This is a genomic window from Falsiroseomonas frigidaquae, assembly GCF_012163145.1.
Taxonomy (GTDB): Bacteria; Pseudomonadota; Alphaproteobacteria; order Acetobacterales; family Acetobacteraceae; genus Falsiroseomonas; species Falsiroseomonas frigidaquae.
This window is the reverse complement of sequence record NZ_JAAVTX010000006.1, coordinates 337375-562174: the sequence shown is the minus strand read 5'-3', so window position 1 is coordinate 562174 and position 224800 is coordinate 337375. Positions and strand designations below refer to the sequence as shown.

The following is a 224800-nucleotide window of genomic DNA, read 5'->3' as shown; positions in this document are numbered from 1 at the left end:
ATGAAGAAAGCGGTGATGGATTGCTCGGCGGAGGGGAACTGCGCCCGCGGCACGCCATTGGCGCGGCCCTCCTGCTCGTCCCGGTAGATCTCCGTACCGAAGGTCAACGCATGGCGCGTCGGGCCGAGCCCGAAGCGGGAGGTGTTCTGCGCATCGATACCGACCGTCGTCAGCTCCGTCCGGTCGCGCACCCGCGCACCGGTCAGCCGCTGCTCCGTCAGGTCCACATGGGTGCGGTAGAGCACCACCTGCGGGTTGAACAGCGGGTTGGCCGGGTCCTCGTAGGACCAGCGGAAGGACAGGTTCTCCGACACCGTGTCGCGGTCGGTGATGCCCGTGGTGGTCGCGGTATTGGCCGAGATCGGGATCTGGTGGTCGTCGCGGAAGCGCAGCGCCGAAATCTGGAAGCGGTGGTGGCCAGGGTTCCAGCCCAGCTTGCCGAGCAGCGAGGTGGCGTTGTCCCCGGTGAAGGGAATGGTGTTGTCCGCGCCATCGGTGAAGTTGTTGTTGGTGAAACCCGCCACGGCACCCAGCAGCGTGAAGTCGCCCGCCCGCGCGCCCAGCGCGAGGCTGCCGCGCGGTCCGCTGCCCTGGCTCTGCCAGCCGGCGCCCAGCGTGCCGCCGAAGGCCGCGCCGGGCCGCAGGATGTCCTCCACCTCGATGGTCCGCAGCGAGATGGCGCCACCCAGCGCGCCGGAGCCGTACAGGGTGGAGGCCGGGCCGCGCAGCACCTCGACCTGCCGCAGCAGGTCCGGGTCCACGAAGGTGCGGCCGCGATGGCCGGCGTTGAAGTTGTTCCGCGCGCCATCCGTGCGCAGCACCACCCGTTCATCGCCCAGGCCGCGGATGATCGGCTGCAGCGCCGTGGTGCGCGGCGCGCCGGAGGATTCGATGCCGGGTATGTCCTGGATCAGGTCGATGACGCTGCGCGCGTCGCGGCGCTCGATCTCCTCCCGCCCGATCACCGTCACCGGTGCGGCGACATCGCCGGAGATGGCGCGGGTTCGGGTGGCGGTGGTGGTGACCGCATCCAGCGGCGTGACCGCCCCACCGGCAGCCGGCGCTTGTTGCGTGCCAGCTGCGGCCGGCGCTTGTTGCGTGCCAGCTGCGGCCGGCGCTTGTTGCGCCGAGGCGGGGGTGACGGCGGCGAGGGCGATGATGGCAGCAGTAATCTGGGCTGAGGCGAGCCGGCGGTCGGCCATGGGGCGCTCCGATCGGGAGGATTCGGGACCTGGCTGGCTGTAGCGTCGGCTGGCGCTTCGTGCTGGCTCGGTGGGAAGGGTTGGCTACTTGGTGAGGATCAGCTTGTCGTTGCTGGTCAGGCGCAGCCGATAGGTGTCGCCGTGATGCTGGATCAGCAATTCACGGGCGCCTTTCAGCAGGTCTGAACTCTGGACCTTGGCGACTTCCTGGCTGACGGGGACGCTGATCACTGCTGGCTCCCCGGGCGCTGCAACGGATTCGGTCATGCGGTGGGTCCATCGGGACAGTGGCCCGCATTCCATAAAGCAAGTGAGAGTCATTCGCAATAAGACACATAGCGAATGCTGTAGCCCGGGCCGGGCTCAAGGCGCCGGATTCCTTGGCTTGGAGGTCGTGTTGGCGCCGGCCGCCCGGAAGAGGTCGTGGTGGCGCCGGCCGCCCGGAAGAGGTCGTGGTGGCGCCGGCGGCCCGGCAGAGGTCGTGTTGGCGCCGGCCGCCCGGCGCCGGGGTCAGCCGCCGCGCGGGCTGCGCGGCCGGCCGCGGCGAATCACCTGCGCGCCGCGCCCACCACGGCTCTCGGCGGCCAGCGCCAGGGTGGCGGAGGCATCCGCCGCCTCGGCTTCCTGCAGCGTCTCCGCCGGCGGGGCGGCGACCTCGCCGGCCGCGACGCCGAGCAGCGGCGTCAGCGTGCCATGCGTCTCGTAGAAGCCGCTATCGGCGCGTTGGGCCAGGTGCGGCACGCCGTCGATGCGGAAGATGCGCCGCTGCATGGTGAGACGGGCCACCTGGTCCTCGGTGGCGGGGATGAAGGCGCAGCCCGCCGCGCGGGCCGACCGAAGCTGTTCGGGGGAGAGATCCATGGCCCTCGGTTAGCGCATTCGTCAGGGTTTGTCTGCGGTGGTCCCGGCTAGTTGTTCCCCCATCGGCGATGGGAACAGCGCCTCCGCCAGCGTAAGGGCCAGGCGCGTCGCCTCGTTCTCCCGCTCCGCATGCCAGGCGAGCGCCACGCCCACCGCATGGATCGGCCCGGCCAGCGCCCGGAAGGCCACTCCGGGCGGCCGCAGCCGGGCCATGCCGGCGGAAACTAGCGCCACGCCAAGCCCGGCCGCGACGAAGCCGAGCTGCGCCATGGCGGACCCCACCTCACGTTCCGCGCGCGGCGCGAATCCGGCGTCGCGGCAGGCGGCGACCATCGCGTCCGAATAGGCCGGGCTGATGGCGCGCGGCAGCACCAGCATCGGCTCATCCGCCAGCGCCGCCAGGTCCAGCGGCCCGGTGCCGGCGGCCAGCGGATGCGCTTCGGGCAGCGCCGCGGCCAGCACGTCCCGCCCCAGGCTGCGCAGCCGTATCGGGTGGCGGTCCCGGTCCAGCCGCAGCAGCGCCAGATCCACCTCGCCCCGGCGCAGCGCCTCCACCGCATCCGCCGTGTCCATCTCCCGCACCGCGATGGCGGAGGAGGGGCGGGCGGCCTGCAGGGCGCGCACCAGCGGCGGCAGATAGTCGAACAGGGCGGAGGTCACGCAGGCGAGCGCGACCGGCGCGTGCCGGCCGGCGCGCAATTCGCGGGCAAGCTGTTCGAGTTGCCCAGCGCCTTCCGCCAGGCGCCGCGCCAGCGGCAGCAGCGCCTCTCCGGCCCGGGTCGGTCGCGCGCCCTTGCCCGTGCGATGCAGCAGCAGCACGCCGAGTTCGCGCTCCAGCGCCTGGATCTGCGCGGTCAGCGGTGGCTGCGAGATGCCGAGCCGCGCCGCGGCGCGACCGAAATGCCCTTCCTCGGCGACCGCGAGGAAATGGCCGAGGCGTCGGACCAGCCGGAAATCCATGGAGGGTACAGCCTTGCGCGACCGGGCGGGCGCGATACGGAAATCGTATCGCGTTGTCATGCCAATCGGAATGGACGATGACGGCCCCGCGGTCCACAAGAACCGCCGCCATTTACCCACGGCATATCGAGGATCAAGACGCATGAAGATGCACCCGGTGAAGGTCCACCCCTCCAAGGCGCTGCTGAAGCGCGAGGACCAGCTCGCCTGGAAGATGGCGGGAGTCGCCACCGACAAGGTGGCGGTGCCGAAGGACACGGCGGCGATGATCATCAACCGGGTCATCGACAATGCCAGCGTGGCGATCGCCGCGATCAACCGTCGCCCCGTCGTTTCCGCCCGCGGCATGGCACTGGGCCATGCCAAGAAGGCCGGCGGCGCGACCGTGTTCGGCGTGAAGTCCGGCGCCACCGTGTCGCCCGAATGGGCGGCCTGGGCGAATGGCACGGCGGTTCGCGAGCTCGATATGCACGACACCTTCCTGGCCGCCGATTATTCCCACCCGGGCGACAACATCCCGCCCGTGCTGGCGGTGGCGCAGGCGATGGGGCGGTCGGGCAAGGATCTCATGCGCGGCCTGGCCACGGCCTATGAGCTGCACATCAACCTGGTGCGCGCGATCTGCCTGCATGAGCATCGCGTCGATCACATCGCGCATCTCTGCCCGGCGGGAGCGGCCGGCATCGGCACGCTGCTCGGCCTGAAGCAGGAGGTGGTGTTCCAGTCGATCCAGCAGGCGCTGCATACCAGCGTGTCCTTCCGCCAGTCGCGCAAGGGCGAGATCTCCTCCTGGAAGGCCTATGCCCCCGCCCATGCCGGCAAGCTGGCGGTGGAAGCCGTGGACCGCTGCATGCGCGGCGAGGGTGCGCCGAGCCCGATCTACGAAGGCGAGGACTCTGTCATCGCCTGGGTCCTGTCCGGCCGCACGCAGGCCGACAGCAAGGGCCGCAAGACCGTGTTCGACCCGGTGTACTACGAAGTGCCGCTGCCCGAGGCCGGTGAGCCGAAGCGCGCGATCCTCGACAGCTACACCAAGGAGCACTCCGCCGAGTACCAGTCCCAGGCGCTGATCGACCTGGCCTTCCGCATGCGGGAGCAGATCGCCGATGTGGAGGCGATCGAGAAGATCATCATCCATACCAGCCACCACACCCACTACGTGATCGGCACCGGCGCCAACGATCCGCAGAAGATGGACCCGAAGGCGAGCCGGGAAACGCTGGACCATTCCATCATGTACATCTTCGCCGTCGCCCTGCAGGACGGCAGCTGGCACCATGTGGACAGCTACGCGCCGAAGCGCGCCGGTCGTGCCGACACGGTGCGCCTGTGGCACAAGATCGAGACGACGGAAGACCCGGAGTGGACCCGCAAGTACCACTCCCGCGACCCCGAGGAACTGTCCTTCGGCGGCCGCGTCGAGATCCTGATGAAGGATGGGTCCAAGCTGGTCGATGAGCTGGGCGTCGCCAACGCCCACCCGAACGGCGCCCGGCCCTTCGGGCGGGAGCAGTACATCCACAAGTTCCGCACGCTGACGGACGGCATCATCACGACGCGGGAGCAGAACCGCTTCCTCGAGCTGGTGCAGGACCTGCCGCGGCTGACGGCCGAGCAACTCGCCGGGCTGAACGTGGTGCTGCCGGCGGGCACGCTGGCGGAAGCGAAGCCCGGCATCTTCTGAGCCGGTATCTTGTGACCCGCCATCTTCTGGACCGGATCTTCCGGGCCGGCGTGTTCTGAGTGCGTGGCGGGATGATGGGGAGCGGGCCGGCACGACCGGCCCGCTCCCTCGCCGAAACACGGAGAAACCCAATGACTGAACCAACCATCTACAAGGGCCTCGTCGGCGTCTACGCCGATGTCTCCGCCGTCTCCAAGGTGATGCCGGAGACCAACAGCCTGACCTATCGCGGCTACGCCGTGCAGGAGCTGTGCGAGGAAACCGATTTCGAGCAGGTGGCCTACCTGCTGTGGCACGGGGAACTCCCGACCGCCGCCCAGCTTCAAGCCTTCCAGGCGGAGGAACGCGCGAACCGCGCGCTGTCCCCGGCGCTGCTGCGCGTGCTGCGGGACTTCCCGAAGGACGCGCACCCGATGGACGCGATCCGCACCGCCGTATCCTTCATGGGCATGGAGGATCCGGAATCGGCCGACGTCTCCGACGCCGCCCAGCGCCGCAAGGCGATGCGCCTTTTCGCCAAGGCGCCGACCGCGGTGGCCGCGGCGAACCGGCTGTCGAAGGGGCTGGAGCCGATCGAGCCCGATGCCTCGCTGCCCTATTCGGAGAACTTCTTCCACCTGGTCTTCGGCAAGGTGCCGCAGCCGGAGGTGATCAAATCCTTCGATGTGTCGATGATCCTTTACGCCGAGCATACCTTCAACGCCTCCACCTTCACGGCGCGGACGGTGACCTCGACGGGCGCCGACATCCACGGCGCCATCGCCGCCGGCATCGCCGCGCTGAAGGGCCCGCTGCATGGCGGGGCGAACGAGGCGGTGATGCACATGCTGAAGGAAGTCGGCAGCCCGGAAGCGGCGGTGGACTGGCTGGAAGGCAAGTTCGACCATCGCGCCCTGGTGATGGGCTTCGGCCACCGGGTCTACAAGAGCGGCGATAGCCGCGTGCCGACGATGACCAAATACGCCGAGAAGATGGCAGAGGTCGTCGGCGACCGGCGCTGGATGGAGACCAGCCGCGTGCTGGCGAAGCAGATGCTGGAGCGCAAGAACATCCACCCCAACCTCGATTTCCCGGCAGGCCCTGCCTACTACCTGATGGGTTTCGACATCCCGATGTTCACGCCGATCTTCGTCTGCTCCCGCATCACCGGCTGGGCGGCGCATGTGTTCGAACAGGCCGCCGACAACCGGCTGATCCGCCCGCTGTCGCACTACACCGGCGTTGACCAGCGTGCCGTCCCGCCGCTTGCCGCAAGGGGTTAACGCGTTCCTGTCGCGCCGGCGAAAGCCGGCGCGACGTGTTTTCGCGCGCCGCTGAGACGCGGCGCGAGAGCCTTATCCAGCGCGTCAAGGACGCGCCGCGGGCGACGCAGATGCACCGCATCGCCGCCTTCGCTGCACAGCACTTGCACAAGCGTGCTTGGCTTTCGTGCGATTCCGTTTGACAGGCAGGTTGCGCGCACGGATAGCGTGACGTTGCAAGCATCGCTTGACGCGATTCGCGCAGGGACTTCGCCGCCGATGGCGACGCAGACCCGGCGCAGCACGACAACGGAGCACGCAGCAGGAAGGATCGGTCCATGGACCGCAGGCTCGTGGGGCAGAGGATCGTGCAACGCACGCCGCGTCCCGCAACGTCGCAGGCAGCCGGCATGGTGCCGCCGCAAGGCGTCACCTCGGAAGCGCCACGCGGCGGGCGCCGGCGCGATACGGATGGCGGCAGCAGTGGCACGGCGCGATACGGGATTCGTGCCGACCGCGGAACCGCACGCTCCAACCTGACTTTGTGGGGTGCGGCGCGGCGCGAGCCGGGCAGCCCCGCCAGCACCAGCGGAACACCATTCACCGGAACTGAAGCGGAGATCCTGACCAACATGACCGACATCAACGACACGATCGCGACGGAAGAGGCCGCACCGCGCGCCCAGCCGATGGCGATGGCCGCCGCGCGCAAGACGGCGAAGAAGCCGGCGGCCAAGAAGCCCGCCGCGAAGAAGCCCGCTGCCAAGAAGGCCGCGCCGGCGAAGGCTGCCGTGAAGAAGGCGGCGCCGAAGAAGGCTGCTGCGCCGAAGAAGGCCGCGGCCGCGAAGAAGCCCGCTGCCAAGAAGGCTGCGCCTGCAAAGGCCGCCGTGAAGAAGGCTGCGCCGAAGAAGGCTGCCGCGCCGAAGGCTGCCGCGAAGAAGGCCGCGCCGAAGAAGGCCGCCGTGAAGAAGGCGGCGCCGAAGAAGGCCGCGGCCGCGAAGAAGCCCGCCGCCCGCAAGGCCGCCGCGCCGAAGAAGGCCGCGACTGCCAAGAAGCCGGCTGCCCGCGCCGCCGCGCCGCGCAAGGCTGCCGCGCCGAAGAAGGCCGCGAGCGCCAAGAAGCCGGCCGCCCGCGCTGCCGCGCCGCGCAAGGCTGCCGCGCCGAAGAAGGCTGCGGCGCCGCGCAAGCCTTCGCCGACCGCCGCCGCCAAGGCCGCGACCTCCGCGCGTTCGGAAGCCGCCCGCAAGGGCGCTGCGACGCGCGCCGCGAAGAAGGCCGCTGCCGCCGCTGCTGCCGCCGCCGAGGCACCCGCCGCGACGCCCGAGGCCGCTTCCTAAGCCTCTCGGCCCATCACCGGGAAAGGGCGTCGTCCGCATGCGGGCGGCGCCCTTTTCATGTCCGGAGCCTGCACGCATGACCGCCCGACCTGCCCCACGCATCACCCCCCTGGCACGCGACCAGCGCCACCGCCTGGCGCCGCTGCTGGCGCTCTATGCGGCGGAGATGCGCGGCGTGCTCGCCGGCGCCGCGGTGGCGACGCCGGAGGCGCAGGCAGCGCTGCTGGCGCGGCATCCGGCGGCGGAGGTGCTGCTGGCCGAGGATGCGGCGGGCACGCCGCTTGGCTTCGCCATCCTGTTCGACCTGCCGGAGGTGGTCTTCGCCCGCAGCTGCGGCAACCTCGATGATCTGTTCGTGCGGCCTGAGGCGCGCGGCCAGGGCGTCGCCCGCGCGCTGATCGCCGCCGCCATCTCCGAAGGCCGGGCGCGCGGCTGGAGCCATCTGCGCTGGATCGTGCCGGAAGCCGATGTCGCCGCGATCGCGCTGTATGAGCGGATCGCGACGCGCGCCGACTGGCGCAGCTATGTGGTGCGGCTGGACCCAGCCGCGTCCCTGTAGCCTACCCGAAGGTCTTCAGCAGGTCGTCCACCTGCGCCGCATCCAGCGCCCGCACGCCCGGCACGCCGCGCAGCAGCAGCGCGAGCCGTGCGGCTTCCTCCAGCTCCTCCGCCGCATGCACCGCATCGGCCAGCGTGGCGCCGGAGACGACGGGGCCGTGGTTCGCCAGCAGCAGCGCCTTGGCGGCGCGGGCGGCCTCATGCACCGCCGGTTCCATCGCCGCGTCACCCGGTCGGTAATAGGGCACGCAGGGCAGGCGGCGGCCGATGCGCATGACGAAATAGGGTGTCAGCGGCGGGATCTTCGCATCCTCGCCCTCGGGCGTCAGACAGGAGATGGCGGTGGCGTAGGTGGAATGCAGATGCACCACCGCGCCTGCCTCCGGCCGCGCATCCAGCACCGCGCGGTGCAGGAACACTTCCTTAGAAGGCTTGTCGCCCGACAGATGCGCCCAGTCGGGACCGAGCTTGCTGAGCCGCGCCGGCACCAATCGGCCGAGGCAGGAATTGGTCGGCGTCATCAGGTAGCCATCGGCCAGCCGCACACAGATGTTGCCGGCGGTGCCGACGCTGTAGCCGCGGTCGAACAGGCTTTTCGCCAGTTCTGCGAGCTGGGTGCGGGCGGCGTCCTCAGACATGCTGGAAGGCCTTCAGGAAGAAGTCGCGCCCGCCGAAATTGCCGGATTTCAGCGCCAGGTGAATCCCGGCTGGCTCCGCACCCTCGGCGGAGCCGGTCTCGGCAAAGGTCCAGGGCACGCCCGGGTCGATCTCCGCGCCGATGCGCAGCATCCGCACGCCCAGCGCGGACACCACGGCGCCGGAGGTTTCGCCACCCGCCACCACCAGCCGCCCGACGCCGCGCGCGACCAGCCCCTGCGCCACCGCGGCCAGCGCGTGTTCCACCAATGCGCCGGCGGCATCGCGGCCGAGCTTCGCCTGCAGCGCCGCCACCTTCTCCGGCGGCGCGCTGGCGGCAATCACGACGGGGCGCTCCGCGTTCAGCTTGCCCTCGCTCCACGCCAGCGCCTGCGCCGCCAGCGCGGCGGCATCGGGCGTTGCCAGCACGTCGAGCTCCAGCACCGGCGCGTGGTCGCGGGCGAAACCGATCTGGCCGAGCGTGGCGCGCGAACAGCTTCCCGCCACCACGGCGCAGAGCCCGCGCGCCGCCGGCAGCGCCGCCGCATCCGGCCGCGGCGGCAGCAGGCCCTGCGCGCGGAAATTGGCCGGCAGGCCCATGGCGATGCCGGACCCGCCGGTGATCAGCGGATGCTTCGCGGCAGCCTCCCCGATCGCCACCAGATGCGCGTCGGTCACCGCATCGACGATGGCGTAGCGCCGGCCGCCCTCGGCCAGGCGCGTCATCGCCTGGCGGATCGCCGTCGCGCCCTGCTCGACGACGGAAAACGGCACCAGCCCGACGGAGCCCTCGGTCTGTCGCCCCAGCACGCGCACCAGGTTTGGGTCGCGCATCGGCGTCAGCGGGTGGTTCTCCATGCCGCTCTCGTTCAGCAGATGCGCGCCGGCGAACAGATGGCCCTGGTAGATGCTGCGGCCATTCGCCGGGAAGGCGGGGCAGGCCAGCGCGAAGCCGGCACCCAGCCGCTTCAGCAGCGCATCCGCCACCGGGCCGATATTGCCCGCATCGGTGCTGTCGAAGGTGGAGCAGTATTTGAAGAACAGCTGGGTCGCCCCGGCCGCCAGCAGCGCCTCCGCCGCCGCAAGGCTTTCGGCGATGGCTTCATTCGCCGGGGTGGTGCGCGACTTCAGCGCGATGACGATGGCATCGGCCTCCGGCAACGGGAAAGGCTCTTGCCGCTCCGCGGCGGGCGGCACCCCGATGACCTGCACCGTCGCCATGCCGTTCTTCACCAGCATGGAGGCAAGGTCGGTGGCGCCGGTGAAGTCATCGGCGATGCAGCCGAGCAGAAGGGGCATCATTCTTATTCCTTGGGCGGCAGGCAGAGGATGTCGGCGTGGCCGATGCGGGCGGAAAGGCGCGAGAGCCCGGCCTGGGCGCGGCGATCCACCGCCCAGTCCAGGATGCGGGCCCGTTCGCGGCGCAGCGGGCCCATCGCGGCGCGGGCATGGCCGCTGGCGAGCGCCGCGGCCATCAACGGGTCCCGGCGCGGAATGCGCCAGTCGCTCGCCGCGCGCCGCACGTTGTAGCCATGGGCGGCGAAGGCGGCGGCGATCACGTCCGGCGCGCGGGCGCCCAGCGCGATGCCACCGAATCCCTTGTCGCGCAGCTGGTCGCGGCCGAAGCCGCGCGCCACCAGCGCATCGGCCGGGTGCGGCGGGTCGAAGCGCTCCCGTCCCGTCACGTTCAGCGCGGCGTAGAAGGGCAGGCGGTGCTTCGCGCAGGCCGCGGCAATCCGGGAAACCCAATCGGCGGAGACCAGGTCGCACAGCGCCGTGTTCACCACCGCATCCACCTGGCCCAGCGGCAGGCCGCGTGGCGCGTCGCGCAGGTCGGCGATCAGCCCCTCCACCCGCCAGGCACCGCCCGGCGCATGCACCAGCAGCGTCTTGCGATTGGCATAGGTGGCACGCCAGTCATGGTCTTCGGCGAAATCCTCGGTGGTGGTGAAGGCACGGGACAGCAGGCCGCCATCCGCATCCACCAGCGTCCAGGCCTGCGCCCGTCCGATCATCGGCGCCAGCCAGCGCAGCAGGGACCCGGTGCCGGCGCCGAGGTCCAGCAGGCGCGGCCGCGCCGGCAGCGCCTCGGCCAGCGCCGCGGCGAGGTCCGGATTGCGGGCGGCGGAGTCATGCGGCTCGCGCAGTTCCAGCCAATCCCCGTCGAAGCTTTCGGCCATCAGCCGGCGGCCTTTTCAAGCTCGGCGAGGAAGGCGGTGGCGCGGTCATCCCAGCGTGGCAGCTTCTGCCCGGCCTTCCAGGCGGCCTCCGCCATTTCGGCGCGCAGGTCGGTGTCGAAGATCGCGCGGCGCATCGCCTTGCCGAGCGACACCGTATCGCCGGGCGGAGAGACCACGCCGGCTTCCATCGGCACCACCTCCGCGATCGCACCGCCGGCGGTGATGGCGACCGGCACGCCGCGCGCCAGCGCTTCCGCCGCCGCCATGCCATAGCCTTCCCAATGCGTGGCGAGTGCGAACAGGTCGGTGCCTGCCCACAGCGCCTCCATCTGGTCGGCCGGCACCTCGCCGGCGAAGGTCACGCGGCTGGTCAGGCCGAGTTCCTCCACCAGCGCCAGCAGCCCATCCGCATGCACCGGATCGCGCGGCGCGCCGGCGATGGTCAGGGTCCAGTCGAGATCGGCCAGCCCGCCGAGGGCGCGCAGCAGCACGTCATGCCCCTTGCGCGGCACCAGCGTGCCGATGGCGAGGATGGCGCAGCCGGGACCGCCGGAACCCGCGCTGCGTGGTGCCGGGTCCGTGCCTGGCTCCACCACACCGATGCGCGCCGCATCGACGCCGAATTCGGGCGTCAGGCGGCGGGCGGTGAGGGGGCTGGTGGCGACCAGCCGGGCGAGGCGCGGGAAGATGGTGGATTCCGTCGCGCGCAGCGCATCACGTTCCGGCGTCGGCCGGCCATGCTCCAGGGCGGTCGGGTGATGGATCAGCCCGACGGCCCCGCGCCGTTCCAGCTCCTCCACCAGCGGCGCGAAGGCCGGCAGGCCGAGCCCATCGATGATGATGCGCGCGCCCTGCTGCACGGCATCCAGCGCGGCGCGGGCGCCTTCCAGCGCCGCGGCGTCGGGATGCGGATGCGCCCCGGGCAGTTCCAGCACCTGCACGGCATGGCCCTGTGCGCGCAGGCCGGCGATCAGCCGGCGGTCGTATTCGTAGCCGCCGGAGATGGCGTCGAGCGGGGCGGGGACGAGGAAGGCGATGTCCAAGGTCAGACGGGCCCCTCGAAGGCGGCCCAGGCGACATGGCTTTCGCGCAGCAGGATCTTCAACCCGGTCACCGCGCGGCCGCCATCGCCCAGCACGCCGTCCCGGCAGGCCGCAGCGAGCAGGCCGTGGATATGCAGGCAGAGGTATTCGGTGGTGGTGTTCTTGCCCGCGAAGGCTTCTTCCGCATCCAGGTTGCGGTAGTCCATCGGCGCCAGGATGGCGCGCAGATGATCCTTCGCCAGCCCGATATCCACCAGCAGGTGCAGGTCATCGAGCTGCGGCGCGCGGAACTCCGCCTCCACGATGAAGGTGGCGCCATGCAGCCGCTGCGCCGGGCCGAAGGCCTCCCCGCGGAAGGAATGCGCGATCATGATGTGGTCGACGACCGTCAGGCTGAACATGCACACACTCTCTCTTATAGGTAGGGACCGGCTCTTATAGATAGGTGACGACCGGACAGAGCGGTTGATGTGCGCCGGATGGTGGCGACAGCAAGGCTTCCAGCGCATTCGGCAGCTCGGAAAACGGCGTGTCGGGTCCGAGCAGCGCATCCAGCCGCGTATCGTCCAGCAGCGACAGCGCCAGCGCCAGCCTGTCGCCATGCGTGCGCCGCCCGCGCATCGCCGGCGCCACCTGGCCCACCTGGGTCGAGATCAGCGACAGGCGCTTCGAATGGAAGGCCTCGCCCAGCGGCAGCTCGCAGACCTTGTCGCCGAACCAGGAGGCCTCGACGATCCGCCCCTCGAAGCCGCAGCGGGAGAGTGCGAGGCGCAGGCCTTCTGGGCTGGCGGAGGCATGGATCACCAGGTCGCGTTCCGCCGGTGCGTCCTCGGGTGTGCAGAAGGTGGCGCCGAAGTCGCGCGCGATGGCGCCGCGCGTCGCATCCAGGTCGCAGACATGCAGGTCGAGGCCCGGGATGCGGCCGAGCAGGAAGGTCACCAGCAGCCCGACCACGCCGGCGCCGACCACCAGCACGCGCTCGCCGACCAGCGGCCGCGCATCCCATAGGATATTCACCGCGGTTTCCATATTGGCGGCGAGCACGGCGCGCCGATCCGGCACCGCATCCGGCACGGGGATGCACATGGCGGCCGGCGCCACGAAGGCATCATGGTGCGGGTGCAGGCAGAACACGCGCCGTCCGTGCAGATGCGCCGGCCCGGCCTTCACCGTACCGACCGCCGCGTAGCCGTAGGAAAGCGGCGCGGGGAAGTCGCCATATTGCAGCGGCGCGCGCATCGCCGGCCATTGGCTTTCCGGCACGCGCCCGGCGAAGACCAGGCGCTCCGTCCCGCGCGAGATGCCGGAGGCATGCGTCACCACCAGTGCCTGGTCGGGGCCGGGCACGTCCAGCGCCTGCTCGCGCAGCTCGGCCCGGAAGGGGCCTGTGATCCAGAGGGCGTTCGCCTTCATGGCGCTTGCGGTCCTTCGCAGATGCCCGGGCGGGCACGGTGCAGCCCGATGTCGAACAGCATGTCGTCCCCGATCACATGCGGTGTCCACTGGAAGCGCAGCCCATCCGCGATGCACCCGGCGCTGGGCAGGGAGAAGGCGGGAATGCCGGAGCCGAGGATGATCGGCGCCACGGTCAGGTGCAGGCGGTCCAGGCAACCCGCGGCGAGGAAGGCGGAGACGGTGCGCCCGCCGCCCTCGACGAAGATTTTCCCGAGTCCGCGTGCCGCGAGGTCTTTCAGCAGGGCGGGAAGGTCGGGTTGCACCAGCACCTCCGCCTCGCCGTGCCGGGCGGCACCGGGCGTGGATGTCACCAGCAGGGTCGGCGCCGCGCCATCGCGGAACACCTTGTGCGTGGCGGGCAGGCGGCGCTGCGGGTCCAGCACCACGCGCACCGGGTTGGGGCCTGGCACTTCGCGCGTGGTCAACCGCGGGTCGTCGTGATGCACGGTGCCGGCGCCGACCAGCACCACGTCGCACAGCGCGCGCAGGCGATGCGTGTGCAGGATGTCGCCGCGCCCGCCGATCCATTGGCTCGCGCCATTGGCGCAGGCGATGCGGCCATCCAGTGTCTGCGCCAGGCGGCCGATCACGATGCAGCCATCGGCGGCGGCGGGCGGGGTGAACAGCGGCGCGAACAGGTTTCCCAGCGCGCCCGGCGGCACGACGCCACCCCCGGGCGCGGCCAGCAGCGCAGTCCATTCGGCGTCGTCGGTGGGGGGCGCGTCGTTCATGCGTGGGTGATGCTATGCCGAAGCGGCGGCATTGCGGCAACGGCGCGAATGTTCAGCGCAGCGGGATGCCCGGGAACAGCGGCAGCAGCAGCTCCGCCGACAGCCCCGCCAGCACCGGCAAGGCGAAGCTCGCGACCAGCCGCAGCACGATGAAGCGCCCGCCGAGGATCGGCAGTTCCCACGCCAGGGTCCGGTGCATGCCGAGGATCGCCCAGCCGGAGATCAGCGCCACCATCTGCGCCGGCCCCGCGCCCGCCTTCAGGAAGCCGAGCACCAGCGGAAACGCTACGAACGGCCCGCCCGGCAGCAGCCCGCCCGCCAGCGATGCCAGCACCACGCCGACCATGCCGCTATCCGGGCCGAGCCAGTCTTCCGCCCAGCCGGCGGGAATCAGCTCCGCGAGCAGGGCGGCCATGGGCAGCGCCATCAGCATCACCGGCAGCACGCGCCACAGGGCGCTGCCGGCATCCACCACCGCGCGCCGCGCCACCACCGGGCTGCGCCGGGCGCACAGCGCCAGTGCGGCGAGCGCAACCACCCAGATGGCGAGGACACCGAAGGTCATGGGCCGGTCTTGCCCGAGGGGCGCATGCCGGGCGCATCCGCCGGGGTCCAGCGGATCGGCAGCCAGCGCGCGATCAGCCCGGCCAGGATCGGCAGCGGCAGGCCGCAGATCAACCGCAGCAGGGCGAAATCCGGCCCCAGGATCGGCAATTCCCACACCACGATCCGCTGGAAGCCGTTCAGCGACCAGGCGAGCACGAAGGCGATCAGCGCGCCGCGATCCGCCCCTGCCTGCGCCAGCACCAGCACCACCGGGAAGGCGGCAACCGGGCCGCCGGGCATCACCATGCCGGCGGCGGTCGCCACCAGCAGCCCGCGCAGGCCGCTCTCGGCGCCCATCCAGCGCGCCAGGGCGCCCGGCGGCACCAGCTGGCGCAGCGCGGCGGACAGCAGCAGCCCGCCGAGGATTGAGGGCAGCACCGTCAGGATGAGGTCCCAGGTCGCCCCCAGCGCATGCCGGACGGCGCCCATGCCGCGCAACCACCACACCGCGAAGGCGGCGGCCAGGGTGAGCGCGGAGATGACCAGGAATGTTGCGTTGCGGCGGAGCATGCGAGAGCGCCAAGCTGCGCCCCCGCACGCGATCCGGCAAGCGGGTCGCCTCAGGCCCGCGCGGAAAGCGAAAGCGGCAGATGCCGGCCATCCCGGTTCAGGCCGCGGTCGCCATAGGTGCCGGGACCGGCCGGGCGGGTGGCTCCGGCGATTGTCTCGATGACGCGGGACTGCAGGTCGATGGCGCGTTCCAGCAGCCGGCGATTCTCCGCGCCGAGGTCGCGCAGGCGGCCCGCGAGTTCCTCGGCGCGCAGCCGGTCTGCGCCCTCCGCCTTGCTCTGGGTGCGGCTGGCGGCCGCATAGGCGGCGGCGAAGGCATCCGACGCCTGCTGCTTCGGCAGGGCCAGCGCCGCGGCGCCGTTGAGGTCGAGGCGGGCCAGCGCCTCGTTCTCCGCACGGAGCGCCTCGGTCAGGCGCTGGGCGGCAATGATCAGGGGCTGCATCATGGGGTGGGCCTTTCCGTGGTGGAGGAGGAAGCAGTGCCGGCGGGTGGGTCGCCGTTGGGTGGAAGACCGGCGAGGCGCGTCAGCTCCCGCAGCACCGCCTCCCCGATTCCCAATCCGCCGGCCTTCGCCAGGTCCCTGGCGATGGCGTCGACCAGCATCGGGCGCCACTGGCCCTCCGCCGATCCGCCCCCGAAGGGCGCCTTGGTGTCGAGGCCCTGGAACATCGGTTGCAGCAGGGCTGCCAGGGCCTGGGCCTCGAAATCCTGCGCGGCGCGGCGCAGCGCGGCCGGGCTCTGGCTGGCGCGCGGCGCGGCCAGGGTGGGGGAGGGGCTGGTGGCGGCGATGCTCATCAGCGCACCTCCAGCTCGGCCTGCAAGGCGCCGGCCGCCTTGATGGTCTGCAGGATGGTGATCATGTCGCGCGGCCCGATCCCCAGGCCGTTCAAGCCGCGCACCAGATCCTCCAGCGTCACCGCGCCACGCAGGATGCCGAGCCGGCGTTCCGACTGGTCGTCCACCTGCACATCGGTGCGCTGCACCACCGCGGTCTGCCCGCCGGCCAGCGCATTGGGCTGCACCACCTGCGGCGTCTCGGTGATGCGGATGGTCAGGTTGCCCTGCGCGATCGCCACCGTGGACAGCCGCACATTGGCGCCCATGACGATGGTGCCGGAGGCTTCCTCGATCACCACACGGGCGATCTGGTCCGGCTCCACCCGCAACTGCTCGATCTGCGCGATGAAGGCCACCGAGTCGCGGCCCGCCAGGCTGAGGCTGACGGTGCGCGGATCCGTCGCCGTGGCCGGGGTACCGCCGGCGGTGCGGTTGATGACGGCGGCGATGCGCCGCGCCGTGGTCAGGTCCGGGTTGCGCAGCGACAGGCGCAGCCGGTCGCCGGAGGCGAAGCTGTAGGCCACCTCGCGTTCCACCGTCGCGCCATTGGCGATGCGGCCCGAGGTCGGAACGCCGCGGGTGACGGACCCGGCGGCGCCGCGGGCGGAGACGGCGCCGGTCACGATCGGCCCCTGCGCCACCGCATAGACCTCCCCATCCGCGGCCAGCAGGGGTGTCACCAGCAGCATGCCGCCGGTCAGGTTGGTGGCGTCCCCGAGCGCTGAGACGGCGATGTCGATGCGGCTGCCGGTGCGGGCGAAGGCCGGCAGGTTGGCGGTCACCATCACCGCGGCGACGTTGCGGGTATCCAGCTGGCGTTCCTGGTCGCGCGTGTTCACGCCAAGCCGTTCCAGCACGCCGATCAGCGATTGCCGGGTGAAGACGGCGGAGCGCAGCTTGTCGCCGGTGCCGTTCAGGCCGACCACCAGCCCGTAGCCGACGAGCTGGTTTTCCCGCATGCCCTCGACATCCGCGATGTCCTTGATGCGGACCTGGGCGAGGACGCCCGCCGGCGAAAGGAGAAGGATGAACACCAGCGCCAGGAATTGGCGCGGAAGCCCGCTCATCCTCAGGCAAGGTTTTGTCGCCACACTCTCCTCCTCGCCGCCGCCATCCTGGTGGAGGGGCGCGGGGAGGCTTCCGCAAGGGCCGTGCCAGGGCAGGGGGCCTCCAGCCCCGGCAGGGTTTGCCGGGGCGGGGCAGGGGCTGCCGGGACCCGGCAGCATGTGCGCCAAGGGGCCTCTCGGGGCCGGCTTCAGAAGGATGCGTCGATGGCGGTGGGTCCGGTGCGGCCGGCGGGGTTCAGTGGGGTGCAGGCGGGGCGGGTGCGGCGTGGTGCCGGCGGCTTCGCGCTGCCAGAAGCCGCCGGCGATACGGCCGCCTCCACCGGCGTGGCCGCGCCGCCTTCCCTCGGCGGGCTGCTGGCCCTGCAGGAGTCGGAGGCGCCGGAACGGCCGGAGGCGGTGGCCGAGCGTGCCCGCCGCCGCGCGTCCAGGGCGCTGGATGAGTTGCGCGGGCTGCAACTGGACCTGCTGAGCGAGACACCGGGCGATGCCGGGTGTCTCGCCAGGCTGGAGGCGCTGGCATCCGCGCCGGAGGCCGGGCTGGCGCCGGAACTGGCCGCCCTGATGGCCGAGATCCGGCTGCGGGCGCGGCTGGAGTTGGCGCGCCGAAGTGTCGCCAGAAGGTCATCCAACTGAAAAGCGCGCAAAGATCAGGAACTTGCGGCGAAACGAGGCCTTGCACCGGCCCCATTCCCGCCACTATGGTCCGGCCGCTTTCGCCCCCCGGGCGCCGGGCCCTGGGCGGCTAAGGTTGGGGAAGTCCTGCCATGCTGGTAACCTTGCCGCCGGATTATCGTCCGAGCAGCGACGAAGAGTTCATGAATCCACTCCAGTTGGAGTATTTTCGGCAGAAGCTGTTGAAGTGGCGGGCTGACCTGTTGCGGGAGGCGGGCGAGACCCTGACTTCCATGGGCCAGGGGGGCATCATCGAAGCCGACCTGACTGACCGCGCGAGCGTCGAGACCGACCGGGCACTGGAGCTTCGCACCCGGGACCGCGCGCGCAAGCTGATCTCCAAGATCGACCAGGCGCTGGAGCGGGTGGAGAACGGCACCTACGGCTACTGCGAGGAGACCGGGGAGCCGATCGGCCTGCGCCGGCTGGAGGCCCGCCCGATCGCCACCATGTCGATCGAGGCGCAGGAGCGCCATGAGCGGATGGAGCGGGTGCACCGCGACGACTGATGCGGCGCGGGGCCAGGTTTCGCGGCCCCGCGGATCAGGCCACCCAATCCGGCGGTGCGTCGTCCAACTCGGGCGGCGGGCTGGCGGTGGGGTCGCGGCGGGGCAGGCGGGAATCATTCTCCGTGACCTTGCCGACGCGGTTGTCCACGGGCCAGGCGAGCAATTCCTCGGCCGGGCAGGGCACCAGCAATTCCAGCAGATCCTCGGGCTCCGCCGGTTCCTCCCCGAGCCAGGCGTCCCAGACCTCGGGCGGCAGCACCACCGGCATGCGGGGATGCACCAGCGCCTGTTTCTCATTCGCCTCCGTCGTGATGACGGTGAAGCTGCGGAGCCAGGCGCCGTCCGGCTGCTTCCAGCCCTCCCACAGCCCGGCGACGGCCATCGGCATGCCATCCGCCTGCGCCACGGCGTAGGCCTGCTTGCTGCCATCCTCCGCCTTGCGCCATTCGTAGAAGGCATCCATCGGCACCAGGCAGCGCCGCTTGCGGAAGGCCTCGCGGAACGATGGTTTCTCGGCGATGCCGTCGGCGCGGGCGTTCATCAGCTTCGCGGCGTCCTTGGCATCCGTCGCCCAGCGCGGCACCAGGCCCCAGCGCAGCGCATCCAGGTGGCGCTCGCCGCTTTCCGGGTGGCGGCGCACCACCAGCGCCGTCTGCGTCACCGCGATGTTCCAGGACGGGGCGTGGTTTGGCGTGGGATTGGCGGTGGCGAAGTATTGCGCCAGCTCGGCCGGGGTCCGCTGCAACAGGTAGCGTCCGCACATGCGCCGCGAGTCCTCCCTCATTCCCTTGCGGCATGCAGGATAGCCCGATGCGGCACGCAGGATAGCCCGGAGGCGCGGTCCGGCCCAGCTCCAGGAAGACTATCCTGAACCTCGGCCACCGCCCGGTGGCGATGCGGGTTTGTGGCCGAATTGTGCAGCATCCGGCATCGCGCGGGGTTGTCTGATGACTTGGCATCGGGAATACCCGAAGGCACGACCAAGATGCGTTCAGGGAGAAGAAGAATGACCATCCGTACCGCAGCCGCGGCCTTCGCCATGCTTGGCGCCGCCGTCGTCGCGACCCCGGCCACGGCACAGGAGACGATGCGCTTCATGACCGGGCCGCAGGGTGGGTCCTGGGTGCCGATCGCGGGCGCGCTGAAGAACATCTGGGAACGCGCCATCCCCGGCCTGACGGTGCAGACGCTGCCCGGCGCCGGCGTGGCCAATGTGCGCGGCATCGGTGGCGGCCGCGCCAACGTCGCCTTCGGCAATTCCATCAGCACCGTGGACGGCATCGCCGGCCGCGCGCCCTTCCCCGAGGCGGTGAGCAACGTCTGCAACATCGGCTCGCTCTACCCGCAGTGGTTTCAGGTGATCGCGCTGGCCGATTCCGGCATCAACTCGATCGAGGACATGCGCGGTCGCCCGATCGCGCTCCAGCCGCGCGGCAACACCGCCGAGGTGGTGACGCAGCACATCCTGCAGGCCGCCGGCATGCGCTACAGCGACGTGCGCGCCAGCTTCCAGTCCAGCTACACGGATGCGGTGGGCCTGCTGCGCGACGGCCATGCCCAGGTCTTCACCCTCGGCACCACCATCCCGGCCAGCGCCGTGATGGATTTGGCCAGCGCGCGGGAGATGCGGATCGTCGATCTGTCCCGCTACGTCGACAAGATGCGGGAGATCAACCCGGGCTACCAGGGCGCGCCGCTGCCGGCCAACACCTATCCGCAGCAGCAGGGCACGCCGACGCAGATCACCTACACCGCGCATCTGATCACCAACTGCGACCGCAACCCGGATCAGGTCTACCAGATGGTGAAGCTGATGTGGGACAACGTGGGCACGCTGCGCAACATCGTCAGCGCCATGCGTGACAGCACCCCGGCGACCGCCGCGGCCGATATCGGCGTGCCGATGCATCCGGGCGCGGCGCGCTTCTACCAGGAAGCGGCTTCCCGCTGAGACCACGATTGCGCGCCTGGCCCGTCCGGGCGCGCAAGCCGTTCTGAAGGGCCGGATGACGGGCTGCCGAGGTGGCAGGCCCGGCGCCGGCCCTGATGCATCTGCCCAAAGTCCAGAATGAACAGCGTCCTTGAGATACGGGGAAGAACGGCGATGACCTATGCGCGCGCCATGCAAGGGCTGGCCGGCACCATCGCGGCCGTCATGGCCGTCTATCATATGTGGGCCATCGCGGCCTCACCGCCCGAGGCGGTGATCTTCCGCGGCACCCACCTGCTGTTCGCCATGGCGCTGGTCTTCATCCTGTTCCCGCTGCGGCAGGCCAAGGATGGCTCGCGCACGGCGCCGGGGCCGGAGGATTGGCTGCTCTGCGCGCTGTCCATCTGGGCGGTGGGCCGGCTGTTCGTGGATTACGACTGGCTGGTCAACCGCATCCCCTACATCGATGACCCGCGGCCCGCCGACATCATCGGCGGCTGGGTCCTGGTGGCGCTGATCCTGGAAGCCACGCGCCGCGTCATCGGCTGGGCGCTGCCGATCACAGCCTCCGTCTTCCTGGTGTGGTCCTACTTCTTCACCGATGTCGGCGCGCTGGCGATGCTGGACCAGTTGTACCTGACGACGGACGGCATCTTCGGCTCGACGCTCGGCGTCTCGGCCGGCTTCGTCGTGATCTTCGTGCTGTTCGGATCGTTCATGGAGCGGTCGGGCGTCGGCAAGCTGTTCATGGACTTCGCCCTGGCGCTGACCGGGCGCAGCAGCGGTGGCCCCGGCAAGGTGGCGGTGGTGTCCTCCTCCCTGTTCGGCTCGGTCTCCGGCTCCGCGGTCGCCAATGTGATGGTGACCGGGCAGGTGACCATCCCGCTGATGAAGCGCAGCGGATTCCGCCCGCAATTCGCGGCAGGCGTGGAGGCGGTGGCCAGCACCGGTGGTCAGATCATGCCGCCGATCATGGGCGCGGCCGCCTTCGTCATGGCCGAGTTCCTCGGCGTGTCCTACCTGCAGGTGGTGACCTGGGCGCTGATCCCGGCGCTGCTGTATTATGTGGCCACCTTCGCCGCGGTGCATTTCGAGGCGAAGCGCGCGGGCCTCGCCGGCCTGCCGGAGCATGAGGTGCCGAAGCTGCGCGACGTGATGCGCGAAAGCTGGCACCTGTTCCTGCCCATCCTGGTGATCATCGTCGGCCTGTTCGGCGGCTATTCGGCGCCGCTGGTGGCGCTGGTGGCAACGCTGGCCTGCTTCCCCGCCGCGGCGCTGCGCGCCAACAGCCGGCACCATGTCAGTATTGCCGCGGTGTGGGATGCGCTGCTGGACGGTGCGCGCAACGCGCTCGGCATCGCCATGGCCTGCGCCTGCGCCGGCATCGTCATCGGGCTGATCGCGCTGACCGGGCTCGGCATCACCTTCACCCAGCTCGTGGTGAACGTGGCCGACAACAACCTGATCTTCGCGCTGATCCTGACCATGATGGCGGGCATCGTCCTCGGCATGGGGATGCCGACCACGCCGGCCTACATCGTCATGGTCTCGCTGCTGGTCCCCGCGCTGATCGCCATGGGGGTGGTGGTGCCGGCCGCGCACCTGTTCGCCTTCTACTTCGCCATCCTGTCGGCCATCACGCCGCCGGTGGCGCTGGCGGTCTTCGCCGCCGCGGGGCTGGCCAAGACGGATATGTGGAGCAGCGGCTGGGCGGCGATGAAGATCGGCGCGGCCGGCTTCATCGTGCCCTTCATCTTCGTCTTCCAGCCGGCACTGCTGCTGATCGGCACCTGGGGCGAGGTGTTGCTGGCGGTGGCGAGCGCGACGGCCGGCTGCCTGCTGCTCGCGGCCTCCCTGCACGCCTACCTGCTGCGGCCGATGCCGATGTGGGAAAGGGTGGCGCTGTTCATCGCGGCGCTGGCGCTGATCAAGCCCGGTCTCCTGACGGACGGCATTGGCCTGGTCTTCGGCGGTGGCGTGCTGCTGCTGCAACTGGTGCAGCGCCGCCGCACCGCACTGGCCTGAGTTTCACGGAACGCGTTCAACCCTAGACCGAGCGGAAATCGAACATGCGCTTGTTGAGCTTCCAGGATGCCGGGCGAGTTGCCGCCGGCGTGCGGATCGGCGACCAGGTGGTGCCCGTGGCGGCGCTGTCCGGCTTCCCGGATGATACGCTGGCGCTGCTCCAGGCGGGCGGCGACACGCTGGCCCGGCTCGGCGCCGCGGCGCAGGCGGCGCCGGCCTCCACGCATCGGCCGCTGGCCGGGCTGACGCTGGCGATGCCGATCGCGCGGCCCGGCAAGGTGGTGTGCATCGGGCTGAACTACGCGCTGCATGCCAAGGAAGGCGGCAACCCGATCCCCGACTACCCGGCGGTGTTCCTGCGCGTGCAGACCAGCCTGACCGGCCCCGACCAGCCGATGCTGCGGCCGAAGGGCGCCTCCGAGAAGCTGGATTATGAGGCGGAGCTGGCCATCATCATCGGCCGCCAGGCCCGCAACGTGGCGGAGGCCCAGGCGCTGGACCATGTCGCCGGCTATTCGCTGTTCAACGATGGCTCGGTGCGCGACTACCAGCGCAAGTCCACGCAATGGACCATGGGCAAGAACTTCGACCGCACCGGCGCCTTCGGGCCGGAGATCGTGACGGCCGATGAACTGCCGCCCGGCGCCGCGCCGCTGCGGATCACCGCGCGGGTCGACGGCCAGACGGTGCAGGACAGCACGACCGGCGACATGATCTTCCCGGTCGCGCGCTGCATCGCCATCCTGTCCGAGGTGATGACGCTGGAGCCGGGCGACGTGATCGCCACCGGAACGCCGTCCGGCGTCGGCTACGCCCGCAAGCCGCCGCTGTTCCTGGCGCCCGGCATGCGGATGGAGGTCGAGGTGGAGGGCATCGGCGTGCTGCGGAACAGCATCGCGGACGACCCGGCCTTCTGATCCTGTGGCACCCGCGCATCATGCGGGAATGTCATCTGCATGACGCGCAATTGATTTGCGGGCCTTAACCGCGGCTTCATCGCGGGCGCCCTACGCCCTCCTGGCGCAATCGCCAGGAAGGCCTGAGAATGACCGAAGCCCGCCCCCTCTCCAGCCGCATCTTCAAGGGGGCGGCTGGGCTGCTCCTTTCGGCATCGGCCCTCGCGCTGGTCGCGACGATGCCGCGCCCGGCGGCGGCGGAAACCGCGACCTTCTTCGACAGCATCTTCGAGGGCCGGGCGGAGTTCGACCAGCGCGTGACCGATGCCGGCGGCACGGTCAACATGGACCTGCTATCCGGCCTGACCAACAACGCCGCGAGCTGGGCACGCACGGGCTACACCATCACCTCCGGCAATGCCGGCAGCCGCTCCACCAGCAGCAGTGCCTTCTCCGCCATCCAGGGGCCGAGCGGCAGCTTCGCGGGCGGCGACGGCATCCGCATGACCGCGGCCTCCACCGACTCGGCGGGCAGCGGCCTGGTCTTCACCTTCGACACGCCGGTGAACGCCTTCGCGCTTGACCTGGAAGGCTGGGCGACCTGTTGCTTCCCGAGCGCGCTCTACATCTCCTTCGACGGCGGCGCGCCGATCCTGGTCGGCAGTGCCGCCACCGGTACCGACAACCCCGGCACGGCGACCTATAGCCAGGCGATGACCTTCGTCGCCGCGATCGACGACGCGGCCACCTTCACCACGGTCGCCTTCTACGGGGCGGCCAGCGGCGATGCGATGTGGGGCGGTGGCGTCATCCGCTACGCGCTGGTGCCGCTGGGCGGGCTTTCCGGCGGGCAGGTTATCGACGGCACCCAGGCCTTCTTCACGGAGAGCGATCCCGCGGTCCAGACCGCCATCCTGACCTTCAACGGCGGCGTCTTCCGGCCGACCACCGCCGCGGCCCTGTCGCAGCCGGTGGTCCTCGAATCGGGCAATGGCAGCATCGACACCACCCAGGGTCCGGTCATCCTGCTGGGCGACCTCAGCGGCGTCGGCCAGTTGCAGCTGCTTGGCGGCGGCGTGGTGACGCTGATGGGCAATGCTAGCAACACCGGCGGCGCGCAGGTGCAATCGGGCACGCTCTCGATCCAGGGCATCTTCCAGGGCGCGGTGACGGTGCTGGCGGGCGGCACGTTGACCGGCAGCGGCATCATCGGCGGCGGCAACATCGACGGCATCCTGTCCCCCGGCAGCTCCCCGGGCAGCATGGTCTTCACCGCGCCCGTCAGCCTGGGCGCCGGTTCCACCACGCGGCTGGAAATCGACGGCCCGGGCACCGCCTCCGGCGCCGGGTCGCATGACCAGATCCTGGTCACCGGCGCCGGCGGCACGCTGACGGCGGGTGGCACGCTGCAGCCGGTGCTGCGCGGCATCAGCGGTTCCGCCAACAACGACTTCACCCCGGTGCTCGGCCAGGCCTTCCGGGTGATCCAGGCCGAGGGCGGGCTGCTCGGCAGCTTCGCCGGCCTGACCCAGCCAACCGAGGGCCTGCCCAGCGGCGCGCGCCTCGATGCGCTGTACGGCGCCGGCACGCTGGACCTGGTGACCACGCCGGCCAGCTACGCGGCTCTCGCGCCGCTCGGCATCGACCAGCGCGGCAACCAGACGGCGGTCGGTGGCGCGCTGGACGCGATCCGCCCGGCGGCGGGCCTGCGGATGGAAGGCGATGCGGCGACCACCTTCGGCGCGCTGTATGCGCTGCCCGCCGCCGGCATCGCCCCGGCGCTGGACCAGCTTTCCGGCACCCTGCATGCGGATGCGCTGGCCGCCTCGCTGGCGCATCGGCGCATCCTCGGCGCCGGCACCGCCCAGCGCATGGCGGCGATCCGCGCCGGCGACCCGGCGCTGGTCACCGCGCAGGGCTCGCTGGCGCCGCGCATCGCGCTCGACAGCGCGCGCACCGTGCAGATGAGCGCTATGCCGGGCGCCGGTCCGACGCCCGATTGGGATGCCGGCTTCGGCCGGGGCGACGGCGCCGATGGCGCGGATGGCCAATTCGCCGGCTGGTCCGTCTGGGGCCGGGCGCTCGGAAGCTGGGGCAGCACGGATGGCGACGGCGCCGCGGCGGGCTATTCGCGGCAATCCGGTGGCGCGCTGGTCGGTGCCGATCGCAGCTTCGCCCCGGGCCTGACCGGCGGCGTCGCGCTGGGCTTCCTGCGCGGCACGGTCGATGGCGATGGCGGCACCGGGGAGGTGCGGCTGGATAGCTACCAGGCCAGCCTCTATGGCGTGTATGCGCCGCCCACGGATGCGACGGTGAAACCCTTCATCGATGCCACGCTCGGCACCGGGCTCAGCCGCTATGACAGCCGCCGCGACATCGCCTTCGGCACCCTGTCCCGCCGCGCCCAGGGCGACAGCGACGGCACGGATGTCACGGCGGAGGCCGGCTTCGGCGTCACCACGCGGCTGGAGGGGGTGGATCTGGAACCGCGCGCCTTCCTGCGCTGGGACCGCATCGCCCGGGGCGGCTTCACCGAATCGGGCGCCGAATCGCTGAACCTGACGGTCGATGGCCGTACTGCGGATGCGCTGCGCGCCGGCATCGGCGTCAGCGCCGCCCGCACTCTCAGCCTCGGCGAAGGCTTCCGGCTGCGGCCCGAGGCCCGCATCGGCTATGCGCGGGAACTGCAGGACGGCCTCGGCCGCAGCACGCATCGGCTGGGCGGCGCCGCCTTCAGCGTGGAATCGGCCCGCACCGGTCAGGACGCGCTGACCGCCGGCATCGGCGCCACCGCCTATCGCGGCGACCGCTTCGCCGTGGTGGCGGATTACGACCTGCTGCGGTCGAGCGGCGGCACGGAGCATGTGCTGACCCTCGGCCTGCGCTGGGTCTGGTAGGCCGCAGTCTGCTGGACCGACGGTCAGAAAACTGTCACGCCGCGAGGGTGGGGCGCCGGTCTAGACAACCGCGCCCCGATTCACGGAGACCGTCAGTGCGCTTTGAAGTGGTTGAGATCAGCTCCACGGCCAACAAGGTGCTTCTCGTGGGGCGGCTGGACGCCACCACGGTGGGGCAGGTGGAAACACCCTTCACCGCGGCGGTCGCCGCCTCCGGCCGCAATGCGCTGATCGACCTGACGGAACTGGAGTTCCTGTCCTCGCTCGGCATCCGCCTGCTGCTGTCCTCGGCCCGCGTGGTGTCGCGGCGCGGCGGCACGGTGGTGCTGTTCGGCGCCCAGCCGATGGTGGCGGAGGTGCTGGAGGCGATGGCGCTGGACCAGATGCTGCCGCTGGTTGGAACCGAAGCCGAGGCGATGGCCCGCCTGCCGGGATGACCCTGCGGCTGCAGGTGCCGATCTCGCTTGCCGGGCTGGAAGCCGCGCAGGATGCGGCCGAAGCCTGGGCGGAGGGGGAGGGGGTGCCGCCCCAGGCCGCCCTTCGGCTGCGCCTGGTGATCGAAGAACTGGTGGCGAATCTGGTCGAGCACGCCAGCTGGCCCGGCCTGCCGCCCGGCGCCGCGCCGCCGGCGGCCCGGCTGGAATGCGCCCGGGAAGCGGGCGGGCTGCGCCTGGTGCTGATGGATGCGGCCGCGCCCTTCGACCCGATCGCAGCGCCGCAGGCGGCGCCGCCAACCCTGGAGGATGACCGGGTGGGCGGCCTTGGACTGGCGCTGGTGCGGCGGATGAGTGCCGAACTCGCCTACCAATCCGACCCCGATGGCTGGAACCGCACCAGCCTGGTGCTCCGGATCGCGTGAGGAAGAACCGACAACACGCCATGGTTGTGGAGGTCGTTGTCATCGAAGCTTCATCGAACTGCAATCGTCTGGTCGCCGGACCTGCCTAGAAGGCGCCCAACGGCGTTGCCCGCTTTAGGCAGCCCGTTTCGAACAGGACCGGAGAGAGACACAGTGAACAGGCGCACCCTTCTGCTCGGCACCGGCGCGGCGCTCGGAGCCGGGCTCCTCAACGCCCGCGGCGCGATGGCCCAGGTGGCGACCGTGACCGGCGCCGGCGCGACGTTCCCCCGCCCCCTTTACGAGCGTTGGTCGGCCCAGGCGCGTGACGCCGGCGTCGTGCAGCTCAACTACCAATCGATCGGCTCCGGCGGCGGCATCAACCAGATCACGGCGCGCACCGTCGATTTCGGCGCCTCCGACGCGCCGCTGACGCAGGAACAGCTCACCGAGCGCAAGCTGCTGCAGTTCCCGACCGTGATGGGTTCCGTGGTGCTGTCCGCCAACCTGCCGGGCGTTGCCGACCAGGCGCTGAAGCTGACGCCGGAAGTCATTGCCGAGATCTTCCTGGGCAAGATCACCCGCTGGCGCGACCCGAAGATCGTCGAGCTGAACCGCGACGTGGCGATCCCGAACATGCCGCTGAGCGTGGCCTACCGCGCCGATGGCTCGGGCACGACCTGGGTGTGGACGACCTACCTGTCCCGCGTCAGCGAGGAGTGGAAGAACGGCCCGGGTGCCGGCACCTCCGTCCGCTGGCCGGTTGGCAACGGCGCGCGTGGCAATGAGGGTGTGTCCAACATCATCCGCAACAGCCCCGGCACCATCGGCTACATCGAGAACGCCTATGCGGTGGTGAACCGCATGCCGACGACGCAGATCCGCAACAAGTCCGGCAACTTCGTCAAGGCGCAGCCGCCGGCGTTCAACGCGACCGCGGCGAACGCGAACTGGAACGTGCCGAACTTCCAGGCCGACACCATCGACATCAGCGGCGCCGATGTGTGGCCGATCACCTCCCCCACCTACATCCTGCTGCCGATGGACCCGCCGGCGGACAAGGTCGCGGGCAGCCAGAACGCCATGCGCTTCTTCGACTGGGCCTTCAAGAACGGTGCCGAGGCCGCGACGCGCCTGGAATACATCCCGCTGCCGACCAGCGCGCATGACGCCATTCGCGCTGCCTGGGCGGCCAATGTGAAGGGTCCGAACGGCCAGGCGCTGTGGCCGGTCGGCTGAACGGACTAGAGTGACGGGCCGGGGCCGGACGCGTGTTGCGTCCGGCCCTGGTTGCTTGTCTGGTTGACAACCTTCCTTGCCGGGACATCCCGCCTTGCAGCAGACCATAACGGCCGATGCATCGGCCATTCCAGCCGGCGGTGTCCGACGGCGGACCGGCAGCTTCGGTGACAAGCTGTTCGAAGGGCTCTGCCGCGGCGCCGGCGTGCTGGTGCTGCTGACCCTCGGCGGCATCATCCTGACGCTGCTGATCGGCGGATTGCCCGCCTTCACGCATTACGGCCTCGCCTTCCTCACCAGCGACGCGTGGAATCCGGTGGAGGACCACCGCGAGGAATACGGTGCGCTGGTCTCCATCTTCGGCACCGTGGTCAGCGCCGTGCTGGCCATCATCTTCGCCGTGCCGGTCGCCTTCGGCATCTCCTTCTTCCTGACCGAACTCGCGCCGGAATGGCTGCGTCGGCCGGTGGGGACGGCGATCGAGCTGCTGGCGGCGGTGCCTTCCATCATCTACGGCATGTGGGGCCTGTTCGTGGTGGTGCCCTTCGTGCAGATCTACATCCAGCTGGCGCTGGGGGATTATCTGACCTCCATCCCGCTGATCGGCTTCATCTTCGAAAGCCGGTCCTTCGCGGGCACCTCGCTGTTCACCGCGGCGCTGGTGCTGGCCATCATGATCCTGCCCTTCATCGCCGCCACCATGCGCGACGTCTTCCTGCAGGTGCCGCCGGTGTACAAGGAAAGCGCCTATGGCCTCGGTGCCACGCGCTGGGAAGTGGTGAAGGGGGTGGTGCTGCCCTACACGCGGATCTCGGTGGTCGGTGGCATCATGCTCGGCCTGGGCCGCGCGCTGGGCGAGACCATGGCGGTGACCTTCGTGATCGGCAACGCCAACCGCATGCCGCAGAGCATCTTCGACCCATCCACCACCATCGCCTCCGTCATCGCGATGGAGTTTCCGGAGAGCCTTTCGGGCAGCATGAAGCAGTCGGCGCTGTTCGCGCTCGGCTTCCTGCTGTTCGTGATCTCCTTCCTGGTGCTGGCGGCCTCCCGCTGGCTGCTGCGGTCCCGGCTGAAGGCCTGATCCCATGAGCACGACAACCCTGTCCCCGCTTTCCAAGGCACGCAACGAAAGTGCCGCGCGTTCGCTCGGGCGTCGCCGGAAGTTCGTCGACTCCGCCGTGAAATGGCTCTGCCTGGCGGCGACTGTCGCCGGCCTGTTCTTCCTCGCCTCGATCATGGGCACGCTGCTTTGGCGTGGCCTGGAATCGCTGAGTCTGAACACGCTGCTCACTGAGTTCAAGCCGACCAGCTACGGCGAGGACACGGCGCAGGCGGGCGGGCTGCGGCACGCCATCATCGGCAGCCTGATCCAGACCGCCATCGGCACCGTCATCGGCACGCCGATCGGCCTGCTGGTCGGCACCTACCTGGCCGAATATGCCCGCGGCTCCGCCTTCGGGAATGCCGTGCGCTTCGTCTCGGACGTGCTGCTCTCGGCGCCGTCCATCCTGATCGGCCTGTTCATCTACCAGCTGGTGGTGCTGCCGATGGGCGGCTTCTCCGGCATCGCCGGCGCCCTGGCGCTCGCCATCATCGTGATCCCCGTGGTGGTCCGCACCACGGAGGACATGCTGCAGCTGATCCCGAATACGCTGCGCGAGGCAGTGATCGGCCTCGGCGCGCCGAAGTGGAAGATGATCACGCTGGTCTGCTACAAGGCCGCGGCCTCGGGCATCCTCACCGGCATCCTGCTGGCGGTGGCCCGCATCGCCGGCGAGACGGCGCCGCTGCTGCTGACCAGCTTCGGCAACAATGTCACCAGCCTCGACCTGTCGAGCGCCATGGCCAGCCTGCCGATCGCCATCTACCAGCAGGCCAATTCCGGCTTCCCGGACCTGATCCGGATCGCCTGGTCCGGCGCCCTGCTGGTCACGCTCGGCGTCCTTGCAATCAACATCATTGCCCGCGCCGTGCTGCGCGGGCGCCACTGAGCCAGGGAAGGGGCGGCCCGCTGGGCCGTAAGATGAGGACGATCCGATGGGCTCGATGACCGAACAGACCACTGCCAGCCCCGCCGGCTTCGGCGGCATGCAGGCGCGATCCGCCGAGGCGCTGAACACGCAGGCGCGCATCTCCGTGCGCAACCTCGATTTCTTCTACGGCACCAACAAGGCGCTGAAGTCGATCAACCTGGACCTGCCGGACCGGCAGGTGACGGGCATGATCGGCCCCTCCGGCTGCGGCAAGTCCACGCTGCTGCGCGTGCTGAACCGCATGTACAGCCTGTATCCGGGCCAGCGCGCGGAAGGCGAGGTGCTGATGGACGGGCGCAACATGATCGACGCCTCCGTCGACCTGAACGAGCTGCGCTCCAAGGTCGGCATGGTGTTCCAGAAGCCGACGCCGTTCCCGATGACGATCTATGACAACATCGCCTTCGGCATCAAACTGCATGAGAAGCTGGCGAAATCCGAGCTGGACGACCGCGTCGAATGGGCGCTGTCCCGCGCCGCGATCTGGGGCGAGGTGAAGGACCGGCTGCAATCCTCCGCCATGGGCCTGTCGGGCGGCCAGCAGCAGCGCCTGTGCATCGCACGCTCCATCGCCGTGCGGCCGGAAGTGATGCTGTTCGACGAGCCGACCAGCGCGCTCGACCCGATCTCCACCTTGAAGATCGAGGAGCTGATCGACGAGTTGAAGCGTGACTTCACCATCTGCATCGTCACCCACAACATGCAGCAGGCCGCGCGCTGCGCCGACCAGGTGGCCTTCTTCTACCTGGGCGAGCTGGTCGAGGTCGCACCCGCCGCGCAGCTCTTCACCGCGCCGCGCGAGAAGCGCACCCAGGAATACATCACCGGCCGGTTCGGCTGAGGACAACGCAGATGCCAATGGAAACCCAGAGCGAGCACATCGTCCGATCCTACGACGAGCAGCTCCGCAAGGTCCGCGACATGCTGGCCCGCATGGGCGGGCTGGCGGAGCGCCAGGTGAATGACGCCACCGTGGCGCTGGTGCGCCGCGATGCCACCCTGGCGGCCGAGGTGATCGGCCGCGACGCCGCGCTCGACCAGCTGGAACGCGAGGTCGAGAGCTTCTGCATCCGCATCCTGGCGACCCGCCAGCCGATGGCGATCGACCTGCGCTTCATCGTCACCGCCATGAAGGTGGCGCACAACCTGGAGCGCATCGGCGACTACGCCCGCAATGCCGCCAAGCGCAGCATCGTGGTGGCGCAGCAGCCGACGCTGGGCAGCCTCAACGGCTTCTCCCGAATGGCCCGCCTGGTACAGGAGAACCTGAAGGCCGCGATCGACGCGCTGGTGAACGACGATGCCGAGGCCGCGGCGCGGGTCTGGGGCAATGATGAGCCGGTGGACGATGTCTACAACGGCATCTTCCGCGAGATGCTCACCTTCATGATGGAGGACCCGCGCAACATCACCGCGGCGACGCATCTGCTGTTCATCGCCAAGAACCTGGAACGCATCGGCGACCACGCCACCAACATCGCCGAGACGGTGCACTACGCCGTGCGCGGCGACAGCCTGCCGGATGAACGGCCGAAGGCGGACAGTTCCGCCTACGCCGTGGTCCGGCCGCCCGAATAATCCTGACGAGTGCTGGGAACCGCGAACATGCCGGACGCCACGGGCAGTCTCGCCAAGCCGACCATCCTGGTGGTGGAGGACGAGGCGCCGCTGCTGACTCTGCTGCGCTACAACCTCGAGAAGCAGGGCTTCCGCGTGGAGGAGGCGACCGATGGGCAGGAGGCGCTGCTGCGCGTCTCCGAGGGCAAGCCGGACCTCATCCTGCTCGACTGGATGCTGCCGGCGCTTTCAGGCCTGGAAGTCTGCCGCCAGATCCGCCGCCGCCCGAATACCCGTGACCTGCCGATCATCATGGTGACGGCGCGGACCGAAGACCAGGACGCGGTGCGCGCGCTGGATACGGGGGCGGACGACTACATCTCGAAGCCCTTCGTGATGGACGCGCTGCTGGCCCGCATCCGCGCGCTGCTGCGCCGGTCCGGCGCGGTGCCGGTGAAGGGGCGGCTGACCTACAAGGACCTGGTGATGGACCAGGACGCGCATCGCGTGACGCGCGGCAGCCGGTCGCTGCACCTGGGCCCTACCGAATACCGGCTGCTGGAATTCTTCCTGCAGCATCCGGGCCGCGTCTTCACCCGCGAACAATTGCTGGACGCTGTCTGGGGCCGCGACATCCATGTCGAGCCGCGCACGGTGGACGTGCACATCCGTCGCCTGCGCAAGGCGGTGAATGGCGACGAGGAAGCCGACATCATCCGCACCGTGCGCTCCGCCGGCTACGCGCTGGACGTGGAGGAGTAGGGGGCGCCGCCCCTAGTCTGGCGCCCGGTACAGCGGCTCCAGCGCCAGGCGGCGCAGGGCGTTGCGGGCCAGCGCCTCGATCTCCCGCCGGTCCGTCGTATCCGGGTCCACCGCCAGCCAGGCGGCGGATAGCCGGTGCCAGAATACCGAAAGGTCCAGCAGCCGGTCGCGCAGCGCGAGCTGGTCACGGATCAGCCGGGTCGGCGCCTCCAGCGGCAGCGGGCGGCGCATCGCTTCCTCGGCCGTGGCCAGCAGGGCGGCGGCGGCACGGCGCGGCCGGGCGATCATCGGCATCAGCCCGTCCATCGCCCGCGTCAGCAGATCCCCGGCCCAGCGCCGGTCGCTGCCCAGCGCATCCCGCGTGCGGCGGACCATGCGCTCCATCGCCTCATAATCCGGCTGGCTGGCGGCGGTGGTCAGCACGCGGGCATGGGCATTCGCCAGCATCTGCAGGCGCCGTCCGAGCGGCGCCATGGTGCCCATGGGGAAGCCGCCCTTGGTGATGCAATGGGCGATCGCCGCCTCGAACATCGCGGGCCCGGGCGGGGTGCGGCGCATCGCCTCGGCCAGCGCCTCGCCTTCCTCCCCGGCCGTGGCCGCCAGCCGGGCGACAAGCTCCGACGTGGCGGCGTAGAGGTGGTGTTCCGCCACCGGCTCCGGGTCCTCATCCAGCAGCGGGCCGGGGACGGGGTCGCCCGGCGTGATGCGCTCGACGCAGCGCAGCGCGGCCGGAACCAGGCGCAGCAGGCGGAAATCATGCGTGCCGGGGGCGATATCCAGCAGCAGATGCGCGTTCTCCAGATCCGCCAGCATCCGCATATGGGCATAGGGCCGCACCAGGCCGATGCCGCCGGAGGGGTCACGCTCGAACGCCATGCCCGGCTCGCGCAGCCAGCTCGCCTGGAACAGGAATTGCGGCGGCGGCCAGGTCTCGCCCTCGGCCGTGCCGGGAAAGCGGACCGGGTCGAAGCCGCGCGGGTCCGGCAGGCTCGTCGGGGGGGACTCGGTCTGGGACACCGCCGCAGGATGCGCGAGGCGGGTTAATACCGCCTGAGCGCGCCGCATCACGTGAAGCTGGTTGATGTCGCGATTGACGCGGCATGCCCTGCCGCGCGACCTATGGGTCAATTCCCTCCCGGAGTCTTTCACATGCGTCGCCGCGCTTTCGCCTTGGCCGGACTTGTTCCGGCTGCCCTCCTGGCCGCCTGTGCCGCGGATCCGCGCGAGCTGGTCGGCCAGCCGCCGCGCGTGGTGTTCTTCGAGACGGACAGCGTGGAACTGGATGAGCCGGCCATGGCCGTGCTCGCCAACGCCGCCCGCCTGGCGCGCCGCCACCCGGAAGTGCCGGTGCAGGTGCGCGGCTTTGCCGGCCCGGCCGGCGGCCAGGCCTTCAACCAGGAATTGTCCCGCCGCCGCGCCCAGCATGTGGCGGATGAGATCGCCAAGCGCGGCGTCCCGACCAGCCGCATCTCCGTGGTCGGCCGCGGCCCGGTGCCGTTCGACGCGGTGCCGATCGAAAGCCGCCGGGTCGAGATCGTGGTGGGCTACCCCTGAGCGGTGCATGACATTCCGGGGGCAGGGGAGGCCCTGCCCTTGCGGCGCCGGGCGTGGCAGACAGGGCCATGCCCGATGACGGCCGATTCTCCCCCCTGATGCCCGACCACCCCGACGAGAGCACGGACCCGCTGGACGTGCTCAGCCGCGTCTTCGGCCACCCCGGCTTCCGGGGGCGGCAGGAGGAAGTGGTGCGCCATGTCGCCGGCGGAGGCTCCGGCCTGGTGCTGATGCCGACCGGCGGCGGCAAATCACTGTGCTTCCAGGTGCCTGCCTTGTGCCGGCCGGGGGTCGGCATTGTCGTCTCCCCCCTGATCGCCCTGATGGAGGACCAGGTGGCGGCGCTGCGCCAGCAGGGCGTGGCGGCGGCGGCGCTGCATTCGGATCTGCCGGAAGGCGAATCACGCAACGTGCTGCGCGACCTGCACAATGGCGACCTGAAGCTGCTGTATGTCTCGCCGGAGCGGCTGGCGCTGGAAGGCATGCTGTCCCGGCTTGAGGAACTGCCCGTCGCGCTGTTCGCGGTGGATGAGGCGCATTGCGTGTCCCAATGGGGGCACCATTTCCGGCCGGAATACCGCGGCCTCGGCGTGCTGGCGGAACGTTTTTCCCGGGTTCCCCGCCTGGCCCTGACCGCCACTGCCGATCCGCGCACGGTCGAGGATATCCGCCGGCAGCTTGGCCTGTCGGAGGACCCCGTGTTCCGCGGCGGCTTCGACCGCCCGAATATCCGCATCGAGGCCGCGCCGCGCGAATCCGAACGCGCCCAGCTGCGCGCCTTGCTGCGGGAGGAGGCGTCCAAGGGTGGCGCCGGCATCGTCTATTGCGGCACCCGCAACAAGACCGACCAGACCGCCGAATGGCTGCGCGGCGATGGGCATGATGCGCTGTCCTTCCATGCCGGCATGGAATCCGAGGCGAAGCGGGAGGCGCATCGGCGCTTCGCACGTGGGGATTCGGTTGTGATGTGCGCGACGATCGCCTTCGGCATGGGGATCGACCGGCCGGATGTGCGCTGGGTGGTCCACCTGGACCTGCCGAAATCGCCGGAGAGCTGGTACCAGGAAATCGGCCGCGCGGGGCGGGACGGGCTGCCGGCGCGTGCCCTGCTGCTGTACGGCGCCGGCGACATCGCGCTCGGCCGGCACCGGATCGAGGAAAGCCCGGCGGCGCCGGAGCAGAAGCGGATCGAGCGGCAGCGGCTGGACGCCATGGTCGCCATCGCCGAGGCCGCCACCTGCCGCCGCCAGATCCTGCTGCGCTGCTTCGGGGAGGCCGAGCCGCCGCCCTGCGGCAATTGCGACGTGTGCCTGTCTCCCCCGCGCCTGTTCGACGGCACGGTGGCGGCCCAGAAGATGCTCTCGGCCGTGCTGCGGACGGGGCGGCGCTTCGGCGTGGCGCATGTGGTGGACGTGCTGCGCGGCAAGCTGACCGACAAGGTGGCGCAATTCGCCCATGACAAGCTGCCGACCTTCGGCGTCGGCAAGGATCTTTCCGAGTTTGCCTGGCGCGGCGTGGCCCGGCAGTTGGTGGCGCGCGGGGTGTTGGACGTGGCCGTGGAGAACCACGGCGAGCTGGTGCCGACGGACGCCGCCAAGCCGGTGCTGAAGGGCGAGGAGAAGGTGATGCTGCGGGAGGACCTGGTGCAGGCCAGCGCCGCCCCCGCTCGGGCCGCCCGCAGTGGTGGAGGCGGCGGCAGCGCCGCGCCGGTGGGCGACGCGGTGTTCGAGGCGCTGCGCGACTGGCGGCGGGGGGAGGCGCAGAGCCAGTCCGTGCCGGCCTATGTCATCTTCCAGGACCGGACGCTGGCGGAAATCGCGGCGCAGCGGCCGCGGAGCCTGGACCAGCTCGGCGGGATTGCGGGGGTGGGGCGGACCAAGCTGGACCGGTATGGGGATGCGGTGCTGCGGGTGCTGGCGGGGGTTTAGGGGAGTAAGGGGTGCGCGAGCTCGCTCGCGAAGCCCGTCAGATTTAGCTTTTTCGCCTCAACATCCTGTCGCCTACTCAATCAGGTGAAACGGATCGCGAGCGAATGCTGATATTTTATGGGTTCCCGCCAGGAAAATCTGAGATGACGTTTGATGCTCCGATGATCGCGTGGCTAAATTTTGCCGACAGATTGCATAATTTCTCTGTTGAGCTTCTAGCCAGTTCAAATATCGTAATCACGGAGAAAGGGTCATCTGATCCGAAGGTTGTTGCGGCAACTCTCTTGATTCGCGCAGTTGGAAATTTCAAGGGTACACTTTGCGTGGCCCGCGAGGGTTTGATCGTTGAGGCGCGCACTCTGGCCCGATCATGTCTCGAGAATTTATTCTGGATTGCCGGCGTCCAGGCCGAAGGAGACGCATTCGTGCACGACATGGGCCGTGACGAATTGGTCAGTACAACATGGCTCACCGAGATGGTAATCGGATATGCTTCTATCGACGAGGCCAGAAAAAAAGCATTTACCGATCACCTTAGTAAGCTAACCGATAGGTTGTCAAAGCCCAAAAGGCTGCGGCCAGAGAGCGTTGCGAAGAAGAGCTTAATTTCGGATTCGTACGTTATATATAAAATGTTGTCAGCGGACGCGGCGCACCCATCTGTCAGAGCATTGAATCGCTTCATTGTTTGTGGGGCAGATGGCTTCCGCGGGATCAACATGGAGGCTGCTCAAAGTCGAGGCGAAATGGCCTTAACGGTCCATTACGCCTGCATCGCGCTAATCGGGTGTTGTGTGGCTTTTAATGAGATGATGGGCTTCCTACCTCCTGGCGAGGGTCTTGGCGGACTGGTTGGTGAGTTCGACGCGCTCAAGACATCTACCGAGATCGGATAGAGCAAATTACCTATCCTTTCGGCTAGTGCGTCAGCTGTCGTAGGTCGAAACTCGGGAGCGGACCGTCCGAAGGCTGCCGAACCGCGCCATAGCAGCGAGTTCGAGACAGCCACTTCTCGTCCATTCAGTACACTCTCAGCCACTCACCCTCAAAACGGCAGCACAATATCCAGCAATTGCTGCCCATACCGCGGCGCCTGCACATCGGACAGCGTCCCCCGCCCGCCATAGGCAATCCGCGCCTCCGCCAGCCGGTCATGCTTCACCGTATTGTCGCTCGCGATATCCTGCGGCCGGATCACGCCCGTCACCTGCAATTCGCGCATCTCGTGGTTCACCCGCACCTGCTGCCGCCCGGCCACCACCAGGTTTCCGTTGGGCAGCGTCTGCGTCACCGTCGCCGCCAGGCGCAGGGTCACCGTCTCGTTCCGCCGCATTGTGCCGACGCCGCTGCTGGTCTGCGCGCCATTGGTCTGCACCAGCGCGGAGGGGTCGATGGTGTTCGGCAGCAGCCGGGTGAGGGAGCTTTCCAGGCCGAGCAGCCGCGGAAGGCCCAGCGTATCCGTCCCCTCCCGCTCCCGCTCCGTCGTGTTCTGCAACTGCGCGGTGTCCTGGATGCTGACCAGCACCGTGATCAGGTCGCCGACCGAAGCCGCCCGCTGGTCGCGCAGGAAGGTGCGGCTGCCCGGGCGCCACAGGCTGTTGCCGCCATGCGTGGGCGCCTGCGCCGCCGGCATCGGCATGCTCACCGGCTGGTAGCCGGGGGCGGCGGTGGGGCTGGTGACGGGGGCCATCGCCGGCGGGCGGCCGACCTCGGAAAGCCGCTCGCAGGCGCCCAGCGCCAGGGCCAGCGCCAGAAGGGGAAGGGACCTCATCGGCCGGCCTCCACGCGGACGCGGCCGGGGCCGATGGCGCGGGCCTCCACCACGATCCGGCTGTTGAGGTTCATCACCGCCAGCACCGCATCACGCGCCGCGCCTTCCATGGCACGGCCGAGCGCCGTGACGGAAAGGCCCGGGATCTCGTACTGCATGGTCACCGTGCTGCCGCGCTCGATCACCAGGGGCTCGGACAGGCTGGCCACCATCAGCGGCTGGCCAGGCGAGGTCGGGCGGCGCAGCGCCTGGCCCACCGCCTGGTCCAGCCGCTCCGCCGCGCCGGCCCGCAGCCGGTTGGCGGGAATGCGCGCCAGCCGCACATCCTGCGGCCGCACCACATCCCCCACCCCCAGCCGCCGCACCGCCAGCACCACCGGCAGCGTCGCCACCGCCCGGCCGGCCAGGCGGATGCGCTGGGTCGCCATGCCATCCGCGGTCACCGCCAGGCCGGCGGTGAAGCGCTGGGTCTGCGCGTCGTAGCTCACCTGTTCCACCATGATCTGCGGGAAGGCGGCGGGCGGCACCAGCGGCGCGTGGAAGGCCTGCAGTTCCAGCTCCGTCTCCTCCTCCACCCCGCGCGGGCGCAGCGCGTCGCGCAGGGCGGCCAGCACCTCCTCCCGCTCCAGCGCGCGGCCGGGGCGGTCCAGCACCACGCGCTCGGCGCCGCCGGAGGGGCGCCAGGCCACGTTGTTGCGCCGCGCGATGGCGGCCAGCTGCGGCGCCTCCACCACCAGCCGCTGCCCCGGCGGCGGCGCCGGGCCGAGCGGCGTGGCGCCGCGTTCGCCGAGCCCGTCGAACAGATCCTCCAGCCGCACCACCGCTTCCTCCACCGTGGCGAAGGGGCGCAACGTGGGGGGCTCGGTGGCGGCGGCGGGGGGTGCGAGGCCGAGCAGCAGCAGGATGATCCAGCGCATGGCCGTCACCGCAGCCGCGACAGGGTGGAGAGCATCTCGTCGCTGGCCGAGATGACCTTACTGTTCATCTCATAGGCGCGCTGCGCGGTGATCAGATTGGTGATCTCCTGCACCACGTTCACGTTCGACGTCTCGACGAAGCCCTGCAGCACCTGGCCGAAGCCCACCGCGCCCGGCGCGCCCTGCTGCGCGGCGCCGGAGCTGGGGGTGGCGAGCATCAGGTTGTCGCCGATCGCCTCCAGCCCGGTCTCGTTGGCGAAGATGGCGAGCTGGAGCTGGCCGATATTCTGCGGGTCCACCTGGCCATCCAGCTTGGCCAGCACCTCGCCCGAGGCATTGATGGTGACATCGCGCGCCGCCGCCGGCACGGCGAGGCCCGGCTGCACCACATAGCCATCGGAGGTGACGATGACGCCTTCCGGCGACAGGGCGAAGGTGCCGTCACGGGTATAGGCAACCTCCCCGGTCGGCAGGGTGATCTGGAAATAGCCATTGCCGCGGATCGCCAGGTCGAAGCGGTTCTCCGTCTGGCTCAGGCTGCCCTGTTCGGAAATCCGGTACACCGCGCCGGTCTTCACGCCGAGGCCGACCTGCGCGCCGGAAGGCAGCACGCTGCCGGTATCGGCCGATTGGCTGCCGACGCGGCGCAGGTTCTGGTAGATCAAGTCCTGGAACTCGGCGCGCCGGCGCTTGTAGCCGGTGGTGCTCATATTCGCGATGTTGTTGGAAATGACTTCGACATTCGTCTGCTGGGCCATCATCCCAGTGCCAGCGATGTGCAGGCTGCGCATGGACTAGATCCCCTTCGCCGTCGCCGGCACGGCTTGTTGTGAAACCGGGCCGGCGATGTGCAGGCTGCGCATGGCCTGGATCCCCTTCGCCGTCGCCGGCACGGCGTTGGTGAAAGACCGGGCGGCGATGTGTTGGCTGTGCATGGCCTGGATCCCCTTCGCCGTCGCCGGCACGGCGTTGGTGAAAGACCGGGCGGCGATGTGTTGGCTGTGCATGGTCCCGGGCACCCCTACCGGCGCCTGAGGATGCGATCGACGGCGGAGCCGAGGCGCTCGCTCTCCTTCTCCGCCATCTGCGCGACGAACTGGAACTCGCGCAGCTCCTCCGTCATGCGGGTGATCTCGATGACGGGGCGGACATTGCTGCCCTCCACCGCGCCCTGCACCACGCCGGGGCGGTCCACCGGCGTCGGCTGCATCGTCTCCGGCGCGGCGAACAGGCGATCGCCCTCGGCGCTGAGCTGCTGGCGGTCGGCGAAGCGAACCACGCGGAAGCGGCCGACCGGGCCGTTTTCGGTCCGCAGCGTGCCATCGCCCTGCACCTCGATGCGGCTGTCGCCCTGCGCCACGCGGATCGGCTGGCCATCGGCGCTCAGCAGCGTGTTGCCCTCGGCATCGGCCACGCGGCCTTCGGCATCCAGGCTGAAGCGGCCGGCGCGGGTGAAGCGCTCGCCGCGCGGCGTCTGCACCACGAAGAACCCCTCCGGGTCGGCCAGCGCCAGGTCCAGCGGATTGCCGGTGGTGGCGAGGCTGCCGGGCATGGTGTCGCGCCAGGTGGCACGGTCCTGCGCGAAGGCCAGGTCGCGGCCGCCGGAGGGTACCTGCGCGTCCATCTGGCGCTCCAGCACCGTGCCGAATAGCGGGCGGGCGGCGCGGAAGCCGGGGGTGTCCGCATTGGCGATGTTGTTGGCGGTCACCGCGCTGGCGCGGGTCTGCGCCACCAGGCGGGACAGGACGATATAGCCGGGGCTGTCCATGGGGTGTGTCTCGGGCTCCGCTTCTGCGGGGCGCACCGCAAGCCGCGTGCCAGCCCTGCGGCGGTGAAACGGGGTCCGGCCCATGCAGCTTCTGCCGGGGGAGGGGCAGGATTGGCCGTGCCCCCGGCAAGCCAGGGTGCCGCCGGCGGCAACCGTCCCGCCGCAAGGCTTCCTTAAGCCGTGCGCGTCATCCTGGGCGCCAGCGGATCCCCACCCGGCCCCAACAAGCCGGGCCAGAATGAAAGGCATGATCGGAAGCATGGCGGCGGCAGCGGCAGCCAAGACGGATGCGGCGGCGGAGGGCGAAGCCCCACCGGCGAAGGGCGGCGGCAAGAAGAAGCTGCTGCTGATCCTGCTGCCTGTGCTGCTGCTGGTGGGCGGCGGCGCCGGGCTGTGGTTCAGCGGCATCCTGCCCGGCCTGCTCGGCATGGGCCCACCCCCGGTGACGGAGGAAGCTGCGGCGGCGGAAGCCGAACCCGCGCCACCGCCACGCAGCCCGCCGGCCTTCGTCGAATTGCCGGAGATCGTCTCCAACCTGAACGCGCCGGGCCGCCGCCCGGTCTTCGTGCGGCTGCGCGCCAAGCTGGAGATCAGCAAGGCGGAGGATGCCGCCCTGGTGACGGAGGCGATGCCCCGGCTGCTCGACCTGTTCCAGACCTATCTGCGGGAAGTGCGGCCGGATGAGCTGCGCGGCAGCGCCGGCACGCATCGGCTGCGGGAAGAACTGATCGCCCGCGCCACGCTGGCCGCCACGCCCGCGCGCATCACCGATGTGCTGTTCATGGAACTGCTGGTGCAATGAGCGGCCAGGGAGAAAATCCGGAAGCCGGCGGCAGCGCGGAGGAGGACGAGCTCGCCGCCGCCTGGGGCGCCTCCGTCGAGGCCGATGGCGCCGCCGCGCCGGACCCCTTCGACGATGTGGAGGCGGCGCCGGCCGCGGATGCCGCGCGGGTGCTCAATCAGGCCGAGATCGACAGCCTGCTGGGCTTCGACAACGGCCCGGCTGGCGACAGCGGCGAAAGCGGCATCGAGCGGATCATCTCCGCCGGGCTGATCGCCTACGAACGCCTGCCGATGCTGGAGATCGTCTTCGATCGCCTGGTGCGGCTGATGTCCACCACCTTGCGGAACTTCACCTCCGACAATGTGGAGATCTCGATCGATGCGATGACCTCGCTGCGCTTCGGCGACTACCTGAACTCGATCCCGCTGCCGGCCATGCTGGCGGTGTTCAAGGCGGAGCAATGGGACAATTACGGGCTGATCGTGGTCGACAGCAGCCTGATCTATTCCATCGTGGACGTGCTGCTCGGCGGCCGTCGCGGCACCGCGGCCATGCGAATCGAGGGGCGGCCCTATACCACCATCGAGCGCACGCTGGTGGAACGCCTGATCACGGTGGTGCTGGCCGATCTGCGCGCCGCCTTCGAGCCGCTGTGCCCGGTGGACTTTCGCTTCGACCGGCTGGAGGTGAACCCCCGCTTCGCCGCCATCTCCCGCCTGTCGAATGCCGCCGTGCTGGGCCGGCTACGGGTGGATATGGAGGATCGCGGCGGGCGCATCGAGATCATGCTGCCCTATGCGACGCTGGAGCCGGTGCGCGAGCTGCTGCTGCAGCAATTCATGGGCGAGCGCTTCGGCCGCGACAGCATCTGGGAAACCCACCTGGCGGAGGAACTGCGCCAGACGGATGTCTCGCTGGATGTGGTGCTGGACGAACAGACCATGCTGCTGTCGCAGGTGCTGCGGCTGAATGTCGGTGACCGCATCACCCTGTCCTCCCCCCCTGGGGCGCCGGTCCGGCTGCGCTGCGGCGATGTCGCGCTGTTCGCGGGTCAGCTCGGCCGGCGGGAGAACCGGCTGGCGGTGCGGATCGACAGCGGGCGGGAAATTCCGGCCGAAGCGGTGATGGGCCAGATCGCATGAGCATCATCGCATGAGCACCCTGGAATGGATCTCGCAGGGCGCGCTGCTGCTGCTGATGGCCATTGCCGTGCCCTTCGCCTGGCGGCTGGAACGCCAGATCAGCGCGCTGCGGCGCGAAGGCGCGGCGCTGGAAGCCGGGGCCGCCGGCATTGCGCGGGCCAGCGAGGCGGCCGAGGCGGCGCTCGCCCGGCTGCGTGCCACCGCAGAGCAGGCGGGGCGTTCCGTGGCGGAGCGGGTGGCGGTGGCGGAGCCGCTGCGCGAGGATCTGCGCTTCCTGACCGAGCGCGCGGAACAACTGGCCGATCGCCTGGATGGCCTGGTCCGCCAGGCTCGCCCGGCACCGGAGATGGCGCTCGAGGCCCCGGCGCAATCCGCCAGCTATGCCACCGCCTCAGGCCAGTCGCCGCGCAGCGAGGCGGAACGCGAATTGCTGCGTGCCCTGCGAGGCGGGCGCTGATGCCCCGCCTCAAGGCTCCCGGGCTTCGCATTCCCCCGCTTCGCGTTCCCCCGCTCCGTATCCGGCGCCTGCGCCTGATGCCGCTGGCTTTCGGCGTGATGGCGCTGCTGGCCGGCGCCAAGCTCGAGCGCATGCTGCGCGCCGGCGAGCCGATGCTGCCGATGATCACGGCGGCCCGCGCCGCGGACCCACCCCCGGCGGCACCTGCCACGCGGGCGGCCACGCCCCCGGTCGCGCCCGCGGTCCCGCCCCCGGCCGCGCCCGGGCCGACCGCCGAGCAGGCGGCGGAGCAGGCGGCCGAGCGCGCCGTGCTGGAATCGCTGCGCGCCCGCCGTGCGGCGATCGAGGCGCGCGAGGCGCAGGCCGTGGCGCGGGAGACCATGGTCGCCGCCACCGAGCGCCGCCTGGCGCAGCGGGTGGAGGAACTGGTGGCGCTGCAACGGCGGCTCGAGGCGCTGGAGCGCGAGCGCGCGGCGCGCGAGGAGGCCGGGCTGCGTGGCCTGGTGAAGCTCTACGAAGGCATGCGCCCGCGCGATGCGGCGGTGATCTTCAACGAGCTCGAAATGCCCGTGCTGGTCCGGATCATGGACCAGATGCGCGAAGCGAAGGCCGCGCCCGTGATGGGAGCCATGCTGCCCGAACGGGCGCGGTCGCTGACGGCGGAACTGGCGCGCCTGCGCGCGGCCCGCATTTCGGCACAGTGAGAGGCGCCAGGATGGCGGTGTGTGGTTAACAGGGGCGCAATGCTGATGGACAAGAACACTTCCGTTCTGATCGTGGACGACTACAAGACCATGCTGCGGATCATCCGTAACCTGCTGAAGCAGCTCGACTTCGAGAATGTCGAGGAAGCGACGGACGGGGCGGAAGCGCTGGCGAAGATGCGCGCCGGCAATTTCGGACTGGTGATCAGCGACTGGAACATGGCACCGATGACGGGCCTCGACCTGCTGAAGGAGGTCCGCGCCGATGCGCGCCTGAAATCGACGCCGTTCATCATGATCACGGCCGAGAGCAAGACGGAGAACGTGGTTGCCGCCAAGGCCGCCGGCGTCTCCAACTACATCGTGAAGCCGTTCAACGCCGAGACGCTGCGCGGCAAGATCGAAAAGGTGATGGCGAATGCCTGACGGGATTGCCCCGAATGGGGCTGACCTCGCACCGGAAGGGCAGCGCATCGAATCCGCGGTGCGCGCCGTGCTGGGCACCATGTCCGGCGACCTTTCGGTGGTCGAGGCTTCGCTGCTGGCCGAGCTTGAAGGGCTCGGCCGCACCGTGGCGCGCGCCAAGCAGGAAATCGCCTCGCTCCGCGTCGACGACATCACGCTCAGCCACATCCCCTCCGCGACGGATGAGCTGGACGCGATCGTCGGCCACACCGCGCAGGCGACAAACGAGATCCTGGACGTATGCGAGACGCTGGAGGGCGTCGCCACCCGGGTCGGCGGCGTCGAGGCGGATGCGCTGGCCACTGCCGTGACCCGTATCTATGAGGCCTGCAGCTTCCAGGACATCACCGGCCAGCGCATCGGCAAGGTGGTGACGGCGCTGAAGGCGATCGAGGCGCGGGTGGACCAGGTGGTCTCCCGCTTCGGCGGCGCCGCAGGCGCAGCCGAGCAGCACGCCCCGCCGGCGCCGGCGGACCCGGATGAGACGGAGGGCCGCCGCCTGGCGAATGGTCCGCAGCTTCCGGGCGCCGGGGTCAGCCAGGCGGATATCGACAAGCTGATGGCGGATTTCGACTGATGGCCAAACCGGGAAGGAAGCTGCCGATGCGCGGTTCGCGCGGCCTTTCCGGTGCCGCCGCCCCGGATCCGGGGATTTCGCATTTCAGGACGCTGCATCTGGGCGCGCTGCTGGTGGGAACGCTGCTGGCGGGCCCGGCCTGGGCGCAGGACCGGGTGGGCGTCCGGGTCGGCGACCATGCCAATTTCGGCCGGGTGGTCTTCGAATGGCCCGGCAACGTCACCTACCGTGTCGAACAATCCGATGGCCGCGTGGTGCTGCGCTTCACCAGCCCCGCCAACTTCGATGCGGCGGGGCTGCGCCGCCCGCCCCGCAACGTGTTCGGCGTGACCACCGCAACCGACAGCGCCGAGATCAGCCTGGCCCCCGGCGCGACGATCCGGCATTTCCGCCTCGGCAACCGCGTGGTGGTGGATGTGCTGGATCCCGGCCGCACCGAGTTCGGCGCCGTCGGCGGGCGCCCGGAGCCGGCCTCCGCAACGCGCGCCACCGCCCAGGCCACGCCGCGCCCGGCGCCATCCCGTGTCGTGCCCCGTGTGGTGGAGGGCAGCGCCCAGGCCGGCGCCCCGCCCGCGGCCCCGCCTGCCAACCCCCCTGTAAGGGCCGCCGTTGCCGTACCCGCCGGGTCGCCCTTCCAGCCGGCGACGCCGCCACCCGCCGAGGCGGCCGTCATTGTCGCCGCCGCGCCGCGCGCGCCCGTGCAGGTGGAGGTGCTGCCCGCGGCCGAAACCCAGCCACCGCCCCAGCCGGCCCCGGCGCGTGTCGCGCAACCGGCAATCGCGCAGCCGGCAGCCGCCGAACGGGCGCTCCCGGTCTCGGCGCTCCCGGTCTCGGCGCTCCCGGTCTCGGCGCTCCCGATCTCGGCGCTAGTGGTCTCGGCGCCCGCGGAACCGGCATCGGCCACCAGCCTGCCACCCGCCGAAAGCCAGCGCCCGGTGGCGGTGCGCCTGCAGCCCGGCCCGGTGATCAGCATCACCGCCCCGGCGCAGGTCGGCGCGGCGCTGTTTCGGCGGGGCGGGATCTGGATGCTGGTGCTCGACATGCCGATGCCGCTGGACCTCGCGGCGCTGCGCGGCAATCCGGCGCTGGCCGCCGCCGAGAGCACCACCGGGCCGGAGGCAACGACCCTGCGCCTGCCCGCCGCCGGCCTGGCCGCGCCCCGGCTGAGGCGGCTCGGCAATGCCTGGGTGCTGGACCAGCCGGCGCAGGAAGCCGGGCTGCGCGGCATCCTGCCCGAGATCGAGGCCGGCCCGCCCACTCGCCTGCTGCTGCGCGCCGAACACGCCGGTGGCAGTGTCTCCGTCCTCGACCCCGAGACCGGCACCGCGCTGCTGGTCGGCACCGTGCGCGGCGGGGCGGAGGCGGTGCCGCATGGCCGGCGTGCCGCCATCTTCGAATTGCTGCCGACGCGGCTCGGCGCCGCCATCCTGCCGCGCGCCGATACCGTGACCCTGCGCGCCTTGCCCGGCCGCTTCCTGGCCGGTGCCGCGCCGGGGGCGGAACTTGCGCTGGGGCCGGAAGTGCCGGGCGCCGCCGCCGCCGCCGCGTCCATGACGCGCAGCTTCGACCTGCCGGCGGAGAATCTGGCCGGGCTGCAGGAACGCGTCCGCAACGCCACCAGCGCGGTCGCCGCCGCCGCGCCGCTCAGCCGCGGGGTGCCCCGCCTGCATGTGGCGGAGGCGCTGCTGGCGCTGGGCCTGCCGCAGGAGGCGCAGGCGATGGTGATGCTGGCGCTGCGGGAGGACCCGGTGCTGGCCGAACAGCCGCGCGCCCGCGCCCTGCACGGCGCCACGGCGCTGCTGGGTGGCAGGCTGGCGGAGGCGGTGGGCCTGGATCACCCCGGCCTGCCGCAGACCGACGAGATTGCGCTGTGGCGCGCGCTGCTGGCCGCCGCCCGGGGGCAGGAGGCAGGCGCCGCCGTCGCCACCGGGCTGCCGCTGCTGCTGTCCTACCCCGCGCCGCTGCAGGCGCGGCTGGCCCCGCTGGCGGCGGAGGCGCTGGCCGTGGGCGGGCAGGGGGATGCCGCGCGCCGCCTGCTCGCCACCCGCGACCAGGACGACCCGCCGCTGGCGCTGGCCCGCGCCAGGGTGCTGGAAGCGGAAGGCGCCGTGGAGCCGGCGCTGGCCGCCTATGACCAGCTCATCCTGGGCCGGGATCGCCGGGCACGGGCCATCGCCATGCGGCGCGCCGCGGAACTGCGCCTGGCGCGCGGGCTGATCGACGCGGCCGGCGCGGCGGCGGCGCTGGAGGCGACCCTGGCCGCCTGGCGCGGCGATGCGCTGGAGACGGAGGGGCGGTCCCGCCTGGCGGAGCTGCGGATGCTGGCCGGCGATGCGCGGGGCGCCTTCGACCTGCTGCGGGAGACGGCGGCGATGTTCCCGGAACTCGCCCCCGGACTGCGCACGCGCCAGGTGGAGGCCCTGCTGGGCGCGCTGGATCGCTCGCCGCCGGTGGCCGCGGTGGTGCTGTACGACGCCCATGCCGACATGCTGCCGCCGGGCGAGGCGACCGAGCAGGCGCTGGGGTCGCTGGCCGACCGGCTGGCGGCGCTGGACCTGCTGGACCGCGCCCGCCACGTGCTGCGCGGCGCGGTGGAACGCGCCCCGGATGCGGAGGGCAAGGGCCGCATCGGCGCAAGGCTGGCCGGGCTGGCGCTGGGCGCCGGCGATGCGCGCGGCGCTCTGAAGGCGCTGGAGGAAACCGGCGATGCGCGCCTCTCGCCCGGCCTCACCCGGTCGCGCCTGCTGCTGAAGGCACGCGCCCAGGCGCGGGCCGGGGAACCGGATGAGGCGGTGGCCAGCTACCGCCAGGCCGGGCCGGCGGCGGCGGCCGAGCTCGCCGTGCTGCTGGAGGAGAAGCAGGATTGGGCCGGCGCCGCCGCGGCGCTGCGCCAGCATCTGGCCAGCGTGGCACCCCCCGCGCCGGCAGCGCTGGAGGAGGCGCAGAAGCCGATCGTGGCCCGCATCGCGGCGCTGCTGACCCTGGCGGGCGACGAATCGGGGCTGGCGGAGCTGCGCGCGGAAGAACAGGCGCGGATGTCGGACGGCCCGCTCTCCGGCACCTTCAACCTGCTCACCGGGGATCGCGTGGCCGGGCTGGCGGACCTGCCGAGACTGGAACAGGAACTGGATGTCGCGCGCGGGCTGCCCGGCAGACTGGACGGGTTGCGGGCGGAAAGCGCCGTCACACGGTGATTTTCGTGCCTCCCCCCGGGGGGGACCGGCAAAGCCGCCGGTCCCCCCCGGGGGGTGACCCGCTTTTTTTGCGGCCTTTGGTCCCGAATTCGCTTGCACCCCCCCCTGGTTTGCCCCATATGCCGCCGCCTTGACCCGATCTGCTTTGAACAGCCGCATTCCCGCGGCGAGCGATCATCCCGGTCATCTGCTGGCTGGAAGGAGCCCTTACCATGGAAGCTCTCGTCCAACTGGGGATGGTCTCGGATCTCCCGAGCGACGCCCAGAATGATGAGAACCGCTCGGCGGAAACGAAGGACTATTTTGTCCATCGCAACGGCGTGCGTTATGCGGGAACGCATCTGATCATCGACCTGTGGGGGGCGACGAATCTCGACGACCCCGACCATATCGACGCGGTGCTGCGCGAGGGTGCGCTGGCCACCGGCGCCACCATCCTGCACGGCCACTTCCACCACTTCTCTCCGAATGGTGGGGTGTCCGGCGTACTGGTGCTGGCGGAAAGCCATGTGTCGATCCACACCTGGCCGGAACGCGACTATGCGGCGCTCGACATCTTCGTCTGCGGCGACTGCGACCCCTACAAGGCGCTGCCGGCGCTGAAGAAGGGTTTTCTCGCGGAACGCGTGCAGCTTGCCGAGCACAAGCGCGGCCTTATCGGGTAGAACCCCGCCGGCCTGGCCGGAGGATACGGGGGCGGGCCGCAGGGCCCGCCCTTTTTTGCGCGCATGGGATGCAATGATGACGACCGAAAGCTGGGTGAACGAGACGCTCTACGCCGAGTGGGGGCAACGCTTCCTGGTGAAGCGCGAACTGGCGCATGTGAAGTCCGAGTTTCAGGACATCCGCATCTTCGAAAGCCACCTGCATGGCCGCGTCATGCTGCTGGATGGCGTGGTGCAGATCACGGAGGCGGATGAGTTCGTCTACCAGGAGATGCTGGCCCACGTGCCGCTGCTGGCGCATGGCGATGCCAGGCGGGTGCTGATCATCGGCGCCGGCGATGGCGGCGTGCTGCGTCGCGTCCTCCAGCACCGCACGGTGGAGAAGGCCGTGATGGTGGAGATCGATGGCGAGGTGATCCGCCTGGCGAAGGAACACCTGCCGGCGATCGGCGGCGATGCCTGGACCGACCCGCGCGCCACCGTCATCGTTGGCGATGGCATCGACCATGTCCGCAAGGCCGAAGCCGGCAGCTACGACGTGATCATCGTCGACAGCACGGACCCGATCGGCGTCGGCGAGGTGCTGTTCACCGACGAGTTCTACGCGAACTGCGCCCGCATCCTGAGCGACCGCGGCCTGGTGGTGAACCAGTGCGGCGTGCCCTTCATGCAGGCGGAGGAACTGCGCGAGACGTCGCTGCGCCGCGCGAAGGTCTTCCCCGACGTCTTCGCCTATGTCGCCGCCGTGCCGACCTATGTCGGTGGCTTCATGACGCTGGGCTGGGCGGCGAAGGATGCCGGCTGCCGCCAGGTGGATGTGGCCGAAATCCGCCGCCGCGCGGATGTGGCTGGCGTACTGGACACCACCCGCTACTGGACGCCGGAAATCCATGTCGGGGCCTTCAACCTGCCGCCCTATATCGGCATGCACCTGCCGCGCGGCTGAAAGCCCTTTCCCCTGCTCATGGAGGGGGGAGAGGGTTGGGTGAGGGGAAGCGCAGGCGCGGGAACGTGCTCGCTGTCTCGCGTGACCCCCACCCAAGCACAGGGGGCTTCCGGGCTACGCTTCCGCCGGCGGAGGCACGCGGTCGCCCGGCTGCAGGCCGCGGAGCCGGCGCTCGCAGAAGCGTTCGCTGAATACGTCGCGCAGGGAGGAGGCGATGGCGTTGCGCGCCGTCTCGAACTCCTTGCGCGCATTGGCATCATTCGCATCGGCCAGCACGCGCGCCTCGGCGGAGCGGATGGCGGCGATTTCCTCGTTCAGCCGCTTCGCCGAATCCCGCGGCAGGGCGCGGCCGGCGACATAGACCGCCTGGCTGATGCCGATCAGCGTGATGAGCTGCTCCGGCAGGGTGAAGTTCTCCAGGTCGCCGGTGCCGCTGACCACCAGGGCGATGGCGGCGAAGATGCTGAACAGCAGCGCCTGCACCCGCGTCACGTCGATCTCGCCATCCGATTCCACCAGGTCCGTCAGGCGCGGCAGCCGCGGCGTGGCGTCCAGCACCCCGGTGCCCAGCAGCCACAGCCGGTTCGCCGTGTGCATCACGGACCCTTCCGTCAGCCGCGCCAGCGTCGATCCTGTCAGCGTCACGCCGAGCAGCGTGAGCACGGAGGTGGACAGGTCCGGCATCTCCCCGGTGCGGCCCATGACGTAGGCATAGACACCGGCGAGGACGAGGGTGAACAGCAGCACCTGGAAGCGCGACAGGCTGCAATAGCCGAAGCTGTCCTGCGCGATCACCGTCGGCCGCAGCGCATAGCCGAAGGCGCCGGGCGCGCCGTCACCCAGCAGGCGGCGGGCGTGTTCATATTGCCGGACATGGATGCGCGACGCCGCCCAGGCCAGCGCCAGATAGGCCGCCAGCACCGTCAGCAGGCCCACCGCGGATGACAGCCGCAGCGTGGAGACGAACATCGGCTGCCGCGCATAGGCCCGCAGCTCCCGCCCATTGGCGCGCAGCGGGCTTGCATCCGCCTGCGTCGGGTCCAGGCAGAGAAACAGCACCACCTGCCAGGAGGATGGCCACCAGCCGCGCTCGATGGTCGGGAAAAGGGCGGAGACGGTGGTCAGGTCATCATCCGGCGAGGGCGGCAGCACGGTGCCGCGCTGCAGGTGGCTTTCGCGCAGATCGACCGGGGAGATGCCATCGGGATAGACCACCGCCTCGAAGAAGGCGTTGCGCCACTCGGCCGGGGTCAGCCAATCCGGCCGCGCCAGTGTGATCTCCAGCGTCGGCACAGCCTTGGCGGTCTGCCGCACCGGGCGCAGCGGCAGGGATGGGGCGCTGCTGTTCAGGTAGCGGGCCACATCCTCCATCACCATGAAGCCGGAACCGACGCGCCAGGGCTCGTCCCGTGGCACCGGCGCGCTGCACTGGAGGGCACGGGACAGCGCCTGTGCCTGGCCCGGTGAGGCCCACAGCATGCCGAGCAGCAGCATCGCGATCATCCCGCGCAACATGGCCCGCCCCCGCAACCCGGGCGGGACGGTGCGGCCGGCGTCGCAACCGGCGCAATGACTATTCGGTTTCGCCCGTTTCAGGGAGGCTCAGCCCGAGGCGAAGCCCTGCACCAGGCTCCCCGCGATCAGCCGCCAGCCATCGACCAGCACGAAGAAGGCCAGCTTGAATGGCAGCGCCACGATGGTCGGCGGCAGCATCATCATGCCGAGCGACATCAGCAGGCTGGCGGCCACCAGGTCGATCACCAGGAAGGGCAGGAAGACCAGGAAGCCGATCTCGAAGGCGCGGCGCAGCTCGCTGACCATGAAGGCCGGCGTCAGCACCCGCCAGGGCGCCTGCGCCGCATCGGCCACCGGCAGGTTCGCGAGATCCAGGAACAGCGCCAGGTCTGCATCGCGCACCTGGGCGGCCATGAAGCGACGGAACGGCTCGGCGGCGGCCTGCAGCCCCTCCAGCTCGCCGATCGTGCCGGCGGCCATGGGTTGCAGCCCCAGTTCCCAAGATTGCACCAGCGCCGGCTCCATCACGAACAGCGTCAGGAACAGCGCCAGCCCGATCAGCACGGGGTTGGGTGGAATGGACGGCGCACCGATTGCGCTGCGCAGCAGGGCCAGGACGATGACGATGCGGGCGAAGGCCGTCATCATCACGACCAGCGACGGCGCCAGGGACAGCAGGCCGATCAGCGCGGTGAACTGGATCAGCCGCGCCGTGGTGCCGGATTGCCCGGCGCCGAGATCGAGGCTGAGGCTCTGGCCGAGCGCCGCCCCCGGCAGCAGCAGGATGATCAGGACCAGGAGCCGGGTCACCGGCCAGTCTCCGGCAGGCGGGGCGGCTGGCCCTCCGGCGGCAGCCAGCCGAGCATCAACTCCTGTGTTCCGCCGGTTACCAGCAGCAGGCGGCGATCATCGCAGCGCAGCAGCAGCAGGCGGCGGCGGCCATCCAGTTGCAGGCTTTCCTCGATGGACAGGCGGCGGCCGAGCCGCTGGCCGATGCCGGCCGCGCGCGCCGCGCGCCCGGCCAGCAGTAGCGCCGCCAGCACCGCGAGCAGGGCGGCGACGGCGGTCAATCCGGCGGTGATGAGGCTGGCGGTCTCGGTCATCCTGTCCCCCGCGCGCCGCATCCTGCGGCGCGCCTCAACACGCGCTTCAGCCGCGCGCCACTTCCGCCGTCAGGTCGTTCACCTGGCGCAGCAGCGCCTCCAGCGCCGGGCGCAGGCTGCGGGCATCCTCCGGCCCCAGGGCGAGCACGGCTGCGCACAGCGCGGTGGCGTCGCGGTCGAGCCCCTCGAGGTCCACCCGCCGCCCGCCTTCCACCAGGGCGCGGGCGACCAGCACGGTGCCGCCCATCGATTCGATGGCGGCATGCACGGCCTCGGCATGGGTGGCGGTCTGCTGCATGGCGGCATTTGGCCAGACCGGGGTGAAGGATTCCTCAACACGCCAGCGGGGTGCGCCAGCGGCGGCGGTGCCGCGTCCGGCCCCGCCACGGAAACCCTTCCTTCATGCCCTTCGCGCCAGGATGGGCGCATGGAAGCCCTGACCGCCACACCCACCGCATCCGGCCCGGCCGGGCGTGCCGCCGCCCGCGCGGCCGGCGCCAGCCCGATGGAACTCGCCGCAAGGCGGGTGAACTGGCTCGACCGGCGGCAGGTGGTGCTGGCGCGCAACATCGCCAATGCCGACACGCCGAACTACCGGCCGCATGACCTGCTGCCCTTCGCGCGCCACCTGGCCGCGGCGCTGCCGCCGGACATGGCGCGCACCGCGCCCACGCATCTGGCGCCGCGCGGCGGCAACCGGGGCGCGGCACCGGAGGATCGGCTGGTGGCGGAGGCGGTGCCGGATGGCAATGCCGTGTCGCTGGACCGCGAGGCGGTGCGGATGGCGGAGACGGATACGGCGCATGCGCTCGCGATGGCCGTGCACCGCAGCTTCATGGGCATGTTCCGCCTGGCACTCGGCCGCCAGGGCTGAGTGGGGCGTCTGGAGGAGGACAGGTTATGGATCTCGATCGGGCGCTTCGCATCTCCGCTGCCGGCATGGCCGCGCAATCCACCCGGCTGCGGGTGGTGGCGGAAAACCTCGCCAATCGCGACAGCACGGGGGAATCCGCCGGTGCGGACCCGTATCGCCGCCGCACCGTCAGCTTCGCCAACCGGCTGGACCGCTCGCTGGGGGCGGAGGTGGTGGGCGTGTCGCGCATCGGCACCGAGCCGGGCGATTTCCCGACCCGCTTCGACCCCGCCCACCCGGCCGCCGATGCGCGCGGCTACGTCAAGCTGCCCAACGTGAACAGCGTGGTCGAGGTGATGGACATGCGGGAGGCGCAGCGCAGCTACAGCGCCAACCTCTCCGTGCTGGAGACCACGCGCGGCATGCTGACCCGCGCCATCGAGGCGCTGCGCTGATGGCCATCGGCGCGGCCCAGGCCGCGGCAGCCTATGCGCTGGCCGGGGCAGGGCCGGCGACCCCGGCCGGCGCCCAGGCGTCCGAGGGCTTCGGCGCGGCGCTGACCCGGGCCATGGAATCCGGCGTGCAGGTCGGCCGCAGCGCCGATGCGGCCTCGACGCAGGCGCTGATGGGCCAGGGCAGCGTCTCCGACGCCGTACTCAGCATCTCCCGCGCCGAGCTCGCACTGCAGACCGCCGTCTCGCTGCGCGACCGCGTGGTGGCGGCGTACCAGGAAGTCATGCGGATGCCGATCTGAGGCGTCGCGCCACCGCTCGATCGCGCCCGTAGGGCGTGGCTGCTTGGCCAGGAGGGCCGGATGTCTGAACAGGCCATGGGCCAGGCGCTGCGGGAAGCGCTGTGGGTCTCGACCCAGGTGATGGGGCCGCCACTGCTGGCAGTGCTGGCGATCGGCCTTGTCGTCTCGCTGGTGCAGGCGCTGACGCAGATCCAGGAGGCCACGCTGGCCTTCGTGCCGAAGCTGGTGATGGGCGGCGCGCTGATGCTGCTGCTCGGCCCCTTCACCACCCAGGTGATGACCGGCTGGACCGTGACGCTGTTCGACCGGATGATCCAGATCGGCGGCGCGCCGTGAACGACAGCGCACCGTGAACGACAGCGCACCATGAACGACAGCGACCTGCTGCTGCTGCAATCGCTGCCGGGCCTGGCCTTCCAGGCGGTGCTGGTCTTCGCGCGCCTTGGTGCCGCGGTGCTGCTGCTGCCCGGGCTGGGGGAGCAGGAGGTGCCGGCGACGGTTCGGCTCGGCCTCGGCCTCGCGCTGGTGGCGCTGCTGTTCACCGCCATCGCCCCCGGCCTGCCGCCGGCGCCGGAGGATGCGGCGGAGGCCACGCGGCTGCTGGCGATCGAGGTGGTGGTGGGGTTGTGGATCGGCAGCCTGGCGCGGCTGGCGCTGACCGCCTTCGCCATGGCGGGGCAGGCGATCTCGGCGCTGATCGGCCTGGGTGGGCTGCTGGTGATGGACCAGGCGCTGGGCGCGCAGGCCACCGCGCTCGGCCGCGCGCTGGGGCTGCTGGCGGTGGTGCTGGTGATGTCCAGCGGCCTGTTCGCCTGGCCGCTGCGGGCGCTGGTGGAAAGCTACGTGGTACTGCCGGCGGGCAACCCGTTTCCGGCCGGAATGGCGGTTGAGGTGGTGGCCCAGGCGGGGGCGGATAGTCTTTCGCTTGCGCTGCGGCTTGCGGCGCCCTTCGTCATCGGCGCGGTGGTGCTGAACGTGGCGCTCGGCCTGCTGGCGCGCCTGGCGCCGCAGGTGCAGACCTTCTTCGTTGCGGTGCCCGGGCAGATCCTGGCCGGGCTGGCCCTGCTCGGCCTGCTGGCGCCGCCGATGATCGCGACCTTCGCCGAGGCGCTGCGCACCAGCTTCGCCGCCCTGCCGGGGCTGCGCTGAGCCATGGCGGAAGGCGGCGAGGCGGGCGATGCCGCCGACCGGACAGAGGCCGCCACACCCAGGCGGATCGAGAAGGCGCGGGAGGACGGCCAGGTCGCCATGTCGCGGGAGGCGGTGGGCTGGGCCGCGCTGGCCGCCGCCACGCTGGCCGCGATCTACGCCCTGCCGGTAACCGGCACGGCGATGCTGCGGGCGATGCGCGCCACGCTGGAACGCGGCCACGCACTCGGGATGATGGACGCCGCGCGGGCGCTGTTCGGCCTCGGCCTGATGGCGGTGCTGCCGGTGGCGGCGGCGGCGGCGCTGGCGGCGGTGGCGGCGACGTTGCTGCAGACCGGCGGGCTGGTCTCCACCAGGATGATGGCGCCGCGGCTGGACAAGATCAGCCCCTGGGCTGGGCTGAAGCGCCTGGTGGCGCCGGAAGCGGGCATGGAGTTCCTCCGCAACCTGCTGAAGCTGGCGCTGGTGGGCGCGGCGCTGTGGTTCGCGCTGGGCGATCTGCGGGAGATCCAGGCGGCGCTGCACCAGGCGCCGGGCGGGCTGCCCGCTACCGCCGGCGCCGCGGCGCTGCGCCTGATGCTGGCCGCGTTGGTGGCCTTCGCCGGCATCGCGCTGCTCGATGTGATGTGGGTGCGCCACCGCCATTTCGGCCGTCTGCGGATGAGCAAGCAGGATCTGCGGGAGGAATCCAGGGAGTCGGAGGGCGACCCGACCATGAAGGCGCGCCGCCGGCAGATGCGCCAGGCGCAGGGCCGTCGGCGGATGATGGCGGCGGTGCCGCGCGCCGCCGTGGTGGTCACCAACCCCACCCACTACGCGGTGGCGCTCGCCTATGGCGGCGACAGCGCCGCGCCGAAAGTGGTGGCCAAGGGCGTGGACGCCATGGCCGCCCGCATCCGGGAGGTGGCGCAGCGATCTGGCGTGCCCCTGGTAGCCAACCCACCCCTAGCCCGCGCCCTGTGGCGGCTTGAGGTCGATGCCGAGATCCCGCCGGACCACTACCAGGCCGTTGCGGAAATCATCGCCTATGTCTGGCGCCAGCGTGGCGCTGCGGCACGTGATAGTTGATAGTGGGGCGAACAATGCGCGTGATGATTGCATGGATGCCCAAAGACCCGCGCCTTCCGCGGCCAGCCCCGAGGAGAGCGGCATGAGCGAGGCGCGACGCGGGTTGCAGTCGCTGCTGCGACGAACGCTTCTGCCCAGGCCGGACCCGCTGGTGCAGGCGGTGATGGAGGCCTCGGGCGCCGGCCTGGCGCTGCTTGACCAGGACGACCGCCTGACCGCCTGGAACAGCGATTTCGCCGGCCTCTGCGGCCCGATGCTGCCGCCGCGGGCGGGCCTCGCGCTGCGGCAGCTTCTGGCGCCCGAGGGGCGGGAGGAGTCGCTGGCGGCGCTGGTTGCCGGGCAGAAGCGGGTGGTGGCGTTGGCCGGCGATGGGCTGTTGCGGCTGGAGGCGCAGCGCTGCCCGCTGCCGACCCAGGACCGGCTGACCGCGCTGCGGCTAACCCGGATTTCCACCCGCCCGCCGGAACAACAGGCCGCCGCGGCCCGGCTGCAGGCGGTCGGCGCGCTGGCCGGCGGCATCGCGCATGACTTCAACAACCTGCTGACCGCCATCGCCGGCAGCGCGGAGGCGGCGCTGACGCGCGCGCCGGAAGGTGGCGCGGCGGCGGAGCTGCGCCAGGTGATGGAAAGCGCCGGCCGCGGCGCGGCGCTGGTGCGCCAGCTGCTGGCCTTCGCCCGGCAGCAGGCGTTGCGGCCGCGGGTGGTGGATCTGAATTCGGCCGTCGCCTCGATGGGGGAATTGCTGAAGCGGCTGCTCGGCAGCCGGGTGCGCCTGGCGCTGACGCTGGAGGAACCCTCCCGCCGCGTGCGGATCGACCCGACGCAGCTCGACCAGGTGATCATGAACCTGGCGCTGAACGCCCGGGACGCGATGCCGGAGGGTGGGGCGATGCGGATCGGCACCAGCCACGCGGTGGTGCTGCGGCCGGAACCGCTGGGCAGCGAGACCCTGCCCGCCGGGCGCTATGCGCTGCTGGAAGTGGCCGATAGCGGCGCCGGCATTCCGGAGGATGTGCTGCCGCGCATCTTCGACCCCTTCTTCACCACAAGGCGCGAACAGGGCGGCACCGGGCTCGGCCTGTCCACCGTGCATGGCATCGTCCGGCAATCCGGCGGCTTCATCTCCGTCGACAGCAAGAAGGGGGAGGGCACGCGCTTCCGCATCTGGCTGCCGCGGCATGAGGGGCCGGCCGATCCGCCGGTGTCGACGGCCATGGTGGCACCGCCGGGCCCGGCCGCGCCCGTCGCGCCGCCGCTGCCCGCCCCGGCCAGCTACGGCAGCGCCCCGGTGCTGCTGGTGGAGGATGAGGTGCCGCTGCTGCGGCTGGCCGAGCGCGCGCTGCGCCGCGCCGGCTTCGAGGTGATGAGCGCCGGCTGCGCGGAGGAGGCGCTGGAGATGCTGGAACGCGGCGCGCCGCCGCCGCTGGCCCTGGTCTCCGACGTGGTCATGCCCGGCATGGACGGGCTGGAACTGGCGGCCCGGCTGCGCAAGACCTGGCCGGACCTGCCGGTGCTGCTGGTCTCCGGCTATGCCGAGGCGGCGCTGGGCCGGGACCTGACGGCGGAGCGAATCAGGCTGCTCGCCAAGCCCTACAGCCTGGGCGCACTGGTGGCGGAGCTGCGGGGGATCCTGCCGGCGAATGCGGTAAAAGTTTCCTAAATGTTCTTGTCGGAATCGCTCGCCCGCGCGATATTCCGCTCAGCAGGCCGGGTGGGCCGCAGCGCGCCTTTCGGGTGCGCCGCACGGTTCTTCCAGCCAGGGGATTGACCGGTGGGTGGTAGACCTGCCTCAATTTCACCCATAGGTTGAGATCGGATTTCGGGAGAGCGAGCCGCATGGACAAGACCAAGGCTCTGGATGCCGCACTGAGCCAGATCGAACGCGCCTTCGGCAAGGGCTCGATCATGCGGATGGGCAACAAGGCCGCGCTGGATGAGGTGGAGGTGATCTCCACCGGCTCGCTCGGGCTGGACTTGGCGCTCGGCATCGGCGGCGTGCCCAAGGGGCGGATCATCGAGGTCTATGGCCCGGAAAGCTCGGGCAAGACCACGCTGGCGCTGCACATGATCGCGGAAGCGCAGAAGAAGGGCGGCACCTGCGCCTTCATCGACGCGGAGCACGCGCTGGACCCTGGCTACGCCAAGAAGCTGGGTGTGGATATCGAGAACCTGCTGATCAGCCAGCCTGACGCCGGCGAGCAGGCGCTTGAGATCTGCGACACGCTGGTGCGCTCGGGCGCCATCGACGTGCTGGTGGTGGATAGCGTGGCCGCGCTGGTGCCGCGGGCGGAACTGGAGGGCGAGATGGGTGACACCCATGTCGGCCTGCATGCCCGCCTGATGTCCCAGGCGCTGCGCAAGCTGACGGGCAGCGTCTCCCGCTCCAACACCCTGCTGGTCTTCCTGAACCAGATCCGCCTGAAGATCGGCGTGATGTTCGGCAATCCGGAGACCACCACGGGCGGTAATGCGCTGAAGTTCTACGCCTCCATCCGGCTTGAGATCCGCCGGATCGGCGCCATCAAGGACCGCGACACCACGACGGGCAACCAGACCCGTGTGAAGGTGGTGAAGAACAAGATGGCGCCGCCGTTCCGGCAGATCGAATTCGACATCATGTATGGCGAGGGCATCTCCAAGGTCGGCGAGCTGATCGACCTCGGCGTGAAGGCCGGCATCGTCGAGAAGTCGGGCGCCTGGTTCAGCTGCGACAGCCAGCGGATCGGCCAGGGGCGGGAGAACGCCAAGCAGTTCCTGCGCGACAATCCGGCGATGGCGGAAAGCGTCGAGAAGCGCATCCGTGACCAGGCCAGCGGCCTGGCCAGCACCATGCTGGCAGGCGAGGGCGAGGAGGCGGCGGCGGCCGAGTAGGGAACCAAACGGCGCGGGTGCGTTGCATGGCGGTAATCACATGGAAAGGTTACCCGCATGATCCGCACCCTGCCTGCCGCCCTCCTCGCCTTCAGCCTGATCCTGCCGGCCTTCCCCGCCGCGGCCGATGACGACACCTGCCGCGGGCCCTTCACCCGCGCCCAGGCGGAAGACGTCGCGCGCGGCGCCGGCATGGTCCGCATCACCGATGTGGATTGCGACGACGACGAATGGGAGATCGAGGGCCGCGATGCCCAGGATCGCGAGATGGAAGTGGAGATTTCCGCGCTCGATGGTCGCGTCCTGGAGATTGAACGCGACGACTGAGCCAGTTGATACCCCGGGGCGGGCCACGCGCCCGCTTCCGGTTTGGCGTATTCTGCTCTAACGATCGCGGCCCCTTGCGAGACATGCCGAGTCCATGAGCAGCAGCAACGATATCCGCGCCACCTTCCTGGATTATTTCCGGCGCAACGGGCACGAAGTGGTGGAAAGCTCCCCCCTCGTGCCGCGCAACGACCCGACGCTGATGTTCGCCAACAGCGGCATGGTCCAGTTCAAGAACGTCTTTACGGGTCAGGAAAAGCGTTCCTACCAGCGCGCGACAACCGCCCAGAAGTGCGTGCGCGCCGGCGGCAAGCATAATGACCTGGACAACGTCGGTTATACTGCCCGGCACCATACCTTCTTCGAGATGCTGGGCAATTTCAGCTTCGGTGACTACTTCAAGGAACAGGCGATCGAGCATGCCTGGACCCTGCTGACCCGTGATTTCGGCCTGCCCAAGGACAAGCTGCTGGTCACCGTCTACTCCGAGGATGAGGAGGCGCCGGTCTACTGGAAGAAGGTGGCCGGCCTGCCGGACAGCCGCATCATCCGCATCCCGACCTCCGACAATTTCTGGCGCATGGGCGATACCGGCCCCTGCGGCCCGTGTTCCGAGATCTTCTTCGACCATGGCGACAAGATCCCCGGCGGGCCGCCCGGCAGCCCGGATGAGGATGGCGACCGGTTCATCGAGATCTGGAACCTGGTCTTCATGCAGTATGAGGAAGGCCCGCCCGGCACCCGCGTGCCGCTGCCGCGCCCCTCGATCGACACAGGCATGGGGCTGGAGCGCTTCGCGGCGATCCTGCAGGGCAAGCACGACAATTACGACACGGACACGCTGCGCGCCCTGATCCTGGCGAGCGCCGAGGCCACCGGCCAGGAGCCGGACGGCCAATGGAAGACCAGCCATCGCGTGGTCGCCGACCATCTGCGCGCCGGCACCTTCCTGATGGCCGATGGCGTGCTGCCCAGCAATGAGGGCCGCGGCTATGTGCTGCGCCGCATCCTGCGCCGCGCCATGCGCCACGCCCACATGATGGGCGCGCGGGAGCCGTTGCTGCACCGCCTGGTGCCGGCGCTGACCCGGCAGATGGGCGCGGCCTACCCGGAAATCCTGCGCGCCGAATCCCTGGTGGTGGAGACGCTGCGGCTGGAGGAGACGCGGTTCCGGTCGCTGCTGGAACGCGGCCTCGGCCTGCTGGCCGAGGAATCGGGCAAGCTGGGTGACAAGGGCACGCTGCCCGGCGAGGTCGCCTTCAAGCTGTATGACACCTATGGCTTCCCCCTCGACCTGACGCAGGACGCGCTGCGTGGCGAGGGCAAGTCCGTGGACACGGAAGGCTTCGCCGCCGCCATGGCCGAGCAGAAGCAGCGCGCCCGCGCCGCCTGGGCCGGATCGGGCGAGGCGGCGACGGAAACCCAGTGGTTCGACCTGAAGGAGAAGCTCGGCGCCTCCGAATTCCTCGGCTACTCGACCGAGAGCGCGGAGGGGTCGATCCTCGCCATCCTGGTGGACGGCAAGCCGGTGGAAAGCGCCGGCCCGGGCACCGAAGTGGCCGTGCTGCTGAACCAGACGCCCTTCTATGCCGAAAGCGGCGGCCAGGTGGGCGATGCCGGGCTGATCTCCGCCGGCGAGGCCTGCCGGATCGTGGTGCGCGATACGCAGAAGAAGCTCGGCGAGCTCTTCGTGCATTACGGCGTGGTGGCGCATGGCGAGGCGAAGCTGGGCCTGCCGGTGGTGGCCGAGGTCGACCACACCCGCCGCGGCACCATCCGCGCGCATCACTCCGCGACGCACCTGCTGCATGAGGCGCTGCGCCGCCGGCTCGGCACGCATGTCTCGCAGAAGGGCTCGCTGAACGCGCCGGACCGCCTGCGCTTCGACGTCTCCCAGCCCACGCCGATGACCGATGACGACCTCGCCTGGGTCGAGACCGAGGTGAACGCTCGCATTCGCGAGAATGCCGAGGTGGTGACAAGGCTGATGACGCCGGAACAGGCGGTGGCCGTGGGCGCCATGGCGCTGTTCGGGGAGAAGTATGGCGACGAGGTCCGCGTGGTCTCGATGGGCCACGACCCGCAGGCGGTGGAGCGCCATGGCGTCTATTCGCTGGAGCTGTGCGGCGGCACACATGTGAAGCGCACCGGCGATATTGGCCTGTTCCGCATCGTCTCCGAAGGCGCCGTCGCGGCCGGCATCCGGCGCGTCGAGGCAGTGACCGGGGAAGCCGCGATGAAGCTGCTGGAGGAGCGCGACCGGCAGCTCATCCAGGCCGCCGCCGTGCTGAAGGCGCGCCCGGCCGAGCTGGCCGACCGCATCACCAGCCTGCTTGAGGACCGCAAGAAGCTGGAGCGCGAGGTCTCCGACCTGCGCAAGAAGCTGGCGACGGGTGGCGCGGCGGCGGAGGTCGAAGAGATCGCCGGCCTGCGCGTGGCGCTGCGCGAGTTGGGCGAGATGCCACCGCGCGACCTGAAGGGCGTGGTCGAGGCCATCCTGCAATCCGGCACCGCCGATGTGGTGGCGGTGGTCGCGACGGCCGAGGGCAAGGCCAGCGTCTTCGTCGGCATCGGCGAGGCGGCGAAGGGCAGGACGGATGCCGTGACGCTGGTGCGCGCCGCGAGTGCGGCGATCGGCGGCAAGGGCGGCGGCGGCAAGCCGGACATGGCCCAGGCCGGTGGCCCGGATGCGGCCAAGGCAGCGGACGCCCTGGCGGCGGTGCGGGCGGCGCTGGCGGGGTGAGGGCCCGCGCCCTCGGCTTCGCGCCCGGCATCTTCGCCCCCGGCCCGCTGAACGCCATCACCGACGTGGCCGGCATCCGTGTCGGCCAGGTCACGGTGATGGAGGGTGAGGCGACGCGAACCGGCGTCACCGCCATCCTGCCCCATGTCGGCAACCCCTTCGCGGATCGTGTCCCGGCGGGCCTGTTTGCCATGAATGGCTACGGCAAGATGGCCGGCGTCACGCAGGTGCAGGAACTCGGCGAGCTGGAAACGCCGATCCTGCTGACCAACACTCTCGCCGTGGGGCGAGCGGTGGAGGCGCTGGTGGATTGGACTCTGGCGCAGCCGGGGAATGAGGCGGTGCGCTCCGTCAACGCCGTGGTGGGCGAGACCAATGACGGCCGCCTGAACGACATCCGCGCCCGCGGCGTCACCCATCAGCACATGCTGGATGCGCTGGCCGCGGCTGCCGAAGGGCCGGTGGCGGAAGGCTGCGTCGGCGCCGGGACCGGTACCATGGCCTTCGGCTGGAAGGGCGGGATCGGCACTTCCTCCCGCCTCCTGCCCACCGCGCTGGGTGGGTGGATGGTGGGTGTGCTGGTCCAGGCGAATTACGGCGGCGCGCTGGTGATGGACGGGTTGTCCGTCGGGCGGCATTTGAAAAAATACTACCTGGCGGAGCATGCGGCGGAGCAGGCGGATGCGGATGGCTCCGTCATGGTCGTGGTGGCCACCGACGCGCCGCTATCCGACCGCAACCTGCAGCGCCTGGCGCGGCGGGCCATGGGCGGCATCGCGCGCACCGGCGCGGCCTTTTCGGATGGCTCCGGCGACTATGCGCTGGCCTTCGCGACGCATGAGGCGGTGCGGCGAGGCCCGGGTCGCGGCGCCACGCTGGACTGGCCGAATGAGCGCATGTCGCCGCTGTTCGTCGCCGCGGCGGAAGCGACGGAGGAGGCGGTGCTGAACGCGCTGACCATGGCGACCACCGTGGAAAGCCGGCTCGGGGGGCGCCGCTTGGTCGGGCGGGCGCTGCCGCTGGACCAGGTGTCGGCGCTGCGCCGCACTTAACAATTCGCGAAGGCTTGTCGGGCAATCTGCCTCCATCCTGCGGGTTGGAGGCGGCGTGGCGACCCTGGTGGGCGGGCTGGTGCTCGCATTGCTGTTGCTCGGCCTGGGGCTGCTGATCCGCAAGGCGCTGCGCGGCGCCTGGGCCGTGCTGCGTTCCCTCTGGCAAAGGCTGCAGCGCCCGCATCGGGGCGGGGTCACCCTGCGTGCCCTGCGCCTCTCGCGCAGCCGTGCCTATGCGCGCTTCGAAGGCGAACGTGCCGCCCTGCTGGCGGCGGAGGTGGCGCGGCTGCGGGTGGAACTGCGGCTGGCGCGCATCGCGCCGGCGGAGCCGCGCTTCCAGCGCGCCAAGCGCGAATTCGCGCGCCGCTTCCACCCGGACCGGCTGCCGCCGCGCAGCCCGGACCGCAGGATCCGGGTGGCCATGTTCCAGGAATACTGGGCGGTGCTGCGGGGAATCGAGCGCGACGGGTGATACCAGATCCCGGTGATCGTGACCGATCACCGCCTCAATCGCCGGCGCCGGCATCCGCCGGCTTGGCTACGCGCCACTTGGCGCGGCGGCCATTCGGCCGCTCGCCCGCCTTCGGCGGGCGCAGGTTCCCATCAGTGGGATTTGGTATGACTACGTCTTCTCGGTCACCGCATGGCGCAGCGCGCTGCGGAATTCGCGCCGATGCAATTCCCGCAGCACGAACAGGCTGGTCGCGATCAGCGCCAGCGGGTGCACCACCCAGGCCAGGGCGGCGAGCCCGAAATAATAGCTGCGTAGCCCGGTGTTGAAGTGTCGCGCGGCGCGGTTCGCCACATCCGCCGCCATGTCCGCCAAAGCCTGCGCCTGGCTGTCCGGCTTGCCGCAGGGAATGCCGCCGACCAGGATCGAGGTGTAGTTGAACTGTCGCAGCGCCCAGGTCAGCTCGAAGAAGGCGTTGACGAAGATCAGCAGCAGCAGGCCGATCTTCAGCTCCCAGCTCGAATCATCCGGTACGGCGGCATAGGGCAGGGAGGCGACGACGCGCCGGCCGAGATCGGGTGCCCCCAGCAGCGCCACCAGGCCGCCCAGGATGAAGATGCTGGTGGTTGCGAGGAAGCTGGTGCTGTTCATCAGGTTGCCGATCGCCGCCATGTCGGCGATGCGGTTTTCCCGCGTCAGCATGGCGTGCATCCAGCGCCGCCGGTATTCGTCCATGGCCGCGATGACGCTGGCCCGGCGGATGCGCGGCACGCGGTCCACCACATTGGCATAGCCCAGCCAGCAGCCGGCGAAGACGGCCAGCGCGGTCCAGTCGAGCAGGGTGAAGGTGGTCATGCCGCACTTATAGTGCAGTGCAGCATGGAACCGCCAGCGTGGCGTCGGGCAGGCCCGGGGGCCGCCCGACGCCGATGGCTCAGGCCATCTTCTTCTTCAGGTTCTCATCCAGCTTGGCGAGGAAGGCCTGGGTGTTGAGCCAGGGCTGGTCCTTGCTGATCAGGATGGCGAGGTCCTTGGTCATGTCGCCGGATTCCACCGTCTCGATGCAAACCTGCTCGAGCGCATTGGCGAAATCGACCACGTCCTGCGTGCCGTCGAACTTGCCGCGGTAGGCCAGGCCACGGGTCCAGGCGAAGATCGAGGCGATCGGGTTCGTGCTGGTCTCGCGGCCCTTCTGGTGCTCGCGATAGTGGCGCGTCACCGTGCCGTGCGCGGCCTCGGATTCCACCGTGTTGCCGTCCGGGGACAGCAGCACGGAGGTCATCAGGCCGAGGCTGCCGAAACCCTGCGCCACGATGTCGGACTGCACGTCGCCGTCGTAGTTCTTGCAGGCCCAGATATAGCCGCCTTCCCACTTGAGCGCGGAGGCAACCATGTCATCGATCAGGCGGTCTTCGTAGACCAGGCCGGCTTCCTTGAACTTCGCGGCGAATTCCGCATCGAAGATGGACTTGAAGATGTCCTTGAAGTTGCCGTCATAGGCCTTCAGGATCGTGTTCTTGTGGCTGAAATACACGGAATACTTCCGCGCCAGGCCGTAGTTGAACGACGCCCGGGCAAAGCCCTCGATCGAACGATTGAGGTTGTGCTGGCCCATGAACACGCCGGCATCCTTGAAGACGAACTCGCCCACTTCCTGCGGCTCGCCGCCTTCCGGGGTGTAGGTCATCTTCACCGTACCGGCGCCCGGCACCTTCATCTCCACCGCGCGGTAGATGTCGCCATAGGCGTGGCGGCCTACGACGATCGGCTTGGACCAATGCGGCACCAGGCGCGGCACGTTCTGGCAGATGATCGGCTCGCGGAAGATGGTGCCGTCGAGGATGTTGCGGATGGTGCCGTTCGGGCTGCGCCACATCTTCTTGAGGTTGAACTCCTTCACCCGCGCCTCGTCCGGGGTGATGGTCGCGCACTTCACGCCGACGCCGTACTGCTTGGTCGCGTTGGCCGCGTCCACCGTCACCTGGTCATCGGTCTGGTCGCGGTATTCCACGCCCAGGTCGTAGTACTTCAGGTCGATGTCGAGGTAGGGCAGGATCAGGCGGTCCTTGATGAACCCCCAGATGATGCGCGTCATCTCATCCCCATCCATCTCGACGACGGGGGTCTTAACCTTGATCTTGGCCATGCCTGTATCCTTGCCTGTCTCTGTCGCCGGCCACCGATGCCGGGACGACGCCATCACGCCGAAGGGTGGGAGGTGGCGGAACATGCCAACCACACCCTCCGCCGGCAAGCCCGCCCGGGCGCAAGGCTGCCCCGGCAGGACAGACGCATGAGCCGCCCGCCGCCGCCTGAGCCAAGGTTGGAACTGGTCGAATGCCCGCATTGCGCGGAGCCGACCATGCCGAACCAGCTGGCGGATGGCACCGTGGTGTGTTCCTGCGCCGCGGAACGATCCCTTGCGCCGCCGCCCGTGATGCTGGATTCCCGGCGCAGGCCGCCCAGATAGGGGCGGCAAGTTGAGGAGCGGGCGATGATTCTGCGAATGGCCGCAGGCACCATGTTCGGCGCGGTAATGGTCGCCGGCGCCGTCACCACCCTGGCGCTCGGCGCCGGCGCCGTCGGCAGCGTGTTGCTGGCACGTCGGCTGTGCGAGGAACGCAAGGGGTGGCAGGACGGCGCCAAGGCGGAGGCGGAGCCGGAGATCGGCATGCCGGAGGCCGGGGTCCCCGACCCGGTCTGAACGCTCAGTCGGGCAGGATGGCCGTGGCCTCGATCTCGAGCCGGGCCTCCGGCTCGACCAGTGCCACCACCTGCACCAGCGCCATGGCCGGGAAGTTGCGTCCCATCACGGCGCGGTAGGCGGGGCCGAGTTCCGCCAGGCTGGCGCGGTATTCGGCCATGTCCACCACATACCACGTCAGCCGGCCGATATGTTCCGGCCCGCCGCCGGCTTCCGCCAGCACGGCCAGGATATTGGCCAGTGCCTGGCGCGCCTGGGGCACGAAACCCTCGGGGAAGCGGCCCTGCGTGTCCCAGCCGATCTGCCCGCCGACCAGCACCACCCGGCCGCGGCCCATCATGCCGTTGGAATAGCCGCGCGGCGGCGGCCAGCCGAAGGGCTGCAGGGCGGTCAGCGGGCTATCGGCCATCGGTGCAGCGTTCCTGGTAGCGGGCCAGCGCCGCGCGCAGATCATCCGGGATCGGCACCGGGCGGCGGGTATCGAGGTTCGTGGTGGCAGTCACCAGCTGCATCCGCAGCAGCTCCGCCGCGCCGCGATGCACATGCATGGTGAAACCGTAGCTGGCGCCGCCGATCCGGGTGATCAGCGGCGTCAGCAGCACGGCATCGCCCATCAGCCCGGGGGCGAAGAAATCGGCCTCCGCATGGGCGAAGCCGGTGCCGATGCGGCGGGTCGCGTGCAAAGCGTGGAAATCCAGGCCCAGCTCGTCGCGGAAGAAATCCTCCACCGCGGCATTGGCCAGCGCGAACCAGGTCGGGAAGAAGACGATGCCGGCCGGGTCGCAATCGCCGAAGCGGATGCGCGCGGGCGCGTGGAAGGCGCGGGGCGGCAGCTTCTCGAAGGGCAGGGGGGTGGGGCGGGTCATGCGCCGGCTTCGGCCTGGCGGCGCAGGGCGAAGCGCTGCAGCTTGCCGGTTTCCGTGCGCGGCAGGGCCTCGACGAAGACGATGCTGCGCGGGTATTTGTAGGGCGCGATCTCCGCCTTCACATGGTCCTGCAGGGCGCGGGTCAGCGCCGCATCCGGCGGAAAGCCGGGCTTCGGCACCACATAGGCCCGCACCACCCGGCCACGCTCCGCATCCGGCGCGGCGACCACGCCGCATTCGGCGACGGCGGGATGCGTCAGCAGCGCCGCCTCCACCTCCGGCCCCGCGATGTTGTAGCCGGCGGAGACGATCATGTCGTCGTTGCGCGCCTGGTACCAGAAATAGCCGTCCGCATCCTGGATGTAGGTGTCGCCGGTGATGTTCCAGCCGTTCTGGACGTATTGCGCCTGGCGCGGGTCATCGAGGTAGCGGCAGCCGGTGGGACCCTTCACGGCGAGCCGCCCGGGCGTGCCGCGCGGCACCTCCGCGCCCTGGTCGTCCACCACGCGCGCGATGTAGCCGGGAACGGGCAGGCCGGTGGCGCCGGGGCGGATCTGGTCCTCCCGCGCGCTGATGAAGATGTGCAGCATTTCCGTCGCGCCGATGCCGTCCATCAGCTTCAGGCCAGTGGCGGCGAGCCAGGCGTCGTAGATGGGCCGGGGCAGCGTTTCGCCCGCAGAGACGCATTTGCGAAGTGAGGAGAGATCGTGCTGCGCGGCATGGGCGGCCATGGCGCGATAGGCGGTGGGGGCGGTGAAGCAGATGGTGGCGCGGTGGCGGGCGATGGCGGTCGGCAGTTCCTCCGGCGAGGCGCGTTCCAGCAGCACGGCGGTGGCGCCGACGCGGAAAGGGAACAGCACCAGCCCGCCGAGGCCGAAGGTGAAGGCCAGCGGCGGCGAGCCGATGAAGATGTCGGAGGGTTCGGGCCGCAGCACCTGCCTCGCATAACCATCGCAGATCGCCAGCATGTCGCGGTGGAAATGCAGCGTGCCCTTGGGTTCGCCGGTGGAGCCGCTGGTGAAGCCGATCAGGCAGATGTCGTCGGCGGCGGTGTCGCAGGCGGGGAAGCCGGGCGCGGCCTCTGCGACCATCTCCTCCAGCACGCCATCGCCCCAGGTGACCAGGTGGCGAAGGTCCGGCCCATCCGCCTTGCGAAGTTCATCCGCCAGCCGCGCATCACACAGCGCATGCGTGATGCGCGCCTTCCGCAGCATTTGCCCGAGCTCTTTCGCGCGCAGCAGCGGCATGGAGGCGACCACCACGCCGCCGGCCTTCAGCACGGCAAAATAGGCGGCGACCATCCAGGCGTTGTTGGCCGAGCGCAGCAGCACCCGGTTGCCCGGCACCAGGCCGAGCCGCTCCACCAGCACGCGGGCGATGCGATCGACGCGATCGGCGAGCTGCGCGTAGCTCAGCGTCTCCGCCGGCGTGACCAGCGCCGGGTGGTCGCCGCGGCCGCGCTGCAGGTTGCGGTCAAGCAATTCCACCGCGCAGTTCAGGCGCGGCGGATACTGGAACTCCGGCCGGTCGAGAAGAAAGTCCGGCCACTGGTCCGGCGGCGGCAGCCGGTCCTCGCAGAAGCTGTCGCGCATTGCACCCATCCCTCGTTCTAGTCGAGTGACGTGCGAAGCTGGCGTTCGGCGCGGGCAATCACCACGCGCTGAATCTCGGAGGCGCCTTCGTAAACGCGAAGCGCCCGGACCTCCCGGTAGAGTTCTTCGGCCTTATGGCCCTTGGTGACGCCGAGCCCGCCATGGATCTGGACGTTGCGGTCGGCGCAGCGTTGCGCGGCTTCGGTGGCGTGCAGCTTGGCCATGGAGGCCTCTCGCGTCACGCGGGGCGTGCCGGAATCCTTCAGCCAGGCGGCGCGATAGACCAGCAGGGCGGAGGCTTCGACATCCGTCGCGCTGTCGGCAATGGCGGCCTGCGACATCTGCTGGTCGAATAGCGTGCCGCCGAAGATCTTTCGGGTCGCCGCATGCTCGACCGTCATGTCGAGCGCACGGCGGGCGAAGCCCAGCGCGGCGGCGCCGACGCTGGCACGGAAGACGTCGAGGGTGGACATCGCCACCCGAAAACCCTCGCCGGGCTTGCCGAGCATGTCCTCCGCCGCCACGCGCACATCGGCCAAATCCAGGCGGGCGAGGGGGTGCGGCGCCGTGACCTCGATGCGTTCCGCGACCGTCAGGCCGGGCGCATTGGCGGGCACGAGAAAGGCTGAAAGCCCCTTGGCGCCGGGCGCCTCCCCGGTGCGGGCGAAGACCACATAGGTGGCGGCGATGCCGCCATTGCTGATCCAGGTCTTTTGGCCGTTCAGCCGGTAGTGGCCGTTGCCGTCGGGTGTCGCGGTCAGCGCGAGCGCCGAAACATCGCTGCCCGCCTCCGGCTCGCTCAGCGCAAAGGCGGCCAGCGCCGTGCCAGCCCGCGCACCGGCCAGCACGCGGTCGCGTTGCGCGGCGCTGCCGAACAGGGTTACCGGACCGGTGCCGAGGCCCTGCATGGCGAAGGCGAAATCCGCCAACCCGCTATGCCGCGCCAGGATGTCGCGCGCGATGCACAGCGCCCGCACATCCAGCACGCCATCCGCCGGGCAGGGCACGCGCAGCAGCCCGGCCTCGCCCATGGCGTGGGCCAGGCGGATGACGCTGGCATCGGCGTCGTGTTCATCGGACAGCGCCTCCGCATGGCGCGCCGCCCAGGCTTCCACCTCCGCCGCCCAGTCGCGGTGGCGCGGTTCGAAGAAGGGCCAGTCGAGGAAGGAGGTGTCGGCCATCAGTCGCCTCTGAACACAGGGCGCTGCTTCGCCACGAAGGCGTCGAAGGCGCGCCGGAAATCCTGCGTGGTCATGCACAGCGCCTGGGCCACCGCCTCGGCCTCGATCGCCTGTTCGATGGACATGGCCCATTCCATGGCCAGCATGCGCTTGGTCATGGCGTGCGCGAAGGCCGGACCCTCCGCGATGCCGCGCGCCATCTCCGTCGTTGCCTCCAACACCGCCTCCGGCGCATGCAGCGCATTGAAGAAGCCCCAGGCCAGGCCTTCCTCCCCGCCGAGGGAGCGGCCGAGATAAAGCAGCTCGCTCGCGCGCCCCTGGCCGATGAGGCGCGGCAGGATGGCGCAGGCGCCCATGTCGCAGCCGGCCAGCCCCACGCGGTTGAACAGGAAGGCCACCTTGGTCCGTGCCGTGCCGAGCCGCAAATCCGACGCCATGGCGATGATGGCGCCGGCACCCGCGCAGATGCCATCCACCGCCGCCAGGATCGGCTGCGGGCAGGCGCGCATCGCCTTCACCAGGTCGCCGGTCATCGCGGTGAAGGCCATCAGCCCGCGCGTGTCGCGCTCCAGCAGCGGCCCGATGATCTCGTGCACATCGCCGCCCGAACAGAAATTGCCGCCGGCGCCGGTGACGACGAAGGCGCGCACCTGATCGTCATGCACCGCGGCGCGGAAGATCGCTGTCAGCTCCGCGTAGCTGTCGAAGGTCAGCGGGTTCTTGCGTTCCGGCCGGTTCAGCGTGAGCGTCGCGACGCTGCCCGCCACCTCCAGCTTCACATGCTGGGCGTCATAGGCTGAGAGAGGGCCGGTGATCATGCGCTGGGCTCCGGCGGAAGTGCGTTGCGGACCGAGATTTTCGCGTGGCCGAGCAGGCGGAACAGCGCGCCGCGCTCCACCGCCGTCACGCCGGCCAGAAGCTCCGCGATCCAGCCCTCATGCGCGGCCGATTGCCGGGCGAATTCGCGGCGGCCCTTGGGCGTCAGGCGCAGAAGCTGGGCGCGGCGGTCGCCCGGCCGGGCGCGGCGTTCGACCAGCCCTTCGGCCTCCAGCCGCGCCGCCACGCCGGTGACGTTGCCATTGCTCACCATCATGTGGCGGGAGACCTCGCCGAGCGACAGGCCCGCCGGCGCGCGGTCCAGCGCCGCCATCAGGTCGAAGCGGGGCAGGGTGGTGTCGAAGTCCCGGCGCAGGCGGGTGCGGATCTCGCTTTCGATCAGCGTCGTGCAGGTCAGCATCCGCAGCCAGAGGCGCAGCTCATCCTTGTGGCCGGGGGGCTCATGGGCGAGGGCGGTTTCGGCATCCACGCTCATGTCTCGCCCCCATCCACCGCGATGGCCTGGCCGTTGATGGCGCCGCTGCCGGGCCAGCAGAGCGCAAGCGCCGCGGCGGCCACTTCCGAAGGCTGCACCAAGCGGCACTGCGGGTTGTGCTTCGCGAGTTCGGCGCGGGCGGCCGCTTCGTCGCGGCCGGTCTTCTGCATGATGCGGGCGACGGAGCCCGCCACGATATCGGTCTCGGTGAAGCCGGGGCAGATGGCGTTCACGGTCACGCCTTTGGTCGCCACTTCCTGCGCCAGCGACCGCACCAGGCCGAGCAACCCGTGCTTGGCGGCGGCATAGGCCGTGACATAGGGGTAGCCCTTCAGGCTGGCGGTGGAGGCCACCATCACCACCCGCCCGAAGCCCGCCACGATCATCCCCGGCAGCACCGCCTGGGCCACCGCGACGGCGCCCAGCACATTGGTGCGCCACATGCGGTCGAACAGCGCGGCATCCGATTTCAGGAAGGGCGCGCTTTCGGCGGCGCCGGCGGCATGCAGCAGGATGTCGAAGGCCGGCAAGGCGGGCAGGGCGTTGATATCGGCGGCGATGAGGGACGCAGCCTCCCCGGCCGCCACCCGCGCCTGCAAGGGTGCCTCACGCCGCCCCAGCACCGTCACCCGCGCCCCGGCTGCCGTCAGCGCCGCGGCGCAGGCGGCGCCGATGCCGCTGCCGCCGCCGGTCACCAATGCCGTCCTGCCCTGGAGCGTGCCGATCTGCATGATGCTTGAAGCCTAAAACATCGGCGAGGCCTTGCGCAACATCCGGTTGAACCCTCATTCCTTGAAGCCTAAACTATTCCAGAGAGCGACCAGGGGGCCGAGGTGATGCGGATCGCGGTGATCGGTGGCGGCCCGGCGGGCCTGTACTTCGCCATCCTGATGAAGCGGGATTTCCCGGCCTCCCGCATCACGGTGGTGGAGCGGAACCAGGCGGAGGACACCTTCGGCTTCGGCGTGGTGTTCAGCGACGCGACGCTGGACGCTTTTCGGCAGGCGGATGAGCCGAGCTACCGCGCCATCACCGAGAGCTTCGCCTATTGGGACGACATCGCCATCGTCGCCAAGGGCAGGGAACACCGCGTCGGCGGCAATGGCTTCTGCGGCTGCTCGCGCCGCACTTTGCTGATGCTGCTGGCCGCACGCGCCCGCGAGCTGGGCGTGGAGCTGGAATTCCGGCGGGAGGCGACGCCGGAGGATTTCCCGGATGCGGACCTGGTCGTCGCCGCCGACGGCATCAACTCCCCGATCCGGGAACGCTTTGCCGAGCATTTCCAGCCGGAGGTTGACCTCCGCCCCAACCGCTTCGCCTGGATGGGCAGCACGCGCCCCTTCGATGCCTTCACCTTCTTCTTCAAGGAGACGCCGCACGGCATCTTCATCGCCCATTGCTACCAGTACGAGGCCGGCGCCAGCACCTGGGTGCTGGAGACGGACCCCGAAACCTTCGCCAAGGCCGGGCTGGAAGGCATGGACGAGGCGGCCAGCGCCGCCTTCCTCGAAGGCGTCTTCGCCGAGGAATTGCAAGGCCACCGCCTGATCACCAACCGCAGCCAGTGGCGCCGCTTCCCCACCATCAAATGCGCCCGCTGGGTGCGTGGCAACGTCGTGCTGCTGGGCGATGCCAAGGCCAGCGCGCATTTCTCCATCGGCTCCGGCACCAAGCTGGCGATGGAGGATGCCATCGCGCTGCACCAGGCTTTTCGGGCCGAAAGCAACGTCGCCTCCGCGCTGCACGCCTTCGAGACAGGGCGGCGGGAGGATGTGGAGAAGACGCAGCACGCCGCCAATGTCTCCCTCGTCTGGTTCGAGCATGTGCGGCGCTTCTGGGATTTCTTCCCAACTCGCTTCGCCTTCGGCGTGATGACGCGCAGCAAGGCCATCACCTGGGACAACCTGGCGCTGCGTGCGCCGGATTTCGTGGCGGAGACCCAGCGCGCGGTGGCGGAGGAGGTGGGCGGCGACCCCAAGCGCCCGCCGATGTTCCAGCCGCTCGCGCTGCGCGACATGACCCTGGCGAACCGTGTCGTTGTCTCGCCCATGTGCATGTATTCCGCTGGGAACGGCGTGCCGGGCGACTTCCACCTGGCGCATTACGGCGCGCGCGCCATGGGCGGCGCCGGGCTGGTCTTCACGGAGATGACCTGCGTCTCCGCCGAGGCGCGCATCACCCCCGGCTGCGCCGGGTTGTGGAACGACGCGCAGCAGGCGGCCTGGACGCGGATCGTCGGCCTGGTCCACGCGACATCCGCGGCAAAGATCTGCCTGCAACTCGGCCATGCCGGGCGCAAGGGCGCGACGAAACTGATGTGGGAGGGCATGGACCAGCCGCTGGAGGCCGGCGCCTGGCCGATCCTCTCCGCCAGCCCCATCCCCTACTACAAGCACAGCCAGACCCCCCGCGAGATGACGCGGGAGGACATGGATGCGGTGACGGCGGATTTCGTCGCGGCCGCCGAACGCGGCCTCGTCTGCGGCTTCGATATGCTGGAGCTGCACTGCGCCCACGGCTATTTGCTGGCCAGTTTCCTCTCGCCGCTGACCAACACGCGCAGCGACGACTATGGCGGCCCGATCGCGAACCGCCTGCGCTATCCGCTGGAGGTCTTCGCCGCGCTGCGCGCCGTCTGGCCGGCGGGCAAGCCTATGTCGGTGCGGATCTCCGCCACCGACTGGGCGGAAGGGGGGCTATCGGACGCCGATTGCCTCGCCATCGCGCGCGCCTTCGTCGCGGCGGGCGTGGATCTGGTGGATGTCTCGACCGGCCAGACGGTGGCGGATGCCAGCCCGGTCTATGGCCGCATGTTCCAGCTGCCCTGGGCGGACATGATCCGCAATGAGGCCGGGGTTGCCGTGATGTGCGTCGGCAACATCACCAGCGCCGACCAGGTGAACACCATCATCGCCGCGGGGCGGGCGGATCTGGTGGCGCTCGGGCGGCCGCATCTGACCGACCCCTTCTTCACCCTGCATGCCGCCGCGCAATACGGCGTGCGCGACGTCGCCTGCCCGCCGCAATACCGCTGGGGCCAGGACGCCGCACTGCGCAACGCGGCGAAGGACCAGGCGGAGCTGCGGGAGCTGAAGCTGAAGGCGCGGCCCGCGAGCCATGCGCCGCGGGCGGCGGAATAGTGCCGCCCGCGGCCTTGGCCGGCATCAGCCACGCGTGCTGGCGGCGGGCAGATCGACGCGCTGGCTGTTCTCGCCGACGCTGAGCACGCTCGGCACGGTGCCCGGCTGGGCCTGCTGCACGAATTGCGCGTCCAGGTAGGTGACGATCGTCTCGTCGCCCGTCACCTGCTGCACCGTGACGGCACCGCCGCCAAGGATATTGCCATGCGGGCCGGGGCCATAGACGATCTCGGCGCTCTCGCCGGAACCGACGGTGCGGGGAAACATCTCCTGCGCGAAGGCGCCCTGGGTGCCGATCCCGGCCAGCAGGGCGGTGACGGCGAGGAGGCTGCGGAAGGTGGTGGCCATGTCTGCGATCTTTCCTTCGAGGGGGGCGGGCGACCCGATGTCGCCGCCGGTGCCAGGAAGATGCCGCCGGCGCGCATCCTGCGGGATTGCCGATTGTCGTTCGCCCGGCATGCAGGAATGCATCGGGCCATGAGCACCCCCACACCGCTGGATTGGAGCCTGCTGCAGGCCTTCGTCGCGGTGATGCGGACCGGCAGCCTCTCCGCCGCCGCCATCGAGCTGAAGCTCACCCAGCCCACCGTCGGCCGGCAGATCCGCGCGCTGGAGGACCGGGTGGGGGAGGCGCTGTTCGACCGGACGCCGCAGGGCCTGCGGCCCACGGACCGCGCCTTGGCGCTGCTGGACCACGCCGCCGGGCTGGAACAGGCGGCCCAGGCGCTCGGCGTCGCCATGGCCGGCCGCCTGGATTCACCGACCGGAACCGTCCGCATCACCACCAGCGAGCCCTTCGGCGTGGAGCGCCTGCCCGAGCTGCTGCAGCCCTTCATGGAGGCGAATCCCGGCATCACCATCGAGATGCTGCCCAGCAGCCGGATCGAGAATCTGCTGCGCCGGGACGCGGACATCGCCATCCGTTTCTCCCGACCGGAGCAGCCGGACCTGGTTGGGCGCCAGGTCGGCTCGGTAGAATACGGATGCTTCGCCAGTGAGACCTACCTCGCGCGGCATGGCGTGCCGGAGACGCTGGCCGATCTGGCGCGCCACCGCATGGTCGGCTTCGATCGCGACGGCTTCGGCCGCCGCGCCTCGGAGCGGATGCGGCTGCCGGTGGAGGCCTGGCGCTTCGTCTATCGCTCCGACAGCATGATCGGCCAGCATGCGGCGGTCCGCGCGGGGCTCGGCATCGGCATCATGCAGGCGCGCATCGGCGCGCGGTCCGGGCTGCGGCGGCTGGTGGCGGCGGAATTTGCGCCGAAGGACGCGGTCTGGCTGGTGGCGCATGCCGATGTCCGCCAGGGGCGCCGCTTCCGCGCGGTGTATGACCACCTGGCGGCGGTGCTGCCGGCGGAATTCGCGGCGCGCTAACTGCCGTCACAGATGCAGGTAGCTGTCCCGCACCTCCGGCGCCGCCTCCAGCGCCGCGCTGCTGCCGGTCCAGACCGTGCGGCCCTTCTCGATCACCACATGCCGGTCGGCGAGGCGGGAGACGGCGGCGAGGTTCTTGTCGATCAGCAGGATCGACTGCCCCTCCGCCTTCAGCCGCGCCAGCACCGCCCAGATCTCGGCGCGGATCAGCGGCGCCAGGCCTTCCGTTGCTTCGTCCAGGATCAGCAGCCGCGGGTTGGTCATCAGCGCGCGGCCGATCGCCACCATCTGCTGTTCGCCGCCTGACAGCTTCGCGCCCGGGTTGCGACGGCGTTCGCGCAGGCGGGGGAACATCTCGTAGACCGCAGCCAGGGTCCAGCGCGGCGCGCCGGCGAAGCGATGCGCGGCGGTGGCGAGCAGGTTTTCCTCCACCGTCAGGGTCGGGAAGACCTGCCGCCCCTCCGGCACCAGGCCGAGGCCCTGGCGCGCCAGGCGATGCGGCGGCAGGCCGGCGACGGCGCGGTTGTCCACCACCACCTCCCCACCCCAGATGCGCCCGCCGACGGAGGGCAGCAGGCCCATGATGGCGCGGATGGTGGTGGTCTTGCCCATGCCGTTGCGGCCGAGCAGCGTGACCACCTGGCCGGGCTTCATCTCCAGGTCCACGCCGAACAGCACCTGGCTGCCGCCATAGCCGGCGGTCAGGTTCTCCAGCCTCAGCATGGGGCACCGGCCAGCGGCAGGTCGTCCTCGCCCAGATAGGCGGCGCGGACCTCCGTGTTGTGGCGGATGGCATCCGGCCCGCCGGTGGCGATCAGCCTTCCATAGACCAGCACGGAAATCCGGTCGGCCAGCGCGAAGACGGCCTGCATGTCGTGCTCCACCAGGACGATGGTGTAGCGGCCGCGCAGGCCGCGCAGCAGCGAAACCAGCCGCTCCGTCTCCTCCGGCCCGGCGCCGGCCAGCGGTTCGTCCAGCAGCAGCAGGCGGGGCTGCGTGGCCAGCGCGATGGCGAGTTCGAGCTGGCGCTTCTCGCCATGGCTCATCGCGCCCGCCGGCGTCGCGGCGCGGTGCGCGAGGCCGACCGAATCAAGCGCCGCCAGCGCCGCCTCATTCAGCCGCCGCTCGCTGCCGGCGGGGCGGAAGAAGCGGAAGGAGGTGCCGTCGCCCGCCTGCACCGCCAGCGCCGCATTCTCCAGCGCCGTGAAGTCCGGGATGATGGAGGTGATCTGGAAGGACCGCGCCAGCCCGCGCCGCGCCCGGCGGTGCAGCGGCAGGCGGGTGATGTCCTGGCCCGCGAACAGGATGCGCCCCGCATCCACCGGCAGCACGCCGCTGATCTCGTTGATCAGCGTGGTCTTGCCGGCGCCGTTGGGGCCGATGATGGCGTGGATCTCGCCCGGCATCACGTCCAGCGAGACATCATCCGTCACCGCCAGCCCGCCGAAGCGCTTCCGCAGGCCGTGCAGGGCGAGTAAGGGTTCAGCCACGGCGCAGCATCCGGCCGAGTTGCGCGGGGATGCCGGACAGGCCTCCGGGCAGGAACAGCACGGCCAGGATCAGCAGCACGCCGAAGGCGATGCGCCAATGCTCCCATTGATGGGACAGCCACTCCTCCAGCAGCACGAAGCCGATCGCCCCCAGCAGCGCGCCATGCAGCCCGGACAACCCGCCCAGGATCACCATGAACAGCAACTCGCCGGAGCGTTGCCATGAGATATAGGCCGGCGCCACGAACTCCGTCGCATTGGCGAACAGGAACCCCGCCGCGCCGCCCAGCGCGCCGGCGATGACATAGGCGGTCAGGCGATAGGGATAGGGCGAGAAGCCCAGCGCCTGCGCCCGCATCGGGTTGCCGCGCACCGCCCGCAGCACGCGGCCGAAGCGGGAGGCCAGCAGCATGCGGCAGAGCAGCCAGGTGAGGACCAGTGCGCCGAGACAGACGAAGTGGAAGACGAGCCGGTCATCCAGCAGCCGCGCGCCATTCACCTCGGTTCGCGCGTACAGCGTGTAGCCGTCATCGCCGCCATAGCCGGACAGCGAGCTGGCGGTGAAGAAGGCCATCTGCCCGAAGGCCAGGGTGATCATGATGAAGTTCACCCCGCTGGTGCGGATGGCGACCGCCCCCGTCACCAGCGCGAAGCCCGCGGCGGCGAGGATGGCGGCCGGCAGCACGAACAGCGCATCGACCACCTGCAGATCGTCCAGGATCACCACCGCATAGGCGCCGAAGCCCAGCGTCGCCGCATGCCCGAGCGAGACCAGCCCCGCGCCCGCCACGATGAAGGACAGCGAGACGGCGGCCATGGCCAGGATCATCATGCGCGCCAGCAGCGTCAGCATGTAGCCCTCGCCGAAGCCGATGAAGGGCGCGGCGGCCAGGCCGCCCAGCAGCAGCAGCGCCGGCAATTCCCGTCCCAGTATTCGTCCCAATTCGCGCATCAGGCGGCGCGCACGGGAAACAGGCCGGCCGGGCGGAAGGCCAGGATCGCCGCCATGGCGATGTAGATCAGCATCGAGGCCAGCGCCGCACCCACCTGCCGCGCGGCGGAAGGGTCCAGCACCAGGCGCATCAGATCCGGCATCATCGACCGCCCGAGCGTCTCCACCAGGCCGACCAGCAGCGCCGCCAGGAAGGCGCCGCGGACCGATCCAATGCCGCCGATGACGATGACGACGAAGGCGAGGATCAGCAGGTTGTCGCCCATGCCCGGCTCCACGGACAGGATCGGCGCCGCCATCACGCCGGCGAAGCCCGCCAGCATGGCGCCGAAGCCGAAGACCACCATGAACAGCCGGCGGATATCGATGCCGAGTGCGGCGACCATCGGCGCGTTGGTGGCCCCGGCGCGGATCAGCATGCCGACCTTGGTGCGCTCCACCAGCCACCACAGCAGCGCGGCGGTTGCCAGCCCGCCGGCGATGATGGCGATGCGGTAGTGCGGATACAGCAGCCCGTCCATGATGGGCACGCCGCCGGTCAGCGCCGCCGGCATCGGCACCTGCAACGGCGCGGAGCCGAACAGCAGCTTCACCCCGTCGTTCAGGATCAGGATGACGCCGAAGGTGGCCAGCACCTGCGCCATGTGGTCTCGGTCATACAAATGCCGGAACACCAGGAATTCCAGCACCAGTCCGACCACCAGCGCCGCCGGCAGCGCCAGGGCGAGGGCCGCCCAGAAGCTGCCGGTCTGCGCCGCGAAATAGGCGGCGAGATAGGCGCCGACCATGTACTGCACGCCATGCGCCAGGTTGATGAAATCCATCACCCCGAACACCAGCGTCAGCCCTGCGGCGATGAGAAACAGCAGGATGCCGAGTTGCAGCCCGTTCAGGCCCTGGACGAGCAGCAGAGTCAGCGACATCCCGCCGGTATCCTCAGGCGGCCGGCATGCGGCACTGCGCCGCAAAAGGGTCGGTCACGTTGTCATAGACTTTGCGGACATGCTCGGTCTGGAACTTGCCGTCATCGCGCTTGACGACCTTGGCGAGCCAGAAATCCTGCACCGGGAAGTGGTTGGCGCCGAAGGCGAAGTTGCCGCGCACGGATTGGAAATCCGCCGCCTTGATGGCGGTGCGCATCGCACCCTTGTCGGCGAGGTTGCCACCGGTCTTGCGGATGGCGCTGTCCAGCAGCATCGACGCGTCATAGGCATGGGCGGCGTAGCTGGCGGGCACGTAGCTGTACTGGCCCTCGAAATCGCGCACGAAGCGGGCGTTGCGCTCATTCGGCAGGGTGGGGGTCCAGCTCGTGCCGGTCTGGAAGCCGATGGCGGCATCGCCCTGCGCGGGCAGGGAGGCTTCGTCCACCGTGAAGGCGGACAGGAACGGGATATTGGCAAGGCCCGCCTGGCGATACTGCCGCACCAGGTTCACGCCGAGGCCACCCGGCATGAAGGTGAAGATCGCATCCGGCCGCGCCGCGGCGATGCGCGCCAGCTCGGCGGAGAAATCCATCTGGGTCAGCGGCGTGAACATCTCGTCCACCACCGTGCCCTTGTATTCGGACTTGAAGCCGGCGACCGAATCGCGGCCCGCCTGGTAGTTCGGCGCCAGCAGCATGACGCGGCCATAGCCGGCATCCTGCGCCGCCTTGCCCATCACCGCATGGTTCTGGTCGTTGACGTAGGAGGTGGCGAAGAAGAACGGATTACAGCCGCGGCCGGCGAAGGGGGAGGGGCCGGCATTGGTCGAGATCAGGAAGGTCTGGTTGTCCGTCACCGGGCGCATGATCGCGGCCAGGATGTTGGAGAACACCACGCCGACCACGAAATCCACCTTGTCGCGTTCCAGCGCGGCGCGGACCTTAGTGACGGCGGCATCCGGGCGCAGCTCGTCATCGATCAGGATCACCTCCGCCGCGCGGCCGCCGAGCTTGCCGTCCAGGTGGCGCATGCCGAGCTGGAAACCATCCCGCAGATGCGTCCCCAGCGTCGCCGCCGGGCCGGTGGCCAGCGCGACCAGGCCGATCTTCAGCGGCGCCGCCTGCGCGCGCGCCACCAGCGGTGAGGCCAGGCCCCCCAAGGCCACGCCACCAGCGAGGCCGAGCGCGTGGCGCCGGCCGAATTGGATGTTCATCATCGTCCCTCCAGTCTCCCGAGATATTTTAGGCTTCAAGCATCAGGCCGTGGCAAGCCTTTTCGCCACCGCCACCATGCCGCTGGCGGGGTCCGCCAGCGGGGCGAGGATGGTGAAGTGGTCCGCCCCTGGCTCCGCCGCCCATGTGCCGCCCCAGGCCTGCGCCATGTCACGGCTCTGGCGGATGAACTCCGGGCTTTCGGCGCCGCCGACCACGCAATGCAGCGGGCGGGACGGGCTGGGCAGGAAGCGTGGCGACAGGCGGCGGGCCTCCGCGCGGTCCAGCTTCAGGCCGACGCCGATGCTGGTGTGGCGCAGCGGGTCCAGCTCGAAGACGCCGGAGACCGGCATGGCGGCATGGACCAGCCCGGGCGGCAGGGCCGGGTCCAGGGCCGGCCAGTCGGTGGCCAGCAGCATCGCCGCCAGGTGCCCGCCGGCGGAATGGCCGCCGGCCATCAGGCGGCGGCCATGGCGGCGGTACAGCATGGCGGCCGCCGCGCGCATCTGGTCCACGATGCTGGCCAGCGGCACCTCCGGGCATAAATCATAGGAGGGCAGGGCCACCGCCACGCCCTGCAGGTTCAGCCCGCGCGCGCAGAAGGAAATCCGTTCCCGCCCCGGCGCCTGCCAGTAGCCGCCATGGATGAACAGGGTGATCGGCGCGTCGCGGGCCGCTTCATCCGGCCAGAACAGGTCCAGCCGCTCCCGCTCCCGCGCCCCATAGGGCAGGTCGAGTTCGGCGCGCGGGCAGGATTCGCGCCAGGCGGCGGCATCGCGCAGCCAAGCGGCGACGATCTGCGGGTATTCCGGCACGCGGGCGCGGCAATTGTATTCAGCTTCGAGGTCCATCACGCGCTATTGCACGCGCCCTTGGACCATCCCGCAAGCCCTGCACCGCCTCCGCAAGCGCCGCCGAATCAGGCATGATGGGCGGATGAAAGTCTATCTTGCCGGCCCCGATGTCTTCCTGCCCGATGCCGACGCCATGGCGGCGGAGAAGAAGCGCCTCTGCGCGCTGCATGGCATGGAGGGGGTATTCCCCACCGATCCCCGCCCCGATCCCGCCGCCGATGCGGCGCCGGACCTGTGGTACGCCATATATCTGCGGAACGAAGCGCATATCCGCGCCTGCGACGCGTTGGTGGCGAACCTGACCCCCTTCCGCGGCCCCTCCGCCGATGCCGGCACGGTGTATGAGTTGGGCTTCATGCGCGCCCTCGGCCGCCCGGTGCTGGGCTACAGCAACGATCCCGCCGATTTCACCGCCCGCACCCTTCGCGCCACCGGCCCCGAGGCACAGCGCAACGCAGCCGGCCGCTGGGTGGATGCGGAGGGGCTGGCGCTGGAGGAATTCGGCCTGGCCGACAACCTGATGATCGATGGCGGCATCCGCGCCGCGAGCGGCCTGCTGGTGCGCCAGGCGGTGCCCGAAACCGCCCGCTGGTCCGACCTGCGCGGCTTCGAGGCCTGCCTCAAGGCACTCTCCGCGCTGCAGGGCAATGGTTGACAGCGCGCCCCGCCGGCATCGACCCTGTGGACAACGATAGTGAATGAGGCCCACCCCATGACCCAACCCGGCCGCCCGACCATCAGCGGCACGCGCCATGCCATCAGCGCCGGGCATTACCTGGCCGCCTCGGCCGGCTTCGCCATCCTGGAAGCCGGCGGCAATGCGGTGGATGCGGGGGTCGCCGCGGGCCTCGCGCTCGGCGTGCTGCAGCCGGATCTGGTCAGCGTGGCGGGCGTCGCGCCCATCCTGATCCGCAAGGCGGATGGCACCGTGGAGAGCATCGCCGGCCTCGGCCACTGGCCGCGATCGACGCCGCCCGATGTCTTCATGCGCGAGCATGGCGGCCAGATGCCGCCCGGCGTGCGCCGCATGGTGGTGCCCGCCGCGCCGGATGCCTGGATCCAGGCGCTGTCCCGCCACGGCACGATGAGCTTCGGCGAGATCGCCGCCGCCGCCATCCGCTTCGCCGGCGAGGGCTACGCCATGTACCCGCTGCTGCGGGAAAGCATCACGGCGCATGCCGCCGAATACCGCACCTGGGAGCAGAACGCCGCGATCTTCCTGCCTGGCGGCAAGGTGCCGGAGCCCGGCGCGAAATTCATCCAGGCCGACCTCGCCCGCAGCCTGTCCTACATGGTGGACCAGGAACGCGCGGCGGCGGGGAAGGGGCGGGAGGCCGGGCTGCAGGCGGCGCATGATGCCTTCTACAAGGGCGACCTCGCCCGGCAGATCGTCGCCTATGTCCAGGCCGAGGGCGGCTTCCTCTCGGCCGATGACATGGCCGAGTTCCGCAGCCGGATCGAGCCCGTCGTGGCGCGGGACTGGCGTGGCCATACGCTGCTGACCTGCGGCCCCTGGTGCCAGGGCCCCGCGCTGACCGAGGCGCTGCTGATCGCGGAACGCCTGGGCCTCGACGGCCTGGCGCACAATTCGGCCGAATACATCCATGTGCTGGTGGAGGCGCTGAAGGGCGCGCTGGCGGATCGCGAATACCATTTCGGTGACCCCGCCATGGTGGATGTGCCGCTGGAGGCGCTGCTCTCCCCCGGCCATATCGCCGCCCGCGCCGCCGCCATCGACCTGAAGCGGGCGCATCCGGGCCTGCCGGAGCCGATCCTCGGCCGCGGCAACGCACTGCCGGAGGCGACGCACGCCGACCTGCCGAAGGTGGAGGCCGATACCTCCTACGTCGCGGTGGTGGATCGCTGGGGCAATGCCTTCAGCGCCACCCCCTCCGACGGGTCCTGGAACGTGCCGATCATCCCGGGCACCGGCCTGGTGGTCTCGGGCCGAGGCTCGCAGAACCGGCCGGACCCGAAGCATCCGGCGGGCGTCGCCCCCGGCAAGCGGCCGCGGCTGACGCCGAATCCGGCGATGGTGGTGACAAAGGATGGCGGCGCCATGCCCTTCGGCACGCCGGGCGGCGATGTGCAGATCCAGGCCATGCTGCAGGTGATGCTGAACATCCTGCATTTCGGCATGGAGGTGCAGGAGGCGATCGAGGCGCCTCGCGTCGCCAGCTATTCCTTCCCCTCCTCCTTCGCGCCCTACGAGTACTTCCCCGGCCGCCTGGCGGTGGAATCGCGCATCCCGGCGGAGGTGCGGGCGAAGCTGGCCGAGATGGGGCATGAGGTGAAGGACTGGCCCGGCACCACCTGGCTGGCCGGCAGCGTCGAGGTGGTGCTGGATGATGTCGCGGCCGGGCTGAAGCGGGCCGGCGCCGATCCGCGCCGCCCGGCCTACGCCATCGCAATATGATCCCGCGCCGCGCCCTGCTGGCCGCGCCTGCCCTCGCGGCAGCGCCGGCCGGCGCCCAGGGCGCGGCGGTGGATCTGCTGTTGGTGCTGGCTGTGGATGCCTCGGGCTCGATCGACGCGGCGGAATTCGCGCTGCAGCGGGACGGGCTGTCGGAGGCGCTGACGCATCCCGCCGTGCTCGGCGCCATCCGGTCCCGCCCGCGCGGCGCGATCGGCGTCGCCATGGTTGAATGGGGCACCCCCGGCGGCGCCGCCACCGTGGTGGACTGGATGCGGGTTTCCGATGCCGCGAGCGCGGGGGCGGCGGCGCTGGCCTTCCGCGACGCGCCGCGATCCCGCCAATCCTACAACGCCATCGGCGACGCCATCCTGCACGCCACGCAACTGATCGCGGCCGCGCCGTGGCGGGCGGAGGATCGCACCATCGATGTCTCCGGCGACGGGCCGGATATCCGCAGCCTGATGCCGGCGGCGGAGGCGCGCGACCTGGCCGTGGCGCAGGGCATCGTGGTGAACGGGTTGGCGATCGAGGCCGCCTCATCCTGGCGCGATGGCCGCCTTGCGGCGTTGTATGAGCGGGATGTGATAGGCGGGCCCGGCGCCTTCGTGCTGCGGGCGGAGGACCGGCGGGACTTCGCCCGCGCCATGCGCGCCAAGCTGATCCGGGAGGTGGCGCTGCATCCAGCCGGTGCAGCGCCCGCCCATGCGGCAGGCAGGCCCGGTCCCGCCGCCGGATAGCGCGGCGGCGCGCCCCTTCCCAGGCGTCTCCATTTCGCCCAAGGTCTGGATGAAGATTGGGAATGCTGGACTCTCAAGGTGACCGAAATCGGCCGCGCTTTCGACGAGATGCATGAAGATGGCGCGGTGCGCCCTGCCTATGCCGGCATCGCCGCCTGGCTACAGGCGCATGGGCTGGAGGCCTTGGCCTCGAAACGGGCGGAGGCGGAGGCGCTGTTCCGCCGCGTCGGCATCACCTTCGCGGTGTATGGCGAAGGCGGTGACCCGGAACGGCTGATCCCCTTCGACGTCATTCCCCGCATCCTGGCCCGTAGCGAATGGAACCGCCTGTCGCTGGGCCTGACCCAGCGCGTGAAGGCGCTGAACATGTTCATGGCGGATGTCTACGGGAAGCAGGAAATCCTGGCCGCCGGGCTGATCCCGCGCGCCCTTGTGCTGGAGAACGAGGCCTATTGCCCGCAGATGCAGGGCTTCCGGCCGCCCGGCGGCATCTACAGCCATATCTCCGGCATCGACCTGGTGCGCACCGATGCGAACGACTTCTACGTGCTGGAGGATAATTGCCGCACCCCCTCCGGCGTCTCCTACATGCTGGAGAATCGGGAGGCGATGCTGCGGCTGTTCCCGTCGCTCTGCTCCAGCCATCGCCTGGCGCCGGTCAGCCATTATGCGGAAGACCTGCTGGAGACGCTGAAGGACGCGGCGCCCCCGAATTGCAAGGGCGAGCCGAGCGTCGCCATCCTCACCCCCGGCCATTTCAACAGCGCCTATTACGAGCATTGCTTCCTGGCCGATGAGATGGGCGTGGAGGTGGTGGAGGGCGCCGACCTGTTCGTGCAGGACGACATCGTCTTCATGCGCACCACCGCCGGACCGAAGCGGGTGGATGTGCTGTATCGCCGCGTCGATGACGACTACCTGGACCCGAAGGTGTTCCGCGCCGACAGCATGCTTGGCGTGCCCGGCATCTTCGCCGCCTACCGCGCCGGCAATGTCACGCTGGCCAATGCGCCGGGTGCGGGCATCGCCGATGACAAGGCGATCTACCCCTTCGTGCCGGAGATGATCCGCTTCTACCTCGGCGAGACGCCGCTGCTGCAGAACGTGCCGACCTTCCTGTGCGAACGGGAGGAAGACCGCGCCTACGTGCTGGCCAATATCGCCGACCTCGTGGTGAAGCTGGCGCGGGGCTCGGGCGGCTACGGCATGCTGATCGGCCCGCACAGCACGGCGGAACAGCGCGCCGAATTCACCCGCCGCATCCTGGAACGGCCGGCGGATTACATCGCCCAGCCGACGCTGGCGCTGTCCACCGTGCCCTGCCTGGCCGGTGAGGAGATCGCGCCGCGCCATGTGGACCTGCGGCCCTATGTGCTGACGGGGAAGGAGGTGCGGATCGTGCCCGGCGGGCTGACCCGCGTGGCGCTGCGGGCGGGATCGCTGGTGGTGAATTCGTCCCAGGGGGGCGGCACCAAGGATACCTGGGTGGTGGAGGACGGCCCAACGCGCAGCCAGTCGCAGTCCCAGTCGCAATCCGGTGGAGGGATGCAGTCCCAGTCGCAATCCCAATCGCAGTCGGGGGGCTGAGCCATGCTGTCCCGCACCGCTGACAGCCTGTACTGGATGGGCCGCTACACCGAACGCGCCGGCAATATCGCGCGTGGCATGCAGGTGGCACTCCGCATGGCCGGGCTGGGCGAAAGCCTAGGCGCCGATCCGGATGGGCCGGAGGATGAGTGGCACAGCCTGCTGGTCGCCGCCGGCGCCGAGCCGGGCTTCCGCGAACACCACCAGGCGGTGACCGGGGAGGCGGTGATCCGCTGGCTGGCGCTGGACCCGCGCAACGGCGCCTCCATCGCCAATTGCATCGAGGCCGCCCGCGGCAATGGCCGCGCCGTGCGCACCGCGCTGACCGTGGATATGTGGGAGGCGTTGAACGACACCTGGCGCGAGATGCGCCTGCTGGCCCCTACCGCGACGGAGCCGGACCGCCTGCCGGGCTTCCTCGACTGGGTCCGCGCCCGTGCGCATCTGTTCAACGGCGCGGCGGCGGACACCATGCTGCGCGACGAGGGCTGGCTGTTCGTGCATCTCGGCGTGATGCTGGAACGCGCGGACAACACCGCCCGCCTGCTGGATTCGAAGCATCGCGCGCTGAGTGGCCCCGACAGCGAAGGTGCCGTGGCCTATGCGCAGTGGCAGGCGCTGCTGCGCTCCGTCTCCGCGTTGCGGTCGTTCCAGTGGCTGTACCACACGCGGCTGCGGCCGGACCTTGTGGCGGAACTGCTGGTGATGCGGCAGGAACTGCCGCGATCGCTGATCTCCTGCCATGCGCGGGTGCAGCGCGTGCTGGAAGGCATTGCCACCGCCACCGGCGGACGGCGCGGCGACCCGCAGCGCATCGCCGGCGAGATCCAGGACCGCCTGACGCGGGGCCACATGCCGGACATCCTGGCGGAGGGCCTGCATGACTGGCTGACGGCGCAGATCGACCGCAACATCGAGCTCGGCCACGCGATCCACGCGCTGTATCTGGATCGGTAGACATGACCTATTGCGTCGGGCTGCTGCTGGATGCCGGGCTGGTGATGCTGTCCGACACCCGCACCAATGCGGGCGTGGACAACATTTCTGTCTTCGGCAAGACCTTCATCGAGGAGAAGCCCGGCGAACGCGCGCTGGTGCTCCTCACGGCCGGCAATCTGGCGGTGACGCAGGCAGTGTGGAACCGCCTGCAGGAAGGCGTGCGGCTGGATGGCGAGTTGCTGAGCCTGGCCGCCGTGCCCAGCATGTTCCGCGCCGCCCAACTCGTCGGCGCCGCGGTGCGGGAGGTGTTCGCTGCGGATGGCCCGGGCCTGCGCAGCCAGGGGCTGAACTTCGACGTCTCCATCCTGCTCGGCGGGCAGATCGGCAGCGCGCCGCCGCGGCTGTTCCTGGTCTATGCCGCGGGCAATTTCATCGAGGCGACGGCGGATACGCCCTTCCTGCAGATCGGCGAGCACAAATACGGCAAGCCGATCCTGGACCGCGTGCTGAGCCCGGCGACGCCGCTGGCCGATGGCGTGACGCTGGCGCTGATCAGCATGGACAGCACGCTGCGATCCAACCTGACCGTCGGTCTGCCGATCGACCTGACGGTGATCCGCCGCGATGCGCTGGCAGTGTCGCTGAAGCGACGGATCACGGAGGATGATCCGTACTTCGCCTTCCTGCGTCAGCGCTGGTCGGAAAGCCTGCGCGAGGCCTACCAGGCGCTGCCGCGGCCAGACTGGCTGGGCTGACTATTCGAGGACTTCCTCCACCGCTGGCGCATCCGCCTGGCCGTAGAGGTAGAAGCCGCGCTTGCGTTCCGGCGTCCAATCCGGGTCGTCCCAGGCGATCATCTTGCCCGGGTTCAGCAGCCCATGCGGGTCCGCCACGCGCTTGAAGTCCAGCTGTTCGGAATCGATCCGCTTCATGCCGCCCTCCTCCAGCGTGAAGGCGTGCGGGTTGAAGATCGGCGCGCCGGCATCCTCGTGGATGCGGATGATCTCGCGCAGCCTTTCCTCCGTCGTGTAGCGCACCAGCTGCAGTCCGAAGCAGGAGACGACGCCGCCGAGGCGCACGAATTCCAGGTGCTGCATCACCTCATCCCCGAACAGCGCGTCCATCTTCGCCACCAGTTCGAAGTGGTGTGGCGCGGGGAACAGGGTCTGCAGATAGGTCAGGCTGCGATCGACCTTCAGGGCCTGCAGCGTGGTGTGGTTCCAGGTGAATTCATACAGCGGCGTCTCCGCCTGTTCCGTCGGCACGGAATACACCTGCCGGCCTCCGAAGCGCTCCAGCAGCGGCGCCAGCAGGTCCAGGAAGGGCTCCGCCACCATCACCAGCGCGGCGGCCTTGCCGGGGGCGACCAGCTGCATGAAGGGCTTGAAGTAGCTCTGCGCCACGCCCGGCGCGACGACGCCGGCCATCTTCTTGGCGATGCCGTCGCTTGCCACCAGTGCTTCGCTGAACCGCGCGGCGGCGATGGTGTCCGGGAACTCGGCCAGCACGTCGATCCAGTCCCAGGCCGGGGCGAGGGGCATCTCCAGCTCGGTGATGATGCCGTTGGTGCCGTAGGCGTGGTTGGCCTTGTCGATCTCGGCGCCGCGCAGCTCCAGCACGCGCGGCGTGGCTTCCATGGTGATGACGCGCAGGCCCAGGATGTTGCCGGCTTCGCGCAGCTTGCCATAGGTGCAGGACCCGATGCCCGACGACCCGCCGGCGATGAAGCCGCCCAGGCTGGCGGTGCGCTTGGTGGAGGGGTGGAAGCGCAGCTCGCCCCGCACCTCCTTGCGCGTGATCGCATCCAGCTCGATCAGCTTGATGCCCGCCTGGGCGCGCACCACGCCGGGCTTCACCCAGACCACGCGATTCAGCCCCATCAGGTCCAGCACCACGCCACCCTTCAGCGGCATGGCCTGGCCGTAATTGCCGGTGCCGGCACCGCGCGGCGTCAGCGGCACCTGGTGCTTCACGCAGGCGGCCATCACGGCGATGACCTCCGCCTCATCCTTCGGGCAGGCCACCGCCTCCGCCGTCACGCCGTTGAGCTGGCGCTTCAGCACGGGGGAGTACCAGAAGAAGTCGCGCGACCGCTGGCGCACCAGCGCCGGGTCGGTGATCCATTCGATGGCGGAGGTTTCCGCCATCACGGCCTGCACGGTCATGCTGCCTCCCCTGGGACGTCTACGGGAGTGAAGTCGCGCATCTTGCCGGGGTTGAGCAGGCCCAGCGGATCGGTGCGCTGCTTGAAGCCAAGCTGGTCGCCCGGCACGCGGCGGTAGTTGCTGCCTTCCTCGATGGTCAGAACATGCGGGTTGGCGATGCCGATGCCCTGCGCCTCGAAGGTCGCCATGATCTCGGCCAGGCGCTCTGCATTGGTCCAGCGGATGACGGGGAGCGCGGACATGGTGAGGCGGCCGCCGAAGCGAACGCATTCGGTGTGCATCCAGACCTCGTCCCGGAAGGGGATGCGCACGGCCTCCACCGCCGCCAGCGTGTCCTCGAAGGGGAAGCGGCATTGCAGGTAGGTGACGCCGCGATCCTTCTTCAGCACCTGCAGCGTCGTGTGGTTCCAGCAGTACTCGTAGAAGGGCGTCGCATCGCCATCGCGCTCGGCCTCCACGGTGGATTGCATCGCAACGATGCTGCCGCCGTGTTCCGCCGCCAGCTCGCGCAGCGCCAGCAGCGCGCCGGGCGCGACCATCACCAGCGCCAGCGCATGGCCGGCGGGCACGGCATCGGCCAGGCCGCGGAAGAAGGGCGGCAGCTGGCTGTCGAAGACGCCGCACATCTTCTTCGGGATGCCATCGGCGAAGGAGAATTCCAGGGCGAAGCGGCTGGCCTGCACGAAATCCGGGAAGGCGATGGCGACGTCGCGCCAATCCTGCGCCGGCGTCAGCGGCACGCGGATGCGCGTCAGCACGCCGGTGGTGCCGTAGGTGCGGTTCACCGGATTGGCCGCAATGCCTTCCAGGTCCAGGATGCAGGGCGGGTCCGTCATCGTGGCGATCCGCGCGCCGCAAAAGTTGCCGCGCTCGCGCATCGTGCCGTGGTGGATGCCGCCCACCCCCGCGCCGCCGCCGGCGACGAAGCCGCCGATGGTCGCGGTGCGCTTGGTCGAGGGCCAGAGCTTCAGCTCCCACCCCCGCTCGCGCGCCCAGAGGTCGAGGTCGATCATCTTCGCCCCGGCCTCCACCTCCACCACGCCATCGGTTATGCCGATGGGCGCCGTCATCGCCGTCATGTCCAGCACGATGCCGCCTTCCATCGGCACGCATTGCCCGTAATTGCCGGTGCCGCCGCCGCGCACCGTCACCGGCACGCGGGCCGTGCGGGCGGCGGCGAGGATGCGGAGAACCTCCGCCTCGTCGCGCGGCCGGACGAAAAGCTCCGCCGCCTTGCCGTCCAGCTGCGCCTTCAGGATCGGGCTGTACCAGTAGAAGTCGCGGCTCTTCTGCCGCAGCAAAGCGCGGTCGGTGGACAGCTCGATGCCATCCAGCGTCGTGGCGAGCGCCGCGATGTCAGCCATGCGGGGCGGGCTCGTTGGCCAGGAAGCCCTCGGCGTCGAAGGCGGCGACCTGGGCCCAGAGCGTCGCCATCTTCTCCGCAGCGAAATCCAGAAGCTGCTCGCCGATTTCGGTGGTGGCCAGCGATGCATCGCCCACCGCGCCGGCCGGGTTGAGGTCCTGCGCCTGCCAGGCCAGCGGCGCGCCGGCATCGGGCGCCATGCCCGGCGCCGCATTGGCCACGCCCTGCCAGCGGCTGACGAAGTTCGTCGCGTTTTCCATCTTCACCAGATGCGGGGTGAGGGCGAGCATCACGCTGGTCTCGTCGCGGCCGGCATGGATGCCGTACTTGCCCTCCACCGGATCCTTCAGCGCCTCCGGCTTGCCCATCCGTGCCCACATGGCGTTGATCGCCAGGATGCCGTGCTGGATGCGGATGCGGCGGCAGGCGATGTCGAGGACGGAGACATTGCCGCCATGGCTGTTGACGATCACCAGCCGCTTCACGCCGGCCCGCGCCACGCTGGCGCCGATATCCGTCACCAGCGCCAGCAGCGTCTCGGGCGAGGTGGTGACGGTGCCGGGGAAGCGCAGATGCTCCACCGAACAGCCCACGCATTGCGTCGGCAGCACCAGCACGGGCAGGCCAGGGTCCGCCACCTTCAGTGTGCGGGCGATGACGCCCTGGTTGATGGTGGTGTCCACGGACACCGGCAGATGCGGGCCGTGCTGTTCGATGGACGCCACCGGCAGCACGGCGACGGTGTTGGCCGGCAGGTCGCGGAAGGCCGGCCAGGGCAGGTCCTGCCAGTAGCGGGTGGGAAGCGGTGCCATGGCAGGGGGCCTTTCGCGATGCGCCTCAGGCCTGCCGCAGGTCGGCGGCCGGGGGCAGGTAGGACGGGTCGTAGATATCCGAGGCCGGCAGCGGGCGCGAGATGCCGAAGGCGTCCCGCACCGCGTCGATGCTGCGCTGCAGGCGTTGCGTGTCCACCTGGCCGAAGCCCACCTGGCGGACGCGCGGCGTGAAGGTCAGCCGGTCCAGCGCCATGCGCAGGCGTTCCGTCTCCAGCGGCACGTCGGTCAGCGGCTCGCGCCGGCGGAGGTTGGCGATGGTGGCGCCCGGGTCGCGCAGGCTGTCGTATTGCGCGCGGATCAGGCCGCGGATCAGGCCGGTGACGGCGGCGGGGTTGGCCGCGGCCCAGCGACGGGTGGTGATCATCGAGGTGGCGAAGAAATCGGCGCCGACATCGCTGAACAGCATGGTCACGATGTCCTGCTCCGCCACGCCCAGCCCGCGCAGGGAGAAGATGCCGGAGGTTATGAAGCCGGTGATGGCGTTCACCCGGCCCTGCGCCAGCATCGGCTCCCGCAGCTGCGGCGTCACGCTCTGCCAGCGGACGGAGGCGGGGTCGAAGCCGGCGGCCTTGGCGAAGGCGGGGAACAACTGCCGCCCGGCATCGGATTCCGGCGCGGCGAGCGTCTTGCCCACCAGATCGGCCGGGGTGCGGATATTCTCCCGCCGCAGGGTCATCACGGCCAGCGCGGTGGCGTCATGGATGATGAAGGGGGTGAAGAGGTCGCTCTCCGGCCGCTCCAGCTTCATGCGGATGGTCGGGTTCAGGTCGGCGACGCCGACATCATAGGCGCCGGCGGAGATCTTCACCGGCACGTCGCCGGAGCCGAAGCCGCGATCCATGGTGACGTTCAGCCCCGCCTCGCGGAAATAGCCGCGATCGAGCGCCAGCACGAAGGCGCCCTGCGGGCCCTGCAGGGCCCAGTCCAGGCTGAAGCGGACATTGGTCAGCGACTGTGCATGAACAGCGGGGGCCTGCACCGCGCGGGCGGCGAGGGCGGCGGAGCCGATCAGGGCAAGGGCTTGGCGGCGGCGCATCATGACGGTCCCGGGAGGTTGTGGTTGCGGCGCTGTTAGCAAGGGGAGCGCGGGCAGTGGAAGGCCCGTCTGCCCGAAGCATCGGCGATACAGGCTGAATTTGCCTTTGCATTGTGCTGGGTGGTGATGGAATGGGCGATATTGTCGCGCGGCGGTCCATGCGGCGCTTGCCTCGTCCGGGCCGGATTTGCAGGCTGGCGCCGTATTCCCCGCAGGGATCGACCCGATGCTCGCCACCGCCACGCCCTTGCTGCGCCGCTTCTGGTACCCGGTGATGCCGGTGGCCCATCTGGCCGAGGGGCCGAAGCCCTTCCGCCTGCTCGGCCAGGACCTGGTGATCTGGCTGGACGGAGACGGCAACCCGGCCGCCATGGATGACCGCTGCTGCCATCGCACGGCCAGGCTCTCCAAGGGCTTCTACGCCTCCGGCCGCCTCGCCTGCGGCTATCATGGCTGGGAATTCGCCGCCGATGGCCGCGTCATGCGCGTGCCGCAGCGGCCCGTGGACCGGCAGGGCGCCACCAATATGCGCGTGCCTGCCTACCGCGCCGCGCTGCGCTACGGCCATGTCTGGGTGGCGCTGGAGGACCCGCTGCATCCGCTGCCGGATTTCGAGGAGGAGGGCCTCGGCTTCCGCCGCATCGACGAGTTCCATGAGGTCTGGAACTGCGCCGGCCTGCGCCTGATGGAGAACAGTTTCGACAATGCCCACTTCGCCTTCGTCCACCGCGCGAGCTTCGGCGACCAGGGGCACCCGGAACCGGCGAAGCTGGAGATCGAGGAACACGCGGACGGCTTCATGATGATCACGGAGGTTCCGGTGCGGAATCCCGAGATCCAGAAGAAGGTCCTGAACATGGACAGCGACACCACCATCCGCCACATGCGCGGCCGCTGGTACGCGCCGTTCCTGCGCAAGCTGCGGATCGTCTATCCGAACGGCCTGTCCCACTCCATCGTCACCTGCGCCACGCCGATCGACGACGGAAGCTCCATGGTCGTGCAATTCGTCTTCCGCAACGACACGGAGGAGCAGGCCAAGGCGGCGGATGTCGTCGCCTTCGACCGCATCGTGACGAATGAGGACCGCGACATCCTGGAATCCACCGACCCGGATGTGCCGCTGGACCAGACGGGCATCGAGATGAACATGCCGAGCGACCGCCCCGGCGTGCTGATGCGGCGGATGCTGGCGCAGATGATCGCCGCCGAGGCCAAGGTGCCGCAGCCCGCCTGACCTCCGCCTGAACGAGCCGGGGGCGGATCCGCTGCCGGCTTGACCGCGGCGCCGGCCGGGCCCCAGCCTTCCGGCAACGGAGGGAAAGCCAGCGCCATGCCGCCATTGCCGCGCCTGTCGGGCGTGCACCCGATCCTCTACGCCTACTACCAGCCGGATGGCCGGCTGGACCGCGCGGCGCTGGAGCGCCAGGTGGATCTGTGCCTCGCCGCCGGCTGCCAGGGCATCGCCGTGCTCGGCCTGGTGACGGAGGTGTTCCGGCCCTCCACCGCGGAGCGCCTCGACATCGTGGCATGGGCCGCCGCCCGCATCGCCGGCCGCGTGCCGCTGATGGCGACGGTGGCGGAGGTCTCGGTGCACGGCCAGCTCGACTTCATCGCGGAGGCGAAGGCGCGCGGGGCGGATTGGGTGGTGCTGCAGCCGCCGCCGGTGAAGGGCGTGGCGGAGAGCGAGATCCTGCGCTTCCTCGGCACCGTGGCGGATCGCGCGGTGCTGCCGGTGGGCATCCAGAACAACCCGCTGATGATGGATGTCTCCGTCTCCGATTCCGCGCTGCTGGCGCTGCACCGCAACCACCCGAACATCCGCTTCATGAAGGCGGAGGGTGCCGCGGTCTCCGTCGCCGCCTTCGCGCTGGAAGCGAGCCGGAGCTGCGACGTCTTCGCCGGCCATGGCGGGCTGGAATGGCCGACGGCGCTGCGCAGCGGCTGCCAGGGCCTGATACCCGCGCCGGAGCTGGTGGACGCGCAGGTGGCGATCTGGCGGCTGTGGTCGGCGGGCGAGACGGAGCGGGCGGAGGCGCTGCACCGCGCCATCCTGCCCATCATCGTCTTCATGTCCCGCTCCCTGCCGCTGCTGCTGGCATATGGCAAGCGGCTGATGGCGCTGCGGATGGGGCTGGACCCCGTGCATCCAAGGCTGCCGGAACCCGCCGTCTCCGCCTTCGGCCTGGAGGAGATCGGCCGTTTCGCCGCGCTGCTCGGCCCGCTGGCGGACCAGCCGGCGCCGCTTTCCCCGGCGCTTCGGCGCCTCGCCGGGATGGCGTAGCGCGCAACCCGAAGGGTGCCTCTGCGTTCCCGGCGCTGAACCGGGAGCGTCGTCGCAGAATGAACCAGATCTCCGCGGGGCCGCGCCCGGCCGCGCAGCATCTCCTCGACCGCTATCGTTCCGTCCGCGCCAGGACGGAGGCACTGGCCGCGAAGCTGTCGCCCGAGGACCAGGTTGTGCAGTCCATGCCGGATTGCAGCCCGACCAAATGGCATCGCGCCCACACCACCTGGTTCTTCGAGACCTTCCTGCTGCTGCCCTTCCTGCCCGGCGCGACCAGGGTTCGGGAGGAGTATGCGCTGCTGTTCAACAGCTACTACGTCGCCGCCGGCCCGCGCCATGCGCGCCCGCAGCGCGGCATGATCACCCGCCCGGATTGCGCCGCCGTCACCGCCTATCGCGCCGCGGTTGACGAGGCGATGGGGCGCCTGCTGCGGGATGCGCCGGCGGAGGCGCTGCATCTGGTGGAACTCGGCCTGCAGCATGAGGAGCAGCACCAGGAATTGCTGCTGACGGATGCGCTGCATGCGCTGTCCCTCAACCCGCTGCGCCCGGCCTATGACGCCGCCTGGCGCGACCCTGCCACGGATGCCGCGCCGCAAGCGATGCTGGCGGGGCCGGAGGGCGTGGTCGAGATCGGCCATGACGGCATCGGCTACGCCTTCGACAACGAGACCCCGCGGCATCGCCACTTCCTCGCCCCCTTCCGCGTCGCCAACCGCCTGGTGACCAATGCCGAATGGCAGGGCTTCATCGCCGATGGCGGCTATCGCAGCCCGCTGCTGTGGATGAGCGATGGCTGGGCCGCCTGCCAGGCGCAGGGGTGGGAGGCGCCGCTGTATTGGGAAAACCGCGACAGCGCCTGGCACGCCTTCGGCCCCGGTGGCCTGCGCCCGATGGACCCGGCCCAGCCCGTCCGCCACATCTCCTGGTACGAGGCCGACGCTTTCGCCCGCTGGTCCGGCAAGCGCCTGCCGACCGAACAGGAATGGGAGGCCGCTGCGGGCCTGCCCGGCTTCGCCGAGGCCGAGGGCATTGCCTGGCAATGGACCGGCAGCGCCTATCGCCCCTATCCCGGCTTCCGGCCGTGGGAGGGGGCGGTCGGCGAGTACAACGGCAAGTTCATGGTGAACCAGATGGTGCTGCGCGGCGGGTCGCTGGCGACCGCGCCGGGCCATCCCCGCGCCAGCTACCGCAACTTCTTCCCCCCCGATGCCCGGTGGCAGTTCACCGGCCTCCGCCTGGCGGAGGATGCGGCATGAGCGACGTCACCGTCCTGCACCCCGCCTTGGCCGCCGATGCGCTCGCCGGCCTGTCCGCCGCCCGCAAGACGCTGCCCTGCAAATGGCTCTACGACGCGGAAGGCACCCGGCTGTTCGAGGCGATCACCCGCCTGCCGGAATACTACCCGACCCGGACCGAGGTGCTGATCCTGGACCAGCGCGGCGCCGAAATCGCGGAGGCCATCGGCCGCGGCGCCGCGGTGGTGGAATTCGGCCCCGGCGATGGCGCCAAGGCGGTGCAACTGCTGCGCGCCCTGGAAGCGCCCTGCGCCTACCTGCCGGTGGATATCGCGCCCGAATGGCTGGATGCGGTGGCGGCGCGGGTTTCCGCCGCCTTCCCGGGGCTGCCGGTGCGGCCGGTGGTGGCGGATTTCACCCGCGCCTTCGAATTGCCGCCGCATGGCGGTGGCAGTGCCGCACGGCTCGGCTTCTTCTCCGGCTCCACCATCGGCAACTTCGAGCCGCCGGAAGCGGTGGCCTTCCTCGCCCGTGCCCGCGCCACGCTGGGCCGTGGCGCCCGCATGCTGCTCGGCGCCGACCTGGTGAAGGAGGAGGCGATCCTGGAGGCCGCCTATGATGATGCCGCCGGCGTCACCGCCGCCTTCAACCTGAACCTGCTGACCAGGCTGAACCGGGAAGCCGGGGCGGATTTCGACCTCGACGCCTTCGACCACGCCGCCCGCTGGAACGCGGCGCGGGAGCGGATCGAGATGCACCTCGTCTCCCGCCGCGCGCAGCCGGTCCAGGTGGCCGGGCGGGTGTTCCACTTCGCGGCGGGGGAGAGCATCCACACCGAGAGCAGCCACAAATACCGCCCCGACCGCCTGCGCCAGATCGCGGCGGCCGCCGGCTGGCGGGACGCGACCATGTGGTCCGACCCGGCTGAGATGTTTTCCGTCTGGTTGCTGGAAGCCTGACCGGAACTCACCGCCGCCTTCCGCGTTGAGGCAAGGTAAAGCGGGAGGAAACACCATGCCACCAAACCGTTCACGCAGTGTCCTGCTGGTGGAGGATGAGGGGCTGGTGGCCCTCGCCGCCGAGGAGGCCCTGCAGGACGAGGGCTTCCGTGTCTGCGGCACCGCCGCGACAGAAGCCGCGGCGCTGCGCCTCGCCGCCGAGCATGCGCCGGATTTCGCCGTGGTGGATCTCGATCTCGGCCAGGGGGGCAGCGGGCTGAAGGTGGGCCGTGCCCTCGCCGCCGGCGGTGTCCAGGTGCTCTACGCTACGGGCCACGGCCCTGCCTGGCGGCAGGAGATGGAGGATACCGGCGCCCGCGCCTGCCTGTCCAAGCCCTACGCGCCTGGCGATGTGCCGCAGGCGCTGGAGGCCCTGGCCCGCCTCCGGCTCGGCGATGCCCCCCGGCGTTTGCCGAGGGAGATGCACCTGTTCGTCGACTGAGGCGCGGCCCCCCCCCGGGGCCGGCCCGAGGCCTCAGCTGTCGGAGGGGAAGGGCGGCGGGGCGGTGCCGGCCAGGAGGGCAGTGCGCGCGGCCGTCAGGATGAGGCGCCCCCCGGCTTCCGGGTGCAGCACCAGCAACAGCAGGGACCGGCCGGTCACCAGGTAGGGGTGGCCGAATTCGAAGGGCTCCGGCTCATCCAGCCCCGGCTTGTTGGTATCCACCAGCAGCAGCCAGCGCTGCCCGGCCGGCGGTTCCGGCAGGGAGAACTCCACCACGTCGTGATGCGCATTCAGTACCAGCAGCAGCGTCGCATCCCCGGCCGGGCGGCGGATGCGGGTGGCCTGGGCGCGGCCGTCCAGCAGCATGCCGAAGCAGCGCGCATTGGCATCGTCCCAATGGCCTTCCTCCATCTCGGTGCCGGAGGGCGTCAGCCAGGTGACGTCCTTGATGCCCAGATCCTCGTCCAGATCCCCGTTCAGGAAGCGGGCGCGGCGCAGCACCGGGAAGTTCTGCCGCAGCGCGATCAGCTTGCGGGTGAAGCCGGCCAGTTCACGCCCATTGGCATCGATGCCGGCCCAGTCGAGCCAGGCGATCTCGTTGTCCTGGCAGTAGACGTTGTTGTTGCCCTGCTGCGTATGGCCGAATTCGTCGCCGCCCAGCAGCATCGGCGTGCCCTGGGACAGCAGCAGCGTCGCCAGCATGTTGCGCTTCTGGCGCTCGCGCAGGGCGATGATCTCCGGGTCGTCGGTCGGGCCTTCGACGCCGTGGTTCCAGGACAGGTTGTGGTCGTGCCCGTCCTGGCCGCCCTCGCCATTCGCCTCGTTGTGCTTGTCGTTGTAGCTGACCAGGTCGTGCAGCGTGAAACCATCATGCGCCGTGATGAAGTTCACGCTGGACCATGGCTTGCGGCCGCGCCGGTCGAACAGGTCGCCGGAGGCCGAGAGCCGCCAGGCGATATCGCCGGTCTTGCCCTCGTCGCCCTTCCAGAAGGCGCGCACGGTGTCGCGGAAGCGGTCGTTCCATTCGGCCCAGCCGGGCGGGAAGCCGCCCACCTGATAGCCGCCGGGGCCGCAATCCCAGGGCTCGGCGATCAGCTTGACGCGTGACAGAACCGGATCCTGGCGGCAGCTGTCCAGGAAGCCGCCACCCTCGTCGAAGCCATGCGCCTCCCGCCCCAGGATGGTCCCCAGGTCGAAGCGGAAGCCATCCACGCGCATCTCGGTCGCCCAGTAGCGCAGGCTGTCGGTGACCATCTGCAGCACCCGGGGATGCGAGAGGTTCAGCGTGTTCCCGGTGCCGGTGTCGTTGATGTAGTAGCGTGGCTCGTCGTGCACGAGGCGATAGTAGCTGGCGTTGTCGATGCCCTTGAAGGACAGCATCGGCCCGCGCTCATTGCCCTCCGCCGTGTGGTTGTACACAACGTCCAGGATCACCTCGAGCCCGCCATCATGCAGCCGGGCTACCATCTCCTTGAACTCGGAGAAGGCGAAGGCCGGGTTGCGCGCGTAGCGCCGGCCCGGGGAGAAGAAGGAGATGGTGTTGTAGCCCCAGTAGTTGGTCAGCCCCTTGTCCAGCAGGAACTGGTCATTGACGAAGGTGTGCACCGGCAGCAATTCGACGGCGGTCACGCCAAGCCCGCGCAGGTAGTCCACCGCCTCCGGCGAGGCGAGGCCGGCATAGGTGCCGCGCATATGCTCGGGCAGCGTCGGATGCGTCTTGGTGAAGCCCTTCACATGGGTCTCGTAGATGATGGTGCGGTCCCACGGCACCGCCGGACTGCGTTCCCGGCCCCAGGTGAAGGCCGGGTCGATGACGCGGCATTTGGGAACCAGCGGGCCGCTGTCGCGCGTGTCGAAGGTCAGGTCGTCGCCGGATTCCAGCTGGTAGCCGAAGCATTCCGGGCCCCAGGTCAGGTCGCCGACGATGGCGCGCGCATAGGGGTCCAGCAGCAGCTTGTTCGGGTTGAACCGGTGCCCGGCATCCGGCGCGTGCGGGCCATGCACGCGGTAGCCGTAGATGGTGCCGGGGCGAGCTTCCGGCAGATAGCCGTGCCAGACCTCATCCGTGTATTCCGGCAGCTCGATCCGCTCCAGCTCCGTCGAGCCGGTGTCGTCGTACAGGCACAGCTCCACCTTGGTGGCGTGCGCCGAGAACAGCGCGAAATTTACTCCCAGCCCATCCCAGGTGGCACCCAGCGGGAAGGGCAGCCCCTCACGGATGCGGGAGCGCCGCATCATGTGCGGCGATGCCACCAAGCTACGTATCCGCATCAACAATCCCCATTCGCCACGACGTTCCAGATCGGAACGGAAACCCGATGCACAACACTGAACCGGGCGGAACGTTCCCATCGACCCGGCAGGAGAATTTTTCGGTGCAAGATGGAACGAAGGCCTCCGCGGCCGGTTTGCGGCCCATGACCTCCGCGCTTCGTTCCCCCTCCATGCCCTTCGGTGCCACACTTCTATCGGGCGGCGGCGTCCGGTTCGGCCTCTGGGCGCCGTCCCATGACAGCATAGGCCTGGAACTGGACGGCGCCACGCCGCGGCCGATGCTAGCTGAGCCCGGTGGCTGGCATGCGCTGGAGGTGCCGGAGGCCGCGGCCGGCACACGCTACCGGTTCGTGCTGCCGGATGGCCTGCGCGTACCGGACCCGGCATCCCGTCATCAGCCGGAGGATGTTCACGGCCCGAGCGAGGTTGTGGACCCCGCCGCGCATCGCTGGACCGATGGCGGCTGGCGCGGCCGCCCCTGGGCGGAAGCGGTGGTCTATGAACTGCACATCGGCGCCTTCACGCCGCAGGGCAGCTTCCGCGCGGCGATCGAGCGCCTGCCGCACCTGGCGTCGCTCGGCGTCACCGCGATCCAGATCATGCCGGTGGCGGATTTCCCGGGCGGCCGGAACTGGGGCTATGACGGCGTGCTGCCCTTCGCCCCCGATGCCAGCTATGGCCGGCCGGAGGATCTGAAGGCGCTGGTGCAGGCGGCGCACGGCCACGGGCTGATGGTGCTGCTGGACGTGGTGTACAACCATTTCGGGCCGGAGGGCGCCTACCTCCACGCCATCGCGCCGCAGGCTTTCACGGATCGCCACAAGACGCCCTGGGGCGCCGCGCTGAATTTCGACGGCGCGGATGCCGGCCCGGTACGGGACTTCTTCATCCACAACGCGCTGTACTGGATCGAGGAATTCCACCTCGACGGGCTGCGGCTGGATGCGGTGCACGCCATCATCGACGACAGCCCGCGCCACCTGCTGGACGAGCTCGCCGAGCGGGTGCGGGCCGCCGTGCCGGACCGGCCGGTGCATCTGGTGCTGGAGAATGAGGAGAACCAGGCGTCGCGCCTGACGCCCGCGCATTACACGGCGCAGTGGAACGACGACGTACATCATGTGCTGCATGTCGCCGCCACCGGGGAACGCAGCGGCTACTACGCCGACTACCAGGGCAACACGGAACTGCTGGGCCGCGCCTTGGCCGAAGGCTTCGCCTTCCAGGGCGAGATGATGCCCTATCGCGGCCACCCGCGCGGCGAACCCAGCGCCGGCCTGCCCCCCGCCGCTTTCATCGCCTTCCTGCAGAACCACGACCAGATCGGCAACCGCGCCTTCGGCGACCGGCTTTCGCACATCGCACCGGCCGCGGCGGTGCGGGCGGTGGGCGCCGTCGCGCTGCTGCTGCCGCAGGTGCCGATGCTGTTCATGGGCGAGGAATGGGCCGCGGCGCAGCCCTTTCCCTTCTTCTGCGATTTCGGACCGGACCTGGCCGATGCGGTGCGCGAGGGCCGCCGCGCCGAATTCGCCCGGTTCCCCGAATTCGCCGACCCCGCCACGCGCGAACGCATTCCGGACCCGCTGGCCGAGGCCACCTTCGCCAGCGCCAAGCTCGGCTGGGAGGATATGGCGAAGCCGGAACATGCGGAGGCGCTGGCCTGGCACCGCGCCATCCTGGCCGTGCGCCACGCCGAGATCATCCCGCACCTGCCCGGCATCCGGCAGGGCGGCACCTGGCGCGTTCTCGCGCCCGGCGCGGTGGACATCGCCTGGGCCTTGCCGGATGGCGGCACGCTGCGCCTGCGCACCAACCTGTCCGACACACCCCTCGCCAGCACCACAGAGACCGGCCGCGTGATCTGGCGGGAAGGGGAGGGCCTCGGCCCCTGGAGCACGTGCTGGTCGATCGAGGAATCCGCATGACCGACGCCGTGATGCCGCGCGCCACCTATCGCCTGCAATTCCATGCGGGCTTCCGCTTCGCGGATGCCGCCGCGCTGGCGCCCTACCTGGCGCGGCTCGGCATCAGCCATGTCTATGCCTCGCCCTGGCTGAAGGCGCGGCCAGGCAGCACGCATGGCTATGACATCGTCGATCACACCGCCTTCAACCCGGAACTGGGGACGGAGGCGGATTTCCGCGCCATGGCTGCGGCTTTCAAGGCGAATGGGCTCGGCCAGATCCTGGATTTCGTACCCAACCACATGGGCGTCGGCGGGGCGGACAATCCCTGGTGGCTGGATGTGCTGGAATGGGGCGAGGCCTCCGACTTCGCCGGCTGGCTCGACATCGACTGGCAGCAGGGCCGGTTGCTGGTGCCCTTCCTGGGCGACCAGTACGGCGCGGTGCTGGAGGCCGGGCAACTCGAACTCCGCTTCGATGCGGAGGCCGGCAGCTTCGCGATCTGGGCCTATGGCACGCACAAGCTGCCGATCTGCCCGCTGCATTATGGCCGGGTCCTGGGCGAGGACGACCCGGCGCTGGAGCGGCTGGGCGACGCCTTCGCCGGGCTGCCCGAATGGCGCCCGCGGGTAGCCGCGCGCGCCCGCGACCTGCAGGGCGGCCTGGCGCAGATGGTGGCCCGCGACGCGGCGCTGCGCGGCGCGGTGGACCGGGCGGTGGCCGCGCTGAATGCGGATAAGGGGTTGCTGGATGCGCTGATCCGCGACCAACACTGGCGCGCCGCACATTTCCGCGTCGCGGCGGACGACATCAACTACCGCCGCTTCTTCAACATCAACGAACTCGCCGGGCTGCGGATGGAATTGCCGGAGCTGTTCGAGCATGCCCACCGCCTGGTCTTCGCCTTGCTGGCGGATGGTACGCTGGACGGGCTGCGGATCGACCATGTGGACGGGCTGCTCGACCCCAAGGGCTACCTGCTGACGCTGCGCGAGGCCGCGCCGCGGCCCTTCTACCTGGTGGTGGAGAAGATCCTGGCGCGGCATGAGGCGCTGCGCGCCGATTGGCCGGTGCAGGGCACCACCGGCTATGAATTCGCCAACCTCGTGATGGGCCTGCTGGTCGACCCGCAGGGCGAGGCGGCGCTGAGCAGCCTCTATGCCGATTTCACCGGGGCGGAGCAGGATTTCGACGCCATCGTGCTCGACTGCAAGCTGCGGATCATGCGGAACGAGATGGCGGGCGAACTGGCGATGCTGGCGAAGGGGGCCGCGCAGATCGCGCAGCAGACCCCGCGCAGCGCCGATTTCACCCGCAACATCCTCTCGCGCGGCCTGGCTGCCATCGTCGCCGGCTTCGCCGTCTACCGCACCTATGTCGATGCCGCGGCGCCGCCCACGGCGGATGACCGGCGCGAGATCGAGGTGGCGGTCGCAGCGGCGCGGCGGCAGGAACCGGACCTCGACCCCAGCGTCTTCGACTTCCTGCACCGCTTGCTGACCACCGACCTGGTGGCGCAGCCGCGCAGCGGCTTCGCGCGCCATGCGGTGCAGCGCCTGGCGATGAAGGTGCAGCAATACAGTGGCCCGATCATGGCCAAGGGCCTCGAGGACACCGCCTTCTACCGCTACAACCGCATGGTGGCGCTGAACGAGGTGGGCGGGCATCCGGACCATTTCGGCCTGACGCTGGAGGAATTCCACGCCGCCAACACGGAGCGGGCGCGGGACTGGCCGCTGGCCATGCTGTCCACCTCCACCCATGACACCAAGCGCGGCGAGGACACCCGCGCGCGGCTGCTGGTGCTGGCCGGCATGCCGGAGGAATGGGCGAGCCGGGTGCAGGAATGGTCCCGCATCCTGCGCTCGGCACACGGCATGGGCGCGCCGGACCGCAACGACGAATACCTGTTCTACCAGCTTCTGCTCGGCGCCTGGCCGGCCGATGGCGGCGCCGCGGCGATGGTGGAGCGGCTGGAGGGCGCCATGGTGAAGTCGATGCGGGAGGCCAAGCGCCACTCCAACTGGGCGTCACCCGACCAGGCGTATGAGGAGGCGACGCTCGGCTTCGTCCGGCACGCGCTGGCAAGCCAGCCCTTCCTCGCTGCCTTCCTGCCCTTCCAGGAGCGTGTGGCCCGGCTCGGCCTGCGGAACAGCCTGGTGCAGACCGCCCTGAAGCTGACCCTGCCCGGGGTGCCGGACATCTATCAGGGCGCCGAGATGTGGGACCTCAGCCTGGTCGATCCGGATAATCGCAGGCCCGTGGACTATGCGCGGCGTGACGCGGCATTGGCAGCGGTACAGGCGGCGCTGCGGCAGGACCGGGCTGGGGCGATGCGGGCGATGGCCGCGGATTGGCGCGACGGGCGGCTGAAGCTTGCCCTGACCGCTACGCTGCTGGCGCATCGGGCCGCCGAACCCACCTTGTACGCCGAGGGAAGCTACCAGCCGCTGCAGGCCAGCGGCCCCGCCGCGCAGCGCCTCTGCGGCTTCATCCGGCAGCGCGGCGATACGGAACTGCGTGTGGTGGCCGCGCGATTCGCCGGCGACGCGGCCTGGGAGGCGACGACGCTGGACTGGCCGGGCCAGGCCGCGGATTGGCAGGACCTGCTGACAGGGCAGTCCATCCGTCCATCCGGCGGGCTGAAAGCCTCCGACGCATTGCGCGACCTGCCGGTGGCGGTCTTCATCCGACGCCGCTGAACGACTGGGCTTTCTGAAACCGCCGCTTTCCACGAATCGCACGCTGACATTCGCCGCGGTTCCGGCTATGCGACCGGTCTCGCAAGGAGCCAGTGCATGTCGAAGAAGTTTCTGACGGACGTCATCGTCAAGTCCACCGAGATGCCGGCCAACGCCGCCGGCCGCCTCGCGGCGGACATCATTGCCGCCATCAAGGGCGAGATCGTCCAGAACGGGCGCTTCACGATCCCTGATTTCGGCGCCTTCAGCGTGCGCGAGACGGCAAAGCGCAGCGCGCTGAACCCGCGTACCGGTGAGAAGGTGGCCGTGAAGGCCGGCGCGACGGTGCGCTTCAAGGCCAGCAAGGCGCTGAAGGAATCGGCGCTGGCGGGCGTGAAGAAGGCGAAGCGCAAGGCCGCCAAGGCCTGATTGCGGCCGCAAGCCGCGGGGGGCACGCCCCCCGCGGCCTTCGGGCCTACAGGCCGGCCTGGCTGACGAACTTCGTGTTCAGATAGGCCTCGATCGCCTCCGACCCGCCTTCGGAGCCGTAGCCGCTGTCCTTCATGCCACCGAAGGGCACTTCCGGCAGTGCCAGGCCCAGGTGGTTGATCGTCATCATGCCCGACTCGACGCGGGACGCGACGGCGTTCGCGGTCTTGGCGCTGCGCGTGAAGGCGTAGGAGGCCAGGCCGAAGGGCAGGCGGTTGGCTTCCTCGATGACCTCATCCAGGTCGGTGAAGGGGGCGATCATGGCGACGGGGCCGAACGGCTCCTCGTTCATCATCCGGGCGTCCTTGCCGACGCCGGTCAGCACCGTCGGCTGGTAGAAATAGCCCTTGTTGCCCAGGCGCTCGCCGCCTGCATGCACTTCCGCGCCGCGCTGGCGGGCATCGGCCACCAGGCCCTCGATCCAGGGCACGCGCCGCTCATGCGCCAGCGGGCCCATCTGCGTGTCCGACTCCATGCCGGCGCCGACCTTCAGCCCCTTGGCGATGGCGGTGAAGCGCTCGACGAATTCCGCGTAGGACTTCTGCTGCACCAGGAAGCGGGTCGGGGAGACGCAAACCTGTCCCGCATTGCGGAACTTGGCGCCGGCCAGGGTCTTGGCGGCCAGCTCCAGGTCGGCATCGTCGAAGACGATCGCCGGCGCATGGCCGCCGAGCTCCATCGTGACCCGCTTCATGTGCTGGCCGGCCAGCGCCGACAGCATCTTTCCGATCGGGGTCGAGCCCGTGAAGGTCACCTTGCGGATCACCGGATGCGGAATCAGGTACTCGCTGATTTCAGCCGGCACGCCATAGACCAGGTTGGCGACGCCCTTCGGCAGGCCGGCATCGGCGAAGGCGCGGATCAGCTCGGCAGGCGAAGCAGGCGTCTCCTCCGGCGCCTTGACGATGATCGAGCAGCCGGTGGCGAGCGCGGCGGACAGCTTCCGCACCACCTGGTTGATCGGGAAGTTCCACGGCGTGAAGGCGGCGACGGGACCGACTGGTTCCTTGATGACGAGCTGGTACACGCCCTCGGCGCGGGCCGGGATGACGCGGCCATAGGCGCGGCGGGCTTCCTCGGCGAACCAGTCGATGACGTCCGCGGCGGCCATCACCTCCATCTTCGCCTCGGCGAGGGGCTTGCCCTGCTCCAGCGTCATCATCTGCGCCGTGGCGTCCGCGCGCGAGCGGAAGATGTCGGCGGCCTTGCGCATCAGCTTCGAGCGGTCGAAGGCGGAAACCTTCTTCCAGGTGGCGAAGCCGCGGGCCGCGGCTTCCAGCGCCTCATCCAGGTCGTCGGTGCTGGCATGGGCGACCTGGCCGATGACTTCCTCGGTGGCCGGATTCAGTACCGGAAGGCTGCGACCGCCGCGTGCGGCGCGCCAGGTGCCGTCGATGAAAAGCTGGGTATCGGGATACATGCGCGTCTCCTGATGCGTCTTGGCCCGGCGGGTGATCGTGCCGGGCGTGGCATATCTTGAATCTGGCACAAGAGAGGCGTGGTGGGAAATCGGGGGGCGCGCCCCCCCTTATGCCGGACCAACCCGAGACGACGACAGCGGCTCAACGCGATTTCCTTCGGCAGCATTCCCGCGTCGGGCCGGCGCAATAGATGGTTCGGGCGGGTTCGTTTCTTGTCTCCATTGACTAGAAGTAAATGATGGTGCAAATTTATTGTGTCCGGCTCCGGAGGATGCCTTGCTCCCGCCTCAAGACCACGCGTTTTTTGTTTCGGTCCACATCCCGAAGACCGCTGGCACCACCGTCGCGACCGTCCTGGACCGCGTATATCAGCGGAAAGTGCTATTCGATTATGCGCCCAGTGAAAGCTACAATACCCCCGATCCCCTGATCCGGCAGAATGCGAATTTCATCGCGAGCTTTTTCAGGGGCATCCATGGCCATTTTGGCGTGACACGTCATCTGCCGGTGTTTGGTGGCGCCAAGTACATCAGTTGCGTCCGCCATCCGGTCGACCGGATCATCAGCCAATATAATCATGAATACAATGATAATGGACCGGGTTCATACTGGCACCGACCCATCCGCTCTGGCGAAATGAGCGTTGTCGACTTCGCCGGCCTCGCCGGCATTGGCAATGCGATGACGCTGCATTTGGCTGGGCTGGATCTGGTCGATTATGATCTGCTGATGATCACCGAAAACATCCACGCTTCATTCACCCTGCTGAATTACGTGGTGGGCGCGATGAATATCGAGCGCTATTTTGGCATTCCTCCAAATTTACCTCGCAGCAACGAGGGAACTGCCCGCGAACATCAATTCGAATTTCCGGAGGCGGTGAAGGTCGAAATCTATAAAAGGGCACAGCAGGACGTCGAACTTTATCGTAGGGCGGTCGAAATGTTCAGCGCGAAGGCCAGGATATACGCGTAGACTCCCCATATCTCGAGATAGTGGAAGAGCCCGACCACCGGCATGAGCGGCTTCAGCGACGATACGGCGGGTCTCTCCGACATTGTGGAGAACCAGCTTGCCCACTACGCGTTCGACGTCCCATTGAGGGAGGCCCTGGATGCCGCGCCCGATGATGATGCGTTGTTTCTGCGGATCTATCGCGACCGGATCGAGCAGCATGGCGTTGCGCGCCCGAAGCTGTTCGATGAGATATTCTACCTCCAGCACAACCCCGACATTCTTGCGGAGCTTCGCAAGGATGTCCTCAGATCCGGCCTTCATCACTTTGCCGGTTGGGGCATCTTCGAGGGTCGGCCGCCGAACGCGGACTGGCATTCACGTATGCGTTTCGTTCCTCAACGGGAAGTACCCATGCCCGTGGACGAAGCCGCCTATCTCGCGGAGCAACCGGAATGCGCCGCCTTCCTGGCCGATTTTCCACAACTTAGCGTAGGCCGCTTCATCGACCTGTATGGACGAAGGCTGGGAAGGCGGCCCGACGACAACGCCGCCGAGTTGCGAAACCAAGCCGCCAATCCGGAACGTCTCCAGCTTCTCAGGGCTTTCTTCGACGCCGGCTACTACGCCAGCACTTATCTTGGATGGGACGCCTCCCATGAGATGGCCTTCGATCACTACGTGACGCGCGGCGCGCGGGAAGGGCATTCGCCCAACAGCAACTTCGACGAACGCTTCTACCTCGCCTTCTATCCCGACATCGCGGTCGCGGTCGGGCGCGGCTACCTGCTCTGCGGCTACGAACACTGGCTGATCGCCGGCCAGCGAGAAGGGCGCCTGCCGCGCTTCGAACTCGCCGCGACGCTCGAAGCCGCGGCGCCGGGCGTGACGCGGCCCGTTGCGCTGCATTCCGCCGATGCGGTCGCCGCCAAACTCGAACCCTGCGCCTTCAGTGTGGATGAGGCTGCCACGACCCGCGTATGGTTCGTCCTGCCCTTCTTGAACCCAGATCTCATCTTCGGCGGCTTCGCCTCGATCATCGCGTTCATCGAGCAGCTTCTGACCCGGCATGTGCGGGTCGGAATTTTCCTTCGCGAAGCGGAGGAATCGCAGGTTGAGTACTTCCGCTATCGCAGTGGACAGCGATCGCTCCTCGCCCGCAGCCTGAGCCAGATTCCGGTGTTCTCGCCTCAAAGCGGCCGGACCTTCGTCTTCTCGCCGCAGGACGTCTTCGTCAGCTACTCCGTCTGGGATGCACACTGGGCCAGGCACTTCGCGGCGGAGACCCACTGGAAGCGGCCAATCTACTGGATCCAGGAATACGAACCGATCTTCCACAAGCACGATGCTTGGCATTTCCTCAGCAACAGTGCCTATTATTATGATCACATCGGGGTGTTCAATTCCGCGCTGCTGAAGACCTACTTTGAGAAGTACCAGATTGGCGTCTACGGCCAAGTGTGGCCCGAGAGCAGCATCTCCTTCGAGCATCTGCTTTATCATCCCGGCGATCATGTGCCTCGGCAAGCGCGGCGCGAAGGTGCCCGGCGCACCTTCTTCGTCTATGCACGGCCGGAGGAGCACGCCAGCCGCAACATGTTCGAGCTTGCCGTATTCTGCCTGCGCAAGGCCGTGGAGGCGGGCATCTTCATTGGCCCTTGGCGCTTTATCGGCCTCGGCGCGCTGGCCGGCCCCTACCGCATCTCCCTGGGCGCAGGCTGGTCCATGGAAGTGCTGAACAAGATTGACGCCGAGGAATATGCCAAGCTGATCGGATCGGTCGATATCGGCTTAAGTCTCATGTACGCGCCGCACCCTAGCCTTCTGCCGTACGAGATCGCCAACGCGGGCGCCCTAGTCGTCACCAACGCGTTCCCTGGGCGGGAGGCGACCTATATCCAGGGGCGGTCCAACAACATCATTGTCTTTGAGGGGACGGTGGACGCCGCGCTCGACGCATTGCGCGAAGCAGTGCGCCGCAGCAACACGCAGGAGACCGCGCCGGCGCCACCCGACGCCGCCTTCCCGGACACGCGGCTTGGCGGGTGGGAGTGCGTCTTCCATGACGAATTCCTCACCCACCTGGCCCTGCTGATCGACCGCCGCTTCAGTTGGCAATTCTTCCGCGACGAAGCTCGCGACGAAGAGGCAAGCTGACGCGCCACCGGCGGTGGCGCGATGCGTCCGCCCTCAGCTATTCGGCCCGCGCTCCATCGCATAGGGCTGCCACCGGCGCAGCCCCGAATTCGGCAGGACGGTCGGGTTCACGCAGGACATCGGCCAGCGGCCGGACAGCACCAGTGCCAACTCCTGCCCCGCACGCCGCTTGCGCGCCTCGTCGAAGCGGGCGGAGGCGCTGGCATTGTGCGGGGACAGGATGACATGCGGCATCGCCAGCAGCGGGTTGTCGGTCTTCACCGGCTCCACCTCGAACACATCGAGGCCGGCACCGGCGATGCGCTTCGATTGCAGCGCCTCGGTCAGCGCCGCCTCATCCACCGTGGGGCCGCGACCTGTGTTGATGAAGATGGCGTTGGGCTTCATCTTCGCGAAGTGGCGCGTGGTCAGCATGTGGCCGGTATCGGGCGTCGCCGGCGCGTGCATCGAGACGAAGTCGGATTGCGCCAGCACTTCATCCAGGCTGGCCGGCACCACGCCGAGGGCGGACATCGTCAGCTCATCCACGAAGGGGTCGTAGGCCACCATGCGCAGGCCGAAGGCCTTCGCGCGCATCGCCACCAGGCGGGCGACGCGGCCAAAGGCGACGAAGCCCAGCGTCTGGCCCATCAGCCGCGGCACGTTCAGCAATTGCGGGCGCCCCTCCGCCCAGCGGCCCTCGCGCACCATGCGGTCCTGCTCGATGCAGCGGCGATGCGTCGCCAGCAGCAGCATCATGGCGTGGTCGGCGACTTCCTCGATGAAGGTGTCGGGGCAGTTGGTGACGGGGATGTTGCGCGCGGTGGCGGCCACCACGTCCACGTAGTCCACGCCGACGGTGGCGCAGGTGATGACCTTGGCCTTGGTCAGCGCCTGGATCATGCGGTCCGAGATCCGCATGCCCTTGGCATAGACGGCATCGGCTTCCGGTGCGGCGGCGATGAAGCCTTCCTCGGTCGCGGGGCATTCCACGATCTCGGCGCCGAGCCGTTCCAGCGCTTCCATCTCCAGCCCGTAGCCGCCGCCGGCGGTGGTGAAGGAGGCGCCTGCGGGCGTCAGGATTTTCGGCTTGGACATGGCTGCGTTTCCCCTTTGGTTGGACGCAGGCTGGCATGCGTTCCGGGGGCCGACAAGCGCGCGGGGCGCTGCTAGCGTTGCGTCCTTGATGACAAACGGAGGAAGCGACATGGCGCGTTTGCAGGGCAAGGTGGCGTGGGTGACGGGTGCGGGCAGCGGCATCGGCGAGGCCGCCGCCTTGGCATTGGCGGAGGAAGGCGCGGAGCTGGTGCTCACCGGCCGCCGCAGCGCACCGCTTCAGGACGTGGCCGCGCGCATCACGGCCAAGGGTGGCCGCGCGCATGTGCAGCCTGCGGACATGATGGACGCCGCCGCCGTGAAGGCGGTGGGCGCCTTCCTGAAGCAGAAGTTCGGGCGGCTCGATATCCTGGTGAACAATGCCGGGCTGAACATCCAGCCGCGACGCTGGGCCGTGCTGGACACGGATGGGGTGGATGAGCTGGTGCGCGGCAACCTGGCCTCCGCCTTCTATGCGGTGACCGTCGCGCTGCCGCTGATGCGACCGCAGAAGGATGGCGTGCTGATCCACACCGCCTCCATGGCCGGGCGCAACATCTCCATGCTCTCGGGCGCCGGCTACACTGCGGCGAAGCACGGCGTGGTGGCGATGAGCCACACCATCAACATGGAGGAAGGCGTCAACGGAATCCGCAGCTGCGCGCTGCTGCCGGGGGAGGTGGCAACGCCGATCCTCGACAAGCGGCCGAACCCGGTCAGCTCGGAGGAGCGCGCCCGCATGGTGCAGTCCGAGGATGTCGGCGACCTGATCCGCTACATCGTCTGCCTGCCGAAGCATGTGACGATCAACGAGGTCTGGATCACGCCGACACATAACCGCAGCTATGTGGCGGCGCTGAACCAGAAGCTGTAGCGCATCAGTCGCCGGGTTGGCCGGGATATGGCGCGGCTTGCAACAGCCGCGCCAGATGCGCCGCGCTGGCGGCCATCATGGCGGCGGTCTGCTGCGTCTTCTCCGGCACCGGGTCGAGGTCCTTGAAGTCCACCGCGCCCATCGCCTCGCCCACCCAGTAGCAACTGGCCGAGGGGGGGATGGTCCAGCCGACATCGCCCAGCGCCTGGTAGATCTGTGCGGCACAGGCATGGGCGCCATCCTCGTTGCCGACGATGGCGGTGACCGCGACCTTGCCGTAGCTCGGCATGCGGCCCCTGTCGTCGGTTTCCGAGATGAAGGCGTCCATCCGCTCCAGCACCCGCTTGGCGACGCTGCTGGGCTGGCCGAGCCAGATCGGGCCGCCGAAGATCAGGATATCGGCCGCCAGGATCTTTGCCCGCAGCGCCGGCCAGTCATCGCCCGGCCCCTCATCCGAGGTGACGCCCGGCTTGATGTTCAGCGCCGCGACGCGAACGGTTTCCGTCACCTCCACCTGCTGCTTCGCGAAGGCGGCGTTGACGATGGCGAGCATGGCATCGGTGGAGGACGCCTCGCCGGCGTCGGATTTCAGCGTGCAGTTGAGGGCGATGGCCTTGAGGGGCATGGCGGATCTCCGGAACGTGCGCCACGCAAGCGCCGCTCCGGCGATCCGGTTCCCGCCGCTATTCCTTCACCGCGCCGGTGAGGGAGGAGACGTAGTAGTCGACGAAGAAGGAATAGAAGATCGCGACGGGCAGGGAGCCCAGCAGCGACCCCGCCATCAGCGCACCCCATTGGTAGACGTCACCCGTCACCAGCTCCGTCAGGATCGCCACCGGCACCGTCTTGTTCTCGCTGCTCTGGATGAAGGCCAGCGCGTAGATGAACTCGTTCCAGGACAGGGTGAAGCTGAAGATGCCGGCGGAGATCAGCCCGGGCACCGCCAGCGGCAGGGTGATCTGCCACAGGATCTGCACCCGCGTCGCGCCATCGATCAGCGCGCATTCCTCCAGCTCGAAGGGGATCGACTTGAAGTAGCCGATCAGCAGCCAGGTGCAGAACGGGATCAGGAAGGTCGGATAGGTCAGGATCAGCGCGAAGGGCGTGTCGAACAGGCCGAGCTGGAACACCATGGTGGCCAGCGGGATGAACAGGATCGAGGGCGGCACGAGATAGGCCAGGTAGATGGCGAGGCCGACATACTGGCTGCCCTGGAAGCGCAGCCGCTGGATCGCATAGGCGGCCAGCGTGCTGGCGAACAGCGACAGCACGGTGGAGCAGACCGCCACCAGCATCGTCGTCATCAGCCATCTCGGATAGGCCGTCTCGAATAGCAGCAGCCGGATATGGTCCAGCGTGGCGGAGGTGATCCAGAACGGGTTGTGCTCGGCGAAGTTGTACAGTTCGGCATTCGGTTTGAACGCGGTGATCGTCATCCAGTAGAACGGGAACAGCAGGATGATCAGGAAGCAGAACATCGGCAGGTAAAGCAGCACGAAGCGGCGGGACTTGCTGTCCCAGGCCATCGTCTCCGGCTGCGCCGAGGAACTGTTGGTCGCCTTGGGTTCGGTGCTCACGGCGGCGGCCTCAGTCATTGCCCTCTCCCTGCTGCCACTTGCGCCGCGCCAGGCCGAAATAGCTGAACAGCGTGGCGAAGACGAGGAACGGGATCATGGAGACGGCGATCGCAGCGCCCTCTCCCAGCTGCCCGCCCGGAATGCCGCGCTGGAAGGCCAGTGTCGCCAGCAGATGCGTGGAATTGACCGGCCCGCCGCGCGTGATGGCGTAGACCAGCTGGAAATCGGTGAAGGTGAAGATGATGGAGAAGGTCATCACGATCGCCAGGATCGGCAGCAGCATCGGGAAGGTGATGTAGCGGAAGCGCTGCCACCCGCTCGCCCCGTCCAGCAGCGCCGCCTCGTACAGCGAGGGCGAGATGGTCTGCAGCCCGGCGAGCAGCGAGATGGCCACGAAGGGGATGCCGCGCCAGATATTGGCCGCGATCAGCGACCAGCGTGCCGGCCAGGCCGTGTTGATGAAATCGATATTGGTCTCGCGCAGCCCCATCTCGATGAAGAGGTAGGAGATGATGGAAAACTGCGGGTCGTAGATCCACCAGAAGGCGATGGCGGAGAGCACCGTCGGCACGATCCAGGGCAGCAGGATGATGGCGCGCAGCAGCGACTTCATCGGCAGATGCTGGTTCAGCAGCAGCGCCAGCCACAGGCCGAGCGCGAATTTCCCGATGGTGGCGACGCCGGTGTAGAAGACGCTGTAGAACACCGCGTTCCAGAAGATCGGGTCCTCCGCCAGCCAGATGAAATTCTCCAGCCCGACCCAGATGCCGGGGCGGCCGATCGTGGTGTCCGTGAAGGCCAGGTAGATGCCCAGGCCGAGCGGATAGGTCAGGAAGGTCATCAGCAGCCCGGCGGCGGGCAGCAGGCAGATGAAGGCGAGGAACGGCTTCCAGTCGAACAGCCGCGAGAGCGCGCCCTGTTTCGGGCGCATCTTGGTCCAGACCGGCGCGGCGGTTGTCGCGGACATGGTGGTTTCCCGTAAGGCGAAGCGGCGCCCGCGTGATGCGGGCGCCGCCTCGGGTTTTTCAGCGGCGAGAGCGGAAGAAGCGGCGGGCGCGGCGCTCGGCCTCGGCCGCCGCCTGCTGCGGTGTCGCCTGGCCGGAGGCGACGGAGGCGCACATCTGCACCATGACGTAATCCGCATTGGCCGCGGCGGAGGCCTCGCTGATCGGGCCCTTGTAGCCGGCGTAGAAGGTCGTATCCATCACGCCCTTGAACACCGAGATCTTCGGGTCGCCGCTGCTCCAGGTCGCGCTGTTGTTGTAGGCGTTCAGCGGCTGCGACCAGTAACCGAGGTTCGCCTGCAGCCACGGGTCGTATTGCGGTGCCTCCAGCATGAACTGCAGGAAGGCCTTGGCGGCGTTCGGATAGCGGCTGTGCTTGAACACCATGGAATTCAGCGTCAGCCCCGCCATCGGCGAGGTCTGCTGCGTGCCCTTGGGCAGCAGCGTCATGTAGGTGTCTTCCGCGATGGCCGCCATGGCCGGGTCGTTCTTCAGCGAGAAGTACAGCGACACGCCATTGGCCGTCAGGTGGCACTCGCCGGCGGAATAGGCGCGGTTGTTGCTGATGTCGCCCCAGGCGATCGTGCCCGGGATGAAGCTGGCGTACAGCTCCTTCAGGTATTCAAGCGCGCGGATCGTCTCCGGGCTGTTGATGGCGACGTTGTTGTTCTCGTCCACCAGGTAGCCGCCGAAGGACCAGACCAGCCACTGCGCGAAGCCATTGCCGTCGCCCACCGCATTGCCCAGCGCGAAGCCGGATGGCTTGCCGACCCGCTTCAGCTCCTGCGACATCTTCAGGTAGCCGGCATGGTCATCGGGCGGCGCATCGAAGCCCACCGAGTTCAGCGCGGATTTGCGCCAGACCAGCGGGCCGCCGGAGGCACCGAAGGGCAGGCCGACCCACATGTCGCTGTTGGCGCGCTTGCCGTAGCGCTGCGCCATGGCCTTCCAGCCACCGTACTTCTGGCCGATATAGGCGGCGACATCGGCCAGATCGACCAGCTTGTCGGCGTAGATATGCGGCGCCTCGTTGAAGCCGATGATCAGGTCGGGGCCGGCGCCGGTATTGGCGGTGACGGCGGTCTGCTGGGTGATGTCCTCCCACCCCACGAAGTCCACACGCACCTCGACGCCGGTCTGCTGCGTGAAGCGCGCGGCATTGGCGCGGAAGATCTCCTCATCCGGCTGCACGAAGCGCACCGGCCGCAGCATGCGCAGCGTCGCGCCGCGCTCGATCGGCAGCGACGGGGCCGTCGCGGATTGCGTCGGGATATTGCTTTGCGCATAGGCGCGGGAGGCGAGCAGCGCGGAGCCGGTGAGGGCCAGCGCCGTGCGGCGTGTGATGAGATGAGCCATTTTTATTGTTTCCTCCTTGTTTGTGGGTTGGCTTGTTCAACTCGGCAGGCGCGCTCCATCCGGTCCGAACAGATGCACCAGGCCGAGGTCGGGCAGCACCCGCAGCTTGTCCCCCGGGCGCCCCTGCACGCGTTCGCGGAAGGCGCCGGTCACCACCGTCTCGCCCATCCGCATGGTCACCTGCGTCTCCGACCCGGTCGGCTCGACCAGCACGATGGTGCCTTCCACGCCGTCATCCGAAAGGCTCATATGCTCCGGGCGGATGCCATAGGTGGCGACATTGGTATGTGCGTGCGGCGGCAGCGGCAGCAGGGCGCCGCCGGTGGTGCGGAAGCCGCCATCGGCGACCATGCCGGGCAGCAGGTTCATCGCCGGGCTGCCGATGAAGCCGGCGACGAACAGGTTCGCCGGCTTGTCGTAAAGCGCCAGCGGCGCGCCGGCCTGCTCGATCCGCCCGCCATTCATGACCACGATCTGGTCGGCCATGGTCATGGCCTCGATCTGGTCGTGCGTGACGTAGATGGTGGTGGTGGCCAGGCGCTGCTGCAGTTCCCGGATCTCGGAGCGCATCTGCACGCGCAGCTTGGCATCCAGGTTCGACAGCGGTTCGTCGAACAGGAAGACCTGCGGATGCCGCACGATGGCCCGCCCCATCGCGACGCGCTGCCGCTGGCCGCCCGAGAGCTGGCGCGGGAAGCGATCCAGCAGCGCATCCAGGCCGAGGATCTTGGCCGCGCGCTGCACCTCCTCCTCCATGATGGCGGCGGGTGCCTTCGCCAGCTTCATGGAGAAGGCCATGTTCTGGCGCACCGTCATATGCGGGTACAGCGCGTAGTTCTGGAACACCATCGCGATGTCGCGATCCTTCGGCGGCACGTTGTTCACAACGCGTCCGTCGATCGCGATCTCGCCGCCGGTGATGTTCTCAAGCCCCGCGATCATGCGGAGCAGCGTGGATTTGCCGCAGCCGGATGGGCCGACCAGGACGACGAATTCGCCATCCGCGATCTCCACATCGACGCCGTGCAGGATGCGGGTGGTGCCGAAGGATTTGAGCGCCTGCCGCACCGAGACCGTTGCCATATTGTCGTTCCGTCCCCCCGCGTGCCGCCTTTACCGGGGCTACGCAGCACGAGGCTACACATGCCTCCGCGCCGGGCGCAACCTCGCCACCGCATGGGCGGGGTGCCGCTTTCCTGGGCTAAGTCGGTGCAGCCACGGCCACGCCGCATGGCGGCCCCGCGGCGCCTTGTGCTGGACGCTGTCCCTACACGCGGCTAGGCGAATTGCTGCATGGCAGCAAAGGCGGATCACAGGATGCCCGAGCACTACAGGCGTCTCGCGGCCTTGCTGGGCGCACTCACGGCACTCGGCCCGCTCGGCATCGACATGTACCTGCCGGCCTTCCCGGCGATGGGGCATGAACTCGGCGCCAGCCCGGCCGCCATCCAGCGCACGCTGGCGGTGTTCCTGCTGGGCATGGCGGCGGGGCAATTGGTCTATGGCCCGCTATCGGACCGGGTCGGACGGCGGCTGCCGCTGTTCCTGGGCATGGTCGTGTTCACCCTGGCGTCCGTCGGCTGCGCGCTGGCGGCCTCCGCCGAGGCGCTGGTCTGGCTGCGGCTGGCGCAGGCGCTCGGCGGCTGCGTCGGAGTCGTGGTGGCGCGCGCCGTGGTGCGCGACCTGTGCGACGAGCGTGGCGCGGTGCGCATGATGTCGATGCTGATGCTGGCGATGGGGGCTGCGCCGATCCTGGCGCCGATGCTGGGCGGCTGGCTGCTGGCCGCACTCGGCTGGCGCGCCATCTTCTGGTTCCTCGCGGTCTATGGCGCGCTGGCGCTGCTGGTGATGCATCGCTGGCTGCCGGAAAGCCTGCCGCTGGAAAATCGGCGGCGGGATGGGCTGGGGCAGGTGATGCTGGTGTACCTGACCCTGCTGAAGGACCGCCGCTTCCTGGCGCATGCGCTGGCCGGTGCGCTGCCGATGGCGGGGCTCTTCGCCTACCTCGTCGGCTCGCCGAACCTGCTGATGGTGGTGCATGGGCTGGGGCCGGTGGAATACGGCATGGCCTTCGGCGCCAACGCCTTCGGGTTGATCCTGGCGAGCCAGGTCATCGCCCGCCTGGTGCGCCGCCGCCCGCCCGCCACGCTGCTGGTGGGCGCGCTGTCGCTGCTGTCGCTGGCCGGGCTGGGCGTGGTGGTGGCGGTGCTGAGCGGTGCGCTGGTGCCGCTGCTGGCGGCCTTCTTCCTGTACCTGGCCTTCATGGGTTCGGTGCTGCCGCTGTCCTCGGCGCTGGCGATGGCGCCGATGGGGCGGATGGCGGGCAGTGCCTCCGCCCTGATGGGCACCATCCAGTTCGGCATCGGCGCGGTGACGGGCGCCGTGCTCGGCGCCTTCGGCGGCACCTCCGCGCTCGCCATGGGCGTGCTGATCGCCATCGCCGGGTGTTCGGGGCTGCTGGCGCATCTGGGGCTGAAGCGGGTGGCGAGCTAGCTCCGCATCAACGCCTCCGCCGCCGCCACCACCTTGGCGGTGTCCACCTTCAGCGCATCCTCCAGTGGCGGCGCGAAGGGCACCGGGACGCGGGGCTGGCCGAGGCGGGCCACCGCCTTCACCTGCGCCGTGCCCAGCCGCTCGATCACCCGCGCCACCACCTCCGCCCCGAAGCCGCCGGTGGTCACGGCCTCATGCACCACCAGCAGCCGCCCGGTGCGGGCGACGGAGGCGACCACCGCCGCCTCGTCCCACGGCCATAGCGTACGCAGATCCAGCACATCCGCCGCGATGCCGCGCGCCGCCAGCATGCCGGCCGCCTCCTCCACCTGCGGCACGATGGCGGACCAGGTGACGATGGTCAGGTCATCGCCGCGCCGCGCGTGGCGGGCCTGGCCGAAGGGGATCGGCGCGATCACCTCCGGCACCTCTCCGGTCAGGGGGAACAGGTTCTTCGGGTCGAAGAACAGCACCGGGTCGTCGCTGCGCAGCGCCGTCACCAGCAGCCCGGCGGTATCCGCCGGCGTGGAGGGCACCACCACCACCAGGCCGGGGATATGGGTGAACCAGCTTTCCAGCATCTGCGAGTGCTGTGCGGCGGAATTGCGCCAGATGCCGTGCGGCATGCGGATGACGACGGCGGGCTTGGCCTGGCCGCCGAACATGTAGCGCACCTTGGCGACCTGGTTCACCAGCTCATCCATCGCGCACATGACGAAATCGAAGATCCGCATCTCGATGATCGGCCGCGTGCCGACCAGCGCGGCGCCGAGCCCCGCGCCCATGATGACGCTCTCGCTGATCGGGGTGGAGACGATGCGGCTTTCGCCGAACTCCTCCAGGAAGCCGCGATACTGGCCGAACAGGCCGCCGCGGGCCACGTCTTCTCCCAGGACCCAGATGCTCGGGTCGCGGCGCATCTCCTGCAAAGCGGCGCGGCGGGCGGCTTCCACCAGGGTGATCTCGGCCATTTCAGTCAGCCCCCTGCATGGCGCCGCAATCCTGCACGTCTTCCCAGGCCACCGCGGGGTCCGGCCAGGGCGCGGTCAGCGCGGCGGCGCGGGCGGCGGACATCTCGGCCAGCGCCTCGCCCCGGATGCCATCCAGCTCGGCGGCGGCGATTCCCTCCGCCAGCAGGCGGTCGCGCAGGCGGCCGATCGGCTCCGCCGCCCGCGCCGCCTCCACATCCGCGGCCAGGCGCCAGGCGGCGGGGTCGGTGCTGGTATGGCCGGTCAGCCGATAGGTGGTGGCGTGCAGCAATTGCGGGCCGGAGCCGGCGCGGATTTCCGCCACCAGGCGCGACGCCGCCGCATCCACCGCCGCCGCGTCATTGCCATCCACCGTCACGCCCGGCACGCCGAGGGAGGCTGCGCGGGCGGCGACGCCAGGACCGGCGGTGACGCTGGCGGTTGCCGTGAAGGCGGCCACGCCGTTGTCCTCGCAGACGAAGAGCACCGGCAGGCGGTACAGCGCGGCCCAGTTCAGCCCCTCCAGGAAGGGGCCGCGGTTGATCGCGCCATCGCCGAAGAAGCAGGCGACGATGGCGTCGGAGCCGAGCAGCTTCAGCCCCTGCGCGGCGCCCACCGCGATCGGGATGCCGCCGGCGACCACGCCATTGGCGCCCAGCATGCCGACGCTGAAATCCGCGATATGCATGGACCCGCCCTTGCCCCGGCAATGCCCGCCGGCGCGGCCGAACAACTCCTCCATCATGCCGGCAACCCCCGCGCCCTTGGCCAGCGCATGGCCATGGCCGCGGTGGTTGGAGGTGATGCGGTCATCCAGCCGCAGGTTCAGGCATAGCCCCGCGGCGACCCCTTCCTGCCCGATCGAGACATGCAGCGGCCCCGGGATCTCACCTGCCTTGTGCGCCGCCAGGGCGGTCTCCTCGAAGGCCCGGATGCGGCACATGGTGGTATACAGCGCGAGCAGCCGCGCGCGATTATCGCCGGTTCCGGTCATCCGCTTCCCCCATTCCCCCGCCCCCTGCGCACCGTGCTTCTGGTCTCGGCCGGACGGGGGGCTTGCGGAGCATGCGACAGCGCGCGAAGGAATCAAGCCGGGGGGGAACCGACATGGCCGATTTGGCGCCGCTGGTGATCGACAGCGTGACGCATCTGGATACCGCCTCGCGCGGCCGTGTGGCCTGCTGCGCCAGCCATGGCGGGGTCTATGCCGCCTGGTATGCGGCCCGGCACGGCGTCGCCGGGCTGCTGCTGCACGATGCCGGCATCGGGCGGGAGAGGGCGGGCGTCGGCGGCATCTTCTGGCTGGAATCCCGCTTCATCCCCGCCGCCGCCGTGGCGCATGACAGCGCGCGGATCGGTGATGGCGGGGATATGCTGGCGCGCGGCGTGCTCTCCAACGTCAATGCCCCCGGCTCCGCCCTCGGCCTGAAGATCGGCATGTCCGCGGCCGAGGCGCTCGATCGGCTGCTGGCCGCCCGGCTGCCGCCGGCGGAGGCACCGGGCAGCATGGATGAGGCGCGGCGCATCATCGCCACGGATGGCCCGGCGCAGATCGTGGCGCTCGACTCCAATGGGTTGGTGGGGCCGGAGGATGCCGGGCGCATCATCGTCACCGGCTCCCATGGCGGGCTGCTCGGCGGCCGCAAGGCCAGCGCGGTGAAGGCGGATGTGCTGGCCGCCATCTACAACGATGCCGGCATCGGCGCCGACCGGGCCGGCCTGTCCCGCCTGCCGGCGCTGGCCGAGCGTGGCATCGCGGCCGCCACCGTCTCCGCCTTCTCGGCCCGCATCGGCGACGCGATGAGCAGCTGGGAGGATGGCTACATCTCCGCCCTCAATGAACCCGCCGAGGCGCGCGGCGCCTGCATCGGCCTGTCCACGCGCGAATTCGTCGCCAAGATCCTGGAGAGCATTTGACCATGTCAGCCAATGCCACCCGCCGCATGACCGGCGGCGCCGCCCTCGCCGAGATGCTGAAACTGCACGAGGCCGCGCCGATGTTCGGCATGGGCGGTTTCCAGCTGCTGCCCTTCTACGAGGCCTGCCGCGTGCTCGGCGTGCAGCATTACCTGATCAACGACGAACGCTGCGGCGCCTTCGCGGCGGATGCCTATGCCCGCGTCACCAACAAGCCCGGCCTGGTGGACGGCACCTTCGGGCCGGGGGCGACGAACCTGGCCACCGGCCTGGCGGAGGCGTTCAACGCCGGCATGCCGATGGTCGCCATCATCGGCGACGCCAATCGCGAGCACGCCTGGAAGAACATGACGCAGGAGGCACGGCAATTGGACGTGCTGCGCCCCCTGGTGAAGGAGGCGATCCGCGTCGAGGTCATCTCCCGCATCCCGGAACACATCCGCCGCGCCTTTGCCGTGGCCACCTCCGGCCGCCCCGGCCCGGTGCTGATCGCCGTGCCGGAGGATATCGCCCATGGCGAACATGACTTCGACGCCAGCGATTTCTGGTTCGACCCGGGCACGCTGCGCGCCCAGGCCCGCCGGTCCCGCCCGGCGCGGGACGACCTGGCGCGCGCCGCGGCGCTGCTGGCCAAGGCGGAACGCCCGCTGATCCTGGCCGGCGGTGGCGTGCATATCAGCGAGGCTTACGAAGCACTCGCGGCGCTGGCCGAGGCGCAGGGCATCCCCGTGGCGCATACCATGTCCGGCAAGGGCGCCATCGGCTGCAACCATGCACTCTCGGCCGGCGTCTTCGGCCGATATTCGCGCATCGCCAACGACCTGATCGGGATGAGCGACTGCCTGCTGGTGGTCGGCTGCAAGCTGGGCGAGATCGCCACAAAGCGCTTCTCCCTGATGCCCAACGGCGTGCCGCTGATCCACCTGGATATCGTGGCGGAGGAAATCGGCCGAACCACCCGCCAGGATGTGGCACTGGTCGGCGATGCGCGCAGCGGGCTGGAGGATCTGCTGGCCGAGCTCGGCCCGCGCAAGGGCGGTCGCGCCGACTGGTGTGCGGAGGTGCCGAAGCGCATGGCAGCCTGGCTGGAATCAGCAAAAGACCGGCTGGAATCGGTGGAATCCCCGATCAATGTCGGGCGCCTGATGGGCGAGCTGAACAAGATCATGCCGGCGGATGCCGTGCTGGTGGCCGATGGCGGCTTCGCCGGGCATTGGGGCGGGCTGCTGTTTGATACCAAGCGGGCCGGGCGCGGCTTCGTGGCCGATCGCGGCTTCGCCTCCATCGGCTATGGCGTGCCGGGGGGCATCGGGGCGCAGATCGGGGTGGGGAAGGGGCGGCGCGTGGTGTCGCTGACCGGCGATGGCGGCTTCAACATGTCGATGGGTGATCTGGAGACGGCGCGGCGCGTCGGCGCGCCGATCGTCGCCTGCATCTTCAACAATGCGGCCTCGGGTTACGTGAAGGCGCTGCAGCACGCCGTCTTTGGCCCCGGCAGCTACCAGTCCAGCGACCTGGTGGAGATGAACTACGCCAATATCGCCAATGCCATGGGCTGCCAGGGCATCCGCGTGGAGGACCCGGAGAAGCTCGCCGGCGCCATCCGGGCGGGGCTGGAGAACACGGATACGCCCACGGTGCTCGACATCGTCGTCACGCGCGACCCGGCGAAGATGCTGCCGGCCGCCGACAACCGTACGCTGAAGGTGAACAAGGGCGACCGGCCGGTCTGATGTTTCCCGTCTGATTTTTCCGGCGCGTCATCGAAATGTCGTAACGCTTTCGCGAGGTTCGCCGAATACTCTGGCGAACCTCGGAGGGCGCCCATGTCCCGCATCCTGATCCTGTCGCCGCGCTACATCACCCTCACGCTGGTGGTGGCGGCGATGGTCGCCAGCCTGGCGGGCCTGGCGTTCTCACCCGGGTCCTGGCCCTGGCTGCTGCCGCTGCTGGCGGTCTCCGGCGGCCTGTCCGCGCTGGGCTTCCGGGACCTGTTCCACCCGACCCACGCCATTCTCCGCAGCTATCCCATTGCCGCGCATCTCCGCTTCATCATGGAGGAGATCAGGCCGGAGATGCGGCAGTATTTCTTCGAGGATGAGAAGAACGGCATGCCCTTCTCCCGCGACAAGCGGGCGGTGGTGTACCAGCGCGCCAAGAACCAGCTCGACAAGCGACCCTTCGGCACGCAGTACGATGTCTATGAGAACGGCCATGAATGGCTGCACCATTCCATGGCGCCGCGGCCGCTGGCCCAGGCGCCGGCACGGGTGACGGTGGGCGGGCCGGATTGCCTGGTGCCCTACAGCGCATCGCTGTTCAACATCTCCGCCATGAGCTTCGGCTCGCTTTCGGCCAATGCCATCCGCGCGCTGAACCAGGGCGCCAAGGCGGGCGGCTTCGCGCATGATACGGGGGAGGGCGGGCTCAGCCCCTATCACCAGGAAGCCGGCGGCGACCTGATCTGGGAAATCGGCTCCGGCTATTTCTCGGCGCGCGATGCTGAGGGGCGCTTCGACCCGGCGCTGTTCGCGCGCAATGCCGCCGCATCCCAGGTGCGAATGGTGGAGCTGAAGCTGAGCCAGGGCGCCAAGCCCGGCCATGGCGGCGTGCTGCCGGCGGCCAAGGTCAGCGCGGAAATCTCCGCCACCCGCGGCGTGCCGATGGGGCAGGATTGCGTCTCCCCCTCCGGCCACAGCGCCTTCTCCACGCCGGTGGAGCTGCTGCATTTCGTGGCGGAGATGCGGCGCCTCTCGGGGGGCAAGCCCGCCGGCTTCAAGCTCTGCATCGGCCATCGCTGGGAATTCCTGGCGATCTGCAAGGCCATGCTGGAAACCGGCATCACGCCCGACTTCATCGTGGTGGACGGCACGGAGGGCGGCACCGGCGCCGCGCCGCTGGAGTTCATGGACCATCTCGGCATGCCGATGCGGGAGGGGCTGAACTTCGTCCATAACGCGCTGATCGGCGTTGGCCTGCGGGACCGCATCCGGCTCGGCGCCAGCGGCAAGATCGCCAGCGCCTTCGACATCGCCCGTGCGCTGGCGCTCGGCGCCGATTGGTGCAACGCGGCGCGCGGCTTCATGTTCGCGCTGGGCTGCATCCAGTCCCTGTCCTGCCATACGGATCGCTGCCCGACCGGCGTGGCGACGCAGGACCCGACGCGATCCCGTGCCCTGGTGGTGCCGGACAAGGCGCAGCGCGTCGCGCAGTTCCACGGCGCCACGCTGCACGCATTGGCGGAGCTGGTGGCGGCGGCGGGGCTGGACCACCCGGCCGAACTCCGCCCGCACCATTTCTTCCGCCGCGTCTCCGCCCAGCAGGTGCAGAGTTTTTCGGAATTGTTCCCCGAAGTTGCGCCGGGCGAATTGCTGCGGGGTACGCAGGATGCTCGGTTCCGGGACGCCTGGATGATGGCGGACCCGAACTCCTTTGCGCCCCGTGCAAAACCCGCCGTGGTTCTGGAGCCGGAAGCGGTTTGAGCCCTATCCTGCCGGAAAACCGGCAGGGGACGCGGCATGGGTACGGCGACGGCGATGAATCTCGGGCGGCTGCTGACGCAGACCGCGCGCCGCATCCCGGGTGCGCCGGCCCTTGTCTGGGGCGACCGGGCTTGGTCCTTCGCCGAGCTGGATGCGCGGGTGGACCTTCTGGCGCAGGCGCTGAGGGGCCTCGGCGTCGCCAAGGGCGACCGCGTGCTGGTGCATTCGCGGAACACCAACGCGATGTTCGAGAGCATCTTCGCCTGCTTCAAGATCGGTGCCGTCTGGGTACCGACCAACTACCGGCTGACGCCCGCGGAGGTCGCCTGGCTCGGCGCCTCCTCCCGCGCCGCGGTGATGCTGCGGGATGCGGGCTTCGCCGGCCATGCCGCGGCGGTGCGCGACGCCAGCCCGCATCTGCGCAATGTCATCGCGGTCGGCGATGCGGGGCCGGGGGAACAGGATTACGAGGCGCTGCTGGCCGCGGCGGAGCCGCCGCCACCGGACCATGAGGCGGAGGTGGCGGCGGGCGATCCCTGCTGGTTCTTCTATACCTCCGGCACCACCGGCCGGCCCAAGGCGGCGGTGCTGACGCATGGGCAGATGGCCTTCGTCATCACCAACCACCTGGCCGACCTGGTGCCCGGCACGACGGAGCGCGATGCCTCGCTGGTGGTGGCGCCGCTGTCGCATGGCGCGGGCATCCACCAGCTCGGCCAGGTGGCGCGCGGCGCGGTGACGGTGCTGCTGCATGGGGAGAAGCTGGACCCGGAGCAGGCCTGGGCGCTGGTGGCGCGCCACCGCGTGACCAATATGTTCACCGTGCCCACCATCCTGACCGCACTGGTGCGCCACCCCTCGGTGGACCGGCACGACCATGCCAGCCTTCGCCATGTGATCTATGCCGGCGCGCCGATGTACCAGGCCGACCAGGCGGAGGCGCTGGCGAAGCTGGGCCCCTGTCTGGTGCAGTATTTCGGCCTGGGCGAGGTCACCGGCAATATCACCGTGCTGCGGCCGGACCAGCACACGCCGGAGAATGCCGGCAGCTGCGGCATGGCGCGCACCGGCATGGACATCGCCATACTGGACGAACGCGGCGCCCGCCTGCCGCCCGGCGAGATCGGCGAGATCTGCGTCCGCGGCCCCGCCGTGTTCGCCGGCTATTTCGAGAATGAGGAGGCGAACCGGAAGGCCTTCGTCGGCGGCTGGTTCCACACCGGCGACCTCGGCCTGCTGGATGCGCGCGGCTTCCTGTTCATCACCGGACGGGCCTCCGACATGTACATCTCCGGCGGCTCCAACGTGTATCCGCGGGAGGCGGAGGAGGCGATCCTGACCCATCCCGCGGTGGCGGAGGTGGCGGTGGTCGGCCTGCCGCATCCGAAATGGGGCGAGGCCGGGGTGGCCTGCGTGGTCTGCCGCGACGGTTCGATGGTGGAGGAGGCGGCGCTGCTGGCCCACCTCGCCCCGATGCTGGCCCGCTTCAAGCAGCCGCTGCGGGTGGTGGTGTGGGATGCGCTGCCGAAATCCGGCTATGGCAAGGTGCCGAAGGCGCTGATCCGGGCCAAGTTGGAGGAGCTGGGGATCGGCTTCTGACGCATCCCTCGCATGCGCCCCTTACGGCCGCGTTATGGCTGTCCCCCGGATTTTGCATCCGTTTTGTTCATGCTGCAGTGCAATATATGGGGCGCAACAGCGGGGCGGCGAAGGCCGCCGGGGAATCATGGAAGACACATTCGATCTGCTGGACGGGCTGTGGCTGGTCCTGCCGGCGCTCTGGCTCGCCGGGCTGGCCGCCTTCCTGCGCGACTGGCGCCGGCCGAGCGCAGCGGGACCGGAGCAGGCGCGCTGCGGCCTGCCGCGACAGCCTCTCACGCCGCCGCCGGCGATCGCCTGGCTGCGCGGTGCGGCGCACCCGGACTGGATCAAGCCGATCTGGCTTCAGCGTCGCCGCCCGGCGATGTAGCTGACCCCCGTGGCGCCCGCGATTTCCGCATGCGGCGTGTCGCGGGGCACCTCGAAGACCTCGCCCGGGCCGTAGCTGCGCCGGGTGCCGCCACTTTCCAGGATCAGCGAGCCGGACAGGATCAGCAGCCGCGCGTCGAAGTTGTGGCTGTGCTCCGGCGTCGTGTCCCCGGCTGGCAGGTCCTGGCCGACGCTTTCCGTGAAGCCGGCCCGCGGCAACGCCGCCTCGAACGCCGTGCGGTCCATCCCCGTCTCCCCGCTTGCCATTAACTGGTCTAGCCTTGCGGCGATCATCGCCCGGAGACCTTCATGTCCGCCACCCTCTTCGCCAATGCCCGCATCCTCGATGGCCGAGTCGATGGCGGGATCGAGGGCCATGTCCTGGTCGAGGACGGCCGGGTGAAGGAGGTTTCCGACAAGCCGATCTCCGCCACCGGCGCTCGCCAGGTGGATGTTGCCGGCCGCACCCTGATGCCGGGGCTGATCGACGCGCATGTGCATGTGATCTCCACGACGGTGAATTTCGGGCTGAACGCGCTGCTGCCGGATGCAGTCATCGCCTTCCGCGCCTCGCGCATCATGAACGCCATGCTGATGCGCGGCTTCACCACCATCCGCGACCTCGGCGGCGCGACGCAGGGGCTGCGCGTGGCCTGGGAGGAAGGCGGCTTCGACGGGCCGCGCATGGTGCTCTGCGGCAAGGCAATCTCCTCCACCGGCGGGCATTCCGATGGTCGTGGGCGCTATGATGGCCGGGACATGAGCTATCTTGAGGGCCGCCTCGGCTGCCTCGGCCGGATCGCGGATGGCGTGGATGCGGTGCGGCGCGCCTGCCGGGAGGAAATCAAGGCCGGCGCCGACTACATCAAGATCATGGCGAATGGCGGTGTCGCCAGCCCCACCGATCCGATCGCTTTCCTCGGCTATTCCATGGACGAGATGCGCGCGGCGGTGGAGGAGGCGCAGATGGCGCAGACCTATGTCGCCGCCCACCTCTACACCGACGAGGCGATCAGCCGCGCGGTGGATGCCGGCGTGCGCAGCCTGGAGCATTGCAACCTCATCGAGGAAGCCACCGCCCGCAAGGCGGCGAAGGCCGGCGCCATCGCCTGCCCGACGCTGGTGACCTATGAGGCGCTGAAGAATGAGGGCGCGAGCTACGGCCTCGGCCCGGAAAGCGTGGCGAAGATCGACACGGTCCGCCTGGCCGGCCTGGCGAGCCTGGAGAAGATGCAGCGCGCCGGCCTGACCATGGCCTATGGCAGCGATCTGCTGGCCGAGATGCATCGCCACCAGTCGGATGAATTCGTCATCCGTGGCCGCGTGCTGCCGGCGATGGAGGTGATCCGCTCCACGACGGTCCATGCGGCGAAACTGCTGCGGATGGAAGGCCAGATCGGCACCATCGAACCGGGCGCTTATGGCGACCTGGTGGTGGTGGAGGGCGATCCGCTGAAGGATCTGTCGCTGCTGACCGGGCAGGGGAAGCACCTGTCGGCGATCATGCAGGGCGGGCGCTTCATCAAGGACCAGCTGGCGGCGTGATCCACCCCGAGGACCGCATCCCGCACGCCCCGCTGCCTTTCCGGCCGCAGCTCACCTGGCCGGGGGGCGCGCGGCTGGCGGTCTGGGTCTGTCCGAATATTGAGCATTACGAATTCCTGCCCGCCCAGCAGGGCAGCCCGCGCGACCCCTGGCCGCGCACGCCGCATCCGGATGTGCTGTCCTATTCGCTGAAGGACTACGGCAACCGCGCGGGCGTCTGGCGGATGATGGAATGCCTCGACACCCACGGCATCCGCGGCAGCGTCTCCTTCTCCATGAGCGTGGGCGACATGTTCCCCGAGATCCTGGACGGGATGATGAAGCGCGACTGGGACGTGTTCAGCCACGGCCTTTACAACACCCGCTACCACTGGAACCTGCCCGAGGACGCCGAGCGGGCCGAGATCGAGGCCAGCGTCGCCGCCTGGAGGCGCCTGACGGGGCGACAGCTGCGCGGCTGGTTCTCGCCGGCCGCGTCGAACACGCTGCGCACGCCCGACCTGGTGGCGGAGGCCGGCATCTCCTACCTGTGTGACTTCTACCATGACGACCAGCCGACGCCGATCCGGGTGCGCAGCGGCCGCCTGGTCTCCATCCCCTATACGATGGACCTCAACGACGCGGTGATGATCGGCGCCGGCGCGGCGGAGGGCGCGGATTTCCTGCGCGCCGGGCTCGACATGTTCGAGACGCTGTATGCCGAAGGTGCGACGCAGCCGCGGGTCATGTGCATCGCGCTGCACCCCTACATCATGGGCCGGCCGCACCGCATCCGCTTCCTCGACGAGCTGCTCGGGCATATCCGGCGGCATGAGGGGGTGTGGTTCGCGACCGGCGCCGAGATGGCCGACTGGTATCTTGCCAACCACTACGACGCGGCGATGGGCGCATGATCCGCCGCGGCATGGACCACGCCATCCACGGCTTTTCCGCGCAGCCGACGCGGCCCGATTTCCGCTGGCCCGGCGGGCGTCGCGTCGCGGTCTATCTGCTGCTGCATCTGGAGCACACGGAGCTCCAGCCGCCGGAGGGCACGCACCGCGACCCGCGCTTTCGCGGTGCCTTCTTCAGCGGCAATCCGGACTGGACCACCTATACCCAGCGCGACTACGGCAACCGCATCGGCGCCTGGCGTATCCTGGAACTGCTGGACCGCCTGCACCTGCCGGCCAGCGTCGCCGTCAACCTGATGGCCGCGCAGCGCCACCCGGAGCTGGTCGCGGCCTACCGGGACCGGGGGTATGAGCCCGTTGCGCATGGCCTGGCGGCCAGCCGCATGACAACCGGCCGGATGACGGAGGCGGAGGAGGCCGCGCAGATCGCGCGGGTGCGGGATGAACTGGCGAAACTCTGGCCGGGTGCCACCGGCTGGCTCGGCCAGGACCACGGTGCCACGCCGCATACTACGCGGCTGCTGGCGGAGGCCGGCTTCGACTACGGCCTGGACTGGGCCAATGACGAGGAGCCCTATCTGCACGCCTCCGGCCTGCTCGCCCTGCCGCCGCCCGGCGAGTGGGATGATGTGCAGACCCTCTGGCTGCGCCGCGTCCCAGCCCCGTCCTGGCCGGCCCTGGTGGCGGAGGCCTTGGACCGCCTGCTGGCGGAACCCCGCGGCGGGCGCGTGCTGGCCCTGGGCATCCACCCATGGCTGCTCGGCGCGCCGCATCGCATCCGCTACCTGGGCGAGGCACTGGCTGACCTCGCCCGCCGCACCGACCTGCACATCGCCACCGTCGGGGCGCTGGCGATCCAGGCGCGTGCCGCGATTGCTTCAGCCGGCGGCGCAGAAGCGCAGCAGCAGCGGTAGTACCACCACCGCCGCAAGCCCGCCGAAGAACACCAGCTTGCGCGTCGGCGTACGGAGGATGACCTGGCCCTGCCGGGCCTCCTCCGCCGTCGCCGGGCGGGGCTTCTGTGGCTCAGCCACGATGGAAGCGATGGTGCCGCGGTCGCGCCATCATCCCCATGGCGGCGATGCCGGCAGCGGCCAGCACGCCCAGCGTCGTGCCCGGGTTCCGCAGCGCCTTGTTGTACAGGCTGTGGCTGAACAGGTGGCCCTGGTCCCCGTAGCGGTCCCCGTCCTCGCCGGCGCTGTGCAGGTTGTCCGGCGTCTCCCGCGGCGGACGGCCGGCCTGCTTCGCGGTCTTGTAGTAGGCGTAGGTGAAGACGCGGTCCGTCAGGCTCGGCACTACCCGCGCGGCGGCCACCATGCCGCGGCCCCAGCCGCCGACGATGCGGTTGCGGGTCGGGTGTTCGGCCGCATGCAGGACGGCATTCGCCACCACCTCCGGCGCATAGACCGGCGGTGGCACCTGGCTCGCCTCGTCCATGTAGTTCTTCGCATGCTCGCCGAAGGGCGTGTCGATGCCGGAGGGCTGGATCAGCGTGATCGAAACCGGCGCCCCCTCATGCAGCATCTCCATCCGCAGGCTGTCGGTGAACCCCTTCACCGCATGCTTCGTCGCCGTATAGGCGCCGAGCAGCGGGGAGGGCATGTCGGAGGAGATCGAGCCCATGTTGATCAGCGCGCCGCCGTTCCGCTTCAGCTCCTTCAGCGCCACCAGCGAGCCATGCACGACGCCCCAGTAGTTGGTCTGGAAGATCCGTTCATGATCCTCGGGCGTCATCTCCTCGAGCGTCGCATAGACGCCGATGCCGGCATTGTTCACCCAGGTGTCGAAGCCGCCGAATTCGGCCCGCGCGACCTCCGCGATGCGGTCCACATCCTCCCGCACCCCGACATCGGCGACCACGGTGGCGCAGCGGCCGCCACTTCCACGGATGCCGGCGCAGATCTCGGCCAGGGCTTCCTCGTTCCGCGCGGCCAGCACGACGGCGGCGCCACGCGCGGCGGCCTTGCAGGCGGTGGTGAGGCCGATGCCGGAGGTGGCGCCGGTGATGACGATGACCTGGTCGGCCAGCGGCTTGAGGCGGTGCGTCATGACAGTGCTCCCGTGAAATACGGGAGACTCAACCGGTCAATGGCATGGGTGTTGCCCCCGGTGAACGCCTCGTGACCCTGGAACCGGCAGGGTCACGCCCAGGGGGCAGGCCGGGCCGGCCCTAAATGAACTGCCCGCGCAGGAAGCCCAGAGCGGGCAGGGGGCTCCAGGCCTTGGGCAGATCGGCGCGGCGGATCGGTGCGACGGAATAATGCGGTACCGGCTGTTTCGAGCGCCGCAGGAAATCCTCATAAGCCGAGACCTGCTGCGCCCTCCAGGCCCGGTCTTCCAGCGCTGCCATGCGGTTGCGGTAGACATTGGCGACGCGCGAAAGGCGCCCTGCCGTGGCGATCACGGCCCAGAGCGTGTCGTCGTCCCGGCCCCCCGAGGAGGCGACGCCGAGAGGAGTAAGATGCTGCACGGCCCTCAGGGTCGCAAACCCGCCGCTGCCGGGTCAAGCATCGGGTGCGTCATCGTCCCGCCCTTTGCGCCGCCGGCGCTTCGTGGGATCAGACATTCCGGTAAGGAGATGCATTCGGATGATCGACCTCTACACCTGGAACACGCCGAACGGCCGCAAGATCTCGGTTGCCCTGGAGGAAATGGGGCTGCCCTACACCGTTCACACGGTGAACATCTCGAAGAACGAGCAGTTCGAGCCAGCCTTCCTCAAGATTTCGCCGAACAACCGGATTCCGGCGATCACCGATCCGGATGGTCCCGACGGGCAGCCGATCAGCGTCTTCGAATCCGGCGCCATCCTGCTGTACCTGGCGGAGAAGACCGGAAAGTTCATGCCGAAGGACCCGCGCGGCAAGGTCGCGGTGCTGGAATGGCTGATGTGGCAGATGGGCGGCTTCGGCCCGATGCCCGGCCAGGTGCACCACTTCCTGATGCAGCCCGAGGGCCCGGCGCGGGACTATGGCTTCAAGCGCTACCACACCGAGACGAAGCGCCTGTATGGCGTGCTGGACCGCCGCCTGGCCGGCCGGGACTTCGTGGCGACGGAAGGCGAGCCCAGCATCGCCGACTTCGCCATTCTCGGCTGGGCCTGGCGGCATGAGCGGCATGAGGTGCCGTTCGACGACCTGCCGAACGTGGCGGCCTGGTACGCCCGCATGATGGCCCGCCCGGCGACGCAGCGCGGCTTCGAAGTGGCCCTTTCCTGACTGCTGCACCCCTCTCCGCCGGCGGCGGGGAGGGGCCTCCGCAGGATCTTATCGCCGCAGGCGCGCCCCTATCGCCGCAGGCGTGACAAGGTATCGGCCTCCGCCGCGGCGGTGATGGCGGCCACATCGGCCGGCAGCAGCAGCCGCTCCGCCGCCAGCCGCTCCGCCGCCGCCTTCACCGCGGCCACATAGGCCGGAGGGGTCGCGTAGCGTTCGGCCAGCGAAGGCCGCGGGTCGCCTGCCGCCTCCCGCTCCGCCCGCGTCGCGGCGAAGGGCACCACGGCGCCGGTGTTGTAGCAGAGCGCCCCTTCCGCGAAGCCGGCCGCGCGCGGGTTCCAGCCGGTGTAGGTCGCCTTCGGCACCTCGATCACCGGGCTGCGCAGCCCGCCTACCGCATTGCCATCCGCATCCACCCGCGGCACCAGCACGGCATATTCGCCGCGCACCACCGGGGGCATCACATCATTGTCCACCAGCTGCGCCGGCCCCACCGTGCCGCGGTAGCCAAGTGCCGGAATGGCCGGGTAGGCGCCCTCCACCGGCACCAGCGTGCCATGCGCACGCATCGGGAAGCGGCTGGCCGGCGGTTCCACGCCCTCGCGCATCCATTGCTCCATCGCCACCAGCAGCGCCCGCATCGGCGCGCCGGCCTGCAGCGGGTTCACCGGCAGGGCGCAGCGGTTGATGCGGTTGGCCACCGCGGTGGCGACGGCGAAATGCGGATGACCGGTCAGGGTATAGGCGCGCACCTCCGGCGGCAGGTCCAGATGCTGGCCCCGCGTATCCGTCACCAGCAGGGAAGCCCGCGCGCCCCAGAACTCATATTCGCTGTCGGTCTGCATGATGCGGGGGCAGGTGGCGCTGATGCGGCAGCGCAGCATCAGCCCGTCCCGCCGCCCGGTCAGGTGGTCCTCCGTCACCGCATAGGTGAAGGGGAACTGGTCGGCCGGGTAGTGGCGATCGGCATGCGGGGTCGGGTTGCGGCCGGGCTGGGCGAAGCGCGCATTGGTGTAGGTGCGGCGCGTGCCGGGGATATGCGGCAGCATCGCCTCATAGACTTGGCGGCCGCGCTCATCCTCGTTGAAGCCGAGATACAGGTAGTCCCGCACCATCCGCCCGGATTGGGAGATGCCGTGCAGCACCGCCCGGTCCACCGCGACGCGCCCGGCCACCGCCAGCGGATTCGCGGCGCTACGGTCGCGCCGCAGGAAGCTGGCCACATCCCGCATCGCGGCGAAGGCGATGCCCTGCACGGAGGGGTCCTTCGCCGTGTAGATGAATTCGTACAGCGCCCCGGCATCCAGGCCGGGCGGCCGCGTGATCTCGATGCGCTGCGGGTCGAGGAAGCGGAAGGCCAGCCCGGGCGGGGTCTGCCGCGCATCCCCGGCCTGCACCCGCGCCGTGAGGGTCGCGCCCGCCTCGCTGGCGGCCGGATAGGTCAGCCGGACGGTGACCGGGCTGGTCGTGTTGTCGAACAGGAACTCCTCCCGCGACGGCCCGGTGACGCCCTGCAGCACCGGCGCCTCCAGCCGCAGCCCGGCGCCGCGGCCTTCGCCCGGCGGGATATCGGCCTGCCAGCCGACCCAGACCATGGTGTAGCCCTGCTGCATCAGGAAGCCGTTGCCGGGGGCGCGGTTCAGCAGCAGCGCATTGGCCACGCCGTCGTTGTAGAGCTGGCCCATCAGCTCCCGCCCGCGATTCGGCACCTCCACGATCATGGTGCCGTTGCCGCGCAGCGGTTCCGCGGGCCGCAGGATCACCACCTCCGTCACCGCCTCGACCCGGCCCTGGGCGTTACGGGGTGCGCGGTCCAGATCCACGATCACCGCGTTGCGCGGGTCCGCGGGGTCCAGCGCCAGGGTCGCGCGCGCGGCAATCCGCTCATAGGCGCCGGCGGTGCCGAAGGATTGCCCGTTGAAGGCGGGCTCCGGCGTGCCGGTGATCTCGAAGCGGGTGACTTCGGCGGCGGCGGGTGCCGCCGAGCCGAACAGGCCGATCAGGGCCAAGGCGCTGAATCGCATGTGTCGTTTCCCCCGCGGCCCAGGCCGCTTTCATTCTTGCGGCGAATCTTCGGCCCGCACGGCTCGCCGCGCAAGACCCTGTCGGGAGGCGCTTGCCCCCCCGGCCCCGCCCGGCTAAAGAGCGCGCTGCATACGTCGTGCAACTTCACACCCTGAGGAGGGGTGGCCGAGTGGCTGAAGGCGACGGTTTGCTAAACCGTTATAGGGGTAAAACCCTATCGAGGGTTCGAATCCCTTCCCCTCCTCCAGTTTCAATGGCTTACGAGCATTTTCCATAGCCCGTCGCACGACGGTTCTTTGGGCATTGTGCCGACCCAGGCTCGGGACGGACCGTCGGTGCCGTACAGGCGGGTGCTGTCGCATCAGGGCCGCGACTCAATCAGCGTGGCAGCCCTGGTCCCCCAGGAACACGCGGCAGCGCGGCGCCATGCGCAGCAGGTCGGGTGCCACGGTGATGTCGGCGATGCGGCCGGGGCTGAGCAGGAAGGCGCGAGGCCGTCCCCGCCCATCGGCTATGGCGTGGATCTTTGTCGCGCGGCCGCGGCGCGGGCGGCCGATGGCCTGGGCCGCAGAGGCGCGTTGTGCCTTCACGGCGGAGCTGTCGATCATCGCCACGTCGGCAGGACGCATCCGCCAGCGCATAGAAGATGCGCATCCGAAGCCCGCGCCCGCTCCGAGGGTTCCATTGGTTGTCGATCGCCGGGCCGTCCTTCCAGCGGCAACCCGAGCGAAGCACCTGCACGGTGCCGCTGATGACGCGGCAATGGTCCACGCGCTCCAGAAGTGGCCGGAACACGTCTCCTTCCCGAACAACATCGCAATGCTGCCGGTGCCGCTGAAACGCCGTGCGCTCAACATCCCCGAAAAAGGTCCGGCATTTGATGCGGGAGTATGGGCTGGACGCAGTCTTGCGCCGCCCATCCGGCCCCGCCTAGGCTTTGCCGCGACCCGATCAGGCCGTTATGCCAGAGCACGGTCAAGTCTTCTGACGGGTGGTTGCTGGGGCAGGACATTTTCGGGCGGCCGATCAAGCGCGCCCGTCATCTGGATGTCCGGGAAAGGTAGAGCACGACTGCATGGTGACCCCACCCGCCGCTTTTCCTTCGGTCATGGCCCCAGCGATGCCACGACGCGCACCACGCTCCGGCCCGCGCGGCGGCAGCTTCTCAGCAGAAATGCGCGAGGCTGTCGTCACCGCACTTGCGGGGATGGAACTGCGGCGGGATCTGCTGATCGAACACCTGCACGCGCTGCAGGACCGCTACGGCTGCCTGCGGGAAGGCCACCTGCTGGCCCTGGCGGCGATGCTGCGCCTGGCGCCGGTCGAGGTCTTCGAGGTCGCCACCTTCTACGCGCATTTCGACGTGGTGGACGACGCCGCGCCGGGGCCGGAGCTGATGACGGTGCGGATCTGCGAAAGCCTGCCCTGTGCCATGGCCGGCGCGGCGCGGCTGATGCAGGCACTGCGCGATGCGCCCATCGCGGGTGCAAGGCTCGTCACCGCCCCCTGCATGGGCGCCTGCCACCATGCGCCAGCCTGCGCCGTCGGCCATGATCTGGTCGAGGCGGCGACGCCGGATCGTGTCGCCCGCGCCGTGGCCGGCCATGTGCCGGAGATGCCGGCGCCGCCAGCGCTTGCGGATTACCGCGCCCGCGGCGGCTACCGCGTGCTTGCCGCGGCACTGGCCGGCGACCTGCCGCGCGAAGTCATGCTGACGCGGATCCAGGAGGCCGGCCTGCGCGGCCTCGGTGGCGCAGGATTCCCTGCGGCCCGGAAGTGGGCGCTGGTGCGCGCCCATCCCGGTCCGCGCCATGTCGTGGTGAATGCCGACGAAGGCGAGCCCGGCACCTTCAAGGACCGCTATTGCCTGGAGACCGAGCCGCACCGCGTGCTGGAAGGCATGCTGCTCGCCGCGCATGCCGTGCAGGCAGATGCCTGCTGGATCTACCTGCGTGACGAATACCCGCATCTGCGCCGCGCCCTGGAACGCGAGATTGCCGCACTGGCCTATGCCGGCCTGGCCGGGGTGCCGATCCATCTGCGCCGCGGCGCCGGCGCCTACATCTGTGGCGAGGAGACGGCGCTGCTGGAAAGCCTGGAGGGACGCCGCGGCTATCCCCGGCACAAGCCGCCCTTTCCCGGCGAAGCGGGACTGTTCGGGCAGCCGACGCTGATCCACAACGTGGAGACCCTGTGGTTCCTGCCGCAGATCCTGGGCAGGCCGGAAGGTCCTGCCGAATATGCGGCGCAGGGGCGGCGCGGGCGCACCGGCCTGCGCTTCTTCTCGGTGTCCGGCCGCGTGCGCGATCCCGGAGAAAAGCTGGCGCCCGCCGGGGTCACCGTGCGCGAGTTAATCGAGGAATTCTCCGGCGGCATGGCACCGGGACATCGCTTTGCGGCCTATCTGCCCGGCGGAGCCTCCGGCGGCATCCTGCCGGAGCATCTCGGCGACCTGCCGCTGGATTTCGGCACGCTGGATGCGCAGGGCTGCTTCGTGGGCTCCGGCGCCGTGGTGGTGCTGTCGGACCAGGACGACCTGCCAGAGGCGGTGCGCAACCTGCTGCGCTTCTTCCGGGATGAAAGCTGCGGCCAATGCACCCCGTGCCGGGTCGGCACCGCCAAGGCCACGCATCTGCTGCAGGCGCCGGTATGGGACCGCGCGCTGCTGAAGGACCTGGCGCAGGGCATGGCCGATGGCTCGATCTGCGGGCTTGGCCAGGCGGCGATGAACCCGGTGCTGACCCTGCTGCGCCACTTTCCCGAAGACATGGTGCCATGACGATCCGCTTCTCGCTCGATGGCCGGGACGTGGAGGCCGCGCCCGGCGAGACGATCTGGCAGGTCGCGACGCGCCTCGGCGTGGAGGTGCCGCATCTCTGCCACCTCGATCGCCCGGGCTACCGTCCCGACGGCAACTGCCGTGCCTGCCTGGTCGAGGTGACCGGGGAGCGCGTGCTGGCCGCGTCCTGCATCCGCAAGCCGAGCGAGGCCATGGTGGTGCGGACCGCGACACCTCGCGTGCAGCATGCGCGCCGGATGGTGTTCGAGCTGCTGCTGGCGGACCAGCCCGGCGTGGACGCGCGCGATCCCTCCGGCGTCTTCGCGCGCTGGGCGCGGCATGTCGGCGTCACGGAAAGCCGCTTCGCTGCGGAGCAGCATGTGCCGCGCGTGGATGCGAGCCACCCGGCCATGCTCGTCCAGCTCGACGCCTGCATCCAGTGCGGGCTTTGCGAGCGTGCCTGCCGCGAGGTGCAGCATAACGATGTCATCGGTCTCGCCCATCGCGGGATCGGCGTGCAGGTGGTGTTCGATACGGCGACGCCGATGGGCCAGAGCACCTGCGTCGCTTGCGGGGAATGCGTGCAGGCCTGCCCGACCGGCGCGCTGCTGCCGAAATCCGTGGTGGACCAGGCCGGCCAACGCAGCCAGGCGGCGGAGCGCGTGGTGCCAAGCGTCTGCCCCTATTGCGGCGTCGGCTGCCAGGTGGATTTCAGGGTGCGTGACGATGCCATCGTCGAGGTGACGGGGCGCGACGGGCCCTCAAATCTCGGCCGGCTCTGCGTGAAGGGGCGCTTCGGCTTCGACTACGTGCGCCACCCCGAGCGGCTGACGGTCCCACTGGTACGGCGGGAGGGGGCGGCGAAGGAGCCCGGCGACTGCGTCGATCTCGGCCAGGCCCGCGGAAAGTTTCGCGAGGCAAGCTGGGAGGAGGCGATGGCACGTGCGGCGGAGGGGCTTCGCCGCGTCCGCGACACGCGTGGGCCGGATGCATTGGCCGGCTTCGGCTCGGCCAAGGGCTCCAACGAGGAGGCCTACCTGTTCCAGAAGCTGGTCCGCACGGGCTTCGGCACCAACAACGTGGACCATTGCACGCGGCTCTGCCACGCGGCCTCGGTCGCCGCGCTGCTGGAGGGCATCGGCAGCGGCGCCGTCACCGCCCCCTTCACCGCGGCGATGGAGGCGGAGGTGATCGTGGTGATCGGCGCGCGCCCGACCGAGAATCATCCCGTCGCCGCCACCTTCCTGAAGGAGGCCGCCGCGCGCGGCGCGAAGCTGGTGGTCATGGACCCGCGCGGCACCGGGCTTGATCGGCACGCGACGGAGGTGGTGCGCTTCGCGCCGGGCCGCGACGTGCCGCTGCTGAATGCCATGCTGCACGTCATCATCATGGAGGGGTTGCACGACCGGCAATATGTGGCGGCGCATCTGGAGGATTTCGAGCAGCTCCGCAGCCATGTCGCGGCGCTGACGCCGGAGGCCATGGCGCCGATCTGCGACGTGCCCGCCGAGCAGATCCGCCGCGTCGCGCGCCTGTTCGCCCGTGCCGACCGCGCCATGATCCTCTGGGGCATGGGGATCAGCCAGTCCACCCACGGCACGGACAATACCCGCTGCCTGATCGCGCTCGCGCTGCTCTGCGGCCATGTCGGGCGGCCCGGCACCGGGCTGCACCCGCTGCGCGGGCAGAACAACGTCCAGGGCGCGTCCGATGCCGGGCTGATCCCGATGGCCTTCCCGGACTACCACCCCACCGGCGAGGACGCGGCCCGCGCGCGGCTGGAAGCGCTGTGGGGTGCGCGGCTCGATCCGCGGCCGGGCCTCACCGTGGTCGAGATCATGGGCGCCATGGAGCGAGGCGAGATCGCCGGGATGTACGTGATGGGCGAGAACCCGGCGATGTCGGACCCCGACCTCGTGCACGCCCGCGCGGCGCTGGCGAAGCTCGACCACCTGGTTGTGCAGGACCTGTTCCTGACGGAAACGGCGGCTTTGGCCGATGTGGTGCTGCCGGCCTCCGCCTGGCCGGAAAAGGACGGCACCGCGACCAACACCAACCGCCAGGTGCAGATGGGCCGTGCCGCGCTGCCGCTGCCCGGCCAGGCGCGCCAGGACCTCGACATCATCGTGGACCTGGCCCGGCGACTTGGACTGGACTGGAGCTACACGCATCCGCGCGAGGTCTTCGCCGAGATGGCGCTGGCCATGCCGAGCCTCGATCACATCACCTGGGACCGCCTGCTGCGGGAGGACAGCGTCACCTATCCCTGCCTTGGTCCGGACCAGCCGGGGCAGGCCATCGTCTTCGGCGACGCCTTCCCGACCGTCACGGGCCGCGCGCGGCTGGTGCCGGCCAACCTGCTCGATCCGGCGGAGATGCCGGATGCGGACTTCCCCTTCGTGCTGACGACCGGGCGCGAGCTGGAGCATTGGCACACCGGCGCCATGACCCGGCGCGCGGGCGTGCTGGATGCGCTGCAGCCCGGGCCCACCGCCTCGCTGGCGCCGGAGGTGCTGCGGCGGCTTGGCGTGGCCCCGGGCGGGCGCCTGCGCCTGTCCACGCGCCGTGGCGCAGTGGAGCTTTCCGCGCGCGCCGACCCGGACCTGCCGGAAGGCCTCGTCTTCATGCCCTTTGCCTATCGCGAGGCAGCAGCCAACCTGCTGACGAACCCGCAGCTTGATCCCTTCGGGAAGATTCCGGAGTTCAAGTACTGCGCCGTGCGCGTCGAAGCCGTCTGACGCGCCGCTCCAGCTCCGGTCCGCCCCGGCATCACGTCCCGCTGACTGCCGGAAAATCTTCTTGTCGACGCCGGTAACCTCCGCCACCGTGATCCCAAGGTGTCTTGCCTACTGCGCGTCGTGCTTCCGGGTGCATCGCAGAGGGTTGGATGATGGCAAAGGCGGAACAGCCGGCCGGCCCCGCGGCCGGCGCCAGTGACCGGCCCGCCTGGTGCGGGAAGCGCTTCCCTGCGCTGCAACATGGGTCCGCGCGACTGTGCGGCAACGGGGTGGCGCCGCCATGGCCGTTGCACTGATCCTTGTCCTGGTCGCAGTCGGATCGGTGGCGTTCCACCTGCTCAGCCCCTGGTGGTGGACGCCGATCGCCTCCAACTGGAGCTACATCGACGCCACCATCACCGTCACCTTCTGGATCACCGGCGTCGTCTTCGTCGCCGTTGTCGGCTTCATGGCCTACTGCGTGTTCCGCTTCCGCAGTACGCCAGGCAGGCGCGCCGTCCATGAGCCTGAGAACAAGCGGCTGGAGGTCTGGCTGACGGTCGCGACGGCGCTTGGCGTCGCGGCGATGCTGGCACCCGGCCTCTTTGTCTGGCACCTGTTCGTCACGCCCCCGGCAGACGCGACCGAGATCGAGATCATCGGCCAGCAATGGCAATGGAGCTACCGTCTTCCCGGCGAGGACGGGCGGCTCGGCGCGGTGGATACGCGCCTGGTCTCGCCGGACAACCTGCTTGGGCTGGTGCCAGGCGATCCGGCCGGGCGGGACGACGTCATCATCCAGGCCGATGACTTCCACCTGCCGATCGGGCGCCCGGTGAAGGTTCTCCTGCGCTCGGTGGATGTGCTGCACAATTTCTACGTGCCGGAGTTCCGGGCCAAGATGGACATGATCCCGGGCTCCGTGACCTATTTCTGGTTCACACCAACCCGCACCGGCACCTTCGACGTGCTCTGCGCCGAGCTTTGCGGCTCCGGTCACGCCGTCATGCGCGGGCGCGTCGTCGTGCAGACGGCGGAGGAGTACCAGGCCTGGCTCGGCGGCCAACGCCGCTTCGCGCAGGCTGCGGGAGACACCAGGTGAAACGGTGGAGTTCCACATCTGCGCGGCATGGCGCCGCAGGTGACATTCGGCTGGCTTGTTGAGCCCGCGGCGCGCGCGTCGCCGGCCAGCAGGGAGGTAGGCGAACCGATGAGCGAACTGGCGCATGGCACCGGCGGCCTGATCCCGGCGGCAGAAGTGCCGGAGATGGAACTGCCCCACCCACATGGCTGGTGGAGCACCTATGTCTTCAGCCAGGACGCCAAGGTCATCGGCATCCAGTACTCGCTGACCGCCATCGCGATCGGGATGGTGGCGCTGGTGCTGTCCTGGCTGATCCGGCTGCAGCTCGGCTTCCCCAACACCTTCACCTTCATCGAGCCGCAGGCCTACTACCAGTTCATCACCATGCACGGCATGATCATGGTGGTGTACCTGCTGACCGCGTTGTTTCTCGGCGGTTTCGGCAACTACCTCATCCCGTTGATGCTCGGCGCGCGGGACATGGTGTTCCCCTTCGTCAACATGCTGAGCTTCTGGGTCTACCTGCTGGCCGTGCTGGTGCTGGTGGCAAGCTTCTTCGCCCCCGGCGGGCCCACCGGTGCGGGATGGACGCTCTATCCACCGCAGGCGATCCTCTCCGGCACGCCGGGACGGGAGTGGGGCATCGTGTTGATGCTGCTTTCGCTCTGCCTGTTCATCGCCGGCTTCACCATGGGCGGGCTGAACTACGTGGTGACGGTGCTGCAGGCGCGCACGCGCGGCATGACGCTGATGCGCATGCCGCTGACGGTCTGGGGAATCTTCACCGCCACGGTCATGGCGCTGCTGGCCTTCCCGGCGCTGTTCGTGGGCGCGGTGATGATGCTGCTCGACCGGCTGATCGGCACCAGCTTCTTCATGCCGACGCTGGTCGAGTTCGGTGAACGGCTCCGCTACGGCGGCGGCAGCCCGATCCTGTTCCAGCACCTGTTCTGGTTCTTCGGCCACCCGGAGGTCTACATCGTGGCGCTGCCGGCCTTTGGCATCGTCTCCGACCTGATCAGCACGCATGCGCGGCGCAATATCTTCGGCTACCGCATGATGGTCTGGGCCATCGTCATCATCGGCGCGCTGAGCTTCATCGTCTGGGCGCACCACATGTATGTCAGCGGGATGCATCCCTGGTTCGGCTTCTTCTTCGCCACCACCACGCTGATCATCGCCATCCCGACCGCCATCAAGGTCTACAACTGGCTTCTGACGCTGTGGCGCGGCAACATCCATCTCAATACGCCGATGCTCTTCGCGCTCGGATTCATCGTCACCTTCGTCAATGGCGGGCTGACCGGGCTGTTCCTGGGCAACGTGGTCGTGGACGTGCCGCTGTCGGACACGATGTTCGTGGTGGCGCATTTCCACATGGTGATGGGCGTCGCGCCGGTGATGGTGATCTATGGCGGGATCTATCACTGGTACCCGAAGATCACGGGACGGATGCTCGACGAGACCATGGGGAAGATCCACTTCTGGATCACCTTTCTCGGCGCCTATGCGATCTTCTTCCCGATGCACTATCTCGGGCTGCTCGGCGTGCCGCGACGCTACCACGAGATCGGCGAGACCGCCTTCGTGCCGGCGTCGGCGGGGGATCTGAACGCCTTCATCAGCGTGGTGGCGCTGGTGGTGGGCGCGGCACAGATGCTGTTCCTGTTCAACCTGGCCTGGAGCCTGCGCCACGGCAGGGCATCCGGGCCCAATCCCTGGCGCGCCACGACGCTGGAGTGGCAGACACCCGAAACCCCGCCGGGCCACGGCAATTGGGGACCGGAGCTACCGGTGGTGCATCGCTGGCCCTACGATTATTCGGTGCCGGGCGCGAAGGAGGACTTCGTGCCGCAGAACCAGCCCGACCCGTCACCCTCGCATGCGGCGAGGGGGCTGGCGACATGACGGTGACGCTCCTGCTGCTCGGCGTGCTGGCCGCATTCGGCGGGTGGTGGCTGGTGCGGCAGGGGATCGTGAGCCGGCCCTGGCTGGAGACGGGTCCGCTGGAGGAGGCCTCGCCGCGCGGCGCCGTTGCGCTGCCTGCGGCGAAGCTCGGGCTCGGCGTCTTCATCGGGGTCGCCTCCGCGCTCATGGCGCTGCTGCTCAGCGCCTACGCCATGCGGATGACGCTGCCGGACTGGAGCCCGCCGCCGCAGCCGCGGCTGCTCTGGGTGAACACGGCGGTGCTCGTGCTGGCGAGCCTGGCGCTGCAGCGCGCCCTGCGCGCGGCGCAGGAAGGCGACCGCAAGGGCGCGCGTTCCGGTCTGCTCGCGGGCGGCGCCGCGGGCCTGGCCTTCCTCGTGGGCCAACTCGCGGCATGGCGGGAGCTTGCGGTGGCGGGCTACCTGCCGGCCAACAACCCGGCCGATGCCTTCTTCTACCTCATCACCGCCGTGCACGGGCTGCACCTGCTTGGTGGGCTGGTGGCGCTGGGCAGGACCGAGGCAAGGCTGCGGCAGGGTGTCCCGGACGACCGGCTGCGGCTGAGCCTGGAGCTCTGCGCGACCTACTGGCACTTCCTGCTGCTGGTCTGGATCGTGCTGTTCTTCACACTTTCCTTCGCACCCTCATTCGACTGGCTCGTCGCGCTCTGCACCGCCCCGTTCAGGTAGGACCGGCCGATGAACACTGCACTCCTGCACACCCAGGCTGCCCGGCCCCCAGGCTGGCGTGGCGTCGTCGCGGACTGGTCCTCGGATCAGCGCGCCTTCAAGGGCGCGTCCTGGGGGAAGACCATGATGTGGATCTTCCTGCTCAGCGACACCTTCATCTTCGGCTGCTTCCTGCTGGCCTACATGACGGTGCGTGCCTCCACCACCGTCGCCTGGCCGAACCCCAGCGAAGTCTTCGCGCTCGAAATCGCAGGCACCAATTTTCCGCTGCTGCTGATCGCCATCATGACCTTCGTGCTGATCAGCAGCAGTGGCACCATGGCGATGGCGGTGAACTACGCCTATCGCCGCGACCGGGTGAAAACCACGGCGCTGATCCTGCTGACCGCGCTGTTCGGCGCCGCCTTCGTCGGCATGCAGGCATTCGAGTGGTCGAAGCTGATCCACGAAGGCGTTCGGCCATGGGAGAATCCCTGGGGTGCCGCGCAGTTCGGCGCGACGTTCTTCACCATAACGGGCTTCCACGGCACGCATGTGACCATCGGCGTGATCATGCTGCTCATCGTCGCGCGCAAGGTCTGGCGCGGCGACCTGGACCAGGAGCGGCCAGGCGGCCTGACCGGCCGCCGGGGTCGCTACGAAATGGTGGAGATCGCCGGGCTCTACTGGCACTTCGTGGATCTGGTGTGGGTCTTCATCTTCGCGCTGTTCTATCTCTGGTAGGAGGCGACCATGGCGGCGGCCCATGCAGCGGCCCATTCAGCGTCCCATTCAGCGTCGCCGACGGCGCATGAGGGACAGCAGCACCCGGTCCGGGTTTATCTCGTGGTCTGGGGCTGGCTTTTCGTCCTCAGCCTCTTCTCCTATCTCGTGGACTACTTCCACCTGCAGGGCGTGCTGCGGTGGGGGCTGATCCTGCTGTTCATGGGCCTGAAGGCCGCGCTGATCGTCGCCGTCTTCATGCACATGGTGTGGGAGCGTCTCGCCCTCGCCCTCGCCATCCTGCTCCCGCCAGTGGCCGTCCTGGTTTTTGCTGCGCTGATGGCCATCGAGTCCGAGCACACGCTGTGGATGCGCCAGACCTTCCTTGGCGTGGGAGACTGACATGAAGATGTGCACAGCCCGCAACGCCAGGGGAGGAGTGGATTGACACCCTCCTCGCCGCGTCGACGGCTCAGCAACCGGACCATCATCGGCCTCGGCCTGGCGGTCTGCATCCTGGTCGCGATCGGCCTGGCCTGGCTTCTCGGCGCGGTCTGAGCGCCGTCAGTTCTGCACGACCTTTCGATAGAGATGCCAGGTCGCATGGCCGAGCAGGGGCATCACCACGGCCAGCCCGACGAAGACCGGCAGGCAGCCGAGCAGCAGCAGCGCCGCCACGATCAGACCCCAGATCGCCATGGTGCCGGGGTTTGCCACGACGGCACGTATCGAGGTGCGGACCGCCGTGGCGACGCCGACGTTGCGATCGAGCAGCATGGGGAAGGAGACCACGGTCAGGGTCAGAACCAGGACCGCGAAGAAAAATCCGGCCGCATTGCCAAGCAGGATGAGGTTCCTGCCTTCAGGCGTCCCAAGCACCTGGCCGGCGAACGCACGGACCGAGCCCGGGAAGGGCAGCCGCCCCATTGTCATCTCGTAGATCATATTGGCTGTGAGCAGCCAGGCGACAAAGATGACGCAGAGCAGCAGCCCGAGCGCCACGATGGAACCGAGTGCGGGTGCACGCAGGATGTCGAAGGCATTGACCCAGGACACCTCAAGTCCCTGCTCACGGCGACGGCTCAGCTCATAGATGCCAATCGCGGCGACGGGGCCCATAAGGGACAGCCCGGCGACCATGGGATAGAACAGCGGCAGCAGGTCGCCGCCCGCGGCAGCCCGCGCCGCCACCAGCCCGACCAGCGGATAGATGATGCCGAGGAAGACGAGCTGCGTCGGCGTGGCCATGAAGTCGTCGTAGCCGCGTGCCAGCGCGTCGCGCAGATCGGACAAGCCGATCCTGTGAATGGCCGGCTCGTCATGTCCCGCGAGCATGCCCTTCGAAGCGGAGATGTTGGCCATGGTTCCGGCTCCCCGAGAAAGCGGCGGCAGGCGTCGCCACCCGCCATCGAGCAGGAGGGCAATCACCGCCGGGGCGCCAAAGGGGCGTCGCCAGCGCTCCTGCCGGCTTCAGCATTCAACCTCTTTGCCGTGGCCACCTTAGCACCGTAACGCCGGCTGCGAACGCGCATCGCCGTGAGGAGGAGCTGGCGCGCAGGCTCGATGAACCGGGGCGATGACCAGCCACCAGATTACTGGTCTCGCTTCGCTGCGCGTGACGTCGATCAGCGCGGCAGGCCCTGGCCGGCCAATTCATTCCATGGCGTCGACGACCGCTGCCGCACCATGCGAAATCACCAAGTCGCAGTCACCTTCCGGCTGCTGCACGCTCCACTGCGCGGGATGGCGGCGGGCCATAGGCGGACCACACCTGCGGGAACTCAGGGGTCGGAGTGGTGGATATGACCACGAGCATGAGGATGAGCGGGCGTCACGGCCGTCCAGGCTGCATGACCGGACCTGATAAGACCAGCCAGACGAAGGGCGTGCGGGCTGACCTGGAAGACTTCCTCCGCAAGGCCTGGCCTCAGGACGATTGCTTCGCCCGCGCGCGGGGTCGCTTTGCGGCGATGATCTCCGCCAGCGTCACCGGCCTGTAGTTCCAGGCATCGACACCAACATCCGTCTGCCGCGGCAGCGGCGCCAGGCGGCCGTGGCTGTGGCCGTGCAGATTGCGCCAGCCGCGGCTCATGTTGCGCCAAGTGCGGAAAGGGTAGTGGCAGAGAACCAAGCCAACACCATCCAGTTCGATCTCGACATAGGGCCGGGCGCTGGCCCAACCGGCCATACCCGTAGTCGCCGATGAGTCGTTGTTGCCGGTGATGAGGTGCTTGCGGCCGTGCAACCTGCCGAGCAGATCCGCCACTGCGGTCTCTGGCAGAGCGACCGCGAAATCGCCGAGATGCCAGACCTCGTCCCCGGGTCCCACGGTGGCGTTCCAGCGCTCCAGCATGGCGGCATCCATCTCCGCCACCGATGCGAAGGGTCGGCGATAGAGGCCTCGTGCCCCGGCATGGCCGAAGTGGGTGTCGCTGGTGAAGAAGACCGCCATGGCGCCATCCGATCTGGTCAGCCGCCGGAGTGCAATGGGCTCGGGACGGAGAATGGTAGGTTGAGGACCGGCTGGAGCAGCGGTGGGACGTTCCAGCCAGTGCGCCCCCATCGGCAGCGCGGCTGAAGCGGCCATCGCAGGGTCCGAGATCCAGCATCTGGTCGCCATGTCACCCGCCAGATGTTTTCTTCCAGAGCCTGGGAATAAACCCGCTTTCCCGGCATCTCACTCTCAGCCGTGTCGCCCCAGGTCGGGTCGACGCCTGACAGGAGCGCCCGAGTGAGCCAGAGCCCCACCCCCTCCACGTCCCGGCGCGATGCGTTGACACTGGCCACGGGCCTGGTCGCCGCCTTGGGAACCATGGCTGCCGCGCCCGCCCAGGCGCAGCCCGCGCCCGTCGCACAACCTGGGCCCGGCCAGGCCCCGGCCGCCGCGGCATCCATGGGCGACGGCGTCTGGATCTGCTGCGAGGACAGCAACACGCTCGTTGTCATCGACCCGGTGCGCCTCGTGGTGCAGACCAGCGTCAATCTCACCTCCTTCGATGAGGATCGCCGCCCTCCGTTCCGCTTCGTGACGGGCGGCGTCATGCCGACGCATGGCGCCATGGTGCAGAAGCCGCTCTATCACGGCGCCATCTCGATCCACGGCGCGGTGCCCAACCCGGACTCCACATTGGTCGCGACCACCGGGCGCGGCACCAGCAACCTCTACCTCATCGATACCGCGACGCGACGCATTGTCGGCAACCGGCCCAATCCTCAGGCCTCCGCGCAAACCAACCCCGAGCGCCTGACCAGCGGCGTCTTCGTGGGTCGCGAGCCGCATGAGCCGACCTTCACCCGCAACGGGCGGGAGCTGTGGGTGACCGTGCGCGGCGAGGATCGGATCGCGGTGCTCGACGTCCAGAAGGCACGGGAGGAAAGTGCCGGCGGCCGTCCGGGGCACGCCATCCGGGGCTTCGTCGATACCATGCCCGGCCCGGCGCATGCCTGGTTCTCGGCCGATGGGAGCCGCGCCGCGGTCATCAGCCAGAAAGCCTCCCTGATCGACCTGCTCGACGTCACCTACGATGCCTCGGGCTTCAGCACGGCGCGACGCAGCGCACGGCTCGATATCAGCGCGCAGGACCGCTTCGGATTCAGCCCCTTCCTGAAGCTCAGCCCGGATGGGCGCGAATTCTGGATCAGCCACAAGCTGGCGGATTCGCTCTCGGTGCTTCCGGCCGATGGCCGGGCCATCGCGGAGACCATCCCGCTCGGCGCCCTGGCGCGGCCCAACCATGTGGAATTCGTCGAGAATGCCCAAGGTCGCGCGGTCTATGCCAGCCTCGGTCGGATCGATGACGGCGCGGGGCCGGGCGGCGGCGCATCTTCCAAACTCGTCATCATCGACCGCTCGGCGCCGCTCGGGCAACGCCGGGTCGTGGGCGAGATCGCGACCGGCGGGCGGGAAGCGCACGGGCTGTGGCTCGACCCTGCCGGAACCCGGCTCTTCGTCGTGCATGAGCAGGATGAGCTGCCGGGCACGCCTGGCGCCGGGCAGACGCTGTGCACGGTACTCGATGTGACGGATCCCTTCCGGCCGCGCTTCGTCGATCGGGTGATGCTTGGCGATCTGGCGCTGCCATCGGGCGGGCTGCGGAACAAGAAGGGCATCAACCTCGTCTTCATCCGGCCCGGTGCCAGGAGCGTCACGGCATGACCGGTATGGCGCCCGCGCATCATCATCATCATCATGGGCCGAAGGGCGGTACTCAGTCATGGGCTGATGCTGCCGACCCTTTCGCGCGCGCGATGTCCGCGGCCATGGAGCGCATGATGGTAGACATGCATGCGGCGCCGCCGACTGGCGATCCGGATCAGGATTTCCTGGCCATGATGGCGCCCCACCATGAAGGCGCGATCGAGATGGCGCGGCTGCTGCTGCTGCACGGCCGGGACCCGCTGACGCGCCAGCTGGCAGAGGAGATCCTGGCAGGGCAGACCGTCGAAGTCGCGGCGATGCAGGCCCGCCTCGCGGCACTGCGCGGACCGGCCGACGAGTTCCCGGCCCTGGGTGGCACGCGCGGGAGTTCGCCTGCGCGATGATGGCCGGCGGCGAGCGCGCAATGGCGGCTTTGATCGAGCCGCATATCCCGGCCCTCCGCCGCTTCGCCTGGGCGCTGTTGCGCGACCGCACGGCTGCCGATGACCTGGTGCAGGATTGCCTGGAGCGGGCGATTTCCAGCTGGCATTTCCGCCGCCATGAAGCCGATGCGAAAGCCTGGCTGTTCGCGATCCTGCACAATCTGTTTCGGATGGGGCGGCGCAGCGCCTCCCGGCGTGGCCATGCGCTGCCGCTGGACGAGCAAGGCGACGAGGGTCTCCAGGTTGCCGATCCCACCGCCGATCAAGCGGCCGAGCATCGCCTGATCTGGCGCGATACGCTGATCGCCCTCGAGGCGCTGCCCGAGGATCAGCGTGTTGTCCTGTTGCTGGTCGGCGTCGAGGATTTTTCCTACGATGCCGCGGCGCAGCTCACCGGCGTGCCAGTCGGTACCGTGATGTCGCGGCTGTCACGCGGGCGCGAAAGATTGCGCCGCCTGATCGCCGGCGACAGCACCGTCGATCTCGCCAGACCCCCGTTGCGGAGAGTGAAGTGACAGTGAATGGCGACCCCCTGCCGGTGGGCGAGGATGACCTGCAGGGCTGGGTCGATGGCCGGCTGGGCCAGCAGCGAAATGCGCTTGTGGAAGCCTGGTTCGCCGAGAACCCGGAGACTGCCGCGCGGTTCCGGGCGATGGCGGCACAGCGCCACGCGCTGCGTGCCGCACTGGGCGAAGGGCAGGCGGAGCCGGTTCCGGCGCGGCTGCGCGTCGCCAACCTGCTTGCGGCGCGGCGCCAGGCCCGGCTGCACGGCGTCCGCCGGATCGCCGCCGTGGCGGCATGGTTGGTGATCGGCGGTGGGCTGGGCTGGGCTGGGCATGGGCTGCTGGTGCCGCAGGGCGCCGCGGTCACTGCGACGCGGCCGATGGTGGCTGAAGCGCTGTCGGCGCATCGTGTCTTCGCCGCCGACGCAGTGCGTCCCGTCGAGGTCGCGGCGGCGCAGGAGGCACAGCTGGTGGGCTGGCTGTCGAGCCGCCTCGGCCGGCCGCTGGAGGCGCCCGATTTGGCGCAGCTCGGCTATCACCTGCTGGGCGGGCGGCTGCTTGCGGGTGCTGCGGGCGACCCGGCCGCCCAGCTCATGTATGCAGGCCCCGGCGCCGAGCGCCTGACGGTCTATCTCCGCGCCGACCGGGCCGGCGGCGCGGGCCCCGAATTCCGTTTTGCCGAGGTTCCGGCGCAGGGCATCACCGCCTTCTGGTGGGTGGATCGGGGCTTCGGCTTCGCCGTCGCGGCTGAGGGGCTGGAGCGGCTCGCGCTGCAGCGTGTTGCCGAAAGTGTGCATCGGCAGGTCGCCCTGTCCCAGGCGTTGTGACCGGCACGGCGTGTGTCCCGAGGGGATGCGCGAGCCAGAGCTAAAAGCACCGCTGCGGTCCGAACCGAAGCGAAACTGGCGGAGGAGGTGCGACCCGGTACAAGGCGGTCTCTCGCAGGTTTTCCATAGCCGCGATGACGCCTGAAGCGGGCGGCGCGAGCCAAGGCGGAACCAGCTTCGCCCAGCGATTCAGGTGGCAACTGGCGGCTGGGTAGATCCAGATACAAACCACCCCAGGCAGTTGGATCAGCGCTGCGACGACAGCGCATCGGCCAGCAGGTCAAAGACCACCCGCACGCGCCGGCTGGTGTGTAGTTCCCGATGTGTGACGAGCCAGATGGGGAAGACGATGGGCGCCGCATCAGGCAGCACACGGCATACCCGTGGCTCCGCATCGCCCACCGCTTCCGCGTTGAAACCGATGCCCGCGCCCTGCTTCACCAGTTCCCAATGCACCAAGTGGCTGTCCACCTGAACCGGCACGTTCTGCGCCGTCACGTGCAGGCCCAAGGCGCGCATGCCCTCGATGAAGTCCGAGGTTTCGCCAAATGCCACGAACTCGGCCCGCGTCAGATCATCCCAGCCCCGAGGCTGGCCCAGCTTGCTGAGATAGCCAGCGGTCGCGTAGGGGCGGCCCCGGTCCTCGCCCACCTTGCGGGCGATGAGTTCCGGCTCACGCGGGTCGAAGTTGCGGACAGCGATGTCGGCCTCGCGGCGCAACAGATCGACCGTGCGATTGGTCGCGCGGATTTCCACCGTGATGCCGGGATGGGCCGCGCGCAGCTTGGCAATGATGGGGGGCAGGACCTGCGCCGCACAGGCCTCGGTGGCGGTAATCCGGATTGGGCCTTCGATCCGCTGCGACTGGCCGGTGGCGGCCAGGGCCAAGCGGCCGGCGGCCTCGCCCATCATGCGCACATGGTCCAGCAAGGCCCCGGCAGTGGGTGTCAGCACGAGGCCGCGACCGGCCCGCTCGAACAGGGCAACACCCAGCTCACGCTCCAGCGCTGCGATCTGGCGGCCGAGCGTCGGCTGGGTGAGGCCGAGGGCTCGCGCCGCGGCGGAGAGTGAACCCGCCTCGGCGGTGGCGAGGAAGGCGCGGATGCGATTCCAATCGAGCTGTGTGGCGGTCCAATCCATACATCCTTGTATGGGTAATGACCGGATTTCGCCAGTTCCACGCGTATCGCTGCATGGGTAGGTGACCAGCTCCACAACGCCGGAGATGAGCCAATCATGTCCATTCGACCCATCGCATCCCTCGCGGCCACGCTTGTCCTGCTGGCCGCCTGTGCGGCCACCATCAGTCAGGACGGCCTGGAGCAACGCACCGCTCAGGCCATCGGGCGAACCGTCGGCCAGTTCGCCATCACAGATCGCCGCGAGGAGACCGGAGGCCGCATCAATTACGCCGTCAGCACGCGCGACGGCGCGGCTTACCGCTGCTACCTCTACGGGGCCACCGGCCTGCAGAATGCCGTGACATTCGGGCAGACACCGCACTCCGATGCCATCTGTACCCCCGTGGCGAGTGGCCAGAGAGCAGGTGGCAATGAGCGGCCCGCAGCCACGGGCCAGCGTGGCCGGAGCGCCGGCGGCGACTGCAATGCGTTGTTGCGGGCAGCAGGGCGGTGCTGATCCATCATCCCTGAAGCGACGTCGCCATGATCCGCGCTTTCACCCGGCCAGCTACGATTGCTCTGGCTCTGGCCTTCTGCACCTTCATTCCGGTGATGATGGCCGCGGTCCGCGTGGTGCAGATCCCGCTTGGCGCATTGCCCGAGGACAGTCTGCGGCTGGCTTCAGTTCCTGTCGCATTCTTCCTTCACGCGCTGGCGGGCGTGCTGTTCGGCCTACTCGGGCCGTTGCAGCTTGTCCGCGCCCTTCGCCGCCAATTCGGGAGTCTCCACCGCCTGAGCGGGCTGGCTTTTGTCTTTGCGGGAGTGGTGTTGGCGCTGTCCGGGCTGGCGCTGCTGCAGCAGGTCGAGAGCATGGCAACCGGGCTTCTTGATGCCGCACGCGGGGTCTTTGGCCTGGCGCTGATCGCCGTGCTCGTGCTGGGGGTGTTGGCGGCGCGGGCGCAGGCCATGGTTCGACACCGCGCCTGGATGATCCGCGCATATGCCATCGGCATGGGATCAGGAACCGTCGCGCTGTTCCTGTTCCCCGTCTACCTGATCAGTGGAGAACCGCCCACGGGGCTGACCACTGACATCGCGGTTGTCGGCGTGTGGCTGGTGACCATCGCTGTGGGTGAATGGGTCGTCCGGAGACTTCCGTCCCCCGACCTGTGCAGCCCGTCGGCACAGTGACCCAACCAGGTCAGATGTGCCCCGAGGGCGTCGAGGTCCGGGTCGTGGAAGGCCTTGATCGTGGCGTCCTTGACCGTGCGGTTCATCCTCTCCGCCTGACCATTGATCCCCCGGTTCACGTCCTGACCGATCGCGGAAAGCCCGCTCCAGCGCAGGGCGCCAGAGCGGCATCGCTCAATCCGCGCGGGTGCCTGCCGCGTCGAAAATCGGCTTCCACTTCGCCAGGTCCGCCTCCAGGAAGCGGGCAAAGGCGGCTGGGTCCATGCGCGGGATGCGCTCGAAGCCCTGCTGGCGCAGCCGCGCCCAGACCGCGTCATCCGCCAGTGCCCGGTCGGTTTCCGCCGCCAGCCGCGCCACCACCGGCGGGGCCGCGCCGGCCGGCAGCACCAGGCCCATCCAGGTGGTCAGCTCATAGCCCGCCAGCCCCGCCTCCTGCAGGCTCGGCACATCCGGCAGGAACTCGCTGCGCCCGGCGGAGGTGACGGCCAGCGCGCGCAACTCCCCGGCGCGGATCTGGGTCAGCACCGTCGGGATGTTGTAGCAGCCCGCCTGCACCTCCCCGGCGATCACGGCCAGGATGCCGGCCGGCGCGGTGCGGTAGGGCACATGCACCAGCTGCGTGCCGCTGACCTGCGCGAACAGCGCCATCGAGATGTGGTGCGAGGTGCCGTTGCCGCCGGAGGAGAAGTTGATCTGCCCCGGCTGCGCCTTCGCCGCCGCCACCAGATCCGCCACCGTCCGGTGCGGGCTGTTGCGCGGCACCACCAGCGCATTCGTCACCACGGCGAAGGGCGCCACCAGGGTGAAGTCGCGCCGCGGGTCGTAGCGGAGGTTGGCGTGCAGGAAGGGGTTGAACACCAGCGTGCCCTGGCTCGCCAGGCCGATGGTGTGGCCATCCGGCGGCGCGTTCTTCAGCGTCTCCGTCGCCACGATGCCGCCCGCGGAGGGGCGGTTCTCCACCACCACCGGCTGGCCGAGGCGCTGGGTCCAGATATCGGCCAGCGTGCGTGCCAGGATATCGGCGGTGCTGCCCGGCCCGAGCGGGACGATCATGGTGACCGGGCGCGAAGGCGCCCAGGCCGCCTGCGCCCACGCGACATGCGGCGCGGCCAGGGCTGTGGCCGCCGCGAACAGATCTCTTCGACGCATCGTCGTCTCCTTCCTAAGGAACGACTGGCGCTCTCCCGGTCAGTCGCCTGGTTTCAGGTCGTTGGTCACGTAGATCGGGCTCGACCACAGGACATTGCCGTCCTCGAAGGTCGTCCGGATGTAGAAGGCGTTGTCCTCGTCCCGCCGCAGGGGCAGGCGGCGGGACTGGCTGATGGCACGGTGCGGGTTCACATCCGGCAGCCGGAAGGCGCGCATCCGCCGGCCGAGGCCGCCGGCCTCGAAGATCCGGTCCGCATGGCCGATCTCGTCGAGCGGCAGGGTGGCGGTGACCAGGTTGGTCTCGATCTCCAGCGTGCCGCCGTCGCCGTCCAGCACCGCCTCCACGCCCATGAAGCCGCCGGTGGTCACGCCTTCGAAGCGCAGCCCGTTCGCATCGGCCTCGAAGCGGCGGTCGAGGTTGAAGCGGTTGATCGGGCGGACATCGCGCCAGGTGGCGCCCACCAGCCGCAGCGCCCCGCGCCACATCGTCTCCCGCCCCCGGCCGCGATATTCGGAGCCTTCCCACAGGATGCGGATGCGGCGGCCGAGTTCGGCGGGCGCATAGGGGCGCCAGGTCTCCAGCAGCCGCGTGCGGTTGCGGATCTCGATGCGCTCGATCGGCGTGGCGGCGGCCAGTTCGAAGCCGAACTCGGCGGTCTCGCCGGTGACGCCGGAGAGAATCGCGCCAAGCCCCGCCTTCGCCGTCGTGCCGAAGGGCGCCCCGCCGAGCGCCGGGTCGTCCTGATGCAGCGCGGCCGGCGCATCCAGCTTCAGCCAGGCATCGCAATGCGCGCGCAGCGCGCCGGTGGTGGCGTATTGCCGGCGCCACAGCATCGCGTCCCACAGCGCGTCCCGCGACAGGTCGCGCGCCAAGTAGCAGGTCAGCCCGCCATAGGCGCCGAACAGCGAGGCGCCGGGATGCGACGCGCCCTGGCGGCCCTTGTGGCCGTCCGAATTGGCGGCGATGCCGACGCGCCCGCCGGCGGCGAAGGCATCCTCCAGCAGCCAGTCGAAGGTGCCCCAGTCCGAATGCACCTCGACGCTGCGCTCCAGCGCCTTGTCATGGGCAAAGCCGAGATTGGCGTAGCGGCCGCCAACATGCGGCAGGCACAGCACGTCGCGCTCCGCCCGCAATGCCGCATGCAGCGCGCGCACATCCAGCGCATCCTGGTCCGCGTCGGACAGATCCTCGACCAGCGCGTGGCAGGACCGGTGCAGGATGCGCCCCTCATCCTTCAGCACCACGTTGCGATCGCCGCCGAGCGCCGTGTTGCCGGACCATTCATAGCCGGGAAAGAAGACGAAGCGCCCGGCCTGGTTGAACTCCGCGGTCAGCGCATTGAGGTCGCGCCAGAAGGCGGCGGTGATCTGGAAGTCGTTGCCCTGGTGGCACATGGCGTCGATGAAGGCGAGGTCGCGCGCATATTCGGCGAGGCGGCGGGCGGAATTGGTGCCGATCGTCTCGTCCGACTGGCCGTGCATATCGGCGTAGAAGGGCAGCAGATCCGCCGCCTGCACCAGCCGCAGCGGATTGCTTTCCGCCAATGTCGCGCCCGCTTCGTCGAGCAGGGTGATGGCAAGGTCCCCGGCCACGGCGCGCAGCCCCTCGATGCGATGCGCCCGGGCGCCCTGCGGCCAATCGAAGACTTCCGGCAGCCCCTGCACGGGGCGGGAGGCGCGCAGGCGAAAACGGCCCTGAACCTCACCGCTCGGATTGCCCCAGCGATCATCGGCGCGCAGCGACAGGCAAAAGGACTCGGCCTCACGGCGCAGCGTCGGCAGCACGGCGCGCCAGGTCTCCGGCGCGCCGGGCACGATGGCGATCCAGGGCTGGTCGGGCAGCAGCGCCCAGTTGAAGCAGGCGAAGACATCGGCCAGCACGCGGAACTCGAAGCGGTCCTCGCAGAAGGTCTGCAGCCGGATGCCCGGGCTGCCGCCGCGCCGGTCGCCCAGCCGCAGCGTGATGGTATCGCCCGGCGAGAGGAAGCCGCGGGTGACGCTGACGGTCAGCGTCTTGCCCCAGGGGCGCATGTTCAGGCGCGGATTGTAGTTCAGGTCCAGCACCGCGCCATTGGAAGCCTCGGCGGTGACGTAGTTCGGCGCGGCGGGATCGGTGAACTGCACCGCCGGCATGTCCGAGGCAAAGCGATGCACCAGGCGGATGGAGCCGGTGTCGTCCATGCCGAAGCGCCCCGCCGTGAAGGTCAGGGTGAAGGACTGGTAGCTGCCCGCGACGAAGGCCTGGCCGGTCTCCGCCATGCGCGCGGTGCCGATCTCGCCGGCCATGTAGTCGGTGTGGTGGACGATGTGCGGCACGCGGCTTCTCCGGCAGGCGCAACGACTACAGCGCGAAGTCTGCTGGTTGACCAGCAGAATCTTTCGGACCGCGAGCGGCACCCGGCGTGTAGGCTGCGGCCGATGGAACGTGCGTCCCCGACCGATTCGCGGCCGCTGTATCACCGCATCGCGGCGGTGCTGCGCGGCGAGATCACCAGCGGCCGCCTTGGCCCCGGCGCCCGCCTGCCCACCATCGCCAGCCTGGCCGGCAGCTATGCGGTGGCGCCCGTCACGGTGCGCCAGGCGCTGGGCCTGCTGACGGAGGAAGGGCTGGTGCGTGCCCGCCAGGGCAGCGGCACCTTCGTCACGCAGGCACCGCCGCCCGCGCCGCAGCTCGCGCTCGATGCCGGCTGGCCGCAGCTTGCTGCCAGCATCCGCGGCAACACCGCCCGCATCCTGGTCGCCTGGGATGCCACCGCGCTGCAGCAGAAGCTGCGACCGGGCGAGGGGCACGCCGCTGCCGCCTACCGCTACATGGAGCGCGTCCACAGCGACCCGTCCGGCCGCCCCTACGCGCATTCCCGCATCCATGTCGCGCGCCGCTACTACGACCTGGCCCCGGCGCGCTTCGACCGGGAGATGGTGCTGGCGCTGCTGGAGGAAGTGGCCGGCGCCGAACTGCCGGAACTGCGCCAGAGCTTTTCCATCGCCGCCGCCGACATCGTGACGGCGGAGGCGCTCGGCCTGCCGGTGGGGGTGCCGGTCGGGCATATGCGGCGCGTGGTGAAGCGCGCGGATGGCGAGATCGCCTATTTCTCGATCGGCCACTACCGCGCCGACAGCGTCTCCTTCGAAGCCGTGCTGCGCCGTTCGGGATCAGATACCCAGTGAACCGCCGCGGCCCTTGCCAGCCGCCCTGCCGGCTTACATGACAGCGACATGATGAACGCATTCGACCTGCTGGTGATCGGCGGCGGTATCAACGGCGCCGGCATCGCGCGGGACGCGGTGGGGCGTGGCCTTTCCACCTGCCTGGTGGAGCGTGGCGACCTGGCGGGCGGCACCTCCTCCAACTCCTCCAAGCTGGTGCATGGCGGGCTGCGCTACCTGGAGCATTACGAGTTCCGCCTGGTGAGGGAGGCGCTGGCCGAGCGCGAGGTGCTGCTGCGGATCGCGCCGCACATCGTCTGGCCGATGCGCTTCGTGCTGCCGCACCGGGCCGAGATGCGGCCGCGCTGGCTGATCCGCGCCGGGCTTTTTCTCTATGACCACTTGGCACGGCGGGTCAGCCTGCCGGGGGCGGAGAGCGTGGATTTCCGGAAGCACCCCTTCGGCGCGCCGCTCTCGCCGGCCATAGCCAACGGCTTTGCCTATTCGGACTGCTGGGTCGAGGATTCGCGCCTGGTGGTGCTGAACGCCAAGGACGCCGCCCGCCGCGGCGCAAGCATCCGCACCCGGACCAGCTTCGTGGACGCCGCGCGCGAGGCGGAAGGCTGGACGGTGCGGCTGCGCGCCGAGAATGGGACGGAGGAAACCCTGCGCTGCAAGGCGCTGGTCAATGCCGCCGGCCCCTGGGTGATGGCGGCGCAGGACCAGACCCATGCGGCGCGTGCGGGAAACGTCCGCCTGATCCGCGGCAGCCACATCGTGCTGCCGGCGCTGTATGAGGGCGAGCAGGCCTATATCCTGCAGAATGACGACCGCCGCGTGGTCTTCGTCATTCCCTACCAGGGCCGCTTCTCCCTGGTCGGCACCACCGACGTGCCGCATGAGGGCGACGCCGCCACCGCCCATTGCACGCCGGAGGAGGCCGAATATCTCTGCGCCGCCGTCAGCCGCCAGTTCAGGCGGCCGGTGACGCCGGATCAGGTCGTCTGGTCCTATTCCGGCGTGCGGCCGCTGTATGACGACGGCACGGACGATCCCTCCGCCATCACGCGGGATTATGTGCTGAAGCTGGATGAGGCTGGCGCGCCGCTGCTAAGCATCTATGGCGGCAAGATCACCACCTATCGCCGGCTGGCGGAGGAAGCGGTGGAGAAGATCGGCCACGCCCTGGGGCGGGAGGCGCCGGCCTGGACAGCCGGCGCGACGCTGCCCGGCGGCGAATTCGGTGGCCGGGACCTCGCCGGCTACGAGGCCGAGATCGCCACCCGCTACCCCTGGCTGCCGGCGCCGCTACGCGCCCGGCTGGTGCGCGCCTATGGCAGCGAGGTGCCGGCGCTGTTGGGCGAGGCTGCCTCAATGGCGGATCTGGGCCAGGATCACGGCGCCGGCCTTACGCAGCGCGAGGTCGATTGGCTGCAGCGCGAGGAATGGGCCCGCACCGCCGAGGACATCCTCTGGCGCCGCTCCCGCCTCGGCCTGCACATGACGCCGGCCCAGCGGGAGGCGTTCGGGAAAGCTATTTGAGCTGGCTGTCCTTGCTGCCGCGGCGATTGATGCCGAAGGCGGCGGGGCGCTTGTCTCGGGCGGATTGGCAGGCAACGCAGGTGCTTACGCCCGGCAGGGCGGCGCGGCGGGCCTCCGGAATCGCCTCTCCGCATTCCACGCAATGGATCTCGCCCGGGCCCGCGCTGGTCATCCGGGCGCGGGCGCGCAAAATGCCGTCCCGCACCGTGTCGTCGATCTGATCCTGCACCGCGCCATCCGGCGCCCAGCCGCTTGCCATGATCCCCTCCGTCCTTGTCCCTTCACCTGGGCAGGATGAGGCGGTTTTGGAAGGGCCGCGGGACAGCCCGCGCCGCGTTCAGGCCGCCTGTTCCAGCACCCGCGCCAGGCTGGCCGAGAGAGCCTCCGCCGCGGCGGGCAGGCGGCGGCCGCGACGGGCGAGCAGGGCGATGCGGCTGCCATTCAGCAGCGGGTCGGCCAGGGGAACCGCCTTCACCTTGCCCTGCTCCAGATGCAGCGCCAGCACGCGCGGCACCATCACCGCGACGCCCTTGCCATCGGCCACGAAGCCGGCCGCGACATGCGCCGAATTGGTCTCCAGCACCGGGCGGATCGGCACCCGCGCGGCGCGGCAGGCGGTGTCGAACAGCGCCCGCGAACTGCCGAGATGCGAGGGTGCGACCAGCGGCATGCCGGCCAGCTCCGCCAGAGTCAGCGTCGCCGCGCCGGCCAGCTTGTGGTGCGGGGCGAGCATCACCGCCAGCGGTTCCGCCGCGGAGGCCAGCACCTCCACCTCCGGGTCGGCCGGCGGGTTGAAGGCGATGCCGAGATGGCAGGTGCGTTCATGCAGCCCCGCCAGGATCGCGGCGGACCCGACCACGGCGATATCCAGCGTGACGGCGGGGTAGGCGGTGCGGAAGCTGGCCAGGGCGCTGGCCAGGCCGCAGGCGGCGAAGCTTTCCACCAGCCGCAGCACCACATGGCCGCGCCGCACGCCGCGCAACGCATCGAGGTCGGCGCGCAGCCGCTCCGTCAGATGCGTCGCTTCCCGCCCGTGATGCAGCAGGATCTCCCCGGCCGGGGTCAGCGCCACGCCGCGGGCGCCGCGTTCCAGCAGCTGCACGCCGAGGTCTTCCTCAAGCTGCTGGATGCGACGGCTGATGGCCGATTGTGCCAGGCGCAGCCGCTGCGCGGCTTCCCGCATCGAGCCGGCCTGGGCGACGGCGAGGAAGCAGCGCAGGCCGGGTGGCAGCATGAAGGACGCTCCGTTGCGATGCCCCCACGGCATCGTGTTGCGTCAGTCTTTCCCCGTTCGGCATCGCCGTCAATCGTCTTGTATCCAAGTGGTGTTCGGGATGGCGGCTCCCCGTTGCTGGGCTGGCCTCGGCGCGGGGGTGCGGAAGAAGGGGAGGGGCGTGCGAGGGCCCCCGGGGCCTGAGCCCGACCGGCTTGGTGCGGGCGGGGAGGATGCGCTGTAGGAGCCGGCCTTGCTCGGCCTGCAGGATCGCGGCGACTGCGTCGCGCGGTGGGTAGGGAGATGCGGTTGCTGGTTGGGGGGGGCGACGAGGGCCCCCACCCCGACCCTCCCCCGCCAGAGCGGGGGAGGAAGAGAACTCAGAGCTTCACGGGCACCCCGTACTGCCCGAGATGCGCGAAGTCGGAGATCGGCTTGCGTACCCGCGGCGCCACTTCCCGCTCCGCCAGCTTCTCCGGCAGCAGGGACGGCGCGCCGACCGTGCCGAAGGCGATCGCCACCACGGGTTCATGCCTCTCCGGCACGCCAAGCTCGCTCCGCGCCCGCTCCAGGTCGAAGCCGCGCATCTGGTGGCTGCCGAGGCCGAGCTCCACCGCCTGCAACGCCATCTGCGCCACCGCCTGGCCGAGGTCGTACATCGCCACCGCATTCGCCGCGCCATTGGCGGCGAAGGTGGTGCGGTGGAAGCCGATCATCAGCAGCCCGGCCTGCGGCGCCCAGGACTGGTTGTTGACGCTGAGCACCGAGACCAGCTTGGCGAAGGCCTCCGGCTCATCCGCCTTGCGGGCGGTGATGAACACCCAGGGCTGCTCGTTGAAGCAGGAAGCCGCCCAGCGCGCGGCCTCCAGCAGCGTGGCTTCCTGGGCCGCGGTCACCGGCGCGCCGGTGAAGGCGCGCGGGCTCCAGCGGGCCTGCATCAGGGCGTTGATCTTGTGGGCAACGGGGGCGGTGCGATCGGTCACTCGGCGAAGATCCTTGTCACTGTCGTTCCATGTTGGTGCGCTGGACCACCTCGGCCCAGCGCGCCATCTCGGCATGCACGGTGGCGCGCGTCTCGGCGGGGGTGCCGGGGGCGCGCGGCGTCAGGCCCAGCGAACCCAGCCGCGCCTGCAACTCCGCATTGCCGTGCATCGCCTGTGCCACGTCCGTGATGCGGCGCACAACCGCGGCCGGCGCATTGGCGGGCGTGCCGATGGCGTACCAGGTGACGATGTCGAAGCCCGTGACGCCCAGAGCCTCCGCCACCGTCGGCACTTCCGGCAGCAGCGGCGAGCGCTGGCCGGAGGTGATGGCCAGCGCCCGCACCTCGCCACCCCGGATCTGGCCGAGCACGGCGGAGGCGGTTTCCGCCACCACCTGCACCTCTCCGTTCCGCAGCGCGATGATGGCGGCGGGCGTGCCGCGATAGGGCACATGGGTCATGCGGAAGCCGCCCGCGCTCTGCACCGCCTCGGCCACGAAATGCTGCGTGCTGCCGACGCCGACGGTGGCGAAGTTGATCGTATCCGGCCGCGCCTTGGCCTGCGCCACCAGCTCCGCCATGTCCTTCGGACCGTTCGGCCCGGCCAGGATCACCAGGCCGGTGGAGGCGACCATCGCCACCGGGTCGATATCCGCGCGCGGGTCGTAGGGCAGGGTGCGGTACAGCGCGGCGGAAACGGCGAAGCCGTTGTTCAGCAGCATCAGCGTGTGGCCGTCATTGGCGCGGGCCAGCGTATTGGCGGCCAGCGTGCCGCCGGCGCCCGGGCGGTTCTCCACCACCACCGGCTGGCCCCAGGCGGCGGACATGGCGGGTGCCAGCAGGCGGGCCACGATATCCGTGGTGCCACCGGCCCCGAAGCCCTGGATGAAGCGCACCGGCCGGTCGGGCCAGGGGGCCTGGGCCAAGGCCTGGGGGGCGCGGGCCGCCAGCGGCAGCAGCAGCGCCGGCAGGGCAAGGGCGGCGCGGCGGCCGATTTCCCGACTCATGGACATTCTCCCCGGGCTGTTGCAATCGAGGTCGATGCAATCGTTTGTTGCGCTTCCCATTACGGCAGCGTCGCCACCCGTCAAGCCTTTTGCCGACCCCAACGAGGAACCCGCCATGGCCGAATCCGACATCCTCCGCCGCCTCCAGGTCGCCGAGCTGGTGCAGAACTGGGCGGTGTGGCGCGATGCGGGGGATTGGGACCGCTTCGCCACCTGCTGGCACGATGACGGGCGGATGATGGCCACCTGGTGCCAGGCCTCGGCGGCGGACTTCATCGCCGCATCGCAGGCCGGCTGGGCGCGCGGCGTCTCCATCCTGCATTTCCTCGGCGGCTGTTCGGTTGACCTCGCCGGCCACCGCGCCATCGCGCAGACGAAGATGACGATCAGCCAGAGGGCGGAGGTGCATGGCGTGCTGGTGGACGTGGTCTGCACCGGCCGTTTCCACGACTTCATCGAGGAGCGTGACGGCAGATGGGGCATCGTCCTGCGCCAGCCGATCTATGAAAAGGACCGCATGGACCCGGTGGACCCCGCGGCAAAGCTGCAACTAGACCCGGCGCTGCTGGCCCGCTTCCCCGAGGGTTACCGCCACCTGGCCTATCTGCAGACCGGCATCGGCTATGAGGTGAAGACCGACATGCCCGGGCTGAAGGGCGAGAAGGTGCAGGCGCTCTACGCTGCCGGCCGCAGCTGGCTGGCCGGGAAACCACACGGCTGGGTGGAATAAGTCTGGCCTTCAGCACTCTTTAAGTGAAAAAGTGTCACCTCCTCGTCATTGCCCTGCCCGATGGCTGACGCCATCGCCAGCTAGGGAACGGCCCAGGATGGGCAGCCGAGTCCCATCCGGGGTTCAGGAGGTTTCTATGGACGACCAGGCTTTCCGTCGTGAGCGGATGCTCGCCTCGGGCCTGTTGCGGGAGGCGGCGCCGGCGGAGCTGGCGCTGATGGCACGCATGCGGGAGGAAGCCGAGGATCAGCGGCGGGCGCAGGCGCAACAGGCGCGTAGCCCAGCGCCATCTTCCCTGCCGCCCCGGCCCGCCTACCGGCCCGAGAAGCGCGCCCGCGCCACCGTCTGACCGGCTTTCTTAACGGGCTTCCGGCACGGCGGGGGCACGTGTAGCGTTCGCGTGATGACGAACGCCTCCCCAACGATGCCCCTGTTGCAGGTCCACGGCCTGTCCCGCCGCTTCGGCGGCGTGGTGGCGCTCGATGGGCTGGAGCTGGAGGTGCGCCCCGGCACGGTCACCGGGCTGATCGGCCCAAACGGCGCCGGCAAATCCACCGCCTTCCAGTGCATCTCCGGCGTCATCCCGCCGGATGCGGGGCAGGTGCTGTTCGACGGAAAGGACATCACCGGGCTGCGGCCGGACCGCATCACCGGTGCCGGCCTGGTGCGCAGCTTCCAGATCGCGCGCGGCATTCCCCGCCTGACGGTGCTGGAGAACCTGTTGCTCTATGGCCCGGCCCAGCCGGGCGAAGGCGTCGCCGCCGCCATCCTGCGACCGGCCGCGATGCGGGCGCGGGAGGAAGCGCTGCGCGAACGCGCCAAGGCCGTCGCGGCACGGCTGAACCTGACCGCGGTGCTGGACAACCAGGCGGCAGCACTTTCGGGTGGCCAGAAGAAGCTGATGGAGATCGGCCGCGCCCTGATGGCCGAGCCGCGCCTGCTGCTGCTGGATGAACCCGTGGCCGGCGTGAACCCCAGCCTGGCCGCCGAGATCGCGACCCATATCGGCACGCTGCGGGATGAGGGGCTGACCGTGCTGATCGTCGAGCACCACATGGATTTCGTCGCCTCGCTCTGCGACCCGGTCATCGTCATGGCGGAGGGGCGCCGCCTGGTGGAGGGCAGTTTTGCGGATGTCGCCGCCGATGCGCGGGTGCAGGAAGCCTATATGGGCGGCCGGGTGCACGCATGACCGGTTACGATGACCGCAGGGCGCAGGCGGCATCCGGCCGCGGAGCGGCATGATGACGACGAGCACCGGAGGTCTGAATCGTGACCGCGGCATGCTTCTCGAAGTGGAATCGCTCGTCGGCGGCTATGGCGCGGCCGACGAAATCCTGAAGGGCATCACCGTCGCGCTGCCGGAGCGCCGCATGGCCGCGATCGTCGGCCCGAACGGCGCCGGCAAATCCACGCTGCTGAAGGCCATCGCCGGCATGCTGCGTGCCAAGTCGGGCAGCGTACGCCTGGGCGGGGAATTGCTGACCGGCCTGCCGCCGCGCGGCATCGCCGCCCGCGGCGTCGCCTTCGTGCCGCAGGAGGCGAACATCTTCCCGAGCCTCTCGGTGCGGGAAAACCTGGAGATGGGCGGCTACCTGGAACCCCGCGCCACCGTGGCGCAGCGGGTGGAGGCATTGTTCACCCGCTTCCCCATGCTGGCCGAGAAGCGCCGCCGCGCCGCGCGGACCCTGTCCGGCGGTCAGCGGCAGATCCTGGCCATGGGCATGGCGCTGATGGTGGCGCCGAAGCTGCTGCTGCTGGACGAACCCTCCGCGGGTCTCAGCCCCAAGGCCGCCGAGAGCCTGTTCGACGACATCGCCGCCATCCATGCCGAGGGCACCGCCATCCTGATGGTGGAGCAGAATGCGCTGGAGGCGCTGGCGATCGCGGAGGATGGCATCGTGCTGGTCGATGGCCGCGTCGCCCGCACCGGGCCGGCCGCTTCGCTGGCTGCCGACCCCGAAGTGCGCCGCCTGTTCCTGGGCGGCTGAGTGCCACTAATAACAGAAGGGAAGCTGACGGATGATGCAGATGAAACTCGGGCGCCGCGGCGCCCTGCTCGGGGCCGCCGCCGCGGTCTCCAGCTTCGCCATTGGCGGCCGCGCCTTCGCGCAGACCCAGCCGGTGGTGTTCGGTGCGCTGCCGCCGCTGACCGGCGCCGGCGGCCCGTACGGACCGGCGATGCTGCGCGCCATGCAGGGCGTGGTCGAGGCCGCGAATGCCGCCGGTGGCATCAAGGGCCGCCAGGTGCGCCTGGCCTTCGAGGATGACCAGACCAACCCGGATGCCGGCGTGCGCGGCGCGCGCAAGCTGATCGACGTGGACCGCGTGCAGGCGCTGATGGGCACCTGGGCATCCTCCGTCACCACCGCCGTCGCGCCGCTGTGCTGGGAGAACCGGGTGCCGCTGTTCACCGTCTCCGGCGCCGACAGCATCACCCTGCTGCCGCATCAGGGCCACATCTTCCGCACCCAGCCGAACAGCCGCCTGCAGATCGAGACGGCGAGCAAGTGGCTGCTGGGCAAGGGCGCCAAGCGGGTGTTCCACATGGCGGCGCAGTCGCCCTTCGCGCAATCCAGCCAGGATGTGATGACGCAGACGCTGGGTGCCGGCGGCGGCGCCGTGTCCGGTTACATCGTGTACGAGCGCGACAAGACCGCCTTCCGGTCCGAGGTGGACCAGATCATGCGCAGCCGCTCCGACACCGTGATGCTGAACGGCTACCTGCCGGACGTGACCATCCTGCTGCGGGAGCTGTATCGCGCCGGCTTCGACGGTCGCCGTTTCACCTTCGCCTATGCCGCGCCGGCCAGCGTCTTCGGCACCCTGCCGAATGAGGTGACCAATGGGCTGACCACCTTCCAGCCCAGCCCGGACCTCAACAGCCCCGCCTTTACCCGCCTGAAGGCCGCCTTCGGCAGCACCGAGGTCGATCCCTACTCGGCCCAGGTGCACGACCACGCCACCATGGCGATCCTGGCCGCGGCCCAAGGCGGCGAGGCGACCGGCACCGTGATCCGCGACAATGTCCGCAAGATCTGCCAGGGCGATGGCGAGAAGGTGGACAACGTCACGGACGGCCTGCGCCTGATCGCCGCCGGCCGCGCGGTGAATTTCGAGGGCGCCTCCGGCCCCTGCGAATTCGACGAGCGCGGCGACATCCGCGGCACGAAGTTCCGCTACGAGGTGGCAGAGGGTGGTGCGTACCGGGTGCTCGAACTCGTTTGAAGCGGCGTGATCCCTTGCGGCGCCTTGCGGCCGGCGTGCTTCGGCGGCCGAGCGGCCGAATGGCCGCCGCGGCCTATGCCGCGCAGCCAAGCACGCGGAGCGTGCGCCCGGCGTCTGAGGGTGTGCACCATGCGGCCGGCGATCTTCGGCGGCCGAGCGGCCGAATGGCCGCCGCGGCTTATGCCGCGCAGCCAAGCACGCGGAGCGTGCGCCCGGCGTCTGAGGGTGTGCACCATGCGGCCGGCGATCTTCAGCGGCCGAGCGGCCGAATGGCCGCCGCGGCCTATGCCGCGCAGCCAAGCACGCGGAGCGCGCGCCCGGCGTCTGAGGGTGTGCACCATGCGGCCGGCGATCTTCGGCGGCCGAGCGGCCGAATGGCCGCCGCGGCTTATGCCGCGCAGCCAAGCACGCGGAGCGTGCGCCCGGCGTCTGAGGGCATGAAATGATCCAGGATTGGCGTGACATCGTTCAGATCCTGCTGAACGGCGTGATGGCGGGCAGCGTGCTGATGCTGCCCGCCATCGGCTTCAACTGCATCTTCGCCGTGCTGCGCTACCCGAACTTCGCCATCGCCGGCTTCGCGACCACCGGCGCCTTCGCCGGCTGGGTGGCGAATGCGGTGTATGGCTGGCCGATCGGGCTGGCGCTGCCGCTGGCCTTCCTGGTGGCGGGGCTGGTGTCGCTGCTGGCCGAGGAAGCGGCGTTCCGGCCGCTGCGCCCGGCGGGGCCGCTGACCGTCGCCATCGCCTCCGTCGCCATGACCATCCTGCTGGAGAACATCATCCGCTTCAGCTTCGGCAATGACCTGCGCGGCTATGACCTGCCGATCCTGCGCGACTGGCGCTTCGACGGCATCCGCGTCAATCCGCAGCAATTGCAGAACACCGGCTACGCCATCGTCGCGGCGGGCGGGCTGTTTCTTCTATTGGGCTTCTCGCGACTGGGGCGCGCCATGCGGGCGGTGGCCGACAATCCCGTGCTGGCCGACATCAAGGGCGTCGATCCCAACCGCATCGCCCGCGTGGCCGTCTTCCTCGGCGGCGGCTTGGCGGGGTGCGGCGGCATGCTGATCGGCATCGACACCTCGATCGACCCGCTGACCGGCTTTCGCGTCGTGCTCTCCGTCTTCGCAGCCGCGGTGGTGGGCGGGCTGGGCTCGATCCCCGGCGCGGCGCTGGGCGCCATGGTGGTGGGGGTGGGGGAGGAGTTGGCCGGCGTGGTTCTGTCGCCCGCCTACCGCACCGTCACCGCCTTCCTCGCCATCCTGCTGGTGCTGATGTTCCGGCCGCAGGGCATTCTCGGGGCGCGCAACTGATGGAAGCCTACCTCGTCGCCATGCTGGTCTTCGCCGGCTTCTACGCGCTGATGGCGCTGGGGCTGAACGTGATCTGGGGCCTGGCCGGGATGGTCAATCTCGGCCTGGTCGGCTTCTTCGCGGTCGGCGCCTATGCCTCCGCCCTGCTGACCACCAAGCTGCTCTGGCCGATGCCGCTCGGCTGGGCGGCGGGCGCCCTGATGGCCGCCGCCGCGGGCGCCGTGATGGCGCTGATCGTGGCGCGGCTGCGCGGCGACTACCTGGCCATCGTCACGCTGGGCTTCGCCGAGGTGATCCGCCTGGTGGCGTCGAACGAGATCTGGCTGACCAATGGCACGGATGGCATCTCCGGCATTCCCGGGCCGTGGCGCGGCGATGTCTCGCCGCAGGGCTTCAACCTGATCTATCTCGGCATCGTCTGGACGGCGGTTGCCGTGGTCTTCGTGCTGCTGGCGCGCCTGTCGCATTCGCCCTTCGGCCGGGTGCTGCGCGCGATCCGCGAGGATGAGGACATCGCCGCCGTCGCCGGCAAGCCGGTGCTGTGGTTCAAGGTCCGCGCCTTCACCATCGGCGCCGCGGTACTGGGCGGGGCAGGGGCGCTGTATGCCCACTACAACGCCTATATCGCGCCGGACGGCTTCGCCCCGCTGCTGACCATCTACATCGTGCTGGCGCTGACCGCCGGCGGCGTCGGCGCCATGCGGGGCGCCATCATCGGCGCGCTGTTCGTCATCGCGCTGCTGGAATCCACCCGCTTCCTCTCCGCCATCATCCCCGGCGTCAGCCCCGTGCAGAAGGCGGCGCTGCGTGAGGGTGCGATCGCGCTGAGCCTGATCCTGCTGCTGCGCTTCCGGCCGCAGGGCCTGATCCCCGAGAAAACCCGTACCAAGGCGTTCCCATGACCCGCCCCGTTCCCGATTTTGCCTCCGTCGTCAGCGCCATGATCCAGCCCGGCCAGCCGGAGGAACTGTTCGCCGCGCTCGATGCCGCCATGGGCCAGGCGATCGGCCACAAGCTGTTCACCATCCTGGTGATCCATCCGGGCGCGAGCGAAAGCCAGCGCTACTATTCCAACATGCCGAAGGAATACCCGGTAGGCGGCCGCAAGCCGATCAACCCGACCCCCTGGTTCGCCAAGGTGCTGAACGAAGGTGTGCCCTATATCGGGTACACCTACGCCGACATCACCGATGTGTTCTACGACCACGAGCTGATCCGCAGCCTGGGCTGCGAGAGCGTGCTGAACGTGCCGGTGCGCTGGGACGGCCGCACCATCGCCACCATCAACCTGCTGCACGAGGCCGGCTGGTACAATGAGGGCGATATCGCGACCGCGCAGCAATTCGCGGCGCTGGCCGTGCCGGGCGTGCTGAAGGTGATCTCCGAGGCGTAGCCGGCCCGCGCCCGAAGGCGAGGCAATCCAGCCCCCTGCATCCGGGGGCTGGACGGCGGCGCCGCGCCTCCGCAATACTTAGGTATGTAAGGGTCTGAACGACCCGGCGGAGGAAACCCCATGTCGCGCTTCCCGACGCGCATCGAAGACATCCTGGCCGCGCCGACGCGCCGCGGCCTGCCACGCCCCGTGCAGCACCCGCCCGCCGATATCGGCGCGTATATGCGGGGCGTGGACAATTTCTGCCGGGTGATGGCGATCCGGCCCGGCGACCATGTGGTGATGCTGACCGACCCGCTGCTGGACCCCCGCGTGATCCAGGCGGTGCAGGGCCTGGCACGCGGCCGCGGCGCCACCTTCGCCAGCTATATGGGGGAGAGCACCCGCTACGTGACGGTGCCGGAGGAAGCCAAGGCGCTGCTGTCGCGCGCCACCTTCGTGGTCTCCACCTGGTTCGCCTCGGTGCTCGATCCGTATTGCATCGGGCTGCGCCGCAACCAGGGGCAGCGCTGGGTGAAGATCACCTTCTTCCGCGACCTGCATCTGCTGCACACGCCGCAGGCGCAGTTCCCGCTGGACCTGCTGGGCGAGATCATCCGCGCCACCGGGCGGCTGTTCCCCGAACAGGGCGATTTCACCCTGCGCCTGTCCGACCCCCGCGGCACGGATCTCCGCATCCCCTACACGAACGCCATGCTGCAGCATCTGCGGAAGCATAATCGCTGGCGCGGCCACAACATCGCCGATGAGCCGGGCTGCTACGTGCACTACCTGCCGACGCATGGGCCGAACCTGTTCGAATACTCGATGGTCGGCCTGCAGCCGGAGGACAAGGTCGGCATCACCGGCACCGTCTGGGCGAATTGGGCGGTGGGCTTCGACAGGCCCTTCGAAAGCCCGGTCGGCGTCGAGTTCAAGGACGACCTGGTGCATGCCGTCCATGGCGAGGGCTTCGCCGCGGAGGTGATGCGCGACTACCTGATCGGCGGCACGCTGGAGGAGCTGGGCTGCGGCCACAACCCGAAGGCGCCGCGCTTCGACATCTACCCGGCCGGCCCCAACTCCCCGGGCAGCCTGCATGTCGGCATCAACGCGCCCAAGCCATCCGACTACCTGCGCCGGGTGATGCCGAATTGGGAGGAGCCGCACATCCACATGGACCTGGTGCTCTACGACGCCACGGTGACGGCGGGGAACCGCCCGCTGGTGGAGGATGGCTACCTGCTGTCGCTGCGCGACCCGAAGGTGCGGACACTCGCCGAGACCTATGGCGACCCGGTGGACCTGCTGGAAGCCTGGCCGGTCTGACCGGCGCACAACAAGAATGGGGAGAGAAGCAATGGGTCTGGGGAACGGGCCGCGCATGACGCGGCGGGGTGCGCTGGCGGCCGGGCTGCTGCTGGCGGCGGGCGGCGCCCGGGCGCAGGGCTGGCCGGACCGGCCGATCCGGCTGGTGGTGCCCTTCCTGGCGGGCGGCGGCGGGGACACGCTGTCGCGCCTCGCCACCGGCCCGGCCCAGGCCCGGCTGGGCCAGAGCTTCGTGGTGGAGAACCGCCCCGGCGCCGGCGGCAATGTGGGGGCGGAGGTCGCGGCCCGCGCGGCGCCGGATGGCTACACCCTGTTCTACGGCACCAACGGCACCCATGCGATCAACGAGGCGCTGTACCCGCGGCTCGGCTTCCGCCCGCATGAGGATTTCGTCCCGGTCGCGCCGCTGTCGCGCATCGTGCTGGTGGTGCTGGTCAAGCGCGACCTGCCGGTGGAGACGCTGCCGCAGCTCATCGCCTGGCTGAAGGCCAATCCGGGCAAGGCCAGCTACGGCTCGGCCGGCAACGGCACCACCGGGCACATCGCAGCGGAGATGTTCCGGATGGCGGCCGGCGTGGACATCCTGCACGTGCCCTATCGCGGCAATGCGGCGGCGATGACGGACCTGGCCGCCGGGCGGATCGACCTGGCGATCGAGCTGATCCCGGCCGCCTTCGCCGCCATGCAGAACGACGCGGTTCGGACGCTGGCCGTCACCTCCGCCACCACCCTGGCAACCCATCCGAACCTGCCGACCGTGGCCTCCGTGCTGCCGGGCTTCCAGGTCAGCGCCTGGGACGGCATCTTCGCCCCCACGGGCACGCCCGCCCCGGTGATCGAACGGCTGAACGCCGCCTTCACCGAGGGCCTGCGTGAGGAATCCGTGGTGGCGGCGCTGCGCGCCCGCGGTGCGGAACCGGCGCCGGCGATGAACCCGGATGCCTTCGCCGCCTTCATCCAGGCGGAACGGGCGCGCTGGGGCGCGGCGGTGCGGGCCTCGGGCGCGCGCCTCGGCTGATCAGACCGGCGTCGCTGCCGGCGCGGGCTCTTCCGCCTCGGCATCCGCCCCGGGCGTGATGACGGCGCCGACCATGGCAGGGGATGTGGCGGCCATGTCGAAGCTCTCGCGCAGTTCCGGCGCGGGGGCGGCGCGCTGGCGCAGGCGCCACAGCACGAAGCCCAGCAGCCCGGCCTGGGTCAGCGCGATGAACAGGAACAGCCCGCCACCGGGGAAGGACCGCATCAGGATCGCGGCGCCGATCGGCCCGATGATGGAGCCGAGCCCGTTCACCAGCAGCAGCGACGACGCGGTGCCCACATAGTCGGCCGGGTCCGCATGGTCGTAGGCATGCGCGGCGGCGATCGAATAGCAGGGCAGCGCGACGCCGCCGAAGGCCGCCGCCAGCGCCAGCAGCAGCGCGCCCTGCGGCGCCAGCAGCCCCAGCGCCAGCCCCACCGCGATGGAGGCCAGCAGCAGCCCGGCCAGCACGAAGCGCCGGTCCATGCGGTCCGACAGGCGCCCGATCGGCATCTGCGTCACGGCGCCGGCCAGCACCGCCGCCGTCATGAACAGGGCGGCGCCATTCTCATCCAGCCCGAAACCGGTGGCCGCCACCGCGCCCAGGCCCCAGAAGGCGCCATTCGCCAGCCCGACCATCAGGCTGCCTACCAGCCCCACCGGGGAAGCGCGCCACAGCTTGCCCGGCCGGAAGCGCACATCCGTCACCGGCGTGGGCTGTGGCGCCCGGGTCAGCGCCACCGGAATGGCGGCAACGCTGATCAGGATGCCGGCCACCGCGAACAGCTCGAACCCCGCCACCGGATAGGCCAGCACCATCATCTGCCCCGCCGCGATCGCGGCGTGGTTGATCATGACGTAGGTGCCCAGCAGCAGGCCGCGCGTGGCATTGGTGGCGCGGTCGTTCAGCCAGGATTCGACGACCAGATAGAACACCGCCAGCCCGTAGCCGAAGCCGAAGCGCATCAGCGCCCAGGCCACTTCGCCCACCAGCAGCGGATAGGCGAAGGCCACGGCGGAGACGCCGCAGACCACCGCCGCGAAGGCGCGGATATGCCCCGCGCGCCCCACCAGATGCGGCCCATGCAGGCAGCCCGCAACGAAGCCGGCGAAATAGGCCGAGCCGAGCAGCCCGATCGCCATCGGGCCGAAGCCCTCCTCCACGCCGCGCAGCGGCAGCAGCAGGGTCAGCAGCCCGTGCCCGGTCAGCAGCAGCGCGACGCCGCCGAACAGGGCGCTGGCGGAAAGCAGGACTCCCGGCATGCGGCGCTAGCGCACCACGCGAGCCAGGGCGCGGTCGAGCACGGCCATGACATCGCCAATGATGTCGTCCCGGGTCCAACCGAACACGTCATAGCCCGCGCCCGCCACCTCGGCGCGCCACCAGCGATGGCGGCTCGCCTCTGTCGGCTGCGCGCCGGCCAGCGCGAAGGCCGGCTCCTTCATCGCGCGAAGCTGCACCGCATAGGTGAAGCGCGCCCCGCCGGGCAGGTCGGCCGCCAGTGCGGCGCGGCCATCCTCGGAGGACAGCTCCGCCAGGCCGCCACGCTTGCGGATTTCCTCCGCCACCGCTTCCAGCGCCGGGCGGATGGCGGCATCCAGGTGCCGTTCCGCCGTGACGCGGCTCGGCCGGTGCAGTGCCGCGCCCAGGCGCTGCTGCCAGCCATCCGCGGCTGCAGGTGCGCGTGCGGGCGCCAGCCCGGTGCGGGCGCCTTCTTCCTCCGCCAGCGCGCGGAACAGCCCCCAGGTCGCGACCAGCATGATCACGGTGAAGGGCAGGGCGCCAATCAGCGACGCGGTCTGCAGCGCCGAAAGCCCACCGGCCAGCAGCAACACCGCGGCCAGCGCACCGATGGAAATGCACCAGAAGATGCGCTGCCAGACGGGATTCTCCTCGGACCCGCCGGAGGCGATGGTATCCACCACCAGCGCCGCGCTGTCGGCGGAGGTTACGAAGAAGGTCACGATCAGCAGCGTCGCGATCCAGCTGGAGATGGCCGATAGCGGCAGCGCGCCCAGGAAGCGGAACAGCGCCGTGGTCACGTCATCCCCCACCGCGGTCGCCAGCCAGCCGCCCTGGGTCATGTCCATCTGGATGGCGGTGTTCCCGAAGATGGTCATCCAGGCAAAGGTGAAGCCGGCCGGCGCCACCAGAACGCCGAGCACGAATTCCTTGATGGTCCGGCCCCGGCTGATCCGGGCGATGAACATGCCGACGAAGGGCGACCAGGAGATCCACCAGGCCCAGTAGAGCAAGGTCCAGCCGCCGAGCCAGCCGGAGGGTTCATAGGCATGCAGCCGGAAGGTGCGGCCGACGATATCGGCCAGATAGGCGCCGATGTTCTGCACATAGGCCTGCACCAGGAACAGGGTCGGCCCGGTGAGCAGCACGAACACCATCAGCCCGAGCGCCAGGCCCAGGTTCAGGATCGACAGTCGCCGGATGCCGGCATCCAGCCCGAGCACGACGGAGCCGAGCGCGATGGTGATGATGGCCGCGATCAGCGCCACCTGCACCCAGGGGCCGGTCGGCAGGCCGGTGAGGTGTGCCAGCCCGGCATTGGTCTGCGCCGCGCCGTAGCCGAGCGAGGTGGCGACCCCGAGCATGGTGCCGATGACCGCGAAACTGTCCACCACATGGCCCGGCCAGCCGCGGAAGCGCTCGCCGAGAAAGGGATACAAGGCGGAGCGGATGGTCAGCGGCAGGCCGCGCCGGAAGCCGAAATAGGCCAGTACCAGGCCCACCATGGCGTAGATCGCCCAGGCGTGCAGGCCCCAGTGGAAGAAGGTGGAGACCATCGCCTCCCGCGCCGCGCCGAAGCTCTGCGGCGTGCCGGCGGTGCCGGGGGGCGGGGTGGCGTAGTGCATCACCGGCTCGGCGACGCCGAAGAACATCAGGCCGATGCCCATGCCGGCGCTGAACAGCATGGCGAACCAGGACCCGTTGCCGAATTCCGGTGTCTCGTCATCCGCGCCGAGCCGAACGGCGCCGTGCCGTCCAAAGGCCAGCAGCACGGCGGCCACCAGGAAGATGGCCACGGCGAGCATGTAGAACCAGCCGAAGCTGGAGATCACCCACGCCTGGGCCGCGGCGAAGACGACGGCCGCCTGGTCCGGCCATAGGCCGGCAAAAAGCACAAGCACCAGCAACACGCTGGCGGAGGAGAAGAATACCGGCCGCGAGAGACCTGGACGTGGCTGGGTCGGCAAGGACTCAGCCATGGAAAGCTCGGGCATAAAATCTGAAAATATGCATTGCGCGCGCCTTGTTCACTGGCTCGTTCAGGACAGGCGACCTTGCATAGGCCAATAGGTCGCTCCGGTGAACCGGCAAGTGACAGTATGGCATCGGATTGCCAGCCGATTGTTCAAAGCCCCGTGCTCGGGCGCCGTTCAGGCGGCTTCCCGCTCGCGCTCCGCCATCATCCGCAGGAAGGCCGGGCGGGCGTGGCAGGCGGCGATCCAGGCCTGGAGATGCGGGGCCTCGGCAAACAATTCCGGCGCCGGCAGGGCGTAGCGCACCACCTCCGCCACGTTGATATCCGCCACGCTGAAGCGGCCGCCGACCAGATGGCCGGTTTCGGCCAGCGCGCGGTCGAGCACGGCGACGGGCTGGCGCAATGCGGCGATCGCGGCTTCGGCCTTGGCGGCGTCGCGCTCGGCCGGCGGCTTGGCGAGGCGGTGGGTGAGGATCTCGATGCTGTGCGGCTCGAACTCGGTTGCCGCCCAGAGCGACCACATGCCCATCAGCCCATCCTCCGCCGCATCGGCCGGGCCGAGTGCGCCGCCGTATTTGCGGGCCAGGTACAGGTTGATGGCGAGGCTTTCGTGCAGCACCAGCGCGCCATCCGTCAGGGAGGGAATATGGCCGTTCGGGTTCACCGCCAGGAAGGCCGGGCTGCGCGTGTGCAGCGGCGCGTCCGCCGCATCCGGGTCCGCCAGGCGATAGGCCTGCATCACCGGCACATGACGGAATTCCAGCCCCGCCTCATGCGCCAGCCACACATTGCGGGAGGCGCGGGAACGGAGGCAGCCATAGATCGTCAACATGGCGGTCAATCCTATGCTGAAGAAGGTATCGTCGCGCCCCTCTGGTCCGGGCGTATTCACGCCCTTTGGTCCGGGCGTATTCACGCCCTCTGGTCCGGGCGCATTCACGCCACTCCGAAGGGATCATCCACGGATCTGGCGGGTTGCGTCAGCCAGCTGGCGCCGGTCTCGGTGATGAGGATGTGGTCCTCCAGCCGGATGCCGAATTCGCCGTAGATGGTGATGGTCGGCTCGATGCTGCCGGTGACGCCGGGGGCCAGGATCTCCTTGCCGCCCTTCACGAAATACGGTCCCTCATGCACATCCATGCCGATGCCATGGCCCGCACGGTGGGGCAGGCCCGGCGTCTTGTGCCCCGGGCCGAAGCCGGCGGCGACCACCACACCACGTACCGCGTCATCGATGGCGCCGCCGGTGATGCCGGGTTTCGCCACCGCGATGCCGGCCGCCTGCGCCGCGTGGTCCAGGTTCCAGATGTCCCGCTGGCGCCGGGTCGGCTCGCCGAAGACGTAGCTGCGGGTGATGTCGGAGACGTAGCCGTGCAGCGGCGCGCCGACATCGATCAGCACCACATCGCCATCCTTCAGCACCTGCGGATAGGGCACGCCATGCGGATAGGCCGTGGCCTCCCCGAACAAAACGATGGAGAAGGCGGGCCCGCCATCGAAGCCGGCCTTGCGATGCGCGGCGGCGAGGAATTCGCCGACCTCGGTGGTGGTGACGCCTTCGCGCATGCCTCGGGCGGCGGCGGCCTGGATTTCCAGCGTCATGCCCATCGCCTGGCGCAGCAGCGCCACCTCCTGCTCCGTCTTGCGCTGGCGGAGGTAGCCGGTGACCGGGCCGCTGGCGATGAAATGGTGGTTCGGCAGCGCCGCGCGCAGCCCCTCCGCCACGAAGACCCGCGCCATCTCGTCCAGCGCGACCGTGCCGCCGGAGACGTCGGAGGACCGCAGGATGTCGGAGAACAGCGCGTAGGGGTCCTCATCCTCCTCCCAGCCACGGACCTCGCCGGGCAGGGCCAGCATGGTCTTCAGCTTCTCCACCTCGAATTCCGGGCAGAGATAGGTGAGGGGGCCGCGCACCGGCAGCACGGCGCCGACCGGGCGTTCGGACTGGCCATGCTTCAGGCCGGTCATCCAGGCCAGGTTGGTCGTGCCATCCAGCCACAGCGCCGCGATGCCGAGTTCCGCCATGCGGGCCTGGGCGCGGTCCACGCGGCGGGCGTGTTCCTCCGCCCCGATCGGCGGCACCGCATCCCGCTGGTTGCGGAGGCCCGCGAGTTCCGTGGCGAAATCCGATCCGCCGACGCCGATGGTCATCCCTCGATCTCCTCCCGCAGCATCTCCAGCCGCAGCCAGTCTTCCTCGGCCGCCTCGCGTTCCGCCTGCTTCTTTGCCAGCAGGTTGCTGCGCGCCGCGAAGCCGGGCGGGTCGTTGGTATAGAGCGCGGGGTCGGCCAGCGCCTTCTGCAGCAGGCCGATCTCCTTTTCCAACAGCGCGATACGGGCGGGCAGGGATTCCAGCGCGTGCTTGTCCTTGAAGGACATTTTCGCCTTCGCCGCCGCGCGCGGCGCCTCCACCGTGCCGCGTTCGGCGGCGGCTGCCGCAGCCGCGGCGCGTGCCTTGGCCTGCACGCCGCGGCCGCGCTGCGCCACCATGTCGGAATAGCCGCCGGCATAATCCTGCCAGGCACCATTGCCCTCGCTGACGATCACATTGGTCGCGACGCGGTCGAGGAAGTCGCGGTCGTGGCTGACGACGATGACGGTGCCGGAATACTCGGCCAGCAATTCCTGCAGCAGGTCGAGCGTTTCGAGGTCCAGGTCGTTGGTCGGCTCGTCCAGCACCAGAAGGTTGGACGGCGTCGCCAGGCACCGCGCCAGCATCAGCCGCCCCCGCTCGCCGCCCGACAGCGCCGAAACCGGCGTCCGAGCCTGTTCCGGAAGGAAAAGAAAGTCCTTCATGTAGCCGATGACGTGCTTCACCTCGCCGCCGATCCGCACCTGGTCGCCGGAGCCACCGGTCAGCGCCGATTGCAGCGAGGTCGCCGGGTCAAGGCTGTCCCGCGTCTGGTCCATCGTCACCATCTCGAGGCTGGCGCCGAGACGCACGCGCCCCTCATCCGGCTTCAGTGCGCCGGTCAGCAGGTTGAGCAAGGTGGTCTTGCCCGCGCCGTTCGGGCCGACGATGCCGACCCGGTCGCCGCGCATGATCCGCGTCGAGAAATCCCGCACCACGGGCGGCGCATCGCCAAAAGCCTTGGTCACGCCTTCCAGCGCCGCCACCAGCGTGCCGGAGGCATCGCCCTCGCTTGCCGCCATCCGCACCGTGCCCGGCGCCGTGATCCGTTCGCGGTGCCGCTTGCGGAGATCCTGAAGCCCGGACAGCCGCTTCACATTGCGCTTGCGCCGCGCGGTCACGCCGTAGCGCAGCCAATGCTCCTCCCGCACGATCTTGCGGGCCAACTTGTGCGCCTGCATTTCCTCCTCTTCGAGAACCTGGTCCCGCCAGGCCTCGAAATGCGCAAATCCCTGGTCGAGCCGGCGGGTGGTGCCGCGGTCCAGCCAGACCATGGATTTGGAAAGTCGTTCCAGAAAGCGCCGGTCGTGGCTGATCAGGACCAGCGCGCTGCGCAGCGGGCCGAGTTCCTGTTCCAGCCATTCGATCGCCGGCAGGTCGAGGTGGTTGGTCGGCTCGTCCAGCAGCAGGATATCCGGCTCCGGCGCCAGCACGCGGGCCAGCGCCGCGCGCCGGGATTCGCCGCCCGAGAGGTTTTCCGGGCTTTCCTCCCCGGTCAGGCCGAGGCCTTCCAGCAGCACCCGCGCCCGGTGCGGGTCATCGCCCGGGCCGAGGCCTGCGGCGACATAGGCGCCGGTGGTGGCGAAGCCCGCCAGGTCCGGCTCCTGCGGCAGGTAGCGGATGGTCGCACCCGGCTGGATGAAGACGCTGCCGGCATCGGCCTCGATGATGCCGGCGGCGATCTTCAGCAGGGTGGATTTGCCGGAGCCATTGCGGCCGACCAGCGCCAGCCGGTCCCCCGCCGAGACGGCAATTTCCGCCCCGTCCAGCAACTGGGTGGAACCGAGGCGCAGGCGGATATCGCGAAGATGCAGCAGGGGGGGCAGGGCCATGGCGGGGGATTGCGTGCCAGGGCGTCGCACGTCAAGCATCACCCTTCTGCCGGGTCGGCATCGCCTTGCCGCGTCGGCGCTTCGCGTGTCCCATCGCTGCAACCCTTCCGGACAAGGACACTCGCCCATGCGCCGCCGCACGCTGCTTTCCGCCCTCGCCTTGGCCCCCGCCATGCCCGCGCTGGCACAGGCACCCTGGCCCAGCCGCCCGGTCCGCATGATTTCCTCCGCCCCGCCGGGCGGCGCCTCCGACATCCTGACCCGCACCCTGGCGCAGGCCCTGCAGGAACAGACCGGCCAGCCCTTTCCGGTGGAGAATCGCGCCGGCGCGGGCGGTGTCGTCGCCTCCGACCACGTCGCGAAATCGGCGCCGGATGGCTACACCTGGATGACGACGAATGTCGGCCCGCAGGCGATCTTCCCCTCGCTGCGCCGCGACCTGCCCTATGACACCCGCCGCGACTTCCGCAGCATCACCATCATCGGCACGCTGCCGCTGGTGCTGATCGTCGGCAAGGACCAGCCCTTCGCCGATCTCGCCGCCTATATCGCCGCCGCCAAAGCCCGCCCCGGCGCGATGAATTTCGGCTCCGGCGGCAATGGCACGCTGCACCACCTGACCGGCGAATTGCTGAAGGCCGCGGCCGGCATCGACATCGCCCATGTCCCCTATCGCGGCGCCCAGGCGGCGACGGCGGATGTGATCGGCGGGCGGATCGAGGGGATGTGGGACAGCCTGCCCTCGGCCGCCGTGCATATCCGCAGCGGCGCGGTGCGGCCGCTGGCCCTCTCCACCGCCACCCGCAGCGCCGCCTTCCCGGATATCCCGACGCTGGCCGAGCAGGGATTCCCCAATGTCGTGACCACCAACTGGTTCGGCCTGGCGGGCCCGGCGGCGGTGCCGGACGACGTCGTGCAGGCCTTCTACGCGCAGCTTCGCCGGGCGCTGGCCAGCGATGCGGTGCGCACGCGCTATGCCTCCATCGGCGTCGATCCCGGCGGCAGCCCGCCGGAGGAAACCCAGCGCTACGTCCTGGCCGAGATGGATCGCTGGGCCGAGGTCGTGCGCCGCACCGGCGTGACACTGGACTGAAACCGATGACCACGCCCGACGAAGCCGCCCTGATGGCCTCCGCCCGCATCGAGGACGCCTGGTCCCTGGTGCAGCGCTTTTCCACCATGCGCCGGCAGGATCCGGCGGAGGCCGCAGCGGCGGGGGAGGAGATCATCCGCCGCCTGCAAGCACTCGGCCTGCCGGTCACGGTGCATCGCCCGCGCCTGTATCTCGCCGTGCCGAAGGCGGCGCATGTGGAGCTGGAAGGCCTGCGTCTGGCCGCCCGCCCGGCGCAGCTCGCCCAGACCGCGCCACAGGGGCTGACCGCGCCGCTGGTCTTCGTCGAGAACCCGATCGGCCCGCCGATGGGCTGGACGCCGAATTCGGCCCCGCTATTCGGCCCGGGCTACGACCCGGCGCCGGGCGTGCCGGATGTGACGGGCAAGCTGGTGCTGTTTCGCGGCATGATCCTGGCCGAGCGCATCCTGCAATTCGCGGCCCTGGGCGCCGCCGGCGTCATCGCCATCAACCCCGGCCCGGACATGCATTGGGGCAGCGGCAGCGCCATCTGGGGCACGCCGGACCTGGACGATTTGCCGGGCCGCACGCCGATCCCCGGCTGCTCTGTCAGCGCGCCGGATGGCGCCAGGCTGATCGAGGCCGCCGCGCGCGGCGCCGCCGCCACGCTGACCACGGTGGTGGAGGAGGGCTGGTTCGACCAGGTGCTGCCGGAAATCCGCATCGAGGGCACCGAGCCCGGCTTCGTCCTGCTGCATGGCCACTACGACAGCTGGGATGTCGGCGTCGGCGACAATGCCACCGGCGATGCCTGCCTGCTGGAAGTTGCCCGCACCCTGCACGCGCGCCGCGCGAAGCTGCGGCGCGGCGTCCGCATCTGCTGGTGGCCCGGCCATTCCACCGGGAAATTCGCCGGCAGCACCTGGTATGCCGACCAGCATGCGCTGGACCTCGCGAAGCATTGCGTGGCGCATCTGAACTGCGACAGCCCCGGCTGCCGCGACGCCACGGACTACCCGACGATTCCCTGGATGGCGGAGAACCGTGCCTTCGTGACGGAGGCGGTGCGCGACGCCACCGGCAAGGTGGCCGGCGGCAAGCGGCCGACGCAATCCAGCGACTTCTCCTTCAACAACCTCGGCATCTCCGGCTGCTTCTCCGCCTCCTCCCGCATTCCGAAGGCGGAGGTGGAGCGGCGCGGCTGGTATTTCGTCATGGGCAATGGCGGCAACACCGCCTGGCACACCGACCGCGACCAGATCGAGGTCGCGGACCCGGATGTGCTGCTGACCGATATCCGGCTCTATGCGCTGGCGGTGTTCCGCATGGCGACGCTGCCGGCGCTGCCGCTCGACCCCGGCGCGCTGGTGGCCGACCTGCAATCCCATCTGGCCCGCTACGCCGCAGCCGCGGCCGATCGCTTCGACCTGCAGCCGGTGGCGCGGGCGCTGGAGGCGCTGGCAGCCAGCCTTGCCGCCTTCGAGGCCGCCGGGCCGGCGCCCGCAGCGGCCAGCGCGGCGCGGCTTGCGGTGCTGCGCCAGCTCGTGCCGCTGGACTACACCCGCGGCACGCGCTGGCGGCGCGACTTCGGCCTGCCGGCGCCGCCCTTCACGCATCTGGCGGTGGCGGCGGAGCTGGATCGCTATCCGCCCTGCGCCCTCGGCTTCGCCACCACGCAGTTGCAGCGCGGGATGAACCATGTGCTGGCGGCGCTGGATGCGGCGACGCAGGCGGTCGCCGCACAGTGACCGAGCCCAGCTACGGATCTTCCGCGAACCCGCATCTGCTGGCGCGCATCCCGCTGGATGCGCGGCGGGTGCTCGATGTCGGCTGCGGCGCCGGCGCCCTGGGCGCCGCCTTCCGCCGCCGCAACCCGGCGGCACGCCTGGAGGCAGTGGAGCCCGACGCCGCGCTGGCGGCGCGCGCCGAGGCGCATTACGACGCGGTGCACCGCATCGACATCGAAACCACCGCCCCGCCGGTGCCGGCCGGCAGCCTGGACGCGCTGGTGTTCGGCGATGTGCTGGAACATCTGCGCGACCCCTGGGCGGTACTGAAGCGCGACGCCGCTCTGCTGTCGGAAGACGGCGTGCTGCTGGTCTGCGTCCCGAATGTCGAGCACTGGTCCTTCGCCGCCCGGCTGCTCGGCGGCCGCTGGCGCTATGAGGAGACGGGGCTGTTCGACCGTACCCATCTGCGCTGGTTCACGCGCGATGCGATGCGCCAGGCGCTGGAGGCCGCCGGCCTGGTGCCCCTGGAAGTGGTGCCCCGCATCTTCGAGCTGCCCCGCGCCCAGGCCTTCGCGAAGGCGATGGCGCCGGCGCTGGCCGCGCTGGGCACGACGCAGGAGGATTGGCTGCGCCGCTCCGCGCCCCTGCAATATGTCTGGCGCGCCGGGCGCCGGAGGCCGGCGCCGATTGTACTGGCAGCGCGCACGCTGCGCCCGGTGGGCGGGGTGAATGATGTGCGCGTGCTGCAACCCTTCGAGGCGCTGGCGACGCGCCCTGGCGTCGCCACCCGCGCCGGCCAGGATGCCGAACTGCCGCAGCTGCCGCCGGAGGTACCGCGCATCCTGATCCTGCAGCGCCGCCTGCTGGATCGGCCGGACAGCGTCGCCTATCTGCGCCAGCTGCGGGCTACCGGCGCCGTGCTGGTGCAGGAATTCGACGACGACCCGGCGCATTGGCCCTCCATCGCCGGGAACGACCACTTGGCGTTCCGCGGCGTGCATGCGGTGCAGACCTCCACCGCGCCGCTGCGCGACCTGTTCTCGGAGTTCAATGATGAGATCGCGGTCTTCCCCAATGCGCTGGCCGAATTGCCTGAGCCCGCCAATTTCCGCGACCCGAACCGGCTGACCCTGTTCTTCGGCGCGCTGAACCGCCAGGCGGACATCGCCCCCTTCCTGCCCGTGCTGAACCAGGTGCTGGCCGAGGCCGACGGCCGGCTGGCGGTGGAGGTGGTGCATGACCAGGCGAGCTTCGCGGCGCTCGACACGCCGCATAAGCGCTTCACGCCGACCATCGACTATGCCGGCTACCGGAAGCTGATGGCGGGCTGCGAGCTGGCCTTCCTGCCGCTGGCCGATACCCGCTTCAACCGCATGAAGTCCGACCTGAAGGCGGTGGAGGCCGGCGGCCATCGCCTGTGCTGCCTGGCCAGCCCCGTGGTCTATGCCGGCAGCCTACGCCATGGCGAGACCGGGCTGATCGTGCCGGATGCCGAGAGCCTCGGCCGGGAACTGCGCGCCCTGCTCGCCGAACCGGCCCGCGCCCTGGCGATGGGCGAGGCAGCGCGGGCCTGGGTGCGGGATCAACGGCTGCTGGCGCGGCAGTTGGCGCCGCGGCTGGACTGGTATCGCGGCCTGTGGGCACGGCGCGCGGCGCTGGATGCGGCGCTGGTGAAGCGGGTGCCGGCGCTGGGTTGAGCTACCGCCCCCACTGCCACTCCATGCTGACTCCGACCCGCTCGCCGGCCTCGCGGTCGCCGGTCTCGGCTTCCAGCTTGATCCGCGGCGTCAGATCCACCCGGACGCCGACGCGGGAGGAGCCGGATTCGGTGCCCTGCCGCACGCCGACGAAGACGCCGTCGGCGACGTAGCGTCCGGCTTCCAGGGTCGGGCCGGCGCGTTCCTCCGCCTCCGTCCGCCGCGCCGCCGTCTCGCCGCCGCCGCCCACCGCCAGCCGGTCCAGCCCCAGCGTCTGCCGCACCCGGTCCAGCACGCCGGAGGCACCGCCGCCGGCCAGGCCGGTGGCGCCGGCGATGGCCTGGGCGATCTGCGCGATCTCGAAGGGCGACAGCGCGCTGACCGGCCGGTCGAACAGCAGCCGCGCCAGCACCTCATCCTGTGGCAGCTCCGGCGTGGAGGAGAAGGTGATGACCGGCTGGCTCGGCGGCCCGGTGACGCTGGCGCGTACCGTGGTGCCGCCGGTCTGGCTCGTCGCCTCGAAATCCAGGTCCGGGATCAGCCCGCCGGTGAAGTCCAGCCGGCCGCGGCTGAAGGTCAGGCGACGGGCCAGGACCTGGATTTCGCCGCGCACCAGCGCCAGGCCACCGGAGATTTCCGGATTGCTCAGCGTGCCGCCGATCTGCAGCGTGCCGCCCAGCTCCGCATCCAGCCCGCGCCCGCGCACGAAGACGCCACGTGGTGCCTCCAGCCGCAGGTCGAGCGCGATCGGCAGGGCGGAGCCGCCGCCAGCGGCCTGGCCATTCCCCTGGCCGCTGCCATTCCCCCGGCCATTCGCCGTCTGGCGCGGCGGCGGCGTGGTACGGCCGGGCACGCGGCCCACCTCCGTCACCGGGCCGAGGCTGCGGACCGAGCTCGGAAGCTGGTCCGGCACGCGGATATCGGCCCGCTGCAACCGCAGCACCCCCGCCAGCCTTGCGCCGGTCGCGAGCTGCCCGGTCAGCCGAAGCTCCGCCCCCATCGTCGCGGTGATCAGGTCGGAGGAAACCGGCTGCGCATCCGTCGCCCGCAGCGCCAGATCTACCGGCATGCCCTGTGTCAGCGGGTCCACCGTCCCGGTCAGCGCGATGCGGCCCTGGCCGGCGGTGCGGCCGGTGAGGTCGACGCGAAGCTGCGGCCCGGCGGCCGAAATCGTGCCGGCAAGCTGGGTCAGCGCCACGCCCAGCTCCGCATTCCGATAGGACCCGCCGGGAAGCGTCGCCTGGCCACCGAGCACCGGGGCGGCCACCGTGCCGCCGGCGCGCAGCGCCAGGTTCAGCCGGCCCGTCACCCGGTCAGCACCCGCCGCCAGCAGCGGCGCGGTCAGCGCGCCGATATCGGCCTGCCCATCCAGCGCCCCCTCCAGCGGCCCTTCCGGCCCGCGCGGCAGACTGGCCGTGGCGGTCAACCGGGTGGCGTTGCCGGCATTGGCGGTGGCGCGGCCGGAAATGGCGCCATCCGCGCCGCGCCGCCCCTCTGCCTGGATATCCACCGCCGGCAGGCCGCGCGCCCAGGCGGCGGTGGAGCGCAGGTTGCTCGCCCGCAGATTGCCGGCGACCTCGGGCGCGGTGCCGGGGCCGGTGACGCGCAGCTCACTCGCAATCGACCCGGTCGGCGCCACATCCGGCAGCAGCACGGCCAGCGTCGCCAGATCCGGGATGGCGATGCGGGCGCGGATGTCGGCGCGGGCGGCGGACCAGCTTCCACTGATATCCACGGTGCCACCGCGGCTGCTGGTCAGCGACAGCGCCGCCACCTCGATCGCCCCATCTGCGCGCAGCAGGATGCGGGCAGGGGCGGCAAGGCGGCCGGTCTCGCCCTCGGCGGTTGCCCGCAGCGCCGCGAGTTCCAGCAGCCGCGCGCCCTCCGGCTGATCGCTCAGGCGGCCGCGCGCCTCGATCTCGGCTTCCGCAACCACGCCGTCCAGGGCGAAGTTCAGGGCGGCGAGGGTGCCGTCCACGGTCGCCGTCAGGCGCCGCACTTCGGTGCCTGAGGCCGCCAGGCGTGGCACCTCCAGCCGCAGCTCGGCGCGCTGCTGGCCTTCCTGCGCCGCCAGCTTCGCCTCCGCGCGCAGCGATCCGGCGAGCGGGATGCCGGCGACGGGCGACAGCGGTGCCAGATCGGCCACCGCCAGCCTTGCGGTGCCGTCGAAGATGCTGGTGGCGAGGTCCAGCACGCCCTGCGCCGCAAGCTCGGCCGGGCCGAGGCTGGCGGTCGCCGCCTCAAGCCGCAGCCTGCCATCCGGCTGCGGGCCGCCGCGCACGTCGAGCGCCAGCGGCAGGCCCTGGAAGCGGCCGCTGGCCTGGGCGTTGACCGCCGGGGCGGAGGCGGGGTTGGCGATGCGCGCCTGCAGCGAAGCCGCCTCCAGCACCTGCCCGGCGACCTCCAGCCGGTCGGAGGCGGCCTGCACCACCAGCGTCGGGTCGCCGATCGGCCCCTGTGCGGTCCCGGTCAGTTCCAAGGCCCCGGAAACCCCCGGCGCGGCACCTTCGACCGAGGCGAGCTGCACCCCGAAGCGCAGGTCCAGAAGTTCGCCCACCAGCCCGCTCGCCTCGGCACGGATCGCCGCACCCTCGATGGTGAGCTGCCCGATGCGGTCCGGCGCCGTCGCCTGCAACACCACGCGCGGCGACCCACCGAGCAGCGCGGCAAGCTGCGGCTGGGCGGAGGTGAAGCCGCGCACCGCCAGCGTCGCATCCACGGCCGGTGCGGAAAGCGGACCCTGCACGGTGCCGCGCAGGTCCAGCCCCTCCCAGCCGACAACGCCCTCCGGCAGCAGCGGCGCGAAGGTCGTGGAGCCGGCGAGCGCGGCCTGCACCTGCAGGTCAGAGTCCATCATGTCCCCGGCGATCCGGCCGCTGGCCGCGATCTGCCCGGCGGCGCCATCCACCCGCAGCGCGCGCAACACGATTGCGCCGTCCGGGCCACGGCTGGCGTCCAGCACGAGGCCGAGCGGCCCGGCCAGTGCGGCGAGCGGACCTTCGAGGAAGGCGCTGCCATCGGCGGTGCCGCGCAGCTCCGCGGACAGGTTGTCCATGTCCGGCGCGCGGACGGTGCCGGCGACATCCAGAGCCAGTCCGGGCCCTGCCTGAGCCTGCAAGGTCAGCGCCGCCGCTTCCGCCGGCCCGTCCAGGGTGAGGTCGAGCGCAACGGGACGCTCCGGCTGGCCGATCAGGCGGGAGACCGGGCCGCCGGCCGCATCGCGCAGCCGGATATTGGCGGCGAGCCGCCCCGTGGCGGGGCGCAGTGCGGCCTGCAGGGCCAGCGTCGTCGCGCCTTCCGGGGCGCTGATATCGAAGCTGCTGGTCAAGCCGGCCGCATCCAGCAGCGCCATGCCTTCCGCCCGCAGCAGGGCGGCCTCGCCGAGCACCGGCTCCGCCAGCTCTATCCGTGCGACCTGCAGCCGGTCGAGCTGCAGGGCCACCGGAAGCTGCGGCAATTGCGGCAGCAGCGGACCGGCCGGCGCATCCGGATCCTCCGGGGCGCCCGGCGGCAGGCGGTGCAGCGCGAGGCGGCCGGCCGAGAGCAGGGTGATGTGGGCGCGGCGATTGAGCAGCGCCATCGGGTCCCAATCCAGCTCGGCATCGGTGATCTCGAGCCAGACGCCCTGCTCATCCGCCATCGCGATGCGGTCGATCGCCAGGCGGCCGGGCAGGGGGCCTTGCAGCCCTTCCAGGGTCAGACCCGGGACGAAGGATTCCGCCAGGCCGGCCAGCCGCGCGCGGCCGCCCTCGGTGTTCGCATACAGAAGCCCGCCGCCCACCAGCAGCACGGGCAGCAGCAGCAGCGCCAGCACCAGGCCCAGCCCCCAGCGCAGCCAGCGACGGCGGCGGCGGGGTGCGGGGCTGGGCTGCTCCTCAGAAGGCCTGACCGAGTCCGACATACAACCCATACCCGTCATCGCCTTCCTGCTTGTTCAGCGGAATGGCAACGTCCAGTCGCAGCGGCCCTATTGCCGTCGCGTAGCGCACGCCGACGCCGGCGCCGAGGCGTACCTCCTCGAAGCTCGGCGTCTCCAACTGCCCCACCGAGCCGCCATCTAGGAATGCGACCATGCCGAGTGCGCCGGAGATGCGCTGGCGAAGCTCCACCGAGCCCTCCACCAGGCTCGACCCGCCATCCGGCCTTCCCTGCGAATCGCGCGGCCCGATGCTCTGATAGGCATAGCCGCGCACCGACCCGCCGCCGCCGGCATAGAAGCGCTTGTCCAGCGGCACGCTGCGATCCGCGCCCACCAGGCTGCCCAGCGTGCCGCGCAGCGCCAGAACGGTGCCGCCCGATCCGGTCAGGTCGAAATAGGTCCGCAGCGTGCCGATGGCCCGCACGAAGCCGCCGCCTTCCGCGATATCGGCATAGGGGATAACGTTGATGGTGGCGCGTAGCCCGCCGCGCGGGTCCAGCGGATCATTCGTGCTGTCATAGCGCGCGCCCATCACCAGCCCCGCCAGGGTGAAGGGTTCCATATTGCCATCGCGGCCGATCCGCCCGGTCTCGAAGGTCGGGCCGGATTGCAGCACCCAGCGCGCGCCGAAGGGCCGTTCCAGCAGGGCGGAGGTGGTGATCGCGTCGCGGTCGTAGGCGTCTAGCCTCTCCCGCAGCACGGCGGCATCCAGCACCAGGGAGGTGCGGCCATCGATCAGCCCCGGGCGGCGAAGATTGGCGCCGATGCGGAAGTTGGTGTCATCCGCCTCGCTGCCGAGGCGGGAGGCGGAGGCCTCCAGCCGCAGCCGCTCCGCATTGCCGAAGACGTTGCGGCGTTCGTAGTAGACCGTGGCCGAGGGGCCGTAGTTGGTCTCATAGGCCAGCGTCGCGCCAGCCGCGTTGCGCGGGCGGTCGGTGATGGTGAAGGTCACCGGCAGGCGCCCGGACTCATCCAGCCGATCCCCGGCGCGGGCCCGCACCGTGTCGAAGGCGCCCAGCGCCAGCAGTTCGCGGCGCGTCCTTTCCAGTGTCGCGGGAGCATAGGGCTCGCCGGACACACGGTTGGTGATGCGTGCCAGCAGGCGGCGGCTGACGGCGGTGCCGCCGGCGATCTCGGGCGGGGCGAAGCGGGCGGCGGGGCCGGGGGACAGCACCCAGGTGACGTCCATCGCCTGGACCTCATGGTTCACCAGCACCTCGCGGTCCACCACGGCGGCGAGCGGGTAGCCGGCGACGCGCAGTCGGTCGAGCAGGCCGGATTCGGCGTCCAGGATCGGGCCGGTGCGGGCCGGTCCGCCGGATTCCAGCCCCTCCGGCTGTCCGAGCGCGGCAACTGCGGCGGCGCCCTCGGGCGCCTGGGACCGCAGCGCGACGCGGCGCAGCGTATAGCGGGGGCCGGGGGTGATCCGGACCTGCACCGGCACCGGGCCCGGGTTGCCAGCGAGACGCTGCGCCAGCCCCGGCTCATCGGCCGGGCTGCCGGCGATCTCAACCTCGATGCGGCCGGCCCAGTAGCCTTCCGCGCGCAGCACCGCATCGAGCAAGGGCGGTTCGCCGAGCGCGCGGGCGACCAGGCCATAGGCATCGACCGGCGCTTCGTCGGACAGGCGGATCAGGCGGGAGGCATCGCGCAGCGGCTCGTCCAGCGCCTCCACCCCCGTCGGGACCAGGCTGGTCTCATAGGGCAGGGCGCCGGGGGCCGGGGCCTCGGCTGCCGGAGGCTCCGGCGCGGTCTGGCCCATGGACTGCGTGGCGACCGGAGCGGCCGCCAGGACGAGCATGGGAAGGAGGAGGAGTGGTCTCAGAAGCTGTCTCACCTGGTCTGGAAGCGCCCGGAGGGGGCGCGGGTTGCATCTGCCATGCAGATCACGGCGCGAATTGGTCGGGGATGGAGGATGCCGGCTTAAGCAGCTACCCTTACAGGATGGACACCGCATTCGCCGAGACGCTGACAAGCTGGCGCCGCCACCTGCACGCCCATCCCGGGCTCACCCTGCATGAGGAGGGCACGGCCGCCTTCGTCGTCGCCAAGCTGCGGGAGATCGGCGTCACCGAGATCACCGAAGGCTTCGGCGGCCATGGCGTAGTCGCCACCCTGCGCCGCGGCGGCGGCAATCGCAGTGTCGGCCTGCGCGGCGACATGGATGCGCTGCCGATCCAGGAGGTCAATGCGGACCTGCCGCACCGCAGCACCGTCCCCGGCGTGATGCATGCCTGCGGCCATGATGGCCATACCACGGCCCTGCTGGGCGCGGCGAAGCTGCTGCTGGAGGATGGCGGTTGGACCGGGACGGTTCATCTGGTGTTCCAACCGGCTGAGGAGGGCGGTGGCGGTGCCCGCAGCATGATCGCGGAGGGGCTGTTCCAGCGTTTCCCGATGGATCGCATCTTCGGATGGCATAATTGGCCCGGACTCCCTGCTGGCACCGTTGCCGTGCATGACAAGGCCGTGATGGCGGCCGGCGCGCGCTTCGAGATCACCTTCGACGGCCATGCCGCGCATGCCGCGCTGCCGCATCTGTCGCGCGACCCGATGGTGGCCGCCGGCCATTGTATCGTGGCGCTGCAGAGCATCGTCGGGCGCAACCTGGACCCGCTGGCCGGTGGTGTGGTCAGCGTGACCATGGTGCATGGCGGCGAGGCGCAGAACCAGATCCCGGCGCAGGTCGTGCTGAAGGGCACCGCCCGCTGGCTGGCCGATTCGGCCGGGGAGGCGATCAAGGAAGGCCTGCACCGAGTGGCAGAGGGCATCGCCGCCACCTGCGCCGTGCGTGCCACCGTGGGCTGGCGCCAGGGCGTCGAGGTGACTGCCAATAGCCCGGCGGAGCGTGACCTGGCCGCCACCGCCGCCGCCGCCGTGGCCCCGCTGCGCCGCGACCTGCCGGCGGCGATGACGGGGGAGGATTTCTCCTGGTTCCTGAAGGAGGTGCCTGGCGCCTTCGTCTGGATCGGCAACGGCCCCGCCGAGGGCGGGCGGGAACTGCACAACCCGCATTACGACTTCAACGACGCCGTGCTGCCGGTAGCCAGCGGCTTCCTGGCGGAGGTGGCGAAGCGGGCGCTGGGAGGCTGAGCATTTTCAGGTCAGGCGGCTTCGCCTGACGAGTCGGAAAATGCGACCCGGCGACGCTAGCCGAGTACCCCCTTCAGCCATTCGCCGCCCTCCGCGGCCGCCCGGCGGGCGGCGGCGACATGGTTCAGCGACCGCAGGAAGCCATGCGCGGTGCCGGGGAACAGCGCCTGCTGCACCGGCACGCCCGCTTCGCGCAGCGCATCGCCCATGGCGAGGTTCTCCGAACACAGCACGTCCAGCTCAGCCACATGCAGACGACAGGGCGGCAAGCCCTTGAGATCGGCCAGAAGCGGCGCGGCCAGCGGGTTCTGGCGATCCGCCGGGCGCGGCGCGTAGCACTCCCAGTAGAAACGCATCTTGTCCCGCGTCAGAAAGTAGCCATCGGCGAATTCCCGGTAGGACGGTGTCTCAAGGTCGGCGTCGAACACCCCGTAATTCAACAATAACCCGCGCAGCTTCAGCTCGGGGTTCGTGCGCCGGAGCAGCAGGGCGACGCCCATTGCCAGGTTGGCCCCGGCGCTGTCGCCGCCGATGACGATGCGGGACGGGTCCAACCCCCATTCGGCGCCCTGCGCCGCCACCCAGCGCACCACGGCGGCGCATTCCTCCAGCGCCTGGGGGAAGGGCGCCTCCGGGCTGAGGGCGTAGTCCGGGCCGATCACGGCACAGCCGCCGCCGGCGGCGTATTCGCGCATCAGCCGGTCATGCGTGTCGATGCTGTTCCAGACCCAGCCGCCGCCATGGATGTAGATGAGGACCGGCAGCGGGCCTGCCTCCGGCCGGTGGAAGCGGCACTGGATGCGCCGGCCGCGCACCGGCAGCCAGCGATCGGAGGATTCGGCCATCTGCGGCCCGCCGGCCGAAAGCGGCACGTTCAGCGCCTCGGTCTGCGCCCGCGCCTGGTCCAGCGGCAGGGTCAGGGTGATCGGCGGCAGCTTCGCCCCCTCGGCCTCCATCATCGCGTTGAAGGCGCGCATCTCGGGGTCCCAGCGGGGGTCTTCGGCGGGCATGGTGGTTCCCTTCATCAGTTTCGGGGTATCGGAAGGCCGAACGCGCCGCGCGGCAAGCCCACCCGGCTTGTCGTTGCCTCCCGCCAAGCCCATGGTGCACTGCACAATGAGCCTTTCCACCAGCCTGGCCCAGCATTCCGCGGTGCGCTTCCGCGAACAGGCGCTGTACCGGCCGCGCCATGTGCTGCTGCTGGCCGACCCCGCCATGGCCGCCTCCGCACCGCTTGCGCGCAACCTGCGGGAAGGCGGCTTCACCGGTACGCTGACCGAGGCCAGCGAGCTTTCGGCGCTGGCGCAGGTGCCCGATCTCGCCGTGCTGTCGCTGCCGCCGCAGGCTATCGAGCCGGCGATGGCGGCGCTTTCGGCGCGCGGCTGCCATGCCGTGGTGGTGCCCGGCCCGGCCCCGGGGCTGGCGGAGATCGCCCGGCGCACCGGGGTGCGGGCGCTGGGGCAGGGCAGCTTCGGCATCTGCGTGCCGGGCATCGGGCTGAACGCATCCCTGTCCCATCTGGCGCCGCGCCGCGGAAGGCTGGCGCTGGTCGGCCAATCCTCCGCCCTGACGCGCGCCGTGCTGGATTGGGCGGAGGCGGAGGCTGTGGGCTTCAGCCATGTCATCGGCATCGGCGAGAATGACGACCTCGGCTTCGCCCATGCGCTCGACTGGCTGTCCCGCGACCCCGGCACCGGCGCCATCCTGCTGGAAATCCGCCGCATCAAGAACCGCCGCATGTTCATCTCGGCCGCCCGCGCCGCGGCGCGGATGCGCCCGGTGGTGGCGATCCGTGCCGGTGGCCGGCTGGCCGACCCCTCCGGCACCTCGGATGCCGTGATGGATGCGGCGCTGCGCCGCGCCGGCGTGCTGCGGGTGGAGGGGCTGGACGACCTGCTATCGGCGGCGGAGACGCTGGCGCGGGTGAAGCTGGTGCCGGGTACCGGCAGCGGCGGCGGCATCGCGCTGGTCGCCAATGCGACGGGCCTCGGCCTGCTCGCGGCGGACCGGGTGCTGGCCGGCGGCGCGCGGCTGGCCGAATTGCCGCCCGAGGCGCTGGCGGCGCTGGATATCGGCCTGCGTCCCGGCTGGCATGGCGCCAATCCGCTGATCCTCGGCCCGGGTTCCGCCACCGCGCTGGGCGAGGCGGCGGCGATGCTGGCCGGGCTGCGCCAGGTGGATGCGGTGGTGGCGCTGCACGCCCCGGTGGCCGGGGAGGATGCGGCCACCATGGCGGCCGCGCTATCCGCCGCCGCGAAGGCGACCCGCGCCGCGCCGATCCTGGTCTGCTGGGCCGGGCAGGCGACCGCCGGGCCGCAGCGTGGAGCCCTGGCCGCCGCCGGCCTCGCCGTGTTCCCGACGCCGGAAGGCGCCGTGCGCGGCGCGTTGCACCTGCTGCAAGACCGGCAGAACCGCCTGGCCGCCGCGGAACTGCCCGGCCGCCAGGTGCTCGCCCTGCAGCCGGACCGTGCCGCCGTCGCCGCGTTGCTGGCCGGTGCGCGGGCGCAGGGCCGGCTCTCCCTGACCGAGGACGAGGCGCTGGCGGTGCTGGCCGCCTATGGCCTGCCGGTGGTGCCCGGCCTGGTGGCGGCGGATCTCAAGGCGGCCGAGGACGCGGCGACGGAGCTCGGCTTCCCGGTGGTGCTGAAGCTCCGCAGCCCGGATATCGGGCGCAAGACGGAGATCGGCGGCGTCGCACTCGGTCTTCGCAGTGCGCTTGCGGTGCGTGAGGCGGCGGAGGCGATGCTGGAGCGGGCGGCGCGCGAACGGCCGGGGGCGCGCCTCGCCGGCTTCCTGGTACAGCGCCAGGCCAGCGGTGCCCAGGAGCTGCGGATGCGGCTGGGCGACGACGCCATGTTCGGCCCCTTCCTCGGCTTCGGCCTGGGCGGCACCGCCGCGGATGTGCTGGGCGACGAAGGGTTCGACCTGCCGCCGCTGAACCATGCCCTGGCCCTCGGCCTGATCGGGCGGACCCGCGCCGGGCCGCTGCTGGCGGGCTACCGGGATCATCCGGCGGTGGATCTCGATTCGGTGGCCGGCGCGCTGGTGCGGCTGTCGCAGGTGGCGGTGGATTTTCCCGAGATCGCGGCGCTCGGCGTGAACCCGCTATTCGCGGATGCGGCGGGGGTGATGGCAGCCGATGCGTCCTGCCTGCTGCGCCCGCAAGGCCAGATGGCGCTGCTGGCAGTGCCACCCTATCCGGAGGAATGGGTGGCACCCTGGACGGCGAAATCCGGCGAGGTGCTGCTGGTGCGCCCGGTCCGCCCCGAGGATGCCGAGGCGCATGCGGAGATGTTCCGCCGCCTGACGCCGGAGGATGTGCGCTGGCGCTTCTTCAGCCAGCTGCGGGAATTGCCGGCGGTGCAGATCGCCCGGCTGACACAGATCGACTACGACCGGGAGATGGCCTTCGTCGCCGTGCGCCGCCGCGCCGATGGGGCGGAGGACATGCTCGGCATCTCCCGCCTGATCCGCGAGGCGGATGGCGAGCATGCGGAATTCGCCGTCGTGGTGGATCGCGCCATGAAGGGGCAGGGGCTCGGCCGGCACCTGATGCAGCGGCTGTTCGACTGGGCCGCCGCGACCGGGATCCGGGAGGTGGTCGGCCAGATACTGAGCGACAACGTGCCCATGCTGGCCTTCATCCGGGCGCTCGGCTTCACCACGCGGCGCAGCCCGGAGGATGAGGATGTGGTGGAGGCCCGGCGGAGCGTTCCGCCGCCGGGATAGACTATACGGTGCTGGCGCGGATCAATTCCCGCACCCGGGCCGCCGCGGCGGCACCCTTCATCGCATCCCGCCAGGCCACCTCGGCCACGCGCTGATGCGCCGCCACCGCCTCATCCGCCGCGGTGATGGAGCCGACGCCAAGGCCGCCATTGGGCGGCGTATCCGCGGCGAAGGGGGAGGAGACGACATGCGCCCGCTCGCGCCCGCGCATCACCATGAAGCCGCCGGTGGGTTCAGTGCCGGTGGCGAGGCCGATCTGCACGCCGATCGGCACGCTTTCCATCATCGCGGCGATGGCTTCCGCTTCCGCCCGTGCGGCGGCGAGGCAGCGCTGGCGGGTGCGTTCCGGCACCGTCATGCCGGCGGCGACGCCTTCCTGCAGGAAGCGGCGCAGCGCGGCTTCGCCCAGGATGGCGATGATGGTCGGGCGGCGGGCGGCATGCAGGCGCTTGCGGGCGGCGAGCAGGCCGAGCGCCTGATCCGCGCTGGCGCGGGCCTGCAGGCGTTCCGGTGCGGCATCCGCGGCCTCCGTCCAGGCTTCGCCGACGGCGCCGTCAAAGGCATCCGTGGTGGTCTGGTAACAGAAGGCGCCGCCGACCATCAGGATCTGGTCGGCCTGTTCCTCGACCTGGCGCAGCCTCTCCTGGAAGGCGAGGGGCCGGGCGAAATACTCCACGCCGATGCCGAGCAGCGACAGCGGGGAGATCTTCAGCAATTCAGCGAGGCGCCGGATCGTGTCCAGCTTGATGACCTCGCCCTTCTCGTACCGGTACAGCGCGGCGCGGGAGACACCGAGGCGCGCCGCGATCTCCTCCGCACGGAGGCCCGATTCGAGGCGATAGGCACGCAATTGCTGTCCTATGTCCGCGAAACGCATGCAATCCCCCGTAGGTCCAGTGAACAAGATACAACCCTGTTGCCGGAGACAGAATCTCAGGGATCAGGCTGCTGGCGCTAAAATGCGGGACATGCGCGCCCAAAGCAACGCCGAAAACACGGGAAAATTGTGGCCTGAGCGTGGCGGGTACCTCCTCCGGTTGTAGAACCGGTAACCGTAAGGGATTCCGACGCGTCGCAGCCCGCCGCGCAGGGAGCGGTGCGCGAGGATTGCCCCCGCGCGCCGCTGGCCCGGCGGTGCCGGTCAGGCGTCCGGCGCGACCTTATGCGCGGCCAATGTTTCCAATGCCTTGACCATGCCAGAATGGTCATCGGCGGCGCCGCCCATCGCGGCACAGGCGGCGAAAAGCTGCGCGGTGGAGGCGGTGTTGGGCAGCGCCACGCCCAGTTCCTTGCCCGCCTGCAGCGCCAGGTTCAGGTCCTTCTGGTGCAACTCGATCCGGAAGCCCGGCGCGAAGGTCCGCTTGATCATCCGCTCGCCGTGCAGTTCAAGGATCCGTGAGGTTGCAAGCCCCCCCATCAGCGCCTGGCGCACCTTGGCCGGATCGGCACCCGCCTTGCTGGCGAAGACGAGGGCTTCGCCCACCGCCTCGATCGTCAGCGCGACGATGATCTGGTTGGCGACCTTGCAGGTCTGCCCGGCGCCGGTGTCACCCACCAGGGTGATGTTCTTGCCCATCGCCTCGAACAACGGCCTGGCCCGCTCGAACGCCGATTCGGAGCCGCCGACCATGATCGTCAGGCTGGCGTTCTTGGCGCCGACCTCGCCGCCGGAGACGGGGGCGTCCAGGTAGTCGCAGCCCTTCTCCGCCACGCGGGCGGCGAAGGCCTTGGTGGCGGTCGGGCTGATCGAGGACATGTCGATCACCAGCTTGCCCGGCGCCAGCCCTTCCGCGACTCCGCCGGCGCCGAACAGCGCGGCTTCGACATCGGGGGTGTCGGGCACCATCAGGATGATGACCTCCGCCGCCTTCGCCACCGCGGCGGCGTCGGGCAGGATGGTCAGCGCGTCCCGCAGTTCCGCGGTCAGGCTGGCGCGCTCCGGCGCGCAGACCTCGTGGCCGGCGGTCTTCAGGTGCAGCGCCATGGGCTTGCCCATGATGCCGAGGCCGATGAAACCGATCTTCATGGCGTGTCTCTCCGTTCGTGGTGGGCCGGGGGTCAGCTCTTGTAGGGGGCGAACCAGCCGAGGCCGGCCACAGTCTCGCCCGCCGGGCGGTATTCGCAGCCGATCCAGCCGCGGAAACCGAGCGCGTCGATCTTCTCGAAGACGAAGGGCCAGTTCACCTCGCCGGTGCCGGGTTCGTTGCGGCCGGGATTGTCGGCCACCTGCATATGGGCGATCAGCGGCAGGTGCTTCTCCACCCGCTTGACGATGTCACCTTCCGTGATCTGGCAGTGGTACAGGTCGAACTGCATGCCGATCCTGTCCGGCCCGATCGCCTGGATGATGGCGGCCGCCTGGTCGGTGGTGTTGAGGAAGAAGCCCGGGATGTCGCGGTGGTTGATCGGCTCGATCACTGGCTTCACGCCGGCCGGCGCCGCCTGCTCCGCCGCCCAGGCCAGGTTGGCGGCCAGCGTCGCGATCATCGTGTCATGCGCCACGCCGGCCGGCGCCAGGCCGGACATGACATGGATGCGCGGGCAGCCGAGCGTGGCGGCGTAGTCCAGCGCCTTCCGGAAGCCTTCCTTGAATTCGGCCTGGCGGCCGGGCAGGGCGGCCTGGCCGCGCTCGCCCTTGTTCCAGTCACCCGGCGGGCCGTTGAACAGCACTTGGGACAGGCCGTTGTCCTTCAGGCGCGTCGCGATCTCGGCAGCGGGGAAATCATAGGGGAACAGGAATTCCACCGCCTTGAAGCCCGCCTTGGCCGCGGCCTCGAACCGGTCGAGGAAGGGCAGTTCGGTGAACATCAGAGAGATATTGGCGGCGAAGCGCGGCATGGCGGTGTCCTTCCCTGGGTTTCGCGGTTGCGCGGGTGATGCCTTGGCCCCCGCCGGGGGGCAAGCCCGCCGCATGCCAGCGGGGTGATGCGCGGAAGGCGTGCGTGGCGCCGGGGCTTCCGCTAAGGCTGGAGTCTCAGACCGGAGCCAGCATGAGCCAGGAATCCATCCGCCCCGCCCGCCTGCTCGGCCTGGCGGCATTGTTCGCGCTCGGCCTCGGCTGCTTCTGGGTGATGCGGCCCTTCATCTCCGCCCTGCTCTGGGCGGTGATCCTGGCCTACACCACCTGGCCCGCCTTCCGCGTGCTGCGGGAGAAGACCGGCCTCGGCCCGGGTGCGGCCGCGCTGGTGATGGTGACGGTGGAATTCGTGCTGATCGGCCTGCCCCTGGTCTTCGCCACGCCTACGACGCGTGAGGAGATCGAAGGGCTGCGCACCTCCTTCGAGGGGCTGCTGGTGACCGGCCTGCCGAACCTGGCCATCTGGCTCGGCAGCCTGCCCTTCATCGGCGAGACCTTCCGCAGCCTGCTGAGCGGCTGGGACACCACCTTCGCCGGGCTGTTCGAGACCATCAGCCCCTATGCCGGGCAGATCGCCGGCAGCGCGCTGGCGGTGCTGCTGGCGCTGCTGTCGGGCCTGGCGGAGCTGATCATGGCGATCTTCCTGGCCTTCTTCTTCTATCGCGACGGCCCGGCCATGGCCGCCCATGCGGAGGCGGTGATGGAGAAGATGGCCGGCCCCGGCACGCGCCGGCTGATCCTGCTGACCGGCAACGTCACCCGCGGCGTGGTCTATGGCCTGCTCGGCACCGCGGTGCTGCAGGGGGCGATGACCGTGTTCGGCCTGTGGGTCGCGGGCGTGCCGCAGCCGGTGCTGCTGGGCGTGGTGGCGGGCGTGCTGTCGATCCTGCCGGTGGGCGCCCCGCTGGTCTGGGCGCCGGCGGCGATCTGGCTGTTCACCCAGGGCGAGACCGGCTGGGGCCTCTTCATGGCGGTCTACGGCGCGGCCGGGATTTCCTCCGTGGACAACGTGATCCGGCCCTGGCTGATCAGCCGCGGCGCCGACCTGCCGCTGCTGCTGACCCTGCTGGGCGCCATCGGCGGCGTCATCGGCTTCGGCATCCTCGGCCTGTTCCTGGGGCCGGTTCTGCTCGCAGTTGGCTTCACGCTGCTGCGCGACTGGGCAGGCAACGGCGCGGCGACCACCACACGTACCCCGAAGGCCTGAGATCGGCCTTCCTCCGGGCATCGCGGCACGATATGCACGATAGCTTGCAGGCAGGTTTGTGGGCAGGCGGGCGCAACGACCCGCCGCCCCCACAGCAGGGAGTTCCGGGGTGATGCGAAGACTGCTTCTGGCGGCCGCCGCCATTCTTGCTTTGGGGGCTGCCTCGCCGGCGCCCGCCGTGGCCCAGACGGTACGCTGGGCGGCCAGCGGCGATCCCAACACGATGGACCCGCACAGCCAGAATGTCGGGACCGTCACCATGGTCCTGCAGCAGATCTACGATCCGCTGATCGCCCGCAACGCTGACCTCACCCTGCGCCCGGGCCTGGCCCTGTCCTGGAGCCAGGTGGAGCCGACCCGCTGGCGCTTCGTGCTGCGCCCGGGCGTGAAGTTCCATGGCGGCGAGGCGTTCTCCGCCGATGACGTGGTCTTCAGCATCGGCCGCGCGCGGCAGCCGACCTCCAATTTCGGCATCTATGTCGATACCGTCGCCGAGGTGGTGAAGGTGGACGAGATGACGGTGGACATCGTCACCCGCGTCGCGGACCCGATCCTCCCGAACAAATTCGCCTCCGTCTACATGATGTCGAAGGCGTGGTCGGAGGCGAACGGTGCCGCCCGCCCGCAGAACACCCGGGCGCGGGAGGAGATGCACACCACCCGCAACACCAACGGCACCGGCGCCTTCCGCCTGCAAAGCCGGGAGAACGACGTGCGCACCGTGCTGCGCCGCAACACGGATTGGTATGGGTGGCGGGAGCCGGATGCGGCGCGGTCGAATGTGCAGGAGATCGTGTTCCGGCCGATTTCCTCCGACGCCACGCGGATTGCGGCGCTGCTGTCCGGCGAGGTGGATTTCGTGCTGGATCCGCCGCTGCAGGATCTGAACCGCCTGCGCGCCGCGCCCGGCATCCGCGTGCTGGAAGGGCCGGAGGTGCGGACCATCTTCCTGGCCTTCGACGTGGCGCGGCCGGAGCTGCTGTATTCCGACGTGCGTGGCCGCAACCCCATGGCCGATCTGCGGGTGCGCCAGGCGCTGTACCACGCGATCGACATCCAGGCGATCCACCGCACCACCATGCGAGGCCAGTCCGTGGTGACCGGCACCTTCTTCCCGCCCCAGGTGAACGGCTATTCCGAGGCCGAGGATACGCGGCTGCCCTATGACCAGGCGCGCGCCCGCGCCCTGCTTGCGGAGGCCGGCTATCCGAACGGCTTCGGCCTGACGCTGGACTGCCCGAACAACCGCTACATCAATGATGAGCAGATCTGCCAGGCGGTTGCCGCCATGTGGACGCGCATCGGCGTGCGGACCAGCGTGAAGGCGCAGCCGCTGGCGCCCTTCTTCGCCCAGATCCAGCGCCAGGACACCAGCGCCTATCTGCTCGGCTGGGGCGTGCCGACGCTGGACGCGCTGTATTCCTTCCAGTCGTTGCTGGCCACGCGCAATGGCCAGCAGGGGGATGGCATCTGGAACTATGGCGGCTATTCCAGCCCGCGGATGGATGAGCTGGTGCAACGGATGAAGACGCAGTCGGGCGCGTCGCGTATGGAGGCGATTCATGAAGCGCTGCGCCTGTACCGCGAGGACGTGCCGCACATTCCGCTGCATCACCAGATGATCCCCTGGGCGATGCGGAGCAACTTCTCCATCCCGCACGCCGCCAACAACCAGCCCTATTTCCGCTTCGCCCGCATCGACTGAACCAACCGACTGACCGACCGACTGAGCAACAAGCGGATTCCGGCGGCGCCACCCGGCGTCGCCGCCACGTAAAGGATCGCCAGCGCCCGTGTTCGCCTTCATCATCAGCCGCTTACTGCAGGCGCTGCCCGTCATGCTGACGGTGGCGCTGCTATCCTTCGCCATGTTCGCCTATGTCGGCGATCCGGTCGCAATCATGCTGGGGCAGGACTACACCATCGCCCAGCGGGACCAGCTCATCGCCGATCTGGGGCTGAACCAGCCCTTCTTCGTGCAGTTCGCGAAATTCGTGGTGAATGCGGCGCAGGGCGAGTTCGGCCTGTCCTACCGCCTGTCCCGCCCGGTCGCGCAGCTCATCGTCGAACGCGCGCCGGCCACCCTGGAACTGGCGCTGTGCGCTGCGATCCTGGCGCTGGCCATCGGCGTACCGATGGGAGTCTATACCGGCCTCTATCGCAATTCCTGGCTCAGCCGCTTCTTCCTGACCTTCAGCCTGATCGGCGTGTCCCTGCCGACCTTCCTGATCGGCATCCTGCTGATCCTGACCTTCTCCGTCTGGCTCGGCTGGCTGCCAAGCTTCGGGCGTGGGGACACGGTCAATCTCGGCTGGTGGAGCACCGGGCTGCTGACCTGGTCCGGCATCAAGGCACTGATCCTGCCCTCCATCACCCTCGGCCTGTTCCAGCTCACGCTGATCATGCGCCTGGTGCGGGCGGAGATGATGGAGGTGCTGCGGACCGATTACATCAAGTTCGCCCGTGCCCGGGGCCTGACCAACCGGGCGGTGCATTTCGGCCATGCGCTGAAGAACACGCTGGTGCCGGTCATCACCATCACCGGCCTGCAGCTCGGCGCCATCATCGCCTTCGCCATCGTGACGGAAACGGTGTTCCAGTGGCCGGGGATGGGGCTGCTGTTCATCCAGAGCGTCAGCGTCGCCGATATTCCGGTGATGTCCGCCTATCTGCTGCTGATCGCGCTGATGTTCGTCACCATCAACCTGATCGTGGACCTGCTGTACTACGCGGTGGACCCCCGCCTGCGCATTGGCCGCGGCAAGGGAGCGCATTGAGATGTCGGCCACCGCACCCGCACGCCCGAATGCCATCCGCCGCGCCCTCGACAGCGATCTCTGGTATTCCTTCACCCGGTCGCCGATCACGGTGGCATCCGCCATCGTCGCGCTGATCTGCGTCGGCGGCGCGGTGCTGGCGCCCTGGATCGCGCCGCACAACCCCTTCGACCTGGCCTCGCTCCAGCTCATGGACGCGTTCAAGCCGCCGGCCTGGGAAATGGACGGTGACCCGAACTATCTGCTGGGCACCGATGACCAGGGGCGGGACGTGCTCTCCGCCATCATGTATGGCGCGCGGGTTTCGCTTCTGGTCGGCTTCTGCGCCGTGCTGCTCTCCGTCTCCATCGGCATCACCGCCGGGCTGGCGGCGGGCTATATGGGCGGCACGGTGGATGCGGTGCTGATGCGCATCGCCGATATCAAGCTGACCTTCCCGACCATCCTGATCGCGCTGCTGATCGATGGCGTGGTGCGCGCCGCCCTGCCGAGGGAGGTGCATGACCAGATCGCGCTCTATGTCGTGATCTTCGCCATCGGCATCAGCAACTGGCCGTCCTTCGCCCGCACCGTTCGGGGCTCCACCCTGGTGGAGCGCAACAAGGAATATGTGCAGGCGGCGCGGGTCATCGGCGTCTCCCGCGCCCGGATCATGGTCAGCCATGTGCTGCCCAATGTGCTGGGGCCGGTGCTGGTCATCGCCACCCTGAACCTGGGCTTCGCCGTACTGGCGGAGGCGACGCTTTCCTTCCTCGGCGTCGGTGTGCCGCCGACGCAGCCCTCGCTCGGCACGCTGATCCGTATCGGCAACGACTTCCTGTTCTCCGGCGAGTGGTGGATCACCATCTTCCCCGGCATCGCTCTCATCCTGCTTGTGCTGTCCGTGAACCTGCTGGGTGACTGGCTGCGCGACGCCCTGAACCCGAAGCTCCGATAATGACCGCACCCCTTCTCGAAGTCCGCAACCTGCGCGTCGAGTTCCCGACGCGCCGCGGCACCCTCGTCGCCCTCGACGACGTCTCCTTCTCCATCGCGCATGGGGAGGTGCTGGGCGTGGTCGGCGAATCCGGCGCCGGCAAATCCATGACCGGCGCGGCCATCATCGGGTTGTTGGAGCCGCCCGGCCGCATCGCCGGCGGGCAGATCCTGCTGAACGGACGGCGGATCGACAATCTTCCCTACTCCGAGCTGCGCAAGCTGCGGGGCAGGGAGATCGGCGCGATCTTCCAGGACCCGCTGACCACGCTGAACCCGCTCTACACCGTGGGCCAACAGCTGATCGAGACGATGGTCACCCACCTGCCGCTGAACCCGGCGCAGGCGCGGGCCAAGGCGATCGAGTGGCTGGAACTGGTCGGCATCCCCGCCGCCAGCCAGCGCATCGACAGCTACCCGCATGAATTCTCCGGCGGCATGCGCCAGCGCGTGGTCATTGCGCTCGCGCTATGCGCGGAGCCGAAGCTGATCGTGGCGGATGAGCCGACCACGGCGCTGGATGTCTCGATCCAGGCGCAGGTGATCTCGCTGCTGAAGTCGCTGGCGCGTGACAAGGGCACCAGCATGATGCTGGTCACCCACGACATGGGCGTCATCGCCGAAACCGCCGACCGCGTGGCGGTGATGTATGCCGGCCGGATCGTCGAGGTCGGCGCCGTTCGCAACGTGGTGCAGCAGGCGGCGCACCCCTATTCCGCCGGCCTCATGGGCTCCATCCCGCCGGTCGGGCGGCGGCTGGAACGGCTGCAGCAGATCGACGGCTCCATGCCGCGGCTCTCTGCCATCCCGCCTGGCTGCCCCTACAACCCCCGCTGCCCCCACGCCTTCGACCGCTGCTTCGTGGAGCGGCCGGAACTGATGCCGGCCAAGGACAACCTCGCCGCCTGCTGGCTCTATGCCGAGCAGGGAGTGCCGCGCCATGCGTAACGACATCATGCTCGAGACCATCAACGTCGCCCGGCATTTCGACGTCTCCCGCCCCCTGGTGCAGCGGCTGCTGGCGCGCGAGGGCAAGCGCGTGCTGCGCGCCGTGGACGGCATTTCCTTCGCCATCGAGAAGGGCACCACCCTGTCGCTGGTCGGCGAAAGCGGCTGCGGCAAATCCACCGTGGCCCGCCTGGTGGTCGGCCTGTACGGCCCGACGCATGGCAGCGTCATGTTCGACGGGCAGGACCTGGCGCAGGCGCGTGCGGATTCCGAACAGCGCCGCCGCATGCAGATGATCTTCCAGGATCCCTATGCCAGCCTCAATCCGCGCTGGCGCGTGCGGGACATCATCGCCGAGCCGATCCGCGCCTTCGGCCTGACGCGCAGCCCGGCCGAGATCGATGCGCGCGTCGGTGAGCTGCTGACCCAGGTGGGGCTTTCCCCGCTGGACGGGCAGAAATTCCCGCATGAATTCTCCGGCGGCCAGCGCCAGCGCATCTCGATCGCGCGCGCGCTGTCCTCCAACCCGGAATTCCTGGTCTGCGACGAGCCGACGAGCGCGCTGGACGTCTCCGTGCAGGCGCAGATCCTGAACCTGATGAAGGATCTGCAGGCGCGGCTCGGCCTGACCTATCTGTTCATCAGCCACAATCTGGCGGTGGTGCGGCAGGTCAGCGACCGGGTCGGCGTGATGTATCTCGGCCGGCTGGTGGAACTGGCGCCGGCGGAGACCCTCTTCAACACGCCGCGCCACCCCTATACGCGCGCGCTGATGGAAGCGATTCCGGATCTGGAGATGACCGGCCGGCAGCGCATCCCGGTGGGCGGCGAGGTGCCGAGCCCGATCGACCCGCCGAGCGGCTGCCCCTTCCACCCGCGCTGCCCGCTGGCGAATGACCGCTGCGTGGCCGAGCGCCCGGAGATGATCCCGGCCCGCGGCACGCCGGAGACGCTGGTGGCCTGCCACGCGGTGGAGGAAGGCCGCGACCGGGTCGGGGAGCCGCTGGTCGCGGCGTGACCAGAAAGCCCTTCCCCCCGACGGGGGGGAGGGTTGGGTGGGGGGCCTGGCCAACCCGCAGGAGCGTTTACTGATCAGCGGCGCAGCAGGGCGATGAGTACGGGCTGGCTCTCCAGCGCCGCCCCCACCCAACCAGCCTGCGGCGTTGCAGCAGTGCCGCAATCCCCCGCAAGTGCGGGGAGGGCTACTTCACCGCCTTTGCGCCGCGAAGCGCACGGCTTCCTCGGCGGCGCGGAACAGGGCGCGCGCCTTCTGGTGCGTCTCCTGGTATTCCGCCTCCGGGTCGCTATCCGCCACCACCCCGGCGCCGGCCTGCACATGCATCAGCCCGTCCTTCACCAGCGCGGTGCGCAGTGCGATGCAGATGTCCATGTCGCCATCCGCGCCGAAATACCCCACGCCGCCCGCATAGGCGCCGCGGCGGGAGGGCTCCAGCTCCTCGATGATCTGCATCGCCCGCACCTTCGGCGCGCCCGAGAGGGTGCCCGCGGGGAAGCCCGCCGTCAGCGCATCCAGCGCGTCGAGGCCCGGCCGCAGGCGGCCTACCACCTCGGACATGATGTGCATGACCTGGGAATAGCGCTCGACCTGGAATTTCTGCGTCACCCGGACCGAGCCGATCTCCGCGACGCGGCCGACATCGTTGCGGCCGAGGTCAATCAGCATCAGGTGCTCCGCCAGCTCCTTCGGATCGGCCAGCAGCTCCCGCTCCAGCCGCGCATCCTCCTCCGGCGTTGCGCCGCGGGGGCGCGTTCCGGCCAGTGGGCGCAGCTTCACCTCCCCATGCTTCACGCTGACCAGGATTTCGGGCGAGGCGCCGACCAGCGACAGGCCGTTCAGGTCGAGGAAGAACAGGTAGGGCGCTGGGTTCAGCCGGCGCAGCGCGCGGTACAGCGAAAAGGGCGGCAGGCCGAAGGGCGCGGTGAAACGCTGTGCGGGCACGACCTGGAACACGTCGCCGGCGGCGATGTATTCCTTCGCCCGCAGCACCGCCGCCTTGTAGCCCTCCGGCGTGAAGTTGGAGGTCGGCGCCGGCGGCACCGGCAGGCTGGCAGCGGGCGCCGGGCGGGGCAGGGGGCGGTCGAGCGCCGCCTCCGCCTCATCCAGCCGGGCCTGCGCCAGGTCCCAGGCCGCCTTCGGGTCCGCGGCGGCTTCCGGCCAGACCGGCGTCACCAGCGTCAGCGTATCCCGCACATGGTCGAAGACCGCGACCAGCGTCGGGCGGATCATCACCGCTTCCGGAATGCCGAGCACATCCGGGTTGCTGTCCGGCAGGCGTTCCATGTGCCGGACCATGTCGTAGCCGAGATAGCCGAACAGCCCCGCCGCGATGGAGGGCAGCCCGGCCGGCATCGGCATGCGCGTCGCCTTCACAAGCGTCCGCAGGCTGTCCAGCGGCGGCGCCGGGTCCGGCTCGAAGGCATGCGGGGCGGACAGCGCGTGGCGGTTGATCTCGGCCTTCCCGTCGCGGCAGCGCCAGACCAGGTCCGGCTCCATGCCGAGGGAGGAGAAGCGGCCGCGCGCCGCGCCGCCTTCGACCGATTCCAGCAGGAAGGCGTTGTGCCGCCCCTGCACCAGGCGGAGATAGGCGCCGACCGGCGTATCGAGGTCCGCGACGCGTTCGCGGAAGACCACCTGGCCTTGCCCGGCCGCCAGGCCGGCGGCGAAGGCGGCGAAGGTGGAGAGATCCGTCATGGCACCACCTGTTGCAGCAGGGTCGGGCTGATCTGCGGGTTGGCGCGATTGCGCAGCGCCGCGATATAGGCGGCGTTCAGGTCATCCGCCATCTGCTGCTGCGCGGTGCGCTTGGCATTCTCCAGCGCCGCCGCATCCGCGGCCGGGTCGGCGGAAACCACCTCCAGCAGCTGCGCCACGGCGAAGCCGGCGGCGGTCGGCGCCATGGTGGGTTCGTTCACCGGGATGTTGAACAGCACCGGCAGCAGCTCCCGCGGCACGGTCAGGCCGGGGGTGCCGGGTTCCGGCTGGCGGCCAAAGGGGCCCATGCGGGTGCTGGTCAGCCCGGCGGCTGCGGCGGCGGCTTCCAGCGTCTGCCCGCCACGCACCGCGGCGAGCAGGGCGGCCGCGCGCTCCTCCTGCGCCCGGCGCTTGGCGTCGTTGGTCCAGGCCAGGCGCACATCGGCCTCCACCTGCTCCAGCGGCTTCAGGGCGGGCGGGCGCACCTCATGCAGCTCGATGCCCATGAAGCCCTGGGCTTCGCGCAGCTCCTGCAGCCGCGGCGCACGGCCCTGCTCGGCGGCGAAGATGGCGCGCAGGGCTTCGGCGCGGGCGGCGACCGGCACCGGCAGCACGGCGGGCAGGCCCTCCGCATCGCGGCCCTCGGCATCCAGCGTCACGCGCGACACGGTCAGGCCGAATTCACGCGCGGCATCGGCCAGCGAGGCACCGCCGGCCAGCGCATCCTCCACCCGGTTGGCCCGGTCGAAGGCCAGGTCGCCGGCGCGTTCCAGGGCGATTTCCTGCCGCAGCCGGTCGGCCACCTCGGACAGCGGCGAGGTGGTGCCCGCGGTCACGCCGGCGACGCGCATCACATGCCAGCCAAAGGGCGACTGCACCGGATCCGTCACGCCGCCATCGGGGGCGCTGAAGGCGGCCTGCGCCAGCGCCTCGATCGGCAGGTCGGCGCGCGGCACGTTGCCGAGTGACAGCGCGGCGCCGCCGGCGGATTCGACCTGCTGCTGGATGGCGGCAAAATCCGGGTTGGCGCGCCACGCGGCGGCGATCTGCCGGGCGGCTTCCTCGGTCTGCAGCAGCGCCTGCTGCAGGTCGCGGCGCTCCGCCGTCTCGAACTGGGCGCGGCGCGCATCATAGGCGGCGGCGAGGTCGGCGTCGGAGACCTCGATCTGGTCGGCCAGGGTTTCCCCGGTCAGCACGGCGATGGTCGCCTCGCGCAGGGCGGGGGTGGAGAAGCGATCAGGGTTGTTGGCGTGGAAGCGGGCCAGGGCGGCCTCGGTCGGCGGCTCCGGCTCCGGCGCGTCCAGCAGCGGCAGCTCGACCACCTGGGCGATGCGGCGTTCCTGCTCATACCGCACCATGGCGCGGGCCAGCAGGTCGGGGGCCGGGGCGCCGGCGCGCACGGCGCCGGAAAGCTGCATGCGCTGCAGGTCGTCCCGGACCAGCTGCAGGAACTGCGCCTCCGACATGTCGTTCTGGCGCAGGAACTGGTCCAGTGCGAGGCGATCGAACTGTCCGGCGGTCTGGAAATTCGGGATGGAGAAGACGTAGGCCTGCACCGCCGCATCCGGCGTGGCGAGGTTCAGCCGCGCGGCCTCGGCCCGCTGGGCGCGCTCCGCGATCAATTGTTCGACGGCCTGCATCGCAATGGCGCGGCGCAGCGGTTCCTCCGCCTCGAAGCTGCTGCCGAGCTGGGCTTGCACGCGCTGCAATTCGCGGCGGGCGGCCATCTGCGCCTCAGGCACCTCGATATCGCCGCCCTCCATGCTGACAACGGCGGTTTCCCGGCCGAAATTGCGGACGGTGTCCTCGATGCCCCAGATGGCAAAGGACAGCACCAGCAGCACGAAGAGGACCTTGGCGAACCAGGTCTGGGTGAGGTTGCGGAACCAGGTGATCATCCGGACCGGGTAGCCGGAAATCCCGCCGGTTGCCAGCCCGGCGCGGCATTGCTACCCGAACCTGATCCATGAGGAGACGCACGTGACCCCTGGCATCCGCCCCCTGATCGCAGGCAACTGGAAGATGCACGGCACGCTCCGGGAGGCCGTGGTCCTGGCCGAGGCGGTGCGCGCCGGCGCCGGCGGCCTCGGCGCGGACCTGCTGGTCTGCCCGCCCTTCCTGCATGTGCCCCCCGTCGCCGCCGCCATGGCCGGCGGCCCGGTCGCGGTCGGGGCGCAGGACTGCCACGCCGCCACCAAGGGCGCGCATACCGGCGACACCTCCGCGCCGATGCTGTGCGATGCCGGGGCCACCCATGTCATCCTTGGCCATTCCGAGCGCCGGGCCGACCATGGCGAGACGGATGCGGTGGTGCGCGCCAAGGTGCAGGCGGCGCTGGCGGCCGGCCTGATTCCCGTCGCCTGCGTCGGCGAGACCGAAGCGCAGCGCCTGGCCGGGGAGGCGGAGGCGGTGGTGCGCCAGCAGCTCGCCGAGTCGCTGCCGGATGATTTCGGCGGGGTTGTCGCGTATGAGCCGGTCTGGGCGATCGGCACCGGCCGCACGCCCACCGAGGAAGACATCGCCGCCATCCACGCAACCATCCGGGCGACGCTGGTCGCGCGCTTCGGGCCGGCGGGGCAGGCCACGCGTATTCTCTATGGTGGGTCGATGAAGCCGGGCAATGCGAAGGCCATCCTGGCGCTGCCCAATGTGGATGGCGGGCTGGTCGGCGGCGCCAGCCTGGTGGCGGCGGATTTCCTGGCGATCGCCGCGGCGGCGGGATGAGCGACTGACCCGTTGCCGGGGCGGAAAATATGGGCTGGCCGGCACGCTGGCCTTCCGGCACCAGACCCGCTAGAAGGCGCCCGCCATGACCAACCTCCTCCTCGTTCTATTCCTGCTCGTCACCCTGGCGCTGATCGGGGTCATTCTCGTGCAACGCAGCGAGGGTGGCGGGCTGGGCATCGGGTCCTCCCAGGGCATGGGCGGCTTCATGACCGGCCGCGGCACCGCCAACCTGCTGACCCGCACCACTGCCGTGCTGGGCACCATCTTCATGGCCCTGGCCCTGGTGCTGGCGATGCTCGGCAAGGGCCAGGCGCCGAACCGTTCCATCCTGGATGGCCCTGCGGGCGGCGTTCCCGCCTCCACCGCGCCGGCCGTTCCCGCAGTGCCGACGGTGCCGAACAACTGAGACGCTTCGCCTCCCTCCGGGAGGCCTGCCTGCAACAATCGCATCCACCACGCCGGACGGGTTCCATTGCCCGTCCGGCTTCGCTATGAGGGGCGTCCATGACGCGGTTCGTATTCGTCACCGGCGGCGTGGTCTCCTCCCTCGGCAAGGGCATCGCAGCGGCATCGCTGGGTGCGCTGCTGCAGGCACGCGGCTACAAGGTGCGCCTTCGCAAGCTCGACCCCTACCTCAATGTCGATCCGGGCACGATGTCCCCGTATCAGCATGGCGAGGTCTTCGTGACCGATGACGGGGCGGAAACCGACCTCGACCTCGGCCACTACGAGCGCTTCACCGGGGTCCATGCCTCCAAGCTCGACAACTGGACCACGGGGCGGATCTATTCCGACGTGATCGCGGCCGAGCGGCGCGGCGACTACCTGGGCGGGACCGTCCAGGTCATTCCGCACATCACCGACAAGATCAAGGACGTCATCCAGGCCGAGACGGATGGCTACGACTTCGTCCTGGTCGAGGTCGGCGGCACCGTGGGCGACATCGAGTCGCTGCCCTTCCTGGAAGCGATCCGCCAGCTGGCGAACGAGCTTGGCCCGACGCGGAGCCTGTTCATCCACCTGACGCTGGTGCCCTACATCCCCTCCGCCGGGGAGCTGAAGACCAAGCCGACGCAGCATAGCGTCAAGGAACTGCTGGGCGTCGGCATCCAGCCGCAGATTCTTCTCTGCCGCTGCGACCGCCAGATTCCGGAGAATGAGCGCCGCAAGATCGCGCTGTTCTGCAACGTCCGGCCCGAATCCGTGATCCCGGCCTATGACGCGGACAGCATCTATTCGGTGCCGATCAGCTACCACGCCGAGGGCCTGGACCGCGAAGTGCTGCGGCACTTCAACCTGTCCTTCTACGGCGAGCCGGACATGCGGCGCTGGGAGAAGATCGTCCAGTCGATCCGCGCGCCGGAGGGCGAGGTCTCGATCGCCGTGGTCGGCAAGTATACGAACCTGCTGGACAGCTACAAATCCCTCGCCGAGGCGCTGGCGCATGGCGGCATCGCCAACAATGTGAAGGTCAAGCTGACCTGGGTGGACAGCCAGGTCTTCGAGGCCGGCGACGAGGAAGCGGTGAAGCGCCTCGAGGGCGTGCACGGCATCCTGGTGCCCGGCGGCTTCGGCGAGCGCGGCTCGGGCGGCAAGATCGAGGCTGTCCGCTTCGCCCGAACCCGGAAGATTCCGTTCTTCGGCATCTGCTTCGGCATGCAGATGGCGGTGATCGAGGCGGCGCGGAACCTGCTGGACCTCAAGGGCGCCTCCTCCACCGAATTCGGCGCCTGCGCGGAGCCGGTGGTCGGCCTGCTGACCGAGTGGACCCGCGGCAACCAGGTGGAGACGCGGACCGCCGGCGGCGACCTGGGCGGCACCATGCGGCTCGGTTCCTATGTCGCGAAGCTGGCCGAGGGGTCGCTGGTGCGGGAGGTGTATGGCGAGGCCGAGATCACCGAGCGCCACCGCCACCGCTTCGAGGTGAATGTCGGCTACCGGGAGCGCCTGGAAGGCGTCGGCATGCGCTTCGCCGGGATGTCGCCCGATGGCAGTCTGCCCGAGATCGTGGAAGTGCCGGACCACCCCTGGTTCATCGGCGTGCAGTTCCACCCGGAACTGAAATCCAAGCCCTTCGAGCCGCACCCGCTGTTCAAGGGCTTCATCGGCGCCGCGGTGCGCCAGGCAAGGCTGGTCTAGCCCATGGATGAGAAGGCCCGGCTGCAGCGCTTCGGCATCGGCATGGCCATTACCCTGGTGGTGACGGTGGTTGTGGGGGCGCTGTTCGGTTCGCTGGCCGTGCCGCTGTCGCTGGCCATCGGCCTGGGCGCGACGCTGATGCTGGGCGGCGGACGCCGCAAGGGCTGATCCGCGGCGCACGCCGCAAGGGCTGATCCGCGGCGCACGCCGCAAGGGCTGATCCGCGGCCGCCGCCGCAAAGGGTGATCCGCGGCGTCCGCCGCGAGGGCTGAAGCTAAACACTTCCGTCAGGAAGTTATGGTGCAGTGCAGCCATGCGCACCCTGACCGGCACCGGCGGCATCGACAGCTACCTCTTCGAGGCAGGCGACCTGGTTCGCCTCACCCGAGGTGAGGGCGGGGCGGTGCAAACCGCGCAGCCCGGCGATTGGGGTTTGGTGACCAAGGTGCATCCCTGCGGGGCGCTGGACCTGAAACTGGCCGGCTATAGCCGCGCCAAGGATTCGGTGCTGACCCGCGCCATCGCCGTACCCTGCGGTCGCGTCGAACCCTGCGACCGCCAGGGCATGCCGCTGAAGCGCGGCTTTTCCGCCGTCTGGGACACGCGCAAGCCGCGCTGACGGCGCTTCCATGTGCGAAGCGCCGCACCCTATGCTGGCGCGGTCCGCGCGGAGGACCGCCCCAATTTCCCCAAGCCCCTCCGCCAGGCCGCTCACCATTGCCTCGCGCGTCCTTGAGGTTGCCACCGGAACGGTCGTTCTCATCATCCTGGCGGTGAACGACGCGTCCAGGCTGCTGATCCTGTTCATCGGCCTGGCCTGGGCCTGGTGCATCCTGCAACTTGTACGGGCCACCGCGGACAGCGGCGGCTCCCTCTGGGATGCGGGCGGCGATGCCGCCACGGCCACCGGCCTCGATTCGGATGGCGGCGCGGGCTGCGGCGGCGATGGGGGCGGGGAATAGCGGCGCGGCGGCGGCTTGCCGATCCGCCGACGGACCTTTAAGCGCGAGCGGTAATCCCCCATCCGCCGGAGCCCAGAAAAATGGCCGCCATCGCCGACATCATCGCCCGCGAGGTCCTCGACAGCCGGGGCAACCCGACGGTGGAGGCGGAGGTTGTGCTGGATACCGGCGCCATCGGCCGCGCCATCGTCCCCTCCGGCGCCTCGACCGGCGCGCATGAGGCGGTGGAACTGCGCGACGGCGACAAGGCGCGCTACGGCGGCAAGGGCGTCCGCAAGGCCTGCAGCCATGTGGAAGGCGAGATCTTCGACGCGATCGGCGGCATGGACGCCACCGACCAGGTGAAGATCGACGAGACGATGATCGAGCTGGACGGCACGCCGAACAAGTCCCGCCTCGGCGCGAATGCCATCCTCGCCGTGTCGCTGGCCACCGCGAAGGCGGCCGCGGCCACGCTGGAGATGCCGCTGTACCGCTATGTCGGCGGCGTCTTCGCCCGCACCCTGCCGGTGCCGATGATGAACATCATCAATGGCGGCCAGCATGCCGATAACCCGATCGACATCCAGGAATTCATGATCATGCCGGTCGCCGCCGGCACGGTGGCGGATGCGGTGCGGATCGGCTCCGAGGTCTTCGCGCAGCTGAAGAAGGCGCTGCATGACGCCGGCCACAACACCAATGTGGGCGATGAGGGCGGTTTCGCGCCGAATATCGGCAGCGCCGAGGAAGCGCTCGGCTTCATCAGCAAGGCCTGCGAGAAGGCCGGCCACCGGGTGGGGGAGGACATCCTCTTCGCCCTCGATGCGGCCTCGACCGAGTTCTACAAGGATGGCCGCTACGTGATGGAAGGCGAGGGCAAGACCTTCGATGCCGCCGGCATGGTGGACTACCTGGAAGCCCTGACGAAGAAGTTCCCCATCGTCTCCATCGAGGACGGCATGTCCGAGGATGACTGGGAGGGCTGGAAGCTGCTGACCGACCGCCTCGGCGGCAAGGTGAACCTGGTGGGCGACGACCTGTTCGTCACCAATACCGAGCGCCTGCGCCGGGGCATCGAGACCAGCACCGGCAATGCGATCCTGGTCAAGGTCAACCAGATCGGCACGCTGACGGAGACGCTGGAGGCGGTGGAGATGGCGCATCGCGCCGGCTTCAAGGCGGTGATGAGCCACCGCTCCGGCGAGACGGAGGATTCCACCATCGCCGACCTCGCCGTCGCCACCAATTGCGGGCAGATCAAGACCGGGTCGCTTTCGCGCTCCGACCGCACCGCCAAGTACAACCAGCTGATCCGCATCGAGCAGGAGCTGGGCTCCGCCGCCCGCTATGCGGGGCGTGGCGTGCTGCGACGCTGACGGGGCCGCGGGCGGGCGTGACACGAAACGCACGCTCCGGTCCTTAACGTATTGAGAGGGCGCGATTCCGCTGGACAGCGGGGCCGCGCCCTTCTTGTATGCGCGCATCGGCGGGGGGGCCTGCGAGCGTGTCTGACATGTATCTGCCGCCACAAAGGCGGGGGGGTTTTGGTGCCTGGATCTCGCGCAAACTGCGCGCGGCGGTGCTGCCGGTGCTGTTCCTGGGAACCAGTGGCTATTTCGTCTGGCATGCTGTGCATGGCGAACGAGGCCTGATCGCGCGCGACATCCGTCAGGAACGCCTGCAGGAGGCGCGCGCCGAGCTGGCGCAGGTGCAGCAGGAGCTTGAGGCGGTGGAACGCCGCGTCGCCGGCCTGCGCGGCGACCGGCTGGACCGTGACCAGCTGGATGAGCGGGCGCGGCAGTTGCTCAACATGGTCGACAAGAACGAGCTCGTGGTGCCCTACGAATCGAACCGGCGCCTGTTCTGACGGATTTGGCCGGAACGGATGTTGCACTAGGCAGGCTGCGGTAGCGTCCGCAGCGGCGCCAGGGGGCTGGCAGCCACCGCCAGCAGGGACAGCGCGAAGCCCGCGGCGGCCAGCCACAGCGCGGCCGCCGGGCCGGCCCAGGCGGCCAGCGCGCCGCCCGCCAGCGCACCGAGTGGCCGCACGCCGAACACCGCCACCTGCATCACCGCACCGACCCGCCCGAGCAGCCCCGCCGGGGTGACGGATTGGCGCAGGCTGGTCTGCGCCACCTGCCACAGCATCGGCCCGAAGCCGAGCAGCGCCATGCAGGCCGCCAGCGTGAAGAGGCCCGGCGCCAGCACCAGCCCCGCCATGCCCAGCACCGAAAGCCCCGGACCCGAGAGCAGCACCTGGCCCAGCGGCAGATGCCGGCTGGCGGTGGGTGCGGCTAGCGCACCGGCCACCAGCCCCGCGCCATAGGCGCCGAGCGCCAGGCCGGTGGCCGCCGCGTCCAGCCCCAGCGGGCCGAGCGCCAGTGGCACGGCGATGGCCATCAGCGCGAAGAAGCCGGCATTCCAGGCGATCGCCGCCAGCGCGATCGCACGCAGCAGGGGCTGGCGGCGCACGAAGCGTGCCCCCTCCGCCACCGCGGCGGCCAGGCCCATCTGGTCAGTGCGCCGGGTGGCCGGCAGGGCGGGCAGGCGCCAGGCGAGTGCGGCGGCGGCCAGGCCCGCCAGGGCGGCCAGACCCAGCCCCGCCTGCGGCAGCCCGCGCGCGGCCAGCATCCCGGCCAGTGGTGCGGCGGCCAGCGTCGCCAGGGCGCGGCCCAGCTCCAGCCTTGCATTGGCCGCTGGAAGCTGTTGGCGCGGCACCAGGGCGGGCAGCAGGGCGAAGGCGGCCAGCGCGGCAGCCACCACGCCGCCGGCGCCGAGGAAGGCGGCGAGGCCCAGCAGCAGCGGATGCGCCGCAGCGGCCAGGGCCAGCGCGAAGCCCAGCGCCGCCACCAGCCCGCCACCGGCCAGCAGGCGCCGCCGGTCCAGCCGATCCGCCAGCACGCCGGCCGGCAGCGCCACCAGCAGCCAGGCGGCACCCTGCGCGGCGACCAGCGCCCCGGTCAGGCCCGGGCCGGCGCCAAGCTGCAGCGTGGCGACCAGCGGCAGCGCCGCCAGGGCAAGCTGGTCCGCGCCATGCAGTGCGGCAAAGGCGAAGGGCAGGGGCTGCGGGCGGGGCATGTCGTGCTTCCAGAATCTTGCGGCGGAGGCATGCCCTTGGCACGATTCAGCCGCCATCCGGTGGTTGCGCCGCAACGTCGATTCAGGCCGTAAAAACCGGTTAACCGCAACTCGGTTAATTCGCTTATTGCATTGCACAATCAATGCTTTTCCGAACCACGGCATGCTTGCACAGGCCCGGCAGCACGCGTAGATGCGAGGAAAGGGAAGCCCTGAGGAGGACACCGCATGGCCGAAACCGCCGCCCGCGTACCCCGCGGCAAGGGGGCCTCCAAGGGGGCCAATCAGCCTTCCATCAGCAAGGAGCAGCTGACCCGCGCCTACCGGGACATGCTGCTGATCCGCCGTTTCGAGGAGAAGGCCGGCCAGTTGTATGGCATGGGCCTGATCGGCGGCTTCTGCCACCTGTATATCGGCCAGGAGGCAGTGGTGGTCGGCATGCAGCTCTGCCTCAAGCCGGGCGACGAGGTCATCACCTCCTATCGCGACCACGGACATATGCTGGCCACCGGCATGGAGGCGCGCGGCGTGATGGCCGAGCTGACCGGCCGGATCGGCGGCTATTCCAAGGGCAAGGGCGGGAGCATGCACATGTTCTCGCGCGAGAAGGGCTTCTATGGCGGCCATGGCATCGTCGGCGCGCAGGTCTCGCTCGGCGTCGGGCTCGCCTTCTCCAACTGGTACCGGGGCGATGGCGCGGTGGCCGTGGCCTATTTCGGCGAGGGTGCCTCGAACCAGGGCCAGGTCTTCGAAAGCCTGAACCTGGCGGCGCTGTTCAAGCTGCCCTGCATCTTCGTCATCGAGAACAACAAGTACGGCATGGGCACCAGCGTGGAACGCGCCAGCGCCTCCCGCGACCTGTCGAAGAACGGCTCCCCCTGGGGCATCCCGGGCGAGCAGGTGAACGGCATGGATGTGGTCGCGGTGAAGGAGGCCGGTGAGCGTGCGGTCGCCCATTGCCGCGCCGGCAACGGCCCGTACCTGCTGGAGATGAAGACCTACCGCTACCGCGGCCACTCCATGTCCGACCCGGCGAAGTACCGGACGCGGGAGGAGGTGCAGAAGATGCGCGAGCAGAACGACTGCATCGAGACCGCGCGGAAGATGCTGCTGGAAACCTTCGATGCGAAGGAAGCGGATCTGAAGGTGATCGACGACGAGGTGAAGGCCATCGTGCAGGACAGCGCCGAATTCGCGCAGACCTCGCCGGAGCCCGATGAGAGCGAATTGTGGACGGACGTCCTGCTGGAGTCCCGCTGAGATGACGCAGATCCTGATGCCCGCCCTCAGCCCCACCATGACGGAGGGCAAGCTGGCCCGCTGGCTCAAGGCGGAAGGCGACGCGGTGAAGGCCGGCGACGTGATCGCCGAGATCGAGACCGACAAGGCGACCATGGAAGTGGAAGCGGTCGATGAAGGCACGCTGACGAAGATCCTGGTGCCCGAGGGCACCGACGGGGTCGCCGTGAACACGCCGATCGCGGAGCTCAACGGCGGCGCCGAGGAAGCGCCGGCGGCGAAGGCGGAAGCGCCCAAGCCCGATGCGGTGCTGGACAAGGCGCCGGTCGAGAAGATGGAGACCGCGAAGCCCGCCGCCACCCCGGTGCCGGCCCAGGCGGCCGCCGCGCCCGAGAAGGATTGGGGTGCCACCAAGCCGATCACCGTGCGCGAAGCGCTGCGCGACGCGATGGCGGCCGAGATGCGCGCCGACAAGGACGTCTTCCTGATGGGCGAGGAGGTCGGCCAGTACCAGGGCGCCTACAAGATCAGCCAGGGCCTGCTGGACGAGTTCGGCCCGAAGCGCGTGATCGACATGCCGATCACCGAACATGGCTTCACCGGCATGGCGGTGGGCGCGGCGATGACGGGGCTGAAGCCCATCGTCGAGTTCATGACCTTCAACTTCTCCATGCAGGCGATCGACCAGATCGTGAATTCGGCGGCGAAGACGCTGTACATGTCGGGCGGCCAGCTCGGCTGCCCGATCGTCTTCCGCGGCCCGAACGGCGCGGCCAGCCGCGTCGCCGCGCAGCACAGCCAGTGCTACGCCAGCTGGTACGCGCATCTGCCGGGCCTGAAGGTGGTCGCCCCCTGGTCGGCGGCGGATGCCAAGGGCCTGCTGCGGGCCGCCATCCGCGACCCGAACCCGATCATCTTCCTGGAGAACGAGATCCTCTACGGCCAGACCTTCGACTGCCCGACGGATGAGGATTTCATCCTGCCGATCGGCAAGGCGAAGGTGGAGCGCGAGGGCACCGATGTGACCCTGGTGGCCTTCTCCATCATGGTCGGCATGGCGATGCAGGCGGCGGATGAACTGGCCGCGCAGGGCATCAGCGCGGAGGTCATCAACCTGCGCACGCTGCGGCCGCTGGACATCGAGACGGTGGTGAAGTCGGTGAAGAAGACCAACCGGCTGGTCACGCTCGAGGAAGGCTGGCCCTATGCGGGTATCGGTGCGGAGGTGGCCATGCAGATCCTGGAGAACTGCTTCGACGACCTGGATGCGCCGCCGGTGCGCGTGCATGGGCTGGACATTCCCATGCCCTATGCCGCGAACCTGGAGAAGCTGGCGCTGCCGCGGCTGGAACAGGTGATCGAGGCCGCCAAGCGCGTGACCTACAAGTAAGGGGGACAGCTCATGGCCACGAACATCCTGATGCCGGCGCTGTCCCCCACGATGACCGAGGGCACGCTGGCGCGCTGGCTGAAGAACGAGGGCGACACGGTCAAGGCCGGCGACATCATCGCCGAGATCGAGACCGACAAGGCGACCATGGAAGTGGAAGCCGTGGATGAGGGCATCCTCGGCAAGATCCTGGTGCAGGGCGGCACCGCCGGCGTGAAGGTCAACGACCCGATCGCCGTGCTGGTGGAGCCGGGCGAATCGGCCGATGCGGCGCCGGCGCCGAAGGCCGAGGCTCCCAAGGCCGAAGCCCCGAAGCCGGCCCCCGCGCCGGAGACGCCGAAGACGGAGCCGGCCGCTGCACCGAAGGCGGAAGCGCCGAAGGCCGCCGAATCCGGCGACCGCACCATCGCCTCCCCACTCGCCCGTCGCATGGCGGCGCAGGCCGGGCTGGACCTGGCCGGCATCAACGGCAGCGGGCCGAATGGCCGCATTGTGAAGACGGATGTGGAGGCCGCACTGGCCAAGCCGCAGGCCGCCAAGGCCGAGCCGGCCCAGGCCGCCGCGCCGGCACCGGCACCCGCCGCCGCACCGGCGCCGAAGGCCCCGGCCCCTGCCATCACGGCGCCGCATACCGCCGTGCCGAACAGCAGCATCCGCAAGGTGATCGCGCGCCGCCTGACGGAATCCAAGCAGCAGGTGCCGCATTTCTACGTCTCGATGGATATCGAGATCGACGCGCTGCTGAAGCTGCGGTCGCAGCTGAATGCGACCTCGCCGAAGGACGGGCCGGGCGCCTTCAAGCTCTCGGTCAATGACCTGGTGATCAAGGCCGCGGCGGTGACCTTGCGGCGGATGCCGCAGGTCAATGCGACCTGGACCGAGGAGGCGATCCTTCAGTACCACGACGTCGATATCTCGGTTGCCGTCAGCATCCCGGACGGGTTGATCACGCCGATCATCCGCAAGGCAGACCAAGCGGGGCTCGCCTCCATCAGCAACCAGATGAAGGATCTGGCGGCGCGGGCCAAATCCGGAAAACTGAAGCCGGAGGAGTTCCAGGGCGGCGGTTTCTCCATCTCCAACATGGGCATGTATGGCGTGCGCGACTTCGCCGCCATCATCAACCCGCCGCAGGCCGGCATCCTGGCGGTCTCCGCCGGGGAACAGCGGCCGGTGGTGAAGGATGGCGCGCTGGCCATCGCCACGGTGATGACCTGCACGCTGTCCGTCGATCATCGCGTGGTGGATGGCGCGCTGGCGGCGGAGTGGATCGCGACGTTCAAGAAGATCGTCGAGGAGCCGCTGAGCCTGATGCTGTGATGCTGCGCATGCCCCCACCCAACCAGCCTTCGGCGTCGCGGCAGCGCCGCGACCCCCCGCAAGCGGGGGAGGGCCATGTTCTCCCTCCCCCGCGCGCGGGGAAGGGTCGGGGTGGGGGTGCGGCATGACCGACTTCACCCTGCGCGACGCGACCGAGGCGGACCTGCCCGAAATCCTCCGCCTGGTCCGCGACCTCGCCGAGTACGAGAAGCTGCTGCACGAGGCGGTGGGCACCGAGGCCGATTTCCGCGAGGCCCTCTTCGGCCCCACCCCCCGCGTCTCCTGCACACTGGCGGAGCGTGAGGGCCGCGCCATCGGCCAGGCGATCTGGTTCTACAATTTTTCGACGTTTACCGGCCGCCCGGGCATCTACCTCGAAGACATCTATGTCGAGCCGGAGCATCGGGGCCTGGGCGTCGGCATGGCCTTCTTTCGCCACTTGGCGAAGCGCGCGGTGGCGGAGAACTGCACGCGGATGGAATGGCAGGTGCTCGACTGGAACGCGCCCTCCATCCGCTTCTATGACCGCATCGGCTCGGAAAGCCGCGATGAGTGGCGCTCACGGCGCCTCTCGGGCGACGCTTTGCGCGCCCTGGCAGGAGAGTCCTGAACATGGCCGAGACTTTTGATCTCGTCGTCGTCGGCGGCGGCCCCGGTGGCTATGTCGGCGCCATCCGCGCCAGCCAGCTCGGCATGAAGGTCGCGCTGGTCGAGCGCGAGAACCTCGGCGGCATCTGCCTCAACTGGGGCTGCATCCCGACCAAGGCGCTGCTGCGCGCCTCCGAGATCAATCACCTGCTGCACAGCCTGGATGCCTATGGCTTCGCGGCCGACAACATCCGCTTCGATTTCGCCAAGGTGGTGAAGCGCAGCCGTCAGGTCGCCGGGCAGCTCTCGGGTGGCGTGAAGCACCTGATGAAGAAGAACAAGGTCACCGTCTATGACGGCCACGCGAAGCTCGCGGGGCCCGGCAAGGTTGCGGTGACCAAGGACGGCAAACCGGTCGCGGACATTTCGGGAAAACACATCCTGCTGGCGACCGGTGCGCGCGCCCGCGTGCTGCCGGGGATGGAGCCCGACGGGAAGCTGATCTGGTCGTACCGGGAGGCGATGACGCCGACCGCGCTGCCGAAGAAGCTCATCGTCATGGGCAGCGGCGCCATCGGCTCCGAATTCGCCAGCTTCTACCTGAACATGGGCGCCGAGGTGACGCTGATCGAAGTGATGGATCGCATCCTGCCGGTGGAGGACGAGGAAATCTCCGCCTTCGTCCACAAGGCCTTCACCAAGCAGAAGATGCAGATCATCACCGGCGCCCGCGTGCAGGGCGTGCGCAAGAACGCCGACAGCATCACTGCCATCGTCGAGGCCGGTGGCAAGGTGCAGGAGATCACGGCGGACCGGCTGATCTCCGCCGTCGGCATCGTCGGCAATGTGGAGGACCTCGGCCTGGAAGGCACGAAGGTGAAGGTGGACCGTACCCATGTGGTCACCGATGCCTTCGGCAACACGGGTGAGCCGGGCGTCTACGCCATCGGCGACCTCACCGGTGCGCCCTGGCTGGCGCACAAGGCCAGCCATGAGGCGGTGATCTGCGTCGAGGCGATCGCGGGCAAGCATCCCCACGCCATGGATGTGCTGAACATCCCCGGTTGCACCTATTGCCGCCCGCAGGTCGCCAGTGTCGGCCTGACGGAGAAGAAGGCCAAGGAACTGGGCCATGAAGTCCGGGTCGGCCGCTTCCCCTTCATCGGCAACGGCAAGGCCATCGCGATGGGGGAACCGGAGGGCTTCGTGAAGACGGTGTTCGACGCCAAGACGGGCGAACTGCTCGGCGCGCACATGGTCGGGCCCGAGGTGACGGAGATGATCCAGGGCTACGGCATCGCCCGCACCCTGGAATCCACCGAGGCCGAGTTGATGCACACCGTCTTCCCGCATCCCACGGTTTCCGAGGCGATGCATGAGTCGGTGCTTGATGCCTATGGCCGGGTGATCCACATCTAGCGCCATGAGCACCCGCCTCGAAATCGACCACCGGGCCGCCCTGACGGGTGCCGAAAGGCACCCTGAGAAGGCGAAGCGCCCGGACAACCCGATCCAGCGCAAGCCGGACTGGATCCGGGTGAAGGCCCCCACCAGCCCGATCTACCGGGAAACCCACGCGCTGATGCGCGCGAATGGCCTGGTGACGGTCTGCGAGGAGGCGGCCTGCCCGAATATCGGGGAGTGCTGGTCGCAGCGCCACGCCACCATGATGATCATGGGCGACACCTGCACCCGCGCCTGCAGCTTCTGCAACGTCATCACCGGCATGCCCAAGGCGCTGGACACCGACGAGCCGCGCCGGGTGGCCGATGCGGTGGCCAAGCTGGGCCTGCGCCACGTGGTCATCACCAGCGTGGACCGGGACGACCTGGCCGATGGCGGTGCGCGCCACTTCGCCGAGACCATCGCCGCCACCCGCGCCGCGGCGCCCGAGACCACCATCGAGATCCTGACGCCCGACTTCCTGCGCAAGGATGGCGCGCTGGAGGTGGTGATCGACGCCAGGCCGGATGTGTTCAACCACAACCTGGAAACCGTCCCGGCGCTGTATCCCTCCATCCGCCCCGGCGCGCGCTACTACCACTCGCTGCGGCTGCTGGACCGGGTGAAGCAGCGCGACCCCTCCATCTTCACCAAGTCGGGCATCATGGTCGGGCTGGGAGAGAAGCGGATCGAGGTGCTGCAGGTGATGGACGACCTGCGCAGCGCGGAGGTCGATTTCCTCACCATCGGCCAATACCTGCAGCCATCGGTGAAGCATGCGGCAGTGGATCGCTTCGTCACGCCGGATGAATTCGCGGATTACGGGCAGGCGGCGCGCGGCAAGGGATTCCTCCTGGTATCAGCCACGCCCTTGACCCGGTCTTCCTATCACGCGGACCGCGACTTCGCGGCGCTGCGGGATGCGCGGGCGGCAAAGCTGAAGGCCGCCTGATGCCCACCCACGCCGAGAAGCGGGTGCTGCCGTATTCCGACGAGCAGCTGTTCGACATGGTCGCGGATGTCCGGCGCTATCCGGAGTTCCTGCCCTGGTGCGTCGGGGCGCGCATCGTCTCCCGCACCGACAGCGAGCTGATCGCGGACCTGACCATCGGCTTCAAGATGTTCCGCGAGACGTTCCGGAGCCAGGTGACGCTGGAACGGCCGCACCATGTGCATGTCCGCTACCTGACCGGCCCCTTCCGCTACCTGAACAACCACTGGCGCTTCCGGCCGGTGGCGAACGGAACGGAAGTCGATTTCTTCGTCGATTTCGAGTTCAAGTCGCGCCTGCTGCAGGCCGTGATCGGCACCGTGTTCAACGAGGCGGTGCGGCTGATGGTGCGGTCCTTCGAACGCCGCGCCGCCAACCTCTACCGCCGCGCGCCGCCGCCGCCGGCCGCCGCGACGCCCGCGCCGAGCGCCTGAGCTAGGCGGTGCGGCCGCAATGCTTCCCGTTGGGGAGGTAGGGCCAGAACAGCCGGTCCTGCCGGTAGAAGCGTTCCAGCGCCGCCGGGCCTGACAGCAGTTCCGGCACGCCCATGCGGAAGGCGAGGAACAGATCCTCCGGCTTCACGCCGCGATTGCGCTCCGCATCCAGCCAGTCATCCTGCGCGCCGTGCTGGATCTTCGTCACCAGCCTGCGATTCAGCTCCCGCACCAGGTCGCGGGCCTCCGGCAGCCAGGCGCCGTATTTGGCGCCGGGCGCGGCGGCGGTGATGGGGATCTTGCGGAAGCGGGCACCTTCCTGCCGCCAGGCGCTCATGATGTCGTAGTCGGAGACCATCAGCAGGCCGCTCGGGCTGGTCACGGCGCCGGAGCTGCCGCTTTTCGCGGTGGTCACCGCGGTCTTGGCCGGCAGCAGCCCGTGCAGGGATCGCGCCGCCAGGTTGGGGCAGCGGAACACCAGCAGTACGGCACGGGCGGCGGTGACCTGGCGGATGGTCATCACATCCTGCGGGTCGAAGCCGCTGTCGCGCGCGGTGCGGATATCCTCGGCGGAGGCGCCCATCCGCGCCGCCGTATTCTCCCGCTGATCCGCCAGGATCTCTCCGATGCTCACCCGCAGGCCACTCATCCATGCACGTCCCGAAGCTGCCGGATGCAGGGAAGCATGGCGGGGCCGCGACAGGATGGCGGCGCCGTTGCATCCTGTTTCGCGCAAGCGCGTTCAGCAGCGCGTGGAAAAGCGGGGGAGGCCGGCAATGGGCTATATTCTCTACGGCGATGCCGGCTCCGGCTCCGCCCCGGTCGAGATGGCGCTGGCCGAGATCGGCGCGGCGGTGGAACTCCGCGACGTGCCGCTGGAGGGTGACCACCAGCTCCGCGCTGAATACCGCGCCATCAACCCCATGGGCCGGCTGCCGACGCTGATCCTGCCGGATGGTACGGTGATGACGGAAAGCCTGGCCATCCTGGTGACGCTGGCGGATATCCACCCCGGCCTGCTGCCACCGCCGGGCGATTCGGGCCGGGCGCGGGCGCTGCGCTGGATGGCGCTGCTGGCTGGCGAGTTCTATCCGCAGATCACCCGATGGGACTATCCGGCGCGATTCGGCGTCAGCCCGGACCAGCACCAGGCGCTGCGTGACGGCGCGCTGGCCATGGCGCGGGACGTGATGCGGGTGGTGGAGAACCACGCCGGGCTGACCGGCGACCCCGCCGCGCCCTTCCTGCTCGGCGCGCGCTTCAGCGTGGCCGATATCTACCTCGCCGTGCTGTCGCGCTGGGCGGAGGGACGGGTCTGGACCCCCGCGAACCTGCCGAAGATCGAGGCGCTGGCCCAGGCCGTCGCCGCGCGCCCAGCCATCGCGCCGCTGTGGCAGCGCCACGGGATGGCCCGCCCGGCTTGACGTGGCCGACTTGACGTAAGCCCCTGCGCATAGCGGAGTGCCCGGGAACCAAAGCCGGAGCCGCCCCATGGTCCATGCCCCCGAACGCCCGCCCGAGGGCGCGCCGCGCGTCCGCATCAACCTGTATTCCGACACCCAGACCAAGCCGACGCCGGCGATGTTGGACGCCATGATGCGGGCCGAGGTGGGCGACGAGCAGCATGGCGACGACCCCACGGTGCATGCGCTGTGCGACCGCATGGCGGCGCTGATGGGCAAGGAAGCGGCGGTGTTCATGCCCTCCGGCACCATGTGCAACGTCGCCTCCACCCTGGTGCATTGCCGCCCGGGGGAGGAGATCATCGCACATGAGACGGCGCATATCCTGACCAGCGAGGGCGGCGCCCATGCGGCGCTCGGCAGCGTGCAGATCCTGCCGCTGAAGGGCCCGCGCGGCATGTACACGCCCGATTCGTTGCGCGGCGCCTTGCGCGGCAAGTCCCGCCACACGCCGACGCAAAGGCTGGTCGAGGTGGAGCAGACCGCCAATACGGGCGGTGGCGCCGTCTGGGCGAAGTCCACGCTGGATGAGATTGCGGAGATCGCCCACGGCGCCGGTCTCAACACCCATATGGACGGCGCGCGGCTGATGAACGCCTGCGTCGCCGCCGGCATCGCGCCGGCCGAGATGGCGGCGGGCTATGACAGCGTCTGGCTGGACTTCACCAAGGGCCTGGGCGCGCCGCTGGGTGCCGTGCTGTGCGGCTCGCGCGACTTCATCGACGAGGCCTGGCGCTGGAAGCAGCGCCTCGGCGGCGCCATGCGGCAGGCGGGAATCTGCGCCGCGGGCTGCCTCTATGCGCTGGACCACAATATCGACCGGCTGGCGGAGGACCACGCCAATGCCAAGACGCTGGCCCGCGGCCTGGCGCAGATGGAAGGGGTGGAGGTGCAGGACCCCGACACCAACCTGGTGTTCTTCACCATCCCCGGCACCGGCGTGGCGGCGGCGGATCTGGTGAAGCGCCTGCGCATGGAGGGCGTGGCACTGTCCCTGCTCGGCGGGCGGCTGCGCGCCTGCACGCATCTGGACGTGACGGCGCCGATGATCGAGGACGCGCTGACGACCATTCGCGGCGCGCTCGCGAAGGGCTGAGACTCGGCCTCACCAGGCCCAGTAGACGCATTCCGGCGGGCGGTGCACGCCGTACAACGCCTTGTCGGCGCGCAGGTTGGTGAACATCAGCCGCCGCGCGCCGATGATGGTGAGGTACTTCGCCATCTGCACCAGATAGGGCAGGCCGACCTCGCCCTTCACCGTCAGCTGCCGGATCGCGTCCTTCAGCTTGGCGTCGTGGGACCCGACGCCGGTGGTGGGAATCGGGTGGCTGTGCTGGGTCGGCAGGCCGGGCGTGTCCACCCGGATGCAGACGCAGGCGGCACCCGCATTGCCCTTCGTGCCCTCATAGCCGACGCGGCGGTCGAACATGAAATAGGCCTCGCTGCCGAGCATCACCCCATGTGCGGCCGCCTTCTCCTCCATGCCCCGCACGATGCGGTAGCGCACCTCCGCGCTGGCGCCGATGTCGTACTGGTTGGCGCCGCGATCGACGCCGAAGTGCTTGTTGCCGTGGTTCGACAGCACGGTGTCCCGGTAGTTCATGTCCACCGTATTGTCCGTGGCGGGGACGGAGGCGCCGTCGAAGGCGATGGCGTCCTCCTCGCTGATCCGGAAGTCGAAGAAGGCCTCGAGCCGCACGCCGGCGATGCGGCCGAGCATGAGAAGCTGGACGTTGCTGGCCGGGTTGTGGATGTCCATCGCGTAGAAGATGCACCAGTCGGCGTCGCCGGCGCAGCGGGCGGAGCCGGGGACGGTCTTGAAATAGACCTCCTGCACCAGCTGCGCCTGGTCGTGCATCTGGCAGGCCGTATAGACCGCGTTGCGCAGGTTGCGGCTCAGCTTGACCTGGTCGGTCGTCGGCGCGGCGACGGCGAGTTCCGCGATGGCCTGGGTAAGCGCCGCCCGGTAGCGGCCGGCCATCTTCTTCTGCTTGCGGAAATGGATGTGCTCATAGACGGCGGGCATGGCATGCGCTGCTCCGGCTGCCGGCGGGCCGGGACGGCGCCGCCACATGACGGGCGGCAGGCGCCGGCCCGCCGCCCTGGCCGGAAGATGAGCCGCAGGCTTAACGAATTGCAAGCGGTGGTTGTGCGGCCGTGATAGCCCGCACAACGCCCGCTTGTGGCGTCAGCCCAGCTTCGCCAGCAGCCGCGCGTGGCTGCGCGCGCCCTGGTGGAAGCAGCGCAGGTCGAATTTCTCGTTCGGGCTGTGCACCTGGTCGTCCTCGAGGCCGAAGCCCATCAGCACGGTATCCAGCCCTAACACGTCCTTCATCGAGGAGACGATGGGGATCGACCCGCCGCAGCCGATCATCGCGGCGGGCCGCCCGTATTCATCGGCCAGCGCGGCCTGGGCCGCCTTCACGAAGTCGCTGTCCGCCGGCACCTCGATCCCCGGGCTGGCGCCGCCGCCCTGGAAGGTGGCGGTGGCGTCCGCCGGAAGCCGCGCCTTCACGAACTCCTGGAAGCTCGCAAAGACCTTCTCGTGGTGCTGGCCGGGGACGAGCCGGAAGGTGATCTTGGCGTGCGCCTCGCTGGGGATCACGGTCTTGCTGCCGGGGCCGGTATAGCCGCCCCAGATGCCGTTGATATCCGCCGTCGGCCGCGCCCAGAGCCGTTCCAGCGGCCCGCGATCCTTCTCCCCCACCGGCACCGACAGCCCGATGGCGCCGAGGAAATCATGTTCGGAGAAGCCCAGCGCCTGCCATTGCGCGCGCAGTTCGGGCGAAAGCTCCGGCACGCCGTCATAGAAGCCCGGCAGCTGCACGCGGCCGTTGGCATCGTGCAGGTCGCCCAGGATCTTCGTGATCAGGTTGTTCGGGTTCAGCGCGCTGCCGCCATACATGCCGGAATGCAGGTCCCGGCTGGCCGCCTTGATGTCGAGCTGCACGAAGCACATGCCGCGCAGCCGGGTGGACAGCGCCGGGGTGTCGATGTCCCACATGCCGGTGTCGCTGATGATGGCGACATCGGCCTTCAGCTCCGCGACATTGGCCGCCATGAAGGGGGCGAGGTTGGGGGAGCCGATTTCCTCCTCCCCCTCGATCACCGCGGTGATGGCGCAGGGCGGGCCGCCGGCCACCTTGTTCCAGGCGCGCAGCGCCTCGATCCACATCAGCACCTGGCCCTTGTCGTCCACCGCGCCGCGGGCGACCACGCGCTGGCCGTTCGGACCCTCCACCAGCACCGGCTCGAAGGGCGGGCTGGTCCACAGCTCCAGCGGGTCCGGCGGCTGCACGTCGTAATGGCCGTAATACAGCAGGTGCCGCTTGCCGCCTTCGGGACCCGGATGATGCGCCACCACCACGGGGTGCTTCGGCGTCTGTCGCAGCGAAGCCGTGAAGCCCAGTTCCAGAAGCTGGTCGCGCACCCATTCCGCGGCCCGCACGCAATCCGCCGCATGATCCGGCTGCGCCGAGATGGAGGGGATGCGGAGCCATTCCACCAGGCGCGCCACCGCCGCGTCGCGGCCGGCATCCAGGGTGGTCAGAAGCTGATCGGTCAGGCTCATGCAGTGTGCTCCAGGGCGCGGCGGATCAGGGCGAAGGCGGCGGCGACGGTCGCGGCGCGGATTGCCGTGCGGTCGTCGGGGAAGATGTGGTGCTCGGCCAGCGTCGGCGCACCGCGCAGCGCGCAGGCCAGGTGCACCAGGCCCACGGGCTTCTCGGCGCTGCCGCCGGTCGGCCCGGCGATGCCGGTGCAGGAAACGGCGACGTCCGCCCCCGCATCCTGCACGGCGCCTTCGGCCATCTGCCGCGCCACGGGCTCGCTCACCGCGCCCACCGCCTCGATCAGCGGGGCGGGCACGCCGAGCATGCGGGTCTTGGCCTCGTTCGAATAGGTGACGTAGCCGGCGAGCATGGTCGCGGAAAAGCCGGGGACGGCGGTCAGCGCCGCGGCGATCAGCCCGCCGGTGCAGGATTCGGCAGTGGCGAGGGTGAGGTCGCGGGACTGCAGCAGCGCCAGCACGCGCTGCGCCTCCTCCAGCGTCGTGGC

215 protein-coding genes and 1 tRNA gene (2 of these 216 running past the window's edge) are annotated in these 224800 nt (G+C 69.8%); 126 read left to right on the top strand and 90 right to left on the bottom strand.

What is annotated here, in order from left to right:
• The 4 genes from HB662_RS22235 to HB662_RS22220 form a co-directional block, all read right to left on the bottom strand.
• Positions 1-1202: the 5' portion of a TonB-dependent hemoglobin/transferrin/lactoferrin family receptor gene (locus tag HB662_RS22235; protein ID WP_168052891.1), read on the bottom strand. Its footprint begins 868 nt before the window's first position; the window shows 1202 of its 2070 coding nt (coding positions 1-1202); it begins with the start codon at positions 1200-1202; its stop codon lies off the left edge, out of view.
• 84 nt (positions 1203-1286) lie between these two features.
• Positions 1287-1469: a hemin uptake protein HemP gene (gene hemP, locus HB662_RS22230; RefSeq protein WP_168052889.1), complete on the bottom strand. Its 183-nt coding sequence runs from the start codon at positions 1467-1469 to the stop codon at positions 1287-1289.
• A 243-nt stretch (positions 1470-1712) separates the two neighbouring features.
• A complete protein-coding gene (locus HB662_RS22225; RefSeq protein WP_168052887.1) occupies positions 1713-2063 on the bottom strand; it encodes a hypothetical protein in 351 nt (116 codons plus the stop codon).
• Between the two features lie 21 nt (positions 2064-2084).
• Entirely contained in the window at positions 2085-3083 is a 999-nt protein-coding gene (locus HB662_RS22220) for a LysR family transcriptional regulator (protein WP_168052885.1), read from the bottom strand.
• A gap of 82 nt (positions 3084-3165) precedes the next feature.
• On the opposite strand from HB662_RS22220, the gene HB662_RS22215 reads away from it, so the two are divergent.
• From HB662_RS22215 to HB662_RS22200, 4 genes are all read left to right on the top strand, one after another.
• Positions 3166-4707: an MmgE/PrpD family protein gene (locus tag HB662_RS22215; RefSeq protein ID WP_168052883.1), complete on the top strand. Its 1542-nt coding sequence runs from the start codon at positions 3166-3168 to the stop codon at positions 4705-4707.
• A gap of 131 nt (positions 4708-4838) precedes the next feature.
• The gene (locus HB662_RS22210; RefSeq protein WP_168052881.1) at positions 4839-5969 is read left to right on the top strand and encodes a bifunctional 2-methylcitrate synthase/citrate synthase; all 1131 of its coding nucleotides are present in this window, start codon (positions 4839-4841) and stop codon (positions 5967-5969) included.
• Positions 5970-6580: 611 nt separating this feature from the next.
• Positions 6581-7285 carry a histone H1 gene (locus HB662_RS22205; RefSeq protein ID WP_168051892.1) on the top strand — a complete coding sequence of 235 codons (705 nt, stop codon included), beginning with the start codon at positions 6581-6583 and terminating at the stop codon, positions 7283-7285.
• Positions 7286-7361: 76 nt separating this feature from the next.
• Complete coding sequence (locus HB662_RS22200; RefSeq protein WP_209443411.1) at positions 7362-7844, top strand: GNAT family N-acetyltransferase; 483 nt, start codon at positions 7362-7364, stop codon at positions 7842-7844.
• 1 nt (position 7845) lies between these two features.
• On the opposite strand, the gene otnC is transcribed toward HB662_RS22200, so the two are convergent.
• Genes otnC through HB662_RS22140 form a run of 12 tightly spaced genes read right to left on the bottom strand, consistent with a single transcriptional unit; the run spans position 7846 to position 16909 of the window.
• Positions 7846-8481: a 3-oxo-tetronate 4-phosphate decarboxylase gene (otnC, locus tag HB662_RS22195; protein WP_168052879.1), complete on the bottom strand. Its 636-nt coding sequence runs from the start codon at positions 8479-8481 to the stop codon at positions 7846-7848.
• Positions 8474-9781 (bottom strand): 3-oxo-tetronate kinase, encoded by a 1308-nt coding sequence (gene otnK, locus HB662_RS22190; protein WP_342449557.1) that lies wholly within the window; start codon positions 9779-9781, stop codon positions 8474-8476. The genes otnC and otnK overlap by 8 nt, the downstream gene beginning before the upstream one ends.
• Before the next feature lie 2 nt (positions 9782-9783).
• Entirely contained in the window at positions 9784-10659 is an 876-nt protein-coding gene (locus HB662_RS22185; protein ID WP_168052877.1) for a class I SAM-dependent methyltransferase, read from the bottom strand.
• Positions 10659-11702, bottom strand: coding sequence for a glycosyltransferase family 4 protein (locus HB662_RS22180; RefSeq protein ID WP_168052875.1), 1044 nt, complete (start codon positions 11700-11702; stop codon positions 10659-10661). Before HB662_RS22180 ends, HB662_RS22185 begins: the two co-directional genes overlap by 1 nt.
• Positions 11703-11704: 2 nt before the next feature.
• On the bottom strand, positions 11705-12103 hold the full coding sequence (locus HB662_RS22175; RefSeq protein ID WP_168052873.1) for a 6-pyruvoyl trahydropterin synthase family protein: 399 nt from the start codon (positions 12101-12103) through the stop codon (positions 11705-11707).
• A gap of 34 nt (positions 12104-12137) precedes the next feature.
• Entirely contained in the window at positions 12138-13115 is a 978-nt protein-coding gene (locus tag HB662_RS22170) for a zinc-dependent alcohol dehydrogenase (RefSeq protein WP_168052871.1), read from the bottom strand.
• Positions 13112-13888 carry a RibD family protein gene (locus HB662_RS22165; RefSeq protein WP_168052869.1) on the bottom strand — a complete coding sequence of 259 codons (777 nt, stop codon included), beginning with the start codon at positions 13886-13888 and terminating at the stop codon, positions 13112-13114. Before HB662_RS22165 ends, HB662_RS22170 begins: the two co-directional genes overlap by 4 nt.
• A gap of 52 nt (positions 13889-13940) precedes the next feature.
• Positions 13941-14453 carry a permease gene (locus tag HB662_RS22160; protein WP_168052867.1) on the bottom strand — a complete coding sequence of 171 codons (513 nt, stop codon included), beginning with the start codon at positions 14451-14453 and terminating at the stop codon, positions 13941-13943.
• Complete coding sequence (locus HB662_RS22155; protein ID WP_168052865.1) at positions 14450-15004, bottom strand: permease; 555 nt, start codon at positions 15002-15004, stop codon at positions 14450-14452. Before HB662_RS22155 ends, HB662_RS22160 begins: the two co-directional genes overlap by 4 nt.
• A 50-nt stretch (positions 15005-15054) precedes the next feature.
• A complete protein-coding gene (locus HB662_RS22150) occupies positions 15055-15450 on the bottom strand; it encodes a hypothetical protein (RefSeq protein ID WP_168052863.1) in 396 nt (131 codons plus the stop codon).
• Positions 15447-15800 (bottom strand): rod-binding protein, encoded by a 354-nt coding sequence (locus HB662_RS22145; RefSeq protein WP_168052861.1) that lies wholly within the window; start codon positions 15798-15800, stop codon positions 15447-15449. The genes HB662_RS22150 and HB662_RS22145 overlap by 4 nt, the downstream gene beginning before the upstream one ends.
• The gene (locus HB662_RS22140; protein ID WP_168052859.1) at positions 15800-16909 is read right to left on the bottom strand and encodes a flagellar basal body P-ring protein FlgI; all 1110 of its coding nucleotides are present in this window, start codon (positions 16907-16909) and stop codon (positions 15800-15802) included. The genes HB662_RS22145 and HB662_RS22140 overlap by 1 nt, the downstream gene beginning before the upstream one ends.
• Positions 16910-17113: 204 nt before the next feature.
• On the opposite strand from HB662_RS22140, the gene HB662_RS22135 reads away from it, so the two are divergent.
• Positions 17114-17542, top strand: a complete 429-nt coding sequence (locus HB662_RS22135; RefSeq protein ID WP_168052857.1) for a flagellar assembly protein FliX — start codon at positions 17114-17116, stop codon at positions 17540-17542.
• A gap of 134 nt (positions 17543-17676) precedes the next feature.
• On the top strand, positions 17677-18090 hold the full coding sequence (gene dksA / locus HB662_RS22130) for an RNA polymerase-binding protein DksA (RefSeq protein ID WP_171970278.1): 414 nt from the start codon (positions 17677-17679) through the stop codon (positions 18088-18090).
• A 34-nt stretch (positions 18091-18124) separates the two neighbouring features.
• On the opposite strand, the gene HB662_RS22125 is transcribed toward dksA, so the two are convergent.
• Positions 18125-18853 (bottom strand): SOS response-associated peptidase, encoded by a 729-nt coding sequence (locus tag HB662_RS22125; RefSeq protein WP_168052853.1) that lies wholly within the window; start codon positions 18851-18853, stop codon positions 18125-18127.
• A gap of 243 nt (positions 18854-19096) precedes the next feature.
• On the opposite strand from HB662_RS22125, the gene HB662_RS22120 reads away from it, so the two are divergent.
• The 12 genes from HB662_RS22120 (at position 19097) to phoB (ending at position 32270) form a co-directional block, all read left to right on the top strand.
• On the top strand, positions 19097-20041 hold the full coding sequence (locus HB662_RS22120; RefSeq protein ID WP_168052851.1) for a TAXI family TRAP transporter solute-binding subunit: 945 nt from the start codon (positions 19097-19099) through the stop codon (positions 20039-20041).
• A gap of 153 nt (positions 20042-20194) precedes the next feature.
• Positions 20195-22045 (top strand): TRAP transporter permease, encoded by a 1851-nt coding sequence (locus HB662_RS22115; protein ID WP_168052849.1) that lies wholly within the window; start codon positions 20195-20197, stop codon positions 22043-22045.
• 44 nt (positions 22046-22089) lie between these two features.
• On the top strand, positions 22090-22962 hold the full coding sequence (locus HB662_RS22110; RefSeq protein WP_168052847.1) for a fumarylacetoacetate hydrolase family protein: 873 nt from the start codon (positions 22090-22092) through the stop codon (positions 22960-22962).
• Positions 22963-23090: 128 nt separating this feature from the next.
• The gene (locus HB662_RS22105) at positions 23091-25838 is read left to right on the top strand and encodes an autotransporter family protein (RefSeq protein WP_168052845.1); all 2748 of its coding nucleotides are present in this window, start codon (positions 23091-23093) and stop codon (positions 25836-25838) included.
• Positions 25839-25933: 95 nt separating this feature from the next.
• A complete protein-coding gene (locus HB662_RS22100) occupies positions 25934-26275 on the top strand; it encodes an anti-sigma factor antagonist (RefSeq protein ID WP_168052843.1) in 342 nt (113 codons plus the stop codon).
• Positions 26272-26697, top strand: coding sequence for an ATP-binding protein (locus HB662_RS22095; protein ID WP_168052841.1), 426 nt, complete (start codon positions 26272-26274; stop codon positions 26695-26697). The genes HB662_RS22100 and HB662_RS22095 overlap by 4 nt, the downstream gene beginning before the upstream one ends.
• 153 nt (positions 26698-26850) lie before the next feature.
• Positions 26851-27915, top strand: a complete 1065-nt coding sequence (gene pstS, locus HB662_RS22090) for a phosphate ABC transporter substrate-binding protein PstS (protein WP_342449556.1) — start codon at positions 26851-26853, stop codon at positions 27913-27915.
• Between the two features lie 94 nt (positions 27916-28009).
• Positions 28010-28999 (top strand): phosphate ABC transporter permease subunit PstC, encoded by a 990-nt coding sequence (gene pstC / locus HB662_RS22085; RefSeq protein ID WP_168052839.1) that lies wholly within the window; start codon positions 28010-28012, stop codon positions 28997-28999.
• A 4-nt stretch (positions 29000-29003) separates the two neighbouring features.
• A complete protein-coding gene (pstA, locus tag HB662_RS22080) occupies positions 29004-29909 on the top strand; it encodes a phosphate ABC transporter permease PstA (RefSeq protein ID WP_168052837.1) in 906 nt (301 codons plus the stop codon).
• A 97-nt stretch (positions 29910-30006) separates the two neighbouring features.
• A complete protein-coding gene (gene pstB, locus HB662_RS22075) occupies positions 30007-30792 on the top strand; it encodes a phosphate ABC transporter ATP-binding protein PstB (RefSeq protein WP_209443442.1) in 786 nt (261 codons plus the stop codon).
• Positions 30793-30809: 17 nt separating this feature from the next.
• A complete protein-coding gene (phoU, locus tag HB662_RS22070; protein ID WP_168053156.1) occupies positions 30810-31529 on the top strand; it encodes a phosphate signaling complex protein PhoU in 720 nt (239 codons plus the stop codon).
• Positions 31530-31556: 27 nt separating this feature from the next.
• Complete coding sequence (phoB, locus tag HB662_RS22065) at positions 31557-32270, top strand: phosphate regulon transcriptional regulator PhoB (protein ID WP_168052833.1); 714 nt, start codon at positions 31557-31559, stop codon at positions 32268-32270.
• A 12-nt stretch (positions 32271-32282) separates the two neighbouring features.
• Here phoB and HB662_RS22060 read toward each other — a convergent pair whose 3' ends face one another.
• A complete protein-coding gene (locus HB662_RS22060; protein ID WP_168052831.1) occupies positions 32283-33287 on the bottom strand; it encodes a hypothetical protein in 1005 nt (334 codons plus the stop codon).
• A gap of 132 nt (positions 33288-33419) precedes the next feature.
• On the opposite strand from HB662_RS22060, the gene HB662_RS22055 reads away from it, so the two are divergent.
• The 3 genes from HB662_RS22055 to HB662_RS22045 all read left to right on the top strand — a co-directional run bounded on the left by HB662_RS22055 (position 33420) and on the right by HB662_RS22045 (position 36648).
• Positions 33420-33824: an OmpA family protein gene (locus tag HB662_RS22055; protein WP_168052829.1), complete on the top strand. Its 405-nt coding sequence runs from the start codon at positions 33420-33422 to the stop codon at positions 33822-33824.
• 68 nt (positions 33825-33892) lie between these two features.
• Positions 33893-35752 (top strand): DNA helicase RecQ, encoded by a 1860-nt coding sequence (gene recQ, locus HB662_RS22050; RefSeq protein ID WP_245185802.1) that lies wholly within the window; start codon positions 33893-33895, stop codon positions 35750-35752.
• A gap of 143 nt (positions 35753-35895) precedes the next feature.
• Positions 35896-36648, top strand: a complete 753-nt coding sequence (locus HB662_RS22045) for a DUF5677 domain-containing protein (protein WP_168052827.1) — start codon at positions 35896-35898, stop codon at positions 36646-36648.
• Positions 36649-36797: 149 nt separating this feature from the next.
• Here the strand turns inward: HB662_RS22045 and flgH are convergent, their stop codons facing one another.
• Genes flgH through HB662_RS22020 form a run of 5 tightly spaced genes read right to left on the bottom strand, consistent with a single transcriptional unit; the run spans position 36798 to position 40208 of the window.
• Positions 36798-37523, bottom strand: a complete 726-nt coding sequence (gene flgH, locus HB662_RS22040) for a flagellar basal body L-ring protein FlgH (RefSeq protein ID WP_168052825.1) — start codon at positions 37521-37523, stop codon at positions 36798-36800.
• Entirely contained in the window at positions 37520-38440 is a 921-nt protein-coding gene (gene flgA / locus HB662_RS22035) for a flagellar basal body P-ring formation chaperone FlgA (protein ID WP_168052823.1), read from the bottom strand. Before flgA ends, flgH begins: the two co-directional genes overlap by 4 nt.
• A 5-nt stretch (positions 38441-38445) precedes the next feature.
• The gene (flgG, locus tag HB662_RS22030; RefSeq protein WP_168052821.1) at positions 38446-39231 is read right to left on the bottom strand and encodes a flagellar basal-body rod protein FlgG; all 786 of its coding nucleotides are present in this window, start codon (positions 39229-39231) and stop codon (positions 38446-38448) included.
• 3 nt (positions 39232-39234) lie between these two features.
• The gene (locus HB662_RS22025) at positions 39235-39459 is read right to left on the bottom strand and encodes a hypothetical protein (protein WP_168052819.1); all 225 of its coding nucleotides are present in this window, start codon (positions 39457-39459) and stop codon (positions 39235-39237) included.
• Positions 39460-39461: 2 nt separating this feature from the next.
• The gene (locus HB662_RS22020) at positions 39462-40208 is read right to left on the bottom strand and encodes a flagellar hook basal-body protein (RefSeq protein WP_168052817.1); all 747 of its coding nucleotides are present in this window, start codon (positions 40206-40208) and stop codon (positions 39462-39464) included.
• Between the two features lie 247 nt (positions 40209-40455).
• On the opposite strand from HB662_RS22020, the gene HB662_RS22015 reads away from it, so the two are divergent.
• The 9 genes from HB662_RS22015 (at position 40456) to speE (ending at position 49142) form a co-directional block, all read left to right on the top strand.
• Positions 40456-41010: a flagellar basal body-associated FliL family protein gene (locus tag HB662_RS22015; RefSeq protein ID WP_245185801.1), complete on the top strand. Its 555-nt coding sequence runs from the start codon at positions 40456-40458 to the stop codon at positions 41008-41010.
• Positions 41007-42134, top strand: a complete 1128-nt coding sequence (gene fliM / locus HB662_RS22010) for a flagellar motor switch protein FliM (RefSeq protein WP_168052815.1) — start codon at positions 41007-41009, stop codon at positions 42132-42134. The genes HB662_RS22015 and fliM overlap by 4 nt, the downstream gene beginning before the upstream one ends.
• A 10-nt stretch (positions 42135-42144) precedes the next feature.
• Complete coding sequence (locus tag HB662_RS22005; RefSeq protein ID WP_168052813.1) at positions 42145-42591, top strand: DUF6468 domain-containing protein; 447 nt, start codon at positions 42145-42147, stop codon at positions 42589-42591.
• A 77-nt stretch (positions 42592-42668) separates the two neighbouring features.
• Entirely contained in the window at positions 42669-43295 is a 627-nt protein-coding gene (locus tag HB662_RS22000) for a MotE family protein (protein WP_168052811.1), read from the top strand.
• A 45-nt stretch (positions 43296-43340) separates the two neighbouring features.
• Positions 43341-43721, top strand: coding sequence for a response regulator (locus HB662_RS21995; protein ID WP_437168553.1), 381 nt, complete (start codon positions 43341-43343; stop codon positions 43719-43721).
• Positions 43714-44337 carry a protein phosphatase CheZ gene (locus HB662_RS21990; RefSeq protein WP_168052807.1) on the top strand — a complete coding sequence of 208 codons (624 nt, stop codon included), beginning with the start codon at positions 43714-43716 and terminating at the stop codon, positions 44335-44337. The genes HB662_RS21995 and HB662_RS21990 overlap by 8 nt, the downstream gene beginning before the upstream one ends.
• 26 nt (positions 44338-44363) lie before the next feature.
• Positions 44364-47531, top strand: a complete 3168-nt coding sequence (locus HB662_RS21985; protein ID WP_168052806.1) for a tetratricopeptide repeat protein — start codon at positions 44364-44366, stop codon at positions 47529-47531.
• Between the two features lie 212 nt (positions 47532-47743).
• A complete protein-coding gene (speD, locus tag HB662_RS21980; protein ID WP_168052804.1) occupies positions 47744-48196 on the top strand; it encodes an adenosylmethionine decarboxylase in 453 nt (150 codons plus the stop codon).
• 76 nt (positions 48197-48272) lie between these two features.
• Positions 48273-49142: a polyamine aminopropyltransferase gene (speE, locus tag HB662_RS21975; protein WP_168052802.1), complete on the top strand. Its 870-nt coding sequence runs from the start codon at positions 48273-48275 to the stop codon at positions 49140-49142.
• 114 nt (positions 49143-49256) lie between these two features.
• Here the strand turns inward: speE and HB662_RS21970 are convergent, their stop codons facing one another.
• The 4 genes from HB662_RS21970 to HB662_RS21955 all read right to left on the bottom strand — a co-directional run bounded on the left by HB662_RS21970 (position 49257) and on the right by HB662_RS21955 (position 52058).
• Positions 49257-50657 (bottom strand): hypothetical protein, encoded by a 1401-nt coding sequence (locus HB662_RS21970; RefSeq protein ID WP_168052800.1) that lies wholly within the window; start codon positions 50655-50657, stop codon positions 49257-49259.
• 87 nt (positions 50658-50744) lie between these two features.
• Positions 50745-51467, bottom strand: coding sequence for a flagellar type III secretion system pore protein FliP (fliP, locus tag HB662_RS21965; protein ID WP_168052798.1), 723 nt, complete (start codon positions 51465-51467; stop codon positions 50745-50747).
• On the bottom strand, positions 51464-51760 hold the full coding sequence (locus HB662_RS21960) for a flagellar biosynthetic protein FliO (protein ID WP_168052796.1): 297 nt from the start codon (positions 51758-51760) through the stop codon (positions 51464-51466). Before HB662_RS21960 ends, fliP begins: the two co-directional genes overlap by 4 nt.
• Positions 51761-51806: 46 nt before the next feature.
• Complete coding sequence (locus HB662_RS21955) at positions 51807-52058, bottom strand: hypothetical protein (RefSeq protein WP_168052794.1); 252 nt, start codon at positions 52056-52058, stop codon at positions 51807-51809.
• A 129-nt stretch (positions 52059-52187) separates the two neighbouring features.
• Between HB662_RS21955 and HB662_RS21950 the strand changes: the two genes are divergently transcribed.
• The 12 genes from HB662_RS21950 to HB662_RS21895 all read left to right on the top strand — a co-directional run bounded on the left by HB662_RS21950 (position 52188) and on the right by HB662_RS21895 (position 63049).
• Positions 52188-52634, top strand: coding sequence for a flagellar basal body rod protein FlgB (locus tag HB662_RS21950; RefSeq protein ID WP_245185800.1), 447 nt, complete (start codon positions 52188-52190; stop codon positions 52632-52634).
• 26 nt (positions 52635-52660) lie between these two features.
• Positions 52661-53068, top strand: a complete 408-nt coding sequence (gene flgC, locus HB662_RS21945) for a flagellar basal body rod protein FlgC (protein WP_168052792.1) — start codon at positions 52661-52663, stop codon at positions 53066-53068.
• Positions 53068-53367, top strand: coding sequence for a flagellar hook-basal body complex protein FliE (locus HB662_RS21940; protein WP_168052790.1), 300 nt, complete (start codon positions 53068-53070; stop codon positions 53365-53367). Before flgC ends, HB662_RS21940 begins: the two co-directional genes overlap by 1 nt.
• A 60-nt stretch (positions 53368-53427) precedes the next feature.
• Positions 53428-53703, top strand: coding sequence for a flagellar biosynthetic protein FliQ (locus HB662_RS29805; RefSeq protein ID WP_168052788.1), 276 nt, complete (start codon positions 53428-53430; stop codon positions 53701-53703).
• Between the two features lie 30 nt (positions 53704-53733).
• Positions 53734-54516: a flagellar biosynthetic protein FliR gene (locus HB662_RS21930; protein WP_168052786.1), complete on the top strand. Its 783-nt coding sequence runs from the start codon at positions 53734-53736 to the stop codon at positions 54514-54516.
• 3 nt (positions 54517-54519) lie between these two features.
• On the top strand, positions 54520-55584 hold the full coding sequence (locus HB662_RS21925) for an EscU/YscU/HrcU family type III secretion system export apparatus switch protein (RefSeq protein ID WP_168052784.1): 1065 nt from the start codon (positions 54520-54522) through the stop codon (positions 55582-55584).
• An 82-nt stretch (positions 55585-55666) separates the two neighbouring features.
• Complete coding sequence (locus HB662_RS21920; protein WP_209443410.1) at positions 55667-57244, top strand: ATP-binding protein; 1578 nt, start codon at positions 55667-55669, stop codon at positions 57242-57244.
• A 176-nt stretch (positions 57245-57420) separates the two neighbouring features.
• Complete coding sequence (recA, locus tag HB662_RS21915; protein WP_168052782.1) at positions 57421-58455, top strand: recombinase RecA; 1035 nt, start codon at positions 57421-57423, stop codon at positions 58453-58455.
• Positions 58456-58512: 57 nt separating this feature from the next.
• Positions 58513-58782 (top strand): PepSY domain-containing protein, encoded by a 270-nt coding sequence (locus tag HB662_RS21910; protein WP_168052780.1) that lies wholly within the window; start codon positions 58513-58515, stop codon positions 58780-58782.
• A 94-nt stretch (positions 58783-58876) separates the two neighbouring features.
• Positions 58877-61525 (top strand): alanine--tRNA ligase, encoded by a 2649-nt coding sequence (gene alaS / locus HB662_RS21905; protein ID WP_168052778.1) that lies wholly within the window; start codon positions 58877-58879, stop codon positions 61523-61525.
• Positions 61522-62577: a P1 family peptidase gene (locus HB662_RS21900; RefSeq protein ID WP_168052776.1), complete on the top strand. Its 1056-nt coding sequence runs from the start codon at positions 61522-61524 to the stop codon at positions 62575-62577. Before alaS ends, HB662_RS21900 begins: the two co-directional genes overlap by 4 nt.
• Positions 62578-62632: 55 nt before the next feature.
• Positions 62633-63049 (top strand): hypothetical protein, encoded by a 417-nt coding sequence (locus HB662_RS21895; RefSeq protein WP_168052774.1) that lies wholly within the window; start codon positions 62633-62635, stop codon positions 63047-63049.
• Positions 63050-63199: 150 nt separating this feature from the next.
• Here HB662_RS21895 and HB662_RS21890 read toward each other — a convergent pair whose 3' ends face one another.
• Entirely contained in the window at positions 63200-63883 is a 684-nt protein-coding gene (locus HB662_RS21890) for a DUF599 domain-containing protein (RefSeq protein ID WP_168052772.1), read from the bottom strand.
• Between the two features lie 79 nt (positions 63884-63962).
• Positions 63963-65174: an NADP-dependent isocitrate dehydrogenase gene (locus HB662_RS21885; protein WP_168052770.1), complete on the bottom strand. Its 1212-nt coding sequence runs from the start codon at positions 65172-65174 to the stop codon at positions 63963-63965.
• A gap of 348 nt (positions 65175-65522) precedes the next feature.
• Between HB662_RS21885 and HB662_RS21880 the strand changes: the two genes are divergently transcribed.
• Complete coding sequence (locus HB662_RS21880; RefSeq protein ID WP_168052768.1) at positions 65523-65732, top strand: hypothetical protein; 210 nt, start codon at positions 65523-65525, stop codon at positions 65730-65732.
• 4 nt (positions 65733-65736) lie between these two features.
• Here the strand turns inward: HB662_RS21880 and HB662_RS21875 are convergent, their stop codons facing one another.
• Genes HB662_RS21875 through HB662_RS21845 form a run of 7 tightly spaced genes read right to left on the bottom strand, consistent with a single transcriptional unit; the run spans position 65737 to position 71414 of the window.
• Positions 65737-66141, bottom strand: coding sequence for a RidA family protein (locus tag HB662_RS21875; protein ID WP_209443409.1), 405 nt, complete (start codon positions 66139-66141; stop codon positions 65737-65739).
• Positions 66131-66598 carry an acyl-CoA thioesterase gene (locus HB662_RS21870; RefSeq protein ID WP_168052764.1) on the bottom strand — a complete coding sequence of 156 codons (468 nt, stop codon included), beginning with the start codon at positions 66596-66598 and terminating at the stop codon, positions 66131-66133. The genes HB662_RS21875 and HB662_RS21870 overlap by 11 nt, the downstream gene beginning before the upstream one ends.
• Positions 66595-68190 carry a benzoate-CoA ligase family protein gene (locus HB662_RS21865; RefSeq protein WP_245185799.1) on the bottom strand — a complete coding sequence of 532 codons (1596 nt, stop codon included), beginning with the start codon at positions 68188-68190 and terminating at the stop codon, positions 66595-66597. The genes HB662_RS21870 and HB662_RS21865 overlap by 4 nt, the downstream gene beginning before the upstream one ends.
• Before the next feature lie 17 nt (positions 68191-68207).
• The gene (locus HB662_RS21860) at positions 68208-69371 is read right to left on the bottom strand and encodes an acyl-CoA dehydrogenase family protein (protein WP_168052760.1); all 1164 of its coding nucleotides are present in this window, start codon (positions 69369-69371) and stop codon (positions 68208-68210) included.
• Positions 69371-70189 carry an enoyl-CoA hydratase family protein gene (locus HB662_RS21855; protein ID WP_168052758.1) on the bottom strand — a complete coding sequence of 273 codons (819 nt, stop codon included), beginning with the start codon at positions 70187-70189 and terminating at the stop codon, positions 69371-69373. Before HB662_RS21855 ends, HB662_RS21860 begins: the two co-directional genes overlap by 1 nt.
• Positions 70186-70683 carry a MarR family winged helix-turn-helix transcriptional regulator gene (locus tag HB662_RS21850; protein ID WP_168052756.1) on the bottom strand — a complete coding sequence of 166 codons (498 nt, stop codon included), beginning with the start codon at positions 70681-70683 and terminating at the stop codon, positions 70186-70188. The genes HB662_RS21855 and HB662_RS21850 overlap by 4 nt, the downstream gene beginning before the upstream one ends.
• Positions 70680-71414, bottom strand: a complete 735-nt coding sequence (locus HB662_RS21845; RefSeq protein WP_171970271.1) for an SDR family NAD(P)-dependent oxidoreductase — start codon at positions 71412-71414, stop codon at positions 70680-70682. Before HB662_RS21845 ends, HB662_RS21850 begins: the two co-directional genes overlap by 4 nt.
• A gap of 105 nt (positions 71415-71519) precedes the next feature.
• Between HB662_RS21845 and HB662_RS21840 the strand changes: the two genes are divergently transcribed.
• The gene (locus HB662_RS21840; RefSeq protein ID WP_168052754.1) at positions 71520-73823 is read left to right on the top strand and encodes a bifunctional salicylyl-CoA 5-hydroxylase/oxidoreductase; all 2304 of its coding nucleotides are present in this window, start codon (positions 71520-71522) and stop codon (positions 73821-73823) included.
• Between the two features lie 24 nt (positions 73824-73847).
• Here HB662_RS21840 and HB662_RS21835 read toward each other — a convergent pair whose 3' ends face one another.
• A complete protein-coding gene (locus HB662_RS21835) occupies positions 73848-74171 on the bottom strand; it encodes a hypothetical protein (RefSeq protein ID WP_168052752.1) in 324 nt (107 codons plus the stop codon).
• A gap of 129 nt (positions 74172-74300) precedes the next feature.
• On the opposite strand from HB662_RS21835, the gene HB662_RS21830 reads away from it, so the two are divergent.
• Positions 74301-75197 (top strand): LysR family transcriptional regulator, encoded by an 897-nt coding sequence (locus tag HB662_RS21830; RefSeq protein ID WP_168052750.1) that lies wholly within the window; start codon positions 74301-74303, stop codon positions 75195-75197.
• 6 nt (positions 75198-75203) lie between these two features.
• Here HB662_RS21830 and HB662_RS21825 read toward each other — a convergent pair whose 3' ends face one another.
• Genes HB662_RS21825 through HB662_RS21800 form a run of 6 tightly spaced genes read right to left on the bottom strand, consistent with a single transcriptional unit; the run spans position 75204 to position 80624 of the window.
• Positions 75204-75920, bottom strand: a complete 717-nt coding sequence (locus HB662_RS21825; protein ID WP_168052748.1) for an ABC transporter ATP-binding protein — start codon at positions 75918-75920, stop codon at positions 75204-75206.
• Entirely contained in the window at positions 75914-76687 is a 774-nt protein-coding gene (locus HB662_RS21820; RefSeq protein WP_168052746.1) for an ATP-binding cassette domain-containing protein, read from the bottom strand. Before HB662_RS21820 ends, HB662_RS21825 begins: the two co-directional genes overlap by 7 nt.
• Positions 76680-77639, bottom strand: coding sequence for a branched-chain amino acid ABC transporter permease (locus HB662_RS21815; RefSeq protein WP_168052744.1), 960 nt, complete (start codon positions 77637-77639; stop codon positions 76680-76682). Before HB662_RS21815 ends, HB662_RS21820 begins: the two co-directional genes overlap by 8 nt.
• Positions 77639-78562: a branched-chain amino acid ABC transporter permease gene (locus HB662_RS21810; RefSeq protein WP_168052742.1), complete on the bottom strand. Its 924-nt coding sequence runs from the start codon at positions 78560-78562 to the stop codon at positions 77639-77641. The genes HB662_RS21815 and HB662_RS21810 overlap by 1 nt, the downstream gene beginning before the upstream one ends.
• Positions 78563-78575: 13 nt before the next feature.
• A complete protein-coding gene (locus HB662_RS21805; protein WP_245185798.1) occupies positions 78576-79778 on the bottom strand; it encodes an ABC transporter substrate-binding protein in 1203 nt (400 codons plus the stop codon).
• Positions 79779-79817: 39 nt separating this feature from the next.
• Complete coding sequence (locus HB662_RS21800; RefSeq protein ID WP_168052740.1) at positions 79818-80624, bottom strand: alpha/beta hydrolase; 807 nt, start codon at positions 80622-80624, stop codon at positions 79818-79820.
• Between the two features lie 85 nt (positions 80625-80709).
• Between HB662_RS21800 and HB662_RS21795 the strand changes: the two genes are divergently transcribed.
• The 6 genes from HB662_RS21795 (at position 80710) to HB662_RS21770 (ending at position 87061) form a co-directional block, all read left to right on the top strand.
• Positions 80710-81282, top strand: a complete 573-nt coding sequence (locus tag HB662_RS21795; protein WP_168052738.1) for a nucleoside 2-deoxyribosyltransferase — start codon at positions 80710-80712, stop codon at positions 81280-81282.
• Between the two features lie 57 nt (positions 81283-81339).
• The gene (locus HB662_RS21790) at positions 81340-83043 is read left to right on the top strand and encodes a gamma-glutamyltransferase family protein (RefSeq protein WP_168052736.1); all 1704 of its coding nucleotides are present in this window, start codon (positions 81340-81342) and stop codon (positions 83041-83043) included.
• Complete coding sequence (locus HB662_RS21785; RefSeq protein WP_168052734.1) at positions 83040-83780, top strand: DUF1194 domain-containing protein; 741 nt, start codon at positions 83040-83042, stop codon at positions 83778-83780. Before HB662_RS21790 ends, HB662_RS21785 begins: the two co-directional genes overlap by 4 nt.
• 78 nt (positions 83781-83858) lie before the next feature.
• Positions 83859-85367, top strand: a complete 1509-nt coding sequence (locus HB662_RS21780; protein ID WP_456305486.1) for a circularly permuted type 2 ATP-grasp protein — start codon at positions 83859-83861, stop codon at positions 85365-85367.
• A 3-nt stretch (positions 85368-85370) separates the two neighbouring features.
• Entirely contained in the window at positions 85371-86324 is a 954-nt protein-coding gene (locus tag HB662_RS21775) for an alpha-E domain-containing protein (RefSeq protein WP_168052732.1), read from the top strand.
• Between the two features lie 2 nt (positions 86325-86326).
• Positions 86327-87061, top strand: coding sequence for a proteasome-type protease (locus tag HB662_RS21770; protein ID WP_168052730.1), 735 nt, complete (start codon positions 86327-86329; stop codon positions 87059-87061).
• On the opposite strand, the gene HB662_RS21765 is transcribed toward HB662_RS21770, so the two are convergent.
• The 4 genes from HB662_RS21765 to HB662_RS21750 are packed head-to-tail and all read right to left on the bottom strand — an operon-like array spanning position 87062 to position 91703.
• Positions 87062-88471, bottom strand: a complete 1410-nt coding sequence (locus HB662_RS21765; RefSeq protein WP_168052728.1) for an FAD-binding oxidoreductase — start codon at positions 88469-88471, stop codon at positions 87062-87064. It abuts the gene before it with no gap.
• On the bottom strand, positions 88468-89835 hold the full coding sequence (locus HB662_RS21760; RefSeq protein WP_168052726.1) for an FAD-binding oxidoreductase: 1368 nt from the start codon (positions 89833-89835) through the stop codon (positions 88468-88470). Before HB662_RS21760 ends, HB662_RS21765 begins: the two co-directional genes overlap by 4 nt.
• Entirely contained in the window at positions 89828-90646 is an 819-nt protein-coding gene (locus tag HB662_RS21755; protein WP_168052724.1) for a creatininase family protein, read from the bottom strand. Before HB662_RS21755 ends, HB662_RS21760 begins: the two co-directional genes overlap by 8 nt.
• 25 nt (positions 90647-90671) lie before the next feature.
• Entirely contained in the window at positions 90672-91703 is a 1032-nt protein-coding gene (locus HB662_RS21750; RefSeq protein WP_168052722.1) for an ABC transporter substrate-binding protein, read from the bottom strand.
• Between the two features lie 226 nt (positions 91704-91929).
• Between HB662_RS21750 and HB662_RS21745 the strand changes: the two genes are divergently transcribed.
• From HB662_RS21745 to HB662_RS21725, 5 genes are all read left to right on the top strand, one after another.
• On the top strand, positions 91930-92940 hold the full coding sequence (locus HB662_RS21745) for an aromatic ring-hydroxylating dioxygenase subunit alpha (RefSeq protein WP_168052720.1): 1011 nt from the start codon (positions 91930-91932) through the stop codon (positions 92938-92940).
• Between the two features lie 96 nt (positions 92941-93036).
• The gene (locus tag HB662_RS21740) at positions 93037-93987 is read left to right on the top strand and encodes a dihydrodipicolinate synthase family protein (protein WP_168052718.1); all 951 of its coding nucleotides are present in this window, start codon (positions 93037-93039) and stop codon (positions 93985-93987) included.
• Positions 93988-94046: 59 nt separating this feature from the next.
• Entirely contained in the window at positions 94047-95249 is a 1203-nt protein-coding gene (gene egtB, locus HB662_RS21735) for an ergothioneine biosynthesis protein EgtB (protein ID WP_168052716.1), read from the top strand.
• Positions 95246-96187 (top strand): L-histidine N(alpha)-methyltransferase, encoded by a 942-nt coding sequence (gene egtD / locus HB662_RS21730; protein WP_168052714.1) that lies wholly within the window; start codon positions 95246-95248, stop codon positions 96185-96187. The genes egtB and egtD overlap by 4 nt, the downstream gene beginning before the upstream one ends.
• A 55-nt stretch (positions 96188-96242) precedes the next feature.
• Positions 96243-96668 (top strand): response regulator, encoded by a 426-nt coding sequence (locus HB662_RS21725; protein WP_168052712.1) that lies wholly within the window; start codon positions 96243-96245, stop codon positions 96666-96668.
• 33 nt (positions 96669-96701) lie between these two features.
• Here the strand turns inward: HB662_RS21725 and glgX are convergent, their stop codons facing one another.
• Entirely contained in the window at positions 96702-98903 is a 2202-nt protein-coding gene (glgX, locus tag HB662_RS21720) for a glycogen debranching protein GlgX (RefSeq protein ID WP_209443438.1), read from the bottom strand.
• 182 nt (positions 98904-99085) lie between these two features.
• Between glgX and treZ the strand changes: the two genes are divergently transcribed.
• From treZ to HB662_RS21705, 3 genes are all read left to right on the top strand, one after another.
• Positions 99086-100867: a malto-oligosyltrehalose trehalohydrolase gene (gene treZ, locus HB662_RS21715; RefSeq protein ID WP_245185797.1), complete on the top strand. Its 1782-nt coding sequence runs from the start codon at positions 99086-99088 to the stop codon at positions 100865-100867.
• On the top strand, positions 100864-103548 hold the full coding sequence (treY, locus tag HB662_RS21710; RefSeq protein WP_168052708.1) for a malto-oligosyltrehalose synthase: 2685 nt from the start codon (positions 100864-100866) through the stop codon (positions 103546-103548). The genes treZ and treY overlap by 4 nt, the downstream gene beginning before the upstream one ends.
• A gap of 96 nt (positions 103549-103644) precedes the next feature.
• The gene (locus tag HB662_RS21705) at positions 103645-103956 is read left to right on the top strand and encodes an HU family DNA-binding protein (protein WP_168052706.1); all 312 of its coding nucleotides are present in this window, start codon (positions 103645-103647) and stop codon (positions 103954-103956) included.
• A gap of 46 nt (positions 103957-104002) precedes the next feature.
• On the opposite strand, the gene HB662_RS21700 is transcribed toward HB662_RS21705, so the two are convergent.
• Positions 104003-105436, bottom strand: a complete 1434-nt coding sequence (locus tag HB662_RS21700) for an NAD-dependent succinate-semialdehyde dehydrogenase (RefSeq protein ID WP_168052704.1) — start codon at positions 105434-105436, stop codon at positions 104003-104005.
• A gap of 277 nt (positions 105437-105713) precedes the next feature.
• On the opposite strand from HB662_RS21700, the gene HB662_RS21695 reads away from it, so the two are divergent.
• Both HB662_RS21695 and HB662_RS21690 read left to right on the top strand, forming a co-directional pair.
• Positions 105714-106412: a sulfotransferase family 2 domain-containing protein gene (locus tag HB662_RS21695; RefSeq protein ID WP_168052702.1), complete on the top strand. Its 699-nt coding sequence runs from the start codon at positions 105714-105716 to the stop codon at positions 106410-106412.
• A 42-nt stretch (positions 106413-106454) separates the two neighbouring features.
• Entirely contained in the window at positions 106455-108548 is a 2094-nt protein-coding gene (locus HB662_RS21690; RefSeq protein ID WP_168052678.1) for a rhamnosyltransferase WsaF family glycosyltransferase, read from the top strand.
• Between the two features lie 33 nt (positions 108549-108581).
• On the opposite strand, the gene HB662_RS21685 is transcribed toward HB662_RS21690, so the two are convergent.
• Positions 108582-109625, bottom strand: coding sequence for a C-terminal binding protein (locus HB662_RS21685; RefSeq protein WP_168052676.1), 1044 nt, complete (start codon positions 109623-109625; stop codon positions 108582-108584).
• Positions 109626-109734: 109 nt separating this feature from the next.
• Here HB662_RS21685 and HB662_RS21680 point away from each other — a divergent pair, with 109 nt between their 5' ends.
• Positions 109735-110496 carry an SDR family oxidoreductase gene (locus HB662_RS21680; protein WP_168052674.1) on the top strand — a complete coding sequence of 254 codons (762 nt, stop codon included), beginning with the start codon at positions 109735-109737 and terminating at the stop codon, positions 110494-110496.
• Positions 110497-110500: 4 nt separating this feature from the next.
• Here HB662_RS21680 and HB662_RS21675 read toward each other — a convergent pair whose 3' ends face one another.
• From HB662_RS21675 to HB662_RS21655, 5 genes are read right to left on the bottom strand one after another with little or no spacing between them, the layout of a single operon-like run.
• Entirely contained in the window at positions 110501-111121 is a 621-nt protein-coding gene (locus tag HB662_RS21675) for a flavodoxin family protein (protein WP_168052672.1), read from the bottom strand.
• A gap of 58 nt (positions 111122-111179) precedes the next feature.
• Positions 111180-112091 (bottom strand): carbohydrate ABC transporter permease, encoded by a 912-nt coding sequence (locus HB662_RS21670; RefSeq protein WP_168052670.1) that lies wholly within the window; start codon positions 112089-112091, stop codon positions 111180-111182.
• Positions 112084-113040: a carbohydrate ABC transporter permease gene (locus HB662_RS21665; RefSeq protein ID WP_168052668.1), complete on the bottom strand. Its 957-nt coding sequence runs from the start codon at positions 113038-113040 to the stop codon at positions 112084-112086. Before HB662_RS21665 ends, HB662_RS21670 begins: the two co-directional genes overlap by 8 nt.
• A gap of 58 nt (positions 113041-113098) precedes the next feature.
• Positions 113099-114433 carry an ABC transporter substrate-binding protein gene (locus HB662_RS21660; RefSeq protein ID WP_168052666.1) on the bottom strand — a complete coding sequence of 445 codons (1335 nt, stop codon included), beginning with the start codon at positions 114431-114433 and terminating at the stop codon, positions 113099-113101.
• A gap of 36 nt (positions 114434-114469) precedes the next feature.
• Positions 114470-115516, bottom strand: coding sequence for an ABC transporter ATP-binding protein (locus HB662_RS21655; protein WP_168052664.1), 1047 nt, complete (start codon positions 115514-115516; stop codon positions 114470-114472).
• A gap of 234 nt (positions 115517-115750) precedes the next feature.
• On the opposite strand from HB662_RS21655, the gene HB662_RS21650 reads away from it, so the two are divergent.
• Positions 115751-116926 carry a multidrug effflux MFS transporter gene (locus HB662_RS21650; protein WP_168052662.1) on the top strand — a complete coding sequence of 392 codons (1176 nt, stop codon included), beginning with the start codon at positions 115751-115753 and terminating at the stop codon, positions 116924-116926.
• On the opposite strand, the gene HB662_RS21645 is transcribed toward HB662_RS21650, so the two are convergent.
• Both HB662_RS21645 and HB662_RS21640 read right to left on the bottom strand, forming a co-directional pair.
• Entirely contained in the window at positions 116923-117897 is a 975-nt protein-coding gene (locus tag HB662_RS21645; protein ID WP_168052660.1) for an alpha-ketoacid dehydrogenase subunit beta, read from the bottom strand. The genes HB662_RS21650 and HB662_RS21645 overlap by 4 nt on opposite strands.
• A 1-nt stretch (position 117898) precedes the next feature.
• Positions 117899-118888 carry a thiamine pyrophosphate-dependent dehydrogenase E1 component subunit alpha gene (locus HB662_RS21640; RefSeq protein WP_168052658.1) on the bottom strand — a complete coding sequence of 330 codons (990 nt, stop codon included), beginning with the start codon at positions 118886-118888 and terminating at the stop codon, positions 117899-117901.
• A gap of 113 nt (positions 118889-119001) precedes the next feature.
• On the opposite strand from HB662_RS21640, the gene HB662_RS21635 reads away from it, so the two are divergent.
• From HB662_RS21635 to HB662_RS21615, 5 genes are all read left to right on the top strand, one after another.
• Positions 119002-119811: a hypothetical protein gene (locus HB662_RS21635; protein ID WP_168052656.1), complete on the top strand. Its 810-nt coding sequence runs from the start codon at positions 119002-119004 to the stop codon at positions 119809-119811.
• Positions 119812-119813: 2 nt separating this feature from the next.
• Positions 119814-121544 carry a thiamine pyrophosphate-binding protein gene (locus HB662_RS21630; RefSeq protein ID WP_168052654.1) on the top strand — a complete coding sequence of 577 codons (1731 nt, stop codon included), beginning with the start codon at positions 119814-119816 and terminating at the stop codon, positions 121542-121544.
• 93 nt (positions 121545-121637) lie between these two features.
• The gene (locus HB662_RS21625) at positions 121638-123293 is read left to right on the top strand and encodes an FMN-binding glutamate synthase family protein (RefSeq protein WP_168052652.1); all 1656 of its coding nucleotides are present in this window, start codon (positions 121638-121640) and stop codon (positions 123291-123293) included.
• Between the two features lie 36 nt (positions 123294-123329).
• Positions 123330-124892 (top strand): acyl-CoA synthetase, encoded by a 1563-nt coding sequence (locus HB662_RS21620; RefSeq protein ID WP_168052650.1) that lies wholly within the window; start codon positions 123330-123332, stop codon positions 124890-124892.
• Between the two features lie 127 nt (positions 124893-125019).
• On the top strand, positions 125020-125262 hold the full coding sequence (locus HB662_RS21615; protein ID WP_168052648.1) for a hypothetical protein: 243 nt from the start codon (positions 125020-125022) through the stop codon (positions 125260-125262).
• On the opposite strand, the gene HB662_RS21610 is transcribed toward HB662_RS21615, so the two are convergent.
• Positions 125238-125507 carry a cupin domain-containing protein gene (locus HB662_RS21610; protein WP_168052646.1) on the bottom strand — a complete coding sequence of 90 codons (270 nt, stop codon included), beginning with the start codon at positions 125505-125507 and terminating at the stop codon, positions 125238-125240. The genes HB662_RS21615 and HB662_RS21610 overlap by 25 nt on opposite strands.
• A gap of 63 nt (positions 125508-125570) precedes the next feature.
• On the opposite strand from HB662_RS21610, the gene HB662_RS21605 reads away from it, so the two are divergent.
• The 3 genes from HB662_RS21605 to HB662_RS21595 are packed head-to-tail and all read left to right on the top strand — an operon-like array spanning position 125571 to position 128613.
• Positions 125571-126806, top strand: a complete 1236-nt coding sequence (locus HB662_RS21605) for a metal-dependent hydrolase family protein (RefSeq protein ID WP_168052644.1) — start codon at positions 125571-125573, stop codon at positions 126804-126806.
• Positions 126803-127699, top strand: coding sequence for a polysaccharide deacetylase family protein (locus HB662_RS21600; protein ID WP_168052642.1), 897 nt, complete (start codon positions 126803-126805; stop codon positions 127697-127699). Before HB662_RS21605 ends, HB662_RS21600 begins: the two co-directional genes overlap by 4 nt.
• Positions 127696-128613: a polysaccharide deacetylase family protein gene (locus tag HB662_RS21595; protein ID WP_168052640.1), complete on the top strand. Its 918-nt coding sequence runs from the start codon at positions 127696-127698 to the stop codon at positions 128611-128613. Before HB662_RS21600 ends, HB662_RS21595 begins: the two co-directional genes overlap by 4 nt.
• Here HB662_RS21595 and HB662_RS21590 read toward each other — a convergent pair.
• The 3 genes from HB662_RS21590 to HB662_RS21580 form a co-directional block, all read right to left on the bottom strand.
• Positions 128578-128733 carry a peptide ABC transporter permease gene (locus HB662_RS21590; protein WP_168052638.1) on the bottom strand — a complete coding sequence of 52 codons (156 nt, stop codon included), beginning with the start codon at positions 128731-128733 and terminating at the stop codon, positions 128578-128580. The two genes, HB662_RS21595 and HB662_RS21590, sit on opposite strands and share 36 nt — an antisense overlap.
• The gene (locus tag HB662_RS21585) at positions 128726-129748 is read right to left on the bottom strand and encodes an SDR family oxidoreductase (protein WP_168052636.1); all 1023 of its coding nucleotides are present in this window, start codon (positions 129746-129748) and stop codon (positions 128726-128728) included. Before HB662_RS21585 ends, HB662_RS21590 begins: the two co-directional genes overlap by 8 nt.
• A gap of 121 nt (positions 129749-129869) precedes the next feature.
• Positions 129870-130169 carry a hypothetical protein gene (locus HB662_RS21580; protein WP_168052634.1) on the bottom strand — a complete coding sequence of 100 codons (300 nt, stop codon included), beginning with the start codon at positions 130167-130169 and terminating at the stop codon, positions 129870-129872.
• Between the two features lie 118 nt (positions 130170-130287).
• Here HB662_RS21580 and HB662_RS21575 point away from each other — a divergent pair, with 118 nt between their 5' ends.
• Complete coding sequence (locus tag HB662_RS21575; RefSeq protein ID WP_168052632.1) at positions 130288-130917, top strand: glutathione S-transferase family protein; 630 nt, start codon at positions 130288-130290, stop codon at positions 130915-130917.
• Between the two features lie 68 nt (positions 130918-130985).
• Here HB662_RS21575 and HB662_RS21570 read toward each other — a convergent pair whose 3' ends face one another.
• Positions 130986-132938, bottom strand: coding sequence for an alpha/beta hydrolase domain-containing protein (locus tag HB662_RS21570; protein ID WP_168052630.1), 1953 nt, complete (start codon positions 132936-132938; stop codon positions 130986-130988).
• Positions 132939-133094: 156 nt separating this feature from the next.
• Between HB662_RS21570 and HB662_RS21565 the strand changes: the two genes are divergently transcribed.
• Positions 133095-133186: transfer RNA gene (locus tag HB662_RS21565), tRNA-Ser, on the top strand.
• A 127-nt stretch (positions 133187-133313) separates the two neighbouring features.
• Here the strand turns inward: HB662_RS21565 and HB662_RS21560 are convergent.
• Positions 133314-133568, bottom strand: a complete 255-nt coding sequence (locus HB662_RS21560; protein WP_168052628.1) for a transposase — start codon at positions 133566-133568, stop codon at positions 133314-133316.
• Between the two features lie 545 nt (positions 133569-134113).
• On the opposite strand from HB662_RS21560, the gene HB662_RS28845 reads away from it, so the two are divergent.
• The 7 genes from HB662_RS28845 (at position 134114) to HB662_RS21530 (ending at position 143238) form a co-directional block, all read left to right on the top strand.
• Positions 134114-135718: an NADH-ubiquinone oxidoreductase-F iron-sulfur binding region domain-containing protein gene (locus HB662_RS28845; protein ID WP_245185796.1), complete on the top strand. Its 1605-nt coding sequence runs from the start codon at positions 134114-134116 to the stop codon at positions 135716-135718.
• On the top strand, positions 135715-138456 hold the full coding sequence (gene fdhF, locus HB662_RS21555; RefSeq protein WP_209443407.1) for a formate dehydrogenase subunit alpha: 2742 nt from the start codon (positions 135715-135717) through the stop codon (positions 138454-138456). Before HB662_RS28845 ends, fdhF begins: the two co-directional genes overlap by 4 nt.
• A 280-nt stretch (positions 138457-138736) precedes the next feature.
• Positions 138737-139537 (top strand): cytochrome c oxidase subunit II, encoded by an 801-nt coding sequence (gene coxB, locus HB662_RS21550; protein WP_168052624.1) that lies wholly within the window; start codon positions 138737-138739, stop codon positions 139535-139537.
• 108 nt (positions 139538-139645) lie between these two features.
• Complete coding sequence (ctaD, locus tag HB662_RS21545) at positions 139646-141427, top strand: cytochrome c oxidase subunit I (RefSeq protein WP_168052622.1); 1782 nt, start codon at positions 139646-139648, stop codon at positions 141425-141427.
• A complete protein-coding gene (locus HB662_RS21540) occupies positions 141424-142134 on the top strand; it encodes a cytochrome c oxidase subunit 3 (protein ID WP_168052620.1) in 711 nt (236 codons plus the stop codon). The genes ctaD and HB662_RS21540 overlap by 4 nt, the downstream gene beginning before the upstream one ends.
• Before the next feature lie 9 nt (positions 142135-142143).
• The gene (locus HB662_RS21535; protein ID WP_168052618.1) at positions 142144-142857 is read left to right on the top strand and encodes a heme-copper oxidase subunit III family protein; all 714 of its coding nucleotides are present in this window, start codon (positions 142144-142146) and stop codon (positions 142855-142857) included.
• 9 nt (positions 142858-142866) lie between these two features.
• Positions 142867-143238, top strand: coding sequence for a cytochrome C oxidase subunit IV family protein (locus tag HB662_RS21530; RefSeq protein ID WP_168052616.1), 372 nt, complete (start codon positions 142867-142869; stop codon positions 143236-143238).
• 162 nt (positions 143239-143400) lie between these two features.
• Here the strand turns inward: HB662_RS21530 and HB662_RS21525 are convergent, their stop codons facing one another.
• Both HB662_RS21525 and HB662_RS21520 read right to left on the bottom strand, forming a co-directional pair.
• Positions 143401-144198 carry a DUF2189 domain-containing protein gene (locus tag HB662_RS21525; protein WP_168052614.1) on the bottom strand — a complete coding sequence of 266 codons (798 nt, stop codon included), beginning with the start codon at positions 144196-144198 and terminating at the stop codon, positions 143401-143403.
• A gap of 565 nt (positions 144199-144763) precedes the next feature.
• On the bottom strand, positions 144764-145288 hold the full coding sequence (locus HB662_RS21520) for a metallophosphoesterase family protein (protein ID WP_168052612.1): 525 nt from the start codon (positions 145286-145288) through the stop codon (positions 144764-144766).
• 279 nt (positions 145289-145567) lie between these two features.
• Between HB662_RS21520 and HB662_RS21515 the strand changes: the two genes are divergently transcribed.
• Genes HB662_RS21515 through HB662_RS21500 form a run of 4 tightly spaced genes read left to right on the top strand, consistent with a single transcriptional unit; the run spans position 145568 to position 148747 of the window.
• Positions 145568-146992: a YncE family protein gene (locus HB662_RS21515; protein WP_209443406.1), complete on the top strand. Its 1425-nt coding sequence runs from the start codon at positions 145568-145570 to the stop codon at positions 146990-146992.
• Positions 146989-147378, top strand: a complete 390-nt coding sequence (locus HB662_RS21510; protein ID WP_209443405.1) for a DUF305 domain-containing protein — start codon at positions 146989-146991, stop codon at positions 147376-147378. The genes HB662_RS21515 and HB662_RS21510 overlap by 4 nt, the downstream gene beginning before the upstream one ends.
• On the top strand, positions 147375-147932 hold the full coding sequence (locus HB662_RS21505; protein ID WP_245185795.1) for an RNA polymerase sigma factor: 558 nt from the start codon (positions 147375-147377) through the stop codon (positions 147930-147932). The genes HB662_RS21510 and HB662_RS21505 overlap by 4 nt, the downstream gene beginning before the upstream one ends.
• 2 nt (positions 147933-147934) lie before the next feature.
• On the top strand, positions 147935-148747 hold the full coding sequence (locus HB662_RS21500; RefSeq protein WP_209443404.1) for an anti-sigma factor family protein: 813 nt from the start codon (positions 147935-147937) through the stop codon (positions 148745-148747).
• Positions 148748-148993: 246 nt separating this feature from the next.
• Here the strand turns inward: HB662_RS21500 and HB662_RS21495 are convergent, their stop codons facing one another.
• Positions 148994-149887 carry a LysR family transcriptional regulator gene (locus tag HB662_RS21495; RefSeq protein WP_168052610.1) on the bottom strand — a complete coding sequence of 298 codons (894 nt, stop codon included), beginning with the start codon at positions 149885-149887 and terminating at the stop codon, positions 148994-148996.
• A gap of 96 nt (positions 149888-149983) precedes the next feature.
• On the opposite strand from HB662_RS21495, the gene HB662_RS21490 reads away from it, so the two are divergent.
• On the top strand, positions 149984-150385 hold the full coding sequence (locus HB662_RS21490) for a hypothetical protein (protein ID WP_168052608.1): 402 nt from the start codon (positions 149984-149986) through the stop codon (positions 150383-150385).
• 26 nt (positions 150386-150411) lie between these two features.
• Positions 150412-151059, top strand: a complete 648-nt coding sequence (locus tag HB662_RS21485; RefSeq protein WP_168052606.1) for a DUF2306 domain-containing protein — start codon at positions 150412-150414, stop codon at positions 151057-151059.
• 174 nt (positions 151060-151233) lie between these two features.
• On the opposite strand, the gene HB662_RS21480 is transcribed toward HB662_RS21485, so the two are convergent.
• Positions 151234-152208 carry a Bug family tripartite tricarboxylate transporter substrate binding protein gene (locus HB662_RS21480; protein WP_168052604.1) on the bottom strand — a complete coding sequence of 325 codons (975 nt, stop codon included), beginning with the start codon at positions 152206-152208 and terminating at the stop codon, positions 151234-151236.
• 39 nt (positions 152209-152247) lie between these two features.
• Positions 152248-154524 (bottom strand): DUF3604 domain-containing protein, encoded by a 2277-nt coding sequence (locus HB662_RS29990; protein ID WP_209443403.1) that lies wholly within the window; start codon positions 154522-154524, stop codon positions 152248-152250.
• A gap of 102 nt (positions 154525-154626) precedes the next feature.
• Here HB662_RS29990 and HB662_RS21470 point away from each other — a divergent pair, with 102 nt between their 5' ends.
• Positions 154627-155376: a GntR family transcriptional regulator gene (locus tag HB662_RS21470; protein ID WP_168052602.1), complete on the top strand. Its 750-nt coding sequence runs from the start codon at positions 154627-154629 to the stop codon at positions 155374-155376.
• 48 nt (positions 155377-155424) lie between these two features.
• Positions 155425-156897, top strand: a complete 1473-nt coding sequence (gene glpD / locus HB662_RS21465) for a glycerol-3-phosphate dehydrogenase (protein ID WP_168052600.1) — start codon at positions 155425-155427, stop codon at positions 156895-156897.
• On the opposite strand, the gene HB662_RS21460 is transcribed toward glpD, so the two are convergent.
• The 4 genes from HB662_RS21460 to HB662_RS21445 form a co-directional block, all read right to left on the bottom strand.
• A complete protein-coding gene (locus HB662_RS21460; RefSeq protein WP_168052598.1) occupies positions 156890-157156 on the bottom strand; it encodes a DksA/TraR family C4-type zinc finger protein in 267 nt (88 codons plus the stop codon). The two genes, glpD and HB662_RS21460, sit on opposite strands and share 8 nt — an antisense overlap.
• Positions 157157-157234: 78 nt before the next feature.
• Entirely contained in the window at positions 157235-158131 is an 897-nt protein-coding gene (locus tag HB662_RS21455) for a LysR family transcriptional regulator (RefSeq protein WP_168052596.1), read from the bottom strand.
• A gap of 359 nt (positions 158132-158490) precedes the next feature.
• On the bottom strand, positions 158491-159093 hold the full coding sequence (locus tag HB662_RS21450) for a nitroreductase family protein (RefSeq protein ID WP_168052594.1): 603 nt from the start codon (positions 159091-159093) through the stop codon (positions 158491-158493).
• Positions 159094-159109: 16 nt separating this feature from the next.
• A complete protein-coding gene (locus HB662_RS21445) occupies positions 159110-160099 on the bottom strand; it encodes a Bug family tripartite tricarboxylate transporter substrate binding protein (RefSeq protein WP_168052592.1) in 990 nt (329 codons plus the stop codon).
• Positions 160100-160214: 115 nt separating this feature from the next.
• On the opposite strand from HB662_RS21445, the gene HB662_RS21440 reads away from it, so the two are divergent.
• The 10 genes from HB662_RS21440 to HB662_RS21395 all read left to right on the top strand — a co-directional run bounded on the left by HB662_RS21440 (position 160215) and on the right by HB662_RS21395 (position 169091).
• Complete coding sequence (locus tag HB662_RS21440) at positions 160215-160829, top strand: nuclear transport factor 2 family protein (protein ID WP_168052590.1); 615 nt, start codon at positions 160215-160217, stop codon at positions 160827-160829.
• Positions 160830-160965: 136 nt separating this feature from the next.
• Complete coding sequence (locus HB662_RS21435; RefSeq protein WP_168052588.1) at positions 160966-161178, top strand: hypothetical protein; 213 nt, start codon at positions 160966-160968, stop codon at positions 161176-161178.
• Between the two features lie 75 nt (positions 161179-161253).
• Complete coding sequence (locus tag HB662_RS21430; protein ID WP_168052586.1) at positions 161254-162021, top strand: ABC transporter ATP-binding protein; 768 nt, start codon at positions 161254-161256, stop codon at positions 162019-162021.
• A gap of 91 nt (positions 162022-162112) precedes the next feature.
• Positions 162113-162820, top strand: coding sequence for an ABC transporter ATP-binding protein (locus HB662_RS21425; RefSeq protein WP_168052584.1), 708 nt, complete (start codon positions 162113-162115; stop codon positions 162818-162820).
• 31 nt (positions 162821-162851) lie between these two features.
• Positions 162852-164057, top strand: a complete 1206-nt coding sequence (locus HB662_RS21420; protein WP_245185794.1) for an ABC transporter substrate-binding protein — start codon at positions 162852-162854, stop codon at positions 164055-164057.
• 442 nt (positions 164058-164499) lie between these two features.
• Entirely contained in the window at positions 164500-165372 is an 873-nt protein-coding gene (locus HB662_RS21415; protein WP_168052582.1) for a branched-chain amino acid ABC transporter permease, read from the top strand.
• Complete coding sequence (locus tag HB662_RS21410; protein WP_168052580.1) at positions 165372-166274, top strand: branched-chain amino acid ABC transporter permease; 903 nt, start codon at positions 165372-165374, stop codon at positions 166272-166274. The genes HB662_RS21415 and HB662_RS21410 overlap by 1 nt, the downstream gene beginning before the upstream one ends.
• Positions 166271-166765 (top strand): GAF domain-containing protein, encoded by a 495-nt coding sequence (locus HB662_RS21405; RefSeq protein ID WP_168052578.1) that lies wholly within the window; start codon positions 166271-166273, stop codon positions 166763-166765. The genes HB662_RS21410 and HB662_RS21405 overlap by 4 nt, the downstream gene beginning before the upstream one ends.
• A gap of 120 nt (positions 166766-166885) precedes the next feature.
• Positions 166886-168073 (top strand): hypothetical protein, encoded by a 1188-nt coding sequence (locus HB662_RS21400; RefSeq protein WP_168052576.1) that lies wholly within the window; start codon positions 166886-166888, stop codon positions 168071-168073.
• A gap of 31 nt (positions 168074-168104) precedes the next feature.
• A complete protein-coding gene (locus HB662_RS21395) occupies positions 168105-169091 on the top strand; it encodes a Bug family tripartite tricarboxylate transporter substrate binding protein (protein WP_245185793.1) in 987 nt (328 codons plus the stop codon).
• Here HB662_RS21395 and HB662_RS21390 read toward each other — a convergent pair whose 3' ends face one another.
• The 5 genes from HB662_RS21390 to HB662_RS21370 all read right to left on the bottom strand — a co-directional run bounded on the left by HB662_RS21390 (position 169092) and on the right by HB662_RS21370 (position 176271).
• Positions 169092-170354: an MFS transporter gene (locus tag HB662_RS21390; RefSeq protein ID WP_168052574.1), complete on the bottom strand. Its 1263-nt coding sequence runs from the start codon at positions 170352-170354 to the stop codon at positions 169092-169094.
• A gap of 6 nt (positions 170355-170360) precedes the next feature.
• Positions 170361-172313 (bottom strand): BCCT family transporter, encoded by a 1953-nt coding sequence (locus tag HB662_RS21385; RefSeq protein WP_168052572.1) that lies wholly within the window; start codon positions 172311-172313, stop codon positions 170361-170363.
• A 171-nt stretch (positions 172314-172484) separates the two neighbouring features.
• Complete coding sequence (locus tag HB662_RS21380; RefSeq protein ID WP_168052570.1) at positions 172485-173141, bottom strand: glutathione S-transferase family protein; 657 nt, start codon at positions 173139-173141, stop codon at positions 172485-172487.
• A 104-nt stretch (positions 173142-173245) separates the two neighbouring features.
• On the bottom strand, positions 173246-174460 hold the full coding sequence (locus HB662_RS21375) for a M24 family metallopeptidase (protein WP_168052568.1): 1215 nt from the start codon (positions 174458-174460) through the stop codon (positions 173246-173248).
• A complete protein-coding gene (locus HB662_RS21370) occupies positions 174457-176271 on the bottom strand; it encodes an ABC-F family ATP-binding cassette domain-containing protein (RefSeq protein WP_168052566.1) in 1815 nt (604 codons plus the stop codon). Before HB662_RS21370 ends, HB662_RS21375 begins: the two co-directional genes overlap by 4 nt.
• A gap of 127 nt (positions 176272-176398) precedes the next feature.
• Here HB662_RS21370 and HB662_RS21365 point away from each other — a divergent pair, with 127 nt between their 5' ends.
• From HB662_RS21365 to HB662_RS21355, 3 genes are read left to right on the top strand one after another with little or no spacing between them, the layout of a single operon-like run.
• A complete protein-coding gene (locus HB662_RS21365) occupies positions 176399-177364 on the top strand; it encodes a Bug family tripartite tricarboxylate transporter substrate binding protein (RefSeq protein WP_168052564.1) in 966 nt (321 codons plus the stop codon).
• Between the two features lie 5 nt (positions 177365-177369).
• Complete coding sequence (locus tag HB662_RS21360; RefSeq protein WP_168052562.1) at positions 177370-179091, top strand: M28 family peptidase; 1722 nt, start codon at positions 177370-177372, stop codon at positions 179089-179091.
• Complete coding sequence (locus tag HB662_RS21355; protein WP_168052560.1) at positions 179088-180770, top strand: methyltransferase domain-containing protein; 1683 nt, start codon at positions 179088-179090, stop codon at positions 180768-180770. The genes HB662_RS21360 and HB662_RS21355 overlap by 4 nt, the downstream gene beginning before the upstream one ends.
• Position 180771: 1 nt before the next feature.
• Here the strand turns inward: HB662_RS21355 and HB662_RS21350 are convergent, their stop codons facing one another.
• The gene (locus HB662_RS21350) at positions 180772-184671 is read right to left on the bottom strand and encodes a translocation/assembly module TamB domain-containing protein (RefSeq protein WP_168052558.1); all 3900 of its coding nucleotides are present in this window, start codon (positions 184669-184671) and stop codon (positions 180772-180774) included.
• Entirely contained in the window at positions 184646-186490 is a 1845-nt protein-coding gene (locus HB662_RS21345) for an autotransporter assembly complex protein TamA (protein ID WP_168052556.1), read from the bottom strand. The genes HB662_RS21350 and HB662_RS21345 overlap by 26 nt, the downstream gene beginning before the upstream one ends.
• Positions 186491-186633: 143 nt before the next feature.
• Between HB662_RS21345 and HB662_RS21340 the strand changes: the two genes are divergently transcribed.
• Positions 186634-187782 carry an amidohydrolase gene (locus HB662_RS21340; RefSeq protein ID WP_168052554.1) on the top strand — a complete coding sequence of 383 codons (1149 nt, stop codon included), beginning with the start codon at positions 186634-186636 and terminating at the stop codon, positions 187780-187782.
• A gap of 56 nt (positions 187783-187838) precedes the next feature.
• Here the strand turns inward: HB662_RS21340 and HB662_RS21335 are convergent, their stop codons facing one another.
• Complete coding sequence (locus HB662_RS21335; protein WP_168052552.1) at positions 187839-188792, bottom strand: alpha/beta hydrolase; 954 nt, start codon at positions 188790-188792, stop codon at positions 187839-187841.
• Positions 188793-188898: 106 nt separating this feature from the next.
• On the opposite strand from HB662_RS21335, the gene HB662_RS21330 reads away from it, so the two are divergent.
• Positions 188899-191511 (top strand): bifunctional acetate--CoA ligase family protein/GNAT family N-acetyltransferase, encoded by a 2613-nt coding sequence (locus tag HB662_RS21330; RefSeq protein WP_168052550.1) that lies wholly within the window; start codon positions 188899-188901, stop codon positions 191509-191511.
• A 1-nt stretch (position 191512) separates the two neighbouring features.
• Here HB662_RS21330 and HB662_RS21325 read toward each other — a convergent pair whose 3' ends face one another.
• The 3 genes from HB662_RS21325 to otnI all read right to left on the bottom strand — a co-directional run bounded on the left by HB662_RS21325 (position 191513) and on the right by otnI (position 194349).
• On the bottom strand, positions 191513-192388 hold the full coding sequence (locus tag HB662_RS21325) for a helix-turn-helix domain-containing protein (protein WP_168052547.1): 876 nt from the start codon (positions 192386-192388) through the stop codon (positions 191513-191515).
• A 264-nt stretch (positions 192389-192652) separates the two neighbouring features.
• On the bottom strand, positions 192653-193537 hold the full coding sequence (locus HB662_RS21320) for a 2-hydroxy-3-oxopropionate reductase (RefSeq protein WP_168052544.1): 885 nt from the start codon (positions 193535-193537) through the stop codon (positions 192653-192655).
• 32 nt (positions 193538-193569) lie between these two features.
• On the bottom strand, positions 193570-194349 hold the full coding sequence (otnI, locus tag HB662_RS21315) for a 2-oxo-tetronate isomerase (protein WP_168052542.1): 780 nt from the start codon (positions 194347-194349) through the stop codon (positions 193570-193572).
• Positions 194350-194501: 152 nt separating this feature from the next.
• Here otnI and HB662_RS21310 point away from each other — a divergent pair, with 152 nt between their 5' ends.
• From HB662_RS21310 to HB662_RS21285, 6 genes are all read left to right on the top strand, one after another.
• Positions 194502-195575: an AI-2E family transporter gene (locus tag HB662_RS21310; protein ID WP_168052540.1), complete on the top strand. Its 1074-nt coding sequence runs from the start codon at positions 194502-194504 to the stop codon at positions 195573-195575.
• 112 nt (positions 195576-195687) lie between these two features.
• Positions 195688-197280, top strand: coding sequence for an ABC transporter substrate-binding protein (locus HB662_RS21305; protein WP_168052538.1), 1593 nt, complete (start codon positions 195688-195690; stop codon positions 197278-197280).
• An 88-nt stretch (positions 197281-197368) separates the two neighbouring features.
• A complete protein-coding gene (locus HB662_RS21300) occupies positions 197369-198352 on the top strand; it encodes an ABC transporter permease subunit (RefSeq protein ID WP_168052536.1) in 984 nt (327 codons plus the stop codon).
• Position 198353: 1 nt separating this feature from the next.
• Positions 198354-199289, top strand: a complete 936-nt coding sequence (locus HB662_RS21295) for an ABC transporter permease (protein ID WP_168052534.1) — start codon at positions 198354-198356, stop codon at positions 199287-199289.
• Positions 199289-200275 carry an ABC transporter ATP-binding protein gene (locus HB662_RS21290; RefSeq protein WP_168052532.1) on the top strand — a complete coding sequence of 329 codons (987 nt, stop codon included), beginning with the start codon at positions 199289-199291 and terminating at the stop codon, positions 200273-200275. Before HB662_RS21295 ends, HB662_RS21290 begins: the two co-directional genes overlap by 1 nt.
• Positions 200268-201293: an ABC transporter ATP-binding protein gene (locus HB662_RS21285; protein ID WP_168052529.1), complete on the top strand. Its 1026-nt coding sequence runs from the start codon at positions 200268-200270 to the stop codon at positions 201291-201293. Before HB662_RS21290 ends, HB662_RS21285 begins: the two co-directional genes overlap by 8 nt.
• Positions 201294-201482: 189 nt before the next feature.
• Here HB662_RS21285 and trpE read toward each other — a convergent pair whose 3' ends face one another.
• Both trpE and HB662_RS21275 read right to left on the bottom strand, forming a co-directional pair.
• Positions 201483-202988, bottom strand: coding sequence for an anthranilate synthase component I (gene trpE, locus HB662_RS21280; protein WP_168052527.1), 1506 nt, complete (start codon positions 202986-202988; stop codon positions 201483-201485).
• Entirely contained in the window at positions 202985-204886 is a 1902-nt protein-coding gene (locus HB662_RS21275; protein WP_168052525.1) for a peptidylprolyl isomerase, read from the bottom strand. Before HB662_RS21275 ends, trpE begins: the two co-directional genes overlap by 4 nt.
• Positions 204887-204980: 94 nt before the next feature.
• Here HB662_RS21275 and tpiA point away from each other — a divergent pair, with 94 nt between their 5' ends.
• From tpiA to HB662_RS21235, 8 genes are all read left to right on the top strand, one after another.
• Positions 204981-205712, top strand: coding sequence for a triose-phosphate isomerase (gene tpiA, locus HB662_RS21270; RefSeq protein WP_168053124.1), 732 nt, complete (start codon positions 204981-204983; stop codon positions 205710-205712).
• Between the two features lie 85 nt (positions 205713-205797).
• Positions 205798-206121 carry a preprotein translocase subunit SecG gene (gene secG / locus HB662_RS21265; protein ID WP_168052523.1) on the top strand — a complete coding sequence of 108 codons (324 nt, stop codon included), beginning with the start codon at positions 205798-205800 and terminating at the stop codon, positions 206119-206121.
• A gap of 98 nt (positions 206122-206219) precedes the next feature.
• Complete coding sequence (locus tag HB662_RS21260) at positions 206220-207854, top strand: CTP synthase (RefSeq protein ID WP_168052521.1); 1635 nt, start codon at positions 206220-206222, stop codon at positions 207852-207854.
• A gap of 3 nt (positions 207855-207857) precedes the next feature.
• Positions 207858-208022, top strand: a complete 165-nt coding sequence (locus HB662_RS21255; RefSeq protein ID WP_168052519.1) for a hypothetical protein — start codon at positions 207858-207860, stop codon at positions 208020-208022.
• Between the two features lie 145 nt (positions 208023-208167).
• Positions 208168-208473 carry a hypothetical protein gene (locus tag HB662_RS21250; RefSeq protein ID WP_168052517.1) on the top strand — a complete coding sequence of 102 codons (306 nt, stop codon included), beginning with the start codon at positions 208168-208170 and terminating at the stop codon, positions 208471-208473.
• 154 nt (positions 208474-208627) lie between these two features.
• Positions 208628-208816 (top strand): hypothetical protein, encoded by a 189-nt coding sequence (locus HB662_RS21245; protein ID WP_168052515.1) that lies wholly within the window; start codon positions 208628-208630, stop codon positions 208814-208816.
• An 80-nt stretch (positions 208817-208896) separates the two neighbouring features.
• Positions 208897-210174, top strand: a complete 1278-nt coding sequence (gene eno, locus HB662_RS21240) for a phosphopyruvate hydratase (protein WP_168052513.1) — start codon at positions 208897-208899, stop codon at positions 210172-210174.
• Between the two features lie 137 nt (positions 210175-210311).
• Positions 210312-210665, top strand: coding sequence for an FtsB family cell division protein (locus tag HB662_RS21235; RefSeq protein ID WP_168052510.1), 354 nt, complete (start codon positions 210312-210314; stop codon positions 210663-210665).
• A 26-nt stretch (positions 210666-210691) separates the two neighbouring features.
• Here HB662_RS21235 and HB662_RS21230 read toward each other — a convergent pair whose 3' ends face one another.
• A complete protein-coding gene (locus HB662_RS21230) occupies positions 210692-211876 on the bottom strand; it encodes an MFS transporter (RefSeq protein ID WP_168052508.1) in 1185 nt (394 codons plus the stop codon).
• A gap of 228 nt (positions 211877-212104) precedes the next feature.
• Here HB662_RS21230 and pdhA point away from each other — a divergent pair, with 228 nt between their 5' ends.
• From pdhA to HB662_RS21195, 7 genes are all read left to right on the top strand, one after another.
• Positions 212105-213136 carry a pyruvate dehydrogenase (acetyl-transferring) E1 component subunit alpha gene (pdhA, locus tag HB662_RS21225; protein WP_168052506.1) on the top strand — a complete coding sequence of 344 codons (1032 nt, stop codon included), beginning with the start codon at positions 212105-212107 and terminating at the stop codon, positions 213134-213136.
• A gap of 1 nt (position 213137) precedes the next feature.
• Positions 213138-214505 carry a pyruvate dehydrogenase complex E1 component subunit beta gene (locus tag HB662_RS21220; RefSeq protein ID WP_168052504.1) on the top strand — a complete coding sequence of 456 codons (1368 nt, stop codon included), beginning with the start codon at positions 213138-213140 and terminating at the stop codon, positions 214503-214505.
• 12 nt (positions 214506-214517) lie between these two features.
• Positions 214518-215825, top strand: a complete 1308-nt coding sequence (locus HB662_RS21215) for a pyruvate dehydrogenase complex dihydrolipoamide acetyltransferase (protein ID WP_168052502.1) — start codon at positions 214518-214520, stop codon at positions 215823-215825.
• 124 nt (positions 215826-215949) lie between these two features.
• Complete coding sequence (locus HB662_RS21210; RefSeq protein ID WP_168052500.1) at positions 215950-216435, top strand: GNAT family N-acetyltransferase; 486 nt, start codon at positions 215950-215952, stop codon at positions 216433-216435.
• Between the two features lie 2 nt (positions 216436-216437).
• Positions 216438-217832: a dihydrolipoyl dehydrogenase gene (lpdA, locus tag HB662_RS21205; protein ID WP_168052499.1), complete on the top strand. Its 1395-nt coding sequence runs from the start codon at positions 216438-216440 to the stop codon at positions 217830-217832.
• Positions 217833-217836: 4 nt separating this feature from the next.
• Positions 217837-218808 (top strand): lipoyl synthase, encoded by a 972-nt coding sequence (gene lipA / locus HB662_RS21200; protein WP_168052496.1) that lies wholly within the window; start codon positions 217837-217839, stop codon positions 218806-218808.
• Positions 218808-219281, top strand: a complete 474-nt coding sequence (locus HB662_RS21195; protein WP_168052494.1) for a type II toxin-antitoxin system RatA family toxin — start codon at positions 218808-218810, stop codon at positions 219279-219281. The genes lipA and HB662_RS21195 overlap by 1 nt, the downstream gene beginning before the upstream one ends.
• 1 nt (position 219282) lies before the next feature.
• Here HB662_RS21195 and HB662_RS21190 read toward each other — a convergent pair whose 3' ends face one another.
• On the bottom strand, positions 219283-219915 hold the full coding sequence (locus HB662_RS21190) for a hypothetical protein (protein ID WP_168052492.1): 633 nt from the start codon (positions 219913-219915) through the stop codon (positions 219283-219285).
• A 142-nt stretch (positions 219916-220057) separates the two neighbouring features.
• Between HB662_RS21190 and HB662_RS21185 the strand changes: the two genes are divergently transcribed.
• Together HB662_RS21185 and HB662_RS21180 are read left to right on the top strand one after the other, a co-directional pair.
• The gene (locus tag HB662_RS21185) at positions 220058-220705 is read left to right on the top strand and encodes a glutathione S-transferase family protein (RefSeq protein ID WP_168052490.1); all 648 of its coding nucleotides are present in this window, start codon (positions 220058-220060) and stop codon (positions 220703-220705) included.
• Positions 220706-220772: 67 nt separating this feature from the next.
• Positions 220773-221840: a threonine aldolase family protein gene (locus HB662_RS21180; RefSeq protein ID WP_168052488.1), complete on the top strand. Its 1068-nt coding sequence runs from the start codon at positions 220773-220775 to the stop codon at positions 221838-221840.
• 9 nt (positions 221841-221849) lie between these two features.
• On the opposite strand, the gene HB662_RS21175 is transcribed toward HB662_RS21180, so the two are convergent.
• The 3 genes from HB662_RS21175 to HB662_RS21165 form a co-directional block, all read right to left on the bottom strand.
• A complete protein-coding gene (locus HB662_RS21175) occupies positions 221850-222770 on the bottom strand; it encodes a hypothetical protein (protein WP_168052486.1) in 921 nt (306 codons plus the stop codon).
• Between the two features lie 162 nt (positions 222771-222932).
• A complete protein-coding gene (locus tag HB662_RS21170; RefSeq protein WP_168052484.1) occupies positions 222933-224315 on the bottom strand; it encodes a dipeptidase in 1383 nt (460 codons plus the stop codon).
• Positions 224312-224800 carry the 3' portion of a CinA family protein gene (locus HB662_RS21165; protein WP_168052482.1) on the bottom strand. The gene runs 9 nt beyond the window's last position, so 489 of the gene's 498 nt are visible here — the last part of the coding sequence; its start codon lies beyond the right edge, outside the window; it ends in the stop codon at positions 224312-224314. Before HB662_RS21165 ends, HB662_RS21170 begins: the two co-directional genes overlap by 4 nt.

Coding starts and splice junctions, on each gene's coding strand:
- HB662_RS21490 (WP_168052608.1), top strand. CDS start 149,984: ATGTCCATTCGACCCATCGCATCCCTCGCGGCCACGCTTGTCCTGCTG.
- HB662_RS21415 (WP_168052582.1), top strand. CDS start 164,500: ATGATCCAGGATTGGCGTGACATCGTTCAGATCCTGCTGAACGGCGTG.
- otnC (WP_168052879.1), bottom strand. CDS start 8,481: ATGTCTGAGGACGCCGCCCGCACCCAGCTCGCAGAACTGGCGAAAAGC.
- HB662_RS21595 (WP_168052640.1), top strand. CDS start 127,696: ATGATCCGCCGCGGCATGGACCACGCCATCCACGGCTTTTCCGCGCAG.
- treZ (WP_245185797.1), top strand. CDS start 99,086: ATGACCTCCGCGCTTCGTTCCCCCTCCATGCCCTTCGGTGCCACACTT.
- flgA (WP_168052823.1), bottom strand. CDS start 38,440: ATGCGCTGGATCATCCTGCTGCTGCTCGGCCTCGCACCCCCCGCCGCC.
- HB662_RS21260 (WP_168052521.1), top strand. CDS start 206,220: ATGACGCGGTTCGTATTCGTCACCGGCGGCGTGGTCTCCTCCCTCGGC.
- HB662_RS21610 (WP_168052646.1), bottom strand. CDS start 125,507: ATGGACCGCACGGCGTTCGAGGCGGCGTTGCCGCGGGCCGGCTTCACG.
- HB662_RS21810 (WP_168052742.1), bottom strand. CDS start 78,562: ATGTCGCTGACTCTGCTGCTCGTCCAGGGCCTGAACGGGCTGCAACTC.
- HB662_RS21310 (WP_168052540.1), top strand. CDS start 194,502: ATGAGCCAGGAATCCATCCGCCCCGCCCGCCTGCTCGGCCTGGCGGCA.
- HB662_RS21750 (WP_168052722.1), bottom strand. CDS start 91,703: ATGCGCCGCCGCCAAGCCCTTGCCCTGATCGGCTCCGCCGCCCTCGCC.
- HB662_RS21505 (WP_245185795.1), top strand. CDS start 147,375: ATGATGGCCGGCGGCGAGCGCGCAATGGCGGCTTTGATCGAGCCGCAT.
- HB662_RS21195 (WP_168052494.1), top strand. CDS start 218,808: ATGCCCACCCACGCCGAGAAGCGGGTGCTGCCGTATTCCGACGAGCAG.
- HB662_RS22200 (WP_209443411.1), top strand. CDS start 7,362: ATGACCGCCCGACCTGCCCCACGCATCACCCCCCTGGCACGCGACCAG.
- HB662_RS21770 (WP_168052730.1), top strand. CDS start 86,327: ATGACCTATTGCGTCGGGCTGCTGCTGGATGCCGGGCTGGTGATGCTG.
- HB662_RS21575 (WP_168052632.1), top strand. CDS start 130,288: ATGATCGACCTCTACACCTGGAACACGCCGAACGGCCGCAAGATCTCG.
- HB662_RS21615 (WP_168052648.1), top strand. CDS start 125,020: ATGGAAGACACATTCGATCTGCTGGACGGGCTGTGGCTGGTCCTGCCG.
- HB662_RS21765 (WP_168052728.1), bottom strand. CDS start 88,471: ATGACCGTGCAGGCCGTGATGGCGGAAACCTCCGCCATCGAATGGATC.
- phoB (WP_168052833.1), top strand. CDS start 31,557: ATGCCGGACGCCACGGGCAGTCTCGCCAAGCCGACCATCCTGGTGGTG.
- HB662_RS21995 (WP_437168553.1), top strand. CDS start 43,341: ATGGACAAGAACACTTCCGTTCTGATCGTGGACGACTACAAGACCATG.
- HB662_RS21855 (WP_168052758.1), bottom strand. CDS start 70,189: ATGATCACCGGCCCTCTCTCAGCCTATGACGCCCAGCATGTGAAGCTG.
- HB662_RS21795 (WP_168052738.1), top strand. CDS start 80,710: ATGAAAGTCTATCTTGCCGGCCCCGATGTCTTCCTGCCCGATGCCGAC.
- HB662_RS22000 (WP_168052811.1), top strand. CDS start 42,669: ATGCCGCTGGCTTTCGGCGTGATGGCGCTGCTGGCCGGCGCCAAGCTC.
- HB662_RS21215 (WP_168052502.1), top strand. CDS start 214,518: ATGGCCACGAACATCCTGATGCCGGCGCTGTCCCCCACGATGACCGAG.
- pdhA (WP_168052506.1), top strand. CDS start 212,105: ATGGCCGAAACCGCCGCCCGCGTACCCCGCGGCAAGGGGGCCTCCAAG.
- HB662_RS21175 (WP_168052486.1), bottom strand. CDS start 222,770: ATGCCCGCCGTCTATGAGCACATCCATTTCCGCAAGCAGAAGAAGATG.
- HB662_RS21950 (WP_245185800.1), top strand. CDS start 52,188: ATGGAAGCCCTGACCGCCACACCCACCGCATCCGGCCCGGCCGGGCGT.
- HB662_RS21495 (WP_168052610.1), bottom strand. CDS start 149,887: ATGGATTGGACCGCCACACAGCTCGATTGGAATCGCATCCGCGCCTTC.
- HB662_RS21320 (WP_168052544.1), bottom strand. CDS start 193,537: ATGAAGATCGGTTTCATCGGCCTCGGCATCATGGGCAAGCCCATGGCG.
- HB662_RS21170 (WP_168052484.1), bottom strand. CDS start 224,315: ATGAGCCTGACCGATCAGCTTCTGACCACCCTGGATGCCGGCCGCGAC.
- HB662_RS21890 (WP_168052772.1), bottom strand. CDS start 63,883: ATGACCACCTTCACCCTGCTCGACTGGACCGCGCTGGCCGTCTTCGCC.
- treY (WP_168052708.1), top strand. CDS start 100,864: ATGACCGACGCCGTGATGCCGCGCGCCACCTATCGCCTGCAATTCCAT.
- speE (WP_168052802.1), top strand. CDS start 48,273: ATGACGACCGAAAGCTGGGTGAACGAGACGCTCTACGCCGAGTGGGGG.
- HB662_RS21460 (WP_168052598.1), bottom strand. CDS start 157,156: ATGGCAAGCGGCTGGGCGCCGGATGGCGCGGTGCAGGATCAGATCGAC.
- HB662_RS22210 (WP_168052881.1), top strand. CDS start 4,839: ATGACTGAACCAACCATCTACAAGGGCCTCGTCGGCGTCTACGCCGAT.
- HB662_RS21875 (WP_209443409.1), bottom strand. CDS start 66,141: ATGGCCGATAGCCCGCTGACCGCCCTGCAGCCCTTCGGCTGGCCGCCG.
- HB662_RS22055 (WP_168052829.1), top strand. CDS start 33,420: ATGCGTCGCCGCGCTTTCGCCTTGGCCGGACTTGTTCCGGCTGCCCTC.
- secG (WP_168052523.1), top strand. CDS start 205,798: ATGACCAACCTCCTCCTCGTTCTATTCCTGCTCGTCACCCTGGCGCTG.
- HB662_RS21640 (WP_168052658.1), bottom strand. CDS start 118,888: ATGACCGGAACCGGCGATAATCGCGCGCGGCTGCTCGCGCTGTATACC.
- HB662_RS21785 (WP_168052734.1), top strand. CDS start 83,040: ATGATCCCGCGCCGCGCCCTGCTGGCCGCGCCTGCCCTCGCGGCAGCG.
- trpE (WP_168052527.1), bottom strand. CDS start 202,988: ATGACGGATCTCTCCACCTTCGCCGCCTTCGCCGCCGGCCTGGCGGCC.
- fliM (WP_168052815.1), top strand. CDS start 41,007: ATGAGCGGCCAGGGAGAAAATCCGGAAGCCGGCGGCAGCGCGGAGGAG.
- HB662_RS21430 (WP_168052586.1), top strand. CDS start 161,254: ATGCCCCTGTTGCAGGTCCACGGCCTGTCCCGCCGCTTCGGCGGCGTG.
- HB662_RS28845 (WP_245185796.1), top strand. CDS start 134,114: ATGCGCGAGGCTGTCGTCACCGCACTTGCGGGGATGGAACTGCGGCGG.
- flgH (WP_168052825.1), bottom strand. CDS start 37,523: ATGAGGTCCCTTCCCCTTCTGGCGCTGGCCCTGGCGCTGGGCGCCTGC.
- HB662_RS21665 (WP_168052668.1), bottom strand. CDS start 113,040: ATGTCCGCGACAACCGCCGCGCCGGTCTGGACCAAGATGCGCCCGAAA.
- HB662_RS21860 (WP_168052760.1), bottom strand. CDS start 69,371: ATGGCCGACACCTCCTTCCTCGACTGGCCCTTCTTCGAACCGCGCCAC.
- HB662_RS21970 (WP_168052800.1), bottom strand. CDS start 50,657: ATGTTGCGCGGGATGATCGCGATGCTGCTGCTCGGCATGCTGTGGGCC.
- HB662_RS22185 (WP_168052877.1), bottom strand. CDS start 10,659: ATGGCCGAAAGCTTCGACGGGGATTGGCTGGAACTGCGCGAGCCGCAT.
- HB662_RS21670 (WP_168052670.1), bottom strand. CDS start 112,091: ATGACTGAGGCCGCCGCCGTGAGCACCGAACCCAAGGCGACCAACAGT.
- HB662_RS21360 (WP_168052562.1), top strand. CDS start 177,370: ATGACCACGCCCGACGAAGCCGCCCTGATGGCCTCCGCCCGCATCGAG.
- HB662_RS21560 (WP_168052628.1), bottom strand. CDS start 133,568: ATGCGTCCTGCCGACGTGGCGATGATCGACAGCTCCGCCGTGAAGGCA.
- HB662_RS21825 (WP_168052748.1), bottom strand. CDS start 75,920: ATGCTGAGGCTGGAGAACCTGACCGCCGGCTATGGCGGCAGCCAGGTG.
- HB662_RS21485 (WP_168052606.1), top strand. CDS start 150,412: ATGATCCGCGCTTTCACCCGGCCAGCTACGATTGCTCTGGCTCTGGCC.
- HB662_RS21835 (WP_168052752.1), bottom strand. CDS start 74,171: ATGGCCACCACCTTCCGCAGCCTCCTCGCCGTCACCGCCCTGCTGGCC.
- lipA (WP_168052496.1), top strand. CDS start 217,837: ATGAGCACCCGCCTCGAAATCGACCACCGGGCCGCCCTGACGGGTGCC.
- HB662_RS21375 (WP_168052568.1), bottom strand. CDS start 174,460: ATGACCATCGGCGTCGGCGGATCGGATTTCGCCACGGAACTCGCGGGC.
- HB662_RS21815 (WP_168052744.1), bottom strand. CDS start 77,639: ATGCGCGAATTGGGACGAATACTGGGACGGGAATTGCCGGCGCTGCTG.
- HB662_RS21250 (WP_168052517.1), top strand. CDS start 208,168: ATGCGCACCCTGACCGGCACCGGCGGCATCGACAGCTACCTCTTCGAG.
- HB662_RS22125 (WP_168052853.1), bottom strand. CDS start 18,853: ATGTGCGGACGCTACCTGTTGCAGCGGACCCCGGCCGAGCTGGCGCAA.
- coxB (WP_168052624.1), top strand. CDS start 138,737: ATGGCCGTTGCACTGATCCTTGTCCTGGTCGCAGTCGGATCGGTGGCG.
- pstB (WP_209443442.1), top strand. CDS start 30,007: ATGCAGGCGCGATCCGCCGAGGCGCTGAACACGCAGGCGCGCATCTCC.
- glgX (WP_209443438.1), bottom strand. CDS start 98,903: ATGCGGCGCTCCCGCATCCGTGAGGGGCTGCCCTTCCCGCTGGGTGCC.
- hemP (WP_168052889.1), bottom strand. CDS start 1,469: ATGACCGAATCCGTTGCAGCGCCCGGGGAGCCAGCAGTGATCAGCGTC.
- otnI (WP_168052542.1), bottom strand. CDS start 194,349: ATGCCGCGCTTCGCCGCCAATATCTCTCTGATGTTCACCGAACTGCCC.
- HB662_RS22160 (WP_168052867.1), bottom strand. CDS start 14,453: ATGACCTTCGGTGTCCTCGCCATCTGGGTGGTTGCGCTCGCCGCACTG.
- HB662_RS21420 (WP_245185794.1), top strand. CDS start 162,852: ATGATGCAGATGAAACTCGGGCGCCGCGGCGCCCTGCTCGGGGCCGCC.
- HB662_RS21960 (WP_168052796.1), bottom strand. CDS start 51,760: ATGACCGAGACCGCCAGCCTCATCACCGCCGGATTGACCGCCGTCGCC.
- HB662_RS21480 (WP_168052604.1), bottom strand. CDS start 152,208: ATGCGTCGAAGAGATCTGTTCGCGGCGGCCACAGCCCTGGCCGCGCCG.
- HB662_RS22170 (WP_168052871.1), bottom strand. CDS start 13,115: ATGAAGGCGAACGCCCTCTGGATCACAGGCCCCTTCCGGGCCGAGCTG.
- HB662_RS21845 (WP_171970271.1), bottom strand. CDS start 71,414: ATGCAGATCGGCACGCTCCAGGGCAGGACGGCATTGGTGACCGGCGGC.
- HB662_RS21535 (WP_168052618.1), top strand. CDS start 142,144: ATGAACACTGCACTCCTGCACACCCAGGCTGCCCGGCCCCCAGGCTGG.
- HB662_RS21740 (WP_168052718.1), top strand. CDS start 93,037: ATGCCGCCATTGCCGCGCCTGTCGGGCGTGCACCCGATCCTCTACGCC.
- HB662_RS21725 (WP_168052712.1), top strand. CDS start 96,243: ATGCCACCAAACCGTTCACGCAGTGTCCTGCTGGTGGAGGATGAGGGG.
- HB662_RS21380 (WP_168052570.1), bottom strand. CDS start 173,141: ATGTTGACGATCTATGGCTGCCTCCGTTCCCGCGCCTCCCGCAATGTG.
- HB662_RS22215 (WP_168052883.1), top strand. CDS start 3,166: ATGAAGATGCACCCGGTGAAGGTCCACCCCTCCAAGGCGCTGCTGAAG.
- recQ (WP_245185802.1), top strand. CDS start 33,893: ATGCCCGATGACGGCCGATTCTCCCCCCTGATGCCCGACCACCCCGAC.
- HB662_RS21510 (WP_209443405.1), top strand. CDS start 146,989: ATGACCGGTATGGCGCCCGCGCATCATCATCATCATCATGGGCCGAAG.
- HB662_RS22140 (WP_168052859.1), bottom strand. CDS start 16,909: ATGAGCGGGCTTCCGCGCCAATTCCTGGCGCTGGTGTTCATCCTTCTC.
- HB662_RS21650 (WP_168052662.1), top strand. CDS start 115,751: ATGCCCGAGCACTACAGGCGTCTCGCGGCCTTGCTGGGCGCACTCACG.
- HB662_RS22155 (WP_168052865.1), bottom strand. CDS start 15,004: ATGCTCCGCCGCAACGCAACATTCCTGGTCATCTCCGCGCTCACCCTG.
- HB662_RS22045 (WP_168052827.1), top strand. CDS start 35,896: ATGACGTTTGATGCTCCGATGATCGCGTGGCTAAATTTTGCCGACAGA.
- HB662_RS21570 (WP_168052630.1), bottom strand. CDS start 132,938: ATGCGATTCAGCGCCTTGGCCCTGATCGGCCTGTTCGGCTCGGCGGCA.
- HB662_RS21865 (WP_245185799.1), bottom strand. CDS start 68,190: ATGCGCGACAGCTTCTGCGAGGACCGGCTGCCGCCGCCGGACCAGTGG.
- HB662_RS21925 (WP_168052784.1), top strand. CDS start 54,520: ATGGCGGAAGGCGGCGAGGCGGGCGATGCCGCCGACCGGACAGAGGCC.
- HB662_RS22225 (WP_168052887.1), bottom strand. CDS start 2,063: ATGGATCTCTCCCCCGAACAGCTTCGGTCGGCCCGCGCGGCGGGCTGC.
- HB662_RS21775 (WP_168052732.1), top strand. CDS start 85,371: ATGCTGTCCCGCACCGCTGACAGCCTGTACTGGATGGGCCGCTACACC.
- speD (WP_168052804.1), top strand. CDS start 47,744: ATGGAAGCTCTCGTCCAACTGGGGATGGTCTCGGATCTCCCGAGCGAC.
- HB662_RS21335 (WP_168052552.1), bottom strand. CDS start 188,792: ATGCCCGCCGAAGACCCCCGCTGGGACCCCGAGATGCGCGCCTTCAAC.
- HB662_RS22115 (WP_168052849.1), top strand. CDS start 20,195: ATGACCTATGCGCGCGCCATGCAAGGGCTGGCCGGCACCATCGCGGCC.
- HB662_RS22095 (WP_168052841.1), top strand. CDS start 26,272: ATGACCCTGCGGCTGCAGGTGCCGATCTCGCTTGCCGGGCTGGAAGCC.
- HB662_RS21635 (WP_168052656.1), top strand. CDS start 119,002: ATGGCCGATTTGGCGCCGCTGGTGATCGACAGCGTGACGCATCTGGAT.
- HB662_RS22020 (WP_168052817.1), bottom strand. CDS start 40,208: ATGGACAGCCCCGGCTATATCGTCCTGTCCCGCCTGGTGGCGCAGACC.
- HB662_RS21210 (WP_168052500.1), top strand. CDS start 215,950: ATGACCGACTTCACCCTGCGCGACGCGACCGAGGCGGACCTGCCCGAA.
- alaS (WP_168052778.1), top strand. CDS start 58,877: ATGAGCAGCAGCAACGATATCCGCGCCACCTTCCTGGATTATTTCCGG.
- HB662_RS21440 (WP_168052590.1), top strand. CDS start 160,215: ATGGCCGAATCCGACATCCTCCGCCGCCTCCAGGTCGCCGAGCTGGTG.
- HB662_RS21525 (WP_168052614.1), bottom strand. CDS start 144,198: ATGGCCAACATCTCCGCTTCGAAGGGCATGCTCGCGGGACATGACGAG.
- HB662_RS21435 (WP_168052588.1), top strand. CDS start 160,966: ATGGACGACCAGGCTTTCCGTCGTGAGCGGATGCTCGCCTCGGGCCTG.
- HB662_RS21940 (WP_168052790.1), top strand. CDS start 53,068: ATGGCCATCGGCGCGGCCCAGGCCGCGGCAGCCTATGCGCTGGCCGGG.
- HB662_RS21285 (WP_168052529.1), top strand. CDS start 200,268: ATGCGTAACGACATCATGCTCGAGACCATCAACGTCGCCCGGCATTTC.
- fdhF (WP_209443407.1), top strand. CDS start 135,715: ATGACGATCCGCTTCTCGCTCGATGGCCGGGACGTGGAGGCCGCGCCC.
- HB662_RS21305 (WP_168052538.1), top strand. CDS start 195,688: ATGCGAAGACTGCTTCTGGCGGCCGCCGCCATTCTTGCTTTGGGGGCT.
- HB662_RS22105 (WP_168052845.1), top strand. CDS start 23,091: ATGACCGAAGCCCGCCCCCTCTCCAGCCGCATCTTCAAGGGGGCGGCT.
- HB662_RS21800 (WP_168052740.1), bottom strand. CDS start 80,624: ATGGACCTCGAAGCTGAATACAATTGCCGCGCCCGCGTGCCGGAATAC.
- HB662_RS21385 (WP_168052572.1), bottom strand. CDS start 172,313: ATGGCTGAGTCCTTGCCGACCCAGCCACGTCCAGGTCTCTCGCGGCCG.
- HB662_RS21680 (WP_168052674.1), top strand. CDS start 109,735: ATGGCGCGTTTGCAGGGCAAGGTGGCGTGGGTGACGGGTGCGGGCAGC.
- HB662_RS21330 (WP_168052550.1), top strand. CDS start 188,899: ATGAGCCTTTCCACCAGCCTGGCCCAGCATTCCGCGGTGCGCTTCCGC.
- pstA (WP_168052837.1), top strand. CDS start 29,004: ATGAGCACGACAACCCTGTCCCCGCTTTCCAAGGCACGCAACGAAAGT.
- HB662_RS21530 (WP_168052616.1), top strand. CDS start 142,867: ATGGCGGCGGCCCATGCAGCGGCCCATTCAGCGTCCCATTCAGCGTCG.
- HB662_RS22120 (WP_168052851.1), top strand. CDS start 19,097: ATGACCATCCGTACCGCAGCCGCGGCCTTCGCCATGCTTGGCGCCGCC.
- HB662_RS21405 (WP_168052578.1), top strand. CDS start 166,271: ATGACCCGCCCCGTTCCCGATTTTGCCTCCGTCGTCAGCGCCATGATC.
- HB662_RS21930 (WP_168052786.1), top strand. CDS start 53,734: ATGAACGACAGCGACCTGCTGCTGCTGCAATCGCTGCCGGGCCTGGCC.
- HB662_RS21605 (WP_168052644.1), top strand. CDS start 125,571: ATGTCCGCCACCCTCTTCGCCAATGCCCGCATCCTCGATGGCCGAGTC.
- HB662_RS21870 (WP_168052764.1), bottom strand. CDS start 66,598: ATGACCCGCCCCACCCCCCTGCCCTTCGAGAAGCTGCCGCCCCGCGCC.
- HB662_RS21745 (WP_168052720.1), top strand. CDS start 91,930: ATGCTCGCCACCGCCACGCCCTTGCTGCGCCGCTTCTGGTACCCGGTG.
- HB662_RS21350 (WP_168052558.1), bottom strand. CDS start 184,671: ATGTCGGACTCGGTCAGGCCTTCTGAGGAGCAGCCCAGCCCCGCACCC.
- HB662_RS21470 (WP_168052602.1), top strand. CDS start 154,627: ATGGAACGTGCGTCCCCGACCGATTCGCGGCCGCTGTATCACCGCATC.
- HB662_RS21410 (WP_168052580.1), top strand. CDS start 165,372: ATGGAAGCCTACCTCGTCGCCATGCTGGTCTTCGCCGGCTTCTACGCG.
- HB662_RS21850 (WP_168052756.1), bottom strand. CDS start 70,683: ATGAGCGTGGATGCCGAAACCGCCCTCGCCCATGAGCCCCCCGGCCAC.
- HB662_RS21180 (WP_168052488.1), top strand. CDS start 220,773: ATGGTCCATGCCCCCGAACGCCCGCCCGAGGGCGCGCCGCGCGTCCGC.
- otnK (WP_342449557.1), bottom strand. CDS start 9,781: ATGATGCCCCTTCTGCTCGGCTGCATCGCCGATGACTTCACCGGCGCC.
- HB662_RS21370 (WP_168052566.1), bottom strand. CDS start 176,271: ATGGCCCTGCCCCCCCTGCTGCATCTTCGCGATATCCGCCTGCGCCTC.
- HB662_RS21540 (WP_168052620.1), top strand. CDS start 141,424: ATGACGGTGACGCTCCTGCTGCTCGGCGTGCTGGCCGCATTCGGCGGG.
- HB662_RS21365 (WP_168052564.1), top strand. CDS start 176,399: ATGCGCCGCCGCACGCTGCTTTCCGCCCTCGCCTTGGCCCCCGCCATG.
- HB662_RS21340 (WP_168052554.1), top strand. CDS start 186,634: ATGGACACCGCATTCGCCGAGACGCTGACAAGCTGGCGCCGCCACCTG.
- egtD (WP_168052714.1), top strand. CDS start 95,246: ATGAGCGACGTCACCGTCCTGCACCCCGCCTTGGCCGCCGATGCGCTC.
- HB662_RS22205 (WP_168051892.1), top strand. CDS start 6,581: ATGACCGACATCAACGACACGATCGCGACGGAAGAGGCCGCACCGCGC.
- HB662_RS21275 (WP_168052525.1), bottom strand. CDS start 204,886: ATGATCACCTGGTTCCGCAACCTCACCCAGACCTGGTTCGCCAAGGTC.
- HB662_RS22005 (WP_168052813.1), top strand. CDS start 42,145: ATGAGCACCCTGGAATGGATCTCGCAGGGCGCGCTGCTGCTGCTGATG.
- HB662_RS21830 (WP_168052750.1), top strand. CDS start 74,301: ATGAGCACCCCCACACCGCTGGATTGGAGCCTGCTGCAGGCCTTCGTC.
- HB662_RS21520 (WP_168052612.1), bottom strand. CDS start 145,288: ATGGCGGTCTTCTTCACCAGCGACACCCACTTCGGCCATGCCGGGGCA.
- HB662_RS21760 (WP_168052726.1), bottom strand. CDS start 89,835: ATGGCTGACATCGCGGCGCTCGCCACGACGCTGGATGGCATCGAGCTG.
- HB662_RS21690 (WP_168052678.1), top strand. CDS start 106,455: ATGAGCGGCTTCAGCGACGATACGGCGGGTCTCTCCGACATTGTGGAG.
- HB662_RS21390 (WP_168052574.1), bottom strand. CDS start 170,354: ATGCCGGGAGTCCTGCTTTCCGCCAGCGCCCTGTTCGGCGGCGTCGCG.
- HB662_RS21625 (WP_168052652.1), top strand. CDS start 121,638: ATGTCCCGCATCCTGATCCTGTCGCCGCGCTACATCACCCTCACGCTG.
- HB662_RS21585 (WP_168052636.1), bottom strand. CDS start 129,748: ATGACGCACCGCCTCAAGCCGCTGGCCGACCAGGTCATCGTCATCACC.
- egtB (WP_168052716.1), top strand. CDS start 94,047: ATGAACCAGATCTCCGCGGGGCCGCGCCCGGCCGCGCAGCATCTCCTC.
- HB662_RS21705 (WP_168052706.1), top strand. CDS start 103,645: ATGTCGAAGAAGTTTCTGACGGACGTCATCGTCAAGTCCACCGAGATG.
- HB662_RS21700 (WP_168052704.1), bottom strand. CDS start 105,436: ATGTATCCCGATACCCAGCTTTTCATCGACGGCACCTGGCGCGCCGCA.
- HB662_RS21620 (WP_168052650.1), top strand. CDS start 123,330: ATGGGTACGGCGACGGCGATGAATCTCGGGCGGCTGCTGACGCAGACC.
- HB662_RS21400 (WP_168052576.1), top strand. CDS start 166,886: ATGTCGCGCTTCCCGACGCGCATCGAAGACATCCTGGCCGCGCCGACG.
- HB662_RS22110 (WP_168052847.1), top strand. CDS start 22,090: ATGCGCTTGTTGAGCTTCCAGGATGCCGGGCGAGTTGCCGCCGGCGTG.
- HB662_RS21295 (WP_168052534.1), top strand. CDS start 198,354: ATGTCGGCCACCGCACCCGCACGCCCGAATGCCATCCGCCGCGCCCTC.
- recA (WP_168052782.1), top strand. CDS start 57,421: ATGGACAAGACCAAGGCTCTGGATGCCGCACTGAGCCAGATCGAACGC.
- ctaD (WP_168052622.1), top strand. CDS start 139,646: ATGAGCGAACTGGCGCATGGCACCGGCGGCCTGATCCCGGCGGCAGAA.
- HB662_RS21685 (WP_168052676.1), bottom strand. CDS start 109,625: ATGTCCAAGCCGAAAATCCTGACGCCCGCAGGCGCCTCCTTCACCACC.
- HB662_RS22175 (WP_168052873.1), bottom strand. CDS start 12,103: ATGTTCAGCCTGACGGTCGTCGACCACATCATGATCGCGCATTCCTTC.
- HB662_RS21645 (WP_168052660.1), bottom strand. CDS start 117,897: ATGGCCGAGATCACCCTGGTGGAAGCCGCCCGCCGCGCCGCTTTGCAG.
- phoU (WP_168053156.1), top strand. CDS start 30,810: ATGGAAACCCAGAGCGAGCACATCGTCCGATCCTACGACGAGCAGCTC.
- HB662_RS21345 (WP_168052556.1), bottom strand. CDS start 186,490: ATGCTCGTCCTGGCGGCCGCTCCGGTCGCCACGCAGTCCATGGGCCAG.
- HB662_RS21985 (WP_168052806.1), top strand. CDS start 44,364: ATGCGCGGTTCGCGCGGCCTTTCCGGTGCCGCCGCCCCGGATCCGGGG.
- HB662_RS21990 (WP_168052807.1), top strand. CDS start 43,714: ATGCCTGACGGGATTGCCCCGAATGGGGCTGACCTCGCACCGGAAGGG.
- HB662_RS21455 (WP_168052596.1), bottom strand. CDS start 158,131: ATGCTGCCACCCGGCCTGCGCTGCTTCCTCGCCGTCGCCCAGGCCGGC.
- HB662_RS21675 (WP_168052672.1), bottom strand. CDS start 111,121: ATGCCCCTCAAGGCCATCGCCCTCAACTGCACGCTGAAATCCGACGCC.
- glpD (WP_168052600.1), top strand. CDS start 155,425: ATGATGAACGCATTCGACCTGCTGGTGATCGGCGGCGGTATCAACGGC.
- HB662_RS22145 (WP_168052861.1), bottom strand. CDS start 15,800: ATGAGCATCGCCGCCACCAGCCCCTCCCCCACCCTGGCCGCGCCGCGC.
- HB662_RS21660 (WP_168052666.1), bottom strand. CDS start 114,433: ATGGCTCATCTCATCACACGCCGCACGGCGCTGGCCCTCACCGGCTCC.
- HB662_RS21235 (WP_168052510.1), top strand. CDS start 210,312: ATGTATCTGCCGCCACAAAGGCGGGGGGGTTTTGGTGCCTGGATCTCG.
- HB662_RS22015 (WP_245185801.1), top strand. CDS start 40,456: ATGATCGGAAGCATGGCGGCGGCAGCGGCAGCCAAGACGGATGCGGCG.
- HB662_RS22165 (WP_168052869.1), bottom strand. CDS start 13,888: ATGAACGACGCGCCCCCCACCGACGACGCCGAATGGACTGCGCTGCTG.
- HB662_RS29805 (WP_168052788.1), top strand. CDS start 53,428: ATGTCTGAACAGGCCATGGGCCAGGCGCTGCGGGAAGCGCTGTGGGTC.
- HB662_RS21220 (WP_168052504.1), top strand. CDS start 213,138: ATGACGCAGATCCTGATGCCCGCCCTCAGCCCCACCATGACGGAGGGC.
- flgC (WP_168052792.1), top strand. CDS start 52,661: ATGGATCTCGATCGGGCGCTTCGCATCTCCGCTGCCGGCATGGCCGCG.
- HB662_RS21630 (WP_168052654.1), top strand. CDS start 119,814: ATGTCAGCCAATGCCACCCGCCGCATGACCGGCGGCGCCGCCCTCGCC.
- HB662_RS21840 (WP_168052754.1), top strand. CDS start 71,520: ATGCGGATCGCGGTGATCGGTGGCGGCCCGGCGGGCCTGTACTTCGCC.
- HB662_RS22150 (WP_168052863.1), bottom strand. CDS start 15,450: ATGATGCAGCCCCTGATCATTGCCGCCCAGCGCCTGACCGAGGCGCTC.
- HB662_RS21395 (WP_245185793.1), top strand. CDS start 168,105: ATGGGTCTGGGGAACGGGCCGCGCATGACGCGGCGGGGTGCGCTGGCG.
- HB662_RS21445 (WP_168052592.1), bottom strand. CDS start 160,099: ATGAGTCGGGAAATCGGCCGCCGCGCCGCCCTTGCCCTGCCGGCGCTG.
- HB662_RS21755 (WP_168052724.1), bottom strand. CDS start 90,646: ATGGCACCGCTTCCCACCCGCTACTGGCAGGACCTGCCCTGGCCGGCC.
- HB662_RS21185 (WP_168052490.1), top strand. CDS start 220,058: ATGGGCTATATTCTCTACGGCGATGCCGGCTCCGGCTCCGCCCCGGTC.
- HB662_RS21290 (WP_168052532.1), top strand. CDS start 199,289: ATGACCGCACCCCTTCTCGAAGTCCGCAACCTGCGCGTCGAGTTCCCG.
- HB662_RS21920 (WP_209443410.1), top strand. CDS start 55,667: ATGAGCGAGGCGCGACGCGGGTTGCAGTCGCTGCTGCGACGAACGCTT.
- lpdA (WP_168052499.1), top strand. CDS start 216,438: ATGGCCGAGACTTTTGATCTCGTCGTCGTCGGCGGCGGCCCCGGTGGC.
- HB662_RS21790 (WP_168052736.1), top strand. CDS start 81,340: ATGACCCAACCCGGCCGCCCGACCATCAGCGGCACGCGCCATGCCATC.
- HB662_RS21325 (WP_168052547.1), bottom strand. CDS start 192,388: ATGCGTTTCGCGGACATAGGACAGCAATTGCGTGCCTATCGCCTCGAA.
- HB662_RS21425 (WP_168052584.1), top strand. CDS start 162,113: ATGCTTCTCGAAGTGGAATCGCTCGTCGGCGGCTATGGCGCGGCCGAC.
- HB662_RS21880 (WP_168052768.1), top strand. CDS start 65,523: ATGATTCTGCGAATGGCCGCAGGCACCATGTTCGGCGCGGTAATGGTC.
- HB662_RS21955 (WP_168052794.1), bottom strand. CDS start 52,058: ATGCAGCAGACCGCCACCCATGCCGAGGCCGTGCATGCCGCCATCGAA.
- eno (WP_168052513.1), top strand. CDS start 208,897: ATGGCCGCCATCGCCGACATCATCGCCCGCGAGGTCCTCGACAGCCGG.
- flgG (WP_168052821.1), bottom strand. CDS start 39,231: ATGCGCAGCCTGCACATCGCTGGCACTGGGATGATGGCCCAGCAGACG.
- HB662_RS21255 (WP_168052519.1), top strand. CDS start 207,858: ATGGATGAGAAGGCCCGGCTGCAGCGCTTCGGCATCGGCATGGCCATT.
- HB662_RS21910 (WP_168052780.1), top strand. CDS start 58,513: ATGATCCGCACCCTGCCTGCCGCCCTCCTCGCCTTCAGCCTGATCCTG.
- HB662_RS21230 (WP_168052508.1), bottom strand. CDS start 211,876: ATGCCCCGCCCGCAGCCCCTGCCCTTCGCCTTTGCCGCACTGCATGGC.
- HB662_RS21805 (WP_245185798.1), bottom strand. CDS start 79,778: ATGATGAACATCCAATTCGGCCGGCGCCACGCGCTCGGCCTCGCTGGT.
- HB662_RS22135 (WP_168052857.1), top strand. CDS start 17,114: ATGGCGGTGGGTCCGGTGCGGCCGGCGGGGTTCAGTGGGGTGCAGGCG.
- HB662_RS21655 (WP_168052664.1), bottom strand. CDS start 115,516: ATGGCAACGGTCTCGGTGCGGCAGGCGCTCAAATCCTTCGGCACCACC.
- HB662_RS21885 (WP_168052770.1), bottom strand. CDS start 65,174: ATGGCCAAGATCAAGGTTAAGACCCCCGTCGTCGAGATGGATGGGGAT.
- HB662_RS22220 (WP_168052885.1), bottom strand. CDS start 3,083: ATGACAACGCGATACGATTTCCGTATCGCGCCCGCCCGGTCGCGCAAG.